The sequence below is a fragment of the Variovorax sp. 679 genome, from assembly GCF_003952185.1.
Classification (GTDB): Bacteria; Pseudomonadota; Gammaproteobacteria; order Burkholderiales; family Burkholderiaceae_C; genus Variovorax.
Genome location: NZ_RXFS01000002.1, coordinates 1 through 225,311, shown reverse-complemented (window position 1 = coordinate 225,311; position 225,311 = coordinate 1). Strand labels below are relative to the sequence as shown.

Annotated in this window: 202 protein-coding genes, 4 tRNA genes and 1 other RNA gene (1 of these 207 running past the window's edge); 123 read left to right on the top strand and 84 right to left on the bottom strand. The window is 67.5% G+C overall.

Annotation, left to right across the window (positions count from 1 at the left end):
- Nucleotides 1-580, bottom strand: partial view of a DUF2827 domain-containing protein gene (locus tag EJO71_RS05010; protein WP_125947853.1) — the 5' portion only. It extends 557 nt beyond the left edge of the window; the window shows 580 of its 1,137 coding nt (coding positions 1-580); its start codon is at nucleotides 578-580; its stop codon lies beyond the left edge, outside the window.
- Between the two features lie 488 nt (nucleotides 581-1,068).
- On the opposite strand from EJO71_RS05010, the gene EJO71_RS05005 reads away from it, so the two are divergent.
- From EJO71_RS05005 to EJO71_RS04985, 5 genes are all read left to right on the top strand, one after another.
- Nucleotides 1,069-9,507 carry an ESPR-type extended signal peptide-containing protein gene (locus EJO71_RS05005; RefSeq protein ID WP_125947854.1) on the top strand — a complete coding sequence of 2,813 codons (8,439 nt, stop codon included), beginning with the start codon at nucleotides 1,069-1,071 and terminating at the stop codon, nucleotides 9,505-9,507.
- Between the two features lie 98 nt (nucleotides 9,508-9,605).
- Complete coding sequence (locus EJO71_RS05000; RefSeq protein WP_125947855.1) at nucleotides 9,606-10,757, top strand: DUF2827 domain-containing protein; 1,152 nt, start codon at nucleotides 9,606-9,608, stop codon at nucleotides 10,755-10,757.
- A complete protein-coding gene (locus EJO71_RS04995; RefSeq protein ID WP_125947856.1) occupies nucleotides 10,754-11,878 on the top strand; it encodes a DUF2827 domain-containing protein in 1,125 nt (374 codons plus the stop codon). Before EJO71_RS05000 ends, EJO71_RS04995 begins: the two co-directional genes overlap by 4 nt.
- An 8-nt stretch (nucleotides 11,879-11,886) precedes the next feature.
- Nucleotides 11,887-12,501 (top strand): hypothetical protein, encoded by a 615-nt coding sequence (locus EJO71_RS04990; RefSeq protein WP_125947857.1) that lies wholly within the window; start codon nucleotides 11,887-11,889, stop codon nucleotides 12,499-12,501.
- Nucleotides 12,502-12,621: 120 nt separating this feature from the next.
- On the top strand, nucleotides 12,622-14,886 hold the full coding sequence (locus tag EJO71_RS04985) for an acyl-CoA dehydrogenase (protein WP_125947858.1): 2,265 nt from the start codon (nucleotides 12,622-12,624) through the stop codon (nucleotides 14,884-14,886).
- Here the strand turns inward: EJO71_RS04985 and EJO71_RS04980 are convergent.
- Nucleotides 14,786-15,637, bottom strand: coding sequence for a helix-turn-helix transcriptional regulator (locus tag EJO71_RS04980; protein ID WP_125947859.1), 852 nt, complete (start codon nucleotides 15,635-15,637; stop codon nucleotides 14,786-14,788). The genes EJO71_RS04985 and EJO71_RS04980 overlap by 101 nt on opposite strands.
- 134 nt (nucleotides 15,638-15,771) lie before the next feature.
- On the opposite strand from EJO71_RS04980, the gene EJO71_RS04975 reads away from it, so the two are divergent.
- Both EJO71_RS04975 and EJO71_RS04970 read left to right on the top strand, forming a co-directional pair.
- Nucleotides 15,772-16,185 carry a hypothetical protein gene (locus EJO71_RS04975; protein ID WP_125947860.1) on the top strand — a complete coding sequence of 138 codons (414 nt, stop codon included), beginning with the start codon at nucleotides 15,772-15,774 and terminating at the stop codon, nucleotides 16,183-16,185.
- Between the two features lie 159 nt (nucleotides 16,186-16,344).
- The gene (locus tag EJO71_RS04970; RefSeq protein WP_125947861.1) at nucleotides 16,345-19,212 is read left to right on the top strand and encodes an aconitate hydratase; all 2,868 of its coding nucleotides are present in this window, start codon (nucleotides 16,345-16,347) and stop codon (nucleotides 19,210-19,212) included.
- 24 nt (nucleotides 19,213-19,236) lie between these two features.
- Here EJO71_RS04970 and EJO71_RS04965 read toward each other — a convergent pair whose 3' ends face one another.
- The 3 genes from EJO71_RS04965 to EJO71_RS04955 all read right to left on the bottom strand — a co-directional run bounded on the left by EJO71_RS04965 (nucleotide 19,237) and on the right by EJO71_RS04955 (nucleotide 22,971).
- Complete coding sequence (locus tag EJO71_RS04965; protein WP_125947862.1) at nucleotides 19,237-20,322, bottom strand: DUF535 family protein; 1,086 nt, start codon at nucleotides 20,320-20,322, stop codon at nucleotides 19,237-19,239.
- Between the two features lie 151 nt (nucleotides 20,323-20,473).
- Nucleotides 20,474-21,424, bottom strand: a complete 951-nt coding sequence (locus tag EJO71_RS04960; protein ID WP_125947863.1) for a glycerophosphodiester phosphodiesterase family protein — start codon at nucleotides 21,422-21,424, stop codon at nucleotides 20,474-20,476.
- A gap of 62 nt (nucleotides 21,425-21,486) precedes the next feature.
- Complete coding sequence (locus EJO71_RS04955) at nucleotides 21,487-22,971, bottom strand: C13 family peptidase (RefSeq protein ID WP_240651295.1); 1,485 nt, start codon at nucleotides 22,969-22,971, stop codon at nucleotides 21,487-21,489.
- 76 nt (nucleotides 22,972-23,047) lie between these two features.
- Here EJO71_RS04955 and EJO71_RS04950 point away from each other — a divergent pair, with 76 nt between their 5' ends.
- The 9 genes from EJO71_RS04950 (at nucleotide 23,048) to EJO71_RS04910 (ending at nucleotide 31,821) form a co-directional block, all read left to right on the top strand.
- Entirely contained in the window at nucleotides 23,048-23,509 is a 462-nt protein-coding gene (locus tag EJO71_RS04950) for a metallophosphoesterase family protein (RefSeq protein WP_125947864.1), read from the top strand.
- Nucleotides 23,510-23,673: 164 nt separating this feature from the next.
- A complete protein-coding gene (gene efeU, locus EJO71_RS04945; protein WP_125947865.1) occupies nucleotides 23,674-24,510 on the top strand; it encodes an iron uptake transporter permease EfeU in 837 nt (278 codons plus the stop codon).
- A 9-nt stretch (nucleotides 24,511-24,519) separates the two neighbouring features.
- Nucleotides 24,520-25,710 carry an iron uptake system protein EfeO gene (gene efeO, locus EJO71_RS04940; protein WP_125947866.1) on the top strand — a complete coding sequence of 397 codons (1,191 nt, stop codon included), beginning with the start codon at nucleotides 24,520-24,522 and terminating at the stop codon, nucleotides 25,708-25,710.
- A gap of 19 nt (nucleotides 25,711-25,729) precedes the next feature.
- Complete coding sequence (gene efeB / locus EJO71_RS04935; RefSeq protein WP_125947867.1) at nucleotides 25,730-27,019, top strand: iron uptake transporter deferrochelatase/peroxidase subunit; 1,290 nt, start codon at nucleotides 25,730-25,732, stop codon at nucleotides 27,017-27,019.
- Between the two features lie 42 nt (nucleotides 27,020-27,061).
- Nucleotides 27,062-27,898, top strand: a complete 837-nt coding sequence (gene efeO / locus EJO71_RS04930; protein ID WP_125947868.1) for an iron uptake system protein EfeO — start codon at nucleotides 27,062-27,064, stop codon at nucleotides 27,896-27,898.
- A 210-nt stretch (nucleotides 27,899-28,108) separates the two neighbouring features.
- Nucleotides 28,109-28,417, top strand: a complete 309-nt coding sequence (locus EJO71_RS04925; protein WP_125947869.1) for a FeoA family protein — start codon at nucleotides 28,109-28,111, stop codon at nucleotides 28,415-28,417.
- Nucleotides 28,410-30,305: a ferrous iron transporter B gene (locus EJO71_RS04920; protein WP_125947870.1), complete on the top strand. Its 1,896-nt coding sequence runs from the start codon at nucleotides 28,410-28,412 to the stop codon at nucleotides 30,303-30,305. The genes EJO71_RS04925 and EJO71_RS04920 overlap by 8 nt, the downstream gene beginning before the upstream one ends.
- 35 nt (nucleotides 30,306-30,340) lie before the next feature.
- Nucleotides 30,341-30,631 carry a DUF6587 family protein gene (locus EJO71_RS04915; protein WP_125947871.1) on the top strand — a complete coding sequence of 97 codons (291 nt, stop codon included), beginning with the start codon at nucleotides 30,341-30,343 and terminating at the stop codon, nucleotides 30,629-30,631.
- 5 nt (nucleotides 30,632-30,636) lie between these two features.
- Nucleotides 30,637-31,821 carry an FAD-dependent monooxygenase gene (locus tag EJO71_RS04910; RefSeq protein WP_125947872.1) on the top strand — a complete coding sequence of 395 codons (1,185 nt, stop codon included), beginning with the start codon at nucleotides 30,637-30,639 and terminating at the stop codon, nucleotides 31,819-31,821.
- 133 nt (nucleotides 31,822-31,954) lie between these two features.
- Here EJO71_RS04910 and EJO71_RS04900 read toward each other — a convergent pair whose 3' ends face one another.
- The 8 genes from EJO71_RS04900 to EJO71_RS04860 all read right to left on the bottom strand — a co-directional run bounded on the left by EJO71_RS04900 (nucleotide 31,955) and on the right by EJO71_RS04860 (nucleotide 40,350).
- Nucleotides 31,955-33,205, bottom strand: coding sequence for an SMI1/KNR4 family protein (locus EJO71_RS04900; protein WP_125947873.1), 1,251 nt, complete (start codon nucleotides 33,203-33,205; stop codon nucleotides 31,955-31,957).
- Nucleotides 33,206-33,274: 69 nt separating this feature from the next.
- Complete coding sequence (locus EJO71_RS04895; protein WP_125947874.1) at nucleotides 33,275-34,660, bottom strand: reverse transcriptase family protein; 1,386 nt, start codon at nucleotides 34,658-34,660, stop codon at nucleotides 33,275-33,277.
- A gap of 233 nt (nucleotides 34,661-34,893) precedes the next feature.
- Nucleotides 34,894-35,754 (bottom strand): tryptophan 2,3-dioxygenase, encoded by an 861-nt coding sequence (gene kynA, locus EJO71_RS04890; RefSeq protein WP_125947875.1) that lies wholly within the window; start codon nucleotides 35,752-35,754, stop codon nucleotides 34,894-34,896.
- Nucleotides 35,751-37,028, bottom strand: a complete 1,278-nt coding sequence (kynU, locus tag EJO71_RS04885) for a kynureninase (protein ID WP_125947876.1) — start codon at nucleotides 37,026-37,028, stop codon at nucleotides 35,751-35,753. The genes kynA and kynU overlap by 4 nt, the downstream gene beginning before the upstream one ends.
- Before the next feature lie 10 nt (nucleotides 37,029-37,038).
- On the bottom strand, nucleotides 37,039-37,692 hold the full coding sequence (gene kynB, locus EJO71_RS04880; RefSeq protein ID WP_125947877.1) for an arylformamidase: 654 nt from the start codon (nucleotides 37,690-37,692) through the stop codon (nucleotides 37,039-37,041).
- An 81-nt stretch (nucleotides 37,693-37,773) separates the two neighbouring features.
- The gene (locus tag EJO71_RS04875; RefSeq protein ID WP_125947878.1) at nucleotides 37,774-38,088 is read right to left on the bottom strand and encodes a YkgJ family cysteine cluster protein; all 315 of its coding nucleotides are present in this window, start codon (nucleotides 38,086-38,088) and stop codon (nucleotides 37,774-37,776) included.
- A 124-nt stretch (nucleotides 38,089-38,212) separates the two neighbouring features.
- Complete coding sequence (argF, locus tag EJO71_RS04865) at nucleotides 38,213-39,145, bottom strand: ornithine carbamoyltransferase (RefSeq protein WP_125947880.1); 933 nt, start codon at nucleotides 39,143-39,145, stop codon at nucleotides 38,213-38,215.
- Nucleotides 39,142-40,350: an aspartate aminotransferase family protein gene (locus EJO71_RS04860; RefSeq protein ID WP_125947881.1), complete on the bottom strand. Its 1,209-nt coding sequence runs from the start codon at nucleotides 40,348-40,350 to the stop codon at nucleotides 39,142-39,144. The genes argF and EJO71_RS04860 overlap by 4 nt, the downstream gene beginning before the upstream one ends.
- Nucleotides 40,351-40,511: 161 nt before the next feature.
- On the opposite strand from EJO71_RS04860, the gene EJO71_RS04855 reads away from it, so the two are divergent.
- Nucleotides 40,512-40,841, top strand: coding sequence for a DUF3579 domain-containing protein (locus EJO71_RS04855; protein WP_093124243.1), 330 nt, complete (start codon nucleotides 40,512-40,514; stop codon nucleotides 40,839-40,841).
- A 168-nt stretch (nucleotides 40,842-41,009) separates the two neighbouring features.
- On the opposite strand, the gene rpsT is transcribed toward EJO71_RS04855, so the two are convergent.
- Nucleotides 41,010-41,324, bottom strand: coding sequence for a 30S ribosomal protein S20 (gene rpsT / locus EJO71_RS04850; RefSeq protein ID WP_125947882.1), 315 nt, complete (start codon nucleotides 41,322-41,324; stop codon nucleotides 41,010-41,012).
- Nucleotides 41,325-41,455: 131 nt separating this feature from the next.
- Here rpsT and murJ point away from each other — a divergent pair, with 131 nt between their 5' ends.
- From murJ to EJO71_RS04815, 7 genes are all read left to right on the top strand, one after another.
- Nucleotides 41,456-43,009, top strand: a complete 1,554-nt coding sequence (murJ, locus tag EJO71_RS04845; RefSeq protein WP_125947883.1) for a murein biosynthesis integral membrane protein MurJ — start codon at nucleotides 41,456-41,458, stop codon at nucleotides 43,007-43,009.
- A gap of 86 nt (nucleotides 43,010-43,095) precedes the next feature.
- Nucleotides 43,096-43,947: a tetratricopeptide repeat protein gene (locus tag EJO71_RS04840; RefSeq protein WP_125947884.1), complete on the top strand. Its 852-nt coding sequence runs from the start codon at nucleotides 43,096-43,098 to the stop codon at nucleotides 43,945-43,947.
- 5 nt (nucleotides 43,948-43,952) lie between these two features.
- Nucleotides 43,953-44,381 carry a VOC family protein gene (locus tag EJO71_RS04835; protein WP_125947885.1) on the top strand — a complete coding sequence of 143 codons (429 nt, stop codon included), beginning with the start codon at nucleotides 43,953-43,955 and terminating at the stop codon, nucleotides 44,379-44,381.
- 138 nt (nucleotides 44,382-44,519) lie between these two features.
- The gene (locus tag EJO71_RS04830; protein WP_125947886.1) at nucleotides 44,520-44,951 is read left to right on the top strand and encodes a YciI family protein; all 432 of its coding nucleotides are present in this window, start codon (nucleotides 44,520-44,522) and stop codon (nucleotides 44,949-44,951) included.
- Nucleotides 44,952-44,989: 38 nt separating this feature from the next.
- Complete coding sequence (locus EJO71_RS04825) at nucleotides 44,990-45,415, top strand: YciI family protein (RefSeq protein ID WP_093307031.1); 426 nt, start codon at nucleotides 44,990-44,992, stop codon at nucleotides 45,413-45,415.
- Complete coding sequence (locus EJO71_RS04820) at nucleotides 45,412-46,704, top strand: RNA polymerase sigma factor (protein WP_125947887.1); 1,293 nt, start codon at nucleotides 45,412-45,414, stop codon at nucleotides 46,702-46,704. The genes EJO71_RS04825 and EJO71_RS04820 overlap by 4 nt, the downstream gene beginning before the upstream one ends.
- Nucleotides 46,705-46,751: 47 nt before the next feature.
- Complete coding sequence (locus EJO71_RS04815) at nucleotides 46,752-48,359, top strand: M14 family metallocarboxypeptidase (protein WP_164546768.1); 1,608 nt, start codon at nucleotides 46,752-46,754, stop codon at nucleotides 48,357-48,359.
- A gap of 9 nt (nucleotides 48,360-48,368) precedes the next feature.
- Here the strand turns inward: EJO71_RS04815 and EJO71_RS04810 are convergent, their stop codons facing one another.
- The 5 genes from EJO71_RS04810 to purM form a co-directional block, all read right to left on the bottom strand.
- The gene (locus EJO71_RS04810; RefSeq protein WP_125947889.1) at nucleotides 48,369-49,373 is read right to left on the bottom strand and encodes a helix-turn-helix domain-containing protein; all 1,005 of its coding nucleotides are present in this window, start codon (nucleotides 49,371-49,373) and stop codon (nucleotides 48,369-48,371) included.
- Complete coding sequence (locus tag EJO71_RS04805; RefSeq protein ID WP_125947890.1) at nucleotides 49,337-49,966, bottom strand: DJ-1/PfpI family protein; 630 nt, start codon at nucleotides 49,964-49,966, stop codon at nucleotides 49,337-49,339. The genes EJO71_RS04810 and EJO71_RS04805 overlap by 37 nt, the downstream gene beginning before the upstream one ends.
- 5 nt (nucleotides 49,967-49,971) lie before the next feature.
- Nucleotides 49,972-50,532: an isochorismatase family protein gene (locus EJO71_RS04800; RefSeq protein ID WP_125947891.1), complete on the bottom strand. Its 561-nt coding sequence runs from the start codon at nucleotides 50,530-50,532 to the stop codon at nucleotides 49,972-49,974.
- Nucleotides 50,533-50,657: 125 nt separating this feature from the next.
- Nucleotides 50,658-51,749 (bottom strand): AI-2E family transporter, encoded by a 1,092-nt coding sequence (locus tag EJO71_RS04795; RefSeq protein ID WP_125947892.1) that lies wholly within the window; start codon nucleotides 51,747-51,749, stop codon nucleotides 50,658-50,660.
- A 53-nt stretch (nucleotides 51,750-51,802) separates the two neighbouring features.
- Nucleotides 51,803-52,843, bottom strand: a complete 1,041-nt coding sequence (gene purM / locus EJO71_RS04790; RefSeq protein ID WP_125947893.1) for a phosphoribosylformylglycinamidine cyclo-ligase — start codon at nucleotides 52,841-52,843, stop codon at nucleotides 51,803-51,805.
- 129 nt (nucleotides 52,844-52,972) lie between these two features.
- Here purM and hda point away from each other — a divergent pair, with 129 nt between their 5' ends.
- The 5 genes from hda to EJO71_RS04765 all read left to right on the top strand — a co-directional run bounded on the left by hda (nucleotide 52,973) and on the right by EJO71_RS04765 (nucleotide 57,731).
- Nucleotides 52,973-53,659: a DnaA regulatory inactivator Hda gene (hda, locus tag EJO71_RS04785; protein ID WP_283957789.1), complete on the top strand. Its 687-nt coding sequence runs from the start codon at nucleotides 52,973-52,975 to the stop codon at nucleotides 53,657-53,659.
- A gap of 29 nt (nucleotides 53,660-53,688) precedes the next feature.
- Nucleotides 53,689-55,299 (top strand): polynucleotide adenylyltransferase PcnB, encoded by a 1,611-nt coding sequence (pcnB, locus tag EJO71_RS04780; protein ID WP_125947894.1) that lies wholly within the window; start codon nucleotides 53,689-53,691, stop codon nucleotides 55,297-55,299.
- 146 nt (nucleotides 55,300-55,445) lie between these two features.
- A complete protein-coding gene (gene folK, locus EJO71_RS04775; RefSeq protein ID WP_240651296.1) occupies nucleotides 55,446-55,934 on the top strand; it encodes a 2-amino-4-hydroxy-6-hydroxymethyldihydropteridine diphosphokinase in 489 nt (162 codons plus the stop codon).
- Nucleotides 55,935-56,062: 128 nt separating this feature from the next.
- Nucleotides 56,063-56,707: a DUF47 domain-containing protein gene (locus EJO71_RS04770; RefSeq protein WP_125947895.1), complete on the top strand. Its 645-nt coding sequence runs from the start codon at nucleotides 56,063-56,065 to the stop codon at nucleotides 56,705-56,707.
- A gap of 13 nt (nucleotides 56,708-56,720) precedes the next feature.
- Entirely contained in the window at nucleotides 56,721-57,731 is a 1,011-nt protein-coding gene (locus tag EJO71_RS04765; RefSeq protein ID WP_125947896.1) for an inorganic phosphate transporter, read from the top strand.
- A 3-nt stretch (nucleotides 57,732-57,734) separates the two neighbouring features.
- Here EJO71_RS04765 and EJO71_RS04760 read toward each other — a convergent pair whose 3' ends face one another.
- Nucleotides 57,735-58,181: a hypothetical protein gene (locus EJO71_RS04760; protein WP_125947897.1), complete on the bottom strand. Its 447-nt coding sequence runs from the start codon at nucleotides 58,179-58,181 to the stop codon at nucleotides 57,735-57,737.
- On the bottom strand, nucleotides 58,178-58,702 hold the full coding sequence (locus tag EJO71_RS04755; protein ID WP_125947898.1) for a GNAT family N-acetyltransferase: 525 nt from the start codon (nucleotides 58,700-58,702) through the stop codon (nucleotides 58,178-58,180). Before EJO71_RS04755 ends, EJO71_RS04760 begins: the two co-directional genes overlap by 4 nt.
- Before the next feature lie 180 nt (nucleotides 58,703-58,882).
- Here EJO71_RS04755 and rpsP point away from each other — a divergent pair, with 180 nt between their 5' ends.
- The 8 genes from rpsP to EJO71_RS04715 all read left to right on the top strand — a co-directional run bounded on the left by rpsP (nucleotide 58,883) and on the right by EJO71_RS04715 (nucleotide 65,049).
- Entirely contained in the window at nucleotides 58,883-59,146 is a 264-nt protein-coding gene (gene rpsP / locus EJO71_RS04750) for a 30S ribosomal protein S16 (protein WP_007831311.1), read from the top strand.
- Between the two features lie 16 nt (nucleotides 59,147-59,162).
- Nucleotides 59,163-59,717 (top strand): ribosome maturation factor RimM, encoded by a 555-nt coding sequence (rimM, locus tag EJO71_RS04745; protein ID WP_125947899.1) that lies wholly within the window; start codon nucleotides 59,163-59,165, stop codon nucleotides 59,715-59,717.
- 16 nt (nucleotides 59,718-59,733) lie between these two features.
- Nucleotides 59,734-60,483: a tRNA (guanosine(37)-N1)-methyltransferase TrmD gene (gene trmD, locus EJO71_RS04740; protein ID WP_125947900.1), complete on the top strand. Its 750-nt coding sequence runs from the start codon at nucleotides 59,734-59,736 to the stop codon at nucleotides 60,481-60,483.
- A 110-nt stretch (nucleotides 60,484-60,593) separates the two neighbouring features.
- Nucleotides 60,594-60,974 (top strand): 50S ribosomal protein L19, encoded by a 381-nt coding sequence (rplS, locus tag EJO71_RS04735; RefSeq protein WP_125947901.1) that lies wholly within the window; start codon nucleotides 60,594-60,596, stop codon nucleotides 60,972-60,974.
- Nucleotides 60,975-61,102: 128 nt separating this feature from the next.
- On the top strand, nucleotides 61,103-61,846 hold the full coding sequence (locus tag EJO71_RS04730; RefSeq protein ID WP_125947902.1) for a CoA pyrophosphatase: 744 nt from the start codon (nucleotides 61,103-61,105) through the stop codon (nucleotides 61,844-61,846).
- 52 nt (nucleotides 61,847-61,898) lie between these two features.
- Entirely contained in the window at nucleotides 61,899-62,900 is a 1,002-nt protein-coding gene (locus EJO71_RS04725) for a CobD/CbiB family protein (protein WP_125947903.1), read from the top strand.
- Between the two features lie 19 nt (nucleotides 62,901-62,919).
- Nucleotides 62,920-64,011 carry a histidinol-phosphate transaminase gene (hisC, locus tag EJO71_RS04720; RefSeq protein WP_125947904.1) on the top strand — a complete coding sequence of 364 codons (1,092 nt, stop codon included), beginning with the start codon at nucleotides 62,920-62,922 and terminating at the stop codon, nucleotides 64,009-64,011.
- A gap of 12 nt (nucleotides 64,012-64,023) precedes the next feature.
- A complete protein-coding gene (locus EJO71_RS04715; protein WP_125947905.1) occupies nucleotides 64,024-65,049 on the top strand; it encodes a hypothetical protein in 1,026 nt (341 codons plus the stop codon).
- Nucleotides 65,050-65,062: 13 nt separating this feature from the next.
- Here EJO71_RS04715 and rsgA read toward each other — a convergent pair whose 3' ends face one another.
- From rsgA to EJO71_RS04700, 3 genes are read right to left on the bottom strand one after another with little or no spacing between them, the layout of a single operon-like run.
- Nucleotides 65,063-66,010, bottom strand: coding sequence for a ribosome small subunit-dependent GTPase A (gene rsgA / locus EJO71_RS04710; protein WP_125947906.1), 948 nt, complete (start codon nucleotides 66,008-66,010; stop codon nucleotides 65,063-65,065).
- Nucleotides 66,011-66,025: 15 nt separating this feature from the next.
- On the bottom strand, nucleotides 66,026-66,379 hold the full coding sequence (locus EJO71_RS04705; protein ID WP_125947907.1) for a 4a-hydroxytetrahydrobiopterin dehydratase: 354 nt from the start codon (nucleotides 66,377-66,379) through the stop codon (nucleotides 66,026-66,028).
- Nucleotides 66,380-66,410: 31 nt separating this feature from the next.
- Nucleotides 66,411-67,673 carry a M48 family metallopeptidase gene (locus EJO71_RS04700; protein ID WP_125947908.1) on the bottom strand — a complete coding sequence of 421 codons (1,263 nt, stop codon included), beginning with the start codon at nucleotides 67,671-67,673 and terminating at the stop codon, nucleotides 66,411-66,413.
- Between the two features lie 59 nt (nucleotides 67,674-67,732).
- On the opposite strand from EJO71_RS04700, the gene orn reads away from it, so the two are divergent.
- From orn to EJO71_RS04670, 6 genes are all read left to right on the top strand, one after another.
- A complete protein-coding gene (orn, locus tag EJO71_RS04695; RefSeq protein WP_125947909.1) occupies nucleotides 67,733-68,329 on the top strand; it encodes an oligoribonuclease in 597 nt (198 codons plus the stop codon).
- Between the two features lie 255 nt (nucleotides 68,330-68,584).
- Complete coding sequence (locus tag EJO71_RS04690) at nucleotides 68,585-70,471, top strand: DEAD/DEAH box helicase (protein ID WP_125947910.1); 1,887 nt, start codon at nucleotides 68,585-68,587, stop codon at nucleotides 70,469-70,471.
- Nucleotides 70,472-70,680: 209 nt separating this feature from the next.
- Nucleotides 70,681-71,754: an NAD/NADP octopine/nopaline dehydrogenase family protein gene (locus tag EJO71_RS04685; protein ID WP_125947911.1), complete on the top strand. Its 1,074-nt coding sequence runs from the start codon at nucleotides 70,681-70,683 to the stop codon at nucleotides 71,752-71,754.
- Complete coding sequence (locus EJO71_RS04680) at nucleotides 71,744-72,748, top strand: 3-hydroxybutyryl-CoA dehydrogenase (protein WP_125947912.1); 1,005 nt, start codon at nucleotides 71,744-71,746, stop codon at nucleotides 72,746-72,748. Before EJO71_RS04685 ends, EJO71_RS04680 begins: the two co-directional genes overlap by 11 nt.
- On the top strand, nucleotides 72,745-73,545 hold the full coding sequence (locus tag EJO71_RS04675; RefSeq protein WP_125947913.1) for an alpha/beta hydrolase: 801 nt from the start codon (nucleotides 72,745-72,747) through the stop codon (nucleotides 73,543-73,545). The genes EJO71_RS04680 and EJO71_RS04675 overlap by 4 nt, the downstream gene beginning before the upstream one ends.
- The gene (locus EJO71_RS04670) at nucleotides 73,542-74,426 is read left to right on the top strand and encodes a zinc-binding alcohol dehydrogenase family protein (RefSeq protein WP_125947914.1); all 885 of its coding nucleotides are present in this window, start codon (nucleotides 73,542-73,544) and stop codon (nucleotides 74,424-74,426) included. Before EJO71_RS04675 ends, EJO71_RS04670 begins: the two co-directional genes overlap by 4 nt.
- 18 nt (nucleotides 74,427-74,444) lie before the next feature.
- Here the strand turns inward: EJO71_RS04670 and EJO71_RS04665 are convergent, their stop codons facing one another.
- On the bottom strand, nucleotides 74,445-74,924 hold the full coding sequence (locus EJO71_RS04665) for a MarR family transcriptional regulator (protein WP_125947915.1): 480 nt from the start codon (nucleotides 74,922-74,924) through the stop codon (nucleotides 74,445-74,447).
- A 153-nt stretch (nucleotides 74,925-75,077) separates the two neighbouring features.
- Between EJO71_RS04665 and EJO71_RS04660 the strand changes: the two genes are divergently transcribed.
- From EJO71_RS04660 to EJO71_RS04550, 23 genes are all read left to right on the top strand, one after another.
- Entirely contained in the window at nucleotides 75,078-77,246 is a 2,169-nt protein-coding gene (locus EJO71_RS04660; RefSeq protein ID WP_125947916.1) for an indolepyruvate ferredoxin oxidoreductase subunit alpha, read from the top strand.
- A gap of 4 nt (nucleotides 77,247-77,250) precedes the next feature.
- The gene (locus EJO71_RS04655) at nucleotides 77,251-78,756 is read left to right on the top strand and encodes an indolepyruvate oxidoreductase subunit beta family protein (RefSeq protein ID WP_125948060.1); all 1,506 of its coding nucleotides are present in this window, start codon (nucleotides 77,251-77,253) and stop codon (nucleotides 78,754-78,756) included.
- Between the two features lie 15 nt (nucleotides 78,757-78,771).
- Nucleotides 78,772-79,764, top strand: a complete 993-nt coding sequence (locus EJO71_RS04650; RefSeq protein ID WP_125947917.1) for a PDR/VanB family oxidoreductase — start codon at nucleotides 78,772-78,774, stop codon at nucleotides 79,762-79,764.
- Nucleotides 79,765-79,795: 31 nt separating this feature from the next.
- Nucleotides 79,796-81,109 (top strand): aromatic ring-hydroxylating dioxygenase subunit alpha, encoded by a 1,314-nt coding sequence (locus tag EJO71_RS04645; protein WP_125947918.1) that lies wholly within the window; start codon nucleotides 79,796-79,798, stop codon nucleotides 81,107-81,109.
- Nucleotides 81,109-81,600: an aromatic-ring-hydroxylating dioxygenase subunit beta gene (locus EJO71_RS04640; protein ID WP_125947919.1), complete on the top strand. Its 492-nt coding sequence runs from the start codon at nucleotides 81,109-81,111 to the stop codon at nucleotides 81,598-81,600. The genes EJO71_RS04645 and EJO71_RS04640 overlap by 1 nt, the downstream gene beginning before the upstream one ends.
- A 14-nt stretch (nucleotides 81,601-81,614) precedes the next feature.
- Complete coding sequence (locus EJO71_RS04635; RefSeq protein WP_125947920.1) at nucleotides 81,615-83,240, top strand: AMP-binding protein; 1,626 nt, start codon at nucleotides 81,615-81,617, stop codon at nucleotides 83,238-83,240.
- Nucleotides 83,237-84,412, top strand: coding sequence for a thiolase family protein (locus EJO71_RS04630; RefSeq protein WP_125947921.1), 1,176 nt, complete (start codon nucleotides 83,237-83,239; stop codon nucleotides 84,410-84,412). Before EJO71_RS04635 ends, EJO71_RS04630 begins: the two co-directional genes overlap by 4 nt.
- Entirely contained in the window at nucleotides 84,409-85,662 is a 1,254-nt protein-coding gene (locus EJO71_RS04625) for an SDR family NAD(P)-dependent oxidoreductase (protein WP_125947922.1), read from the top strand. Before EJO71_RS04630 ends, EJO71_RS04625 begins: the two co-directional genes overlap by 4 nt.
- A gap of 16 nt (nucleotides 85,663-85,678) precedes the next feature.
- Nucleotides 85,679-86,491: a cyclase family protein gene (locus EJO71_RS04620; protein ID WP_125947923.1), complete on the top strand. Its 813-nt coding sequence runs from the start codon at nucleotides 85,679-85,681 to the stop codon at nucleotides 86,489-86,491.
- Nucleotides 86,488-87,222 (top strand): SDR family oxidoreductase, encoded by a 735-nt coding sequence (locus tag EJO71_RS04615; protein ID WP_125947924.1) that lies wholly within the window; start codon nucleotides 86,488-86,490, stop codon nucleotides 87,220-87,222. The genes EJO71_RS04620 and EJO71_RS04615 overlap by 4 nt, the downstream gene beginning before the upstream one ends.
- A gap of 161 nt (nucleotides 87,223-87,383) precedes the next feature.
- Nucleotides 87,384-88,550: an ABC transporter substrate-binding protein gene (locus EJO71_RS04610; RefSeq protein WP_125947925.1), complete on the top strand. Its 1,167-nt coding sequence runs from the start codon at nucleotides 87,384-87,386 to the stop codon at nucleotides 88,548-88,550.
- Between the two features lie 22 nt (nucleotides 88,551-88,572).
- Nucleotides 88,573-89,715, top strand: coding sequence for an ABC transporter substrate-binding protein (locus tag EJO71_RS04605; protein ID WP_125947926.1), 1,143 nt, complete (start codon nucleotides 88,573-88,575; stop codon nucleotides 89,713-89,715).
- A 138-nt stretch (nucleotides 89,716-89,853) separates the two neighbouring features.
- Nucleotides 89,854-91,179: an aromatic ring-hydroxylating dioxygenase subunit alpha gene (locus EJO71_RS04600; RefSeq protein ID WP_125947927.1), complete on the top strand. Its 1,326-nt coding sequence runs from the start codon at nucleotides 89,854-89,856 to the stop codon at nucleotides 91,177-91,179.
- A complete protein-coding gene (locus tag EJO71_RS04595) occupies nucleotides 91,176-91,640 on the top strand; it encodes an aromatic-ring-hydroxylating dioxygenase subunit beta (protein ID WP_125947928.1) in 465 nt (154 codons plus the stop codon). Before EJO71_RS04600 ends, EJO71_RS04595 begins: the two co-directional genes overlap by 4 nt.
- 50 nt (nucleotides 91,641-91,690) lie before the next feature.
- Nucleotides 91,691-92,854: an ABC transporter substrate-binding protein gene (locus tag EJO71_RS04590; protein ID WP_125947929.1), complete on the top strand. Its 1,164-nt coding sequence runs from the start codon at nucleotides 91,691-91,693 to the stop codon at nucleotides 92,852-92,854.
- Nucleotides 92,855-92,888: 34 nt separating this feature from the next.
- Nucleotides 92,889-93,944: a branched-chain amino acid ABC transporter permease gene (locus EJO71_RS04585; protein ID WP_125947930.1), complete on the top strand. Its 1,056-nt coding sequence runs from the start codon at nucleotides 92,889-92,891 to the stop codon at nucleotides 93,942-93,944.
- The gene (locus EJO71_RS04580) at nucleotides 93,941-95,728 is read left to right on the top strand and encodes a branched-chain amino acid ABC transporter ATP-binding protein/permease (RefSeq protein ID WP_125947931.1); all 1,788 of its coding nucleotides are present in this window, start codon (nucleotides 93,941-93,943) and stop codon (nucleotides 95,726-95,728) included. Before EJO71_RS04585 ends, EJO71_RS04580 begins: the two co-directional genes overlap by 4 nt.
- Nucleotides 95,725-96,456, top strand: coding sequence for an ABC transporter ATP-binding protein (locus EJO71_RS04575; protein ID WP_125947932.1), 732 nt, complete (start codon nucleotides 95,725-95,727; stop codon nucleotides 96,454-96,456). The genes EJO71_RS04580 and EJO71_RS04575 overlap by 4 nt, the downstream gene beginning before the upstream one ends.
- The gene (locus EJO71_RS04570; RefSeq protein ID WP_125947933.1) at nucleotides 96,446-98,032 is read left to right on the top strand and encodes an ATP-dependent acyl-CoA ligase; all 1,587 of its coding nucleotides are present in this window, start codon (nucleotides 96,446-96,448) and stop codon (nucleotides 98,030-98,032) included. Before EJO71_RS04575 ends, EJO71_RS04570 begins: the two co-directional genes overlap by 11 nt.
- Before the next feature lie 11 nt (nucleotides 98,033-98,043).
- Nucleotides 98,044-98,793, top strand: a complete 750-nt coding sequence (locus tag EJO71_RS04565) for an SDR family NAD(P)-dependent oxidoreductase (protein ID WP_125947934.1) — start codon at nucleotides 98,044-98,046, stop codon at nucleotides 98,791-98,793.
- A gap of 53 nt (nucleotides 98,794-98,846) precedes the next feature.
- The gene (locus EJO71_RS04560; RefSeq protein ID WP_125947935.1) at nucleotides 98,847-99,623 is read left to right on the top strand and encodes an SDR family NAD(P)-dependent oxidoreductase; all 777 of its coding nucleotides are present in this window, start codon (nucleotides 98,847-98,849) and stop codon (nucleotides 99,621-99,623) included.
- Entirely contained in the window at nucleotides 99,620-100,153 is a 534-nt protein-coding gene (locus EJO71_RS04555) for a MarR family transcriptional regulator (protein WP_125947936.1), read from the top strand. Before EJO71_RS04560 ends, EJO71_RS04555 begins: the two co-directional genes overlap by 4 nt.
- A gap of 2 nt (nucleotides 100,154-100,155) precedes the next feature.
- Nucleotides 100,156-100,590: a thioesterase family protein gene (locus EJO71_RS04550; RefSeq protein WP_125947937.1), complete on the top strand. Its 435-nt coding sequence runs from the start codon at nucleotides 100,156-100,158 to the stop codon at nucleotides 100,588-100,590.
- Here EJO71_RS04550 and EJO71_RS04545 read toward each other — a convergent pair.
- The gene (locus EJO71_RS04545) at nucleotides 100,587-100,976 is read right to left on the bottom strand and encodes a hypothetical protein (protein WP_125947938.1); all 390 of its coding nucleotides are present in this window, start codon (nucleotides 100,974-100,976) and stop codon (nucleotides 100,587-100,589) included. The genes EJO71_RS04550 and EJO71_RS04545 overlap by 4 nt on opposite strands.
- Nucleotides 100,977-101,704: 728 nt before the next feature.
- On the opposite strand from EJO71_RS04545, the gene EJO71_RS04540 reads away from it, so the two are divergent.
- From EJO71_RS04540 to EJO71_RS04525, 4 genes are all read left to right on the top strand, one after another.
- Nucleotides 101,705-101,781, top strand: a tRNA-Arg gene (locus tag EJO71_RS04540).
- A 42-nt stretch (nucleotides 101,782-101,823) separates the two neighbouring features.
- Nucleotides 101,824-102,024: a short-chain dehydrogenase gene (locus tag EJO71_RS04535; RefSeq protein ID WP_125947939.1), complete on the top strand. Its 201-nt coding sequence runs from the start codon at nucleotides 101,824-101,826 to the stop codon at nucleotides 102,022-102,024.
- Between the two features lie 25 nt (nucleotides 102,025-102,049).
- A tRNA-His gene (locus tag EJO71_RS04530) sits at nucleotides 102,050-102,123 on the top strand.
- Between the two features lie 54 nt (nucleotides 102,124-102,177).
- A complete protein-coding gene (locus EJO71_RS04525) occupies nucleotides 102,178-102,741 on the top strand; it encodes an HNH endonuclease (RefSeq protein ID WP_125947940.1) in 564 nt (187 codons plus the stop codon).
- 88 nt (nucleotides 102,742-102,829) lie between these two features.
- Here EJO71_RS04525 and EJO71_RS34265 read toward each other — a convergent pair whose 3' ends face one another.
- Nucleotides 102,830-103,006, bottom strand: a complete 177-nt coding sequence (locus EJO71_RS34265; RefSeq protein ID WP_164546769.1) for a hypothetical protein — start codon at nucleotides 103,004-103,006, stop codon at nucleotides 102,830-102,832.
- Nucleotides 103,007-103,280: 274 nt separating this feature from the next.
- Here EJO71_RS34265 and EJO71_RS04520 point away from each other — a divergent pair, with 274 nt between their 5' ends.
- On the top strand, nucleotides 103,281-103,679 hold the full coding sequence (locus tag EJO71_RS04520; protein ID WP_125947941.1) for a hypothetical protein: 399 nt from the start codon (nucleotides 103,281-103,283) through the stop codon (nucleotides 103,677-103,679).
- A 185-nt stretch (nucleotides 103,680-103,864) separates the two neighbouring features.
- Here EJO71_RS04520 and EJO71_RS04515 read toward each other — a convergent pair.
- Nucleotides 103,865-103,940: transfer RNA gene (locus tag EJO71_RS04515), tRNA-Lys, on the bottom strand.
- A gap of 140 nt (nucleotides 103,941-104,080) precedes the next feature.
- Between EJO71_RS04515 and EJO71_RS04510 the strand changes: the two genes are divergently transcribed.
- On the top strand, nucleotides 104,081-104,788 hold the full coding sequence (locus tag EJO71_RS04510) for an SDR family oxidoreductase (protein WP_125947942.1): 708 nt from the start codon (nucleotides 104,081-104,083) through the stop codon (nucleotides 104,786-104,788).
- A gap of 56 nt (nucleotides 104,789-104,844) precedes the next feature.
- Here EJO71_RS04510 and EJO71_RS04505 read toward each other — a convergent pair.
- Nucleotides 104,845-104,920 (bottom strand) — tRNA-Ala (locus EJO71_RS04505).
- 89 nt (nucleotides 104,921-105,009) lie between these two features.
- Here EJO71_RS04505 and EJO71_RS04500 point away from each other — a divergent pair.
- Nucleotides 105,010-105,876, top strand: a complete 867-nt coding sequence (locus EJO71_RS04500; RefSeq protein ID WP_125947943.1) for an alpha/beta hydrolase — start codon at nucleotides 105,010-105,012, stop codon at nucleotides 105,874-105,876.
- A gap of 6 nt (nucleotides 105,877-105,882) precedes the next feature.
- Here the strand turns inward: EJO71_RS04500 and EJO71_RS04495 are convergent, their stop codons facing one another.
- Entirely contained in the window at nucleotides 105,883-106,860 is a 978-nt protein-coding gene (locus EJO71_RS04495; RefSeq protein ID WP_125947944.1) for a GMP reductase, read from the bottom strand.
- Between the two features lie 207 nt (nucleotides 106,861-107,067).
- Between EJO71_RS04495 and EJO71_RS04490 the strand changes: the two genes are divergently transcribed.
- Complete coding sequence (locus EJO71_RS04490; protein ID WP_125947945.1) at nucleotides 107,068-109,488, top strand: UvrD-helicase domain-containing protein; 2,421 nt, start codon at nucleotides 107,068-107,070, stop codon at nucleotides 109,486-109,488.
- 40 nt (nucleotides 109,489-109,528) lie between these two features.
- Here the strand turns inward: EJO71_RS04490 and EJO71_RS04485 are convergent, their stop codons facing one another.
- Genes EJO71_RS04485 through EJO71_RS04475 form a run of 3 tightly spaced genes read right to left on the bottom strand, consistent with a single transcriptional unit; the run spans nucleotide 109,529 to nucleotide 111,881 of the window.
- On the bottom strand, nucleotides 109,529-110,383 hold the full coding sequence (locus EJO71_RS04485; RefSeq protein WP_125947946.1) for a BPSS1780 family membrane protein: 855 nt from the start codon (nucleotides 110,381-110,383) through the stop codon (nucleotides 109,529-109,531).
- 9 nt (nucleotides 110,384-110,392) lie between these two features.
- Nucleotides 110,393-111,451 carry a homoserine kinase gene (locus EJO71_RS04480; RefSeq protein WP_125947947.1) on the bottom strand — a complete coding sequence of 353 codons (1,059 nt, stop codon included), beginning with the start codon at nucleotides 111,449-111,451 and terminating at the stop codon, nucleotides 110,393-110,395.
- Between the two features lie 55 nt (nucleotides 111,452-111,506).
- Nucleotides 111,507-111,881, bottom strand: a complete 375-nt coding sequence (locus EJO71_RS04475; RefSeq protein WP_125947948.1) for a hypothetical protein — start codon at nucleotides 111,879-111,881, stop codon at nucleotides 111,507-111,509.
- Nucleotides 111,882-111,978: 97 nt separating this feature from the next.
- Between EJO71_RS04475 and polA the strand changes: the two genes are divergently transcribed.
- From polA to EJO71_RS04445, 6 genes are all read left to right on the top strand, one after another.
- On the top strand, nucleotides 111,979-114,798 hold the full coding sequence (polA, locus tag EJO71_RS04470) for a DNA polymerase I (protein ID WP_125947949.1): 2,820 nt from the start codon (nucleotides 111,979-111,981) through the stop codon (nucleotides 114,796-114,798).
- 64 nt (nucleotides 114,799-114,862) lie between these two features.
- A complete protein-coding gene (locus tag EJO71_RS04465; protein WP_125948061.1) occupies nucleotides 114,863-116,152 on the top strand; it encodes a M20/M25/M40 family metallo-hydrolase in 1,290 nt (429 codons plus the stop codon).
- 20 nt (nucleotides 116,153-116,172) lie between these two features.
- On the top strand, nucleotides 116,173-117,078 hold the full coding sequence (locus EJO71_RS04460) for a LysR substrate-binding domain-containing protein (protein ID WP_125947950.1): 906 nt from the start codon (nucleotides 116,173-116,175) through the stop codon (nucleotides 117,076-117,078).
- A gap of 9 nt (nucleotides 117,079-117,087) precedes the next feature.
- Nucleotides 117,088-117,444: a hypothetical protein gene (locus EJO71_RS04455; protein ID WP_125947951.1), complete on the top strand. Its 357-nt coding sequence runs from the start codon at nucleotides 117,088-117,090 to the stop codon at nucleotides 117,442-117,444.
- A gap of 117 nt (nucleotides 117,445-117,561) precedes the next feature.
- Complete coding sequence (locus EJO71_RS04450; RefSeq protein ID WP_240651297.1) at nucleotides 117,562-119,781, top strand: TonB-dependent receptor; 2,220 nt, start codon at nucleotides 117,562-117,564, stop codon at nucleotides 119,779-119,781.
- A 17-nt stretch (nucleotides 119,782-119,798) separates the two neighbouring features.
- Entirely contained in the window at nucleotides 119,799-121,373 is a 1,575-nt protein-coding gene (locus tag EJO71_RS04445) for a PepSY domain-containing protein (protein ID WP_125947952.1), read from the top strand.
- Here EJO71_RS04445 and EJO71_RS04440 read toward each other — a convergent pair.
- A complete protein-coding gene (locus EJO71_RS04440) occupies nucleotides 121,306-122,532 on the bottom strand; it encodes a D-amino acid dehydrogenase (RefSeq protein ID WP_125947953.1) in 1,227 nt (408 codons plus the stop codon). The two genes, EJO71_RS04445 and EJO71_RS04440, sit on opposite strands and share 68 nt — an antisense overlap.
- Before the next feature lie 192 nt (nucleotides 122,533-122,724).
- On the opposite strand from EJO71_RS04440, the gene EJO71_RS04435 reads away from it, so the two are divergent.
- The 5 genes from EJO71_RS04435 (at nucleotide 122,725) to EJO71_RS04415 (ending at nucleotide 126,730) form a co-directional block, all read left to right on the top strand.
- Nucleotides 122,725-123,615, top strand: a complete 891-nt coding sequence (locus EJO71_RS04435; protein WP_125947954.1) for a transporter substrate-binding domain-containing protein — start codon at nucleotides 122,725-122,727, stop codon at nucleotides 123,613-123,615.
- Nucleotides 123,616-123,652: 37 nt separating this feature from the next.
- Nucleotides 123,653-124,396 carry an amino acid racemase gene (locus EJO71_RS04430; RefSeq protein WP_276311650.1) on the top strand — a complete coding sequence of 248 codons (744 nt, stop codon included), beginning with the start codon at nucleotides 123,653-123,655 and terminating at the stop codon, nucleotides 124,394-124,396.
- A 103-nt stretch (nucleotides 124,397-124,499) separates the two neighbouring features.
- Nucleotides 124,500-125,396, top strand: coding sequence for a dienelactone hydrolase family protein (locus tag EJO71_RS04425; protein WP_125947955.1), 897 nt, complete (start codon nucleotides 124,500-124,502; stop codon nucleotides 125,394-125,396).
- A 120-nt stretch (nucleotides 125,397-125,516) separates the two neighbouring features.
- Nucleotides 125,517-126,398 (top strand): ZIP family metal transporter, encoded by an 882-nt coding sequence (locus EJO71_RS04420; protein ID WP_125947956.1) that lies wholly within the window; start codon nucleotides 125,517-125,519, stop codon nucleotides 126,396-126,398.
- A 119-nt stretch (nucleotides 126,399-126,517) separates the two neighbouring features.
- Nucleotides 126,518-126,730: a hypothetical protein gene (locus tag EJO71_RS04415; protein WP_125947957.1), complete on the top strand. Its 213-nt coding sequence runs from the start codon at nucleotides 126,518-126,520 to the stop codon at nucleotides 126,728-126,730.
- Nucleotides 126,731-126,745: 15 nt separating this feature from the next.
- Here EJO71_RS04415 and EJO71_RS04410 read toward each other — a convergent pair whose 3' ends face one another.
- From EJO71_RS04410 to EJO71_RS04375, 8 genes are read right to left on the bottom strand one after another with little or no spacing between them, the layout of a single operon-like run.
- Complete coding sequence (locus tag EJO71_RS04410; protein WP_125947958.1) at nucleotides 126,746-128,203, bottom strand: D-aminoacylase; 1,458 nt, start codon at nucleotides 128,201-128,203, stop codon at nucleotides 126,746-126,748.
- Between the two features lie 28 nt (nucleotides 128,204-128,231).
- The gene (locus EJO71_RS04405; RefSeq protein ID WP_125947959.1) at nucleotides 128,232-129,224 is read right to left on the bottom strand and encodes an oligopeptide/dipeptide ABC transporter ATP-binding protein; all 993 of its coding nucleotides are present in this window, start codon (nucleotides 129,222-129,224) and stop codon (nucleotides 128,232-128,234) included.
- On the bottom strand, nucleotides 129,221-130,252 hold the full coding sequence (locus tag EJO71_RS04400) for an ABC transporter ATP-binding protein (protein WP_125947960.1): 1,032 nt from the start codon (nucleotides 130,250-130,252) through the stop codon (nucleotides 129,221-129,223). The genes EJO71_RS04405 and EJO71_RS04400 overlap by 4 nt, the downstream gene beginning before the upstream one ends.
- Nucleotides 130,253-130,265: 13 nt before the next feature.
- Nucleotides 130,266-131,174: an ABC transporter permease gene (locus EJO71_RS04395; protein WP_171022423.1), complete on the bottom strand. Its 909-nt coding sequence runs from the start codon at nucleotides 131,172-131,174 to the stop codon at nucleotides 130,266-130,268.
- A gap of 17 nt (nucleotides 131,175-131,191) precedes the next feature.
- Nucleotides 131,192-132,127, bottom strand: a complete 936-nt coding sequence (locus tag EJO71_RS04390; RefSeq protein ID WP_125947962.1) for an ABC transporter permease — start codon at nucleotides 132,125-132,127, stop codon at nucleotides 131,192-131,194.
- Between the two features lie 57 nt (nucleotides 132,128-132,184).
- Nucleotides 132,185-133,774, bottom strand: coding sequence for an ABC transporter substrate-binding protein (locus tag EJO71_RS04385; protein ID WP_125947963.1), 1,590 nt, complete (start codon nucleotides 133,772-133,774; stop codon nucleotides 132,185-132,187).
- A 50-nt stretch (nucleotides 133,775-133,824) separates the two neighbouring features.
- Nucleotides 133,825-135,276: a M81 family metallopeptidase gene (locus EJO71_RS04380; RefSeq protein ID WP_125947964.1), complete on the bottom strand. Its 1,452-nt coding sequence runs from the start codon at nucleotides 135,274-135,276 to the stop codon at nucleotides 133,825-133,827.
- A gap of 45 nt (nucleotides 135,277-135,321) precedes the next feature.
- Complete coding sequence (locus EJO71_RS04375) at nucleotides 135,322-136,479, bottom strand: FAD-dependent oxidoreductase (RefSeq protein ID WP_125947965.1); 1,158 nt, start codon at nucleotides 136,477-136,479, stop codon at nucleotides 135,322-135,324.
- A gap of 203 nt (nucleotides 136,480-136,682) precedes the next feature.
- Between EJO71_RS04375 and EJO71_RS04370 the strand changes: the two genes are divergently transcribed.
- Complete coding sequence (locus EJO71_RS04370; protein WP_125947966.1) at nucleotides 136,683-137,441, top strand: XRE family transcriptional regulator; 759 nt, start codon at nucleotides 136,683-136,685, stop codon at nucleotides 137,439-137,441.
- Here EJO71_RS04370 and EJO71_RS04365 read toward each other — a convergent pair.
- Entirely contained in the window at nucleotides 137,410-139,581 is a 2,172-nt protein-coding gene (locus EJO71_RS04365; RefSeq protein WP_125947967.1) for a glycoside hydrolase family 3 N-terminal domain-containing protein, read from the bottom strand. The two genes, EJO71_RS04370 and EJO71_RS04365, sit on opposite strands and share 32 nt — an antisense overlap.
- A gap of 133 nt (nucleotides 139,582-139,714) precedes the next feature.
- Between EJO71_RS04365 and EJO71_RS04360 the strand changes: the two genes are divergently transcribed.
- From EJO71_RS04360 to EJO71_RS04345, 4 genes are read left to right on the top strand one after another with little or no spacing between them, the layout of a single operon-like run.
- The gene (locus EJO71_RS04360) at nucleotides 139,715-141,007 is read left to right on the top strand and encodes a glucoamylase family protein (protein ID WP_240651298.1); all 1,293 of its coding nucleotides are present in this window, start codon (nucleotides 139,715-139,717) and stop codon (nucleotides 141,005-141,007) included.
- A complete protein-coding gene (locus EJO71_RS04355) occupies nucleotides 141,004-142,407 on the top strand; it encodes a glycoside hydrolase family 15 protein (protein ID WP_125947969.1) in 1,404 nt (467 codons plus the stop codon). Before EJO71_RS04360 ends, EJO71_RS04355 begins: the two co-directional genes overlap by 4 nt.
- Nucleotides 142,404-144,164: an ABC transporter ATP-binding protein/permease gene (locus EJO71_RS04350; RefSeq protein ID WP_125947970.1), complete on the top strand. Its 1,761-nt coding sequence runs from the start codon at nucleotides 142,404-142,406 to the stop codon at nucleotides 144,162-144,164. Before EJO71_RS04355 ends, EJO71_RS04350 begins: the two co-directional genes overlap by 4 nt.
- Nucleotides 144,161-146,452, top strand: a complete 2,292-nt coding sequence (locus tag EJO71_RS04345) for a CocE/NonD family hydrolase (protein ID WP_125947971.1) — start codon at nucleotides 144,161-144,163, stop codon at nucleotides 146,450-146,452. The genes EJO71_RS04350 and EJO71_RS04345 overlap by 4 nt, the downstream gene beginning before the upstream one ends.
- 4 nt (nucleotides 146,453-146,456) lie before the next feature.
- Here EJO71_RS04345 and EJO71_RS04340 read toward each other — a convergent pair whose 3' ends face one another.
- A complete protein-coding gene (locus tag EJO71_RS04340) occupies nucleotides 146,457-148,082 on the bottom strand; it encodes an alpha-amylase family glycosyl hydrolase (RefSeq protein ID WP_125947972.1) in 1,626 nt (541 codons plus the stop codon).
- 146 nt (nucleotides 148,083-148,228) lie between these two features.
- On the opposite strand from EJO71_RS04340, the gene EJO71_RS04335 reads away from it, so the two are divergent.
- Nucleotides 148,229-149,497 carry a glutamate carboxypeptidase gene (locus EJO71_RS04335; RefSeq protein WP_125947973.1) on the top strand — a complete coding sequence of 423 codons (1,269 nt, stop codon included), beginning with the start codon at nucleotides 148,229-148,231 and terminating at the stop codon, nucleotides 149,495-149,497.
- A gap of 39 nt (nucleotides 149,498-149,536) precedes the next feature.
- On the opposite strand, the gene EJO71_RS04330 is transcribed toward EJO71_RS04335, so the two are convergent.
- From EJO71_RS04330 to EJO71_RS04295, 8 genes are all read right to left on the bottom strand, one after another.
- Nucleotides 149,537-151,555 (bottom strand): DUF3300 domain-containing protein, encoded by a 2,019-nt coding sequence (locus EJO71_RS04330; protein ID WP_125947974.1) that lies wholly within the window; start codon nucleotides 151,553-151,555, stop codon nucleotides 149,537-149,539.
- 182 nt (nucleotides 151,556-151,737) lie between these two features.
- Complete coding sequence (locus tag EJO71_RS04325) at nucleotides 151,738-152,379, bottom strand: DUF3299 domain-containing protein (protein ID WP_125947975.1); 642 nt, start codon at nucleotides 152,377-152,379, stop codon at nucleotides 151,738-151,740.
- A gap of 3 nt (nucleotides 152,380-152,382) precedes the next feature.
- A complete protein-coding gene (locus EJO71_RS04320) occupies nucleotides 152,383-153,645 on the bottom strand; it encodes an ABC transporter permease (RefSeq protein WP_125947976.1) in 1,263 nt (420 codons plus the stop codon).
- On the bottom strand, nucleotides 153,642-154,388 hold the full coding sequence (locus EJO71_RS04315; protein ID WP_125947977.1) for an ABC transporter ATP-binding protein: 747 nt from the start codon (nucleotides 154,386-154,388) through the stop codon (nucleotides 153,642-153,644). Before EJO71_RS04315 ends, EJO71_RS04320 begins: the two co-directional genes overlap by 4 nt.
- A 4-nt stretch (nucleotides 154,389-154,392) precedes the next feature.
- A complete protein-coding gene (locus EJO71_RS04310; protein WP_125947978.1) occupies nucleotides 154,393-154,974 on the bottom strand; it encodes a DUF2796 domain-containing protein in 582 nt (193 codons plus the stop codon).
- A complete protein-coding gene (locus EJO71_RS04305; protein WP_125947979.1) occupies nucleotides 154,971-155,879 on the bottom strand; it encodes a sulfurtransferase in 909 nt (302 codons plus the stop codon). Before EJO71_RS04305 ends, EJO71_RS04310 begins: the two co-directional genes overlap by 4 nt.
- Nucleotides 155,880-155,928: 49 nt before the next feature.
- A complete protein-coding gene (locus tag EJO71_RS04300; protein ID WP_240651299.1) occupies nucleotides 155,929-156,861 on the bottom strand; it encodes a DMT family transporter in 933 nt (310 codons plus the stop codon).
- A 64-nt stretch (nucleotides 156,862-156,925) separates the two neighbouring features.
- A complete protein-coding gene (locus EJO71_RS04295) occupies nucleotides 156,926-158,068 on the bottom strand; it encodes an aromatic ring-hydroxylating dioxygenase subunit alpha (protein ID WP_125947980.1) in 1,143 nt (380 codons plus the stop codon).
- Nucleotides 158,069-158,334: 266 nt separating this feature from the next.
- Between EJO71_RS04295 and xseB the strand changes: the two genes are divergently transcribed.
- The 4 genes from xseB (at nucleotide 158,335) to dctP (ending at nucleotide 162,608) form a co-directional block, all read left to right on the top strand.
- Nucleotides 158,335-158,601, top strand: a complete 267-nt coding sequence (gene xseB / locus EJO71_RS04290) for an exodeoxyribonuclease VII small subunit (RefSeq protein WP_007829283.1) — start codon at nucleotides 158,335-158,337, stop codon at nucleotides 158,599-158,601.
- Complete coding sequence (locus tag EJO71_RS04285; RefSeq protein WP_125947981.1) at nucleotides 158,598-159,518, top strand: polyprenyl synthetase family protein; 921 nt, start codon at nucleotides 158,598-158,600, stop codon at nucleotides 159,516-159,518. The genes xseB and EJO71_RS04285 overlap by 4 nt, the downstream gene beginning before the upstream one ends.
- Nucleotides 159,519-159,540: 22 nt before the next feature.
- Nucleotides 159,541-161,412 carry a 1-deoxy-D-xylulose-5-phosphate synthase gene (gene dxs / locus EJO71_RS04280; RefSeq protein ID WP_125947982.1) on the top strand — a complete coding sequence of 624 codons (1,872 nt, stop codon included), beginning with the start codon at nucleotides 159,541-159,543 and terminating at the stop codon, nucleotides 161,410-161,412.
- 113 nt (nucleotides 161,413-161,525) lie between these two features.
- Nucleotides 161,526-162,608: a TRAP transporter substrate-binding protein DctP gene (gene dctP / locus EJO71_RS04275; protein ID WP_125947983.1), complete on the top strand. Its 1,083-nt coding sequence runs from the start codon at nucleotides 161,526-161,528 to the stop codon at nucleotides 162,606-162,608.
- An 81-nt stretch (nucleotides 162,609-162,689) separates the two neighbouring features.
- Here the strand turns inward: dctP and EJO71_RS04270 are convergent, their stop codons facing one another.
- Together EJO71_RS04270 and EJO71_RS04265 are read right to left on the bottom strand one after the other, a co-directional pair.
- Nucleotides 162,690-164,549, bottom strand: a complete 1,860-nt coding sequence (locus EJO71_RS04270) for a TRAP transporter large permease subunit (protein WP_125947984.1) — start codon at nucleotides 164,547-164,549, stop codon at nucleotides 162,690-162,692.
- A 21-nt stretch (nucleotides 164,550-164,570) separates the two neighbouring features.
- Nucleotides 164,571-165,200 (bottom strand): TRAP transporter small permease subunit, encoded by a 630-nt coding sequence (locus EJO71_RS04265; protein ID WP_125947985.1) that lies wholly within the window; start codon nucleotides 165,198-165,200, stop codon nucleotides 164,571-164,573.
- 166 nt (nucleotides 165,201-165,366) lie between these two features.
- Between EJO71_RS04265 and EJO71_RS04260 the strand changes: the two genes are divergently transcribed.
- Nucleotides 165,367-166,653, top strand: a complete 1,287-nt coding sequence (locus EJO71_RS04260) for an SUMF1/EgtB/PvdO family nonheme iron enzyme (RefSeq protein ID WP_125947986.1) — start codon at nucleotides 165,367-165,369, stop codon at nucleotides 166,651-166,653.
- A gap of 3 nt (nucleotides 166,654-166,656) precedes the next feature.
- Here EJO71_RS04260 and EJO71_RS04255 read toward each other — a convergent pair whose 3' ends face one another.
- From EJO71_RS04255 to EJO71_RS04240, 4 genes are all read right to left on the bottom strand, one after another.
- Nucleotides 166,657-167,787, bottom strand: coding sequence for a 2-aminoethylphosphonate--pyruvate transaminase (locus tag EJO71_RS04255; protein WP_125947987.1), 1,131 nt, complete (start codon nucleotides 167,785-167,787; stop codon nucleotides 166,657-166,659).
- 46 nt (nucleotides 167,788-167,833) lie between these two features.
- Entirely contained in the window at nucleotides 167,834-169,558 is a 1,725-nt protein-coding gene (locus tag EJO71_RS04250; protein WP_125947988.1) for a putative 2-aminoethylphosphonate ABC transporter permease subunit, read from the bottom strand.
- Complete coding sequence (locus EJO71_RS04245) at nucleotides 169,555-170,691, bottom strand: putative 2-aminoethylphosphonate ABC transporter ATP-binding protein (protein ID WP_125947989.1); 1,137 nt, start codon at nucleotides 170,689-170,691, stop codon at nucleotides 169,555-169,557. The genes EJO71_RS04250 and EJO71_RS04245 overlap by 4 nt, the downstream gene beginning before the upstream one ends.
- Before the next feature lie 179 nt (nucleotides 170,692-170,870).
- Nucleotides 170,871-171,902 carry a putative 2-aminoethylphosphonate ABC transporter substrate-binding protein gene (locus tag EJO71_RS04240; RefSeq protein WP_171022427.1) on the bottom strand — a complete coding sequence of 344 codons (1,032 nt, stop codon included), beginning with the start codon at nucleotides 171,900-171,902 and terminating at the stop codon, nucleotides 170,871-170,873.
- Between the two features lie 165 nt (nucleotides 171,903-172,067).
- Between EJO71_RS04240 and EJO71_RS04235 the strand changes: the two genes are divergently transcribed.
- The 5 genes from EJO71_RS04235 to EJO71_RS04215 are packed head-to-tail and all read left to right on the top strand — an operon-like array spanning nucleotide 172,068 to nucleotide 177,466.
- The gene (locus EJO71_RS04235) at nucleotides 172,068-172,796 is read left to right on the top strand and encodes a phosphonate utilization associated transcriptional regulator (protein WP_125947991.1); all 729 of its coding nucleotides are present in this window, start codon (nucleotides 172,068-172,070) and stop codon (nucleotides 172,794-172,796) included.
- A gap of 1 nt (nucleotide 172,797) precedes the next feature.
- Nucleotides 172,798-174,024, top strand: coding sequence for a phosphonoacetate hydrolase (gene phnA / locus EJO71_RS04230; protein ID WP_125947992.1), 1,227 nt, complete (start codon nucleotides 172,798-172,800; stop codon nucleotides 174,022-174,024).
- 21 nt (nucleotides 174,025-174,045) lie between these two features.
- Complete coding sequence (gene phnY, locus EJO71_RS04225) at nucleotides 174,046-175,497, top strand: phosphonoacetaldehyde dehydrogenase (RefSeq protein WP_125947993.1); 1,452 nt, start codon at nucleotides 174,046-174,048, stop codon at nucleotides 175,495-175,497.
- Between the two features lie 2 nt (nucleotides 175,498-175,499).
- Nucleotides 175,500-176,069, top strand: a complete 570-nt coding sequence (locus EJO71_RS04220) for a phosphonate degradation HD-domain oxygenase (protein ID WP_125947994.1) — start codon at nucleotides 175,500-175,502, stop codon at nucleotides 176,067-176,069.
- An 8-nt stretch (nucleotides 176,070-176,077) separates the two neighbouring features.
- On the top strand, nucleotides 176,078-177,466 hold the full coding sequence (locus tag EJO71_RS04215; protein WP_125947995.1) for an FAD-dependent oxidoreductase: 1,389 nt from the start codon (nucleotides 176,078-176,080) through the stop codon (nucleotides 177,464-177,466).
- Between the two features lie 24 nt (nucleotides 177,467-177,490).
- Here the strand turns inward: EJO71_RS04215 and EJO71_RS04210 are convergent, their stop codons facing one another.
- A complete protein-coding gene (locus EJO71_RS04210) occupies nucleotides 177,491-178,846 on the bottom strand; it encodes an aspartate aminotransferase family protein (protein ID WP_125947996.1) in 1,356 nt (451 codons plus the stop codon).
- A gap of 105 nt (nucleotides 178,847-178,951) precedes the next feature.
- Between EJO71_RS04210 and EJO71_RS04205 the strand changes: the two genes are divergently transcribed.
- Nucleotides 178,952-179,914, top strand: a complete 963-nt coding sequence (locus tag EJO71_RS04205; protein ID WP_125947997.1) for a LysR family transcriptional regulator — start codon at nucleotides 178,952-178,954, stop codon at nucleotides 179,912-179,914.
- 15 nt (nucleotides 179,915-179,929) lie between these two features.
- On the opposite strand, the gene EJO71_RS04200 is transcribed toward EJO71_RS04205, so the two are convergent.
- Entirely contained in the window at nucleotides 179,930-180,694 is a 765-nt protein-coding gene (locus tag EJO71_RS04200) for a FadR/GntR family transcriptional regulator (protein ID WP_125947998.1), read from the bottom strand.
- Nucleotides 180,695-181,005: 311 nt separating this feature from the next.
- Between EJO71_RS04200 and EJO71_RS04190 the strand changes: the two genes are divergently transcribed.
- The 10 genes from EJO71_RS04190 (at nucleotide 181,006) to EJO71_RS04145 (ending at nucleotide 190,397) form a co-directional block, all read left to right on the top strand.
- The gene (locus EJO71_RS04190; protein WP_125948000.1) at nucleotides 181,006-182,211 is read left to right on the top strand and encodes an ABC transporter substrate-binding protein; all 1,206 of its coding nucleotides are present in this window, start codon (nucleotides 181,006-181,008) and stop codon (nucleotides 182,209-182,211) included.
- A 93-nt stretch (nucleotides 182,212-182,304) separates the two neighbouring features.
- Nucleotides 182,305-183,165 carry a branched-chain amino acid ABC transporter permease gene (locus EJO71_RS04185; RefSeq protein WP_125948001.1) on the top strand — a complete coding sequence of 287 codons (861 nt, stop codon included), beginning with the start codon at nucleotides 182,305-182,307 and terminating at the stop codon, nucleotides 183,163-183,165.
- An 11-nt stretch (nucleotides 183,166-183,176) separates the two neighbouring features.
- Complete coding sequence (locus EJO71_RS04180) at nucleotides 183,177-184,136, top strand: branched-chain amino acid ABC transporter permease (protein WP_125948002.1); 960 nt, start codon at nucleotides 183,177-183,179, stop codon at nucleotides 184,134-184,136.
- Nucleotides 184,133-184,900 (top strand): ABC transporter ATP-binding protein, encoded by a 768-nt coding sequence (locus EJO71_RS04175; protein WP_125948003.1) that lies wholly within the window; start codon nucleotides 184,133-184,135, stop codon nucleotides 184,898-184,900. Before EJO71_RS04180 ends, EJO71_RS04175 begins: the two co-directional genes overlap by 4 nt.
- Entirely contained in the window at nucleotides 184,897-185,607 is a 711-nt protein-coding gene (locus EJO71_RS04170) for an ABC transporter ATP-binding protein (protein WP_125948004.1), read from the top strand. Before EJO71_RS04175 ends, EJO71_RS04170 begins: the two co-directional genes overlap by 4 nt.
- 40 nt (nucleotides 185,608-185,647) lie before the next feature.
- Complete coding sequence (locus tag EJO71_RS04165; RefSeq protein WP_125948005.1) at nucleotides 185,648-186,904, top strand: Zn-dependent hydrolase; 1,257 nt, start codon at nucleotides 185,648-185,650, stop codon at nucleotides 186,902-186,904.
- Nucleotides 186,901-188,016, top strand: coding sequence for an ABC transporter substrate-binding protein (locus tag EJO71_RS04160; protein WP_164546770.1), 1,116 nt, complete (start codon nucleotides 186,901-186,903; stop codon nucleotides 188,014-188,016). Before EJO71_RS04165 ends, EJO71_RS04160 begins: the two co-directional genes overlap by 4 nt.
- 2 nt (nucleotides 188,017-188,018) lie before the next feature.
- Nucleotides 188,019-189,491, top strand: coding sequence for a M81 family metallopeptidase (locus EJO71_RS04155; RefSeq protein WP_125948065.1), 1,473 nt, complete (start codon nucleotides 188,019-188,021; stop codon nucleotides 189,489-189,491).
- Nucleotides 189,492-189,559: 68 nt separating this feature from the next.
- Nucleotides 189,560-189,928, top strand: coding sequence for a DUF2845 domain-containing protein (locus tag EJO71_RS04150; RefSeq protein WP_164546771.1), 369 nt, complete (start codon nucleotides 189,560-189,562; stop codon nucleotides 189,926-189,928).
- Between the two features lie 91 nt (nucleotides 189,929-190,019).
- Entirely contained in the window at nucleotides 190,020-190,397 is a 378-nt protein-coding gene (locus EJO71_RS04145) for a nuclear transport factor 2 family protein (RefSeq protein WP_125948008.1), read from the top strand.
- 37 nt (nucleotides 190,398-190,434) lie between these two features.
- On the opposite strand, the gene EJO71_RS04140 is transcribed toward EJO71_RS04145, so the two are convergent.
- Nucleotides 190,435-191,580, bottom strand: a complete 1,146-nt coding sequence (locus EJO71_RS04140; protein WP_125948009.1) for a helix-turn-helix domain-containing protein — start codon at nucleotides 191,578-191,580, stop codon at nucleotides 190,435-190,437.
- A gap of 178 nt (nucleotides 191,581-191,758) precedes the next feature.
- On the opposite strand from EJO71_RS04140, the gene EJO71_RS04135 reads away from it, so the two are divergent.
- The 7 genes from EJO71_RS04135 to EJO71_RS04105 all read left to right on the top strand — a co-directional run bounded on the left by EJO71_RS04135 (nucleotide 191,759) and on the right by EJO71_RS04105 (nucleotide 199,392).
- Nucleotides 191,759-192,256, top strand: a complete 498-nt coding sequence (locus EJO71_RS04135) for a (2Fe-2S)-binding protein (RefSeq protein ID WP_125948010.1) — start codon at nucleotides 191,759-191,761, stop codon at nucleotides 192,254-192,256.
- Nucleotides 192,257-192,269: 13 nt separating this feature from the next.
- The gene (locus tag EJO71_RS04130; protein ID WP_125948011.1) at nucleotides 192,270-194,657 is read left to right on the top strand and encodes a xanthine dehydrogenase family protein molybdopterin-binding subunit; all 2,388 of its coding nucleotides are present in this window, start codon (nucleotides 192,270-192,272) and stop codon (nucleotides 194,655-194,657) included.
- Nucleotides 194,658-194,681: 24 nt separating this feature from the next.
- A complete protein-coding gene (locus EJO71_RS04125; RefSeq protein ID WP_125948012.1) occupies nucleotides 194,682-195,473 on the top strand; it encodes a xanthine dehydrogenase family protein subunit M in 792 nt (263 codons plus the stop codon).
- Between the two features lie 73 nt (nucleotides 195,474-195,546).
- Nucleotides 195,547-196,437, top strand: a complete 891-nt coding sequence (locus tag EJO71_RS04120; RefSeq protein ID WP_125948013.1) for a MoxR family ATPase — start codon at nucleotides 195,547-195,549, stop codon at nucleotides 196,435-196,437.
- A 7-nt stretch (nucleotides 196,438-196,444) separates the two neighbouring features.
- On the top strand, nucleotides 196,445-197,665 hold the full coding sequence (locus EJO71_RS04115) for a VWA domain-containing protein (RefSeq protein ID WP_125948014.1): 1,221 nt from the start codon (nucleotides 196,445-196,447) through the stop codon (nucleotides 197,663-197,665).
- 34 nt (nucleotides 197,666-197,699) lie between these two features.
- The gene (locus tag EJO71_RS04110; RefSeq protein WP_125948015.1) at nucleotides 197,700-198,356 is read left to right on the top strand and encodes a carbon monoxide dehydrogenase subunit G; all 657 of its coding nucleotides are present in this window, start codon (nucleotides 197,700-197,702) and stop codon (nucleotides 198,354-198,356) included.
- Nucleotides 198,357-198,375: 19 nt separating this feature from the next.
- On the top strand, nucleotides 198,376-199,392 hold the full coding sequence (locus EJO71_RS04105; RefSeq protein WP_125948016.1) for an XdhC family protein: 1,017 nt from the start codon (nucleotides 198,376-198,378) through the stop codon (nucleotides 199,390-199,392).
- Between the two features lie 22 nt (nucleotides 199,393-199,414).
- On the opposite strand, the gene mnhG is transcribed toward EJO71_RS04105, so the two are convergent.
- The 21 genes from mnhG to gyrA all read right to left on the bottom strand — a co-directional run bounded on the left by mnhG (nucleotide 199,415) and on the right by gyrA (nucleotide 221,871).
- On the bottom strand, nucleotides 199,415-199,798 hold the full coding sequence (mnhG, locus tag EJO71_RS04100) for a monovalent cation/H(+) antiporter subunit G (RefSeq protein WP_125948017.1): 384 nt from the start codon (nucleotides 199,796-199,798) through the stop codon (nucleotides 199,415-199,417).
- Nucleotides 199,795-200,073 (bottom strand): K+/H+ antiporter subunit F, encoded by a 279-nt coding sequence (locus EJO71_RS04095; RefSeq protein ID WP_125948018.1) that lies wholly within the window; start codon nucleotides 200,071-200,073, stop codon nucleotides 199,795-199,797. The genes mnhG and EJO71_RS04095 overlap by 4 nt, the downstream gene beginning before the upstream one ends.
- The gene (locus EJO71_RS04090; protein WP_125948019.1) at nucleotides 200,070-200,561 is read right to left on the bottom strand and encodes a Na+/H+ antiporter subunit E; all 492 of its coding nucleotides are present in this window, start codon (nucleotides 200,559-200,561) and stop codon (nucleotides 200,070-200,072) included. The genes EJO71_RS04095 and EJO71_RS04090 overlap by 4 nt, the downstream gene beginning before the upstream one ends.
- Entirely contained in the window at nucleotides 200,558-202,231 is a 1,674-nt protein-coding gene (locus tag EJO71_RS04085) for a monovalent cation/H+ antiporter subunit D (protein ID WP_125948066.1), read from the bottom strand. The genes EJO71_RS04090 and EJO71_RS04085 overlap by 4 nt, the downstream gene beginning before the upstream one ends.
- A gap of 41 nt (nucleotides 202,232-202,272) precedes the next feature.
- The gene (locus EJO71_RS04080) at nucleotides 202,273-202,623 is read right to left on the bottom strand and encodes a Na+/H+ antiporter subunit C (protein WP_093236787.1); all 351 of its coding nucleotides are present in this window, start codon (nucleotides 202,621-202,623) and stop codon (nucleotides 202,273-202,275) included.
- Entirely contained in the window at nucleotides 202,623-205,568 is a 2,946-nt protein-coding gene (locus EJO71_RS04075) for a monovalent cation/H+ antiporter subunit A (RefSeq protein ID WP_125948020.1), read from the bottom strand. The genes EJO71_RS04080 and EJO71_RS04075 overlap by 1 nt, the downstream gene beginning before the upstream one ends.
- A gap of 88 nt (nucleotides 205,569-205,656) precedes the next feature.
- Nucleotides 205,657-206,034 (bottom strand): fluoride efflux transporter CrcB, encoded by a 378-nt coding sequence (gene crcB, locus EJO71_RS04070; protein ID WP_125948021.1) that lies wholly within the window; start codon nucleotides 206,032-206,034, stop codon nucleotides 205,657-205,659.
- Nucleotides 206,035-206,044: 10 nt separating this feature from the next.
- The gene (locus EJO71_RS04065) at nucleotides 206,045-207,346 is read right to left on the bottom strand and encodes a TRAP transporter large permease subunit (protein ID WP_125948022.1); all 1,302 of its coding nucleotides are present in this window, start codon (nucleotides 207,344-207,346) and stop codon (nucleotides 206,045-206,047) included.
- A complete protein-coding gene (locus tag EJO71_RS04060) occupies nucleotides 207,339-207,848 on the bottom strand; it encodes a TRAP transporter small permease (RefSeq protein ID WP_125948023.1) in 510 nt (169 codons plus the stop codon). The genes EJO71_RS04065 and EJO71_RS04060 overlap by 8 nt, the downstream gene beginning before the upstream one ends.
- A 21-nt stretch (nucleotides 207,849-207,869) precedes the next feature.
- Entirely contained in the window at nucleotides 207,870-208,838 is a 969-nt protein-coding gene (locus EJO71_RS04055; RefSeq protein ID WP_125948024.1) for a TRAP transporter substrate-binding protein, read from the bottom strand.
- A gap of 153 nt (nucleotides 208,839-208,991) precedes the next feature.
- Nucleotides 208,992-209,321 carry a helix-hairpin-helix domain-containing protein gene (locus EJO71_RS04050; RefSeq protein ID WP_125948025.1) on the bottom strand — a complete coding sequence of 110 codons (330 nt, stop codon included), beginning with the start codon at nucleotides 209,319-209,321 and terminating at the stop codon, nucleotides 208,992-208,994.
- Between the two features lie 139 nt (nucleotides 209,322-209,460).
- Nucleotides 209,461-210,630: a lipopolysaccharide assembly protein LapB gene (gene lapB, locus EJO71_RS04045; protein ID WP_125948026.1), complete on the bottom strand. Its 1,170-nt coding sequence runs from the start codon at nucleotides 210,628-210,630 to the stop codon at nucleotides 209,461-209,463.
- Nucleotides 210,620-210,958, bottom strand: a complete 339-nt coding sequence (locus EJO71_RS04040; RefSeq protein ID WP_125948027.1) for a LapA family protein — start codon at nucleotides 210,956-210,958, stop codon at nucleotides 210,620-210,622. Before EJO71_RS04040 ends, lapB begins: the two co-directional genes overlap by 11 nt.
- A gap of 142 nt (nucleotides 210,959-211,100) precedes the next feature.
- Nucleotides 211,101-211,424 carry an integration host factor subunit beta gene (locus EJO71_RS04035; RefSeq protein ID WP_125948028.1) on the bottom strand — a complete coding sequence of 108 codons (324 nt, stop codon included), beginning with the start codon at nucleotides 211,422-211,424 and terminating at the stop codon, nucleotides 211,101-211,103.
- Nucleotides 211,425-211,502: 78 nt separating this feature from the next.
- Nucleotides 211,503-213,191: a 30S ribosomal protein S1 gene (gene rpsA / locus EJO71_RS04030; protein WP_019654767.1), complete on the bottom strand. Its 1,689-nt coding sequence runs from the start codon at nucleotides 213,189-213,191 to the stop codon at nucleotides 211,503-211,505.
- A 241-nt stretch (nucleotides 213,192-213,432) separates the two neighbouring features.
- Nucleotides 213,433-215,445, bottom strand: coding sequence for a bifunctional 3-phosphoshikimate 1-carboxyvinyltransferase/cytidylate kinase (locus tag EJO71_RS04025; protein ID WP_125948029.1), 2,013 nt, complete (start codon nucleotides 215,443-215,445; stop codon nucleotides 213,433-213,435).
- 1 nt (nucleotide 215,446) lies between these two features.
- The gene (locus tag EJO71_RS04020; protein WP_125948030.1) at nucleotides 215,447-216,337 is read right to left on the bottom strand and encodes a prephenate dehydrogenase/arogenate dehydrogenase family protein; all 891 of its coding nucleotides are present in this window, start codon (nucleotides 216,335-216,337) and stop codon (nucleotides 215,447-215,449) included.
- Nucleotides 216,338-216,363: 26 nt separating this feature from the next.
- On the bottom strand, nucleotides 216,364-217,488 hold the full coding sequence (gene pheA, locus EJO71_RS04015; protein ID WP_125948031.1) for a prephenate dehydratase: 1,125 nt from the start codon (nucleotides 217,486-217,488) through the stop codon (nucleotides 216,364-216,366).
- Between the two features lie 24 nt (nucleotides 217,489-217,512).
- Nucleotides 217,513-218,643 (bottom strand): 3-phosphoserine/phosphohydroxythreonine transaminase, encoded by a 1,131-nt coding sequence (gene serC / locus EJO71_RS04010; RefSeq protein ID WP_125948032.1) that lies wholly within the window; start codon nucleotides 218,641-218,643, stop codon nucleotides 217,513-217,515.
- A 7-nt stretch (nucleotides 218,644-218,650) separates the two neighbouring features.
- A complete protein-coding gene (locus EJO71_RS04005) occupies nucleotides 218,651-219,229 on the bottom strand; it encodes a DUF2059 domain-containing protein (protein WP_125948033.1) in 579 nt (192 codons plus the stop codon).
- A complete protein-coding gene (gene gyrA, locus EJO71_RS04000) occupies nucleotides 219,226-221,871 on the bottom strand; it encodes a DNA gyrase subunit A (RefSeq protein ID WP_125948034.1) in 2,646 nt (881 codons plus the stop codon). The genes EJO71_RS04005 and gyrA overlap by 4 nt, the downstream gene beginning before the upstream one ends.
- Nucleotides 221,872-222,095: 224 nt before the next feature.
- Here gyrA and ompA point away from each other — a divergent pair, with 224 nt between their 5' ends.
- From ompA to ssrA, 4 genes are all read left to right on the top strand, one after another.
- A complete protein-coding gene (gene ompA / locus EJO71_RS03995) occupies nucleotides 222,096-222,746 on the top strand; it encodes an outer membrane protein OmpA (protein ID WP_093199080.1) in 651 nt (216 codons plus the stop codon).
- Between the two features lie 127 nt (nucleotides 222,747-222,873).
- Entirely contained in the window at nucleotides 222,874-223,593 is a 720-nt protein-coding gene (gene ubiG, locus EJO71_RS03990; RefSeq protein WP_125948035.1) for a bifunctional 2-polyprenyl-6-hydroxyphenol methylase/3-demethylubiquinol 3-O-methyltransferase UbiG, read from the top strand.
- Complete coding sequence (locus tag EJO71_RS03985; RefSeq protein WP_171022421.1) at nucleotides 223,590-224,258, top strand: HAD-IA family hydrolase; 669 nt, start codon at nucleotides 223,590-223,592, stop codon at nucleotides 224,256-224,258. Before ubiG ends, EJO71_RS03985 begins: the two co-directional genes overlap by 4 nt.
- A 13-nt stretch (nucleotides 224,259-224,271) precedes the next feature.
- Nucleotides 224,272-224,656: a transfer-messenger RNA gene (gene ssrA / locus EJO71_RS03980) on the top strand.
- Nucleotides 224,657-224,785: 129 nt separating this feature from the next.
- Here the strand turns inward: ssrA and EJO71_RS03975 are convergent.
- The gene (locus EJO71_RS03975) at nucleotides 224,786-224,923 is read right to left on the bottom strand and encodes a hypothetical protein (RefSeq protein WP_240651300.1); all 138 of its coding nucleotides are present in this window, start codon (nucleotides 224,921-224,923) and stop codon (nucleotides 224,786-224,788) included.
- 78 nt (nucleotides 224,924-225,001) lie between these two features.
- A partial coding sequence (locus EJO71_RS03970; protein WP_240651301.1) for a hypothetical protein occupies nucleotides 225,002-225,311 on the bottom strand: 310 nt, incomplete at its 5' end.

Sequence of the window (225,311 nt, the reverse complement as noted above, 5' to 3'; positions counted from 1 at the left end):
CTCCTGCGTGCGGCTGGTAGACGCCGGCACCGGGCAGGGCGCGCGTGCGCTCGTCGAGGAACACCGGGCTCCAGACGAAGGGCACGGCGCGCGCCTCGGCGCGGCGCAGCACCTCGAAGTAGGGCTGGCTGATGTTCGCCACCTGCGGAACCATCCAGATGTCGTCGTAGCGCTGGTTCACGAACAGGTTCTGGCCCCAGAGCGGCTTGCTGAACAGCATCGACTCCATGGCGTGCACGTATTCGAAGCCGCAGCAGTACGACACCAGCCGGGCGCCGCGGCGCTTCAGGTAGTCGGTCTGCGCCGGATCGATCTGGCCGCCGAGTTCGATCAGCACGTCGACGCTGTCCTTGGCCGCCTCGAAGTTCACCGTAGGCCACCGGGTCAGGTCCCATGGCAGGGCGGGCGTGATCGGAACGGTCGTGGTGTTTACCAGTACGACCGAGGCAACGCCGGGACAGTGTTTCAACGCCTCCGCCAGGAACACGGCGTTCTGCTTGATGCCGTTGTTCCAAAGGGTTTCGGCCTCGTGGTGAAGGCCGATGGTGATTCCGATTCGGAGCCTGGGGGCGTTGGACATCGAATTGTTTCTTAAATGTTAATTACCGAGGGTGAGCTATTTGCGTGAGAAAAATCACGGGATTTGATTTTTGAGTTGTGATTAATTTCACAGTCTTAAATGTCGGCGTGATTTTTTTGGCAAAAGTGAATGACTGCGCGATGCCGGACAAATGCTTGCCAGAAGGCATTGTGATGGGTGGAGTTCGCTGCAGATGAGGCAACTTGAAGGCATGCCGGATCTTAGTTGGAACCCCGTTTCAAGGGCTTCTCGAGGTTTCAGATTTCGAAAAGAAGACACCTTTTTGAAAATTTTGTGAACTAAATCATCAGAGGCGGTTTTGCAGATTGCTGCAGTGCATCTGAAATGTAAACAACTCCGTACATTCCAGCATTCCTGTAATTGAGTGCCAATGAGACCGGCGCTCCAGCGATGGACCCTGACGTGGGACGCATCGCATTTTTGTCGATACGAACCAGTCCATCCACCCACCGCGAGCCGAATAGCAAATGAACAAGTCCTACAGAAGCATATGGAACGAATCCCTGGGAGCGTGGGTGGCCGCCTCGGAGATCACTTCTGCGCGCGGCAAGCGAAGCGGATCGAGCGTGACTGCCGTGGCGGCGGCGATCGGTCTGGTGATTGCCTCCGTGGGGTTCGCTCCGCAGGCGCGAGCAACCGTGATCGGGCCGACAACGGGTTGCACGACCGGCAGCGGCACCGGGCCTGACGGCACGACCAGCTATGGGGCAACCGCCAATCCCATCGACGGTTCGGGCGTCTGGTCGAACGTTGCCGGCTGTTCCGCGAATGGCGGCAATTTCCTGGGTGTAACGCTGTTCGGCTCCTTCACCACCGCCCAGGGCGCTGGCGCCACGGCGATCGGCATGGGGTCGGTGGCCAACAAGCTGGCCACCGCGCTGGGCCATCAGGCACAGGCCACCGGCATCACGAGCGTTGCGGTCGGTTTCAATGCCCGTGGTGTCGGCGACAGCAGCGTGGCCATGGGCAACGCTGCCAGCGCACAGGGCGTCAACGCGATCGCCATCGGCACGAGCGCCAACGCCGCCAGCCTTGGCTCCAGCAACCTGGCGATCGGCTGGGGCGCCAACGCGACCGGCACCGCTGCCAATCTGGGCGATTCGACTGCGATCGGCACGAGCGCCAAGGCCACCGGCCAGGACTCGACAGCCGTCGGCGGCCAGACCACCGCCAGCGGCAAGAACACGCTGGCCATCGGCAACAACGGCACGGCGGCCAGCGCGGACGGCGCGACGGCCTTCGGCGTGAGCGCGGTTGCGTCCGGCAAGAACTCCCTGGCGGCCGGCAATGGCACCCTGGCGTCGAACACGGGCTCGATCGCCGTCGGCAGCAACCTGAGCGGCGTCGCCAATTCGGCGGCCGTCGACGGCATCGCGATCGGCGGGCAATCGTCGGTGGTGGCTGCCGCCACCTCGGGCATCGCCGTCGGGCGCGGCGCCGTGGTCAACGGCGCCTTCGGCATCGCCCAGGGCGATGGCGTGACCAGCGGCGCCACGGGCCAGAACGTGGCGATCGGCTCGGGCGGCACCACCGCGAACAGCAGCACCGCCGCCGGCGGCGCGGTCGCGATCGGCCGCGGCCAGAAGGCCACCGGCAACGGCGCAGTGGCAATCGGCGATCCGAACACCTCCACCGGCACCGGCGCGGTCACCGTGGGCGCCGACAACACGGCCAACGGGACCGGCGCCGTCGCGCTCGGCAATTTCAACAATGCGATCGGCAATGCGGCCGTCGCGCTCGGCAATGCTTCCAATGCAACCGCCAGCGGCGCGGTGGCGATCGGTAGCGCGGCGAACGCCTATGCCTCCGATGCAGTGGCCATCGGCACGGGCGCACGGGCCAACACCTTCGGCACTGCCGTCGGCATCAGCTCCAACGCCTTCGGCCTCAGCTCCTCCGCCTATGGCCAGGCGGCGAGCGCGCAGGGCCTGAACTCGACGGCCGTGGGCTTCAAGAGCACGGCATCGGGTTCATCAAGCACCGCGTTCGGCGAGAGCTCCAACGCGTCCGGCGACTTCTCGCTGGCGATGGGCAACAGCGCCAACGCCGTCGGCACGAACAGCGTGGCGGCCGGTGCCGCCGCACAGGCCAACCAGAGCTCGGGAACCGCCGTTGGTACCTTCGCCCAGGCGACCGGCGCTTCGTCGACAGCTCTGGGTGCGGCCTCCAATGCGGTCGGCGACAGGAGCGTTGCAGTCGGCCGTTCCGCCGTTGCCAACAATACCGGCGGCATTGCCATCGGCAATACCGCCAATGCCGTGGCTGCGAATGCCGTGGCCGTCGGCGTCACCGCCATCGCCACCGGCGCCGATTCGCTCGCGCTGGGCACCAGCGCACGCGCGGCTGCCGACAGTTCCATCGCCATCGGCAAGAACGCCGTCATCGGCTCCTCCACCGATGTCAACACGATCGCCATCGGCACGAACGCGAACAGCTGGGGCGGAAGCATCGCCCTGGGTACTGGCGCATCGGCCGACCAGATCGGCGTCGCGGCCCAGAACGCCGGCATCGCGATCGGCGGAAACGCCGCGACCGATGACCGGACGACCCGCAGCATCGCCATCGGCAATGGCGCAACGGTCAAGCCGCCGGGCGCGACGGTGGTCGATGCCGCGATCGCACTGGGCGCCAACGCGCTCGGCGCAGCCTCGAACACGGTAGCCATAGGCACGTTGACCAATGCGGCGTATGCCAATAGCGTCGCGATCGGCGCGGGCAGCGTGACCGGCGCGGCGGCGCCGACCGGCACGGGCTTCCTCACCGGAACGGCCGCGCCCGCGTCCGAAGTGTCGGTGGGCTCGTCTTCGGCCCTGCGTCGAATCACGAACGTGGCCGATGGCTCCGCCCTCCAGGACGCCGTGACGGTGGCTCAGCTGAGCACCGGCATGAGCACCACGGCGAGCAGCATCGGCAGTCTGTCGACCGGTCTGAGCACGACCAACAGCAACGTTGCCAGCCTGTCGACCTCGACCTCCACCGGCCTGAGCACCGCGACCAGCCGCATCAACAGCCTGTCGACGGGCCTGAGCACCACCAACAGCAGTGTCGCCAGCCTGTCGACCTCCACGTCGACCGGCCTGAGCACGGCAACCAGCAGCATCGGCAGCCTGTCCACCGGCCTGAGCACGACCAACAGCGCTGTCACGAGCCTTTCGACCTCGACGTCCACCGGGCTGAGCACGGCGACCAGCAGCATCGGCAGCTTGTCCACCGGCCTGAGCACCACCAACAGCGCTGTCACGAGCCTGTCGACCTCCACCTCGACCGGCATCGGCAGCCTGTCGACCGGCCTGAGCACGGCGACGAGCAGCATCGGCAGCCTGTCCACCGGCCTGAGCACGACCAACAGTGCTGTCAGCAGCCTCTCGACCGGTCTCAGCACCTCGGCAAGCGGTATCGCCAGCCTGTCGTCGGGCCTGAGCACGACGAACAGCGCCGTCGCGAGCCTGTCGACCTCCACCTCGACCGGCATCGGCAGCCTGTCGACGGGCCTGAGCACGACCAACAGCGCCGTCACCAGCCTTTCGACTTCGACTTCCACGGGCCTGAGCACCGCGACCAGCCGGATCAACAGCCTGTCGACCGGTCTGAGCACCGCGACGAGCAGCATCGGCAGCCTGTCCACCGGCCTGAGCACGACCAACAGCGCCGTCGCGAGCCTGTCGACCTCCACCTCGACCGGCATCAGCAGCCTGTCGACCGGTCTGAGCACGGCGACGAGCAGCATCGGCAGCTTGTCGACCGGCCTGAGCACGACGAACAGCGCTGTCACGAGCCTGTCGACTTCCACCTCGACCGGCATCAGCAGCCTGTCGACCGGCCTGAGCACAGCGACGAGCAGCATCGGCAGCCTGTCTACCGGCCTGAGCACCACGAACAGCGCCGTTGCCAGCCTGTCGACCTCCACCTCGACCGGCATCACCAGCCTGTCGACCGGCTTGAGCACGACCAACAGCGCAGTTGCCAGCCTGTCGACTTCCACGTCGACCGGCATCACCAGCCTGTCCACCGGCCTGAGCACTACCAACAGCGCAGTTGCCAGCCTGTCGACCTCCACGTCGACTGGCATCACCAGCCTGTCGACCGGCTTGAGCACGACCAACAGCGCAGTGGCCAGCCTGTCGACTTCCACGTCGACCGGCATCACCAGCCTGTCCACCGGCCTGAGCACGACCAACAGCGCAGTGGCCAGCCTGTCGACTTCCACGTCGACCGGCATCACCAGCCTGTCCACCGGCTTGAGCACGACCAACAGCGCAGTGGCCAGCCTGTCGACTTCCACGTCGACCGGCATCACCAGCCTGTCCACCGGCCTGAGCACCACCAACAGCGCAGTTGCCAGCCTGTCGACTTCCACGTCGACTGGCATCACTAGCCTGTCCACCGGCTTGAGCACGACCAACAGCGCAGTGGCCAGCCTGTCGACCTCCACGTCGACTGGCATCACCAGCCTGTCCACCGGCCTGAGCACGACCAACAGCGCCGTCGCCAGCCTGTCGACCTCCACGTCGACTGGCATCACCAGCCTGTCCACCGGCCTGAGCACGACCAACAGCGCTGTCACCAGCCTGTCGACTTCCACCTCGACCGGTATCGGCAGCCTGTCCACCGGCTTGAGCACGACCAACAGCGCGGTGGCCAGCCTGTCGACTTCCACGTCGACCGGCCTGAGCACCGCGACGAGCAGCATCGGCAGCCTGTCCACTGGCCTGAGCACCACGAACAGCGCCGTTTCCAGCCTGTCGACTTCGACCTCGACTGGCCTGAGCACCGCGACCAGCAGCATCGGCAGCCTGTCGACGGGCTTGAGCACGACGAACAGCAACGTCGCCAGCCTCTCGACCTCGACCTCGACCGGCATCAACAGCCTGTCCACCGGCCTGAGCTCGACGAACAGCAGTGTCGCGAGCCTGTCGACCTCGACTTCCACGGGCCTGAGCACCGCGACCAGCGGCATCGGCAGCCTCTCCACCGGCCTGAGCACGACCAACAGCAACCTCAGCACCCTGAGCTCGTCGGTCAGCTCGATCTACAACACCGGCACGAAGTACTTCCACGCCAACAGCACCGGCGCGGACAGCCAGGCCATCGGCGCCAACAGCGTGGCCATCGGCCAGAACGCGATTGCCACCGGCGACAACAGCGTGGCGCTCGGCGCGAATTCATCGGCCAGCCGCACTGCGGCGGCGATGACGAACTACGACGCCTTCGGCCTGACGAGCAAGCAGACCGCCGCTGGCGAGCTGGCCGTCGGCAACCGCGTGATCACGGGCGTGGCGCCCGGCACCGCGGACCAGGACGCGGTCAACGTGCTGCAGGTGAAGACCGTCACCGACTCGCTGTCGACGGGCCTGAGCACGACGAACAGCAACGTCGCGAGCCTTTCGACCTCCACCTCGACCGGCATCGGCAGCCTGTCCACCGGCCTGAGCACGACCAACAGCACCGTTGCCAGCCTCTCGACGAACCTCAGCACCTCGACGAGCGCCATCAACAGCCTGTCGACGGGCATCAGCACGACGAACAGCAGCATCGCCAGCCTGTCGACTTCCACGTCTACCGGCCTGAGCACCGCGACGAGCAGCATCGGCAGCCTGTCCACCGGCCTGAGCACGACCAACAGCAACGTCGCAAGCCTGTCGACTTCCACGTCTACCGGCCTGAGCACGGCAACGAGCAGCATCGGCAGCCTGTCGACCGGCCTGAGCACCACCAACAGCAACGTCGCGAGCCTGTCGACCTCGACCTCCACCGGCCTGAGCACCGCGACGAGCAGCATCGGCAGCCTGTCTACCGGCCTGAGCACGACCAACAGCAGCGTCGCAAGCCTGTCGACTTCCACGTCTACCGGCCTGAGCACGGCAACGAGCAGCATCGGCAGCCTGTCTACCGGCCTGAGCACGACCAACAGCAACGTCGCGAGCCTGTCGACCTCGACCTCCACCGGCCTGAGCACCGCGACGAGCAGCATCGGCAGCCTGTCGACCGGCCTGAGCACGACGAACAGCAACGTCGCGAGCCTGTCGACGTCGACTTCCACCGGCCTGAGCACGGCAACCAGCAGCATCGACAGCCTGTCCACGTCGACCTCGACCGGGCTGAGCACGGCCACGAGCAGCATCGGCAGCCTGTCGACCGGCCTGAGCACGACCAACAGCAATGTTGCAAGCCTGTCGACTTCCACCTCGACCGGCATCGGCAGCCTGTCGACCGGCCTGAGCACGACGAACAGCAGTGTTGCAAGCTTGTCGACTTCGACCTCCACGGGCCTGAGCACGGCGACGAGCAGCATCGGCAGCCTGTCCACCGGCCTGAGCACCACCAACAGCAACGTCGCGAGCCTGTCGACCTCGACCTCGACGGGCCTGAGCACCGCGACGAGCAGCATCGACAGCCTGTCGACGTCGACCTCGACCGGGCTGAGCACCGCGACCAGCAGCATCGGCAGCCTGTCGACGGGCTTGAGCACGACGAACAGCAACGTTGCCAGCCTGTCGACTTCCACGTCGACCGGGCTGAGCACGGCGACGAGCAGCATCGGCAGCCTGTCGACCGGCCTGAGCACGACCAACAGCAACGTTGCGAGCCTGTCCACCGGCCTGAGCACGACCGCCAGCAGCATCGACAGCCTGTCCACGTCGACCTCGACGGGCCTGAGCACCGCGACCAGCAGCATCAACAGCCTGTCGACCGGCCTGAGCACCACCAACAGCAACGTCGCCAGCCTGTCCACCTCCACGTCGACCGGCATCAACAGCCTGTCCACCGGCCTGAGCACGACGAACAGCAGTGTGGCGAGCTTGTCGACTTCCACGTCTACCGGCCTGAGCACGGCAACCAGCAGCATCGACAGCCTGTCTACCTCGACCTCGACCGGCCTGAGCACGGCGACGAGCAGCATCAACAGCCTGTCGACCGGTCTCAGCACCACGAACAGCAGCGTCGCGAGCCTGTCGACCTCCACCTCGACCGGCATCAGCAGCCTGTCGACGGGGCTGAGCACGACGAACAGCAGTGTGGCGAGCCTGTCGACTTCCACGTCGACCGGTCTGAGCACGGCCACGAGCAGCATCGACAGCCTGTCCACGTCGACCTCGACGGGCCTGAGCACGGCGACCAGCAGCATCAGCAGCCTGTCGACTGGCCTCAGCACGACGAACAGCAGTGTGGCGAGCCTGTCGACCTCCACGTCGACCGGCCTGAGCACGGCCACGAGCAGCATCGACAGCCTGTCCACGTCGACCTCGACGGGCCTGAGCACCGCGACCAGCAGCATCAACAGCCTGTCGACCGGTCTCAGCACCACGAACAGCAACGTCGCGAGCCTGTCGACCTCCACCTCCACGGCGCTGAGCACGGCCACGAGCAGCATCGACAGCCTGTCCACGTCGACCTCGACGGGCCTGAGCACTGCGACGAGCAGCATCAACAGCCTGTCGACTTCCACCTCCACCGGCATCAGCAGCCTCTCCACCGGCCTGAGCACGGTGTCGAGCACGGTCGACAGCCTGTCCACCGGCCTGAGCACCACGACGAGCAACATCGGCAGCCTGTCGACGGGCTTGAGCACGACCAACAGCAGCCTGGCGAGCCTGTCGACCTCGACCTCGACCGGCCTGAGCACGGCCACGAGCAGCATCGACAGCCTGTCCACGTCGACCTCGTCGGGCCTGAGCACGGCGACCAGCGGCATCAACAGCCTGTCGACCGGCCTCAGCACGACGAACAGCAGTGTGGCGAGCCTGTCGACCTCCACGTCGAGCGGCCTGAGCACGGCGTTCAGCGGCATCGGCAGCCTCTCGACCGGCCTGAGCACGACCAACGTCAACCTCAACAGCCTGAGCACGACGGTCAACAACATCTACGACACCGGCACCAAGTACTTCCACGCCAAGTCGACGGCGGCCGACTCGGTGGCCAGCGGCCAGGAAGCCGTGGCGATCGGACCTCAGTCGGTGGCCAGCGGCGCCAATTCCTTCGCGGCCGGCAACGGTGCGAAGGCCACGGCCGACGGCGCGGTGGCGGTGGGCTTCGGCGCACAGGCCACGGGTGCGAATGCGATCGCCATCGGCACCGGGGCACTGGCCACGGGCTCGCAGGCCATCGGTGCCAATGCCCGCGCGGGCGGCGGCGGCGTGGCCCTGGGCGACAACGCGGATGCCGGCGGCACGCCGCTGAGCCAGGCGCAGAACGTCTCCAAGGGCACGGCCATCGGCTTCGGCGCGATCGTGCAGCAAAGCGGCGGCGTCGCGCTGGGCTCGGGCTCGGTGGCATCCACCGCGGCGGGCGTGGCCGGCTACGTGCCGGGCGGCGCGAACGCGCAGCAGGAGGCCGCGATCAAGGCGACCACCAGCACGCAGGCCGCCGTGTCGGTGGGCGATGCGGCCAACGGCCAGTTCCGCCAGATCACCGGCGTGGCCGCAGGCACGGCGGACAGCGACGCAACCAACGTGGCGCAGCTGAAGGCGGCCTCGGCGGCATCGAAGGCCAGCAGCGTGCAGTACGTGACCAACCCGGACGGCACGGTCAACTACAACCAGATCACGCTGGGCAATGGCCAGGCGCCGGGCGGCACGCGCATCAGCAACGTGGCGGCGGGCATCCTGCCGGGCGATGCGGTCAACGTGCAGCAGCTCAACCAGGTGCAGGGCCAGTTGGGCGACGTGGCGCGCATCGCCTACTCGGGCACGGCCATGGCCTTCGCGATGTCGGGCACCTACCTGCCGACGCTGTACCCCGGCGAGAAGACCGTGGGCGTGGGCTTCGGCAGCTACAAGGGCTACAGCGCCGTGGCGCTGACCTTCAAGGCGCTGTCCGACGACGGCAAGATGTCCTGGGGCGCGGGTCTGTCGACCACGGGCAAGGAGTGGGGCATCAACGCCGGCATCGGCTGGAAGTGGAAATAAGGAAATAAGCCACTGAAAGGCCGCTCGCACGGCCCTCGAACAGGCGGCTCCCGCGCTGATGGCGCGGGGGCCGTTTCTTTTGGTACACACTTCGCCCCATGCGCATCGGTATTTCAGTCCTCACCCACGCCGGCCAGAACATCTGGGAGAACGGCATGGGGCAGAACGTCCTGTTCCTCGCCCGGCTGCTGCAACGCATCGGGTTCGTCGAATCCGTCACGCTCGTCGATGCCGGTGACCAGCCGAACATGCCGCCCCAGGTCGACCTGGCCGCCATGGGCCTGGCCTTCGGCCGGGCGCGAGAGCTGACCGATTCGCTCGACGTGGTCATCGAGATGGCCGGTGCGCTCGACGTGCAATGGCTTTCCTACTTCCGCGCATGCGGCGGCCGCGTGGTGTTCCATTGCGTGGGCCAGCCATTCGCAGCGCTGGCCGAGCCGATCGTGTTCACCGACAAGGGCCACTTCAGCAGGCCCGACCGCTGCGACGAAGTGTGGCTGCTGCCCAAGGACGCCACCTTCGTGCCCATGATGCGCACCATGCACCGCTGCCCGGTGTTCGAGGTGCCGTACCTGTGGTCTTCGCAGTTCCTGGCCCAGCGCGTCGCCGAGGTCGAGGCCGCGGGCCACCGCTTCGGCTACGCGCCGCGCACCGCAGAGCAGCCGGGCTTTCGCGTGGCGATCTTCGAGCCCAACATCTCGGTGGTGAAGTCGAGCAGCGTGCCCATGCTGATCTGCGACGGGGCCTATCGTGCCGACCAGTCCGCCGTCACATCGATGCAGGTGCTCAACACCCTGCACCTCAAGGACCACCCGACCATGCTGTACCTGGCGAACTCGCTCGACATCGTGCGCCAGCACAAGGCGGTCTTCCACGGCCGGCACGACTTCGCGGGCTTCATGGTGCAGTTCGCCGACGCCGTGGTCTCGCACCAGTGGCAGAACGACCAGAACTACAGCTATCTCGACGCGCTCTACGGCAACTATCCGCTGGTGCACAACTCGCCCTGGCTGCGCGATGCGGGCTATTACTACCCCGACTTCGACATCGCCTCCGGCGCTGCGCAACTGCTGCAGGCCGTGCGCGGCCATGACCGGCAGCTCGACGACTATCGCGCGCGCTCCATGCGCGTCTTCGAGTCGCTCGATCCGTTGCACCCGGCGAACGTCGAGGGCTACGCGCAGCGCCTGCTGCACCTGGTGGGCGGCAACCCCGCGTTCCGCGCCGATGCAGCGAGGGCCGCCGCATGATGCCGGCGAAGCTCAAGGTCGGCGTCTCCATCTTCATCCGCAAGGGCGAGCAGAGCCTGTGGGAGAACGGCGTCTACCAGAACTGCCTCTTCCTCGTGATGCTGCTGCTGCGCTCGCCGCGCGTTGAAAGCGCGGTGCTCGTGGCGGGCGGCGGCGACGGCGGCCCGGCGGACGCCACCAGCTTCCTCGCCGATTCGCCCGTGCCGATCATCGACATGGCCACCGCGGGGCAGCAGCTCGACCTCATGATCGAGATGAGCGCCCAGCTCGCCATGCCGTGGTCGCTGGCGTTCCGCGAGCGCGGCGGCAAGATCGTCTCGATGCGCGTGGGCAACGACTACGTCATCGACATCGAGCGCATGATCTTCGACAAGCCGCACGGCCTGCTGATCTCGGGCGCCCCCTACGACGAGGTGTGGACGATTCCCGAGTACGAGGTGTCGTGCAAGCCCTACTTCGAGAGCACCTTCCGCGCGCCCGTGCGGCTCATGCCGCACCTGTGGAGCCCGATGGTGCTGGAGCGTGCCATGGCCCGTGCGCCCGACAGCCGGCCCTTCGCCTACGAGCCAGGCCGCAAGCAGTGGCGCGTGGCCATCTTCGAGCCCAACATCTGCATGGTGAAGACCAGCTTCATTCCCATGCTCGGCTGCGAGGCGGCGCACCGCGCGCAGCCGAGGCTCATCGAGAAGATGTGGGTCTTCAACAGCTTCCACCTGAAGGACAAGCCGCTGTTCGTCGGCTTCGCGCAGAGCCTGGACATCGTGCAGCACGGCCTGGCCACCTTCGAGGGACGCTTCCCGGTCTACCAGGTGATGCCCGGCAAGATCGAAGCCGTGTTCACCCACCACTGGGAGAACGCGCAGAACTACGTCTACTACGAGGCCCTGTACGGCGGCTACCCGCTGATCCACAACTCGCACCTCATCGGCGACTGCGGTTACCGCTATCACGGTTTCGACTGCGAGGAGGGCGGTCGCGCCCTGCAGCGCGCCTTCGCCGGGCACGATGCCGACCTGCCGGCCTACCGCGAGCGCGCGCGCCGCTTCATCGCCACGCTCGATCCCGAGGGCGAGGAGAACGTGCGCGTCTACACCGCCGCCATCGAAAACCTTTACGCATGAGGACCGGGATGAAGCCGAACCCACGATTTCCCCGCCCGCTGCTCGTCGCCCTCGCGTGGACTGCCGCCGGCGCCGCGTTCGCCCAGGGCGTGCTGGTGCCGCAGGCGCCGCCCGCAGCGCCGCAGGACACGCTTTCGCGCGCCGCCGCCAGCGTGGGCGTCAAGCGCTGCCTGCCGGCGATCACGCGGCTTTCCACGCTCACCGTGCAGGGCAGCCGCAGCCACGACGTACTGCTCGACTGGGACCGCAAGCGGCCCGACGCCGGGCCGATGTTCTCGCTGATCGGCATGGAGTTTCCGAACGCCGGCGTGGCTGCGTCGATCACCGCCGTTCCGGATGAAAGCGGTGCCTGCACCGTGTCGGCCGAGCGCATCTCGGTCGCGCCCTTCACCTGCGCGAGCGTCGGCCAGCAGGAACTCGCGACCTACAAGATGACGCGGCTGCTGCCCAACTACGCGGTCTACACCGACGAGAAGGAGCCGACCTCGTCGGTCTCGCTGATCGATTCGCCGCCGGGCTGCCTGATCATCCGGCGCTACGTCGAGTACGGCTGGCGGGATCCGGCCGCAGCTGCGGGCGCGGCTCCAGCCGGAGCCGCGGGCCAGCCGCCGAAGAAGCGATAGGCGCGTCCGTCTCCGACAAGCGGGGACGCCCTTGGCCGGCCTTCGAGGCCCGTCGCGGGCACCAAGAATGGAGCCGATCCGCGCGAATCCGCCGCGCGGGCGCATGGAAGGAGACGCACCATGCCTCTGGCTTCACTGATCGGCCGATGGGCCATGCAGCCTTTCTCGAAGGCGCTGCCGCCGCTGGGCGACACCGAACGCGCCGCGCTCGAGGCCGGCACCGTCGGCTTCGAAGGACGGCTCTTCGCGGGCCGCCCGGACTTCGATGCGCTTGCCGCCATGGGCCCGAACCGGCTCACCGAACGCGAGCAGCGCTTTCTCGACAACGAGGTGCGCGAGCTGTGCCGCATGCTCGACGACCACGCGATCGACCAGGCCCACGACCTGCCGCCCGAGGTGTGGCGCTACCTGCGCGAGAGGCGCTTCTTCGGAATGATCATTCCCGAGGAGTTCGGCGGTCTCGGCTTCGGCCATCATGCGCACGCCACGGTGGTGGCGCGCATCGCGACTGTCAATGTGGCGACCGCCGTCACGGTGATGGTGCCGAATTCGCTCGGCCCGGCCGAACTGCTGCTGCGCTACGGCACCGATGTGCAGAAGGCCCACTACCTGCCGCGTCTGGCCGACGGCCGCGAGCTGCCGTGCTTCGGCCTGACCTCGCCGTATGCGGGCTCGGATGCGGCATCGATCCCCGACCGCGGCGTGCTGGTCGAACGCGAGATCGGTGGGCGCATGACGCGCGGATTTCTCGTCGATTTCGACAAGCGGTACATCACGCTCGCACCCGTTGCCACCGTCGTCGGGCTCGCCTTCCACGCCATCGACGAAAGAAAGCCGGAGGGCGGGCAAGAGCTCGGCATCACCTGCGCGCTGATTCCCGTGCCGCAGGCGGGCATGGAGATCGGCCGCCGCCACCATCCCATGGACAGCGCCTTCATGAACGGCCCGATCCGCGGCCGACAGGTGTTCGTGCCCATGGACTGGATCATCGGCGGCGAACAGCAGGTCGGCCAGGGCTGGCGCATGTTGATGGAGTGCCTGGCCGCGGGCCGCGCGATCTCGCTGCCGGCGCTGGGCTCGGCGATGCAGCAGACCGCGCTCTACGTGAGCAACGGCTACGGCCAGATCCGCGAGCAGTTCGGCATGCCGGTCGGCAAGTTCCATGCGGTCGCGGGGCTGGTGGGGCAGATGTCGGCCGAGCTCTATGCGACGGATGCCGCGCGGCGCTTCACGGCTGCCGCGCTCGACAGGGGCGAGCGGCCCAGCGTGGCCAGCGCGATCCTCAAGGTGCAGCTGACCGAGGCGGGGCGGCGCGCGGTGAACCGCGGCATGGACATCCTCGGCGGCAAGGGGATCATTTCGGGGCCGTCGAATCTGCTCGGCGTGGCCTACCGGCAGGCACCGATCGCGATCACGGTGGAGGGCGCGAACATCCTTACGCGCGCGCTGATCGTGTTCGGGCAGGGCGCGGTGCGATGCCATCCGCATGTGCTCGACGAAATGGCTGCCGTGCAGGCCGGGGACGAAGAGGCGCTGGGCAAGGCGCTGATGGCGCACGGCAGGCATGTGGCGGTGAACCTGTGGCGCAGCCTGTTCGGCGCGCCGGTGCTCGGTTCGCCGCCCGACGACCTGATGCACGAAGCGCGGCTCATCGCGCGCATGAGCGCCAAATACGCGCTCACGGCCGACCTTGCGATGGGCCTGCTCGGCGGCAAGCTCAAGCGCATGGAGCTGCTGTCGGCGCGGCTCGGCGACGTGCTCGCGCATCTCTATCTGGCCAGTGCGTGCGTGTGGCGCTACCGTGTCGACGCGGCGCCCGAAATGCTGCCTTTCGCCCGGGCGGCGATCCGCCTGCAGATCGACGAGGCCGGCAGCATCCTGCGTGACCTCTATGCCAACCTGCCGACCGCCGGGCGGCGCGTGATCGGTGCGCTGGTGCTGCGCCGCACCGCGCACCTGGCGCCGCTGCGCGACGTGCAGCTGCTCGAACTGGCCGATCTGCTGCGCAAGGACCGGCGCATCGTCGAACGCCTCGTGCCCGACCTGAGCGAGCCCGCCGCGGGCGGCCTGCGCGACCTGATGCATGCGATGGAACTGGGCGCGCAGCTTGGTGACACCACCGCCGCGCTCAACAAGGTGCTGCGCCGCACGAACTCGCTCGAAGAGGCGGCCCGCTCGGCGCCCGACCCCGAGCTGGCGCTGGCCTACCTGAAGGCGGCCGACAAGGTCATCCAGGTGGACGACTTCGAAGGCCCGCCGCGCGATGCCGGCGGCCGGGCCGACCTCAGCCCGCCTGCTGCTGTTGCGCCACCAGGGCAGCCAGCGCAGCCGCCGTCTGCTCGTCCGCCGGAAAGAACGACTCCACCGCGAGTTCCTGCAGCGTGACGTCCACCGGCGTGCCGAAGATCGTGGTGGTGCTGATGAAGCTCAGCATGCCGCTGGGCATGACCACCTGGAAAGGCACGGCCACCGCCGACAGCGCCGTGTCGATGACAGGCGCGTCGTGGCTCACTGCGGGAGCGGGGTAGGCCTCGAGCTCGTCGTGCAGCGCCTGCAGCACTGTGTCGCCGGTGGCGGCGATCTGCTGCTGCAGCCTTTCGAGCAGATGGGTGCGCCACTGCGCGAGATTGGCGATGCGCGGCGCCACGCCTTCCGGATGCAGGCTCAGGCGCAGCACGTTGATCGGCGGCTTCAGCAGCTCGGGCGAGGCGCCTTCCATCAGCAGCGGAACCAGCGCGTTGTGCGCCACCAGGTTCCAGTGGCGGTCCACGGCCAGCGCCGGAAAGGGTTCGTGGCCTTTCAGCACCAGGTCGATGGCGCGGCGCGCGGAGGCCATCGCCGGGTCGTCGAGCGAGCGCTGCCGGTACATCGGCGCGAAGCCGGCGGCCACCAGCAGCGCATTGCGCTCGCGCAGCGGCACCTCGAGCCGCTCGGCCAGGCGCAGCACCATCTCGCGGCTGGGCGCGGCGCGGCCGGTCTCGACGTAGCTCAGGTGGCGGGTCGAGACCTCGGCCTCCTGTGCCAGGTCGAGCTGGCTCAGTCGGCGGTGGGTGCGCCAGTGCCGCAGATGCGCGCCGAAGGGATCGCGCGCGCCGGGCTGGCTGGCCTTGGTCGGATGGGAGCGGGTGGTGTTCATGGGCCTGCATTCTGGCGTGGCGGCGGCGCGCCGCCATGACCTCCCAGGTCATCGACCCGATGCACGCCAGCCGGAATCATCGACCCCAACGCAGCAGGACTGGCTTGCGGCGTAACCACCCAAGGAGAGATTCCATGTCCGTCTTCGCATCCCCCCGCTTCCTGCCCAACGTGATGTGGGCCGACGCCGCCTCCTGCGCAGCGACCGGCGCGCTGCAGGTGGCGTTCACCGACGCGTTGGCTCGCCTGACCGGGCTGCCGGCGCCGCTGCTCATGGGCACCGGTGTGTTCCTTTTGGCTTACGCAGCCCTCGCCGCCTTCATGGCCAGCCGCAGCACTCCGCCGCGCGCGCTGATCGGGCTCGTCGTCGTCGGCAACTTCGGCTGGGCGGTGGCCTGCGTCGCGCTGCTGGTCAGCGGCATGTTCCCGGTCACCGCAGTGGGCGTGGCCTGGGTGCTGGCGCAGGCCGTGTGCGTGATCGTGCTGGCCGAGCTGCAATGGACCGGGCTGCGCCGCACCCGCGGTGGTTCGAACATGGCCCTTGCCTGACGGGGTTTGCGAGGAATGCCGGCGACGCCTTTGTCCCCGGCATTTTTCGCCATGAGGAACGTGGCGCGACAAGACGACGACAGGGAAGACCGACTACGCCTGTTGACATTGATCCCCGCTATCCTTGAGAGGCTTCCACGAACAAACAGGAGTCTCTCCATGGCCAAAGCCCCGGCGCATGCCTTTGCGTCCACCCTCAAGACCTTCAAGACCCCGTCGGGCAAGTCCGGCAAATACTGGTCCCTGAAGGAGCTGGCCAAGCAATATCCCTCCATCGATCGCCTTCCCGTCTCCATCCGCATCGTTCTCGAATCGGTGCTGCGCAATTGCGACGGGCAGAAAGTCTCAGCCAAGCACGTCGAAGAGGTGGCCAACTGGGCACCGAACGCCGAGCGCGTCGACGAAATTCCCTTCGTCGTCACCCGCGTGGTGCTGCAGGACTTCACCGGCGTGCCGCTTCTGGCCGACCTGGCCGCCATGCGCAGCGTGGCCGCCAAGCTGGGCAAGTCGCCCAAGACCATCGAGCCGCTGGTGCCCGTCGACCTCGTGGTCGACCACTCGGTGATGGTCGACTACTACGGCACGCCCAAGGCGCTCGACCTGAACATGAAGCTGGAATTCCAGCGCAACAACGAGCGCTACCAGTTCATGAAGTGGGGAATGCAGGCCTTCGACACCTTCGGCGTGGTGCCGCCGGGCTTCGGCATCGTGCACCAGGTCAACCTCGAATACTTCGCGCGCGGCGTCTACAAGAGCCCGAACGACAAGGCCGACAAGCCCACCTACTACCCCGATTCGCTGGTCGGCACCGACAGCCACACCACCATGATCAATGGTGTCGGCGTGGTCGGCTGGGGCGTCGGCGGCATCGAGGCCGAGGCGGCCATGCTGGGCCAGCCGGTCTACATGCTCACGCCCGACGTGGTGGGCTTCGAGCTCACTGGCCAGCTGCGCCAAGGCGTCACGGCGACCGACCTGGTGCTGTATGTCACGTCGATCCTGCGCGCCGAGAAGGTGGTGGGCAAGTTCGTCGAATTCTTCGGCCCCGGTGCCGCGTCCATCGCCGTGCCCGACCGCGCGACCATCGGCAACATGGCGCCCGAATACGGCGCGACCATGGGCTTCTTCCCGGTCGACGCGATGACGATCGAGTACTTCAAGGGCACGGGCCGCACCAAGGAAGAGGTCGAGCGCTTCGAGGCCTACTACAAGGCGCAGGGCCTGTTCGGCATGCCCAACCCCGGCGACATCGACTACACGAAGATCGTCAGGCTCGACCTCGGCACCGTGTCGCCCAGCCTGGCCGGCCCGAAGCGCCCGCAGGACCGCATCAACCTCGGCGATCTTTCCACCAAGTTCTCGGAGCTCTACAGCAAGCCCAACGACGCCAACGGCTTCAACCAGCCGGCCGACAAGCTCAAGCTGCGCTATCCGCTCGTTGCCGCCGGCAAGAACGGCGACAAGGACGCCGCACCGCCGCCCGCGGGCGCGCCGCTCGACGTGGTCGAGATGGTGGCCAACCGCTCGACCAACGCGGCCGCTCACGTGAGCGCCACCGCGCCTTCGGCGCCCAAGGGCGAGGTCAGCATCGGCAACGGCGACGTGCTGATCGCGGCCATCACCTCGTGCACGAACACCTCGAACCCGAGCGTGATGCTGGCCGCCGGCCTGCTGGCAAAGAAGGCGGTGGAAGCCGGCCTCACGGTCAAGCCGCACGTCAAGACCTCGCTGGCCCCTGGCTCGCGCATCGTCACCGAATACCTCGAGAAGGCCGGCCTGCTGCCTTACCTCGAGAAGCTCGGCTTCTACCTTGCGGGCTACGGCTGCACCACCTGCATCGGCAACGCCGGCGACCTCACGCCCGAGATCAACGAGGCGATCACGAAGAACGACCTGATCGGCGCGGCCGTGCTCTCGGGCAACCGCAACTTCGAGGCGCGCATCCACCCGAACCTGAAGGCCAACTTCCTGGCCTCGCCGCCGCTGGTGGTGGCCTTCGCCATCGCCGGCAACGTGATGACCGACCTGATGACCGAGCCGGTGGGCAAGGGCAAGAAGGGCAAGGACGTGTACCTCGGCGACATCTGGCCGACGCCGAAGGAGATCGACCAGAACCTGCGCTACGCGATGAACGCCAAGTCGTTCCGCGCCAACTACGACAAGGTCAAGACAGACCCAGGCAAGTTCTGGAGCAGCATCAAGGGCACCAAGGGGCAGGTGTACGACTGGCCGAAGTCGACCTACATCGCCGAGCCGCCGTTCTTCGAGGGCTTCAAGATGAAGCCGCACGCGTCGGACGCGGGCATCAAGGGCGCGCGCATCATGGCGCTGTTCGGCGACTCGATCACCACCGACCACATCTCGCCTGCAGGCTCCATCAAGGAAAGCTCGCCTGCGGGCGTCTGGCTCAAGGCGCACGGCGTGGCCAAGGCCGACTTCAACAGCTACGGCTCGCGCCGCGGCAACCACGACGTGATGGTGCGCGGCACCTTCGCCAACGTGCGCATCAAGAACCTGATGATTCCGCCGGATGCCAACGGCACGCAGGAAGAGGGCGGCGTCACGCTGTTCCAGCCCGGCAACCAGAAGATGTTCATCTACGACGCTGCCGTGAAGTACATGGAGCAGGGCGTGCCGACCGTGGTGTTCGGTGGCGAAGAGTACGGCACCGGCTCGTCGCGCGACTGGGCCGCCAAGGGCACGCAGCTGCTGGGCATCAAGGCCGTGGTGGCGCGCAGCTTCGAGCGCATCCACCGCGCCAATCTGGTCGGCATGGGCGTGCTGCCGCTGCAGTTCCGCGGCGCCGATTCATGGCAGACGCTGGGCCTCACGGGCGAAGAGCAGATCGACGTGGTGATCGGCAGCGAGCTGAAGCCGCAGATGGACGTGAAGCTGGTGGTGCACCGCGCCGACGGATCGCACCAGGAGGTGACGGTGCGTCTGCGCATCGACACGCCGATCGAGGTCGACTACTACAAGCACGGCGGCATCCTGCCGTTCGTGCTGCGGCAGCTGCTGGCCGGTTGAGAAGAAAAGGGGCCTGGCCGCTGATCAGGGATGGGGCCCCGGCCCCGTTCCCATCGATGCCAGCGAGCCCTGCACGGCTTCGCGAAGCTGCTGCAGCATGAGGCCGCGGCGTTCGTAGAGAGCCCGTTTTCCCGTCGGCACGTCGTCCCGGCCCTTGGCGCGGGTCTCGGCGGGCAGGCGCACCCATGACGATGCTTCATCGTCGGATGCCGGGGTCGCGCCGCTGTCCTGCCACAGCGCGTCGTAGCTTTCGCGGATGTGCTGCGCTCCCTTGCGCTTGACGGGGCTCCACCGGTAGCGCCAGTGAGCCAGCGGATGGGCGGCCGGCGCTATGCCGCGAAGCTGCACCTGCCACGCCTGCGCGCAGGTCTGCGCAGCCCAGATCAGCAGCGACTTGGGGCGAAGGCCGTTCATGCTCTTCGTCAGGGCCTTGATGTCCGCGAGCGTCGTCGCGGGCGCCGCCTGCACGCATCCGATGCTCAGGCAGGGCTCGCCCGAAGCGTCGGGCAGGACCGCGAAACTCAGCGTCGCGACCGGTGCGCAGGAGGCTGCTGCGTCATGGCCTGGTGCTTCGGCGGTGCCGGTGCGCAGCGTCAGCGAGAACTCGCCTTCCCGCACCTGTTCGCGCGATGCCGAGAGCCACAAGCTGGCATTGCAGCCGGCAACGCGCAGCGGAACGTCTCCCAGGCATGCGCCGCCGCTCTCATACAGGGATGACAGTGCGACCGGCTTCAGCGTGTGCGCCGCCCATCGGTAATGCGCGATTAGCGCGTCCACCCGCTGCGAGGGTGACCAGCTGCCGTCGAGGTAGGGGCGGCAAGGCTTGTCGAGCAGCCGCGGATGAATGGTCGCCAGCGGCTTCAGCGCCGAATGAACGTACCCGAGCCATCGGGCGGTAGCGATCGGATGGCACAGCGCGAAGAAGCCCAGCTTCATGGCGATGCGGTTGCGCCGTCGGGGATCGGCCCGGCCGAGCTGCCCGATGGCGGAAGCCGCGAGCGCCGTCACATGGCGAATGCGCCGGATCGTTGTCGCGTCGCGGTAAGTGCGTGGCTGGAAAAGCGGTCCGAACGGACCGCCGGCATGGAAAGAGGAACTGGTCGCGCGCACGCCGGATGGATGAAAAGTAAATGGTTGGTAAATTTAAGTAAAGTATTTGTAAAGCAGCAGAGCTGACTCCTGGCTGACCATGGCGTGCACTCCGCGCGTCGGGCGGAAAGGGAGCGCGGAAGGGCGCCGCGCGACGGATGCCGTCCGGGCGCTACCTTCGGCTCGCGTCGCTGCCGGGCGTGGGGCAGTCCAGCGGACGGTTGCTCATTGCCGACCTGATCGCAGCCATCCGCAGGGGCGAATCAGTGAGCACGGCGTCGATGCCGAGGCAGGCGGCCGCGCGGTAGTCCCGCGCGTCGTCGACCGCGATGGCCAGGATCTTCACAGGCGCCTTCGAGCGGAAGCAGGCCACGGTTGCGGGCGTCCAGAGCGTCGCGTCGACGCTCGACGCGCCTTCGCCGAGCGTGAAGCTCTCGATCACGGTGAACTTGCGATGCAGCTCGAATGCGGCCCAAGCCGGGCTGGCCGGCGGGTTCACGCATCCCTCGTTGAGCAGGGCCGAGGCCAGCCTGCCGCGCGTGGCGTCGCGCGACTCGAAGAGGCGGGCCTGCGCGTGCGCCGAAAAGACTTGCGCGAAGGCTGCGTCGGTCGAGTAGATCAGCGTGCGCGACCACGCGTTCTCCTCGGCCAGCACCTTGGCGACCGCGTCGGCCAGCGGCCCGGCGGGCAGTGCCTTCATGTCCAGCATCACGGGCATGCCGGGCGGCAGCGCGCGCAAGGCTTCGCGCAGCGTCGGGATGGGCACGGGGCGATCGCGGTAGGGAAATCCACCGTCGGCGCTCCTGAAGTGCCAGCCTGCGTTGACCCGGGCCAGCTCGGCGGCGGTGCGGCCAGCGAGCGGTCCGGACGCGTCGGTCAGCGCCGAGAGGTCGGCCGGGCGGTAAAGCATCGGCACCGCGTCCTTGCTGAGCTGCACGGACAGCCACATCGCGTCGGCTCCGTGGGCGACGGCCTTGCGGATGGCGTCGAGCGTGTTCTCCGGTGCATCGGCAGTTCCGGCCCGGTGCGCCACGACGATGGGCAACACGGGTCGCGTTACCGGCAGGGCGCCGCAGGCGGGCAGGAGCAGAAACGCCAACGCGGTCGTGGCGACGCGACGCATGCGTTCTCCGGGAGTGCGCGCTTCGCTCCGCAAGGCCGTCGTTTCCTGCCCGTCGGTCGTCTCTACTGCTTGCCGGCGGCATCGAGCCGCTGCGCGAGGCGGTCGAGCACAGGGCGGATCTTTTCGCCGACGCTGATCTGCGGATTCGAGAAGCCGTCTTCCTTGCCGCCGTCGATCTCGCGCTGCTTGATGACCGGTACGGCCGCTGCGAAGGCGGTCTCGAATGAGCGGGTCTTGCGCAGTTCTTCGTCGAACATCGCGCGGCCGAAGAAGGTCAGCTCGGACAGCCGGCCGCATCCGTACGAGGTGTGCGTGGCGTCGGCAGCGGTCATCACCAGCGTGTCGTCGCCGGCCAGCGGCTCGATCCAGCCGCCCGAGTAGCAGGCCGAGACCGCCACCACCCGGTGACGGATGCCCGCCCCGTCGAGTTCCTCGCGCAGTTCCTCCGGCGTGAGCCAGGGCACCGTGAGCGGCCAGTGCGCGGCGGCCAGCCGGTGGTCGCGCGCGCCATGCGAGGTGAGGTAGACCACCAGCACGTCGTTTTCGCGGTCCATGCGCGAGGCCAGCGCGGCAATGGCGCGGCGGAGGTTGAGCGGGGTGGCCCAGGGCAGCGTCTCGGCGGTGGTCGCGTGGTTCATCAGGTGGATCACTCGGCCCTTTGCGTCGAAGCGCTCCTCCAGCACCTGGGTGACCATGTTGCTTTCGCGCAGGAACACGTCTTCCGATGCGTAGGGCGCGAACACCAGGCCGTAGACGTTGGTCTGCCCGGGCCTGCTGGCGGGAAGGGCCTCGACAGTGCGTTCCCACACTGCCTGCTGCTCCTCGAAGAGCTCCTGCGTCAATTGCATGCGCGGGCGCTCGGGCTCGGCCGACGCGCTGTTATCGGGCTGCCACATGCGCTCCTGCGTGTAGAGCGATTGCACGAAGGTCAGCGCCAGCAGCGCCATGAATGCGGGCGCGAAGAGCGCTAGCCGCCAGCGCGCGGCGGCATCGCGAGCGGTGAGGCGCACCAGCGCCACGATCAACCACGCGCATCCGAGGCCGAAGACGACCCAATAGCCGCGCGAGTTCGCGAGCACCGAAGGCAGCCAGCCGCGCGCATAGCCGAGGGCCAGCAGGCAGAGCAGCAGGTTGGCCGGGAACATCGCCCAGGTGGCCAGCGCGAACCAGCGCGCCAGTCCGCCGCCGCGTGCCCGCCCGGACAGCGTGAACCAGCCCAGCCACGCGAGCACGGCCAGCACCCAGAGCGTGTTGAGGCCGACGGTCGCGTAGAGCGTGGCGGGGCCGTCGATCTCGAGCCGCGCCAATCCGGTCCATGCGAGCTCGGGCAGCAGCACGAGCAGCAGCAGCTGCCAGGGCGCGGGCCGTGCATCGACGCGCGGGTCTTGCAGGAACGCGGCGCGCAGGCCGCCGGCCATCCAGCGCCAAAGGCTCGCGCGCGGCGCGGCCTCCGGTGTCGGTTGCGACGGCGGTGGAGCGGATGCTTCCCCGGCGTTCTCGGGAGGCTGCTGCGGTGCGATGATGTCCTCGGGCATGCCGTCGATCATGCCCTTGCCGGCCGGGCTTTTCGTGCCGGCCTTGTCGCCGCCCCGGGTTTGCCTGCATAACTTTCTTCTTCTTCCCATGCTCCGCATCGGCCTCATCTCCGACACCCACGGGCTGCTGCGGCCCGAGGCGGTCGCAGCCCTGAAGGGCAGCGACTTCATCGTCCACGGCGGCGACATCGGCAACGCGGGCATCCTCGAAGCGCTTGCGGCCATCGCGCCGCTGACGGTCGTGCGGGGCAACAACGACCGCGAGCCCTGGGCCGATGCGATCGCGGAAACCGAACTCGTGAAGTTCGGCGACGTGCACCTCTATGCGATTCACGATCTGGCGCAGCTCGACATCGATCCGAGCGCGGCCGGCGTGCGCGTGGTCGTCTCGGGCCATTCGCACAAGCCGAAGATCGAGGAGCGCGAGGGCGTGCTCTACGTCAATCCGGGCAGCGCGGGGCCGCGCCGCTTCAAGCTGCCCATTGCCGTGGCCGAACTTCGGATCGACGGCGGTGCGGCCAGCGCGCGCATCGTCGAGCTGCCCGTTTGAGCGGGCGCAATCATTACCATTTGGTTAGAAATACCATTAAATGAGAATGGCTCTTATTTGATGGGGTAAGCTTGCCCGCTCCTCCGTGGAGCGCAAAGCAAAGGCAACGCAAGCGTCGACCCATGCCGGCTCCGGGGGCTCAACAGCCTTTTCTTCCGAAGCCGATGCTCATCCCCTTTCTCATCATGCTGCGCGAAGGCATCGAAGCCGCGCTGATCGTCGGCATCGTCGCCAGCTACCTCAAGCAGAGCGGACGCGGCGCGCTGATGCCCGCCGTGTGGGTCGGCGTGCTGCTGGCCACGGCGCTGTCGCTGTTCGCGGGCGCCGGCCTGCAACTGCTGGCGGCCGAGTTCCCGCAGAAGGAGCAGGAGCTGTTCGAGGGCGTGGTCGGTTTGATCGCGGTGGTCATGCTGACCTCGATGGTGTTCTGGATGCGCAAGGCCGCGCGCTCCATCAAGGGCGAGCTGCAGGCGTCCATCGACAAGGCGCTGCACAAGGGCGCGGACGGCCAGGGCTGGGCGCTGATCGGCATGGTGTTCCTCGCCGTGGCGCGCGAGGGGCTGGAGTCGGTGTTCTTCCTGCTGGCCGTGTTCCAGCAGAGCAGCGGCTGGGAAGCGCCAGTGGGCGCGCTGGCCGGCATCGCGGTGTCGGTGGTGGTCGGCTGGGGCCTCTATTCGGGCGGCGTGCGGCTCGACCTGCGCCGCTTCTTCCGCTTCACCGGCCTCTTCATCCTCCTGGTGGCCGCGGGCCTGCTGGCCGGCGTGCTGCGCAAGCTGCACGAAGGCGGCGTGTGGAACCACCTGCAGACGGTGGTGTTCGACATGAGCACCACGCTGCCGATGGACAGCCCCCTGGGGGCCGTGCTCTCGGGCCTGCTGGGCTACCAGGCCGCGCCCGTGGTGGGCGAGGTCATCGTCTACCTGGCCTTCCTGGCCGTCGCCATGTTCTTCTTCCTGCGCTCGGCTCCTGCCGCGGCGCCACGCGCGGCTGTGGCCCGCTGAAACCTTTCCATGTCTTCTTCCTCTCCCGAACCCAAAGCCGCTTCCTCGAACCTGATGCGCGTGGCGGTTGCCGCGTCGGCGCTGCTGGTGGTCGCCGGCCTCGCTGCCTTCTGGTACGCCTCGACCGAGGCGAAGAAAGCGCCGGCCAAGGCGGCCGACAACGCCGTCACCGTCACCATCCAGGGCAATGCCTGCGAGCCCAACGAGATCACGGTGCCGGCGGGGCGCACGACCTTCACCATCGTCAACAAGTCGAACCGCGCGCTCGAGTGGGAAATTCTCGACGGCGTGATGGTGGTGGAGGAGCGCGAGAACATCGCGCCGGGCTTCTCGCAGACCATGACGGTCAAGCTGCAGCCGGGCGAATTCACCATCACCTGCGGGCTGCTGAGCAACCCGCGCGGCAAGCTGCGCGTGACGCCTTCGGCCGCATCGGACGCCGAGGCCGCGCGGCCTTCGCTGGTCAACTACGTGGGCGCGCTGGCCGAGTACCAGACCTTCCTGCGGCTCGAGGCCGGCTCGCTCGACGACGCGGTGCGCGCGCTGGCCGACGCCATCAAGGCCGGCGACCTGCAGCAGGCGAGGGCGCTCTACGTGCCGGCGCACAAGGCCTACAAGCGCATCGAGCCGATGGCCGAGCTGTTCGCCGACCTCGACACCCGCATCAACGCGCGTGCCGACTATTTCGAGAGGCGCGAGGCCGACCCGGGCTTCAGCGGCTTCCACCGCATCGAGTACGCGCTGTACAGCCAGAACGACCTGAAGAGCGTCGCGCCCGTGGCCGACAAGCTGATCGCCGACATCGGCGTGCTGAAGGAACGACTGCGCGGCCTGAACGTGCCGCCCGAGCGGCTCGCCGGTTCGGCCTCGAAGCTGCTGCGCCGCGTGGCCGACAACCTGCCGGCCGGCGGCGAGGACCACTACGGCCACGCCGAGGCTGCGAACCTGCAAGGCAGCTACGAAGGCACGAAGAAGATTGCCGACCTGCTGCAGCCGCTGCTCGTGAAGGCAGCGCCCGCGCTGCAGAAGAGCGTCGACGAACGCTTCGCGGCCCTCGATACCGCGCTGGCGCCGTACCGCGAAGGCGACGGCTTCAAGCCCGCGCCGCTCGACGAGGCGCAGAGAAAGGCATTGGCCGAAACAGTGCGAGCGCTGGCCGAGGAGCTCGGCAAGGTGAACGCGGCGCTCGGGCTGGAATGAGTTGAGAGACAGCAGCACCATGGACAAGTCGAACGAACCCGTTTCCCCGCACCGCCGCCGCATGCTTGGCGCGGCAGGCGTCGCCTTCGCAGGCCTCGCCGCCACCTCGGCCCACGCTGCCGCTGCACCCGCCACGCCGGACAGCGGCGCGCAGGTGACCGACGCGCCGCAGAGCACCCACACACAGGACCGCGTGCCCTTCCTCGGCAGGCACCAGGCCGGCATCGTCACGCCGCGCCCGACGGCCGGCATGATCGCGTCGTTCTACGTGCTGGCCGAGAACCGCGCCGACCTGGAGCGCCTGTTCCGCACGCTCACCGAGCGCATCGCCTTCCTCACGCAGGGTGGCCCGCAGACCGACCCCGACCCCAAGCTGCCGCCGGCGGGCTCCGGCATCCTCGGCCCGGTGGTGCAGCCCGACGGGCTGACCGTGACGGTGTCCGTCGGCACCTCGCTCTTCGACGAGCGCTTCGGCCTCGCGAAGAAGAAGCCGCTGCGGCTGAACCAGATGCAGCGCCACCCCAACGACGCGCTCGACGCGGCGCTGTGCCACGGCGACCTGTCGATCCAGTTCTGCGCCAACACGCCGGACACCAACATCCACGCGCTGCGCGACATCATCAAGAACACGCCCGACCTGCTGGTGCTGCACTGGAAGCAGGAAGGCTCCGTGCCGCCGATCCCGGCGGTGCCCGGCAAGCCGGCCGAGAGCGCGCGCAACTTCCTCGGTTTCAGGGACGGCTCGGCCAACCCCGACTCGGCCGACGACAAACTGATGGACAGCATCGTCTGGGTGCCGCCCGGCAGCGACGAGCCGGCCTGGACCGTGGGCGGCAGCTACCAGGCGGTGCGCATCATCCGCAACTTCGTCGAGCGCTGGGACCGCACGCCGCTGCAGGAGCAGGAGGCCATCATGGGCCGGCTGAAGCCCACCGGCGCGCCGATGGACGGCGGCAAGACGGAGCACGACGTGCCCGACTACGCGAAAGATCCGGAAGGCAAGGCCACGCCGATGGACGCGCACATCCGCCTCGCGAACCCGCGCACCAAGGCTTCGGACAAGAACCTGATGCTGCGCCGGCCCTTCAACTACTCGAACGGCGTCACCAGGTCGGGCCAGCTCGAGATGGGGCTGCTGTTCATCTGCTACCAGGCCAATCTCGAGAACGGCTTCATCGCCGTGCAGACGCGCCTCGACGGCGAACCGCTCGAGGAATACATCAAGCCCATCGGCGGCGGCTTCTTCTTCACGCTGCCGGGCGTGCGGGACGAGCGCGACTGGCTGGGGCGCGGGCTGATGTCCGCCTGAAGGCCGCAAGTTTTTTCATCACTGCCCAGAACAAGGAGATCCATGACCGTGCAGTTCCGCCGCCACTTCCTCGCCACTTTCGTCGCAGGCTTCGCCGGGCTCTACGCCGCGGGCGCGCAGGCCGCCGTGTCGCCGCTCGAACTGGTCGGACCGATCTCCGACTACAAGATCTACGTCGCCGAGAACGTGCGCAAGCTGGCAGCGGACACGCGCGCCTTCACCGCCGCGGTGAAGGCCGGCGACATCGAGAAGGCGAAGAAGCTCTATCCGTCCACGCGCACGAGCTATGAGCGCATCGAGCCGGTGGCCGAGTTGTTCAATGACCTCGACAAGGCGATCGACTCGCGCGCCGACGACCACGAGAAGGCCGAGAAGGATCCGGACTTCGGCGGCTTCCATCGCATCGAGTACGGCCTGTGGGTGCAGAAGAGCACCAAGGAACTCGCCCCCGTGGCCGACAAGCTGCTGGCGAACGTGCTCGAACTGCAGAAGCGACTGGGCGCGCTGACCTTCCCGCCAGAGAAGGTGGTGGGCGGCGCCGCGGTACTGATGGAGGAAGTGGCCGCCACCAAGATCTCGGGCGAGGAAAACCGCTACAGCCACACCGACCTGTGGGACTTCCAGTCCAACTTCGAGGGCGCCTACAAGATCGTCGAGCTGCTGCGCCCGTTGGTGGTGAAGGAAAACAAGGCCTTCTCGGACAAGGCCGAGGCCAATTTCAAGGTGGTGTTCGACACGCTGGCCAAGTACAGGACGGCCGACGGCGGCTTTGAAACCTACTCGAAGCTGAGCGAGCGCGACCGCAAGCTGCTGGCCGGGCGGGTCAACACGCTGGCCGAAGACCTGTCGAAGCTGCGCGGCATGCTCGGGCTGAACTAGGCTCTCCCCCAGGCTTCGCGCACTTCGTGTCGCTGTGCCAACCCCCTTCCGGGGGCAACACCTGAGGCCCGGCAAAGCCGGTTCCTCGGTGTTTCTGGCCTTGCAGCCTCCTTTTTTGAGGGGGTAGTCAGGTTTACGCGAGTGAGAATTGCTAGCATCTGGGTTTTGCTTACAGACGCGTCCGATATTCAGGGCGCCTCCGCCCCCACCGTGCGAACCAACGATTTCGGAACAGCGCCGGCCGCAACCGCCGTAGCGGCCCTGCGGCTTGACCAGCTTCCCAACAACCAGTGGGCCACCGTGCTCGACGTGGCGCGCCCCGAGAGCGCCGACGACCGCGAGCTCGTGCTGCGCCTCACCGAAATCGGCTTCGTGCCGGGCGAGGCCGTGCGCATCGTCGCCAGCGGCCTGCCGGGTCGCGAGCCCTTGGCCGTGCGCCTGGGCCACACCACCTTCGCGCTGCGCCGCCACGAGGCAGCGCTGATCCACGTCACGCCGGGAGCCGCGAACCATGGTTGAAGCCGTCGTCCAAGGCCCGGGTCGCCTCGCGCCCACCGCACAGCCGGGCCGTGTCGCCCTGCTGGGCAACCCCAACTGCGGCAAGACCGCGCTGTTCAACCTGCTCACCGGCAGCCGCCAGAAGGTGGCCAACTACGCCGGCGTGACCGTCGAGCGCAAGGAAGGCACGCTGCGCACCCCGTCGGGCCGGCGCGTCTTCGTTCTCGACCTGCCGGGCGCCTACAGCCTGAATGCGCTGAGCGCCGACGAAGCCGTCACGCGCGACATCGTCACCGGCCAGAGCAAGGAAGCCCTGCCCGACCTGCTGGTGTGCGTCACCGACGCCACCAACCTGCGCCTGAACCTGCGTCTGGTGCTCGAGGCCAAGCGCCTCGGCCTGCCGATGGTGGTGGCGCTCAACATGGCCGACATGGCGAAGAAGCAGGGCATCGCGGTCGACACGGCCGTGCTCTCGCGCGAGCTGGGCGTGCCGGTCATCGAGACCGTCGGCGTGCACACCGGCGGCGCGCAGGGCCTGCTCCAAGCGCTCGACACGCCCGTGGCCGCCGCCACGCCGCAGCCCTGGCAGGCGCCGGGCCTCGACGATGTGCTGGCCACGCAGCGCGAGGTGCGCCGCATCCTCGGCCTCGCGGTGAAGGAGCCGGTCGGCAGCCTCGCCACCAGCGACCGCATCGACCGCGTGGTGCTGCATCCCGTGTGGGGCATGCTGGTGCTGGCCGTCACCATGTTCCTGATGTTCCAGGCCGTGTTCAGCTGGGCCAACGTGCCGATGGACGCCATCAAGGCCGGTACCGAGGGGCTGGGCAACCTGCTGAAGACCTACATGCCCGAGGGCATGCTGCAGAGCCTGCTGGTCGACGGCGTGATCGCCGGCGTGGGCGGCGTGATCGTCTTCCTGCCGCAGATCCTGATTCTTTTCCTCTTCATCCTCGCGCTGGAAGACTCGGGCTACCTGCCGCGCGCGGCCTTCCTGCTCGACCGCGTGATGGGCACCGTGGGGCTGTCGGGCCGCTCGTTCATTCCGCTGCTCTCCAGCTTCGCCTGCGCCATTCCGGGCGTGATGGCCACCCGCACGATCAGCAACTGGCGCGACCGCATCACGACGATCATGATCGCGCCGCTCATGACCTGCTCGGCGCGGCTGCCGGTGTATGCGCTGCTCATCGCGGCCTTCATTCCGGCGCGCACCGTGGGCGGCATCTTCAACCTGCAGGGCGTGGTGCTGTTCGGGCTCTACGTGTTCGGCATCGTCTCGGCGATGGCCGTGGCCTGGGTCATGAAGCGCTTCCGCGACAACGCGCAGCACTCGCCGCTGCTGATGGAGCTGCCGGCCTACCGCTGGCCCAACCTGCGCAACCTGGCGCTGGGCCTGTACGAGCGCGCCTGGATCTTCATCCAGCGCGTGGGCACGATCATCCTGACGCTGACGATCCTGCTGTGGTTCCTGTCGACCTTCCCGTCGCCGCCCGAGGGCGCGACCGGCCCTGCCATCCAGTACAGCCTGGCCGGCATGATCGGCCGAGGGCTGGAGCACATCTTCGCGCCCATCGGCTTCAACTGGCAGATCTCGATCGCGCTGGTGCCGGGCATGGCCGCGCGCGAAGTAGCCGTGGGGGCGCTCGGCACGGTGTACGCGCTCTCCGCCACCGGAGACGACGTGGCGGGCGCGCTGGAGCCGCTCATTGCCGGCAGCTGGACGCTGGCCACCGCGCTGTCGCTGCTGGTCTGGTACGTGTTCGCGCCACAGTGCATCTCGACGCTGGCAGCGGTGAAGCGCGAAACCGGCTCGTGGAAGTACGTCTGGATCATGGCGGCCTACCTCTTCGCGCTGGCCTACATGGCCTGCTTCATCACCTACCACGTTGCAGTGGCACTCGGGGCAGGGTAAAACCGCCCGCTGACGCTGAAAGGTTTGAAGAAGAAATGGCACAGCAACTGATCGTCGGATTGATCGTCGCGGCCGCCGCGTTCTATGCGGTCTGGCGCTGGATGCCCGCAGGCTGGCGCCGCGGTGCCGCGCAGAAGCTCGCGGCCGGCACGCATCGCGCGGGCTGGGTCGACGAAGAGCGCGCCAAGGAACTCGCCACCTCGCTGGCCAAGACATCGGGCTGCGGCTCGTGCGACAGCTGCGGGAGCTGCGCTCCCAAGACATCCCTCAAACAATCGCAAGCCGACCAGGCTATCAGCCCCAGCCCGTCCACGCACGGCCGCTGAGTCCGATGCCCGCGCACATCCTCGTCGCCGGGGGCGGCATCGGGGGGCTGGCCACCGCGCTGGCGCTTTCCAGGCATCGCCATCGGGTCGACGTCTTCGAGCAGGCGGCCGTCTTCGGCGAGATCGGCGCCGGCGTGCAGCTCGGTCCCAATGCCACGCGGCGACTTCAGCAACTGGACCTCGGCCCCGGACTCGCGGCCATCGCGGCGCGGCCCGAGGCGCTGGTGGTGCACAGCGCCGAAAGCGGCTCCGAGCTGGCCCGCATGCCGCTGGCCGACGCCATGCAGCAGCGCTACGGCGCCCCCTATTTCTGTGTTCATCGTGCCGACCTGCACGGCCTGCTGCTCGATGCCGTGCGCGCGCGTGGCACCGGCGCGCTGGTGACCGGCGCACATATCAGGCAGGTGGAAACCAGCGACGACCTCGTCTGCCTGTCGAGCACCGACGCGCGCGCCTGGGAAGGCGAAGCCGTCGTCGGGGCCGACGGCCTCTGGAGCCTGGTGCGGCGGCAGCTGGATTGCGCTTCCGCCGCACAGTCCCCGCGCGTCACCGGCCACACGGCATGGCGCGCGCTGGTCGAGCAGTCGCGCGTGCCCGCCGCGTTGCGCCGCAGCCGTGTCGATGTCTGGCTCGGCCCGCGCCTGCACGCGGTGGCGTACCCGGTGCGAGGCGGCGGCTGGCTCAACGTGGTGGTGATCGCCGAATCGGCCCCGGCCGGCGACGCGCGCGACTGGGACCAGTCCAGCAGCATCGCCGCCCTGAAGCAGGCCATGGGCCGCAGCTGCGTCGGCCTGCAATCACTGCTCGATGCGATGCCCGGCTGGCGCGCCTGGTCGCTCGGCGACCGCGCACCCATGACCGGCCCGGCCGACATGGCGCACGAGCGCGTCGCGCTGGTGGGCGATGCGGCGCATCCGATGGTGCCGTACCTCGCGCAGGGCGCCGGCATGGCCATCGAGGACTCGGTGGCGCTGGCCGATGCGCTTGGCGATGGCAGCGCTGCGAATGTCCCCGCCGCCTTCGCGCGTTATGCCGAGGCGCGCTGGGCGCGCAACGCGCAGGTGCAGGCGCGCGCCCGCCGCAATGGCGAGATCTTCCACGCCACCGGCGCAGTGCGACTGGGCCGCGATATGGCGATGCGCCTGCTGGGCACGAAGCTGCTCGATCAGCCCTGGCTGTACGGCGGCTGAGATGCGCATCGGTGCCCGTGGAACGGGCACCAACGCCAGAAACACCGTGGAACCGGCTTCGCCGGGCCACCGGTGTTGCCCCCGGCGAGGGGGAAGGCGAAGCGACACGAAGTGCGCGAAGCCTGGGGGCGGTCTACAGTCTGAACGTCTGCAAGTGCTCGATGCGTTCCGCGAGCCCTTCCTGCCCCAGGTAGTGGCCGTACTTCCCGTCCTGCATCTTCGCCAGCGAGTTCTCCAGGTCGAGCAGCATCGCGTCGCGCTCGGCGACGAACGCCGGCGCCACGTCGATGCCCGCCTTCGCGCAGGCGTCCGCGATCAGGTGTGCGCTCGCGGGTGCGCCGCATGCCGCGCACTTGACGATGGCTGCCACGTTGGGCTCCGCGCCGTTGGCCAGAAGGGCGCTCGTGAGTTCGGGCGCGATCTGCCCGTCGATGTTGCGCAGGGCGTCGGCCGCCACCGGCGCGCCCGCGCGCACCAGTGCTGCTGCGGCGGCGAAGGCGCCGTGGCTCACCGCAACGTCGGTTGCCAGCGCGCTGCCCTGGTGCGGCCCGTCGAAGCCCACGCCCGCGGCGGCCAGCTCGGCCACCAGCCCGGCATCGTCGGTGCCGATCGCATGCCGCAGGGCCACGCGCGCGAGCTGCGGCTGGTGGCGCAGCGTGCCTTCGGCCAGCGGCGTGCGCCAGTCGACCACGGCGCGGCAATAGAAGGTCACCAGCTTGTCCATCAGGTCGAGGTCGAGCCCGTGGTCCTCGTGCCGGTCGTCGAGATAGCCCAGCAGCGTCTGGCCTGAGAAATAGTCGCTCGTGGGGGCCAGCGGGTCTTCGTCCAGGCGCAGCGCCGCGAAGGCGCCGCGCAGGTCTGGCGCGACGGTGTTCACGCTGTCCTCGTGCAGTGCGTGCGTCCAGGCCGGCGGCAGGCCCTTCTTCCACGCGACGATCTGCCCGTGCCCGGCGCCGGGCTCGACCACCGCGTAGATGCGGTCGGTGTACTCGAAGCCGCCGAAGGGAAGGTGCGAGAGCTTGCCGCCCCAGGGCGTGCCGCTTTCCTCGGCGGCTTCCTGCGCCAGTTCCTGCTCGTGCTCGATCCAGCCCTGCAGGTCGTGGTAGCCGTCGCTGCCGTCCCAGAACAGCTCGTTCCAGCTGATGCCCTCGAGGTTGCCGTTCATCTCGAGCGAGAGGTCGTAGTCGAGCCGTCCGCCCGCCGTCAGCTGCCACAGCTCGACCAGCGCTTCGGGAACGGGGCCTGCGCACACGGCCTGCACGGCATCGATCTGCTGGCGTGGCATCGGCGGCTGCGCGTCGAAGATCACGCGGTCGGCGAACAGCACGATGCCGTGTTCGCGCAGGGTGGAGAGCTCGTCGGGTGTGAACCGGATGTCGTTCATGGCTGGGCCTCCGTTGTTTTCAAAAATGTAGCGCTTTGCGCTCGCGGAGCAATCCGGGCCACCCCAGATTCATGAGGGCGTTTGTGTGGTACCCGTCCAGTCGATGCGTTCGAAGAGCCTCATCAGCCGGGCCTTGCGCGTGGGGTTGAACTGGCCGATCCACGCGATGTGGCCCAGCAGATGGCCGCGAAAGTCGTCCACCTTCGCGCGGTTCTGGCTGGCGGGGCCGTCCATCGCGCAGCGATGCAGCACGGCCTTGAGCCGGTCGAAATCTTCGCGCGGTGCGTTGGCCTTGTCGTTGACGACCACACCGGTCACGCGCTGCTGGCGATGCTGCGGCATGCAGCGCAGCTTGCGCGGGTGCAGCTCGAAACCTTCGTCGGCCGCAATGCCGTCGACCCATGCGCGCAGGGCGGTGAACTGCGCACGCAGCGAGGCCGGCCCGGAGAACACGAGATCGTCGGCATAGCGTGTGTAGGTGGCGCCGAAGACCCACGCGAGACCTTCGAGCCGCAGGTCGAGCCGGAAGGCGCAGAGATTGGCCAGCGCGGGCGAGCAGGGCGAGCCCTGGGGCAGATGCGGCGCGGCGAGGCGCTTGGCGCCCATCCAGTCGAGCCCGCCGTCGTCGCGCAGGCGTTCGATCACCGCGGCGTCGGTGCGGTGCGTGCACAGCGCGGTGAGGGCGCGCGCCACGCCTTCGGGATAACCGAGCGTGCGCCATGTGGCGTGCACGCGCGAGGCGCGAACGCCGGGGAAGAAGTCGCGCAGGTCGAAGCCGATCACGACCTCCTTGCCGGCATGCGCGGCCGCGTGGCTCGCGACTGACCGGCCCTGCACGAAGCCGTGCGCCGCTTCGTGCACGGGCACGGGCCGTAGCAGGTCGTCGAGGATGCGGCGCTGCGCGCGCTTCAGGTCGGCCTTCGGAATCTCGAGCAGGCGAAGGCCGCCGAGGCGCTTGGGCTGAAGCTGGTAGCGGTAGTGTGATGCGGGCTCGACGCGTGGGTCGGCGTGCGCGCGAAAGGCCTGTGCCGGCGATGTGAGCCACTCCAGCCGATCCGCGTCCAGCTCAAGCCATCGAGCGAGGTCGACCTGCGTGGGGATGCTGGGCAGCGCGAAATGGTCCAGCCCCATCGGGCGCGGAAGCATCTGCGCGGGCCGCAGGATGATGCGCCGCACGCGCGGCTGCTCGTTCTGCTCGAAGGCTGCGTCCAGCTCGGGCATGTCGTGGATCGCCTTCGCCAGCGCGGCCAGGTCGGTGCGCTGCCACGTGGCCTGCGAGCGGTTGCCGAGTGCTTCGGCCAGCGGCTTCAGCCAGGGCGAATCGGCACCCAGCGTGGCGGCGGCCCGTGCGCGCAAGGCGCCCGGTGCTGTGCCGCCGGGCTGCCTCGCATCGGCGAGCAAGGCCCTTGCGAGGCTGCGTGCGATCCACTCCCTGTAGCTCAGTTCACGCGTCATGAATGAATGCAGGCCGCGAAGCCGGTGAAGATGGGTGGCAACCGGCCCTTCAACCAGCCGGTGATGCGCTAGCTGGGCTGCGCGGCAGCGCAGTCGGGCTCACGCGCCGGAATGTGTAGCCATCCATCCACCACGGGGTTCCCCCGCAGCACAAGACCGGGCGACGAATCGCAAAGCCTTGTCGAGTCTTGAAGTGCCGGTGCCGGGCGGATTGTAGGAGCCGGCTTCGCCGGCTACAGGTCGGTGCGCAGCTTCCAGATCTCGGGGAACAGCACCACGTCGAGCATCTTGCGCAGGTAGCTCACGCCGCCCGTGCCGCCGGTGCCGCGCTTGAAGCCGATCACGCGCTCGACGGTCGTCACATGGCGAAAGCGCCAGAGGCGGAAGGCGTCTTCGAGGTCGGTGAGCTTTTCGCCGAGCTGGTACAGGTCCCAGTATTCGTGCGGGTTGCGGTAGACCGTGAGCCATGCCGCCTCGACGCCGTCGCTCGGCTCATAAGGCTGGGTCCAGTCACGCTCCAGCCGGTCTGCAGGTACGGGCAGGCCATGGCGCGCCAAGAGGCGCAGCGACTCGTCGTACAGCGATGGCGCGCGATAGGCCGCATCGACCTGCGCCAGCAGGTCGGCGCGGTGCGCGTGCGGCTTGAGCATGGCGGCGTTCTTGTTGCCCAGCGCGAACTCGATGCAGCGGTACTGCGCGCTCTGGAAGCCGCTGGAGTTGGCGAGGTAGGGGCGCATCGCCGTGTATTCGGGCGGGGTCATGGTCGAGAGCACGGTCCATGCGTTCACCAGCTGCTCCATGATGCGGCTCACGCGCGCGAGCATCTTGAAGGCGTCGGGCAGTTTCTCTTCGGCGATGCAGGAGATGGCGGCGTGCAGCTCGTGCAGCATCAGCTTCATCCAGAGCTCGCTGGTCTGGTGCTGCACGATGAAGAGCATCTCGTCGTGCGCGGGCGAAAGCGGATGCTGGGCGTTGAGGATCTCGTCGAGGTGCAGGTAGTCGCCGTAGCTCATGGACTTGCTGAAGTCCAGCTGCGCCTTCTCTTCGTGAACGATGTTCTCGGGGCTTGTAGCGGGGCTCTTGTCGGCGCTCATGTCACTGCGTTCTTGCGGTTGAATTCAGGGCGTCGCCAATCACCGGTTTCGAGCACCTGCACGAGGTGCTCGACCGAGTTCCACACGTCCTCGAAGCCGATGTACAGCGGCGTGAAGCCGAAGCGCAGGATGTCGGGCATCTGCGAGTCGCCGGCGCGGTAGTCGCCGATCACGCCGCGCGCGATCAGCGCCTGCACGATGGCGTAGGCACCTTCTTCGCGGCTGAGGCAGACCTGCGAGCCGCGCAGCGCATGGTCGCGCGGCGTGACGAGCGAAAGGCCCTGGCCCGCGCAACGCTCTTCGACCAGCTTGATGAAGAGGTCGGTGAGCGCGAGCGACTTGGTGCGCAGCGCGGACATCGCGCCATTGCCGCCGTTGAAGGCTTCGGCCGCGAGCACGGTGTCGAGACCGCATTCCAGACCAGCCAGCGCGATGATCGGCTGCGTGCCGCACAGATAGCGGCCCACGCCCGGGGCGGGGCGGTAATGCGGCGTGAACTCGAAGGGCGCCGCGTGGCCCCACCAGCCGGACAGCGGCTGTTCGAACTGGCTCGCGTGCTTGGTGTGCACCCATGCGAAGGCCGGCGCGCCGGGGCCGCCGTTCAGGTACTTGTAGCCGCAGCCGATCGCGTAGTCGGCGTTGCTTTCGTTGAGCGCCACGGGCACCGCGCCCGCGCTGTGCGCGAGGTCCCACACGGTGAGCGCGCCAACCGCATGTGCTGCGGCGGTGACGGCCTTCATGTCGTGCATGGCGCCGGTGCGGTAGTTGACGTGCGTGAGCATCAGCACGGCCACCTCATTGGTCAGCACGCCGGGCAATTCGCTCGCGTCGATCAGCTTCAGCGTGAAGCCGCGCTCGCGGCACAGCGACTCGGCGATGTAGAGGTCGGTCGGGAAGTTGCTGCGTTCGCTGATGACCAGCTTGCGGCCGCTGTCCTTCTGCTGCGAGAGCGCTGCGAACAGCACCTTGTAGAGGTTCACCGAAGTGCTGTCGGTGCACACCACTTCGCCGGGCGCGGCGCCGATCAGGCGGGCCACCTTGTCGCCCAGGCGCTGCGGCAGGTCGAACCAGCTCGCGGTGTTCCACGAGCGGATGAGGCCTTCGCCCCATTCCTTCGTCACGACTTCGGCGATGCGCGTCGGAGCGGCTTTGGGCATCACGCCGAGCGAGTTGCCGTCGAGATACAGAACGTCTTCGGGAATCGTGAATTGGTCGCGCAAGGCGCGCAGCGGGTCTTGCGCGTCTAGCGCGCGGCAATCTGCAAGAGTCGTCATGGTGGAGGTTTCAGCGGGGAAGATCGCGCAGCACGGCGCGAACGGGGGAGGCATCGGCGCTGACCAGCTTGAGCGGCAGCGCGATGAGTTCGTAGTCGCCCTCGGGCACGTCGTCGAGCACGAGGTTCTCGAGCACGCGCATGTCGAGGCGGCGGATTCGTTGGTGGCTTTCCAGCGTCTTGCTGTCGGCCGGGTCGATGCTGGCGGTGTCGATGCCGATGAGCTTCACGCCCATGGCGGCGAGGCGTTCGACGGTGGCGGGGGCGTAGGCGGCAAGCTCCGGATCCCAGCGGTCGACCGGCATGGTGGCGTAGGTGCGAACCAGCACGCGCGGGGGCAGGGTGCTGTCGACGGCGTGGGCGATGTGGTCCCACTCGACCAGCGGACCCTTGGCTATCGCGTGGATCACGCGGCAGGGGCCGAGGAAGGGTGTGAGGTCGACGTCGCCGATGGTCTGGCCTTCGGGGTCGTAGTGCAGCGGGGCATCGGCGTGCGCGCCGACGTGGGGCGAGAGCTTGATCTCGCTGACATTGACCGGGCAGCCCGGCGAAATGGTCGCGGCCCAGCGCTGCTGGTAGGGCGTGTCGCCGGGAAAGACCGGCGCGCCTTCATGCACTGGCGGCGAGATGTCCCAGATTCGTGGGCGAGGTTGCTGTGAACGCATGGCGCGAAGGTAGCGCCGGGCGAGAGGTCGTGGTGTCGGTTATTTCCAACACCCAATGTGACAAGTTGAACCGCGGGCGTTTCAGTGCAGCGAGGAGAGCGCCGGCAGTCCGTGCCGGGCCCGCGCCCGCTCGCAGGCGTCGCTGCCGGCCTGCAGCTCGTGGCATGGGTTGGGACGCCATTCGTAGATGCCGCAGCCCACGGACTGGCCGATCTTTCCGGTGAGCGCGGCGCAGCGCGGGGGCGTGTGGTCGGTACCGCGCATGCGGCAGATGGCGTCGTTCACGTCGACGGCGAGGCCCGAAGGCACCTTGCCGCCGTTGTCGTCGAGTTCATGCACGCTGAAATCGACGCGGTAGCTGGCGCAGCAGGCGCCGCATTGCTGGCAATCATTCATTGCGATGCTTTGTTGACGATCTGTTCCAGGAACACCGCGGAACCGGCTTTGCCGGGCCGCTGGTGTTGCCCCCGGCGAGGGGGGTGGCGAAGCGACACGAAGTGCGCGGAGCCTGGGGGAGTGCCTATAACTTGCCCAGGAGCAGGAACTCCATCAGCGCCTTCTGCGCGTGCAGGCGGTTCTCTGCTTCGTCCCATACCACCGACTGCGGCCCGTCGATGACCTCGGCCTGCACTTCCTCGCCGCGATGGGCGGGGAGGCAGTGCATGAACAGCGCGCCGGGCTGGGCGATGCGCATCATGTCCTCGTCGACGCACCAGTCGGCGAAGGCCTTGCGGCGGGCCTCGTTCTCGGCCTCGTAGCCCATGCTGGTCCAGACGTCGGTGGTGACCAAGTCGGCGCCGCGACAGGCTTCCATCGGGTCTTTGAAGACCTTGTAGCTGTCGCCCGAGCGGATGCCGGCGATCGACTGGTCCACCTCGTAGCCGCTGGGCGTGCTCACGTGCACCGTGAAGCCCAGGATCTCGGCCGCCTGCAGCCAGGTGTTGGCCATGTTGTTGCCGTCGCCCACCCACGCCACCGTCTTGCCCTGGATGGAGCCGCGGTGCTCGATGTAGGTGAAGATGTCCGCCAGGATCTGGCAGGGGTGGAACTCATTGGTCAGGCCGTTGATGACGGGCACGCGCGAGTGCGCGGCGAAGGCGTCGATCTTGGTCTGCTCGTAGGTGCGGATCATCACCAGGTCGACCATGCGGCTGATGACCTTGGCGCTGTCCTCGATGGGCTCGGCGCGGCCGAGCTGGCTGTCGCCGGTGGTCAGGTGCACCACGCTGCCGCCCAGCTGGTACATGCCGGCCTCGAAGCTCACGCGGGTGCGCGTGCTGGCCTTCTCGAAGATCATCGCCAGCGTGCGGTCGACCAGGGGCTGGTGCTTCTCGTAGGTCTTGAACTTCTTCTTGATGATCGCCATGCGATCGAAGAGGTAGGCGTACTCGTCGGCCGTGAAGTCGGCGAACTGCAGGTAGTGCCGGATGGTGTTCGCGGTGGCGGTCGTCATTGGGGTGCAGGCTCCGACAGGAAGGCTTTGACGATGGGCGCGAGGATGGCGACGATCTCGTCGGCCTCGGCAATGCTCAGGATGAGCGGCGGCACGAGGCGGATCACCTTGTCGGCCGTGACGCTCAGCAGCAGGCCGGCATCGCAGGCGCGGTTCAGGATCACGCCGCAGGGACGGTCGAGCTCGATGCCGAGCATCAGGCCCTGGCCGCGGATTTCCTTCACGCCGGGCAGGCCGCCGAGCTCGCGCTCCAGCGCGGCCTTCAGGTGGGCGCCCACCGTGGCGGCGTTGTCGAGCAGCTTGTGCTCTTCCATGATGCGGATGGTTTCGACGCCGGCGCGCATGGCGAGCGGGTTGCCGCCGAAGGTGGTGCCGTGGTTGCCCGGGCCGAAGATGTTGGCGGCCTTGGGGCCTGCCACCACGGCGCCGATCGGCACGCCCGAGCCCAGGCCCTTGGCCAGCGGCATCACGTCGGGCTTGATGCCCGCCCACTGGTGGGCGAACCACTTGCCGGTGCGGCCCATGCCGCACTGCACTTCGTCGATCATCATGAGCCAGTCGCGCTCGTCGCACAGCTGGCGCACCTGCTTGAGGTATTCCCAGCGCATCGGGTTGATGCCGCCTTCGCCCTGGATGGTTTCGAAGAACACGGCGACCACGTTCGGGTTGCCTTCGGTGGCCTTCTTCAGCGCCTCGATGTCGTTCAGCGGCACGCGGATGAAGCCCTCGACCAGCGGGCCGAAGCCGGCCTGCACCTTGGGGTTGCCGGTGGCCGAGAGGGTGGCGATGCTGCGGCCGTGGAAGGCGGCTTCGTAGACGACGATCTCGGGGCGCTCGATGCCTTTGTCGTGGCCGTACTTGCGCGCCAGCTTCAGGGCGGCTTCGTTGGCTTCGAGGCCGGTACAGCAGAAGAACGCGTTGGTGAGGCCGGAAATCTCGGTCAGCTTGGCGGCGAGCTGTTCCTGGCCGGTCACGTGGTAGTAGTTGGAGCTGTGGATCAGCTTGGTCAGCTGGTCCTGCAGGGCGGGCACCAGCTCGGGGTGGTTGTGGCCCAGCGTGTTCACGGCGATGCCGCCGAGGCCGTCGATGTAGGCCTTGCCCGCGGTGTCCCAGACTCGGCAGCCCTGACCGTGCGACAGTGCGATCGGCAGGCGACCGTAGGTGTTCATGACGTGGGGCGAGGTGGGCTGGGCGGTAGCGCTCATTCGGGTTCTCCAGATAGGGAACGCGGATTCTAGGCGTGCGTTTTGACGGCTTCGTTGAGGATTCCGCATTACAGCAATGCCCCATGTTCAGGATGCAAAAAGGGGCGCGGATAGAATCGCTTGCTGCACCGCAGCACCTGCTCCGGTCGCCTCATTCAACGATGATTTCCCCCACAGCCAAAGAAATCTTCATCCAGGGCATCACCAAGGATGGACGGACCTTTCGCCCCAGCGATTGGGCCGAGCGTCTGGCCGGCGTGATGTGCTCCTTCCGCCCCGGTGGCGCCTATCCGGGCAGCCACCTGAGCTATTCGCCCTGGTGCATTCCGACGACCATCAACGGCGTGAAGTGCGTGGTCGTGAACCGCGCGCTGCGCGATGCCGAGCCGATGGCCTGGGATTTCTGCGTGAACTTCGCCAGGGACAACGACCTGCAGGTAGCCGAAGCCTGCCTGGTGCCCGACGCACCCATCCCTCCCAAGAAGGCCTGACAGGCCTTTTTCTTTGCCTCTTCTCCTTGCCTGACGGGCCTGATGCCCGGGTTCACGAAACGAACGGGCATGAAAAAACCGCCCGAAGGCGGTTTTTTCACTTTGCTGCAGCGCACCCCGATCAAACGGCGAACCGGAGGATTCCGGTCCGGGCTTGCCTGACAGGTGTCAGGCGGCGGCCTTTGCAGGCGCCAGGGCGAGGGCCTTGACCTTGGCCGACAGGCGGCTCTTGTCGCGGGCTGCCTTGTTCTTGTGGAAGATGCCCTTGTCGGCGACGGTGTCGACGATGCTCTGGGCCTTCGCGAACAGTTCGCTTGCCTTGGTCTTGTCGCCAGCCAGAACAGCCTTTTCGACGTTCTTGACAGCGGTACGGTATTTGGAGCGCAGCGAGGTGTTCGCAGCGTTGAGCTTGGTGTCCTGGCGGACGCGCTTACGGCCGGAGGCGAGGCGCGGGTTCTTCTTCTTGGGCTTGGCGGATGCCATGTTTAATGTTCCTTAGGTGTCTGAGGATGATGCAGCAAAGCCCTCCATTATAGGCCGGGTTGGCCATTTCGCCCAATTCGCGCCTGAATCGGCCCGTTTCGGCACTCCGGCGGGCCCTACACTCGGCCCCCGTGTCCCTGCTCAAATCCGCCTCCACCGTCTCCCTGCTGACTCTCGCTTCGCGGATCACGGGCCTTGTGCGCGACGTGCTTTTCGCCTCGGTTTTCGGCGTCAGCGCGCTGACCGACGCCTTCAACGTCGCATTCCGCATTCCGAACCTGTTCCGGCGCGTCTTCGGCGAAGGCGCCTTCAGCCAGGCCTTCGTGCCGGTGCTGGCCGCGCGCAAGACCGAAGCGGGCGAGGAGGGCGCCCGGCAGCTGATCGACCATGTCGCCACGCTGCTCACCTGGACGCTGGTGATCGTCTGCGTGGCCGGCGTGGTCGGCGCGCCGCTGATGGTCTGGGCCATGGCGAGCGGGCTGCCCGGCTTCGAAGCCGCCGTGGTCATGACACGCTGGATGTTCCCGTACATCGGCTTCATGTCGCTGGTGGCGCTGGCAGGCGGCATTCTCAACACCTGGCGCAAGTTCGCGGTGCCGGCGGCGTCGCCGGTGCTGCTCAACGTGGCGCTGATCCTGTCGATCCTGGTCGGCGCACCGCTTTTCAGGCATTGGGGCATCGAGCCGATCTACGCGCAGTGCGTGGGCGTGCTGGTGGGGGGCGTGCTGCAACTGGCCCTGCAGATCCCGGCGCTGCGCAAGCTCGGGCTGTTGCCGCGTGTCGGCGCGAGCCTGCGGGCGCTGCGCACCGCGTGGACCGACCCGAACACGCGCAAGGTGCTCAAGCTGATGCTCCCCGCGCTGCTGGGGGTGAGCGTGGCGCAGATCTCGCTGCTCATCAACACGCAGATCGCCTCGCACCTTGCGGTGGGCAGCGTGACCTGGATCACCAATGCCGACCGGCTGATGGAGTTCCCCACCGCCATGCTCGGCGTCGCGCTCGGCGTGGTGCTGATGCCGCAGCTGGCCGGCGCCCGTGCCGCCAAGGACGATGCGCGCTATTCCTCGCTGCTCGACTGGGGCCTTCGCCTCGTGGTGCTGCTTTCGGCGCCTTGCGCCATCGCCTTGCTGCTCTTCGCGAAGCCGCTGGTGGCGGTGCTCTTCCACAACGGCGCCTACACCGGCGAGGACGTGGGCCGCACCACCCTGGCGCTGATGGGCTATGGCGTCGGCCTCGTCGGCATCGTGGCCGTGAAAGTGCTCGCGCCTGGCTACTACGCCAAGCACGACACGCGCACGCCGATGCTCATCGCCGTGGGCGTTCTGGTGCTGACGCAGATCCTCAACGTCTTTCTGGTGCCCGTGCTGCAGCACGCGGCGCTCACGCTGACCATCGCCATCGGGGCGCTGGTCAATTCGGGCTGGCTGCTGGCCGGCCTGATTCGCCGCGGCAGCTACAAGCCCGAGCCGGGCTGGGGCAAGTTCGCGCTGCAGGTGATCGTCGGCACGGCGGTGCTCGCGGGCCTGCTGGTCTGGGGCTCGGCGCATTTCGACTGGGTGGCACTGCGCGAGCAGCGGCTGCTGCGCATCGGCCTGCTCGCCGCGCTGATCGCCGGTTCGGCGCTGCTCTACTTCGGCGTACTGGCGGCGGTCGGCGTGCGGCTGCGCAGCTTCATCCGCCGCTGAAGGCCCGCACCGGGGCGGTGGTGGCGCGTGCGCAATACGCGTGTGCCCTGCCTTGACGCTCCCGAATTGCTCCTCTACAAAGCCACATGACGTTCAGCTTTCAGGTTCCCACCGCACTGGAGTATTTCGAATCGCTGGTCCGCAGCGACGATCAGTTTCCGCTGCTCGAAGCCGCCGCCAGCCTGGCGCAGGACGAATACCCCGATCTCGACGTGCAGCAGGTGCTGGGCGACGTCGACCAGCTCCTGGCCCGCCTCAGGCGCCGTCTGCCGGCCGATGCCGCCCCGCTGGCCCGCCTCCGTGCCCTGAACCAGTTCTTCTTCAACGACCTGAACTTCGGCGGCAACGTCAACGACTACTACGACCCCGACAACAGCTACCTGAACGCCGTGCTGCGCACCCGCCGCGGCATTCCGATCTCGCTGGCCGTGCTCTGGATGGAACTGGCCCAGGGCCTGGGCCTGCAGGCGCGCGGCATCGGGTTTCCGGGGCATTTCATGCTCAAGGTCACGCTGCCGAAGGGGCAGGTGGTGATCGACCCGTTCACCGGCAAGTCGCTCTCGCGCGAGGAGCTGGGCGAGCGGCTCGAACCTTACAAGCGCAGCAACGGCCTGGTCGGCGACTTCGACGTGCCGCTGGGCCTGTACCTGCAGCCCGCCAGTTCGCGCGAAATCATTGCCCGCATGCTGCGCAACCTGAAGGAAGTGCACCACGCTCAGGAAGACTGGCAGCGCGTCATCGCCGTGCAGGACCGCCTGATCGCCCTGCTGCCCAGCGCCTGGGGCGAGTATCGCGACCGCGGCATCGCGCACGCCGAGCAGGGCAACACGGCGCAGGCCGTGCGCGACCTCGAAACCTACCTGGCGAAGGCCGAGGACGCCCTCGACATCGACGCGATCGCCGAGCGCGTCGCCACGCTGCGCCGCATGGCCAGCTGAATGAAATGACCACCCAGGCCGGCGTGAGCCCGGCGCCCGACCTGGGCACCCTGCATGAATTCCACGGCGTGCAGCCCGTGCTGCCGGTATCGGACGTCACGCGCGCCGCGCGGTGGTTTCGCGACGTGCTGGGTTTCGAGCTCGATTTCATCGCCGGCGAGCCGCCCAGCTACGCCCGGGTGAAGAAGGGCGACCGCAGCTACGGCGACCCGGTCTACCTGAGGCTGTGGCAGTGCAACGCGCGCGAGGCGAAGCCCTGGCGCGGCGAAATCGTGATCCACGTGGGCAAGGACATCGACGGCCTGCACGCGGCCTACGTGAAGCGCGGCGTGACGGTCGTCGAGCCGCCGGTCTCCCAGCCCTGGGGCCTGCGCGAATTCGCGATCCGGGAGCCGGATGGCCATGTGCTGCGTTTCTGCGGCTACCTGCCCTGAAGCCTCAGTTTCTGAAACACAAAATTACAAATGGATCGATGCGACCGTGTCGATCCGGCTTTCGCTCGCCCGACGTGTGAACAGGAGCAGGCAGATTCCGAAGCCGCTTCACCACCATCAACCTTCAGGAGAAACGACATGCGATTCATGATTCTGGTCAAGGCCAACGCCGATTCCGAAGCCGGCGTGATGCCCAGTACCGAAATACTCACCGCCATGGGCAAGTTCAACGAGGAGCTGGTCAAGGCCGGCGTGCTGCTGGCGGGCGAGGGCCTGCACCCCAGTTCCAAAGGTGTGCGCGTGCGCTGCGAGGGCCCGACCAAGCGCACCGTCATCGACGGCCCCTTCGCCGAAACCAAGGAGCTGCTGGCTGGCTTCTGGCTGTTCCAGGTCAAGTCGAAGGAAGAAGCCATCGAATGGATCAAGCGCAGCCCCTTCCAGGAAGGCGAGATCGAGATCCGCCAGGTGTTCGAGGCCACCGACTTCGGCGACTCCATGACGCCCGAGCTGCTCGCCCAGGAAGACCGCCTGCGCGCCGAGACCGAGGCCCGCACCAAGGCCGGCGGCTGAAGCCCGATCGCTCACAACCAGACCGAAGGAGAGACACCATGCGATTCATGCTGCTGATGATTCCCCACGGCTACGAGACCGCCGCGCCCGGCACCATCCCCGACGACGTCGAGGCGGTGTCGGCCATGATGGCCTACAACGAGTCGCTGCAGAAAGCCGGCGTGCTGATCAGCTGCGATGGCCTGCACCCGCCCTCGATGGGCGCCCGCGTGAGCTTCAAGGGCCGCAAGCCCAAGGTCGTCGACGGCCCCTTCGCCGAGGCGAAGGAAGTGCTCGGCGGCTTCTGGATCATCGACGTGCCTTCGCGCGCCGCCGCCATCGAATGGGCCAGCCGCTGCCCCGGCGGCGACAACGAGGTCATCGAGGTGCGCCAGATCCAGGAGATGGACGACTTCCCGGCCGATGTGCAGGCGGTGGCCGGCGAATTCACCTCGATGCAGACGGTGAAGAAGACGGATTCATGAGCCACGGCGAGGGCCGCGTGGACACTGCAGCCATCCACCGCACCATCGAGGCGGTGTGGCGCATCGAGTCCGCGAAGATCATCGCCACCGTCGCACGCATGGTGCGCGACGTGGGCCTGGCCGAAGAGTTGGCCCAGGACGCGCTGGTCTCGGCCCTCGAGCAGTGGAGCGAATCCGGCGTGCCCGACAACCCCGCGGCCTGGCTCACGGCCGTGGCCAAGCGCCGCGCGCTCGACCGCCTGCGCCATCTGCAGCTGGCCGAGCACAAGGCCGGCGAGATCGGCCGTGAGATCGACGCGCAGCACGAGATGGCGCAGGACGATTTCGCCGAAGCGGTCGATGCCGCGCTGGACGACGACATCGGCGACGACCTGCTGCGGCTGGTGTTCACCGCCTGCCACCCGGTGCTGTCGACCGAGGCCCGCGTGGCGCTCACGCTGCGGGTGATGGGCGGCCTCACCACCGACGAGATCGCACGCGCCTTCCTCGTGCCCGAGGCCACGGTCGCGCAGCGCATCGTGCGCGCCAAGCGCACGCTGGCCGAGGCGCGCGTGCCCTTCGAGGTGCCGCGCCGGCATGAGCTCGAAGCACGGCTTGCCTCGGTGCTGGAAGTGATCTACCTGGTCTTCAACGAAGGCTACTCGGCCACCGCCGGCGACGACTGGATGCGCCCCGGGCTCTGCGAGGAAGCGCTGCGCCTGGGCCGCATCGTGGCCGAGCTGGTGCCGAAGGAAGCGGAGGTGCACGGGCTGGTGGCGCTGATGGAAATCCAGGCCTCGCGCACCGCCGCGCGCATGGGGCCTTCGGGCGAGCCGGTGCTGCTGCTCGAACAGAACCGCGCGCGCTGGGACCAGATGCTGATCCGCCGCGGCCTCGCGGCGCTCGCGCGCGCCGAATCGCTGGGCGGCGCGCTCGGCCCCTATGCACTGCAGGCCGCCATTGCAGCCTGCCACGGCCGCGCGCGCACCGCCGACGAAACCGACTGGGGCCGCATCGCCGCGCTCTACGACGCGCTGGCCGAGCTCACGCCGTCGCCCATCGTCGAGCTGAACCGCGCGGTGGCGCTGTCGATGGCCTTCGGGCCGGCGGCGGGGCTGGAGGTGGTCGATGCGCTGCTGGACGAGCCCTCGCTCAAGGGCTACCACCTGCTGCCGACCGTACGCGGCGACCTGCTCTTCAAGCTGGGCCGCCGCGACGAGGCGCGCAGGGAGTTCGACCGCGCTGCGACGCTCACGCGCAACACCCGCGAGCGCGCTTTGCTGCTCGCCCGCTCTCGAGCTTGCATCTGAACGACACCTGAATCTGCCGCGGGCCGCGCGGGAGGAAAATGCGCGCCATGCTGCGCACCCCCTCTTTCCGCCTCCTGTGCGTCTCCGGCCTGGCCCTGCTGCCGGCCGCCTCGGCCCTGGCCCAGTTCGATCCCGCCAAGGTGTGGGTCGAGCCGCCCGCCATTGCTGCGCGTTTTCCCGATCCGCCGGTGAGCTATGCCACGCCGGGCTTTCGCGACGGGCGCACCGACTTTCCCTCGCACGCCGAAGTGCAGGCCTTCCTGAGCGATCTCGCGCGCCAGTCGCCGAACGTGCGCGTCGAGCGCCTGGGCCTGTCGCAGCAGGGGCGCGAGATGCCGCTGGTGGTGCTGGCCGAGCAGGGCCGCATCGATCCCGCCCGCCCCACCGTGATGGTGATCGGCCAGCAGCACGGCAACGAGCCGGCCGGCGGCGAGGCGGTGCTGGCGCTCGCACAGAAGTTCGCCAGCGAGCCGGGCTCCGCGCTGCTGAAGAAGGTGAACCTCGTGCTGGTGCCGCGCGGCAACCCCGATGGCGCCGATCGCTTCACCCGCGTCACGGCCAACGGCATCGACGTGAACCGCGACCACCTGCTGCTGCGCACGCCCGAAGCGCGCATGCTCGCGGCCGCCACGCTGTTCTACAAGCCGCAGGTGGTGCTCGACCTGCACGAGTTCACCGTCGGTGGACGCTGGATCGAGAAGTTCGGTGCGGTCATGAAGTACGACGGCCTGCTGCAGCCCGCCACCGTCGGCAACCTCGACCCGGCCATCGCGGCGAGCGCGCAGCGCGACTACGTCGATGCCATCCAGGCCGCGTTCGTGCAGGCGGGGCTGCAGGGCTTCAAGTACCACACCACCTCCGGCGGCAAGTCGGAAGACCGCACCGTGTCGATGGGTGGTGTGCAGCCCGACACCGGCCGCAACGTGAGCGCACTGCACCAGGCCGTGAGCCTGCTGCTCGAAGTGCGCGGCGTGGGGCTCGGGCGCGCGCATTTCGCGCGCCGCGTGCATACGCAGGTGCTGGCCGCCAGTACCGTCATCGAGACGGCCGCGAAGCAGGGGCCGGCGCTGATGCAGCTCACCGCGCAGGCCGGCCAGCGCGCGAAGGCCGATGCGTGCCGCGGCGACCTGGTGGTCGAGGCCTGGCAGACGCCGACGAAGCAGCGGCTCGATTTCCTCGATGCGAAGACCGGCGAAGACAAGGCCATCGACGTCGACTGGCGCTCCGCCGAGCCGCTCAAGGTTGCCAATGCCCGTCCGCGTCCTTGCGGCTATCTGCTCGCGGCCAGCGAAACCGTGGCCGTGCAGCGCCTGCAGATGCTGGGCGTGCGCGTGGAGCGCATCGACAGCGCGGCGCCGTGGTCGGTGGAACGCTACGAAATCCTCTCGCAGGCCGACGGCCAGCGGCAGGACGCGCGCGGTGCCATCGAGGACGGCGAGGCGATCCGCTCCTTCCGCGTGCGCTTGCGCCACGGCCGTGCGGTCGTGCAGCCGGGCGCCTTCTACGTGTCGCTGGCGCAGCCGCTGTCGCCGCTGGTCAGCGCGGCGCTCGAGCCCGATTCGCAGAACAGCTATGCAGCCAACCGGCTGCTCGAGGTCGGCGACGACAGGCTGCTGCGCGTGCCTGGCCCGGCGCCTGCCGGCGTCTGGCACTGAACGGCAGCGTCAGGTTCGGGAGGGCGTCGAGCCCGCTTCCGAAGGCGATCCCGGTAGCCCGAACTGGTGCCACGCGCGGCGCAGCTGGGTGTCGGAGCCGAAGCCCGACTGCTCCGCCGCCCGGGTGACGCTCGCGCCTGAGGCCAGTGCCAGCTGCGCTACCGCCAGCCGCAGCCGTCGCAGGTAGGCCAGCGGCGCGACGCCCGCATGCTCGACAAACAGCCGCGTGAGATGCCGCGCCGAGGTGTGCGCCACCTCGGCCATGCGCGGCACGCTCCAGTCGGCCTGCGGCTGTTCGCTGACCGCGTCCTGCACGCGATGCAGCGCGGCATGCAGGTGGTTGCGGTAGGCGAGGAAGGGCGACAGTTCCGGGTCCTGCGGGCCGCGCCGCAGCGCCACCACCATGGTCTGCGCGACCTGCGCCGCGAGCGCTTCGCCGCACAGCTCGGCGATGCGGTGCAGGATCAGGTCGATGCCGGTGGTCACGCCCGCGCTGCTGTAGAGCGGCGGGTCGATCACGAACACGCGGTTGCTCACCACCTCGCAGCGCGGCTCGACGGTGCGCAGTTCGCCCAGGTGATGGTGGTGCGTGGTCGCGCGCCGCCCGGCCAGTGCGCCGGCATGCGCCGCCAGCACCGCGCCGGCACAGATCGTCACCAGCTCCAGCCGGCCGCGCTCGAAGCGCTGGCCCCGCAGCCAGTGCAGCAGGTCTTGCGTCTCGGGGTTGTCGATGGCGATGGAGTCGCCGGGCAGTCCGACCAGGACGACCCAGCCCGGGCCGTCCCATTGCACCGGCAAGGGCGAGAGCCCGGCCAGCGCGACGCCGACCGAACCCATCGCCGTCTGCCGCGGGCTCGCGAACTCGATGGCGAAGCGCTCGGGCTGGCCCATGGCGCGCAGCCGCTGGTTGGCGATGCGCAGCGCCTCGGCCGGACCGGCCCAGTCGAGCACGAGGCTGCCGGGCAGGAGGACGAAGACTACGCGGATGAGGGGTGGCTGGGGTTGCGGTTCCATTCGTAGTCCATCTGGCGCGCGGTGCGCTCGGCCAGTTCGCGCCCGGCCAGCCGCTCGACAAGGTGCAGGCTCATGTCGATGCCGGCGCTGATGCCTGCGGAGCTGACGATGTGGCCGTTGTCGACCCAGCGTACGCCGTCGCGCACGTCGAGCGAGGGAAAGCGCTCGCGCAGGTCGGCGGTGTCTTCCCAGTGGGTGGTGACCGGGTCGTTCGTCACCACGCCGCTTTCGGCCAGCAGGAAGGCGCCGGTGCAGACCGAGGCGACGATCTGTGCGCTGGCTGCCTGGTCGGCGATCCAGCGCAGCGTGTCGGGGCTGGCCATCGGCACATCGACCACGCCGCCGGGGACGATCAACACGTCGGCCTTCGGGCTGTCGGCCAGCGTATGGTTCGCCAGCAACTGCAGGCCGGCGCGAGCCCGAACCGGCTGGCCGCGTGCCGCTTGGGCCACCGATGCGACATCGAACGGCGCCGCCGTACCCGGCTGCATCCGCTGGCTGACGCGGCTCGCGGTGGTGAATACCTCGAAGGGGCCGGCGAAGTCGAGCGCTTCGACGCCGTCGAAGGCGAGGATGAGTACGCGCAGGCTCATGCCGTTCACGCCACGGCGTGCTCGAGCGCTTGCGCCACGGTGCAGACGGTGGCGAAGCGGCCATGCAGCACGGCGGCCGTGCGGGCCTTGATGTCGGCGGCCGCGAGCGGGCTGCCGTCGGGGTGCTTCATGTCGAAGGTGAGGGTGGCGTCGGTGACGTAGTCGACCTCCCAGCCCAGGTCGGAGGCGTGACGGGTGGTGGTTTCGCAGCACTGCTCGGTGCGGATGCCGCTCACGATCAGCCGGCCGATCCCGTTCTGCGTGAGCCACACGTCCAGCCCGCTGTTGACCAGCGCGCTGTGGCGGTGCTTGGTGAAGGTGGCCGCTGCGTCGAAGGCGGCGAGACCGTCGATGGGATGGACATGGCCCGATTCGACGGCAAAGGGGTTGCTGGCGTCGGAGGGCTCGTCGGTGTGGAAGACCCGCACGATCGGCACGCCGGCGGCGGCGCAGCCTTCGATCAGCGCGTTCTGGGCGGCGAAGTACGGCGCAGCCAGGCGCTCGTTCCAGTACGCGCGCTGGCGGAACGACTCCTGGGCGTCGATCACAATCAGACAGGTCTTCATGGCGGGGCTCGCAGAGGCAAAGTGGATGATGCCGCCTATTCTTCTGTCTTGCCAGCGCGCAGTCCGTTCGCGGCCGGACCAGAATCGATCAGATCAGGACATCGCCCGGTGTCCGGCCGAGCCCCTCAGACCAGCCGCGCCGCCTGCAGCTCTTTCTTCAGGTACGCGTAGTACAGCGGCGCCGCCACCAGCCCGGCCGGCCCGAACACCGCCTCGGCCACGAACATCACGGCCAGCAGCTCCCACACGCTCATTTGCGTGCGGGCGCCGACCACCTTGGCGTTGATGACGTACTCGGCCTTGTGGATCACGATCAGGAAGATCAGGCACGCCGCCGCGGTGACCGGCGACACCGACAGCCCCACCAGCGTGATGACCGAGTTGCAGACCAGGTTGCCCACGATGGGCACCAGCCCGGCCAGGAAGGTGAGGGTGATGAGTGCCGGCGTGTAGGGAAGGTGTGCGTCCCACAGCGGCATGATGAACAGCAGGAAGATGGCCGTGAGCAGCGTGTTGAAGGCCGCGATCCAGAACTGGGCCGCCACGATCTGGGCGAAAGCCTCGCCGAAGGTCTGCACGCGCTGGTGCAGTTGGTCGGCCAGCGGCAGGCGCCGTGACGGCGCGTGCGCCACGGCGGCCAGTCCGCCCACGATCAGGCCCACGTACGAAAAGAGAATGCCGTGCAGCCACGCCCGGCCGGCCACGGCCAGCGAGCCGGCCTGCGCGCGCAGGTAGTTGGCAATCACGCGCTGGACCTCGGCTGCGCCCTCGGGCAGGTAGACCGCGATCTCGACCGGCAGCTTGGAGCGCAGCTCCAGCACCGTGCGCGCCGTGTAGTCGAGCAGTTCTCGGTACTGGTCGGGCGCGTCGACGATGTATTCGCGGGCTTGCGAAAGCGCCAGCGTGACCAGCGCGATCGGCGCCAGCAGCACCACGGTGACGGCCAGCACGCCGGCCCAGCCGTCGGCGCTGCCGGGCCTCTTGGCCAGCGCCGGAATGCGCCGCAGCCCGGAGGCCAGCAGGCGCGCGAGCCAACGGGTAACGAGGAAGCCGATGCACACGCAGAGCAGGCCGGGCAACAGGTGCTCCCACATCACCAGCAGCAAGGTTGCCAGCATCAGCAGGTAGCTGGCGATCGTCACGCCGCGCGAGGCCGCGGGGCGGATGGTGGGGGCCGTCGGAGCGGCGGTGGTGGCGGGCTGCGGCTTGTTGGCCATCCGGTGCGTCGCGTGCTCGGTTCGTCGGTGCTTGTGGACGGAGCAGCCGGCGCTCAGCCGACGACCACTGCCGCGCCTTCGCCGCGCTCGGCGATCGTGCCGATCTCGTACACCGTTTCACCGGCGGCGCCCAGCGTGGAGGCGCAGGCGGCGGCTTCGGCCGCGTCGATCACGACCACCATGCCGATGCCGTTGTTGAAGGTGCGGTTCATCTCGATGTCGTCGATGCCGGCCACCTTCTGCAGCCAGGCGAACAGCTCGGTCTGGGGCCAACTGCCCTTCTTCAGGTGGGCGGCCGTGCCCTCGGGCAGCACGCGCGGGATGTTCTCGAGCAGGCCGCCGCCGGTGATGTGGGCCAGCGCCTTGATCGGGTGCTTGCCCAGCGCCTCGAGCACGGGCTTCACGTAGAGGTGGGTGGGCTCCATCACGGCTTCGCGGAAAGGCTTGCCGTCCAGCGTGGCGGGGAGGTCTGCGCCGGCGCGCTCGATCACCTTGCGAACCAGGCTGAAGCCGTTGGAGTGCACGCCGGCCGAGGCCAGGCCCAGGACCACGTCGCCGGGCTTGACGTTCTGGCCCGTGAGGATCTTCGATTTCTCGACCGCGCCGACCGCGAAGCCCGCCAGGTCGTATTCGCCGGCCGGGTACATGCCGGGCATTTCGGCGGTTTCGCCGCCGATCAGCGCGCAGCCCGAGAGCTCGCAGCCGCGGGCGATGCCGCCGACCACGGCCGCGGCCGTGTCCACGTCCAGCTTGCCGCAGGCGAAGTAGTCGAGGAAGAACAGGGGCTCGGCGCCCTGAACCAGCACGTCGTTGACGCTCATGGCCACCAGGTCGATGCCGACCGTGTCGTGCATGTTCCATTCGAAGGCCAGCTTGAGCTTGGTGCCCACGCCGTCGGTGCCGCTGACCAGCACGGGTTCCTTGTAGCGCTTGGGCACCTCGAACAGAGCGCCGAAGCCGCCGATGCCGGCCAGCACGCCTTCGCGCAGGGTCTTCTTGGCCAGCGGCTTGATGCGGTCGACCAGGGCGTCGCCTGCATCGATGTCGACACCGGCGTCCTTGTAGCTGAGCGGGGTGGGCGTGGAGGAAGTCATGGGTGGTCGAGGTCGGGAGGGACGCAAAGAGTGGGGGCGGAAGGGGCGCCGGTAACCATGTTGGCCGGGCCGATAGAATTCCTGATGATTTTAAGGGCCCTCGCGGCCCCCTCCATGAACCTTCCCGGGATGAAACAGCTCGCGCTCGATATCGGCATTGCGACGGGCCCCAGCTTCGACGCCTTTTTCGCCGGCCCCAACGAGGCGGCGCTGCGCCATCTGCAAGTGTGGGTGGGCGGCGCCGGCAGCCCCGCGCTGCACTCGCCGGTGCCAACCTACCTGTGGGGCGACGGCGGCAGCGGCAAGACCCATCTGCTCGAATCGGTGCGCGTCGCACTGCGCGAGCAGGGCGCCAGCGTGGGCTGGCTGCATGCCGGCCTGCTGGAGCCGCCCGAGTTCGACGAGCGCTGGGGCGCCGTCCTGCTCGACGACGTGCACCTCTACACCGCCGTGCAGCAGCACGCGGCCTTCAACTGGTTCGTCAACGCCCAGACCCTGCAGCGCGGCGTGGTCGCCGCCGGCGCCTTGCCGCCGGCCGACCTGCCGCTTCGCGAAGACCTGCGCACCCGCCTCGGCTGGGGCCATGTGTTCCACCTGCAGGTGCTGAGCGAAAGCGAACGCCGCGCGGTGCTGCGCCAGGCCGCCGATGCGCGCGGCGTGATGCTGTCCGACGACGTGCTCGACTACATGCTGCACCGCTTCAGCCGCGACCTCGGCAGCCTGATGGAGCTGCTCACGCAGCTCGACGGCTACGCCCTGCAGACGCAACGCGCGATCACCATTCCGCTGATCCGCTCCATGCTCGAGAACGAATAAAAGAGCGACCAAGAGCTTCCAACCAAACAATGATCAAGAAATTCATCGACAAGCTGCTGGGCAAGAGTGCCGGCGGTACGCAGGGCAAGAGCCGCTTCGGCAAGCGCCAGGAGGTGCCGGCCGAAGTCCACGGGATCGATCCGGCCCTGGTCGACGAACGCGCGAAGAACGTGGTCACCACGCTGCAGCAGGCCGGCTACGAGGCCTACGTGGTGGGCGGCGCGGTGCGCGACCTGCTGCTGGGGCTGCGCCCCAAGGACTTCGACGTGGCCACCAACGCCACGCCCGAGCAGGTCAAGTCGCTGTTCCGCCGCGCCTTCATCATCGGGCGGCGCTTTCGCATCGTGCACGTGGTGTACGGCCGAGGGCGCGAGCACGAGGTGATCGAGGTCTCGACCTTCCGCGCCTACATGGACAACGCTGCGGCCGAGCAGGTGGCGGGCAACGAGCGCACCAGCAAGGGCGAGCTCGCGAGCATGAAGCACGCGGTGGACGCCAGCGGCCGCGTGCTGCGCGACAACGTCTGGGGCCCGCAGGAGGAAGACGCGGCGCGCCGCGACTTCACCGTGAACGCCATGTACTACGACCCGGCCAACCAGGTGGTGGTCGACTATCACAACGGCATCAAGGATGCCCAGAAGCTCACGCTGCGCATGATCGGCGACCCGGCCACGCGCTACCGCGAAGACCCGGTGCGCATCATTCGCGCCATCCGCTTCTCGGCCAAGCTCGCGGCCCTGGGCTTCAAGATGGAAGCCAAGACGGCCGCCCCGCTGGTCGAGTCGAGCAAGCTGCTGGCCGACGTGCCGCAGAGCCGCCTGTTCGACGAGATGCTCAAGCTGCTGCAGACCGGCCACGCGATCGCGACCGTCGAGCAGCTCAACAAGCTCGGCCTGGCCCGCGGCATCTATCCGCTGCTCGACGTGGTGGTGGAGCGCGCCGACCAGCCCTTCGTGAAGGCTGCCCTGCAGGATACCGACCGCCGCGTGAGCGAAGGCAAGCCCGTGGCGCCCAGCTTCCTGCTGGCCTGCGTGCTGTGGGCCGACGTGCGCGACGGCTGGGCCCAGCGCCAGGAAGGCCGCAACGGCCAGCGTCCGCAGCCGCCGTTCCCGGCGCTGCAGGACGCGATCGACGACGTGTTCAACGCCCGCATCGGTGACGTGTCGGGCCGCGGCAAGCTGGCCGCCGACATGCGCGAGATCTGGATGATGCAGCCGCGTTTCGACAAGCGCACCGGCTCCACGCCTTACAGCCTGGTCGAGCAGGCACGTTTCCGCGCCGCCTTCGACTTCATGCGTCTGCGTGCCGACGTGGGCGAGGTGAACGAGGCGATCGCCGAGTGGTGGCAGGAATTCAGCACCGCCGACGACACGCGTCGCCAGGACCTGCTGGATCAGGTCCGCGAGGAACAGAAGGTGCGCCAGCGCGTGCGGGTGCGCGAGACGCCTGCGCCCTCCAAGCCGCGCGGCGAACCGGCTGCGCGCCGTGCCGCGGATGCCGACCGGAGCGACGAGGACGAAGTCGAAACCGTGGCCGTGCCGCCCGACGGCGAAGCCGTGGCGCCGCGCAAGCGTCGGCGCCGGCGCAAGCCGCGTCCTGGCGGCGGCGGTGAGGGTGGCGGTAACGCCGCAGGCGAATGAGCGCGGCTGACCGGCCGAAGGGCGATGGCAGGAAGAACGCGCAGCGTCCGCCTTCGGGTGCAGGCAAGCCCAGGAGCGGCGCGCCCGCGCGGCGTCCCCAATCCCGGCCTCCGGGCAAGGCGGCTTCGGGCGGCGGCAGCCCGGCCATGCGTCGTTCGAAAGAGGACTACCCGACCGTGCAGGCCTTCGTCGCCATCGGTGCCAACCTGGGTGACGCCCAGGCGGCGGTGAGCGCGGCCATGGACGCCATCGGCACCATTGAACGCACCGTGGTCACGGCGCGTTCCTCGCTCTACCGCAGCGCGCCGATCGAATCGTCGGGGCCCGACTACATCAATGCCGTCGTGGCGGTGCGAACCGGCCTGACCGCCGAGGCTTTTCTTTCCGAGCTGCAGCTGCTCGAGGAACAGGCCGGGCGCGAGCGGCCCTTTCCCAATGCGCCGCGCACGCTCGACCTCGACCTGCTGATGCACGGTAATTCGGTCAAGGACACGCCCGCGCTGAGCCTGCCGCATCCCCGCATGCGGGACCGTGCCTTCGTGCTCAAGCCGCTGGCCGAGATCGCGCCCGACAAGGTGCCGCGCGCGGCGCTGGCGCGCGTCTCCGGCCAGGTCATCGAGCGCATCCGCAACTGACCGGCGGCGGGGCGGGAGCCCCGTCCGGCCGGCTTGGCCTCTCCCTCCCATTACACTTGCACGGTTTTTCATCACTCTGTCACACACTTGTGGCAGGCAAGTTCCGAGATCCCAGGAGAGCGCCATCCATGTTCGGCAAGCTGCTGCCCCGCGAGGGGAATTTTTTTGAGATGTTCAACCAGCACGCCGAGCGCATCGTCGAGGCGGCGCGGGCGTTCGAACAACTCGTGGCCAACTACAGCGACGTCCACCTGCGCGAGCAGTACAACCGCGACGTCGACAACGCCGAGCGCGCCGCCGACCGCGTGACGCACGACGTCAACCGGCTGATCCACAAGACCTTCATCACGCCCATCGACCGAGAGCAGATCCACAAGCTCATCAACACGATGGACGACGTGGCAGACCTGATCCAGGATTCGGCCGAGACCATGGCGCTGTACGACGTGCGCCACATGACCGACGAGATCGTGCGCCTCACCTCGCTGAGCGTGAAGTGCTGCGACCGCCTGAAGGACGCCGTCAAGTTCCTCGGCCGCATCGCTGACCCGGCCGTCGCCGAGGCCACGCTGAAGACCTGCGAGGAAATCGACCGCCTCGAGTCCGACGCCGACCGCGTGATGCGCAGCGCCATGAGCAAGCTGTTCCGCGAGGAGCCCGACGTGCGCGAGGTGATCAAGCTGAAGGCGATCTACGAACTGCTAGAGACGATCACCGACAAGTGCGAGGACGTGGCCAACGTGATCGAGGGCATCGTCCTCGAGAATTCCTGAGCGGGCAGCGCCGATGGCAACGGTTCAGGTCGCCCTCTGGGTGGTGATAGTGCTGGTCGCCCTGGCGATCCTGTTCGACTTCATGAACGGATTCCACGACGCCGCCAATTCGATCGCGACGGTGGTGTCCACCGGGGTTCTCAGGCCGGGGCAGGCCGTGGTCTTCGCGGCTTTCTTCAACCTGATCGCGATCTTCATCTTTCATCTGAGCGTGGCCGCCACGGTGGGCAAGGGCATTGCCCAGCCCGGGGTGGTCGACGTGCACGTGGTGTTCGGCGCGCTCGTGGGCGCCATCAGCTGGAACCTCGTCACCTGGTACTACGGCATTCCGAGCAGTTCGTCGCACGCGCTGATCGGCGGCATCGTGGGCGCGGTGATCGCCAAGACCGGCGCCAGCGGCCTCGTGGCCGCCGGCATCCTGAAGACAGTGGCCTTCATCTTCGTGTCGCCGCTGCTGGGCTTCCTGCTGGGCTCGCTGATGATGATCGTGGTGGCCTGGGCCTTCCGGCGCGCCACGCCTTCGCGCGTGGACCGCTGGTTCCGCCGGCTGCAGCTGGTTTCGGCCGGTGCCTACAGCCTGGGCCACGGCGGCAACGACGCGCAGAAGACCATCGGCATCATCTGGATGCTGCTGATCGCCACCGGTTATGCCAATGCCGGCGACGCGGCGCCGCCGACCTGGACCATCGTGAGCTGCTACGCCGCAATCGCGCTGGGCACGATGTTCGGCGGCTGGCGCATCGTGAAGACGATGGGCCAGAAGATCACCAAGCTCAAGCCCGTGGGCGGCTTCTGCGCCGAGACGGGCGGCGCGCTGACACTGTTCCTGGCCACCGCGCTGGGCATTCCGGTGTCGACCACGCACACCATCACCGGCGCCATCGTCGGCGTTGGTTCCACGCAGCGCGCCAGCGCGGTGCGCTGGGGCGTGGCCGGGAACATCGTGTGGGCGTGGATCTTCACGATCCCGGCTTCGGCGTTCGTGGCTGCGATTGCCTACTGGGTGAGCATGCAGCTGTTCTGACGGCTACTGCGAAATCTTCCGCCCCTCTTCGATCTGGTGCTCGAAGTAGCGCTGGAAGCTGAACACGATGCTGGCCATCAGGATCGTGCTGCCGAAGAAGAGCGCCAGCACGACGGCGCCGATGGTGAACCAGTTCGTGCGGCCGGGTTCCGCGTCGGCTGGTGCATGGGCGTTGAAGCGGGCATTCCACTTCTCGGGCGTCATGAGGCCGTAGATGATGGCCGTCAGTGCGCAGCCCGCGATGGTGAAGCCCAGCAGCGGGATCAGCGCCCAGCTCAGTCCGTCGTCCACGCCGTACATGCGCACGCGCTCGATGCCGTAGACGCCCAGCGCCGTCGGAATGGGCAGCAGCCAGCCGAGCCAGTCGCCCATGCCGCGCAGGTAGAAGCGATGCAGCCCGAGCGGGCCACCAAGAAGAGAGAGCCAGGCGGCGAGGGTCTTGTTTTTCATTCGGGTCTGGTGGTGCTGCCTTCGCCGAGCACCTTTTCCATCAATACGACGTCGCGCCATTCGCCGAACTTCCAGCCGCAGTCCTTCAGCACGCCGACGTGCGTGAAGCCCAGGCTGCGATGAACGCCGATGGAGCCCGCGTTGGCCGAGTCGCCGATCACCGCGATCAGCTTGCGCACGCCTGCCGCCTCGGCTGCCTGCGACAGCGCCGCCAGCAGCTTGGTGCCCAGACCCTTGCCGCGTGCTGACTCCGACACGTAGATCGAGTCTTCGGCCGAGAAACGGTAGGCCGGGCGCGGCTTGAACCAGTTGCAGTAGGCAAAACCCAACACTTTTCCGTCTTCCTCTGCGACCAGGTACGGCAGGCTTTTAGCCAGCACGTCGGCGCGGCGTGAGGTCATGTCGGTGGGGGAGGGAGGCTCCGTCTCGAATGTGCCCGTGCCGTGCAGTACGTGGTGGGCATAGATGGCGGTGATGGCTGCGATGTCTTCTTCGCGGCTGGGGCGGATGGCGAGGGGCATGCGGATGGAAACGGCTGGCGCAGGGCCGGAATTGGGAGAAAACGCTTGTCGGGCTATAATCGCGGGCTTTTCAGCGTGTCGCTGGCCGGGTGGCCATGTCGCGTGTCTCGACGCTGGAAGAACATTGTGAGCAGGCCTTCTTTTCATCCACTAGGCTTGCTGACCACCCAAGGATAAATCATGGTCGTCATTCGACTCTCCCGCGGCGGCTCCAAAGGCCGTCCGTTCTTCAACATCGTCGTGTCGGACAAGCGCGTTCGCCGCGATGGCCGTTTCATCGAGCGCCTGGGCTTCTACAACCCGACCGCCAAGGAAAACGAAGAAAGCATCCGTATCGCCCAGGATCGTCTGGCGTACTGGAAGAGCGTCGGCGCACAAGCTTCGCCCACCGTTTTGCGCCTGATCAAGCAAGCTGCCGCGGCAGCTCCCAAGGCGGCGGCCTAAGCCGCCCCGCACGGCGATGCTGCCCGCACTCGAAGCCGCCGAATTGCCGGCGGATGCGATCGAAGTAGGGCGCATCGCCGATGCCTGGGGTATCAAGGGTTGGTTCAAGGTCCTGCCCCACAGCGCCCAGCCCGAGGCGCTTTTTTCTTCCAAGCGATGGTTCCTGCAGGCCCCCGGAGCCTCGGCGAGCAACGCTTTCCGGCTCGCGATCCGCGAAGCCAAGGAACACTCCGACTGCATCGTCGCCACGTCCGAAGACGTGCCCGACCGCAACGCCGCCGAGGCGCTGCGCGGTGCGCGCGTATTCGTGCCGCGCTCGAGCTTTCCCACGGCCGGCGACGATGAGTACTACTGGGTCGACCTGATCGGCCTGTCGGTGGTCAACCGCGAGGGTGTGACGCTCGGCACGGTACGCGAGCTGCTCGCGACCGGCCCGCAGACCACGCTGGTGCTGGCGGCCGAAGCAGACGGCAAGGCCGTGGAGCGCATGGTGCCCTTCGTCTCCGCCTTCGTCGACAAGGTCGACCTGCCCGGGCGGCTCATCACGGTCGATTGGCAGCCGGACTACTGACCGGCGCCCGCGCGGCATGCGCTTCGACGTTCTCACGCTCTTTCCCGAGATGTTCGCGCCCTTCGTGGCCAGCGGCGTGACGCGCCGTGCCTACGAATCCGGGCAGGTCGAGGTCGTGCTGTGGAATCCGCGCGACTTCGCACAGGGCAATTACAAGCGCGTGGACGATCGCCCCTTCGGCGGCGGTCCTGGCATGGTGATGATGGCCGAGCCACTGGCGGCCTGCCTGGACGCGGCGCTCGCGGCGCGGGGCGGCGGCGAGGCGCCGGTCGTTCTGTTCTCGCCCATCGGCGAGGCGCTGCGGCACGAGTCGGTCGAACGCTGGTCGGCCGGCGAAGGCGCGGTGCTGGTTTGCGGCCGATATGAAGGCATCGACCAGCGCTTCATCGACACGCGGGTCACGCACCAGATCAGCCTTGGCGACTTCGTGCTCTCAGGTGGCGAGATTGCGGCAATGGCTCTGCTCGATGCCGTGGCCCGGTTGCAGCCGGGCGTGCTCGGCGACGAAGCCAGCCACGTGCAGGACAGCTTCAATCCGGCGCTCGATGGTCTGCTCGACTGTCCGCACTACACGCGGCCCGAACAGTGGAATGGGCAGGGCGTGCCGGCACCTCTGCTCTCGGGTCACCATGCCCAGATCGAGCGCTGGCGGCGCGATCAGCGGCTCGCAATCACGGCCGCCCGGCGCCCGGAGCTGATTGATGCGGCCCGTGCCGATGGGCGCCTCAGCAAGGCCGATGAGGCCGTGCTGAAAAAAAAGCTATAATCCCTGGTTCCCCGATCCTCTGTCCGGCCGCGCCCGGTCTTCTTGCGGTTCTCCCGCGAAAGCCAAAGGCGCCTTTTGTGTAGCCCGGCACGATCGAATATCAGGAAATCATGAACCTCATCCAGACCCTCGAGCAGGAAGAAATCGCCCGTCTCGGCAAGACCATCCCCGAATTCATGCCCGGTGACACGGTCATCGTCAGCGTGAACGTCGTCGAAGGCAACCGCAAGCGCGTGCAGGCCTACGAAGGCGTCGTGATCGCCAAGCGCAATCGCGGCCTGAACAGCGGCTTCACCGTGCGCAAGATCTCCAGCGGCGAAGGCGTGGAGCGTACGTTCCAGACCTACAGCCCGCTGATCGCCGGCATCGAAGTCAAGCGCCGTGGCGATGTGCGCCGCGCCAAGCTGTACTACCTGCGCGACCGCAGCGGCCGTTCGGCACGCATCAAGGAAAAGCTGCCGAGCAAGTCGACGGCTGCGACGGCCGCTTAATCAGCAGCCTCCTGTCGTGCAAGAAAAGCCGCCGCTCTGGCGGCTTTTTGCATTGTGGCCCCCGCTCAGCGACAACTCTCCCTTTTTCCGCTCTACTTCATCCACCCGACTCCGGTACTTTTCATCTCTTGACCAACTCATCCACTTCTCCGCAGGTCGCCTCCGCCGAAATCGTCAATGCCGTGGCACCGTCCACGCTGTTGCAGTTCGACCCGCGCAAGGTGCCTTTCGTCGCTGGAGAGGTACAAGGATTGCCTGCGGTGCCGGCCGCGCAGCTGACGGCTCAGGCATTGCGGGCGCGCTTCGCGACACCGCCTGACTGGACGCCCGAGCTGCGCCGCGAGCCACGAATGACCGATCGCGTCCCCGCGCAGGCTGCGGTGCTGGTGCCGATCGTGCAGCGACCGCAGGGTGCGACCGTGCTGCTGACCGAGCGCACCTCGAACCTGTCGACGCATTCGGGGCAGGTCGCGTTTCCCGGTGGCCGTGTCGACCCCGAAGACGCCAATATCGCGGCCGCCGCGCTCCGTGAAGCCTGGGAAGAGGTCGGCCTTTCGGCCCAATACATCGAGGTGCTCGGCAACCTGCCGACCTACACGACGGTGACCTCGTTCATCGTGACGCCCGTGGTCTCGCTGGTGCAGCCCGATTTCGAGCTCACCATCAATCCCCATGAAGTCGCGGAAGCCTTCGAGGTACCGCTCGCATGGTTGATGGACCCGGCCAATCACCGCCATCACACCGTGCCAGCGCCCGACGGCACCCGGCGCCAGTGGTACTCGATGCCCTACCAGGACGGCGCTGACGAGCGCTTCGTGTGGGGTGCGACCGCGGGCATGCTGCGCAATCTCTACCGCTTCCTCGCAGCCTGAATCGAGGCTGCAGATGGCCTGAACCTTCAGGCGCTCTCGCTATCATCGAAGGATGAGCTTTTTTGCCATCCTGTGCGCGCTGCTGATCGAGCAGGTGCGGCCCCTGGGTCCGCACAATCCCGTGTACGGCGCGGTGCTGGCGTGGACGCGCTGGACCAGCCGCAATTTCGACGCGGGCAAGCCGCATCACGGATGGATCGCGTGGGGTCTCGCGGTGTTCGTGCCCACGCTCGGCGCGCTGGGCGTGCACTGGCTTCTGGTTCTCACGCTCGGCCTGCCGTTCGCGGTGCTCTGGAGCATCGCGGTGCTCTACGTCACGCTGGGCTTCCGGCAGTTCAGCCATCACTTCACCGACATCCGCGATGCGCTCGACGAAGGCGACGAGCCGCTGGCGCGTTCGCTGCTGGCGCACTGGCAGGGCGTCGACGCGGCCGATCTGCCGCGCAGCGAGATCGTTCGCCACGTCATCGAGCATTCGGTGATCGCCGCGCACCGCCATGTGTTCGGCGTTCTCGCTTGGTTCTCGATCATCGCGGCCATCGGCCTCGGGCCGGCGGGCGCGGTGTTCTACCGCATGAGCGAGTTCGTCTCGCGTTACTGGGCGCACAAGAACGGCGCTGCGGTTCAGCCTTCGAGCGTCTCCGTGCAGGAGGCTGCGGACCGTGCCTGGCATGCGATCGACTGGCTGCCCGCGCGCATCACCGCGCTGGGCTTTGCGGTGGTCGGCAGTTTCGAGGAGGCGATCGACTGCTGGCGCAACGACGCGCAACGCTTTCCCAGCGAGAACGATGGCGTGATCCTCGCGGCCACCTCGGGCGCGGTCAACGTTCGACTGGGTGGCGGCTCGCTGCGGCCGATCCCGGTTGCCGATCCGCTGCCGCGTGCCCAGGCCGGTGAATCGCTGGCTGACGGCCGGCGTACCGACAGCGGCAGCACGCCCGGGCGCGAGCCCGAACCGGGTCACCTGCGCAGCGTCGTGGGCCTGGTCTGGCGCTCGGTCGTGATGTGGATGGTGCTGCTGGCCTTGCTCACCCTGGCTCGCCTGCTCGGGTGAGCGAAGGCGCATGCAAGCGATGACACATCCAGTACCGACCTTCTGGAGCTCGCGCATCGGCGTGCTCGAACCCTACGTGCCCGGCGAGCAGCCGCGCATCGAGAACCTCGTCAAGCTCAACACCAACGAGAACCCGTATCCGCCGTCGCCGGTGGCCATCGAGGCCATCCGGCGCGCAGCCGAGAACGGCTTGCAGCTCTATCCGGACCCCACCTCGCTCGCGCTGCGTGAAGCGGTCGCACGGCGGCACGGCCTGAAGGCCGATGAGGTGTTTGCCGGCAATGGTTCGGATGAAGTGCTCGCGCACGCCTTCTTCGCGTTTTTCCAGCAGGCCGAGCCGCTGCTGATGCCCGACGTGAGCTACAGCTTCTACAAGGTCTACGCGCAGCTCTACGGCATTGCCTGCGAGCAGCAGCCGGTGGACGACGCCCTGCGCATCGACGTGGACGCCCTCGCGGCGCGTGCTCGCCAAGGTTGCGCGGGCATCGTCATCGCGAACCCGAACGCGCCGACCGGCATCGGCCTGCCGCTGTCGCGCATCGAGCAACTGCTCGATGCCTGCCCCGATCGCGTGGTGCTGGTCGATGAGGCGTATGTCGATTTCGGTGGTGAAAGCGCGCTGTCGCTGATCGGCAGATACCCGAACCTGCTCGTGGTGCAGACTCTCTCCAAGTCGCATTCGCTGGCCGGCCTGCGGGTCGGTTTCGCCTGCGGCCAGGCGCACCTGATCGACGCGCTGGTGCGCGTCAAGGACAGCTTCAACTCGTACCCGATCGACCGGCTGGCCTCCGCCGGTGCCGTCGCGGCGCTCGAAGACGAGGACTGGTTTCGCAGCACCCGTGACAAGGTCGTCGACACCCGCGAGGGGCTCGTCCTGCAGCTCGAAGACTTGGGCTTCGAGGTACTGCCGTCGCAGGCGAATTTCGTCTTTGCCCGACATCCGCAGCGCGATGCGGCCGAACTGGCTGCGTTGCTTCGCGAGCGCGCGGTGCTGGTGCGGCATTTCAGGCAGCCGCGCACCGCCCAGTACCTGCGCATCAGCGTCGGTACGCGCGAGCAATGCAGCACGCTGGTGCAGCGCCTGCAGGACATCCTCACTCCAATCCCTTGAAAGACCCTGGTGATGCCGACTCACGAAATCGATCCGCGAGCCGCAGCCTGCGCAGGCTTCTGGCAGGCAGTGAGCACCCAGCTCGAGAGTCTGCGCGCCTTGCCGGCCCGCGAACTGATGGAAGGCTTGAACAAGCTGCTGGAGCCTTTCTTTCCGCGGCTGGCAGCCGAAGTGGCTGGAGATCCACCGGTCTTCAAGCTCGTGCTGACGGCGCACGGCTCGGTGGACGACTTCGAAGACCTGATGGTGCTGGTTCAAAGCAGCCCCAGGTTGCCGCAAGTCGAGGTGGAAGCCTTCCGCCAGCGTTCGAGTGACGGTTTCGGCATGCGAATGAACGACTTCGAGCTGGCGAGCTCCGAAGTCCTCGTGAAGCATGAGCTCTACCGGGGCCGGGTGGCACTGGAGATCGGTTTTGCCAAGCCCATCCCGATGGACATGCAGGACCACGCGCGCCACATGAGCCTCATCATGCTCGACCACATCCTGGGCGAGTACGACTTCGCGGTGAAGGTCGGAGCGGTCGACTACGTCGCGGCTGATGCGCAGGCTGATTTCGACGGCGTGCCGCTGGACGGCTTCGTGCCCCTGTTCGACGCCTGCTGGCGCGAAGACCTCGGGCACACCGGTGTGTTCCCCCCCGGCGAGCATGCTTGGTCGGGCTTGAGCGCAACCCGCACGGCCGAAGATGGCCGCGAGATCGAGATGGTCGTCATGCGCAACGACGTGGCGACCGCGCTGGTGGGGCGTGCCGACCTGTGCCATCGCCTGTCGGTGGCGGTCCCGGTCGAGTCGGGCGAAGAACTGGATGAGGCTCGCGCCTACGAAGACCGGTTGACGGCGCGGCTGCAGGTGCATGAGTCAGGCTGCTGCACGCATGTGGTGCTGGAGGAGGGAGTCCGCACCGTTCATTTCCAGGTGGCGGACCCCGATGCCGCCATCTCGCAGGCACAGTCGGTGCAGGACGACATGGACCTTTCGGCGACGATGGAGCTCGTCTTCGATCCGACCTGGCAGGCCTATCGGGTCTGGCTCGGCTGAGGCGGCGCCCGGGTCAGTAGCGTTTCTGGCTCAGCTCGGCGAACAGTTCGCCGTAGATCCTGTAGCGGCTCGCGCTGATGGCGCCGGGTTCGCTCGCCGTTTCCACATTCGCGATCACGCCGCACCCCGGCTCGTGCAGATGCGTGCAGTTGTAGAACTTGCAGTCGTTCGCGTGCTCTGCGATGTCGGGCATCAGTCCGGCGAGCTGCATCGGCGCGATGTGGTTCAGGCCGAATTCCTGGAAACCCGGCGAATCGATCAAGCCGGTGGTGCGGGCTTCGTCGATCCAGTACCAGGTGGTGCTGGTGGTCGTGTGCTTGCCCGAATTCAGCGCCTGCGAAATCTCCTGGGTCAGCACGCTCGCGCCCGGCACCAGGAGGTTGGTCAGCGTGCTCTTGCCCGATCCGGAGGGGCCCAGCACCAGGGTGGACTTGCCGGCGAGAAGCTTCATCAGCGAGGCATGGTCCGCCTCGGCAGAAGCCTTCAGAGACAGCGGCAGCACGCCATGGTGCATGCGGCGGTAGGGCGCCAGCCTGGCCCAGGCGCGCTCGAAGGGCTCGACCAGGTCGCTCTTGTTGAGCGCGATGATCGGCGCGATGCGCTCGGCTTCCGCGGCGATCAGGGCGCGGGCCAACTGGTGCTCGGAGAACTCCGGCTCGGCCGCGATCAGGATCAGCACGTGGTCGAGGTTGGCCGCGAAAGACTTGGTGCGAATCTCGTCCTGTCGGTAGAAAAGGTTGCGGCGCGGCAGCACCTGCTCGATGGTGCCCTCGTCCTCGCTTGCCTGCCAGTGCACGCGGTCGCCGACGACTGCCTGGCTCTTCTTGCCGCGCGGATGGCAGATCAGCCGCTCGCCCGAGGGTGTTTCGACAATGCAATGGCGTCCATGGCTGGCAACGACGAGGCCGTCTTGGAGTGTCTTCGCGGCAGCCGATGCCGTCGCGCGGCCGTGCTTAGCCAAGGGCGCGTCCCGTCGTCATGCGGCGGGGGCAGCCGCGACCAGCGCATCGGCCTGGCGGGCGCAGTCGAAATCGGTGACCGACAGGCCGCCCACGTCGTGCGTGTTGAAGCGCACCACGCAGCGGTTGTAGTGCACCGACAGATCGGGGTGGTGGTCCTGCGTGTGCGCCACGAAGGCCAGCGCGTTCACGAAGGCGATGGTCTCGAAGTAATTGGCGAAGCTGAAGGTTTTTTCGATGGCGACATTGGTGCCATCGCCGGTGAGCTTCCAGCCGTCGAGGCGCGCCAGGCCGGACACGATCTCGGTGGCGCTCAGCGCCTTGCGGGGAGGGAGGTTCTTCCAGTCCTTGGGCTTGAACATGCTGCTCATGATGGGCTTCTTCGAAATGAGGGTGGTCGGATCAGGCTGCCGTCGCCATGCGCGCGAGGCGCTCTGAAGCCGGAGGGTGCGAGTAGTAGAACTTGACGAACACCGGGTCGGGCGTGAGCGTCGACGCGTTGTCCTGGTAGAGCTTGAGCAGGGCGGCCGACAGGTCGGCGCCGCTGGTCTGTGCCACGGCGTAGGCGTCGGCCTCGAACTCGTGCTTGCGCGACGTCAGGGCGGACAGCGGTGCGACGAAGAAGCCGAACACCGGCACGGCGAGCATGAAGAGCAGCAGCGCCAGCGCACTGTTGGGCGCCGCCATGTTGGGTTGCACGCCCAGGCCCGTATAGAACCAGACTTGCGTCGACACCCAGCCCAGCAACGCGAACCCAGCCAGGCTCAGGGCGAACATTGCGATCAGCCGCTTCACGATATGACGGTGCTTGAAGTGGCCCAGCTCGTGCGCGAGCACGGCCTCCACCTCGCCGGCATTGAGCTGGCGCAGCAGCGTGTCGTAGAACACCACGCGCTTGCTGGCGCCGAAGCCGGTGAAGTACGCATTGGCGTGCGCGCTGCGCGTGCTGCCGTCCATAACGAACAGGCCCTTGGCCGCGAAGCCGCAGCGCTTCATCAGGGCCGTGACGCGCTCCTTGAGCGTGGGGTCGTCGAGCGGCTTGAACTTGTTGAACAAAGGGGCGATGAAGGTCGGGTAGATCAGCATCAGCAGCAGGTTGAAGCCCATCCACGCGCCCCAGGCCCATAGCCACCACAGTTGTCCGGCCGTACCCATGAGCCAGAGGATCAGCGCCGCGATCGGCAGGCCGATCACCGCGCCCAGCAGCATCGACTTGAGTGCGTCGGCCAGCCAGAGCTTCCAGGTCATCTTGTTGAAGCCGAAGCGCTCCTCGAGCCTGAATGTTTGCCACAGCGTGAAGGGCAACTCGAGCAACCCGCCGATGGCCGCGAAGGCTGCCAGCAGTGCCAGTTGCTGCACCATGCCACCGCCGATCCAGGCCAGCAGGAGCCTGTTGAGCACGTCGAGGCCGCCGAGCAGCGTCCAGCCCAGCAGCAGCGCTGCGCTCCAGGCCATCTCGACCAGGCCGAAGCGTGCCTTGGCGATGGTGTAGTCGGCAGCCTTCTGGTGGGCGGCGAGGGTGATGGTCTGCGCGAAGGCGGCCGGCACGGCGCCGCGGTGTCGCGCTACATGGCGCACCTGCCGCGAGGCCAGCCAGAACTTCACGAGCAGGCCCGCAACCAATGCGGCCGCAAAGGCGATGGTGAAGATGAGCGAATAGGACATGGGTCGGTGAGTTTAGCCCCCGCTATCTGGGGCCGCAGCCCTTCGACGACAATCCTGCGATGCCCGAATCCCTCGACCCGACGCCCCCCGCAGCCGCGCCCACCCTGAAGAAAAGCGACCAGAACCTGGTCTGGCTGGACTGCGAAATGAGCGGTCTCGACCCCGAAAAAGAGCGCCTGCTCGAAATCGCCGTGGTCGTCACCGGCCCCGACCTCACCCCCCGCATCGACGGCCCCGTGCTCGTCATTCACCAAAGCGATGCCGTGCTCGACGGCATGGATGCCTGGAACAAGGGCACCCACGGCCGCAGCGGCCTGATCGACAAGGTCAAGGCCTCCACCATCGACGAAGCCGCCGCCGAACAGCAATTGCTGGAATTCATCGCCAAGTACATTCCGCGCAGCGGCTCGCCGATGTGCGGCAACACCATCGGCCAGGACCGGCGTTTCCTGGTCAAGTTCATGCCCAAACTGGAGGCGTATTTCCACTACCGCAACCTCGACGTCAGCACCCTCAAGGAGTTGGCCAAGCGCTGGAAGCCCGCGGCCTACAACAGTTTCAAGAAGCAGCAGGCGCACACTGCGCTGGCCGATGTGCACGAGTCCATCGAGGAACTGGCGCACTACAGAGAGACCTTTTTGCGCCTCACGGATTGAGTCAAGGCCACGGATTAGGTGAAAACCCGAATCCGTGCCATAATCGCAGGCTTCGCTGATCGGGAAGGTATTTCAAGCCCGGCCAGCGTCTCTTGCATCTCCCTATCTTGCACACCGCGCCCGATCGCATTCGCTGATCAAAAAGGGCCGCAGCCTCGGGTACCAGCCCGAAGTTGAATGTCGTTGGATGGTTGATGTTTTTAACCACCAACGGGGCGCCGCCTACGGCAGCGCTCGCGTTTGAGATTGACATTCATGACCGACGCTTTTGAAGCGCAGGGCGAGTTCGCGCCTGTGCAATCCGCTACCCATAACGAATTCACCGCTGCCACGGACGCCGTGTCCGAGGCGCCCATCCTCGAGGCGCTCGACGCAGACGCCTCCGAAGCGACCGCGGCCGAAGAACCCGCCAAGCCCAACGGCTTCGTCAAGCTGGGCCTCGCGCCCGAGCTGATCGCCGCCGTGGCTGACATGGGCTTCACCCAGCCCACCGCCGTGCAGGAAAAGGTCGTTCCGATCGCCATGGGCGACCAGGATGGCGCGGCCAAGTCGACGCGTTTCGTCGACCTGATGGTCTCCAGCCAGACCGGCTCGGGCAAGACCGCTGCCTTCCTGCTGCCGGTGCTGCACACGCTGATCAAGCGCCAGGCCGAGGCAGAAGCCGAAGCCAAGGCTGAGTTCCAGCGCCTGGCCGCTGAAGCCGCAGCCCGCGGCGAAGCCCCGCCCAAGAAGGCGAAGCGCAAGGACCCGACCAACGCCCGCCATTTCAAGGCCGCCACCCCCGGCGCCCTCGTGCTGTGCCCGACGCGCGAACTCGCGCAGCAAGTCGCGCACGACGCCATCGAACTGGTTCGCCACTGCCGCGGCCTGCGCATTGCCAACGTGGTGGGCGGCATGCCCTACCAGCTCCAGATCGCCCGCCTGCAGAACGCCGACCTCGTCGTTGCCACGCCGGGTCGTCTGCTCGACCTGCAGCGCTCGATGCAGATCAAGCTCGACCAGGTCAAATTCCTGGTGGTCGACGAAGCAGACCGCATGCTCGACCTCGGCTTTGCAGACGACCTGGCCGAAGTCAACCAGCTCACCATCGAGCGCCACCAGACCATGATGTTCAGCGCCACCTTCGCGCCGCGCATCCAGCAACTGGCCGCCCGCGTGATGCGCGAGCCGCAGCGCGTGACCATCGACAGCCCGCAGGAAAAGCACGCCAACATCAAGCAGGTGCTGTTCTGGGCCGACAACGCCCAGCACAAGCGCAAGCTGCTCGATCACTGGCTGCGTGACACCAGCATCAACCAGGCCATCGTGTTCGCGAGCACGCAGGTCGAGTGCGACGGTCTTGCCAACGACCTGCAACAAGACGGCTTCAGCGCCGTCGCGCTGCACGGCGCGCTGAGCCAGGGCCTGCGCAACCGTCGCCTGATGGCGCTGCGCCAGGGCCAGGTGCAGATCCTGGTGGCCACCGACGTCGCTGCCCGCGGCATCGACGTGCCGACCATCACCCATGTCTTCAACTTCGGCCTGCCGATGAAGGCCGAGGACTACACCCACCGCATCGGTCGCACCGGCCGTGCCGGCCGCGACGGTATCGCCGTCACCTTCGCCGAGTTCCGTGATCGCCGCAGGATCATGGACATCGAGCACTACAGCCGCCAGCAGTTCAAGGCCGAAGTGGTGCCGGGCATGGAACCGCAACAGCGCATGCCGCAATCGCGTCCGCCGCAAGGTGAATTCCGCGGCGGCCGTGGCGACAACCATTCGCGCGACCGCAAGTTCGGTGGCGGCGGTGGTGGCTATCGCGGCGGCAACGGCGGCGGCTATGCCGGCGCCAGCGGCTTCAACGACCGCAATTCGCGCGGTCCGGCCGCACCGGGTCCGCGTGGTGGCTTCCAGGGCCAGAACGCCGGTTTCGGCGGCGGCCGTGACGAAGGCGGCAACAACGGCGGTGGCTACGGCCGCAAGCCGGGCTGGGGCGACAGCGCTCCGCGCGGCGGTCACGGTCATGGCGGTGGCCGCGGCGACGGCGGCTTCGCACCGCGCGAGGGCTTCGCGCCCCGCGGCAACGGTGCCGGCCACGGCGGCCCGGGCAAGGTGTTCGTGCCCCGCGACGCGCAAAAGCGTGCGTTCAAGCCCAGCCGCTGATCCTTCCAGGGCGGCCTGATAGTCGCTCCTCTCCGAAAGCCCGCGCTTCTCACGAACGCGGGCTTTTTCATTTCGGGTTTCCGAGCAGTCGGGTGTCGTTGAATTTGATTGACACCTGAATCGATGAAAAGTAATGTAATGGCGCATTACTTCTTCCGGGTCCGACCTTCGGCCGCCGGTTTATCGACACCTGCTTTTCGACTTTCGACATGAAAATTGCGATTCTTGGAGGTGGCCACGGCGCCTATGCGGCTGCCGCGGACCTGTCTGAAACCGGCCATGAAGTGCGCCTGTGGCGCCGCGACGCCGCCGCGCTCGAGCCGCTGGTGCGCGCCGGTGCAATCACCCTGAAGGACGCCGACGGCGCGCGCGAGGTGCCCATCGCACTCGCCACTGCCGACATCGGCGCGGCCCTGAAGGGCGCCGAGCTGATCGTCATCCCCACGCCCGCCATCGCCCAGCACGACATCGCGATCGCGATGGCTCCGCACTTGGCCGACGGACAGGTCGTGTTCCTTCCGCCGGGCACCTTCGGCAGCTACGTGATGGCGAAGACGGTGAAGGACGCCGGCAGCCGTGCCGACGTCGCCTGGGCCGAGACCGGCACCTTGCCTTATCTGGCGCGCAAGCATGGCGAGCGCGAAGTCAACGTCACCATTCGCGCCATCCGACTGCCGACGGGCGTGTATCCGGCCCGCAAGGAGGCGCAGGCCATCGAGGTGATCCGCAAGGCCTATCCGGCCGTGCATGGCTGCGGCGACGCACTTTCGGGTGCGCTGATGAATGCCGGCCCCGTCATCCACCCTCCGCTGATGGTGATGAACGCCGCGCCGCTGCAGCACTTCGAGCGCTGGGACATCCACAACGAAGGCACGCAGCGCGCCGTGCGCGACGTGACTGACCGGCTCGACCAGGAGCGCATCGCCGTGCGCGAGGCCTTCGGGCAGGGGGCGCCGCACTATCCGCTGGCCGATCACTACAACAACGACAAGTGGATGTACGGCGACGCGCACAAGCAACTCGTCAAGTCGGGTGACTGGCGCGAGAACATCGACCTGCACACGCACCGCTACATCACCGAGGACACCGAACTCGGCCTCGCATTCCTCGCCTCGGCCGCGCGCCATGCAGGCGTGGACGCACCCATCGCCCATGGCCTGCTGGCCATCGTCGGCGGCTTCCTCGGACGCGATCTGCGGCGCGGGCCTCGCACCTTCGAAAGCCTGGGTCTCGCCGGCCTGAGCACGGCACAACTCCAGCAGAGGCTGCACGATGGCGAATGACGCCGTGCTCCCCAGGTTCGCCGCGGTCGGCGCGGGCCGCATGGGGCGCGGCATCGCCATCGCGTTCGCATACGCCGGCCACCGCATTTCGCTGATCGACCTGCGCCAGCGCAGTGACGACGCATGGCAGCGGCTGCGCGACGAAGCCAGGGCCGAGATCGAGTCCAGTCTCTCCGGCCTTGCGCAGCTCGGCGTGATCGATGCATCGCAGATCGAGCGGATCGCCGCGCGCGTGGATATCGTCGACGCCGCGGCCGCACCGCGCGCGCTGGCTGCCGCCGAACTCGTGTTCGAGGGCGTGCCGGAAACCATGGAAGCCAAGCGCGAGGCCTTCGAGCACATCAACCGCCATTGCCGCGACGACGCGATCCTCACCTCGACCACCAGCAGCATCCTCGTAACGCAGCTCGCGTCATTGGTGCGGCTGCCGGAACGCTTCCTCAACATGCACTGGCTCAATCCGGCCTATGTGATCCCGGTGGTCGAGCTGAGCTGCCACCCCGGCACCAATGCCGCCGTGCTCGCGCGCACCAAGGCGCTGATGGAAGAGATCGGCAAGCTGCCCGTGGTCTGCGGCGCGTCGCCGGGCTACATCGTGCCGCGCCTGCAGGCGCTGGTGATGAACGAAGCCGCGCGAATGATCGAGGAGGGCGCCGCCTCCGCCGAGGAAATCGACAAGGCCACGCGCTACGGCCTGGGCCTGCGCTTCGCGGCGCTGGGCGTGGTCGAGTTCATCGACTTCGGCGGCTGCGACATCCTGCATCACGCAAGCCGCGAGATGTCGGCCTCGCTCGATGCCGGCCGCTACACCGCACCGGCCATCGTCGGGCGCATGGTCGAACAGGGACGGCTCGGCCTGAAGAGCGGCGGCGGCTTCTACGACTACGAAGGTCGCGATGTTGCTGCCTACCGGCGCGACGTGCTCTCGCGCACGCTCGGCGAACTGCGGCACGCTGGCCTGTGGCGCGCACCTGCCGACGAGACCTTGTCATGAGCATCCGCCGCGCCTTTGCCGAGCTGTCGGTGGGGCAGGTGCACTACGCGGCGTGCGGAAACGATTTCAGGGCGCCGGCCGTGCTGCTGCTGCACCAGTCGCCGCGCAGTTGGGCCGAGTATCGCGCGGTGCTGCCGCTGATCGGCATGCATCGCCGCGCCATCGCGATGGACACGGCGGGCTTCGGCGACTCGGCCGATGGAGGCGTGCCCGCGAGCATCGGGCAATGGGCGCGCGTGGCCTGCGAGCTGCTCGATGCACTTGGCGTCGCTCAGGTCGATGTGGTAGGGCATCACACCGGCGGCGTCATCGCGGTCGAGCTCGCGGCGGCGTTCCCGGAGCGCGTTCGCAGCCTGGTGCTGTCCTCCACGCCGTACACCGACGAACCGTTTCGCAAGGCGCGGGCACAACGCCCGCCCATCGACGAAGTGGCGCCCAGCGATGATGGATCGCATCTTGCGGCTCTGTGGCAGAAGCGCCAGGGCTTCTATCCACCGGGACGCCCCGACCTGCTCGAGGCCTTCGTGCTCGATGCATTGAAGGTCGCGCGCGTCGAGGAAGGCCATCGCGCCGTTGCGTCGTACCGCATGGAAGAGTGCATCGGCCGCGTCGTGCAGCCCGTGCTGATCGTTCGCGCTACCGAAGACCCATTCGCCTCGCCGCATGCCGTCGAATTGCAGCATCACCTGCCGCAGGCGCGGATCGTCGACATCGAGGGCGGCATGGTGCCGCTGCCCGACCAGATGCCCGAAGCCTTTGCACAGGCGGTGCTCGACTTTCTGGCGACGCTGCCGTGAAGGCCGTGCGCATTCACGGATTCAACACGGTGCCAGTGCTGGAGGATGTTGCCGATCCCGTCGCTCGGCCGGGCCGCACCATCGTGCGCATGGAGGCCGCGACGGTCGGTCACATCGACCGCACCGTGTGGCGCGGGAGCTTCCTGCGTCATCCGCCGTTGCCCTATACGCCTGGCGTGGAAGCCGCGGGCGTGGTCATTGCGAGCGGGCGCTACGGCGTCGGCCAGCGCGTTTGGCTTCGCGGCAGCGGGCTGGGCACACTCTTCGACGGCACCTGGTGCGAGCAGATCGACGCGCCAGACGAAGCACTGGGCCCGCTGCCCGACGCCGTTCCGATGACGCTCGGTGCGGCGTTCTTCTCGCCGACTACCTCGGCATGGGTGGCGCTGCACGAAGTCGCGAAGCTGCAAGCCGGCGAACAGGTGCTGGTGGCCGGTGCGAGCGGCGCCGTCGGCTCGCTCGTGATGCAACTCGCACGGGAGGCCGGTTGCACGGCGACAGCGGTGATTCCAGATGCCGCACCGCCTCTCGCTGCCAGTGCCGATCTGCTGATCGATACCGTCGGCGGAGATGTGCTCGCCAGGACGCTGCCGTCGGTGCGGCCCGGCGGGCGTGCCGTGCTGATCGGCTACACCGCCGGCCCGACGCTTTCGCTCGACATCGCGCACTTCCTGCAACGTGACGTTGCGCTTCTGCCTCTCAACATGTTTCGACGTGAAGTCGCGGGCCGTGTCGCCGCGCCCGGGCTGCTGGAGAGGTTGGCCGATGGCCGCCTGCATCTGGAAGTGCAGCTTTTTGCGCTTGCCGACGCGGCCGCCGCGCTTGACTGGATCACGCAGCGTGGCCATCGCGGTCGCGCGGTGCTCGTGCCCCGCCTCTGAGCCGGCGGGCGATCGCGCTCAGTCTTCTTCCGGCTCCTCGACCGGCACATGCACGTGCAGGTCGATCATCTGCCGCAGCGTCTGCTTGAGCTCTTCGGCGCGTCGCAACCCGAAGGGCTCGAGCACGCGCCGTTCATGCTCGCGCGCCAGTTCCATCAGGTGCTCGACCGCCTTCAGGCCCTTGCGCGTGATGCGCACCAGCGTGATGCGGCGATCACTCTCGTGGGGCAGGCGCTCGACCTGTCCGCGCGCTTCCATGCGGTCCAGCAGCCGCGTCACCGTGGGCTGCTTGGTCACGGTCACCTGCGCGAGCTGGCCGATGCTGATCGGCTCGCTGCCTGCGAGCGATGCCATCACGCGCCACTCCGACACGGAGAAGCCCTGCTGGCGCGCCACCTCGTGGAACTCAGAAGAGATCAGCTGGCTGGCCTGCGCCAGCAGCGCGGGAAGGTAGTCATCGACGAAGCGATGCGATTCGATGGGTTGTTCTTCAGCCATGAAGGCACCTCACAGTCTTCACAGTCGCCACGGGCACGCTGCTTGCTTGTCTAGGGTAATTCATGATTGTGGATACATTTATTTGTCAACATTATATGAACCGCGATGCAGCTCCCGAAGCCCATCGTCCCACGATAGACAACAAGGACCCAGATGGCCGAGCGTTCATTCGTTGAAGAAGTCAAGAAACTGCGGCTTTCTGGTGGGGAAGTCTTTCGTGGCGAGGGCATTCTGGCGGTCACCAAGGCCCTTCTGGAGTCAGGCGTTTCCTACGTGGCGGGCTACCAGGGGGCGCCCATCTCGCATCTGATGGATGTGCTGGCCGATGCGCAGGACATCCTTGCCGAGCAAGGCATCCGCTTCGAGAACAGCGCGAGCGAAGCCACTGCCGCCGCCACGCTGGCCGCTTCCGTCAACTACCCGCTGCGCGGCGCCGTCACCTTCAAGGCCACCGTGGGTACCAATGTGGCTTCCGACGCGCTGGCCAACCTGGCTTCGGGCGGCGTGACCGGTGGCGCGCTCATCATCGTGGGCGAAGACTACGGCGAGGGCTCGTCGATCATGCAGGAGCGCAGCCATGCCTTCGCGATGAAGTCGCAGATCTGGCTGCTCGATCCGCGTCCCAACCTGCCCAGCATCGTCGATGCGGTGAAGCAGGGCTTCGATCTCTCCGAGGCCAGCAACACGCCGGTGATGCTGCAGTTGCGCATCCGTGCGTGCCATGTGCATGGGCACTTCGTCGCGGGCGACAACAAGCGCGCGAAGTTCACGTTGAAAGATGCGCTCGAAAACCCGCAACGCGACGTCGGCCGCATCGTTCTGCCGCCCGCGAGCTTCGTGCACGAGCAGGAAAAGGTGAAGGACCGCTGGCCCGCCGCCGTGCGCTTCATCGAGGAGCGCAAGCTCAACGAGTTCTTCTCGGAGGACGCCGACGACATCGGCATCATCGTGCAGGGCGGCAGCTACAACACGCTGCTGCGCGCGCTGGAGCGCCTGGGCCTGGCCGACGTGTACGGCAACACGCAGGTGCCGCTGTACGTGATGAACGTGGCCTACCCCGTCATCGACAGCGAGGTGATCCGCTTCTGCAAGGGCAAGCGCGCCGTGCTGGTCGTGGAAGAGGGGCAGCCCAACTTCGTCGAGCAGAACCTCGCGACCATCCTGCGCCAGGCCGGCTCCACCACCGTGCTGCACGGCAAGGACATGCTGCCGGTGGCCGGCGAGTACACGGCGGCCGAACTTCTCAAGGGCTCGCGCAGTTTCTGCGAGCGCTACGAACGCCTCGCGCCGCTGCCGGTGCCGGCGCCGGTTCGCAAGGTGATTCCGCTGATCGAGGTCGCCGAATCCGCGCCGCCTTCCACGTCGCTCGGCGAAGTCGTGCACGCCCGCCCGCCGGGCTTCTGCACCGGCTGCCCCGAGCGTCCCATCTTCAGCGCGATGAAGCTGGTCGAGCGCGAACTCGGCCCGCACCACGTCAGCGCCGACATCGGCTGCCACCTGTTCTCCATCCTGCCGCCCTTCAACATCGGCAACACCACCATGGGCTACGGCCTGGGCGGCGCGGGTGCCGCGGCGCTCAACGCGCCCGCCGGCAAGCGCGCGATCTCGATGATGGGCGACGGCGGCTTCTGGCACAACGGCCTCACCAGCGGCGTTGCGAACGCGGTCTTCAACAAGAGCGACAACCTCACCATCGTCGTCGACAACAACTACACCTCGGCCACCGGTGGGCAGGACATTCTCTCGTCGAACGCGGTCAACAAGACCCGCAGCACCGGCCACGAGATCGAGCGCGCCGTGCGGGGCGTGGGCGTCGAGTGGGTGAAGACGATGCGTCGCACCTACGACATCGCCGGCATGCGCGACGCGCTGAAAGAAGCGCTCACCACGACGAAGAAGGGCCCCAAGGTCCTGATCGCCCAGTCGGAGTGCATGCTCAACAAGCAGCGCCGCGAGAAGCCGCTGGTGCGCAAGGCCATCGCCGATGGCAAGCGCATGGTGCGCGAGAAGTTCGGCGTCGACTCCGACACCTGCACCGGCGATCACTCCTGCATCCGTCTCTCGGGCTGCCCGTCGCTCTCGATCAAGCCCAACCCCGATCCGTTGCGCACCGACCCGGTCGCGACCGTGCTCGACAGCTGCGTGGGCTGCGGCGTGTGCGGCGAGGTCTCGCACGCCGCGGTGCTGTGCCCTTCGTTCTACAAGGCGCAGATCGTGAGCAACCCCAGCCGCTGGGACCTGCTGCGCGAGCGCGTGCGTGCGGCCGTCATCGGCTGGCTGCAGCGCGGCGAGGCGCGTCGTCGTGATGCCTATGCCTTCTGAAGCGATGACGAAGAACGCACAACCGATCAAGATCGCGATCCTCGCCATGGGCGGGGAGGGCGGCGGCGTGCTCGCCGACTGGATCGTCGACATGGGCGAGGCCAACGGCTACGTCGCGCAGACGACCTCGGTGCCGGGCGTGGCCCAGCGCACCGGCGCCACCATCTACTACGTCGAGCTGTATCCTGCGGCGCAGGCCGAGGCCGACGGCGGGCTGCCGGTTCTCGCGCTGATGCCGCTGCCGGGCGACGTCGACGTGGTGCTCGCATCGGAACTCATGGAGGCGGGGCGTGCAGTCCAGCGCGGCCTCGTCACGCGCGACCGCACCACGCTGATCGCGTCCACGCACCGCGTGTTCTCCATCGCAGAGAAGAGCGCGATGGGCGATGGCCGCGTCGACAGCGATCAGCTCCTTGCGCACACCGGCAGGGCCGCCAGGCGTTTCATCCGCTTCGACATGGCGCAGGCGGCCGAGGCCTCCGGCAGCGTGATCAGTGCCGTGCTCTTCGGCGCGCTCGCGGGTTCTGGCGTGCTGCCGTTCAGCCGTGTGCAGTTCGAGGCGACCATCGAGCGCGGCGGCGTGGGCGTGAAGCCCAGTCTCAAGGCTTTCGGCGCGGCATTCGCGCGGGCACAGCACGGTGACGATGAGCCGACGGAAGAGACGCCGGCTGCCGTGTCGGTGCCGCAGCCGCGCCATCCGGCCGTGCGTGCACTCGTCGAACGCGTGCAGCGCGACTTCCCGCTGCCCGCACAAGACCTGCTGCTCGAAGGCGTCCGCCGCCTGATCGACTACCAGGACCTCGCTTACGCAAGCCTCTACCTCGACCGCATGGCCGCCGTTGCCGCGCTGCCGGGCAGTGACAACCACCGCCTGCTGCGCGAAACCGCGCGCCACCTCGCGCTCTGGATGTCCTATGAAGATACGGCCCGCGTCGCAGCCCTGAAGACCCGCGCCACCCGCTTCGAGCGCGTGCGCGGCGAGGCCCGCGTGCAGCCGGGCCAGGTGCTTGCCATCAACGAGTACATGCACCCGCGCCTGCAGGAAATCTGCGAGACCCTGCCCGGCGGCATCGACCGCTGGTTGATGAACTCGACGCTGCCGAAGAAGCTCGTCGAGCGCTTCACGCAGCATGGCCGAGTGATCCGCACCAGTTCGCTGCGCGGCTACCTCATGCTGCGCATGGTGGCGGCATGCAAGCGCTGGCGCCTGTCCACGATGCGCTACGCCGAGGAAAACCGCCGCATCGAGGAATGGCTGCAGCGCATCGCCGCCACCGCGCAGCGCAATCCCGAACTCGCCGTGGAGCTGGCCCAGTGCCAGCGCCTGGTGAAGGGCTACAGCGACACGCACGAGCGCGGCATCCGCAACTACGACACCGTGATGCGTGCCTTCGAACGCGCCGGCACTGCGCTCGCCCCGGCCACGCTGCGCGAACTGCGCGACGCGGCACTGGCGGACGAACATGGCCACAAGCTGCAGGCCGCGCTGGTGCAGCACGCACTGGCCTGAAGAGACGAGACGAAGATGACCGCACCCTCAGCCACCCTCTCGCTGCGCGTTGCCGAAGCGCGAACATTGAATCCGCTGATCCGCATGCTGTGCCTGCGCGCCGAAGACGGCCGCGCGCTGCCCGGCTTCGCGGCCGGCGCCCACATCCGCGTGCAGGTATCGCTGCCCGACGGCAAGACCGATTGGCGCCACTACTCGCTCATCAACTTCGATACCGCGCGCAATGCCACCAATGCGCCCACCGAGTACGTGATCGCCGTGCGCAAGGAAGACGAAGGCCGCGGCGGCTCGCGCTTTATGCACGAGCAGCTGAAAGAGGGCGACATCATTGCCATCGAAGCGCCGAAGAACGACTTTCCGTTGCACACAGGCCCCGGCGGTACTGTGCTGGTGGCAGGCGGCATCGGCGTAACGCCGCTCGCGACCATGGCCGCCTGCCGCCGCGCGGAGGGCGCTGCCGTGCACATGCACTACGCCGGCCGCAGCCGCGACCTGATGGCCTTCCTGCCCGAGCTGCAGTCCCTGCTGGGCGACGACCTGCGTGTGCACGCCGACGCCGAAGCTGGTACTCCGCTCGACATCGGCGCGCTGCTCGACAGCGTGCCGGCCGGCGATCGCCTCTACGTCTGCGGTCCCAAGGTCATGCTCGACGCCGTGCTGAAGCGTACCCAGGCGCGCGGCTGGGAACACGACCGCGTGCACTTCGAGCTCTTCACCGAACCCGTCGCGGAAGAGGGCGACCAGCTTTTCGAGGTGGAGCTTGCCCAGTCGGGCCAGCGCTTCACCGTGCCGGCGGACCAGAGCATCCTCGATTGCCTCATCGAACACGGCTGCGATCCGATGTTCGACTGCAAGCGCGGCGAGTGCGGCGTGTGCGCCGTGCCTGTGCTCGAAGGCGAGATCGACCACCGCGACTACGTGCTCACCGCCCGTGAGAAGGCGGAGGGCAACGTCATGCAGATCTGCATCTCGCGAGCCAAGGGTGCGCGGCTGGTGCTGGACATCTGAAGCAAGGATGAAGCAAGGAGACACGAGCACCATGACCTCGTACCGAGACAACCCCGAAGCCATCCGCGCGCTGGTGCAGAACGACCGCGTGCACCGCGACCTCTACACCAGCCAGGAGCTCTTCGAGCTGGAGCAGGAGCACTTCTTCGCGAACACCTGGAACTACGTCGGCCACGAGAGCCAACTGCCCAAGCCAGGCGACTGGATCAGCAACGAGATCGCGGGGCGCCCGCTGATCATCGTTCGCCACTCCGACGGCAGCGTGCGCGCGATGATGAACCGCTGCGCCCACAAGGGCTCCCGCCTCGTCAACGGACCCTGCGGAAACACCGGCAAGTTCTTTCGCTGCCCGTACCACGCCTGGACCTTCAAGACCGACGGCGCGCCGCTGGCGATTCCGCTGAAGACCGGCTACGAGAACACCCAGCTGCACGAGTGCGAATCGGGCAAGGGCCTGACCACCGTGAAGCACGTGCGCAGCCATCGTGGCTTCATCTTCGTGAAGATCAACGATGCCGGCCCGGACTTCGACGAGTACTTCGGCGACTCGCTGAGCTCCATCGACAACATGGCCGACCGTTCGCCTGAAGGCGAGCTCGAAATCGCCGGCGGCTGCCTGCGCTTCATGCACCAGTGCAACTGGAAGATGTTCGTCGAGAACCTCAACGACACCATGCATCCGATGGTGGCGCACGAGTCCTCGGCCGGCACAGCCAAGCGCATGTGGGCCGACAAGCCCGAGGACGAGCCGAAGCCCATGGCCGTGGAGCAGTTCGTGCCCTTCATGTCCGACTACAAGTTCTTCGAGGACATGGGCATCCGCACCTACGACAACGGCCACAGCTTCACGGGCGTGCACTTCAGCATCCACAGCAAGTACAAGGCGATCCCCGCGTACGACGACGCCATGAAGGCGCGCTACGGCGAGGAGAAGACGGCGCAGATCCTCGGCATGGCACGGCACAACACCGTGTACTACCCGAACCTCACCATCAAGGGCGCGATCCAGGCGATTCGCGTGGTCAAGCCGATCTCGGCCGACAGGACGCTGATCGAGAGCTGGACCTTCCGCCTCAAGGGCGCGCCGCCCGAGCTGCTGCAGCGCACCACCATGTACAACCGCCTCATCAACTCGCCGTTCTCGGTTGTAGGTCACGACGACCTGCAGGCCTACAGAGGCATGCAGGCAGGACTGCACGCGAGCGGCAACGAGTGGGTGAGCCTGCACCGCGACTACGACCCGGCCGAACTCAAGGGCGGCGAGATCACCACGGGCGGCACCAACGAGCTGCCGATGCGCAACCAGTACCGCAGCTGGGTGCAACGCATGACGGAGACGATGTGATGGCCAACGCCGCGGAAGTCACCCGACAGCAGCTGATCGACTTCGTCGTGAATGAGGCGCACCTGCTCGACATACGCCGCTACGAGGAGTGGAACGCGCTCTTCACCGACGACGCCTTCTACTGGATTCCGCTGGTGCCCGACCAGGAAGACGGCCTCAACCACACCTCGCACCTGTACGAAGACAAGCTGCTGCGCGACCTGCGCATCGAACGCCTGAAGAGCCCGCGCGCCTTCTCGCAGCAGCCACCGAGCCGCTGCCACCATCTGCTGCAGGTTCCGGTGGTCGAGCAGTTCGACCCGGAAGCCAACCGCTACGTGGTGCGCACCTCGTTCCACTACACCGAGTCGCAGGGCGACGAGTTGCAGTTCTACGTCGGCACCTTCTTCCATCACCTCACGATGCAGGACGGCGCGCTGCGGATGACGCTCAAGCGCGTCAACCTGCTCAATTGCGACGCGGCCCTGCCGGCCGTGCAGCTCTTCATATGACAGGGACGAAAGCGATGCCACGCGCCACCGTCCATCAAGTCTTCGCGGCCACAGCGGCGCGTACGCCGCAGGCCGAGTTCCTGTTCACCGAATCGGTGACCGCCGCCGCCTACGGCATCGAAGCGGGCGCCATCCGCTGGGGCGATGCCGCCGAGCGGATCGAGCGGCTGCGTGCCGCCTACGCGCAGGCCGGCTACGGCCACGGCCACCGCGTCGGGCTGCTGCTGGAGAACCGGCCCGCTTTCATCTTCCACTGGCTTGCGCTGAACGCACTGGGCGCGAGCGTGGTGCCGATCAATGCCGAGATGCGCTCGGCCGAGCTGGTCTACCTGATCGGTCACAGCGAAATCGGCCTGGCCGTGACGCTGCCGGAGCGCGCGGCCGACCTGTGGGCTGCGGCGGCACAGGCTGGCATCGACTTCGAGACGATGGGGCCCGACGACGCCGTGCCGCTTGCGAAGACCGCAGCGCCGCGCGCCCACGAGCCCGTCGGCGTCGATACCGAATGCGGCCTGCTCTACACCTCCGGCACCACCGGTCGCCCCAAGGGCTGCATCCTGAGCAATGCCTACTTCCTGCGCGCAGGCGAGTGGTATGCGGCGCTCGATGGCGTCTGCAGCATCCGCCCCGACATGGAGCGAGTCATTACGCCGCTGCCGCTCAACCATATGAACGCGATGGCCTTCTCCACCATGGTGGTGCTGGTTGCGGGCGGTTGCCTGGTGCAGCTCGACCGCTTCCATCCGAAGACCTGGCTGGCGAGCGCGAAGGAAAGCTGCGCGACCATCGTTCACTACCTGGGCGTGATGCCAGCGATGCTGCTGTCCGCGCCCGCGTCTGCGGCTGATCGTGACCACGCCATCCGCTGGGGCTTCGGCGCCGGTGTGGACCGCAAGAACCACGCGCCTTTCGAGGAGCGTTTCGGCTTCCCCTTGGTCGAGGCCTGGGCCATGACCGAGACCGGCGCGGCCGCTTGCATCATGGCCAATCGCGAGCCTCGTCTGGTGGGTACCAGCTGCTTCGGCCGGCAGGAAGACTTCGTCGAGATCCGCCTGGTGGGCGAGGATGGCAACGACGTCGGCGTCGATGCGCCGGGTGAGCTGCTGGTGCGTTCGTCAGGTCCTGACCCGAGGCGTTATTTCTTCTCCGGCTACCTGAAGGACGAAGAGGCCACGCGCGAAGCCTGGGCCGGCGGCTGGTTCCACACCGGCGACCTCGTGCGCCGCGATGCCGAAGGCAACTTCTTCTTCGTCGACCGCAAGAAGAACGTGATTCGCCGCAGCGGCGAGAACATCTCCGCCGTCGAGGTCGAGAGCGTGCTCAACCAGCATCCGGCCGTGAAGACTTCAGCGGTGGCTGCCACGCCCGACGAAGTACGCGGCGACGAGGTGCTGGCCTGCATCGTGGTTCGCGAAGGTGTCGATGCCTCGCAGCGCGATCAGGTCGCGGCCAGCATCGTCGAGCACGCCCTGGCGCAGCTGGCGTACTACAAGGCGCCGGGCTACGTCGCCTTCGTCGATGCGCTGCCGCTCACGCCCTCGCAGAAGATCCAGCGCGGGCAGCTGCGCGAGATGGCTCAGTCGCTGCCGGGCCAGGGTCATTGCATCGACACGCGAGCCATGAAGAAGAGGCAGGCATGACGACGAAACGACGGCTTTCCTACGAAGGCGTGGCGGTCGCGGTGCCCGTCACCGTGCCCTATGTGCGCTATTCCACGCGCACCGCACACTGGTTCATCGGCCAGGCTGTCGAGGCGCTTGTGCAGGCGAGCGGCGTTGCCAAGGAGCAGATCGACGGCCTGTGCCTCAGCAGCTTCTCGCTCGCGCCCGACACGGCCGTGGGCGTCACGCAGCACCTGGGCATGTCGCCGCGCTGGCTCGACCATGTGCCCACCGGTGGTGCCTCGGGCGTGATGTGCCTGCGCCGTGCGGCGCGGGCGGTGCAGGCGGGCGACGCGGACATCGTCGCTTGCGTGGGCGCTGACACCAACCACGTCGACTCCTTCCGCCAGACGCTCGGCAGCTTCAGCAACTTCGCGCGGGACGCGAGCTACCCCTACGGCTCGGGCGGCCCGAACTCGATCTTCGCGTTCATCACCGCCAACTACATGCGCACCTACGGCGCCAGGCGCGAGGACTTCGGTCGCATCTGCGTGAACCAGCGCACCAACGCGCTGGGCAACCCCAACGCGATGTTCAAGAAGGCGCTGACGCTCGACGAGTACATGGCCGCGCGGCCCATCTCCGACCCGATCCATCTGTTCGACTGCGTGATGCCCTGCGCCGGCGCCGACGCCTTCCTCGTGATGAGCGAGGAGCGCGCGCGCGACCTGGGCCTTGCACACGTCGTGATCCGCGGCGCCATCGAACGCCACAACGCCTACGCCGAAGACCCGGTGATGGTGCAGGGCGGCTGGCGCAAGGACCGCGACGATCTCTACGCGCAGGCCGGCATCCAGCCCGCAGAACTCGACTTCGTGCAGACCTACGACGACTACCCCGTCATCGTGATGATGCAGTTCGAGGACCTGGGCTTCTGCGAGAAGGGCGAAGGCCCGGCCTTCGTGCAGGCCAACACCATGACCTTCGACGGCAGCTTTCCGAACAACACCAGCGGCGGCCAGCTCTCGGCAGGGCAGGCAGGCGCTGCGGGCGGCTTCCTCGGCATGGTCGAGGCGATCAGGCAACTCACCGATCAGGCCGGACAACGCGCCGTACCGAATGCCCAGTCGGGCCTCGTCGCCGGCTTCGGCATGGTGACCTACGACCGCTGCCTGTGCACAGGCGCGGTGATCCTGGGGAGACCCGCATGACGATGCCCTTGATGCGCCCCCCGCGCAAGAACCCGGTGCTGCGCACCCGGCAGATGAACCTGCCGCCCGGCGCGCGTGGCCGCGTGGCGCTCGGCCTTACCGCTGCCGCAGCCGAAGGCCGCTTCGAACTGCAGACCTGCGAAGACTGCGGCACGGTGCAGTACCCGCCGCGCGAGGTCTGCCACAAGTGCCTCTCGGCCGCGCTGCGCTGGCGCGAGCAGAGCGGCGAGGGCGAACTGCTCGGCAGCACGACGCTGCATCACAGCAACGACCTGTTCTTCCGTGAGCGGCTGCCCTGGCGGCTGGGCCTGGTGCACCTGGATGCCGGCCCCACGCTCATGGTCCACCTGCACGGCGAGGTCGGCGATGCGCCGCAGCGCGTGCGTGTCGGCGCCCGGCTCGACCGCGCCGGCCAGGCCGTTCTCATTGGTTTTCCGAACGAAGGGAGTCCCCACATGGCCGACGACAAGATGCTCCGCGAAATGACCAGCGACCCCAAGTTCCGCAAGGTGCTGGTGACCGACGGCAAGACCGAGACCGGCCAGGCCATCGTGCGTGCGCTGGTGAAGGCCGGCGCCGACATCGTCTGGGTCGGCCATGCCGAGCCCTGGAAGAAGATGGGCGACGGGCTCGACGACATCTCGGCGCTGCCCCCGGTCACGCTGGTGCCGCTGGACCTGACCAACGGCCGCCAGGTGACGGAGCTTGCCGGCTCCATCGGCGGCAAGGTCGACATCGTCATCAACAACGCGGAGGTGCACCGCACCTTCGGCATCGGCGCACGGCGCGGCACGGACGTGGCCAAGGCCGAGATGGACATCAACTACTTCGGGCTGCTGCGCCTCGCGCAGGAGTTCGGGCCCGCCCTGAAAGGCCGCTCGGCCGACGGCGTGACAGGCGCGACCGCCTGGGTCAACCTGCTGTCGATCTATGCGCTGAGCAACTTCCCGCCGCACGGCACCTTCAGCGCCTCGAAGGCAGCGGCGCACTCGCTCGCGCAGTGCTTGCGCGCAGAGATGCGGCCGGCCGGCATCCGCGTGATCAACGTGTTCCCCGGGCCCATCGACGACGAGTGGAACCAGCACACGCCGCCGCCCAAGCTCGCGCCCACCGCGCTGGCCAATGCCATCGTGAAGGCGCTGCGCGACGGCGTGGAAGACGTGTACCCCGGTGACGTGGCGCAGGAGTGGCTGGAGCGCTGGCGCGACAACCCCAAGGTGCTCGAGCGCGAACTCGCTGCAGGCGGCTGAGACAGGAGCCACACGAATGACCACGACAACCGAACTGATGTCCACCGCCGAGATCCTCGGCGGCCTGGTGACCGCCATGGCCAGCGGCCGCATCCGCGTGATCGACCTCACGCAGACGCTGACGCCCGAGTTCCCGCAGATCGCGCTGCCGCCCGAGATGGGCCAGTGCTGGCCCTTCCGCATCGAGGAGGTGTCGAAGTACGACGAGCGCGGACCCGGCTGGTATTGGAACAACTTCTCCTGCGGCGAACACACCGGCACGCACTTCGACGCGCCGATCCACTGGATCTCGGGCCGCGACCTGCCGAACAACTCTGTCGACACCATTCCCGTGCAGCACTTCGTGGCGCCGGCCTGCGTGATCGACTGCTCGCCACAGGTGAAGGACGACCCCGACTACCTGCTCACTCTCGAGGACATCGAGGCCTACGAGGCCGCGCATGGCCGCATCCCGAAGGGCGCGTGGGTGCTGATGCGCACCGACTGGTCCAAGCGCACCGACCCCGAGGCCTACCAGAACTTCGACGAGACGGGCCAGCACACGCCGGGCCCGAGCACTGCCGCCGTGCGATTCCTGGTCGAGCAGCGCGATGTGCTGGGCTTCGGCTCGGAGGCCATCGGCACCGATGCGGGGCAGGGCTACCACCTGCGCCCGCCGTACCCCTGCCACTACTACATGCACGGCGCGGGCCGCTACGGCCTGCAGTGCCTGAGCAATCTCGATTTGCTGCCTGCGGCCGGTGCGGTGCTGATCTGCCCGCCGCTGAAGATCGAGAAGGGCAGCGGCAGCCCGTTGCGGGTGCTGGCGCTGGTGGGGGCCTCGGCATGACCGGCGCTGCACCCAAGGTCGCGGCCGTCACCGGCGGCAGCGCCGGCATCGGCAAGGCCATCTGCGAAGACCTGCTGGCGCAGGGCTACGAGGTGGTGTCGCTCGCGCGCCGTAAGGCGGAGATCGACCACCCGAAGCTGCACAGTATCGAGGTCGACCTGAGCGATCGCGCCGCCACGGGCGAGGCGGTGCGGGACTTGGTGACGCGGTTCTCGCCGACCACCATCGTGCACAACGCGGGCGTCATCCGTGCAGCGCTGCTGCCTGAGGTGAAGCTCGAAGACCTCGACGCGCTGGTCGACCTGCACCTGGGCTGTGCGATCCAGCTCGTGCAAGGTGCATTGCCCGCGATGCGTGCACAGCGCTTCGGCCGCGTGGTGCTGCTGTCCTCGCGCGCCGCGCTGGGCCTGGCCACGCGCACCAGCTATTCGGCCACCAAGGCCGGCATGCTGGGCATGGCGCGCACCTGGGCGCTGGAGCTCGCGGCCGACGGCATCACGGTGAACGTGGTGGCACCGGGGCCCATCCGTACAGACATGTTCTACGACGTGGTCGAGGCCGGCAGCGAGAAGGAACGCGCTCTCGCGGCCTCGGTGCCCGTCAGGCGCCTCGGCGAATCGGCCGACGTGGCACGCGCCGTGCGTTTCTTCGCCGATGCCGACAACAGCTTCATCACCGGCCAGGTGCTGTACGTGTGCGGCGGCACCAGTGTCGGAAGTCTGGCACTTTGAAATGACCCCCAGTCTTCGTGCACTTCGTGTCGCTACGCCAACCCCCTTCCAGGGGGCAACACCTGCGCCCCGGCAGAGCCGGCTCCGCGGTGTTTCGCGAAATGGCGTGGCGGTGTCGTTTTCCTTTTCGTCCTCCCTTTGACAACCTCTGGAGCATCGTCATGAAAGTCCTGAACCGAATTCGCACACTCGCTGCCATTGCGGCGGGCCTCGGCGCGCTGAGCGCCGCGGGCGCCTGGGCCGCCGATCTCAAGGTCGGCTTCATCACTTCGATGTCGGGGCCGGTGTCGTCGCTCGGCATTCCGTACGACAAGGGCATGAAGGCCGCGGCCGCCTACAAGTCGGAGGTCGGAGGCCGCAAGGTCCAGGTGATCCAGCTCGACGATGCATCCGACCCGTCCACGGCCGCGCGCAACGCGCGCAAGATGATCGAGGAGGACAAGGTCGACGTCATCATCGGCACGGCCGGCGCGCCGGGCTCGCTGGCCATCGCCGGCGTGGCGCGCGAGACGAAGACGCCGCTGATCTCCATCGCCAACGCCGACCTGGCCGGTGAGGAGGGCGCGTGGATGGTGACGTTGCCGCAGCCTGCGCCGCTGATGATGGGCGCGATGGTCGAGAAGATGAAGCAGGCCGGCGTGAAGACGGTGGCCTACATCGGCTACTCCGACGCCTGGGGCGACCTGGTGTACGACGCGCTCATGAAGTCGGCGCCCGCCGCCGGCATCAAGGTGGTGAGCAACGAGCGCTATGCGCGCAGCGATTCGTCGGTGGCCGGCCAGGTGCTGAAGATCGTGGCGCTGCGCCCCGACGCGGTGATCACCGGCGCCTCGGGCACGCCGGGCGCGCTGCCGTATCTCGCGCTCACCGAGCGCGGCTACAAGGGAAAGATCTACGGCATGCATTCGCTGATCAACCCCGACTTCATCCGCGTCGGTGGCCCGTCGGTCGAAGGCCTGCTGGCGCCCACGGGCCCGGTGGTGGTGGCCGAGCAGCTGCCCGACAACAACCCGATGAAGAAGATCGCGATGGACTTCCGCTCGGCCTACCAGAAGGCCAACGGCGCTCCACCCACCGACACCTTCTCGGCCTACAGCTTCGATGCATGGCTGATCTACCTCGACGCGGCGCAGCGTGCGCTGGCTAGCAAGGCCGAGCCCGGCACGCCGCAGTTCCGCCTGGCGCTGCGCGATGCCATCGTCAGCACCAAGGAGCTGGTGGGCACGCACTCGGTCTACAACTTCAAGCCGACCGATCGCTACGGCTCCGACGATCGCTCGCGTGTCGTCGTGAAGCTCGAAAAGGGCCAATGGAAGCTGGTTCCCTGAGATCACGGACAAGAAAGCCGACATGAAAAAGATCACCCGCTTGCTGGCCGCCACGGCCGTTGCCCTGGCCGCGGCGCAGGCCACCGCCGCCGACCTGAAGATCGGCTTCATCAGCTCGCTCTCGGGGCCGGTGGCCGCGCTGGGCGTGCCCTACGAGAAGGGCATCCGCGCCGCCATCGCCGAGCGTCCGGAGATCGCCGGGCGCAAGGTGCAGCTCATCGTGCTCGACGATGCCTCCGACCCCACCACCGCCGGGCGCAATGCGCGCAAACTGGTGACCGAGGACAAAGTCGACGTGCTCATCGGCACCTCGGGCGTGCCGGGCGCGATGGCCATCGCCTCGGTGGCGCGCGAGCTCAACACGCCGCTGATCTCGCCCACGCCGGTGACCATCGCCGGCCCCGAGGGCGCGTGGACGGTGACGGTGTCGCAGCCGTTCCCGCTCATGGTCGCGGGCGTGGTCGATCGCATGAAAAAGTCGGGCGTGAAGACGGTGGCTTTCATCGGCTTCTCCGATGCGCTGGGCGATCTGGCCTACGACTCGCTGGTCAAGAGCGCCGATGCCGCCGGCATCAAGGTGGTGGCGAACGAACGCTATGCGCGCAGCGATTCGTCGGTGGCCGGGCAGGTGCTGAAGATCGTCGCGGCGCGGCCCGACGCGGTGTTCGCGGGCAATTCGGGCACGCCCGGCGCGCTGCCGTACATCGCGCTGTCCGAGCGCGGCTACAAGGGAAAGATCTATGGCACGCACGGCCTTATCAATGCCGACTTCGTGCGCGTGGGCGGCGCTTCCATCGAAGGGCTGCAGGTGCCCAGCGGCCCGGTGCTGGTGGCTGACCAGCTGCCCGACGCCAACCCGATCAAGAAGGTTGCGATGGGCTTTCGCAACGCCTACCAGAAGGTCAACGGCGCGGTGCCGACCGATGCCTTCTCGTCGTACACCTACGACGCCTACCTGCTGCTGGCCGACGCGGCCTCGCGCACCAAGGGCGAGCCGGGCACACCGGCCTACCGCACGGCGCTGCGCGATGCCATCGTGGGTACGAAGGAGCTGGTGGGCACGCATGGCATCTATACCTTCAAGCCCGACGACCGCTATGGCTCCGACCAACGCGGCGTGGTCATCGTGCAGATGACCAAGGGACAGTGGAAGCTGGTCCCGTGAACAAGCTCGCCCCCAGGCTGCGCGCACTTCGTGTCGCTTCGCCAACCCCCTACCGGGGGCAACACCTGAGGCCCGGCAAAGCCGGTTCCTCGGTGTTCCGCGAATTCGCGTGACGCGACCCGAATCAGGAGCACATCCATGACCACCTACCGCAACCGCCCCGATCTTGTCGCGGCGCTGGTCCGGAACGACCGGGTGCACCGCGACCTGTACCTCAGCGAGGAGCTTTTCGCGCTGGAACAGGAGCATCTGTTCGCCAGCACCTGGGTCTTTCTCGGCCATGCGAGCCAGGTGCCGGATCCGGGTGATTTCGTCACGCAGGAGATCGCGGGGCGACCGTTGCTCATGGTGCGCCAGCCCGATGGCGAGGTGCATGTGCTCTACAACCGCTGCGCCCACAAGGGCACGCAGCTGGTGACGGACGAGTGCGGCAACACCGGCCGCTTCTTCCGTTGCCCGTATCACGCCTGGACCTACAAGCTCGACGGCGCGCCGCTCGGGCTGCCGCTGAAGAACGGCTACGAGGGCACGCAGCTCAAGGCCTGCGAGTCGGGGCAGGGGCTGTCGGTGGTGAAGAACGTGAAGGTGTACCGAGACTTCGTCTTCGTGCGGCTGTCGGACACCGGACCTTCGTTCGACGACTACTTCGGCGAGGTGCTGGGTGCGCTCGACAACATGGTCGATCGTTCGCCCGAGGGCAGGCTGACCGTGGGCGGCGGCGTGCTGCGCAACATCGTCCACTGCAACTGGAAGATGTACCTGGAGAACATCAACGACACGGTGCACCCGATGTCCACGCACGAGTCGGCCACCAAGGCGGCCGAGGCGCTGTGGGAGGGCCATGCGCCAACGGACCCCAAGCCGATGGCGATGGAGCAGATATTGCCCTTCGGCTCGGGCTACGAGTTCTTCGACAGGATGGGCGGACGGGTGTTCGCCAACGGCCACAGCGTGCTGGGGGTGAACTTCAGCATCCACTCCAACTACGCGCAGCTGCCGGAGTACGAGGCCGCGATGCGCGCCGCGCACGGTGAGGAGCGGGCCGCCGAGATACTGCAGCGATCGCCGCAGAACTCGGTCTTCTTTCCGAGCCTGTCGGTCAAGGGCTCGCCGCAGGCCATCCGCGTGATCCGCCCGCTGGCGGCCGACCGCACGCTGATCGAGGCCTGGAGCTTCCGCGCGGCCGGGGCGCCCTCGCTGCTCTTCGAGCGGGCCATGAGCTACAACCGGCTCGTGTTTTCGCCGATGTCGGTGGTCGCGCACGACGACGTGCACCTGTTCGAGAGCATCCAGCAGGGCCTGCGCGCCGGCGGTAATGAATGGGTGAGCCTGCATCGCAACTACGACCCGGCCGAGACGCAGCAAGCCACGGTCACCACCAACGGCACCAACGAGCTGCTGATGCGCAACCAGTTCCGCGCCTGGGCGAAGGCCATGGCGGCGGGCATGGAGGCCACGGCATGACGGACCCGCGCGATTTCGTCGCCCACGAGGCGGCGCTGCTCGACGAGCGGCGCTTCGACGACTGGCTGGCCCTGTTCGCGGAAGACGGTCACTACTGGGTGCCGCTGCTCGGCGCGGCGCAGGCCGATCCGTTCTCGCACAACTCTCTGGCGTACGAAGACCGGCTCTTGCTGCAGTTGCGCGTGGACCGTCTGAAGAACCCGCGCGCGCATTCGCAGCACCCCGCGAGCCACAGCCAGCACGTGCTGCAGCCTTCGCGCATCGAGCGCGAGGAGGGCGACGAGGCATGGCTGCGTACGCCGTTTCTCTACGTGGAGGCGCGCGGCGAAGGCCAACTCATGCTGAGTGGCACCGCGCGCCATCACCTCGTCCGCACATCCACCGGCTGGTCGATCCGCGAGAAGCGCGTCGACCTGCTCAATGCCGGGCGCGCGTTGCCGGCCATCCAGCTTTTCATCTGAGTTACCCAACCACCTCTGTTCATTCCAACAATCCTCACCGGAGCTACGACATGAAGAGCCTGATGCAGACCCTGACGCGCGGCACCCTCGCCGCCGCGCTGACCGCCTGTGGCATAGCGAGCGCGTTCGCGGCCGACCTCAAGGTCGGCCTCAGCGTGTCGCTGTCGGGGCCGAACTCCTCGCTGGGCGTGCCTTACGCCAAGGGCATGCAGGCCGCACTGGCCTACAAGCCGGAGGTGAACGGCCGCAAGATCCAGCTCGTGGTGCTGGACGACGGCTCCGACCCCACCACGGCCGGGCGCAACGCGCGCAAGCTGATCGAGGACGAGAAGGTCGACGTGCTCATGGGCACATCGGGCGTGCCGGCCGCCATCGCGATGGCGCAGGTCGGCAAGGAAGCGAAGACGCCGATGATCGGCCTCACGCCCATCCTGCTCGACCCCAACGAAAACCCGTGGGTGATGACTGTGGCACAGCCGACGCAGCTGATGATCGACGCGGTGGTCGAGCGCATGAAGCGCAACAACGTGAAGACCGTGGGCTACATCGGTTTCTCCGACGCCTGGGGCGACCTGGTGTACGACGCGCTGATGAAGGCCGCGCCCGGCGCAGGCATCAAGGTGGTGAGCAACGAGCGCTATGCGCGCTCCGACGCCTCGGTGACGGGGCAGGTGCTGAAGATCGTGGCACTGCGCCCTGACGCGGTGATGACCGGCGGCGCCGGCACGCCGGGGGCACTGCCGTTCCTTGCATTGCAGGAACGCGGCTTCAAGGGCGGCGTGTACGGCCAGCACGGCCTGATCAACCCCGACTTCGTGCGCGTGGTCGGCGCGGCCGGCCAGAACGCGCTGATGCCCACCGGCCCGGTGATCGTGGCTGAGCAGCTGCCGGACGAGTACCCGACCAAGAAGATCGCGACCGACTTCCGTGCCGTCTTCCAGAAGGTCAACAACGCACCGACCAGCGATGCTTTCTCGGCCTACTCGTTCGACGGCTGGCTGGTGTTCGCCGATGCCGCCTCGCGCGCGATGAAGAAGGCCGAGCCGGGCACGCCCGAGTTCCGCGTGGCGCTGCGCGACGCCATCTTCAGCACGAAGGAAGTGGTGGGCACGCACGGCGTCTACACCTTCAAGCCCGGCAGCCTCTACGGCGTGGACGAACGCGCCCGGGTGATCGTCAAGCTCGACAACGGCCAATGGAAGCTCGCACCTTGAACCTCATGCATTCGACTTTCCGGAGGGCCGCGCGATGACGTGGGACGTGGCCCTGATCCTGATCACCGACGGCCTGGCCAACGGTGCGATCTACCTGCTGGCCGGGCTCGGGCTGGTGCTGATCTTTTCCGTCACGCGGGTGGTGTTCGTGCCGTTCGGCGACATCGCGGCCTTTGCGGCACTGTCGCTCGCGGCCTTCGAGACCGGCCGGGTGCCGCCGACCATCGGCATGGTCGCCGTGCTGGCCGCGCTGGCCCTGGCCACCGAGATCGGCAGCCTGCTGCGGCGCGGCGAGGCCGCGCGCATCCCGAAGGCGGTGCTGACATGGGGTGTGCTGCCCGCTGTTCCGTGCGTGCTCGCATGGCTGGCGGCGCGGCCCGGCGTGCCGGTGGCGGTGCACATCGTGGTGGCGGTGCTGCTGGTGGTGCCCATTGCACCGCTGCTCGCGCGAGTGGTCTTCCAGCCGATCGCGGATGCATCGGTGCTGGTGCTGCTGATCGTGTCGTTGGCGCTGCACTTCCTGCTGTCGGGCCTGGGCCTGCTGTTCTTCGGCCCGGAGGGTTCGCGTACGACGCCGCTGACCAGCGCCATGTTCACGCTCGGCGACGGCTTCACGGTCAGCGGGCAGGTGGTCCTGATGGTGGGGGCGGCCATCGTGCTGAGCGGGCTGTTCTTCCTGGTGTTCGAGCGCACGGTGGCCGGCAAGGCGCTGCGTGCCACGGCGGTGAACCGGGTGGGCGCGCGGCTGGTGGGTATCCGGCCGGTGCGCACGGCGCTGCTGGCCTATGGCTGCGCGTCGCTGCTGGCGGGGCTGATCGGTGTGCTGATCGCGCCGGTGACGACGATGTACTACGACTCGGGCTTCATCATCGGCCTGAAGGCCTTCGTGGCCGCGATCATCGGCGGGCTCGTGAGCTACCCGATGACGGCCGTGGGCGCGCTCGCGGTCGGCGTGGTGGAGAGCTTCGCCTCGTTCTGGAGCGGCGCGCTGAAGGACGTGATCGTGTTCAGCCTGCTGATCCCGGTGCTCATGCTGCGCTCCTTCATGGCTGCGCATGCGGAAGAGGAAGAAGACGAGGTGGACCAATGAACGGCAATCGCAAACGCATGGCGTGGATCGCCGCGCTGGTCGTCGTGCTGGCGCTGGTGCCGGCGGTGGCGGGCAGCTTCACCGTCTCGCTGCTGAACGACATCGGCATCGGTGCGCTGGTGGCGCTGGGTCTCGTGCTGCTGACCGGTGTGGGCGGGGCGACCTCGTTCGGGCAGGCGGCTTTCGTGGGCATTGCGGCCTACGCGACCGCGTGGCTCACGACGACGCAGGGCATGTCGCCCTGGATCGGGCTGCTGTTCGCGCTGCTGCTCACGGGGCTGTCGGCGCTGGCCATCGGCATGCTCACGCTGCGGCTGGGCGGACACTTCCTGCCGCTGAGCACCATTGCGTGGGGCCTGTCGATCGCGATGCTGTTCGGCAACGTCGATGCACTCGGGCGGCACACGGGGCTGTCGAACATTCCGGCGCTGCAGATCGCGGGCTGGTCGCTGGCCGATCCGCGCGCGATGTATTACCTGATCTGGGTGGTGGTGGGGCTGGCCTGCCTGTTCAGCCACAACCTGCTGCAGTCGCGGCCGGGGCGCGCGATTCGCGGGCTGCGTGGCGGCGCGACGCTGCTGGCCAGCGTGGGGGCGGATGCGTATCGCGTGCGGCTTTCGCTGTTCGTCACGGCCGCGCTGTTCGCGGGGCTGGCGGGCTGGCTCTATGCGCACATGAACCGCTTCGTGAGCCCGTCGCCCTTCGACGTGCGTGCCAGCATCGAGTACCTGCTGATGGCGGTGGCCGGAGGGCTCGGGCAACTGGCGGGTGCGCTGGTGGGCGCCGCGCTGGTGCTGGTGCTGAAGAACAGCCTGCAGGACGTGCTGCCGATGCTCACGCAGCGCGCGGGCCAGCTCGAGGCCGTGGCCTTCGCGGCGCTGTTCATCCTGTTGCTGCACTTTGCGCGCGGCGGGGTGATGGGGCTGCTTCGCCGCTGGACGCGCCGCCGTGGCGGCACGCAGGGGCCGTCGCGCCATGAAGCTCCGCCGGTCGAACCGCTGCCGCACCGCACGCTGCCCCAGCGCGGCTCGCAGGTGCTGTCGGTGAACGGCGCGGTCAAGCGCTTCGGCGGGTTGGTGGCCGTCAACGACGTGAGCTTCGACGTGAAAGCCGGCGAGATCGTCGGGTTGATCGGGCCCAACGGCGCGGGCAAGTCGACCATGTTCAACCTGCTGACCTGCACGCTGCCGATGAGCGCGGGCCGGGTGCGCTTTCTTGAGCACGACATCGCCGGCATGCCGCAGCGCGAGGTCGCGCGGCTGGGGCTGGCGCGCACCTTTCAGCACGTGAAGCTGCGGCCGCACATGAGCCTGCTTGACAACGTGGCGCTGGGCGCGCACTCGCGCACGCGCTCGGGCATCCTGAAGGCGGGGCTGCGGCTGGACCGCATGGAAGAGCAGCAGATCCTGCAGGAAGCGCAGCGCCAGCTCGACCGCATCGGCCTGGGCGACCGTGCGCATGAACTGGCGGGCAGCCTGCCATTGGGCACGCAGCGCATCCTGGAAATCGCGCGTGCGCTGGCCGCCGACCCGGTGCTGCTGGTGCTCGACGAGCCCGCCGCCGGCCTGCGGCGCAAGGAAAAGATGGCGCTCGGCGACCTGCTGCGCAAGCTGCGCGAGGAGGGCGTGACCATCCTCATCGTCGAGCACGACATGGACTTCGTGATGAAACTGGTGGACAGGCTGGTGGTGATGAACTTCGGCTCCAAGCTCGTGGAGGGCGTGCCGTCGGCGGTGCGCGCGGACGAGCGCGTGCAGGCGGCTTACCTGGGGAGCGTCGTATGACCGCGATGCTGGAGATTGGCGATCTGCACGTGTCTTACGGGCAGGTCGAGGCCGTGCGCGGTGTGTCGCTGGACCTGCAGCCCGGGCAGATTATCTCAGTGATCGGCCCGAACGGTGCGGGCAAGACCACGCTGCTGGCCGCCGCCATGGGCCTGCTGCCCTGCAAGGGCACGCTGCGCTTCGAAGGCGAAGATCTGCAAGGGCTGGACGTGGAAGCGCGCGTGGAGCGCGGCCTGTGCCTCGTGCCCGAGAAGCGCGAGCTGTTCGGCGAACTCACCGTGCTCGACAACCTGCAGCTCGGCGCCTATGCCAAGCGGCTGCGCGGCGATGCGATGAAGAAGCGGCTGCAGTCGGTGTATGACCGCTTTCCCCGGCTGGCCGAGCGCCGTGCACAGCGCGCCGACACGCTCTCGGGCGGCGAGCGGCAGATGCTGGCGGTGGGGCGGGCGCTGATGTCGGCGCCGCGCCTGCTGATGCTGGACGAACCCAGCCTGGGGCTGGCGCCGCTGATCGTGCGCGACATTCTCACGATCGTGCGAAAGCTGCGGGAGGATGGCGTGTCGATCCTGCTGGTGGAGCAGAACGCGCGCGCGGCGCTCGAAAGCTCGGACGAGGGCTATGTGCTGGAGACGGGCGAGATCGCGCTGTCGGGTGCCTCGGCCGAGTTGGCGAGCGATCCGCGCGTGCAGGCCACCTACCTCGGCGGAGGCACGCACGATGACGAGTGACCCGCGCGCCGTGCCGCCCGCGCAGCGCACGCTGCCGGCGATGCTGCAGCGGCAGGCTGCGCTGTTCGGCTCGCGTGGCCTGCTGCGCATTGCGGGGTGCGAGTGGGCGCACGGCGATGCGGCGCAGGCTGCGGCCGTGCATGCGGGTGCGTTGGCCGCGGCCGGTGTGGCGCACGGCGACCGCATCGCGGTGATGTGCGGCAATCGAATCGAATTCCTGGAGAGCTTTCTGGGCGCCGGTTGGCTGGGGGCGTCGATGGTGCCGGTCAACACGGCATCGATGGGGCCGCAGATCGAGTACTTCCTTGCGAACAGCGAGGCGAAGCTGCTGGTGATCGAGGCGGGTTTTCTCGAGAGGCTCGCGACGGCGGACCTGGCGCGTACCGCGTTGCGCGAGATCTGGATCGTCGGAGAGGCCGCGACCGCATGGCGGGCGCCCGAGGGCGTGCGTGCGGTGGCGTATCCCGGGGGCGGGGAGCCTGTCGAAGCTGCGGCGGTGCAGCCCGGCGACCCGCTGGCGATTCTCTACACCTCCGGCACGACAGGGCCGGCCAAGGGCGTGATCTGCCCGCATGCGCAGTATTTCTGGTGGGGCGTGAACAGCGCGGAGGTGCTCGGCGTTGGTGCCGACGACGTGCTGTGCACCACGCTGCCGCTGTTTCACATCAACGCGCTCAACACCTTTGCGCAGGCCGCGTTGACCGGCGCGCAGGTAGTGTTCGAGTCGCGCTTCTCGGCCTCGGGCTTCTGGCCGACGATGCGATCGAGCGGGGCGACCGTGGTCTATCTGCTGGGGGCGATGGTGCCGATCCTGCTCGCGCAGCCGGAAGGCCCTGGCGAGCGGGACCACCGCGTGCGCACAGGTCTCGGGCCCGGCGTGCCGTCTGCCGCCGGTGCGGCGTTCAAGGCGCGCACTGGCGTTTCGCTGCTCGAAGGCTACGGCTCGACCGAAACCAACTTCGCCATCGCCACGGCGCCGGATTCGCCGCGCGGCGGTGTCATGGGCTGGCTGCGCCCGGGTTTCCAGGCGCGCGTGGCCGATGAAGACGACGTGGAACTGCCGCCCGACGAGGCCGGCGAACTGCTGCTGCGCGCGGACGAGCCGTTTGCCTTCGCGAGCGGCTACTTCAACATGCCGGAGAAGACGGTCGAGGCCTGGCGCAATCTCTGGTTCCACACCGGCGATCGGGTGGTGCGCGACGCCGATGGCGCTTTCCGCTTTGTCGACCGCATCAAGGATGCGATACGCCGGCGTGGCGAGAACATCTCGTCGTTCGAGGTCGAGCAGGTGCTGCTGAGTCATCCGGGCGTGGCCTCATGCGCGGTGTATCCGGTGCGCTCGGAGCTGGCTGAAGACGAGGTGATGGCTGCGCTGGTGGCGCGCGATGGCGTGGAGATCGACCCTGCCGAGCTTGCGCGTTTCTGCGAAGGTCGCCTGCCGTACTTCGCCGTGCCGCGCTACATCGACGTGCTGCCCGACTTGCCGCGAACCGAGAACGGCAAGGTGCAGAAGTTCAAGCTGCGCGAGCGCGGCGTGGGGCCGCAGACCTGGGACGGCCGGCCCGCAAGGGCCTGAGGCGCATCGCCATGACGAACGCAGCGCTGCTCCCGCTTTCAGGCCGCGTGGCGTTCGTGACGGGGGCCGGACAGGGGTTGGGCGCGGCCATCGCGTGCGGGCTGGCGGAGGCCGGGGCGCGCGTGGCACTGGCCGACATCGAGCTTGCGAATGCGCAGGCCGTCGCGGCGGAGATCGGCGGGCTCGCGCTGCAACTCGATGTGCGCGACGAGACGGCTTTCTCCGGCTGCTTCGACAAGGCCATCGCGCATTTCGGCGCAGTCGACATCATGGTCAACAACGCGGCGCGCACGCCGGTCACATCGCTCTGGGACATCACGCCCGAAGAATGGGACGACGTGCTGGCTGTCAATCTGCGGGGCAGCTTCTTCGGTTGTCGCATTGCCGGGCGGCACATGCGCGAACGCGGCACGGGTCGTATCGTCAACATTGCATCGATGGCCGGGCAGCAGGCCAGCACGGCGACCGGGGTGCACTACGCGGCGAGCAAGGCCGGATTGCTGGCGCTGACGCGGTCGTTCGCACAGGAACTGGCGCCGCACGGCGTGACAGTGAATGCGCTGGCTCCAGCGGCTATCGGCAGCCCTGCGCTCGAGGCCATGGAGCCCGCGCGGCAGCAGACGCTGCAGGCGAGCATTCCCCTCGGCCGCTTCGGCCTTCCCGAGGAAGTTGCCGCGGCGGTGGTCTATCTCGCTTCCCCGGCCGCGGCCTTCATGACCGGCGCCACGCTGGACCTCAACGGCGGCCGTTTCATGCGCTGACAACCTGGGGCGGCCAGCTCCGGTAAAATGATTCAGAACTAAAACATTCAGGTATGCAATCAAATTCACTCACTGGCCGGCATGCACTCGTTACCGGCGCAGCACGCGGCATCGGTGCCGAGATCGCCCGCACCCTGGCTGCCGAGGGCGCCATCCTCACGCTGCTGGGGCGCGATCGCGAGGCACTGCAGCGCGTGGCCGATTCGCTCGCGGGCAGCGGGCACGGCGTCGTGGCGGCCGACGTGGCCAGTCCCGAGGCAGTGCAGGCCGCATTCGCCGAGGTCCGTGCCGCGCGGGGGCCGGTCGCCGTGCTCGTCAACAACGCGGGGGCGGCCGAAAGCGCGCCTTTCCTCAAGACTTCGTTCGAGCTCTGGCAGCGGATGCTGTCGGTCAATCTCACCGGCAGCTTCCTGTGCGCGCAGGCGGCGCTTCCGGACATGCTCGACGCCGGCTGGGGCCGCATCGTCAACATCGCCAGCACGGCAGGGCAGAAGGGCTACGCCTACGTGGCGGCCTACACCGCGGCCAAGCATGGCGTGATCGGGCTCACGCGCGCGCTGGCGCTCGAGGTGGCGCGCAAGGGCATCACGGTGAATGCCGTGTGCCCGGGCTACACCGACACCGACATCCTGCGCAACAGCGTCGCCAACGTGGTCGGCAAGACCGGGCGCAGCGAGGCCGATGCGCTGGCTGAGTTTTCCAGCGTCAATCCGCAGAAGCGGATCGTGCAGCCGTCCGAGGTGGCCGACACGGTGCGTTGGTTGTGCGGGGCCGGTGCTGCATCGGTCACCGGACAGTCGATCTCGGTTTCAGGGGGAGAAGTGACATGACGACACGCAACGATGCTTCGCACGCCGTACTGAGCGATGCGGAAGAACTGGGCCACGAGGCCCGCGCGGGCCACGAGGACCACGCGATGCTCAAGCTGTGGCTGCGCATGCTGGCCAGCACCACGCAGATCGAGGCCGAGATCCGGCGACGGCTGCGCGATCGCTTCGGCATCTCGCTGGCGCGCTTCGACTACATGGCGCAGCTCTACCGCTACAAGGACGGCCTGAAGATGCGCGTGCTCTCGCGCTACCTGATGGTGACCGGCGGCAACGTCACCGGCCTGACGGACGAGCTCGAACGCGAAGGCATGGTGGCGCGCGCGCCCAGTCCCGATGACCGTCGCGCGTGGATCGTGAGCCTCACGCCAACGGGCCGCCGCACCTTCGAGACCATGGCGAGCGAGCACGAGCAGTGGATCCTCGAGATGTTCTCGGGGCTCGACATGAAGACGGTCAAGCAGATGCACACGCAGCTTGGCCTGCTGCGCGTGCACGTGCTGCGCGGCGAACCCGCGGGCGAGGAGGGGTGAGCATGGGCGAGCGCAACGAGTTCCGCAGGCCGAGGCTGATCCGCTTCTCGGACTGCGATCCGGCGGGGATCGTCTTCTATCCGCAGTACTTCGTGATGCTCAACGGCCTCGTCGAGGACTGGGTGAACGAAGGCCTGGGGCTCAGCTATCACGGGCTGGTGGCGCAGCGGCGAATCGGCCTGCCCACCGTGAAGCTCGAAGTCGATTTCCGCGCAGTGAGCCGAATGGGCGACCAGGTGATGCTCGGGCTGGCCGTGGAGCGGCTGGGCTCGCGTTCGATGACATTGCAGGTGCGCTGCTTCGATCCAGTGGATGGCGAAGTGCGCATGCAGATGCAGCAGGTGCTGGTGACCACCTCGCTCGAAACCCATCGCGCAGTCGCCATTCCGGACGACATGCGCGCCGCCATCGTCCGCAACGCGCCGGAACTGGGCTAGGGCTCGCCGCCGGCAGCGGCGTCCTGTGCGCGTTTCTTCAGCCAGCCGCTGAGCTCTTTTTTCCCCTTGGCGTTGGCGCTGCGCCATGCCTCCCGTGCCGCGGCGATGAAGCGCTCCTCAGCTGCGTCGGGTACTTCGCTGGGGCGGTCTTCCTTGTCGAGCCAGCCCGGCTCCACATCGCAATGCCGTTCGATCTGCCGTGCCAGGTTGTCGCCGATGGGGCGGGAACTCTTGATCTGGCTCCACATGCTGGGAGAAATCTCGATCTTCTTCGCGAACGCCTGGTCCAGCCCCTTGGCTGGCAGGCCCGCGGCAACGGCCTCCTCGAGAAAGCGGCGGTGCAGCGCAAGCGCATTGCGACGGCGCGCGACGGTGGTATTGGGCACTGTTCAAAAACAACAACAAGACAAAAAAAGATTGTCCCGGTTGTTGACGCCTTCGTAAACACTATTTACAGTTGCCCTCATTCGCGGCCCAAAGCCGTACCTTTTTTCCAACCCTTTACAGCCGACAGCGGCAATTTTTGACTCAGGACCCATCGTGAACACCGCACTGAACCTCACCAGCATTCGACCCGCCTCGGGCCGATCGCTCGTGCGCGTCTGGGCGTGTGGTGGTTTGGGCGGCATGCCGTCGGTCCGATCGAATCAGCACCAGAGCCACGTGTATTCCACGAAAGCCGCAGCGAGCCTGCGTTTTGGAAAACTCGAGGATCAGGTGCTACCGGGTGGAGGTTGCGCATAGGCGCACACCTTCCAAGCTCTCTCATGCAGAGGCCCGGACACCGCAAGGTTCCGGGCCTTTTTGTTTTGTTTTTTGGTTTCTTGTTTGCCATTTCGGGTGTGCCTTCACCACACCGCCAGTACGCACCGCGTAGACGGTCTGGCGGGATGTGCAGGAATTGATCACTCCTGTGCAGCGACGTCGTACGGGACAGCGCCCAGCGTGCTGTCCGTCGCGTGAGGACACAACCGAAATGGAAAGCGCAGAGCCGTTTTTCCTGAACGACACAGAACCCGAGCGGGACAGGGCCATGCAGATGGTCCTCCCGCGGAAACCGGCCGCAAAGATTGGGCGGCGCCGGAACTCGTAACCGGACACTTTTTGTTTTCGACCCGCGTTAGCTCAATGGATCAGAGCACTTGCCTACGAAGCAAGGGGTTGCACGTTCGAGTCGTGCACGTGGGGCCATCTTTTCTTGCCTAGCTGTCACAACACAACCAAGGAGTCACCATGCGCAAGCGCAACACCCCGATCCGGATGATCACAGTGCGCCCGGCACAGCCGCGCGAGCGTTCGGTGCTGTCCCTGGTCCGACGTTTCGGCCTCATGGCCGGTGTGCGCCGTGCGAACGAGTGTGTGCCGGCTGGTGAGTCATCGCTTGAAGGGCTCGCCGATCTCGATCAGCGCGTTCGCGCTGTCGGTGAGTGGTGATCCGGCTGCTCGTACTGTCTCGACGGTGTACGTAGCTCAATGGCAGAGCCGCGGGTTGTGGACCCGCTGACGACGGTTCGATTCCGTTCGTGCACCCCATGGCTTCATTTCATTCAACCTCACAAGAACCATCGCCGCAAAAGGAGGCGAGTCATGCACCCTCACGTCCTGCAACTCGATATTCAGGGCACGCCGCAAGCCTGGATCTCGCTGGAGCAGGCGGTGTTGCATTACGCCACCGGCTCGGTGGCCTGGGAAGACGGCGACCTGCCGCTGGCAACGCTGCGCGGTGGCTTCAACGTGGCGCGCGGCGTGCAATCGCGTGTCGAGGTGGCGCCGATCATCGCGCTGCGCGGCGCGTCGAAGATCAACCTCTTCGACGTGATCCCGAGCGTCACCAAGAGCAAGCTGCTGCGCCGAGACCGCCACACCTGCGCCTATTGCGCAGGCGTGTTCCACGAACGCGAGCTGCAATGCGAGCACGTGCTGCCCGAGTCGCGCGGAGGCCCGTGGACCTGGACCAACCTCGTGAGCGCGTGCGCGGTCTGCAACAACCGCAAGGCAGCGCGCACGCCGGAGGAGGCGGGCATGCCGCTGGTCTATCTGCCTTATGTGCCGAGCCGCTACGAGAACTTCCTGCTCGAAGGCCGCAACATTCGTGCGGACGTGCACGAGTGGCTGGCGAAGCGGCTGCCCAAGGGCTCGCGGCTTCAGTAGAGGCTGAGCGGTGATCCTGCCGTGCGCCCATGAAAAAAGCCCGCTGTCTTCGGGACAGCGGGCTTTTGCTCATGCAGGGGACTGGTGGTCAGCGCCCAATGCCGAAGAAGCGGTAGGCAATCACGCCTGCTGCCGTCAGCCCTCCCACGATGGCCAGGATCACCTTGGTGGCTCGGCCCGAGCCGCGCTTGGAGCGCGGCCAATGGTCCGGCCCGATCAGGTCGATGGGGACTGTGGGTTTACCTATGTCGGACGCCTTTTCCATGAGCGGAAATATAGCTCACGCCCGAAAGCACGGTTCGAGGCAGGGCGCATTCCGTGGTCCTCGCGTGTCGTCCGCGAGATCGGTTGCGGCCGGGCAAAAAAATACCCGCATGGGCGGGCCGAACGAGCCTTGGGGCTTCGAAGTGAATGTCCCTGTGTCTTTCTTGTGGTGCTGCGTGACAGCACGTACAAGATGCCATGCCGCATGGGCGTTGTTTGCAATTGGAGTGCAATGTGACTTGCAGGTGATGGGCAAAATCGTGAAATATTCCCCTATGAACAGAAAAATCATCCTCGAAAGTTTGACGCGTGCGCTAGAGAGTTGGGTTCGCAATGCTTCCGCGATGCAGCTCTGGCAGGTGCACCAGGCAGGCGGTCTCGGAGCGCTGATCGAAGCCGACGAGGAGACGGTGCAGGTGCGCATCATTCTCGGCGGCTCACGCGATGCGCTGTCGGATATCGGCAAGACCGATGGGCGACTGCCGGTCACCGAAGCCTTTCTCGGCAGCGCGGCCTGGGGTGCGCCGCCGGCGCGAGAGGGCCCCGCGCGTGAGCAGTGGTTCCTGTCGAATGAACTGGCGCAGGCGCATGCTCGTCAGTATCTGGCGGCAGAGGTGGGCGAGCGGCGCGATCTGCTCGAGCGTTGCGTCGACGAGTGGATCGCACGTCGATAGGCTTCTCTCGGGTCACGAATCGAGTTCATGAGTGGGGCTATGAGCCCACTTGAGATGGCGATGCTGTCCTCCTTGCGTGCAAGGCGTTGGGAAGAGTGGGCGGCCAAAGAAAAAGCCTTCTCATGTAGGCCATGAGAAGGCTTTGACAAAAAAATAGCGCGGAAACCGCGCTATTTTGGTGTTGGTGGTGGGCCCTGAGTGACTCGAACACTCGACCTACGGATTAAGAGTCCGCTGCTCTACCAACTGAGCTAAGAGCCCTTGCTTTGAAAACGTTTTGTGTTTTCTGGCAAGACCACGAGTATATCCCAGAATTTCTGACTTTCCAAAAAATTTGTGAGTCGAAGCATTAGGATTCATCATCACCGATGGGGCGCGGCCCCTCAATCAGGAGAATCTCGATGAGCGACGCAAACACCACCTCCCATGTCCTGATCACCGGCGCCGCAGGTGCGCTGGGCCGTGCGGTAGCCCAGCACTTCATCGATCAGGGTGCACGCCTTGCGTTGGTCGATCACCACGCAGGTCGTCTCGCGGAAGTCTTCCCGGGCCTCGACAACTCCCACCATCTCCTGCTGGCGGGTGACGTGACTTCCACTTCCGAGATGGCGGCTCTCGCGGAGCAGGCGCTCAAGTCCTTCGGCCGCGTCGACACGCTGGTGCACATCGCGGGCGGCTTCGAGATGGGGGAGGCGACACATGCGCTCTCGCGCGCGAGCTGGGACCGGATGATGAATCTCAACGCCTGGTCGTTCGTCGCGGTGACGCAGGCGGTGCTGCCCTCGATGATCGAGCGACGCGCCGGCAGCGTCATCGCCGTCACGGCGAAGGTCGCTGCGCGCGGCGTGCCGGCCATGGCCGCATACATTGCCTCGAAGAGCGCGCTGCAGCGCCTCGTGGAAGCCATGGCGGCGGAAGCGGCGCCGCATGGCGTTAACGTCAACAGCGTGGCTCCGAGCGTGCTCGACACGCCGGCCAACCGGCAAGCGATGCCCGATGCGAACCCCGCCGACTGGGTGTCGACCGCGGTCGCTGCGCAGACCATCGGGTTCCTCGCTTCGCCGGGAGGCGCGGCGCTGCACGGCCAGCACCTGACGCTCGACACCTGAGTCGAGCCCCAAAAGGAAAAGGCCCTGGCAGATGCCAAGGCCTTTTCCGTGTCGGTTGGTGGAGAGGAGGAGGATCGAACTCCCGACCTCCGCATTGCGAACGCGGCGCTCTCCCAGCTGAGCTACCCCCCCAACGCGGGGCGAATTTTAACCGGAACTGCCGTTTTGGCGCATCCTGCCGTGCCAAGATCGCGCCTCGCGAAACACGGAGCAAAGAGCGCATGACCTCGTTCGATCCTGCCTGGCTGGAAGGCATGTACAACAACCTCGCGCGGGTCAAGGATCACCCCGCGTACTTCGAGCGCTGGGGGCGCGAATCGGCCGCGGCGCGCGAGACGTTGCCGGCACGGATCGATCTTCCCTATGGCCAGGGCGTGAACGAAACGCTCGATGTCTTCCCCGCTCCGGTGCCCGACGCGCCGGTGCTGGTCTTCATCCACGGTGGCTACTGGCGCGCGATGGACAAGAAAGACCACTCTTTCATTGCTCCCGCCTTCAACGACCGCGGCATCTGCGTGGTCCAGCCCAACTACGCGCTGTGCCCGGGCACGCCGGAGCAGCCCGTCACGGTGCCCGGAATCCTGCTGCAGATGGTGCGCGCGCTCGAATGGACGTGGCGCCACATCGCGGCCCACGGTGGCGATCCTTCGCGGATCACGGTTGCGGGTCATTCGGCCGGCGGGCACATGGCGGCGGCGCTGCTGGCTTGCGACTGGAAGGCGGTCGCGTCCGACCTGCCCGCGCGGCTCGTGCGCAACGCGCTGTCGATCTCGGGCCTCTACGACCTTCGTCCGCTGCAGCGCACGCCGTTTCTCGAGAAGACACTGAACCTGACCGACGCGGACGCGCTGCGCGCCAGTCCGGCGCTGTGGCCTGCGCCCAAGCGCGGCCAGCTCTACGCCGTTGCCGGCGGCAAGGAAAGCGAGGAGTTCATGCGCCACAACGCGATGATCCGCGAGGCGTGGGGCCGCAACACAGTGCCGGTGTGCGAGGTGCTGCCGGGGCTGAATCACTTCGACGTGGTCGATGCGCTCGCCGATCCGGCGCACACGCTGCACCGGCACGCGGTGCAGCTGCTGGAAGCCTGAGGGCCGTTACATCAGCAGGTGTTCGCCTGCGTTGTCGCCACCCAGCGTGACGTAGTTGACCTTGCGGATGTCCATCAGCGTGCGGCCGCCCGCGTAGCTGATCGAGCTCTGTACGTCCTGTTCCATCTCGACCAGCGTGTCGGCCAGCTTGCCCTTGATGGGCTCGAGGATGCGCTTGCCCTCGACGTGCTTGTACTCGCCTTTGTTGAAGTCGCTGGCGGAGCCGTAGTATTCCTTGAACAGCACGCCGTCGACCTCGACGGTCTTGCCCGGCGACTCCTCGTGCCCCGCGAACAGCGAGCCGATCATGACCATCGAGGCGCCGAAGCGCACGCTCTTGGCGATGTCGCCGTGGTCGCGGATGCCGCCGTCGGCAATGATCGGCTTGGTCGCCACGCGCGCGCACCACTTCAGCGCCGACAGTTGCCAGCCGCCCGTGCCGAAGCCGGTCTTGAGCTTCGTGATGCAGACCTTGCCCGGGCCTATGCCGACCTTGGTCGCGTCCGCGCCCCAGTTCTCGAGGTCGATCACGGCTTCGGGCGTGCCGACGTTGCCGGCAATCACAAAGGTCTTCGGCAGCTTCTGCTTGAGGTAGCCGATCATGTTCTTCACGCTGTCGGCATGGCCGTGCGCGATGTCGATCGTGACGTACTCGGGAACGAGGCCCTGGGCTACCAGCTGGTCGACGGTGTCGTAGTCGGCCTTCTTCACGCCCAGAGAGATGGAGGCGAACACGCCCTTGCCCTGCATCTCCTTGACGAACTTGACGTTGTCGAGGTCGAAGCGGTGCATCACGTAGAAGTAGCCGTTCTGCGCCAGCCACAGGCAGATCGACTCGTCGACCACCGTCTTCATGTTGGCGGGCACCACCGGCAGGCGGAAGCTGCGTTCGCCCAGCGTGACGCTGGTGTCGCACTCGGAGCGGCTCTCCACGCGGCACTTGCGCGGGAGCAGAAGGATGTTGTCGTAATCGAAAATTTGCATGACCAGGCTCCTAGGAAGGAATCGTTGAAAGAAACGAATGAGCGCTTGGTCCGGCCGGTTTCTGCGGTGCGTTCTGCAAATGAAACGCCCACAAAAAACCGGGCGCAAGAAACTTGGGCCCGGTGATTGATTTTACGCGGACTCGCGAAGGCAGGTCTTCCGCTTCTTCATATAACCCGCATACGCCGTGGTTTCTACAATCGTGGGATGTTGTTTAACGATCCTGCGGCTGACGATGCCCACTCCCCAGCGCTGCCGCTGCTCCAGAACCTGAACGCGGAGCAACTCGCCGCGGTCACGTTGCCCGAAGGCAACGCACTCATCCTGGCGGGCGCCGGCTCCGGCAAGACGCGCGTGCTCACCACCCGCATCGCCTGGCTGCTGCAGACCGGCCAGGTCTCCGCCGGCGGCATCCTCGCCGTGACCTTCACCAACAAGGCCGCGAAGGAAATGATGACGCGGCTGACCGCGATGCTGCCCGTCAACGTGCGCGGCATGTGGATCGGCACCTTCCACGGCCTGTGCAACCGCCTGCTGCGCGCGCACTGGAAGCTGGCCAACCTGCCTTCCACCTTCCAGATCCTCGACACACAGGACCAGCTCTCGGCCATCAAGCGCCTGATGAAGCAGTTCAACGTCGACGACGAGCGCTTCCCGGCCAAGCAGACCCAGTGGTTCATCGCCGGCGCCAAGGAAGACGGCCTGCGGCCCGATGCCATCGAGGTGCGCAGCGACGACGACCGCAAGAAGGTCGAGCTCTACCGCCTCTATGAAGAGCAATGCCAGCGCGAAGGCGTGGTCGACTTCGGCGAACTCATGCTGCGCAGCTACGAGCTACTGCGCGACAACGACCCGGTGCGCGAGCACTACCAGCGGCGCTTCCGCCACATCCTGATCGACGAGTTCCAGGACACCAACCGCCTGCAGTACGCGTGGATCAAGATGCTCGCGGGCAACACCGTCGAAGGCCGCTTCGAGCCGGGCCGGCACAACAGCGTGATCGCCGTGGGCGACGACGACCAGAGCATCTACGCCTTCCGCGGCGCGCGCGTGGGCAACATGACCGACTTCGTGCGCGAGTTCGACGTGCGTCACCAGATCAAGCTGGAGCAGAACTACCGCAGCTACAGCAACATCCTCGACTCGGCCAACGAGCTCATCGGCCACAACAAGAAGCGCCTGGGCAAGAACCTGCGCACCGACCAGGGGCCGGGCGAGCCCGTGCGCGTCTACGAGTCGCCCACCGACCTGGCCGAAGCCCAGTGGATGGTCGAGGAAATGCGCCAGCTCGTGCGCGACGGCTACGAGCGCAAGGAAATGGCCGTGCTCTACCGCAGCAATGCGCAGAGCCGGGTGATCGAAACGGCGCTCTTCAATGCCTCCGTGCCGTACCGCGTGTACGGCGGGCTGCGCTTCTTCGAGCGCGCCGAAATCAAGCACGCGCTGGCCTACCTGCGCCTGCTCGAGAACAAGGACGACGACACCAGCTTCCTGCGCGTCGTCAACTTCCCGCCGCGCGGCATCGGCGCGCGCACGCTCGAAACCCTGCAGGACGCCGCACGCGCCGCCAACCGTTCGCTGCACGACGCGGTGAGCGTTGTCGGCGGCAAGGCCGGCGCCAATCTCACGGGCTTCGTCGCCAAGATCGACGTGCTGCGCGAGCAGACCCAGGGTGTGAGCCTGCGGGAGATCATCGAGCTGGTGCTCGACCACAGCGGCCTCGTCGAGCACTACAAGGCCGACCGCGAAGGTGCGGACCGCATCGAGAATCTGGAAGAACTGGTGAATGCGGCCGAGAGCTTCGTCACGCAGGAAGGCTTCGGCCGCGACGCCGTGGCGCTGCCGGTCGACGAACTGCGCCAATCACCCGCGAGCCAGGGCATCGACCCGAGCCGCCCGGTGCTCGACGAGCCGCTCGCACCCGACGCCGAAACCGGCGAAACGCTGAGCCCGCTGGCGGCCTTCCTCACGCACGCCGCGCTCGAATCGGGCGACAACCAGGCGCAGGCGGGGCAGGACGCGGTGCAGCTCATGACCGTCCATGCCGCCAAGGGCCTGGAATTCGACTGCGTTTTCATCACCGGCATGGAAGAGGGTCTGTTCCCGCACGAGAACTCGATGAGCGATTTCGAGAGCCTCGAGGAAGAGCGCCGCCTGATGTACGTGGCGATCACGCGCGCCCGCAAGCGGCTGTACCTGAGTCATTCGCAGACACGCATGCTGCACGGCCAGACCCGCTACAACGTCAAGAGCCGCTTCTTCGACGAGCTGCCCGAGAGCGCGCTCAAGTGGCTCACGCCCAAGAACCAGGGCTTCACGCCATCGGCCTTCGGCTACGGTGGTGGCTACGCGAGCACGCGCGGCGGTGGTGGTGGCTACAGCGGTGGTGGTTATGGCGGCGGCAGCAGCCGCGACAAGGAAACCTTCGCCAGCCCGCCCGTGCCGCCGCAGAAGACGGCACCTTCGCACGGCCTGCGTTCAGGCATGCAGGTGTTCCACAACAAGTTTGGCGAAGGCACGGTGACCGCACTGGAAGGCACCGGCGACGACGCGCGCGCCCAAGTCAAGTTTGCGCGGCATGGCGTGAAGTGGCTGGCGCTGTCGGTGGCCAAGCTCACGCCGATTTGAGTTCACCGGCGATCACCGGCGAGGGCGCCGGCTGCGGCGCTCAGTCCGGATTGAAGGTGTCGCGGAAGGTGAACCAGTTCGATGCCTGCGCCATGGCGGCGAGCGTCATCACCGTGCCGATCATCAGGATGTTGCCGGCGGTCATGGCGCCGGTATCCGAACCCAGCGAGCCCACGCCGATCACGATGGTGCCGACCAGCGCCGCTGCCAGCAGGCCGAGCAGAAGCACGCCGCACCATGCGAGCCAGTACAGCGCGTAGGCGCCGAAATTCCGGAACATCGCGACCAGGCTGAAGAAGATGCTCTTCACCGGCTCCACGCGGTGCCAGTGAACCAGCGCGGGCGCGTGCCACATGGCCGCGACCAGCGGCAGCGCGAGGCACATCTGGAGCAGGTTCGCCATCTGGAAACGGCTGCTTTCCAGCACTTCCTTCGCAGGAGCTTCGCCGAGGAAGTAGCTGCGCATGAACTGGCCGCCATCGACCAGCGCCGTCAGGAAGACGGTCAGGAAGCAGTAAACCGCCGAGATCACGCCGAGCACGGCCAGCGAGCGCCATTCCGTGCGCATGGCGCGTGCCACCGACAGGAACATGATCGCGCCGGTCGGCCGCTTCACGCCGCCCGTGTCTCCGGGAAGGTCGGTGTTGGCGGCGCTGTTGCCGTTGTTTCCCGAGGCATCGGCCACCGATGCCGCGACCATGAAGCCCAGCGTGGAGAAGGGCAGCAGCACGAAAGGCAGGAACTTGCCGATCAGCGGCAGCTGCGAAATGGTCGAGATCAGCGCCATGAACAACATGAACAGCGACACGAAGGCCAGCGGCTGCCGCCAGAAGTTCTTGAGCCCGAGGCGGACCCATTCGACGCCGGTTCTTGCCGGCACGAGGTTGAGTTTCATGTGTGAAGGTCAGGCAGCCAGCAGCGGCTCGAGAGCCTGCGCCATGGCATGCGGATGGGTGGCGCGGTCGCGCAGCACGCGCTCGAAGTGCGTGGGGTCATGGGGCTTGAGCATGCTCGCCTCGCGCGGCAGATGGAAGTCCCAGAGGCGGGAGATCCAGAAGCGCAGCGCCGCGGCGCGCAGCATTGCGGGCAGCAGTGCGCGCTCGGCGCCGTTCAGCGTGCGCACGCTCTCGTAGGCCGACAGCAGCGCGTCGGCGCGCTCGGCATCGTGCCGGCCGGTCGGCAGGTCGATGGCCCAGTCGTTCAGGCACACGGCCAGATCGAACAGCCAGGTGTCGGTGCCGGCGAAGTAGAAGTCGAACACGCCGGTCAGGCGCGGGGCCGCGCCGGCGTCGCCACCGGTGGCGAACATCACGTTGTCGCGGAACATGTCGGCATGCACCGGGCCGCGCGGCAGGGCTGCATAGGCCGAAGACTCTGCCACGTGGTTCTGGTAGGCCAGTTCGGCGCGCAGCAGGGCCGCTTGCGGCTCCTCGATGTACGGCAGCACCACCGGCACCGTCTCGTTCCACCAGGGCAGTCCGCGAAGGTTCGGCTGGATGCGGGGGTAGTCGCGTCCCGCGAGGTGCATGCGCGCCAGCATCGCGCCCAGTTCGGCGCAATGCGCCGCGCCGGGGGCCAGTTCGCTGCGGCCGGAGAGCTTCTGCACCACCGCCGCGGGCTTGCCGGCCACCGTGTGCAGCAGGTCGCATGCGGCGTCGGCGGGTACCGGGGGCTGGCCCTTCCTGGGCTTTTCTGCATTGGCGGGTTCCGGCACCGCCACGGGCGCGGGCACCGGCAGGCCAGCGCTCGCCAGGTGCTTCATCAGACAAAGGTAGTAAGGGAGCTGCTCGGCGCTCAGGCGTTCGAACAGCGTCAACACGAACTCGCCCGACTCGGTGGTCGCGAAGTAGTTGGTGTTCTCGATGCCTCCCTCGATGCCGCGCAGTTCGCGCAGCGGGCCCAGGCCCAGGCGTTGGACGAGCGCGTCTGCCTCGCCGAAACCGACTTCGGTGAAAACTGCCATGGGGGTACTCAGCGCCGCGTTGCCGCTGCAATAACTGGGACAGAAAGGCGCACGGTCAGAACTTCATCACGTTCCAGACGCGGGGGCCGTTGGCGCCCGTTTCCGACGAACCCTGGCGGCCCGTGTACGAGTCGGCCGGCAGCACTTCGTAGCCCGGCATGTTCGACTTGGGCTTGACGTTGATGCTCTGGGTACGGCCGCCATAGCGGACTTCGTCGACCGAGGCGCCGCTGTCTTCGGTATGGATGTTCTCGACCTTCTGGTTGCGTCGGCCTTCGGCCTTGGCCTGCTCCTGATTCTGTAGCGCATCGGCCGGAGCCGCCGCCGGAGCGGGCGTGGCCGCCTGCTGCGCCTGCACGGCGGCAAAGGGGGTTGCGAAGGCCAGCGCCAGCAGGATGCGGCGGGCGACCAGGAGTGTGGAGCTAGGCATGCATGCATTGTAGGCGCGCACCCGGTTCCGGGACGTCGGTTTGCACCTCATGGCATCGTGGTTCCGGGCGCCGTCCCGGGCACGGCAAAATGGCCCGATGACCGACAAGAAAACGCTGCTGCTCGTCGACGGATCGAGCTACCTCTACCGCGCCTTCCACGCGATGCCCGACCTGAGGGCCGTGCCCGGCGACCCCAAGAGCCCGGCGACCGGTGCCATCCGGGGAATGATCAACATGATGACCGCGCTGCGCCGCGAGGTGCGCGCGGACTACGCGGCCTGCATCTTCGATGCGCCCGGCAAGACCTTCCGCGACGACTGGTACCCCGAGTACAAGGCCAACCGCTCGCCGATGCCCGACGACCTGCGCAGCCAGATCGACCCCATCCACGAAGTGGTGAAGCTGCTCGGCTGGCCCGTGCTCAGCGTGCCCGACGTGGAAGCCGACGACGTCATCGGCACGCTCGCCAGGGTCGCCTCCGCCCAGGGCGTCGAGGTGATCGTCTCCAGCGGCGACAAGGACCTGAGCCAGCTGGTCGACGAGCACATCACCATCATCGACACCATGAACGGCAAGCGCCGCGACGTGGCCGGCGTCACCGCCGAGTTCGGCGTGCCGCCCAGCCTGATGATCGACTACCAGACGCTGGTGGGCGACACGGTCGACAACGTTCCCGGCGTGCCGAAGGTCGGCCCGAAGACTGCTGCCAAGTGGCTGCTCGAATACGGCTCGCTCGACGCGCTGATCGAACGCGCCGCCGAAGTGAAGGGCGCTGCGGGCGAGAACCTGCGCCAGGCCCTCGACCAGTTGCCGCTGAGCAAGCGCCTCGTCACCATCCGCACCGATTGCGACCTCGACGGCCACGTCACCGGCCTGCCGTCGCTCGAGGGCCTGCCCGTGGGCGCGCCGCAGACGGCCGAGCTGAAGCCCTTCTACGAGAAGTTCGGCTTCAAGAGCCTGGTCAAGACGCTCGAAGCACAGGAAGTTCCGCCCGAGCTGATCGAGGAGCACGCCAGGAAGAAGGCTTCCTCTCCCAAGGCCGGCACCGACCAGGGCGGCCTGTTCGACGAGCCTGCCGACATGCAGGCGCTGGAAGCCGCCGAGCCCGCGAGCAATCTCAAGTACGACACGATCATGAGCTGGGAGCAGTTCGACGCCTGGCTCGCGAAGCTCGAGGCGGCCGAGCTCACCGCCATCGACACCGAAACCACCTCGCTCGACGAGATGGTCGCGCAGATCGTCGGCATCAGCTTCAGCGTCACGCCCGGCGAGGCGGCCTACATTCCGCTCACGCACAACTACCCCGATGCGCCCGAGCAGCTGCCCATCGACGAGGTGCTGGCAAAGCTCAAGCCCTGGCTGGAGAACGGTGCGAAGAAGAAGCTCGGCCAGCACATCAAGTACGACCGCCATGTGTTCGCCAACCACGGCATCGAGGTGCAGGGCTACGCGCACGACACCATGCTGCAGAGCTACGTGCTCGAGGTGCACAAGCCGCACGGCCTGTCGAGCCTGGCCGAGCGCCACCTGGGGCGCAGCGGCATCTCGTACGAAGACCTGTGCGGCAAGGGCGCGCACCAGATCTCGTTCAGCCAGGTCGACATTGCGAAGGCTGCGGAGTATTCGTGCGAGGACAGCGACCAGACGCTGGACGTGCACAACACGCTGTGGCCACGTCTGCAGGCCGACGAGAAGCTGAGCTTCATCTACCAGCTCGAGATGGATTCGAGCGAGGCGCTCTACCGCGTCGAGCGCAACGGCGTGCTGATCGACGCTCCCACGCTGGCCACGCAGAGCCACGAGCTCGGCAAGCGCATCATGGAACTGGAGCAAGAGGCCTACGACATTGCCGGCCAGCCCTTCAACCTCGGCTCGCCCAAGCAGATCGGCGAGATCTTCTTCACCAAGCTGGGCCTGCCCGTGGTCAAGAAGACGCCGAGCGGAGCGCCCAGCACCGACGAAGAGGTGCTCGAGAAGCTGGCGGAAGACTATCCGCTGCCCGCCAAGATCCTCGAGCACCGCAGCCTCTCGAAGCTCAAGGGCACCTACACCGACAAGCTCGGCCAGCTGGCCAACCCGCGCACCGGACGCGTGCACACGCACTACGCGCAGGCCGTGGCCGTCACGGGCCGGCTGAGCAGCAACGACCCGAACCTGCAGAACATCCCGATCCGCACGCCCGAAGGCCGCCGCGTGCGCGAGGCCTTCGTGGCGCCGGCGGGCAGCGTGATCGCCAGCGCCGACTACTCGCAGATCGAGTTGCGCATCATGGCCCACATCAGCGGTGACGAGTCGCTGCTGCGCGCCTTCACCGAGGGCATCGACGTGCACCGCGCGACGGCGGCCGAGGTGTTCGGCTCCACGCCCGACCAGGTGTCGAGCGAACAGCGCCGCTACGCCAAGGTCATCAACTTCGGCCTGATCTACGGCATGAGCAGCTTCGGCCTCGCGAAGAACCTGGGCATCGAGAACAAGGCCGCGGCCTCGTACATCGAGCGCTACTTCGCGCGCTATCCGGGCGTGAAGGCCTACATGGACGAGACGAAGGCGCTCGCCAAGGAGCAGGGCTATGTCGAAACCGTGTTCGGCCGGCGCCTGTACCTGCCCGAGATCAATTCGCCCAACGGCCCGCGCCGCGGCGGCGCCGAGCGCGCGGCCATCAATGCGCCGATGCAGGGCACGGCGGCCGACCTGATCAAGCTCAGCATGGTCAAGGTACAGAACGTGCTTGACGAGGAGAAGCGAGGCACCCGGATGATCATGCAGGTGCACGACGAACTGGTGTTCGAAGTGCCCGAGGCCGAGATCGAATGGGTGCGCACCGAAATCCCTCGTCTCATGGCCGGCGTCGCCTCGCTGAAGGTGCCGCTGCTGGCCGAGATCGGCGTCGGCCCCAACTGGGACAAGGCGCACTGACCGTTTCACTGAAGAAGCAGAGAACAAGACGAGACAACCAACCGAGAAGAAGCAAACAGAAATGATCCGATTCCCGCACCGCAAACTCCTGATCGCCGCCGCCTGTGCGGCCTGCCTGGGCACCGCCTTCGCGGCGCCCGACGCCAGCATCGCCGCGCTCGCCGCCAAGGAAAAGCCCGCGCTGCTCGACACGCTGAAGGAGCTGGTCTCCATCGAGTCCGGCAGCCGCGACCTCGAAGGCCTGGAGAAGATCTCCGACCTGATCGCGGCGAAGTTCAAGGCGCTGGGCGGGCAGGTCGAGCTGATCGACCCGAGCGCCGAGGCCTACCGCATGGAAGACACGCCCGAGAAGATCGGTCGCGTGGTGCGCGCCACCTTCAAGGGCACGGGCAAGAAGAAGATCCTGCTGATCGCGCACATGGACACGGTCTACACCGTGGGCATGCTCAACAAGCAGCCGTTCCGCATCGAGGGCGACAAGGCCTACGGCCTGGGCATCGCCGACGACAAGCAGGGCGTGGCCGTCATCACGCACATCGTGTCGATGCTGCAGGCGATGAAGTTCAAGGAATACGGCACGCTCACCGTGCTCATCAACGGCGACGAGGAAATCAGCTCGCCCGGCGCACGCGCGCTCATCACGCGCATGGGCAGCGAGCACGACGCGGTGCTGTCCTTCGAAGGCGCCTCGGTGAAGGACGACAAGCTCTCGCTCGCCACGGCGGGCATCGCCTCGGTCACGCTGAACGTCACCGGCAAGGCCTCGCACGCGGGCTCGGCGCCCGAGCTGGGCGTGAACGCGCTGTACGAGCTGTCGCACCAGATCCTGCAGATGCGTGACCTGTCCGATCCGGCCACGGGCCTGAAGATGAACTGGACCATCTCGAAGTCGGGCACCAACCGCAACGTGATCCCGGCCAGCGCCACGGCCGCAGCCGACGTGCGCGTGCTGAAGGTCAGCGACTACGACCGCATCGAGCAGCAGGTGAACGAGCGCGTGAAGAAGCAGCTCATTCCCGAGGCAAAGGTCGAGCTGAAGTTCGAGCGCCGCCGTCCGCCGCTGGAGTCGAGCGACGCCTCGATCGCCATGGCTCGCCATGCGCAGCAGATCTACAAGGACGAACTCGGCCTGCCGCTGGGTGCCGACGACAAGGCTGCCGGTGGCGGCACCGACGCGGCCTTCGCCGCGCTCAAGACCAAGGCGCCGGTCGTCGAACGCTTCGGCCTGCAGGGCTTCGGCGCGCACTCGGCCGACGCCGAATACGTGCTGGTCAATTCGATCGAGCCGCGCCTGTACCTCGGCACGCGCATGGTCATGGACCTGGCCCGCGGCAAGGCTTCCTCCGGCAACTGACACACCCGCCGCCGCTCGCGATGCGCCTGCGCCACATCGAGGTTTTCAACGCGATCATGCTCACGGGCAGCGTGAGCGCGGCGGCGCGGCTCATCAACATCACGCAGCCGGCGGTGAGCCGCACGCTGCAGCATGCCGAGCTGCAGCTTGGCTTTCCACTGTTCCAGCGCGCCAAGGGGCGGCTCACGCCGACCACCGAGGCGCTCACGCTGTATCCGCACATCGAGCGGCTCTTCGCGCAGCTCGACGAGGTGCAGCGGCTGGCCTCCAACCTGCGCACGGCCGGCGACACGGGCGAGTTGCGCATCCTCAGCGTGCTGGCGCTGAGCTACGACATCCTGCCGCGCGCGCTCAAGGCCTTCCGCGAAAAGCATCCGGGCTACGCGATCACCGTGGAGTCGCTGCACTCGCCGCAGATCATGTCGGCGCTGCTGCTGCAGGAGGCCGACGTGGGCTTCGCCTTCAGCCCCGCGGTGCACCCTTCGCTCACGCAGGAGACGCTGGCCGACAGCCGAATGGTGTGCATCGCGCCCAAGGGCATGCTGCCGCGCGCGCTGGTGCGCAACGGCTCGGCGGCGCTGCATGACCTCATCGACCGCCCGGTGATCGGCCTGGACAGCCGCGACCCCGTGGGCACCAGCCTGAGCCAGGCCTGCCGGCAGGCGGGCGTGGGCTTCCAGCAGGCGGTGGTCACGGTGCAGACCTACCACGCGGCGCTGGCCATGGCGCACCATGGCATCGGCGTGGCACTGGTCGACGGCTGCACGGCGCGCTCGGCCGACCGCGAGAAGGTCGACGTGCTGAGGCTGGAGCCGCACATCCCGGTGCCGATCCGCGCGCTGCGTTTCGCGGCGCGGCCCGACTCGGTGGCGGTGCGCGGCATCACGCGCTGCATGCGCGAGGCGATCGAGCAGGCCGGGCCATAATCCGGCGCCATGCACGCCCTCCGACGCTCTCACTCGCTGTACCGTCTGGTGCTCGCGTGGTTCATGGCGTCGCTGCTGATTGCCGGCGCCTCGCCGATCGTGCATCCGCAGGCCATCGAGCTGGTGTGCTCCAGCGCCGGCGCCGTCAAGGCGATCGTGCAAGGCGAGGATGGTCCGGTCGAACTGGGCACCACTGCAATGGACTGCCCGCTGTGCATGGTCTCCGCGCCGACTCCCCTGGCTGCACAAGCGACGCTGCCGTCGCCTCAGCCGCTTGGCCGCGCACTGCAGTCCATTCCGGCCGCCCGCATCGCGGCGGCCACGGCTTCGCCGCTTCCAGCGCGCGGGCCGCCGGCTCTCTCCTGACACCGTAGCTTCTTCCTTCACCCGTCGCCGTCCGGCCAGGACCGGCGGCGCGGTGAGCTTCCGGTCGTTGTGCGGCTGGTGTCGCCGTTCGGGCGCGCCGCCGCAAAGAGAGATTCCATGTCACGTCGTTCCATGTCCCGGGGCGGCGCCGTCTTGCGCGGTGCCTTGCCCGGTCTCGTTCCATCCACTTCCACACTCGGGCTTCTGGCCTTGTTCGGCACTGCCGGCGCACAGGCGTGGGCCCAGCAATCCGCCACGCATGCCTTGCCGCAGGTCGAGGTGACCGGGGAGGCGGTCGCGCCCAACGGCCGTCTCGACCTCGACACGCCCTCCGACACCGCGAGCCGCCTCGGCCTCACGCCGCGCGAGACGCCCGCCTCGGTGACGGTGGTGAGCCGCGCCGTCATCGATGCGCGCGGCGCGCAGAACACGCAGGAAATCCTGCGCGCGATTCCGGGCGTGACCGCGCACGACGCGCCGGGCAACATCGGCGCGAGCTACCGCGGTTTCGGCAGCAACTCCATCGCCCAGCTGTTCAACGGCATCAACGTTCAGTATTCGATTGCGGCCCGTCCGGTGGACAGCTGGATCTACGACCGCGTCGAGGCCATCGGCGGCCCGTCGAGCTTTCTGTTCGGCTCCGGGGCGCTGGGCGGCTCGATCAACTACATCACCAAGATCGCCGAGCGCGGCGACTTCACCGAGGCGCAACTGCGTTTGGGTACGCAGAACCTCCGGGAGGCTTCTTTCGGGCTCAACCGGCGCATCGCCGGAGACGGCGGCGCCGGCAGCCACTACGCCCGCATCGACGTGAACCGCCGCGAGGCCGACGGCTGGACCGACGGCACGCGCAACAAGGCCACGCAGATGGCGGCCTCGCTGGTCTCCGACTTCGGCGGCGGCGTGAAGCACACGCTGGCCTACGAGTACCAGGACGAGCAGGTCGATCGGCCCTACTGGGGAACGCCAGCTCTGAACCCCGTGGCCGGCACGATGCGCATCGACCGCGGCATCCGCTTCAAGAACTACAACAGCGCCGACGGCATCTATGCCCAGCGCGTGCAGTGGCTGCGCTCGGTGACCGAATGGCAGGCCAGCGACGCGCTGCAGTTCAGGAACACCTTCTATGCCTACGACGCCCTGCGCGACTACCGCAACGTCGAGAGCTATCGCTACAACGCCGCCAACACGGCGGTGATCCGCTCCGGCGCGCTGCTGCAGCGGCACGACCAGGACCTGGTCGGCAACCGTGTCGAGGGTATCTACAAGGGCCGGCTCGGCGGCCTGCGCAGCGACTGGGCCTTCGGGCTGGACTTCAGCGTGAACCGGCAGACGCGCTTTCCCAACAGCCTGCCCGGGGTGGTGAGCACGGTGAACCCCTACGTCTTCGCCACCGAGCGCTTCTTCGACGTGCGGGGCATGGTGCCCGGCTTCCGCCCTGACCGGAGCAACAAGGTCACGACCACCGCGCTCTATCTGGAGAACCGCACCGCGCTACAGCCATCGCTTCATCTCGTGACGGCGCTGCGCCATGAGCGCATCGACCTCGACGTGGTCAACCGCCGCACGGTGGACGCGGCCAATCCGGCCAGTTTCCAGCGCGGCTACAAGCCCACTACCGGACGCATCGGCCTCGTGTGGGACGTCTCGCCCGGCGCCAGCCTTTACGCGCAGTACGCCACCGCCGCCGATCCGCCCTCGGGCGTGCTTTCCACGGCCTCGTTCGCCGACGTGCGCAACAACAGCGAGCTCACCACGGGCCGGCAGGCGGAGGTCGGCGGCAAGTTCGATTTCTGGCAGGGCAAGGGCACGGCCACGCTCGCGGCCTACAGCATCCGCCGCAGCAACATCGCGTCGCAGGACCCGAACAACAGCGCGCTCACGGTGCTCGTCGGCGAGCAGTCGTCCAAGGGCGTGGAACTGGCGCTCGGGCTGCAGCCGACGCCGCGGTGGTCGCTGCAGGGCAACGTCACCTACGTCGATGCGCGCTACGAGCGCTTCACGCAGGGCGGTGTTTCGCTCGCGGGCCGCACGCCGACCAACACGCCGGCCGTGGTGGCCAACCTCTGGGCGTCGTATGCGATCACGCCGCAGCTGCAGGCGAGCGCGGGGCTGCGGCACGTCGGCAAGGTCTATGCCGATGCGGCCAACACGACGAGCTGGCCGGCCTACACGCTGCTCGACCTGGGGCTGAGCTGGAAGCTGAGCCGCTCCGTCACCGTGGTGGGGCGCATCCGCAACGTGACGAACAAGGTCTATGCGGCGAACCTGGGAACCACCTTCGCGTACCTCGGTGCGCCGCGCACGGCGGATGTCGCGCTGCGCGTGAGCTTCTAGCGGAAGGGGAGAGCGCCATGCATCTCAAGCGCTGGCTGTTCCTTGTCCATCGCTGGCTGGGCGTTGTCGCCTGCGCCTTCTTCGCGATGTGGTTCGTTTCCGGGGTGGTGATGATGTACGTGGGCTACCCCAAGCTCACGGAGGCAGAGCGTTTGCGGCACCTGCCGCCGCTCGGTGCGTCGCAGCAGCTCCTGGGGCCGGCGCAGGCGCTGGAGGCGGCGGGCATTGCAGGGCCGCTGCAGTCGCTGCGGCTTGCAGCGGCGAGTGGCGGGCAGGCGGTGTATCTCGCGGTGCCGGTGCGCGAGGCCGCAATCGGCGGGCGCAAGCCTCCGCCCGGCAGCGGCACCATCGTGGTCGATGCGCGGACCGGCGGCGTGCTGCGCGAGGTCGATCGCCAGCGGGTGCTCGCGAGCGCACGGGCTTATGCGGGTGCCGGCGTGGCGGTGGACTATCGCGGCGCCATCGATGAAGACGCCTTCACGCATTCGCGCGGGCTCGATGCCCATCGCCCGCTGCATGTGGTCGAGCTTGCCGATGCGCAGGCCACGCGGCTCTACGTGTCGGGCAGGACCGGCGAGGTGGTGCGCGACGCGCCGCGCGCGGAGCGCCTCTGGAACTACGCCGGGGCGTGGATCCACTGGCTGTATCCGCTGCGTGGAGGCGCGCTGGATGCCTACTGGGCCGACATCGTCAACTGGCTCTCGATCATCTGCATCGCCGTCGCGCTGACGGGCACGGTGGTGGGTCTGATGCGCTGGCGCTTCAGGCGCGTCTACCGCAGCGGGTCACATTCGCCGTACCAGGGCTTCGCGATGCGCTGGCATCACATCAGCGGATTGCTGTTCGCGCTCGTCACGTTGACATGGATCTTCAGCGGGCTGATGTCGATGAACCCGTGGCGCGTGTTCGATGGCAAGGCAGCGGCCCTGCGGGTCGATGCGATGAACGGAGGGGCGTTGACCATTGGCGCGCAGGACGCCTCGCCAGTTGTCTTGCTGGCCTCGACGGGCGGCGGCGTGCGCGAACTGAGTTGGGCGCGGCGTGCCGGGCAGACGCTGGTGCTGGCCAGTACAGCCTCGGGCCGGCCCATCGTGCGCGATGCACTCACCGCGCAGCCGTACGCGCTGGACCCCGAGGCGCTGAAAGGCGCGGTCGCCCGCCTGCTGCCCGACGCGGTCGCGCGCATCGACGTGCTGCGCACCTACGACGTCCACTACTACGCGCGCGAGGCGCACACCATGACCGGCGGCACCGACAAGCCGCTGCCCGTCTGGCGCGTCGTGTTCACCGACGCGCCCGCGAGCTGGGTGCACGTCGATCCGCTGACGGGCACCGTGCTGGGCCGCATCGACAGCCATCGTCGCGCGAGCCGCTGGCTGTTCGCCATGCTGCACAGCTGGGACTGGCTGCCGCTGCTGGAGCGCCGCCCCCTGTGGGATGTGGTGCTGGTCGCATTGAGTCTGGGTGGTGCGATGCTGAGCCTGACCGGCGTGGTGATCGGCTGGCGGCGCCTCGGCCGCAAGCTCAGGCTGCCGAAGCCGCAGGATCCAGCGCCTGCGCGATCCGAAGCGCCGAGCCGAAGGCCAGCGTGAAACCCAGCGCGCCGTGGCCGGTGTTGAACAGCATGTTCGACGGAGCGCTGCCGAGCCGTCCGATGATCGGCAGCCCCTTGGGCGTGGCGGGGCGCATGCCGGTCCATGGATGCAGTTCCTCGAGCCGGCTCGCATGCGGGAAGAGGGCGCGCGTGGCGGCTGCCAGGGTTTCGATGCGCGTGGCCGGAATGCTCGCGTCGTGCCCCACGAGCTCGGCCATGCCCGCCACGCGCAGGCGCGATCCGATGCGTGCGAAAACAACCTTGCGTGCGCTGTCCGTCACGTTCACGTGCGGCGCGGCGCCGGGCGCGGGATCGACTTCCACCGTGATGCTGTAGCCCTTGAGCGGATACACCGGCAGGTAGGCTCCAAGCGCGCGCCCCAGCCTGTGCGAGGCCGAGCCCAGCGCCATCACGAAGGCGTCGGCCTCCACCTCGCCGTCGCTGGTGCGTGCTGCCGCGATGCGGTTTGCCTTGCGCGCGAAGCCGTGTACGTCGGTACCGGACAAGAAGCGTACGCCGCGCGCGCTCAATGCCTTCGTCAACTCGGTGCACACCTTGAGGCAGTCGGCTGCGCATTCGCTCGGCGTGTGCACGGCGCCCGCCATCTGGTCGCGGTAGCCGGCGAGCGCGGGCTCGATGGCGACGCATTCTTCGGGCGTCACCAGCCGCTGCTCGCTGCCCATGGTGCGCTGCAGTTCGAGCTGTGCCCGCGCACCTTCGAGCGAGGCTGCACTGGCATACAGCACCAGCTTGCCGGTGGCGGAGAAATCGCAATCGGGCGTGAGCTCGGCACGCATCGCCTCGAACTCGACGCGGCTCGAGGCGGCCAGCTCCAGCAGCCTGGCCGTGGTGTCGCGCGAGGTGTTTGCATTGCAGGCCGCGAGAAATTCCATGCCCCAGCGCCACTGCAGCGGATCGAGCTGCGGCCGCAGCTTGAGCGGCGAGGCGGGCGACAGCAGCAGCTTGGGCAGCTGCTTCCAGATCGACGGATCGGCCAGCGGCTGCACGTACGAATAGCTGAGCTGCGCGCCGTTGCCGCCGCTCGCGCCCGAGCCGGGCGCGGCGCGGTCGATCACGGTGACCTGATAGCCCCGGCGTTCGAGCTGCCAGGCGGTTGCCAGGCCCACGATGCCGGCACCGAGCACACACACATGCATGGAGGCAACTTTCCGGAGGTTGATCGAGAACTGAAGCCGTGACTGTAGGCGCGCGCGGTCCCGGCCGGAAATGCCAAAAGAACCCCGGCCCATAACCTTTGGGCATGGCCCAGGTTTCATTTGGAATTTGTGGTTTTGTCGCCCTCGTTCCTACACTGGCCGCCTGTTCAGTTCAACCGAATGAAGGCTCGAATGAAACTCTCCGTCCTGATGGCTTCCATGGCCGCCACGGTGCTCTTCACCGCCACCGGCGCACAGGCCGCCGACACGCTGGCCAAGATCGCCGAGTCCGGCAAGATCACGCTCTCCTATCGCGAGTCGTCGGTGCCCTTCAGCTACCTCGACGGCCCCAACAAGCCGATCGGGATGGCGGTCGACCTCTCCAACGCCGTGGTCGAGGCGGTGAAGAAGAAGCTGAACAAGCCCAACCTGCAAGTGGCGTTGATGCCCGTGACCTCGCAGAACCGCATCCCGCTCATCACCAACGGCACAGTCGACCTGGAGTGCGGCTCCACTACCAACAACACCGCGCGCGGCAAGGACGTGGCCTTCGCCATCAACCACTTCTACACCGGCACGCGCCTGCTGGTGAAGAAGTCTTCGAAGATCAAGAACTACGCCGACCTCGCGAAGAAGACCGTCGCCAGCACCACCGGCACCACCAACGCCCTGGTCATGCGAAAGTACAACACCGAGAAGAGCCTCGGCATGGACATCGTGCTCGGCAAGGACCACGCCGATTCGTTCCTGCTGGTCGAGAGCGACCGCGCCGCGGCCTTCGCGATGGACGACATCCTGCTGTACGGCCTGATCGCCAATGCCAAGACGCCGGGCGACTTCGAGGTGGTGGGCGATTCGCTGCAGGTCGAGCCCTACGCCTGCATGCTGCCCAAGGACGACCCCGCCTTCAAGAAGCTGGTGGACGACACCTTCGCGGGCCTCATGAAGAGCGGCGAGTTCGAGAAGCTCTACAACAAGTGGTTCATGCAACCGATTCCGCCGAAGAACGTGCCGCTGAACCTGCCGATGAGCCCGCAGCTCAAGGAAAACCTCAAGGCCCTCAGCGACAAGCCGGCGACCTGACAACGGCGCGGCGAGAGAGAAAGAAAAGGAAGTTGCAGTGACGCAGGTTGTCGGCATTCTTGGAGGCATGGGCCCCGCGGCGGGTGCCGACTTCGTGCGGCTCTTCGTGCAGGCCTGCACGCAGCAGATGCGTGCGCGCGGCGAGCCGGTGCGCGACCAGTCCTTTCCCGAGCACTGGCTTGCGCAGGTGCCGGTGCCCGATCGCACCGAGGCACTGGCTTCGGTCGATCAGGGCGCGCACCAGCCGCTGGAGCCGATGCTGCAGGCGCTGGGCCGGCTGGCCGCGCTCGGCAGCCGGACCGTGGCCATCGCCTGCAACACGGCCCACGCATGGCACGCCAGCCTGCAGGAGCGCTTTCCGCAGGTGGAGCTGCTGCACATGGCGCGCGAGACGGCGCGACACCTCGCGTCGCAGGGAGCGACCGGCGTGGCGCTCATGGCCACCGAAGGCACCTATCGCATCCGTCTTTACGAGAAGGCGCTGGCCGAGGAGGGCCTGGACTGCCACGTGCCGCTGCCCGAGGAGCGCCAGATCATCACGCGCGGCATTTTCGAGGGCGTGAAGGCCGGCAACATGCAGCTCGCCGAGCAGTGTTTCTCCGACGTGGCGCTGCGGCTGGCCGGGCGCCACGGCCCCGTCTCCATCGTCATGGGCTGCACCGAGGTGCCGCTGGGCCTGCAGGGCTCGGCCGCGGTGGCGGGGCTCGATCTCGTCGATCCCGCGCAGGTGCTGGCAGCGGCGCTGGCACGCCGTGCCTACGGGGTGCCGCAACCCCACTGAGACCAGGGGGCATAGAGGCACCGGCCGATTTCGCCTACATTGCGGCGTGCGTTTTTTCATGGCGCAACGCCCCTTGTCCGACGATCCAACCGGAGCCCATTCCATGCCTCTCGACGACAGCCGTTCCGACTTCGATTCGCTTCGCCCCGGCGAGAGCACAGAGCAGGGCGCCACGCGCCGCACCGCACTCAAGGCCGCCATCGGCGTGGGCTATGCAGCCGCCGTGCTGCCGGTGGCCGCGCAGACCGCCATCAGTACCTCGGCCGAAGGCCTGAAGGCCGGCCCGATCAAGTACACCGTCAACGGTTTCGACGTGCCCGCCTACGCGGCCGCGCCCGCCGGCAAGACCGGCCTGCCGGTGATCCTGGTGATCCAGGAAATCTTCGGCGTGCACGAGTACATCGCCGACACCTGCCGCCGCTTTGCCCAACTCGGCTACCTGGCCATCGCGCCTGAGCTCTACGCCCGCCAGGGCGACCCGCGCGGCTACACCGACATTCCCAAGCTGCAGGCCGAGGTCGTCACCAAGGTGCCCGACGCACAAGTCCTGGCCGACCTCGACGGCGCGCTGGCCTATGCCAAGGCCAACGGCGGCGATACCAGCAAGGCCGGCATCACCGGCTTCTGCTGGGGCGGACGCATCGTCTGGCTCTATGCGGCCACCGGCAAGGTCAAGGCGGGCGTTGCGTGGTACGGCCGGCTGGTCGGCCAGGCCAGCGAACTCCAGCCGAAGCACCCCGTCGACATCGCCGCCAACCTGCAGGCGCCGGTGCTCGGCCTGTACGGCGGAAAAGACCAGGGCATCCCCCTTGACACGGTTGATAAGATGAAAGCTGCTCTGGCCAATGGGACTCCGGCGGCCAAGGCATCGAGCTTCGTCGTGTACCCCGAGGCAGGCCATGCATTCCATGCCGACTACCGCCCCAGCTACGTCAAGAGCGCGGCGGAAGACGGCTGGCAGCGCGCCACGGCCTGGTTCAAAGCCAATGGCGTCGCCTGAAGACGGCGCCCTGTAGCCACCCCCGCCGAAGGCCGTCGAATGACGGCCTTTCTCTTTTTATGAACGGACAACGGCCTTGCTGGAACATCTCCAGGGGCCGTCTTTCTTGCGCAAGCAGCTATGAATTTGATAGTCATCATCGCGGCGACCCTGGTTGCCGGTATCGGAAGCGTCTGGCTCGCGGCCTTCTTGCTGAAGGTGGGCGTGCGCAGCGGCTCGGGCGGCGTGAACCCGCAGCACCTGCTGAGCCTGGCGGCCGGCGCGCTGCTCGCCACCGCCTTCATGCACCTGCTGCCCGAGGCCTTCGAAAGCCGCATCGAGCCCGCGCTGCTCTTCGGCGTGCTGCTGTTCGGGCTGGTGTTCTTCTTCCTGCTCGACAAGGCCGAGCTGTGGCACCACGGGCATGAGCATCACCATGGCGACGGGCACGATGGCCACGACCACCACCATGGACACGACCACTCCCATGCGCACGAACACGGCCCCCGCACCGGCGGCTGGGCAGTGCTCACCGGCGACAGCGTGCACTGCTTCGGCGACGGCATCCTGATCGCCTCTGCCTTCACCGCCGACCTGCGCCTGGGCCTGGTGGCAGCGCTCGCAGTGCTGGCGCACGAGATTCCGCATCACATCGGCGACCTGGTCGTGCTGCGCCAGAGCTCGGCCAACCAGCGCGCGGCGCTGGTGAAGGTGTCGCTCGCCGGCACCATGACCGCGCTGGGCGGCATCGCGGGCTGGTGGCTGGTCGACCAGTTGCACGGCCTGCTGCCGTACTTCCTGGTGCTGGCCGGCAGCAGCTTCGTCTACGTGGCGCTGGCCGACCTGATTCCGCAGCTGCAGAAGCGCCTGCCGGCGCGCCAGACGGCCGCGCAGATCCTGTGGCTGGCCGCGGGCATCGTGCTGGTCACGCTGGTGAGCCGTCTCGCGCACGGCGAGCATGGGCACGACCACGGCCACGACGACCCGGGCCACGGCGAGCACGGCCACGTGCACAAGGACTGACGGCCGTCGGCAGCCCGGCTGGAAACTTTCCGACACCGACGCTGCGCGCCGGATGAACCGGAACGGCCAAAACAGGCGCACCATAGGGGGTCTGTCAGGAACAAGCCGAGGAACCGATCATGAACACCATCGACGCCACCGCGCGATCCGCCTCGCCCGCCGAAGACGACGAGGACGACACGCCTGTCGATGACTTCGAGGAGCAGGACAGCGACGTGTCCGACGATCTGTCGGATGAAACGGGCATCGATCTCACCGACGCGAGCGAACTCGATGCCGACAACGTGCCGGCGGACGAAGAGTTCGACCGCGTGATGAACGCTCCAGACTGAGCCTGCTCAAGCCTTTCAGGCAGTCACGCGCCGCGTGATCACCTGCCCGTTGCGCACGCCGCAGTGCGCTCCGTTGCGCCAGGTCAGGGCGCCATTCACGATCACCGCATCGATGCCCTCGGCCGGCTGCATCGGCGATTCGTAGTTCGCGGTGTCGCGCACCGTCGCGGCGTTGAAGATCACCACGTCGGCGTGGTGGCCCGGCTTCAGCGTGCCGCGCTCGTGCAGGCCGAAGTTGCGCGCCGTGAGCCCGGTCATCTTCCATACCGCCGTTTCCAGCGGAAACAGGCCCACGTCGCGGCTGTAGTGCCCCAGCACGCGCGGGAAGGTGCCCCACAGGCGCGGATGCGGCTTGTCGCCCAGCGGAATGCCGTCCGAGCCGATCATGGTCTCGTCGAAGGCGAGGATGCGCTGCACGTCGTCCTCGTCCATCATGAAATAGATCGCGCTGCCGGGCTGCAGCCGTTTCGCAGCCTCTTCGCCAGAAACGCCCCATTCGGCCGCGATGTCCTTCAGGTCGCGGCCCGCGCATTCGGGGTGCGGCACGCTCGAGGCGATGAGCACGCGGCCTTCCATCATCCCGCGGTCGGTGCGGATCATGGTGGAGCCGGCGGTGTACGGATAGCAGTCGAGCCCGATGCACTGGTGCTTCATCGCCTCCTGGATGAAGGGCAGCGTGACCTTCGTCTTGCCGAAGTTGCGCGTGTTCTGCACCTTGTGGTGCGACACCACCACCGGAATGTCGAGCGCGCGGCCGATGTGGAAGGTTTCTTCCAGCGACTCCATCACGCGGTCGCTCTCGTCGCGCATGTGCGTCACGTACAGCGCCTTGCGCGAACTGAGCGGGCGGCCGACCTCGATGATCTCCTCGGTCGTCGCCTTCACGGCGGGCGGGTAGAAGGTGCCGGTCGACAGGCCGATGGCGCCGGCCTGCATCGCTTCCTCGACCATCGCCTGCATGGCCTTGATCTCGGCGTCGTTCGCGGGGCGGTCGAGATCTGCCATCGCCACGGCGCGCAGAGTCGAGTGGCCGACCATCGCCGCCACGTTCACCGACGAGGGCGTGGCGCGCAGCGCGTCGAGGTACGCGGCGAAGCTGGTGAAGCGGCCTTCGGCGGGCGAATCGAGCAGGCTCAGCGGCATCGGCAGGTCCATGTCGGCGCGCAGCGGAGCGGCGCTGATGCCGCAGTTGCCCGCCACCACCGTGGTCACGCCCTGCGACACCTTGAACGGCATCTGCGCCTGCGACAGCACCGCCTGGTCGTCGTGCGTGTGCGAGTCGATGAAGCCGGGCGCGACGATGCGGCCGGTGGCGTCGATCGTCTGTCCGGCCGTGTGGCCCGTCAGCTTGCCGATGGCGACGATGCGGTCGCCCACGATGCCGATGTCGGCGTCGAAGCGCGGCGCCTTGGTGCCGTCGATCACGGTGCCGCCGCGGATCAGCAGTTCGTAGTGGGGGAGCTTGTCGGACACGGGGGAATCCTTTCTTTGTTCTTTCTCTTCAGCGGAAATGGCAGGCGACCAGATGGCTACCGTTCGCGGACGACGACGGCCGCTCGCCCAGCTCCGGCGCCTTCTCCTTGCACACGGCCTGCGCCATCGGGCAGCGGGTGTGGAAGCGGCAGCCCGAAGGCGGATTGGCCGGGCTCGGCGGATCGCCCTGCAGCAGCATGCGCCGCGCGGGCGTGCGCGGATTGGGCACCGGCACCGCCGACAGAAGAATCTCGGTGTAGGGATGCAGCGGCGCCGAGAACAGCGTGTCGCGGTCGGCGATCTCAACGATGTGGCCGAGGTACATCACCGCCACGCGATGGCTGATGTGGCGCACCACCGCGAGGTCGTGCGCGACGAAGAGATACGCGATGCCGAACTCGGCCTGCAGGTCCATCAGCAGGTTGACCACCTGCGCCTGCACCGAAACGTCGAGTGCGGACACCGGCTCGTCGCACACGATCAGCTTCGGGTTCAGCGCCAGCGCCCGCGCGATGCCCAGGCGCTGCCGCTGGCCGCCCGAGAACTCGTGCGGAAACTTTTTCACCGCCTCCGGCCGCAGCCCCACGCGCGAGAACAGCCACTGCACGCGTTCACGTCGCTCGGCCGATGCGCCCATGCCGAAGTTGCGCAGCGGCTCGGCCACGATGTCGCCGGCCGTCAGCCGCGGGTTCAGCGAGGCATACGGGTCCTGAAAAATGATCTGCAGGTCGCGCCGGCGCATGCGCATGTCCTCGGCGGACAGCGACAGCAGCTCCTGGCCTTCGAGCTCCACCGAGCCCGAGGTCGGCTCCACCAGCCGCATTACCGACTTGGCCGTGGTCGTCTTGCCGCAGCCCGATTCGCCGACCAGCGACAGCGTCTCGCCGCGCGCGACGTCGAAGGAAACGCCGTCCACCGCCTGGATCGACGGTCTGGCCGGCCGCAGCCAGCGCTTGGGCGACGTGTAGTGCTTGCGCAGGTTGCGCACCTGCAGCAGTGGCGTTGCAGCGGTTGTCGTCATGCGGCGATCTCCTCGGCACCCGCCCAGTTTTCTTCGACGGCGAAGCAGGCCACCACGTGGTCGCCGCCTTGCTGCGCCAGCCGCGGCGTCTCTGCGCGGCAGCGTTCGCGCGCATGGCTGCAGCGCGCGGCGAAGGCGCAGCCGCGGCCCAGCTCGTGCGCGGCCGGCACCAGCCCCGGAATCTCGGTGAGCCGCGCGCTCGCGGTGTTCATTGCGGGCATCGAGGCCATCAGCGCGCGCGTGTATGGGTGCAGCGGGCGGTCGAACAGGTCGACCACGTCGGCTTCCTCCACCTTCTTGCCGGCGTACATGACCACCACGCGGTCGCAGCTCTCGGCCACCACGCCGAGGTCGTGCGTGATCATCACCACGCCCATGCCCAGTTCCTTCTGCAGCCGCTTGATGAGGTCGAGAATCTGCGCCTGGATCGTCACGTCCAGGGCCGTCGTCGGCTCGTCGGCGATCAGCACCTCGGGGTTGCAGGCGAGGGCCAGCGCGATCATCACGCGCTGGCGCATGCCGCCTGAGAGCTGGTGCGGGTACTCGTTCACGCGGCGTTCGGGCTCGGGGATCTGCACCACGCGCAGCATCTCGACCGCGCGCTTCATCGCATCGGCGCGGCTGGCCTTCTGGTGCAGCTGCACCGTCTCGGCGATCTGGCGGCCCACGGTGAGCACCGGGTTCAGCGAGGTCATCGGCTCCTGGAAGATCATCGAGATGCGGTTGCCGCGGATCTGCCGCATCTCGCGCTCGCTCAGCTGCATCAGGTCGGTGCCGCGCAGCCGCACCGCGCCCATGTGGCGGCCGGGCGGCGTGGGCACCAGCCGCAGGATCGACAGGGCGGTCACGCTCTTGCCGCAGCCCGACTCGCCGACCACGCCGAGCGTTCGGCCCGCGCGCACCGTGTAGGAAACGCCATCGACCGAGCGCACCACGCCCGCCAGCGTGTGGAAGTGCGTGCGCAGGTTGTCGACTTCAAGCAGCGGCTCGCCGGGAGCGAGCGCGGTGTGGGACATGGGGATCGTCATGGCATGTCCTTCTTCACAGTTGTCGCGCCAGGCGCGGGTCGAGCGCGTCGCGCAGCCCATCGCCCAGCAGGTTGATGGCCAGCACCGTCGCCGCCAGCAGCAGCCCCGGGTACAGGATGATGTGGAAGGCCACGGCCACGAAGTTGCGGCCCTCGGCCATCATGTTTCCCCAGCTCGGCGTCTGCGAAGGCACGCCCACGCCGAGGAAGGAGAGCGCGGCCTCGGTCAGCACGGCGGCGGCCGCCACGAAGGTGGCCTGCACCACCAGCGGCGCCACGATGTTCGGCAGCACATGGCGCACCAGGATCACCGGCAGCCGCGTGCCCACCGCATGCGCGGCCTCCACGAAGAGCTGCTCGCGCAGCGTGAGCGCCAGCGAGCGCACCAGCCGCACCACGCGCGGTATCTCGGGCACCGTGATGGCGACGATCACCGTCGTCAGGCTGGCGCGGGTCACGGCCATGAGCGCGATGGCCAGCAGGATGCCGGGGATGGCCATGAGGCCGTCCATCACCCGCATGATCGGCCCGTCCGCCCAGCGCACGAAGCCCGCCACCAGCCCGAGCGCGACGCCGAAGAAGGTGGCCAGCACAGCGACCGAGGCGCCGACGATCATCGAAACCCGCCCACCCCACACCGCGCGGCTGAACACGTCGCGGCCCAGCGCATCGGTGCCGAACCAGTGCTCGGCCGAGGGCAGCTGCATGCGCGCGAGCGGATCGATGTCCTGCGGGTCGTGCGTGGCGATCCACGGCGCGGCGATGGAGAGCGCCGCCACCGCGACCAGCAGCAGCGCGCCGACGATCAGCGTCGGGTGCTTGCGCAGCCAGCGGAAGCGCGGCGGGACGAAGGGCGCTTCGGCGTCGTCGCCGGCCGAGGCTTCGGGTGCGTGGACGGTGTTCAAGGGAAGGACCGTGGACATCGGGTGGGAGCTCTTCTTCAGTACTGGATGCGCGGATCGAAGAGCCGGTAGCTCAGGTCGATCAGCAGGTTGATCAGCACGTACACGCCCGCCGAGAGCAGCAGCACGCTCTGGATCACCGGGTAGTCGTGCCGCTGCACCGAATCGATCACCAGCCGGCCCACGCCCGGAATGGCGAACACCGTCTCGGTGACCACCACGCCGCCGATCAGCAGCGCGATGCCCGCGCCCACGGTGGTGGCGATGGGGATGGCCGCATTGCGCAGCGCATGCCCCAGCACCGGCAGCACGCCCAGGCCCTTGGCGCGCGCGGTGCGGATGTAGTCCTCGTGCAGCACTTCGAGCACGGTGGCGCGCGTCATGCGCGTGATCAGCGCGATGTACACCAACGCGAGGTTCACGCAGGGCAGCACCAGCGAGCGCAGCCAGTCGCCCGCACCGTCGGCGAAGCGCACATAGCCCTGCACCGGGAACCACGGCAGCTGGATCGCGAAGCTGTAGACCAGCAGGTAGCCCACCAGGAACACCGGCACCGAGAAGGCAAGCACCGCGAACAGCATCACCAGCCGGTCGATCCAGCTGCCCGCGCGGTAGGCCGCGAGCGTGCCCAGCGGCACCGACACCACCAGCGTGATGAGCATGGTCAGCGCGGCGATCGACACGGTGGGCTCCAGCCGCTGACCGAGCAACTGCGCCACCGGCATCTGCGTGAAGATCGAGGTGCCCAGGTCGCCGGTGAAGAGCTTGCCGATCCACAGCGCGAACTGCTGCCACAGCGGCAGGTTCAGGCCGAGCGCGGCGCGCAGCTTCTCGATGTCTTCCGTGGTGGCGAGGTCGCCCGCGATGAGCGCGGCCGGGTCGCCCGGCGAGAGGTGGATCAGAAGGAACACCACCACGGCCACCACCGCCATGACCGGAAGCGTCGAGAGAAAGCGTCGAACGATGTAGCCCATGGCGATGCCCTTGAACTGTTGGCTGGCTGGCGAGGTGCTGGCTGGCGGGGCGGGCCCTTACCTGTCGAGCGCCCAGACTGTCGGCATGCCCGACCAGAGCTTGTCCAGCCCCTTCAGGTTGGCGCGCGCGGCGAAGGCGGCCGAGTACTGGCCCGCGTTGATGTACGGCACGGCCTCGTAGGCGCGGCGCTGGAAGGCATCGAGCAGTTCCTTGCGCTTGGCCGGCGCGGTTTCCTTCAGCCATGCGGTGCGCAGCTCGTCGAGCGGCTTGTCGCAGGGCCAGCCCGGCAGCGTGTTGCCGCAGGCTGCGCCCAGGTAGGCATTGCTGATGGGCGAGTTGGCATCGAACTCGCCGGCCACGGTGACATACATGTTCCAGCCGCCGGCGTCGGCCGCATCGCGCTTGGCGCGGCGCGCGCCGATGGAGGCCCAGTCCATGCTCTGCGCATCGACGTTCAGGCCGATGCTCTTCATGGTCTGAGCGGCCATCAGCGCCTCGGCGTTGAGGTAGGGCACGTCGCTGGGCACCATCAGCACCACCTTCTCGCCTTTGTAGCCCGAGGCCGCGAGCAGCTGCTTGGCCTTGGCCACGTCGGCCTTGCGGTAAGGGTCGGCACCGGCCGGGGTGTCGTTGGGGCTGCCGCAGATGAAGTAGGTGGCGCAGTAGGCCATGCGCATGTCCAGCGGAAAGCCCATGGCCGCCATGAAGCGCTCCTGGCTCACGGCTTGCAGCAGCGCCTGGCGCACCTTCGGGTTGTCGAAGGGCGGGTGCAGCTGGTTCATCACCAGGAAGCCCTGGTAGGCGCCGCCGGAGCCGATCTTCACGCCCGTGTCGGTGCGCAGCGGTGCGATGTAGTCGGGCGGCAATTGCTCGATGATGTCGACCTCGCCGCGCTTGAGCGCCGCCACCGCGCTGTTGGCGTCAGGCAGGTAGAGCCATTCGACGCGCTCGAAGCTGCTCTTCTTGCTGCCGGCCAGGCCGCTGCTCGGTTCGCTGCGCGCCACGTAGTTGGGGTTGCGCACGAACACCGCCTTGTTGCCAGGCACCCATTCGTCGCGCTTGAAGACGAAGGGGCCCGAGCCCAGTACTTCAGGCAGCGGCGCGGTGGCCGGCATCTTCGCCAGCCGCTCGGGCAGCACCACCGGCGGAAAGCCCGAGGGCTTGGCCAGTGCGTCGAGCACCATGCCGAAGGGCTCGTTCAGCGTGAGCGTGAAGCTGCGCGCGTCGGTTGCCTTCCATTCGGCGCCGCTGGCCGTCATTGCGCGGCCCAGGCTGTCGCGCGTGGCCCAGCGCTGCAGCGAGGCGACGGCATCGGCAGAAGTCACCGCGCTGCCGTCGGAAAACTTGAGGCCGGGGCGCAGCGTGAAGTTCCACTGCTTGCCGTCCTTCGAGGCTGTGTACTTTTCGACCATCTGCGGCTGGGGCTTGCCGTTCGCGTCCTGCGCGAACAGCGTGTCGTAGACCATGTAGCCGAAGTTGCGCGAGATGTAGGCGGTGGTGAAGGTCGGGTCGAGGATCTTCAGGTCGGCGTGCGCCACCACCTTCAGCGTCTTGGGCTGCGGCGTCTGGGCATGCGCGGGAAGGCTCGCCGCGAAGGCGGTGGAAATGGCCAGGGCGGCAAGGGCGCCAAGCGTCCGTCGTTTCATCGTCGGTTCTCCGGTCAGGGAAGGCAGCAGGAAAAAGAAAGAGGAGAGGCTCAGGCCGCTACGCCGATCGGCCACTTGGGCAGGCGGGCCTTGCGGTACGGCAGCGTGTTCAGGTCGAGCGTGACGGCGCCAGGTGCGCCCGCGTAGATGACGTGCTTCGCCACCTTGGAGTACGACGCATAGAAGTGCTGCGACGACTTCACGACGATGATCTTCTTCGCGGCGAGGTCGCAGCCGAGCTGCGTGAACAGGTCGGTGCCCATCGCCTGGTTGCGCAGCGTGATCAGCACGATCTCGACGCCGTTGGCCTCGACCAGCGCGCAGTCGCCCATCGGCGTGGGCGTGCCGGCCAGGCCGGTCATCACCAGGTCGTGCTTGAGCGCCTTCACGGTGCAGTCGAGGTCGAGCGGGTCGCCCGACAGCGGGCTGATCTTGCCGCCGATGCGCATCTGCAGCCTGGCGCCCACGCCGGCGTCGAAGGCGATGCGAACCGCGATCGGGTCCCACATCGGGCCCAGCGCCGCATTGACGATGCCGCGCTCGACCATGCGACGCAGGATGAAGGTGGAGTCGCTCGCAGCGCCGCCGCCGGGGTTGTCCGCGCCATCGGCCAGCACCACCGGACCGCCGTCGAAGGCCAGCGCCTCGTCGAGCGATGCATCGATGCCAGGGTAGTTCACGGTGAGTCCGTCGCGCATGGCGATGACCTCGTCCGCGAGCTGGCGCGCCAGCAGGTCGGCCTGGGCCTTGTCGCCGTCGGTGTAGACCAGCACCTTGGTGCCCATCTCGGGCACGTCGCCCCACGAGAAGCCGTGCGTGAGCGAGATCGAGAGCACGCCGTTCTTGCCTTCGAGCGACTGCATGCGCTCGACGAAGCCGCGCGCGGGCTCGCGCGAGGTGTGCACGGTGACGATCATGTCGCAGTCGACCACCGCGGGCACCGGCCGGACCTTGCCCTCGACCGTGGCGGCGCAGATGTCGACCAGCTCCAGCCCGCGCTCGAGCACGTCGGTGTGCGGGTACTCCTTGAAGGAGATCATCACGTCGGCGTTGGAGATCATCTGCGGCGTGAGGTGGTTGTGCGGATCGAGCTCCGCGCCGATCACCACGTCGGGCCCGACGATCTGCCGTACGCGCGCCAGCAGGTCGCCCTCGCAGTCGTCGTAGCCGTCGGCCACCATCGCGCCGTGCAGGCCGAGCAGCACCATGTCGACCGGCAGCACCGCGCGCAGGTCGTTCAGCAGTTCGTCGCGCAGCGTCTCGTAGGCGTGGCGCGTGGTGGTGCCGCTGGGCTGCGCGCCGGCCACCATGCCTTCGAACAGCGTCCAGCCCTTGTCGGCGCCGCGCATGCGTGCGGCCCACAGCGGGCCCGAGAACAGCGTCATCGCGTCGGGGTGCTTGCCGGCGGCGAAGTAGCCGCGGTCCTTGAAGGAGGCCAGGCCCGTCGGCATCGGGCCGAAGGTGTTGGTTTCGGTGGCGAGGGAGGCACTGAAGACGCGCATGGTGATGTCTCGTGGAGTGGTGATGTTCTTGTCGTGTGTCCGCGCTCAGGCCGCGGCGGCGCGCAGCCGCTGCGGGCCCAGCATCCCGGCCGTGAGCCCGAAGGAGGCGATGCGCTCGGGCAGCGGCAGTCCGCGTGCGAGCGCGGCGCAGGCTTCGCCCATGGCGGCCGAGGTCTGGATGCCGTAGCCGCCTTGCGCCGCCACCCAGAAGAAGCCGGGCACGCCGGGCTCGAAGCCGCCGACCAGGTCGCCATCGGCCACGAAGGAGCGCAGGCCGGCCCAGGTGCGTGTCGGGCGACGGATGGAGAGCGTGGTCGCCTCCTCGATGCGGTGCATGGCGATGGCGATGTCCATTTCCTCGGGCTGGATGTCCTGCGGCTCGACCGGATCGGCGTTGGCCGGCGAGCCGAGCAGCATGCCGGCGTCGGGCTTGATGTACCAGCCCTCGTCGGCGCCGAACACCATGGGCCAGTGCGCGACGCTCTGGCCCTCGGGCGGCGCGAAGATGAAGGCTGAGCGCCGGCGCGGCTCGATGCCCAGCGGCGGCACGCCGGCCATGCGCGCGATCGTGTCGACCCATGCGCCCGCCGCGTTGAGCACCACCGGTGCCTCGTACGTCACGCCGCCGGCCTCGACGCGCCAGTGTTCGCCTACGCGCTCGATGGCCGTCACGCCGGCATCGCACACCAGCTTGCCGCCTGCGCGCCGCATGCCGCGCAGGTAGCCCTGGTGGATGGCGTGCACGTCCATGTCGGCCGCATCGGGCTCATAGACCGCGCCCAGCACCTGCTCGGGGCGCAGTGCCGGAACCATCTCGCGCGCCTGCTCGCCGCTGAGACGGGAGGCGCCGGTGTCCATGGCGCGCAGCACTTCCCAGTGGGCCTCGAGCTCGGCCATGTGGTCGGCGCCCGCGACCATCATCGCGCCGCGCGGCGTGAGCAGCGGGTGCTCCGAGAAGCCTTCGGGCGGATGCTCGAGGAAGGCGCGGCTGGCCATGGTGAGGGCACGCACCTGCGCCGTGCCGTAGCTTTCCATGAAGAGGGCGGCGGAGCGGCCGGTGGAGTGATAGCCGGGTTGCGACTCGCGTTCGAGAAGGATCACGCGGGCGTGCGGCGCAAGCCAGTGGGCCACCGAAGCCCCGGCAATGCCGCCGCCGATCACGAGGAAATCTGCCACGACGGGCGTTGGGGTGCTGGAAGTCATCGGCGAAAAGTGTAGGAAGAAATTTGCGGATACGCAAATTGAATAAGGGGTTCCAAGGGGAAACCATGATGCACCGCATCGGTGAAATTTGCGTTCACGCAATTTGCGTATACGCAACTTCTGCGCCCGAGTCATGCGGGTTGGCATGGATGGCACGGGCCCCGGCTGGCAGAATCCGCTTGCATCACAAGAGAAAGCCAAGCGTGAATCCACACACAGGGACCAAGACGGGCACGAAGCCGAAGGACGAGCCGCCCACGCTGGACCGCACCACTTTCGGTCATCGCCTGCGCACCGCGCGCAAGCGCTTCGGCTGGACGCTGGCGCAGCTGGCCGAGCGCTCGGGCGTGTCGATCACCACCATCTCACGCGCCGAGCGCGGCCAGCTCGCGCTGGGCTACGAGAACTTCACCGCGCTGGGCCGGGCACTCGAGATGGACATGAACGCGATGTTCGCGGGCGCCGGCGTCAAGCCCGCGCAGCTCGACGGGCCGGTGGTCACGCGCGCGGGCAAGGGCGTGGTCTACAAGGGGCTCTCCATCGCCTACGAATTCCTGGGCACCACGGCGGCGGGCAAGCAGATGAGCCCCATCGTCGGCACGGTGCACGCGCGGCGCATCCATGGGCCGGAAGACTTCGTGCGGCACGGGGGCGAGGAGTTCGCCTATGTGCTGTCGGGTGAAATCGAGGTGCACTTCGACAACGGCGAAGTGGTGCACATGGCGCGCGGCGACTCGTTGTACTTCGACAGCCGCCTGGGCCATGCGTACATCAGCGTGAGCCGGCAGCTCGCGCGCATCGTCGGCATGACGATCGGCGAGAGCGGGCACATGAAGTCGGCGCGGGAAGGCGAGGAGCGCAGCCTGCCGGTGCCGGCCGCACGCAAGGCCGCGAAGCCGGCCGGGCCTGTGAAGGCTCCGAAGCGTGCGGCTAAGGCTCCGAGGAAGGCGAAGGGCGGCTAGTCAATTCGATGGTCTGGCGCAGCAATCCTGATTGCTCGGCGCTCGGCCCGACAAGAATCTCGACTTCGCCCGCCTCGAACAAAGGTTGCAGGTCTGGACCGAGGTAGCGCAACTCGGCCGCCGGCAGCTCCAGCTTCACCGAGCCGGCTTCGCCGGGCATCAGTCGCAGCTTGGCGTAGCCCCTGAGCTCCAGCAACGGCAGGGTGACGCGGCCCACCTTGGTGCGAATGAACAGGAAGACAGTCTCCTCGGCCTCGCGCGCGCCGACGTTGCTCAGCCTGACGCTGATCTTCAGCGTGTCCTGCTCGCGCACGCGCCGCGGCTCGACCTGGAGTTCGTCGTAGACAAACCGGCCGTAGGTCAGGCCATGGCCGAAGGCATACAGCGGCGAGTTGTCGACGTCCTGGTACCTGCTCGTGAAGTAGTCGCCGGGATTCATCGGCCTGCCGGTGGGACGCTGGCCGAAGTAGACGGGCACCTGCCCGATGGCGCGCGGCCAGCTCATCGGCGTGCGACCGCCCGGCGTTGCCCGGCCCGTGACCACGTCGGCAATCGCATTGCCGGCCTCGACACCGAGGAACCACGCTGCCAGCAGCGCATCGGCGTGTTCGGACAGCCAGGGGACGACGAGTGGGCGGCCCGAGAACAGGATCGCGACGACAGGGATGCCGAGCGCGCGTGCGCGGGCTATCACCGCCTCGGCCAGGGCTTGCTGCCGGCCGGGAAGCGCGGGCGTGGCTCGGCTCGCCGCCTCGCCGCTCATGGTGGCACGCTCGCCAAGGCAGAGCACGACGGCATCAGCGCCGTCGCACAACGCGACAGCCGCATCGATGCCGCTGTCGTCGTCGCTCTCGATGGCGACGCCCGGTGCGTGGCGGATGTCGGCCTGCGGCAGCGCGGCGCGCAGGCCGGCAAGTACGCTGACGTGCGGCTCGTTTTCGCCGGCGCCCCACCACGGGCCTTTCATCTCGGTGATCGCATCGGCCAGCGGGCCGATGACACACAGTGCCTTCGCCGCCGCGGGCAGCGGCAGGGTGTCGCGCTCGTTCTTCAGCATGACGATGGCCTTGCGCGAGGCGTCGCGCGCCACCATGCGCCGCTCGGCGACGGCCTCCGCGGGCTCCGGTGTCGCGCCACGGCGGTAAGGGTCGTCGAACAGGCCGAGCTGCTCCTTGAGCCGCAGCACGCGGCGTACGCTCGCGTCGATCTCCTCGATCGTCACCCGTCCCTGCTCGAGCGCGACGGGCAGGCCCTTGCGGTACGCGTCGGCCATCATGTCGATGTCGACGCCGGCCTTCAGCGCCAGCACCGCGGCGTCGACGAGATCGGCGGCAACGCCGTGCTTGATCAGTTCCGCGATCGCGTTGTAGTCGCTGACGATGACGCCGTCGAAGCCCATCTCGCCGCGCAGCCAGTCGTGCAGCAGGGGGATGTGCGCCGTCATCGGCACGCCGTTGAGATCGGTGAAGGCGGGCATCAGCGTCGCGACGCCGGCGCGCACGGCCGCCGCGAAGCCCGGCAGATGCACCTCGCGCAAGGTGCGCTCGGAGATGTCGACCGAGGCGTATTCCCGCCCCGCGTTGACCGCACCGTATGCGACGAAATGCTTCGCGCAGGCGGCCAGCGACTCGGCCGACGACAGGTCGGCGCCCTGGAAGCCGCGCACCTTGGCCTGTGCGATGCGTGCGTTCAACCAGGGGTCTTCGCCGGGGCCCTCCGCGGTGCGGCCCCAGCGGGGATCGCGCGATACGTCGAGCATCGGCGCGAAGGTCATCGCAAGGCCGTCGGCGGCGCCTTCGCGTGCGGCCTCGCGCGCCGTGCGCTCCCAGAGCTTGTCGTCGAAGGTACCGGCCTCCGCGAGCGGGATCGGGAAGAGTGTGCGATGGCCATGGATGATGTCCAGGCCGATCAACAGCGGAATGCCGAGCCGCGACTTCTCGACGGCCAGCCGCTGCATCTCGTGCGTGGGGCCGGCACCGACCATGTTCAGCAGGTTGCCGACGGTGCCGTCGACGATCGACTGCGTGGAGTCTCCGGCGAGCACCGGTCCGGTGACCGTGTAGCTGGAGGCGGTCATCGTGAGCTGGCCGAGCTTTTCGGCAAGCGTCATCCGGGCCATGAGGGTATCGATACGGCTCATCAGGGATTTCTCGAATAGAACCCAGGGGACCTAATGATGGCATGCTGTGGGTGAGGACACATCGGCCATGTGGCGTCGATGCCTCGATGAAACCGGACGTGACATGCCGGGACAACCACGAAAGGAACCGTTCGTGCTGAAGGATGACAGGAACCCGAGGGCGCTGGCAGCCCTGCCCGATGAGGCCTTGATCGACGCGGTGCAGCGGCAGACCTTCCGCTATTTCTGGGACGGCGCGGATGCCGCCAGCGGCCTGGCGCTCGACCGCCGCACGCTCGTCGGCGCCACTGGCGAAGACCTGGCCGACGAGAGAGTCGCGATCGGCGGCACGGGCTTCGGCATCATGGCCCTGATCGTCGCGGTGGAACGCGGCTGGGTCACGCGAGACGCGGCACTGGAGCGCCTCGGGCGCATGCGCGACGCGCTCCTTCGCGCCAGGCGCTACCACGGCACCTTCCCGCATTTCATGGACGGGGCGAGCGGCGAGACGATCCCGATGAGCCCCAAGGACGACGCGGGCGACCTGGTCGAGACTTCGTTCCTCTGCATGGGCCTGCTCTGCGCGCGCCAGTATTTCAACGAGGACACGGCCATGGTGCGCCGGCTGCGCGCCGACTTCGACATGCTGTGGCACGAGGTCGAATGGAACTGGTTCACCCAGGGCGGACGCGACGTGCTGTACTGGCACTGGAGCCCGAAGCACGGCTGGGCGATGAACCACGAGGTGCACGGCTGGAACGAGTGCCTCATCACCTACTTCCTGGCCGCGGCCGCACCGCGCCATGCGATCGATCCGAAGGTCTACCACCGCGGCTTCGCTTCCGGCCCCGACTTCCTCAACGGCCGCTCGTACCACGGCATCGAACTGCCGCTGGGGCCGCCGAATGGTGGCCCGCTGTTCTTCGCGCACTACTCGTTCTGCGGCCTCGATCCGCGCGGCCTGAAGGACCGCTACGCGGACTACTGGGAACTCAACCGCCGCCACGTGCAGGTCAACCGCGCGCACTGCATCGCCAACCCCCGGGGCTTTGCGGGTTATGGCGAATCGTGCTGGGGCCTGACCGCGAGCGACGACCCCGACGGCTATCTTGCGCACGACCCGAACAACGACAACGGCACCATCTCGCCGACGGCGGCGCTGGCCAGCCTGCCGTATGCGCCCACCGAGGTGATGAAGGTGCTGCGGCATTTCCTCACCGCGCATGGCGAACGCGTGTGGCGGGACTACGGCTTCATCGATGCGTTCTGCGAGGCGCGCGGCTGGTTCGCGGACACCTACCTTGCCATCGACCAGGGCCCGATCGTCGTGATGATGGAGAACCATCGCACGGGTCTGCTGTGGAAGCTGTTCATGAGTGCGCCCGAGGTGCAGGCCGGGCTGCGCCGCCTGGACTTCAGCAGCCCGCATCTGGAGTCGCCTGCGTGAGTTTCAGCGCGGCGAATCGGCAAGACCCGGCGTTCGAGTCCTGGCTCGAACGGCAGCTCTCGCATTCGGCGAGTGCGATGCTGTCCAGCATCTCTCCGGTGTCGATCGTCAAGCATCGCGAAGGCTTCGGCCAGACCGTGCGGCCGGTCGCCGGCGCCATCGTCGCCTCGCCCGTGCTCGGTAACTACGACCCGGATCCGGACTACTTCTTTCATTGGTTCCGGGACTCCGCCGTCGTCATCGATGCGCTGCGGCTGCTCCATGCCGACCGGCGCATCGGCGACGAAGCCCTTCGGCATCTGCGCGATTTCACCCGCTTCAGCCTTGCCCTGAACGGACTCGATGGCCGCGCGATTGCCGCGGTGCAAGGCCGCAGGGAGCGCGTGGCCTCCGAGCTGCTGCAGTACCTGCGAGAGGACGGCGATCTGGCGAGCGTTCATGGCGACGCGGTGGCCGCCGAGACACGGGTGAACCCCGACGGCACGCTCGACATCCTCCGGTGGGCGCGTCCCCAGCACGACGGGCCGCCGTTGCGTGCGCTGGCGTTGCTGCGCTGGGTGGCCGGCGGGCGCCTCGATGCGGCATTGCTGGCGGAGATCGCGCCGCTGATCCGCTTCGACCTCGACTTCACGCTGCGCCATTGGCGCGAGCCGTCGTTCGACATCTGGGAGGAGGAGAGCGGCCATCACTACTACACGCTGCGCGTCTCGGCAGCCGCGCTGGCCGAGGGCGCTGCATGGCTGGCGGGGCAGGGCGAGACGGCGCAGGCGCAGCGCTGCCGGGAGGAGTCGCAGGCCGTGCTGCGCCTGCTCGACGGCTACTGGGTGGACGAACAAGATGACGATCGCGACCCGGCGCGCGGCTACTACCGCTCGCGCGAGCTGTCGGACGGCCAGCCCGGTCCGAAGGCGCTGGACATCGCGGTGATCCTCTCGGCGATCCACAGCCTCGGCACCGAGTCCGTCCACGGCCCGTTTGATCCGCGCATGCAAGCCACGCTGGCGCGGCTCGACGCGCTGTTCGATGCGGCCTATCCGATCAACCACAGTCGTGCCGCAGGCCGTGGCACGGCGATGGGGCGGTACGCCGGCGACGTGTACTGCTCGGGTGGCGCGTACTACTTCTCGACGCTCGGCGCCGCCGAGTTCTGTTTTCGCGCCGCCGCGGCTGAGGGCGGCGAAGCGCACCGTTCGAGCCAATGGATGGAGCGCGGCGACGCCTACCTCGCCACCGTACGCGCATACACGCCGGACAGTGGCGATCTGTCGGAACAGTTCGATCAGCGCAGCGGCGCGCAGACCTCGGCGAAGCAACTCGCCTGGAGCCACGCCGCCTTCATTTCGTGTGTCTCGGCGCGCCGCATCGCGGCCAGCGCATCTCAGGCGTCGCGGCGGCGATGAGCGCAAGGCCGGAAAACCGTGCCGAACCGGCTCCAAGGGCCGGCGTCTTCCGTCAGGTCAGCGAGCTGCTCGGCGCCTTGCGCGTGTCCCCGGTCGCGAAGACGCTTGTCGCGCTGATGGCCGCTATCGTCGTGGTCGTCGCGCTCACGGCGTATGGGCAGATCGAGCTCAACAGCTGGAACAAGCCGTTCTACGACGCGATCTCGCGCCGCGACCTGAACGAATTCATCGTGCAGGTCGGCGTCTTCGCGGTGATTGCGGGTGTGCTGCTGGTCTTGAACGTCGCGCAGAGGTGGCTGGGCGAAACCCTGCAGCTGAGGCTGCGCGAAGCCGTGGTCAATGACCTCGTGGGGCTGTGGCTGCAGCCGCGCCGGGCGTTCTGGCTCCAGGCCAGCGGCCCGATGGGAGCCCACCCGGACCAGCGCATGCACGAGGACACGCTGAAGCTGTGCGACCTGTCTGTCAACCTCGGCGTGGGCCTGCTGCAGGCGACGATGCTGTTCGGCAGCTTCGCGAGCGTGCTGTGGGTTCTCTCCAGGGACTTCAGCATCTTCTTCAACGGGCAGGACCATGTGCTGCCGGGCTTCATGCTGTGGGCGGCGATTGCCTATGCGGTCATCGGCTCGATGGTCACCTACTGGGTCGGCAACGGCCTGATCTCGCGCAACGCCGAGCGCTACGCGCGCGAAGGCGAACTGCGCTTCTCGCTGACGCGCATCAACGAGCATCTGGACGGCATTTCCCTGGCCGGCGGCGAAGCCGACGAGAAGCGTCGCGTCGCCGTGCATTTCGGCGACGTCCTGCGCGCCACGTCGCGCGTGGTGCTCGGGCTGACCAACCTGACCTGGGCCACCGCGGGCTTCGGCTGGGTCACCGTCATTGCGCCGACGCTGGTGGCCGCGCCGCTGTATTTCTCGGGGAAGGTTTCGTTCGGCGGCCTGATGATGGCCGCCGCGGCCTTCACGCAGGCGCAGTCGTCGCTGCGCTGGTTCGTCGACAACTTCAGCATCATTGCCGACTGGCGCGCCACGCTGCTGCGCGTCACCGACCTGCGCCGGATGCTGGCGTCCGACCTGGAGGCGCAGGCGGGCGGCAGCCGCATCGCCTACGAGGAGGGCGAAGCCGGGACGCTCGCGCTCGAGGCGATCGAGGTTCGCTCCTGGAGCGGTCACGACCAGCTGGATGCGCCGGAGCTCGTCGTGCAGCGCGGCCAGTGCGTGTTGATCCTCGGCACGCCGGGCACCGAGAAGACCCTGCTGTTCAGGGCGCTCGCGGGCCTCTGGCCCTGGGGCTCGGGCACCGTGCGCCGGCCCGCAGGCGAGACAATCCACTACATGCCACGCGGCACGCCCTACATTCCCCGGGGCACGCTGGCCGAAGTGCTGTCATACGCGATGGAACCGTCGACTTATCCGAGAGAAGCCATGGTGAGCGCGCTGGAGAGCGTAGGCCTCCAGCGCCTGGAGCCGTTGCTCGACACGACCGGGCGCTGGGAGAGCGATCTCAGCATGGACGAGCAGCTGCGGCTGGGCTTCGCCCGCGTGGTGCTGCAGGCCCCGCCCTGGCTGGTGATGGACGAAGCCTTCAGCGCGTTCGACGACGACACGCTTGAACTCGTCATCGGCGCGCTGGACAAGCTCACGCACACGGGCATCGTCCACATAGGCTCGGCCGGAGGGGCGCACGACCGGCTGTTCACGCAGGTGGTGCACCTGGTCAAGGCGCCGAATGGCGTGAACGGGGAGCAGCAGCCATGAGGCGTCCCGTGGCGGCCGTCAGTCGCGCGCGTCGCGCCGTCATGCGGCTGGCTCTTGCGCTGCCCGCATGGCCCACCTGGTCCTGGGCGGCGGATTTCGGCTTCCGGCCACCGCGCGATCCCGACGATGCCGCCGCGGCGGACTTGATGCGGGACCTGGCCGAGCGCATCCTGCCGGTGTACCAGGACGCGGACACCGATGCCTTCCTGGCCAACGTGACCGCGCTGCAGATCGTCAGCGGCGCCTATCGCGCGGCGTACGACAGCAGCGGGTCCCTGCGCAGCCGTCGCCAGGGCAAGCCGTTCGACGGGCTGATCGAGCGTGCGATCCTCGACGGCATCTATTCGCGTGCGCGCGTGCTCGAGGCGGAAGAGCGCCTTGCCTTCGCCGAAGCCTATGGGCGCTCATTCCGGGAACTGGTGTCGCCGCTCGACAACGCGCAGGCCCAGGCCATCATGGCGCGGCTCGAAACCCCGCTGGCGACCTACAGGGAGCCGCTGCGCCAGGCCTTCGATCTCTGGCGCGCGAAGGGGAGCCTCCCGGAGGCCGACGCCCTCGCACTCGTGCGGACATGGCTCTCGTACCAGTCGCGTCGCAGCTTCAGTGCGCTGCTGCCCGAACTGTTCGCGGCGGAGAACCGCATCCGCTACGTGGCCGAGGCCGACATCAGGATTCCGGTGCGCGGGGGCGTCATCCACGCCAGCATGGTCCGGCCCGGCCGTGCGAGCGGGGCACTGGCGACGCTGCTGCGCTTCACGCTCGACCCTGCCGAGGACGACGCCCGGCGCAGCGCCGCCCAGGGCTACGTCGGCGTCACCGCGTACGTGCGCGGACGCACGCCGGACGGCAAGGGCGCCGTGTGGCCGTTCGTCCGCGACGGCGAGGATGCCGCCGCGGTCATCGACTGGATTGCCAGGCAGGCGTGGAGCGACGGCCGCGTCGCCATGCTCGGCGACGGCTACTCCGGCTATGCCGCCTGGGCCGCCGCCCGCAGGAGGCCGGCGGCGCTCAAGGCCATCGCGACGATCGCGCCGATGGCGCCGGGCATCGACTTCCCGATGGCCGGACAGATCTTCCGCAACGCCATGGTCCGCTGGGCGCAGGAGCATGCGCTGGCCGAACCCCTGCAGGCCGGCATCGACGCCGACGCAAGCCCGGACGCCATGTGGGAGGCACTCGACGCGCGCTGGTACCGTGGCAATCGCCCCTACTGGGACATCGATCGCGTCCTGCTGGGCAAGCGCAGCAGGCTGATCCGGACCTGGCTGACGCACCCGAGCCACGACCGCTACTGGCAGAAATTCCTGCCGTCGGCGGAGCAGTTCGCGCGCATCGACATCCCCGTGCTCAGCTTTGCCGGCTACTACGGCGCCGATGCCGGCGCGCTCTACTTCCACAACGAGCATCGCCGCAACCGCCCGCAGGCCGACACCACGCTGCTGCTCGGCCCCTACGACGCGACCTCGATCCGGCGTGGCACGGCACCGACGCTGCGCGGCCACACGCTGGACCCCGTCGCGCGCGTCGACCTGCCCGAGCTGCGCTACCAATGGCTCGACCACGTCCTGAAGGGCGCGAACAAGCCTTCGTTGCTGATGGATCGCGTCAACTACCAGGTGATGGGCTCGGACCAGTGGCGCCATTTGGCGGCGCTGGAGGCACCGGAGCGCACCCGGCTGCGCCTCTACCTGGACACGGGCTCGCGCGAAGACCCGCACCGCCTGTTGCCGTCGCAGGCCGAAGGCGGCGGCAATGCGCGGCTCTCGGTCGATCTCGCGGACCGGCGCGATGTGCGCGGCCCGTGGCCGGACACGCTGCGCATGAAGGAGCTGCCGATGCGCAACAGCATCAGCTTCGTCGGCGATCCGCTTTCAGAGGACACCGAGATCGCCGGCATCCTGCGCGGCGTGTTCGACATCACGCCCTCGCGGCAGGACATGGACTTCAACGTCTCGCTGTACGAGCAGACGCAGGATGGCGAGTACCGGCTCCTTTTCGATCCTTACGACTTCCGGGCCAGCTACGCCGGCCATCGCGTGCGTCGGCGGCTCCTTCGGGCCGGCGAGCGCCAGCTGCTTGCCTTCGCCACCGAGCGAGTGACAGCCTGCAGGCTTGCGGCAGGCAGCCGCATCGTGCTGGTGATCGGCATCAACAGGCGCTCCGACCGGCAGGTCAACTACGGCAGCGGCAAGGACGTGAACTCGGAAACCATTGCCGACGCGAAGTGGCCAGTGCGCGTGCGCTGGCACGCGCGCAGCTACGTCGAGATCCAGACCGGCAAGGCCTGATTGCTCATCGTGCCTTCGGCGCCTTGTCGTCCGCCGAGCCGATGACAACGCCTTCGCACGGCGCCAGCACCAGGGGCCCTTCGATCGATTCGGTGCGCGCAGGATCGGTCGATGCCAGCACGACCGGCTGGCCCGGTACCAGTGCCGGCGGCACCTGCGCCGGGGTGGGGCCGAAGTTCAACAGCACCACCAGCCGCTGTCCTTCGTCGTTGCGGGCATAGGCGAGCACTTCGCCCCCGGCTTCGAGCGCCTCGTAGCTGCCCCTGTTCAACGCAGGCTGCGCGCGGCGCAAGGCGATGAGGCGCTTGTAGAGCGCCAGCATGGAGCCCGGATCGCGCGACTGTGCTTCCACGTTCTGCGTGCGCCAGTCGGCCGCCAGGCGCAGCCATGGCGTGCCGGTCGTGAAACCCGCATGTTCCGCGGTGCTCCACTGCATGGGCGTGCGCTCCGGGTCGCGGCCCAGGCCCATGCCGGGCTTGTTCTTCTCGAACGGGTCCTGCACTTCGTCGGCGGGAATGGCAACGTCCGTCATGCCGATCTCGTCGCCGTAGTAGAGCGTCGGCGTGCCGCGCAGCGTGAGCAGCAGCATGGCCGCGAGCCGTGCCATCCGTGGCCCGACGCGGCTCGCGATGCGGGATTTGTCGTGGTTGCCCAGCACCCAGTTCGGCTGGGCGCCGGGGGGCAGGGCGGCTTCGTAGTCGCGCGCGAAGCGGTCGATGGGTGCCGCCTGCCACTCGGTCGAGATCAGCTGGAAGTTGAAGGGCAGCTGCAAACCTTCCGCATCGAGGCCGTAGTAGGCGACCAACCGCTCGAGCGGCAGATAGAGCTCGCCGATCAGCACGCGCGACGAGCGTGCGTCGCTGAACTCGTCGACCACGCGGCGCATCTCGGCCACGATCGGCTGCACCTCCGGCAGGTCGGTGTTGTAGAGCATCGTCAAGCGCAGAAACGGATCTTGCCCCTCGACGAAATCCGGGTTCGGCGGGTTGTCGCGGAACTGCGCGTCCTTGACGATCTGGGAGAGCACGTCGACGCGGAACCCGTCGACGCCACGCCGCAGCCAGAAACGCAGCACCTCGTGCATCGCGGCGCGCACTTCGGGGTTGCGCCAGTTGAGGTCGGGCTGCTCCTTCAGGAACGAATGCGCGTAGTACTGGCCGGTGGCCGGATCGAAGGTCCAGGCCGGGCCGCCGAAATTGCCGAGCCAGTTGTTGGGCGGCCCGCCGCCCGGCGCCGGGTCGCGCCAGATGTACCAGTCGCGTCGCGGATCGCCGCGTGCGCTGCGACTGCCCACGAACCACGGATGGCGGTCCGACGTGTGGTTGGGCACGAAGTCCAGGATGAGCCTGAGCCCTCTCGCGTGGACTTCCCGCACCAGCGCATCGAAGCTGTCCAGCGTGCCGAAGCGTGGATCGATGTCGCAGTAATCGGCGATGTCGTAGCCGAAGTCGGCCATCGGCGAGGGATAGATCGGCGAGATCCAGACGGCGTCGACGCCGAGCGAGACCAGATGGTCCAGCCGGGCGCGGATTCCGTCGAGATCGCCGATGCCGTCGCCGTTGCTGTCCTGGAACGAACGGGGGTAGACCTGATAGACGATTCCGCATTTCCACCAGTCGTCGGCTGACATCCTGATCCCCTCATGGTTGGCTTCGGGCGGGTCCATTGTCTACAGAAAGCGAGCGTGTCCGGAGTCGAGGCCTGTCTCCGATTTGCTCGCGATGCGGGGCCACCTGGCTATGCTGTGCCCCGTCATCCACTCCAGAGAAAAACACCATGACCTTGCGTTTGCCCTCCCTGCCGCTTCGTTCCATGGCCCTGGCCTGCGGCCTCGCGCTCGGCTTCGCCGCCGGTGCACAGGCAGCGCCCGACGCGAAGCTGCTTGCAGCCGCCGAGAAGGCCCAGCCCGCGGTGATCGACAACCTCAAGGAAATGGTGCTGATCGAATCGGGCAGCCTCAACGTCGACGGCCTGCTCAAGATGGCCGACGTGGTGGAAGGGCGACTGAAGGCCGCCGGCTTCAAGACCGAGCGCCGCAAGGCCACGGCAGGCGCGGGCGCCGACATCGTGGTCGGCACCCTCAAGGGCACCGGCAAGCGCAAGATCCTGCTGCAGGGCCACATGGACACCGTGTACGCGGCGGGCATCCTGGGCAGCCAGCCCTACAAGGTCGACGGCAACCGTATCTACGGCCCCGGCATCGCCGACGACAAGGGCGGCCTGGCGGTCATGCTGGCCTCGCTGAAGATCCTGGCCGACGCCGGCTGGCGCGACTACGACACGCTCACCGTGCTGATGAACCCCGACGAGGAAGTGGGCTCGGTCGGCTCGGGCGAAATGATCGCCACCATGGCCGACCAGCACGACACGGTGCTGTCGTTCGAGCCGACGGTGGCGAAGTCGGTGGTCAAGGGCGAGTCGCTGCTGCTCGGCGCGGCCGGCATCGCCACCGCCACGCTCGACGTGAAGGGCCGGGCATCGCATGCCGGCGCCGCGCCGGAGCTGGGCCGCAACGCGCTGTACGAGCTGTCGTACCAGATGCTGCAGACCAAGGACATCGCCAAGGACATTCCGGGCGTGACGCTCAACTGGACCGTGGCGCGCGCCACCGGCCCGCTCAACCAGATCACCGAGAAGGCGCAGGCGCTGGGCGACATCCGCATCACGCAGGCCGGTGCCGAGAAGAAACTCAACGAGGCGCTGCAGGCGAAGATTGCCGCCGGCAAGCTGATTCCCGACACCGAGACCACGGTGAAGGTGGAAGTGGGCCGCCCGGCCTTCATCGCGGGCGAGAAGGGCCGCGCGCTGGCCGGGAAGGCACAGGCCATCTACAAGGAAATCGATCGTGACCTCGTGCTGACGCCGATGACCGGCGGCGGCACGGATGCCGGCTACGCGGGCCGTTCGGGCAAGGCCACCGTGGTGGAAAGCTTCGGCCTCGCTGGCTTCGGCTACCACGCGCGCGACGAGTACATCGAGGTCGATTCGATCGTGCCGCGCATCTACCTCGTCACGCGGCTGCTGACCGAGATCGGCAAGAACTGACGACCGACGCCACCCGGTTGCACGGGCGCGTGGCCGTCGCTACTGCGGCTGCCCGGGTTCGCCGGGCCGGCGCGGCGGGTGCCGCGCCGCAGCCGCTGCTGCAGCGGCCATGCGTTGCTGTTGTTGCTGCTGGGCCTGCTGCTGCTGTTGTTGCGCCTGCTGTTGCTGGCGCTGTGCCTGTTGTTGCTGGCGCTGTGCCTGTTGTTGCTGGCGCTGTGCCTGTTGTTGTGCGCGGGCCTGCTCCTGCTGCATCTGCTGCTGTTGCTGCATGCGCGCGGCCTGCTGCTGGGCTTGTTGCTGTGCCTGCTGTTGACGGTGCATCTGCTCCTGCTGTGCCAGTTGCTGTTGCTGCTGCCGGGCCTGCTGTTGCTGCATCGCCTGCTGGCGCTGGATCTGCTCCTGCTGCTGTCGCTGGGCTTGCTGTTGCGCACGCGCCTGTTGATCCGCCTGCTGCTGGCGGCGCATCTGGTCCTGCTGTTGTTGCTGGCGGCGTGATTGTTCGAGTTGGGCTTGCTGCTGGCGTTGCTGCTCCTGCGCCGCCTGCTGTTGCTGGCGCTGCTGCGCGAGTTGCGCCTGCTGGGGCTGCTGAGGTTGAACCAGGCCTCGCGCCTGGCGTGCCTGCTGATCGCGCGCCTGTTGCTGGGCTTGCTGCTGGGCCTGTTGATCGCGGCGCATCTGCTCCTGCCGAGCCGTCTGCTGTTGCTGCTGGCGAGCCTGGTTCTGGGCAGCCTGCTGCTGCATTGCCTGCTGGCGTTGGATCTGCTCCTGTTGCCGCTGCTGGGCTTGCTGCTGTGCACGCCCCTGTTGCTGCTGCTGTGCGAGAGCGGCCTGCTGCTGGAGGCGTTGCTGTTGTTGCTGCTGTGCCTGTTGTTGAGCCTGCTGCTGGGCCTGTTGTTGGGCGAAGAGGGCTCGCTGCTGCTGTTGCTGCAACTGCTGCGCGGCGCCCGGGCCCGCGGCGAAGTTGGGTGGCGCACCCGGCGGCAGCACGCCGCGCGGACCGGCATTGTTGTTGTAGACGTTGACGTTGCGCACGTTGTTGACCACCGTGGTCGAGCGCGAGATGTAGGTGCTGTTGTTGTAGACCACCGCAGGCCGCGCGAAGGCCGGCGCCACCGGCGCGGGCCCGCGGTCGCGCCAGCGCGGCGCGCCCCAGTTCATGTTCCATGAATGCCAGCCCCAGTCGTGGCGCTCCAGCGCGGCACCCACGATGACGCCCGCGCCGAATGCGAGAGCACCCGCAGCCAGCACCTGGCCGCCGCTGTAGCCCGGCGACACCACCGTGACCGGCGGCGCATAGGCATAGCCGGGATACACCGGCTGCGGCGCGCCGTAGATGACCTGCGGATCGTAGGCAGGCACGTACACCACGTCGGGCTGCACGGGCTCGATGGTGATGAACTCCTGCGGCGGCTCGATCACCGCGGGGCCCGCGTACACCGGCTGCAGGTCGGGCGCGGGTGCGTAGTTCGGCGGCGGCGCGGCGGTGGCCACGCGCATCTTGTCGTTGTTCCTGAGCCGGCCCGCCTTCGCCGCGCGCTGGCGCATGACCTGGATCGCGTTCATCACGTCGGCCGGGTCGTTGTAGTAGGCCTGCCCGAGTGCCTGGGTCCACGGAATGTTGCCGGCCATCTGGTCGATGACGGGGCGGAACGCGGTGAGCGACTTCACGCTCGGGTCCCAGGGCTGCTGGTTGGCCGCGTCGGCCAGCGGGCCGGCCTTGAGGTTGCGGTTCTGCGCGAGCCATTCGTGCGCAGCCGTGATCTGGTCGGGGTAGGTGGCGCCGGCCAGGACCTGGGCCACCAGCTTGTCGGGGTACAGCGCGATGGGCGCGACCATCTGGTAGAGCTGCTCGGCGGCGGGCGGCGTGTAGGCCGCCTGGACCGGAGCCGCGGCGGGAGGCTGCGACTGAGGGACGGAGGGCGCGGGTATGGTGGTCGCCGGGTCCTGCGCCAATGCGGCGGGCGTGGTCGGGGACTTGTCGCAGCCGGCGAGGACGATGGCGCCGATGCACAGCGAGATCGTCAGCAGCCGCGGGGCGGTGGGGAGATTTTTTGTCATCTGGAGTTCCATGAAGACGCCGGCATCGTGCCCGGACTCCTTCAACGGAACGTGGCAGCAGGCGATGACAAAGCCTGCGCCACGGATGCAACGGTCTGTGTCGGTTTCGTGCCGTCAAGGCTGTCGGCGCAGAACCACACGACCCGGAGGCCGGCGCCTCCCGTTGCGCTGCCTTGCCGCTGCTACTTGGAGCCGCCCGTGTACTTGGTGACGGTGGCGGCGCTCACGTGGTAGCCGCTCACGCCCATCATCGAGTCGTTGCGCAGGGTCTGCAGCTTGCCGGTGACCCAGACGGTGTCCATGGCGCGGAACTTGGCGCCCTTCTGCGGCACCACGTGCAGGATCTGGTTGGCGGGCGGCGGCGGCGTGTGGATGCACGCGCCGAAGTAGGGCACCAGCAGGAACTCGGTGACCTCGCCCTTGGCTTCTTCCAGCGGCACGATGAAGCCCGGAATCTTGATTTCGGTGCCGTTCATCGCGGGATTGGTCGGCGCGTTGTTCGACACCTCCTGCATCTTCATGAGCAGCTCGTTGGCGCGCGGGTCGCCGTCGTCGAGCGCGCTCAGGTCCATGCCCTTGAACTCCTTGGCCGGGTCCCAGTCCTTGGGCACCAGCTCTTCCCAGGTGATCTGGCGCGGCTGGCCCGGCGTGGCCTTGGCGGCGGCGGGCGCGGCGGCCTTGCCACCGAGCGGGTTGGTGGCGGTGGTGTCCTTGGGCGCGGGCTCGGCGGCCCAGGCGGCGGCGGCGAGGCCGGCGCCTGCGATCAGCATCGAAAGCCGAGTGAAAGCTTTGCTCGTGGACAACGTCTTTTGTGCGAAGGGCATGGTTCAAATCCTCGGTGAGAGGCCGTCGGCAAGGGAGAGGCGGTAGGCACGGATGCCGGGCAGGAGGCTTGCCAGCCATCCGGCGACCAGCAGGCTTGCCATCAGCAGCCATTCGTTCAGTGTAGGTTCCGAGAGGCTCAGTGTCAGCCCGAACTGCGCCTGCAGCCATGGAGAGAGCAGGGCGATGCCGAGCACCGCCATCACCAGGCCGAAGGCCACGCCCAGCACTGTGACCATCGCGCCTTCGAGCGCCAGCAGTGCCAATACGTGGCGCAGGCCAGCGCCCACCGCGCGCAGCACGGCAAGCTCGCGGCGGCGTTCGTTGAGGCCCGCCATCACCACCGACACCAGCCCCGCGAGGCTCACCAGCGCAACCAGCGCCGACATCAGCAGCAGCGCGTTCTCGCCGATGCCGATCACGCTCCACAGCTCGTCGAGCGCCACGCCGGGCAGGATGGCCATCAGCGGCTCGCCGGTGTAGGTCGAGATCCAGCGCTGCACGCCGAACACGGCGGCGCGGTTCTTCAGGCCCACCAGCACGGCCGTCACGTTCTTCGGCGTGAGGTCGAACTTGCGCACCTGCTCGGGCGAGATGTGCACGCCAGGCATCGGCGCGCCGCCCACCCATTCGAGGTGGATGGCTTCCATGGCCGCGAGGCCGATATGCACCGTGCGGTCGACCGGCGTGCCGGTGCGCGCGAGCACGCCGACCACGGTGAAGGGCTTGTCCGCATGCTCGGCCACGTTGAGCTCGCCGCTGCCGTGCGCGAGCGTGATCTTCTGGCCTACGTGATAGCCCAGCTTGTCGGCCACCTCGGCGCCGACCACCGCGTCGAACAGCTCGCTGAAGGGCTTGCCTTCGCGCAGCTTCAGCGTCTGCTTGTCGCCGTAGCGGAAGCGCGTGAAGTAGTCGGTGGAAGTTGCCAGCACCGCGAAGCCGCGATGCGAATCGCCGAGCGACAGCGGCACGACCCAGTCGACGCCCGGATGCGCGGCAAGCGCCTGCACGCTCTTCCACGAGATGTTGTTGGTGGCCGCGCCGATGCGGAACACAGAGTACAGCAGCAGCTGCGTGGAGCCCGTGCGCGCGCCGACGATCAGGTCGGTGCCCGAGACGGACGAGGCGAAGTTCTCGCGCAGCTCGGTGCGGATGCGTTCCACGCCCAGCAGAAGAAAGGTCGACAGCGCGATCGAGAACACCGTCAGCGCCAGCGTGAAGCGGCGGTTCCAGGCGCTGCGCCATGCAATGGAAAAGAGTGCTTTCATGCGTCCACCGCCATGGCGCTGGTGGCGGCGCGGTTGATCTCGGGCAGCAGCACGTGCCGCGCAAAGCGCTGCGCGATGCGCTGGTCGTGGCTCACGAACACGAGTGCGCTGTGGTGCTCGGCGCAGGCCGTCAGCAGCACGTCGAGGAAGGCTTCGCGCCGGTCCTCGTCGAGGGCGGAGGTGGGCTCGTCGGCGATCACGACTTCGGGCTGGCCGATGAGTGCGCGGGCGGCGGCCACGCGCTGCTGCTGGCCCACGGAGAGTTGCAACGCCTGGCGCTTCCACAGGTTGCGGTCGAGGCCCATCTGGTCGAGCAGGTGTTCGGCCTCGCCGCGCGCGCTGCCGTTGCGCGAGGCGTTGGCTTCGCGCCGCCGCGAGAAGCGGCAGGGCAGCAGCACGTTGTCGATCACGCTCAGGTACGGCAGCAGGTTGAACTGCTGGAAGATGTAGCCCACGTGCGCCACGCGGCTGCGATCGCGCGCGGCACCGGAGAGCTTGGACCAGTCGTGCCCCAGCAGCGTGACGCGGCCTTCGTCGGCCACCAGCACGCCGGCCAGCAGCGACAGCAGCGTGCTCTTGCCGCAGCCGCTCGGACCGTGGAGGAACACCGATTCGCCGGCGGTGATGCGAAAGGCCTCGATATCGATGCACGGCGTCTTCACGCCGGGCCATGCGAAGCGCAGCGCTTCGGCGGCGAGCACGACGCGCAGGGCCGAGGTCTCGGCCTGTGGATGGTCGCTCACAGTGCTACTTGCCCCAGCTCAGGCGGGCGGGCTGGCTTGCCTGCGCGCCGCCGGGGCGCTTAAGCTGGCGCTTGAACTGGCCCTGCGCGGTGGCGATCTGCGAGTCGATCTGGCGCAGGCCTTTGAAGGCGCCGAACAGGTTCACGTCGATGAACTTCGCGGCAGCCGCGTTGGTGCAGTTGAAGGAGAAGGTGGCGTCGAGGTCGGCGTGGCCGACGGGCTCGTTCGGGTCGGGGTTGCCCAGGCCCAGCGCGCCGGAGCGCAGGTCGACGGGGCCCAGCTTGCAGTTGGCGGCCGGGTCGACGATGAATAGCTTGTCCGCCGCGCGCAGCTGGGCAACGGCTTCTTCCACGATCTTCTTCTCGGCATCGGTCTTGGGTGCGCGTTCGAAGCCGACGATGTTGTCGAGCGGGGATTCCATGTCGATCACCACCGTGGGGCCGTCGACGGCCACGTCGAGCTTGAGCTGGCCGTGCACGTGCGCGTGCTGCTGCTGGGCCTGGGCGGTGAGGAAAGGGGCCGCCGCCAGCATTGCGGCGGCTGCGATTGCGAGACCGGTGGTACGTCGGAGTCGGATGTGCTTCATGGTTCAGCGCCTTGCCGGGTCGGCAGCCCCGGCGTGTTGCTCCATTCGCTCCAGCTGCCGGCATAGAGCGCGGTCGTCCCGAATCCCGCGATCTGCATGGCGAGCAGATTCGGCACGGCGCTCACGCCGCTGCCGCACTGGTGGACGACTGTCGCCGCGTCGCGTCCCGCGAGCAGCGCTTCGAACTCGGCACGCAATTGCGATGCCTGCTTGAACTTGCCGTCGGGGCCGATGTTCTCGGCGAAAGGCCGGTTGAGGGCCCCGGGGATGTGACCGGCGATCGGGTCCAGAGGTTCCACCTCGCCGCGGTAACGTGCACCGGCGCGTGCGTCGATCAGGTTCTGGTCAGGCTGGCCGAGCCGGCGCACCACCGTGTCGGTGGTGACGAGTTTCGCGATGGGCTCGCCCACGACGAAGTTCGACTGGAAGCGCGCAGGTTCCTCGCGGCTCGTGACTTCGCCGCCCGCCGCCTGCCAGGCCTGCAGGCCGCCGTCGAGCACGGCCACCGCGTCGTGGCCCATCCACTTGAGCATCCACCACAGGCGGCCGCAGTAGTTGGCGCCGTTGCGGTCGTACACCACGGCCTGCATGTCGTTGGCGAAGCCGATGCTGGAGAGCCACGTCGCGAACTTCTCGCGGCTGGGCAGAGGGTGGCGTCCGCCCGAGGCGGGCAGGCCGTCTTCCTGCGCCACGACCACTTCGCCGTGCGCGCCGGGGGCGCCGTGCTTCGCGCTGAGGTCGGTGTCGAGGTTGGCGTAGAGCGCGCCCGGAATGTGTGCCGCCGCGTACTGCTGCGCACCGGCTTCGGGCTTCATCAGGTCGAAGCTGCAGTCGAGCACCATGAACGGCCTGTTGCCGGCCTGCAGTTGCTGCAGTTGTTCGACGGAGATGAGGGTGGTGTACATGGCGCGTGCTCCTTCGAAATCTGGAAATCGGCAAATGCCGTCGGGCGCTTCAGTGTTCCTCGGCCGGCGCCTTGGGCACCGCCCGTTGTCGCAACACGGTTGCAGCAATGCCGCTGGCGATGATAAGGGCCATGCCGGCCCAGCCGGCGGCGTCGATGCGGTCGTCGAACAGCACCACGCTGTAGAACGCCGCGAACACGATGCCCGAATACTGCAGGTTGGCCACCACCAGTGTGCCGGCCTGGGTCTTGGCCGTTGCGTAGGCGCGGGTCATGCAGAGTTGTCCGAGGGCAGCCAGCAATCCGATCGGCAGCAGCCACAGCGCATGCTGCCACGTCCACGAGCTGCCGCCCGAAAACCCGGTGACGGCCGTGGCGATGGCACCGGCCACGGCCGAGCCGACCGCGAAGTAGAAGACCGTGCGCAGCTCGGGCTCTCCGATGCGCGACAGCGCCACCACCTGCATGTAGGCGAAGGCGGCCGTCAGGCCCGACAGCAGGCCCAGCAGCCCCGCGAAGCCTTCGTTGCCGTTGACGCTGGGCTTCAGCATGAGCACCACGCCCACGAAGCCGGCGAGCACCGTCATCGCCAGCGCGCCCTGCAGCGGCGGGCGCTCCACGCGGCCGTCGCGCCCCGGCACCGGCACCCACGCAAGCAGCGCGCCGCCGACCAGGAAGGCCGCGACCCACACGCTGCTCATGTAGTTGAGCGTGACGGCCGTGGCCAGCGGCATGTGGGCGATGGCATAGAACCACGCGCCGAGCGACACCACGCCGATGGTGCTGCGCCAGGCGTGCATGCCGGGATAGCGGGTGGCCAGCGACACGCCGCGGTTGCGCGCCAGCAGCCAGAGAAAGACGATGCCGATCAGCCCGCGGCCGAGCACCATCTCGCCGCTGTTGAACCACGCCGAAGCGACTTTCACGACCACGCTCATCGTGGCGAACAAGAAGGCCCCCAGCACCATCCACAGCGCTTGCATCGTTTTGAATCCGGATCAGAAAAAAGAAAGCCCCGGCGAATGCGGGGCGGGAAGAGGCTCAGGTTCAGGCTGGTTGCTGCATGGCAACTCTGTACCACTCGTGGAACTGCTGCATGCCGTCTTCCATCGGGCTCTGGTAGGGGCCGGTCTCGTTGTCGCCGCGCAGCATCAGCGCGCGGCGGCCGGCATCCATGCGCTCGGCGATCTCGTCGTCTTCCACGCAGGTTTCCATGTAGGCGGCCTGCTGGGCCTCGACGAACTCGCGCTCGAAGGCGACGATTTCCTCGGGGTAGAAGAACTCGACCATGTTGAGCGTCTTCGTCGGGCTCACGGGGTGCAGGGTCGATACCGTGAGCACGTGCGGATACCACTCGACCATCACGTGCGGATAGTAGGTCAGCCAGATGGCGCCGTACTTCGGCGGCTTGCCCTCGCGGTACTTGAGCAACTGCTCCTGCCACTTCTGGTAGACCGGGCTGCCCGCGCGACCCAGGCGGTTGGCCACGCCCACCGTCTGCACCGAATAGCGAGGCTTGAATTCCCAGCGCAGGTCGTCGCAGGTGACGAAGCTGCCCAGCCCGGGGTGGAATGGGCCTACGTGGTAGTCCTCGAGGTAGACCTCGATGAAGGTCTTCCAGTTGTAGTTGCACTCGTGCAGCTCGACGCGGTCGAGCGCGTAGCCGCTGAAATCGAGGTCGGCCTGTGGGCCGAGGCCCGCCATGTCGGCCGCCACGTCGGGGCCTGAGCCGTCGGCGTTCTTCTCGAACAGAAGGCCGTTCCATTCGGTCAGCGGGTAGTTGTGCAGGTTCAGGCAGGGGTCCTGCTCGAAATGCGGGGCGCCGATCAGCGTGCCGGTGGTGCGCGGGTCGCTCGCCGCGTAGGTCCAGCGGTGCAGCGGGCAGACGATGTTGCCGCCCGACTGGCTCTCGAGCTGGCCCCGGCCCTGCAGGATCAGGGCCTGGCGGTGGCGGCAGACGTTGGAAATCAGTTCCGCGCCCTTGGGCGTGTGGACGAGCGCACGGCCCTGGTGCTCCTGGGGCAGGGTGTGGAAGTCGCCCATTTCGGGCACGGCCAGGCGATGGCCGACATAGCGGGGCCCTCGCGCAAAAAGGTTCTGCATCTCGCGGGCGTAGAGCGCCTCGTCGAAATACGCGGAAACTGGAAGTTGGCTCGCGGCCTGCTGCAGTTGAAGACTTAAATCAGACATGGAGGACCTGACCAAGCTCCCCACAGGGAGAAAAGGAAGAAAAGAACGGAAGGCGCCGCCAGGAGGGGTAGGCGGCTCGAAGCAGTGTTGAACGTCGTCAACGAGAGAAGTTCGCATTGTACCCGGGGCCGTTTTTTCGTCCCCCGGGGCTTCCCGGGCCGTTTCGCAATGTGCGATCCGCCTCCGGGCAGGGAAGGGGGCGACCCGCCCGCCATTTGTTCCGGTCCCGGTCCTAAAATGCCCCGTTTCACCCACGTTTCGCTTGCATGCCCAAGGTGCCCCCTCCTTCCTCGTCCAGCCCGGCGGCAACGCCCGACACGGGTCCGCTGCCTGCCAGTTACGAAGCCGGACTCCAGGAGCTGGAGCAACTGGTCGCGGAACTCGAATCGGGCCAGCTGCCGCTGGACCAGTTGCTCGTGAGCTACCAGCGCGGAGCGGCGCTGCTCGCCTTCTGCCGCGACAAGCTGCAGGCGGTCGAAGACCAGATCAAGGTGCTCGATTCGGGCAGCCTCAAGGTCTGGACGCCTGAATGAGCGCCGCCACGCTGAATTCCAGCCACTGGGACGCCCGCACGCTCGCCGGCTGGAGCGAGCCCCATCTGGCGAACGTCGAATCGGCACTGTCGCGCTGGGTCGGCATCGACGCCCCGGTGCTGCTGGGCGACGCCATGCGCTATGCCGTGCTCGACGGCGGCAAGCGCCTGCGGCCCCTGCTGGTGCTGGCCGCCAGCGAGGCCGTCGGCGGCAACAAGGCCGCCGCACTGCGCGCGGCCTGCGCCACCGAGCTGATCCACGCCTATTCGCTGGTGCACGACGACCTGCCGTGCATGGACAACGACGTGCTGCGCCGCGGCAAGCCCACGGTGCACGTGAAGTTCGGCGAGGCCGACGCCCTGCTGGCCGGCGACGCCCTGCAGGCCCTGGCCTTCGAGCTGCTCACGCCCGAGGGTGACGAGATTTCCGCCGCCACCCAGGCCCAGCTGTGCCGCCTGCTCGCACGCGCAGCAGGCAGCCAGGGCATGGCCGGCGGCCAGGCCATCGACCTGGCCAGCGTCGGCATCGCACTGAATGAAGCGCAGCTGCGCGAGATGCACCGCCTGAAGACCGGCGCGCTGCTGCAGGGCAGCGTCGAGATGGGCGCCACCTGCGGCACGGTGAGTGCCGTGGCGCTGGCCGCGCTGCGCGACTACGGCGCGGCCATCGGCCTCGCTTTCCAGGTGGTCGACGACATCCTCGACGTCACGGCCGACTCGCAGACCCTGGGCAAGACCGCCGGCAAGGACGCCGCGGCCGACAAGCCCACCTACGTGTCGCTGCTCGGCCTCGACGGCGCCCGCGCCCAGGCCCGCCAGCTGCTGGCCGATGCGCTCGCCGCGCTGGAGCGCAGCGGCCTGGCCGACACCGAGGCTCTTCGCGCGCTGGCCCACATGGTGGTCGACCGCGATCGCTGAGAGAAAAGAACAAACCTCCCCCATGGCTGCTCCGCTGCTTCCCACACTTCACGACCCCTCTCCGATCCGCAAATACGACCGGGCCCAGCTGCGCCAGCTGTCCGACGAGGTGCGCGCCTGCGTGCTCGACAACGTCTCGCGCACCGGCGGCCACCTGAGTTCCAACCTCGGCACCGTCGAGCTCACGGTCGCGCTGCACCACGTGTTCAACACGCCGCACGACCGGCTGGTGTGGGACGTGGGCCACCAGACCTATCCGCACAAGATCCTCACGGGCCGGCGCGAGCGCATGCCCACGCTGCGGCAGATCGGCGGCATCTCGGGCTTTCCGCAGCGCACCGAGAGCGAATACGACACCTTCGGCACCGCCCATTCGTCGACCAGCATCTCGGCCGCCCTCGGCATGGCCATGGCCGCCAAGCAGAAGGGCGAGGACCGCCACACCGTGGCCATCATCGGCGACGGCGCGCTGACGGCCGGCATGGCCTTCGAGGCGCTGAACAACGCGGGCGTGTGCGACTGCAAGCTGCTCGTGATCCTGAACGACAACGACATGTCGATCAGCCCGCCGGTGGGCGCGCTCAACCGCTACCTCGCGCAGCTGATGAGCGGCAACTTCTACGCCGCCGCCAAGAACGTCGGCAAGAGCGTGCTGCGCAATGCGCCGCCGCTGTTCGAGCTGGCCAAGCGGCTGGAGCAGCATGCCAAGGGCATGGTCGTGCCGGCCACGCTCTTCGAGCAGTTCGGCTTCAACTACGTGGGCCCGATCGACGGCCACGACCTCGATTCGCTGGTGCCCACGCTCGAGAACCTCAAGCACCTCGAGGGCCCGCAGTTCCTGCACGTGGTCACGAAGAAGGGGCAGGGCTACAAGCTGGCCGAGGCCGACCCGGTGGCCTATCACGGCCCCGGCAAGTTCGATCCGCAGGTGGGGCTGGTCAAGTCCGCTTCCGCCGCCAAGCAGACCTTCACGCAGGTGTTCGGCCAGTGGCTGTGCGACACGGCCGCTGCCGATGGCCGCCTCGTGGGCATCACGCCCGCGATGCGCGAGGGATCGGGGCTCGTCGAATTCGAGAAGCGCTTCCCCGGTCGCTACTACGACGTCGGCATCGCCGAGCAGCACGCCGTGACTTTCGCGGCCGGCCTGGCCTGCGAAGGGCTGAAGCCGGTGGTCGCGATCTACTCGACCTTCCTGCAGCGCGCCTACGACCAGCTGATCCACGACGTCGCGATCCAGAACCTGCCGGTGGTGTTCGCGCTCGACCGCGCGGGTCTCGTGGGTGCTGACGGCGCGACGCACGCGGGCGCGTACGACATCCCGTTCCTGCGCTGCATCCCGAACATGAGCATCGCCTGTCCGGCCGACGAGCGCGAATGCCGTCAGCTGCTGACCAGCGCCTACGAGCAGAGCCACCCGGTGGCCGTGCGCTATCCGCGCGGTTCGGGTGCCGGCGTCGCGCCGCACCTCACGCTCGATGCGCTGCCGTTCGGCAAGGGCGAGATCCGCCGTGAAGGCCAGCGCATCGCGATCCTCGCCTTCGGCACGCTGCTGTACCCCGCGCTCACGGCTGCCGAATCGCTCGACGCCACGGTGGTCAACATGCGCTGGGCCAAGCCGCTCGACGTCGAGTTGCTGCTGAAGGTTGCGGGCACGCACGATGCCATCGTCACGCTGGAAGAGGGCGCGGTCATGGGCGGCGCGGGCAGCGCGGTGATCGAGGCGTTGCAGACCGCCGGCGTGCAGAAGCCGGTGCTGCAACTGGGCCTGCCAGACCGCTTCATCGAGCACGGCGATCCGGGCAAACTGCTCGCGTCGATCGGGCTGGATGCGATCGGCATCGAGGCGTCGATCCGCGAGCGCTTCGTTCGCGGCAGCAACAACAGCGCAGGGTAAACCCGCCCCGGAGGCTGTAAGCGCGTTTTTACAATCTCCCGGACTCACACAAAAGTCCCCAACGCGGTCACAAGCCGCGTTTCGTTTTTTCAAAGAACTCGGAGAGCTATCTAATGGATCGTCGTTCCCTCATCAAAAACGCCGGCATCGCGGGCGTTTTGGCAGCAGGCATTGCGCCTGCCGTGCATGCGCAGACCGCCGTGCGCTGGCGCCTGGCGTCGAGCTTCCCCCGTTCGCTGGATACGATTTTCGGCAGCGCCGAAATGCTGTCCAAGACCGTCAAGGCCCTGTCGAGCGGCAAGTTCGAAATTTCGGTTCACCCTGCCGGTGAACTGATGCCCGCCTTCGGCGTGGTCGATGCGCTGCAGGGCGACACGCTGGAAATGGCGCAGACCGCTGCCTACTACTTCACCGGCAAGGATCCGATCTTCGCGTTCAGCTGCGCAGTACCCTTCGGCCTGACCGCACGCCAGACCGACTCGTGGAAGGAGTACGGCAACGGCCGCAAGCTGCTCGACGCCTTTTTCGCGCAGTACAACTTCCGCACCGCCAGCGCGGGCAGCACCGGCACGCAGATGGGCGGCTGGTACCGCAAGGAAATCAAGACCGTCGAAGACCTCAAGGGCCTGAAGATGCGCATGGGCGGCGGCGTGTTCGGCGAGGCAATGGCCAAGCTGGGTGTGGTGTCGCAGAACATGCCCGCGGGCGATGTGTACCAGGCGCTCGAAAAGGGCACGCTGGACGCCGCCGAATTCGTCGGCCCCTACGACGATGAGAAGCTCGGCTTCAACAAGGTCGCTCCCTACTACTACTACCCCGGCTGGTGGGAAGGCTCCGCGGACCTCGAGTTCTTCATCAACAACAAGGCCTTCGCCAAGCTGTCGGACGAGAACAAGGCCATCCTCGACGCGGCCACCAAGGTTGCAGCGCGCGACATGATCGCCAAGTACGACGCCTTCAACCCGCTGGCGCTCAAGCGCCTCGTGGCCGCCAAGACCCAGCTCAAGCCGTTCCCGAAGGCTGTGATGGACGCTGGCTTCAAGGCATCGATGGAAGTGTTTGCCGAGCACGAAGCCAAGTCGCCCGAGTTCAAGAAGATCCACCAGGACATGCGCGCCTTCCAGCGTGACCAGATCCTGTGGAACCGCTTCTCGGAGTACCCGTTCAACCAGTACATGAACTCGGTCAAGATCTGATCCTGCCGCGGTTCACATGAAAAAGGCCGGCCCGTGCGAACGGGCCGGCCTTTTTCGTCGGGGCAGCGCTTGCCCCGGGATTCAGGGCTTTTGCTGCTGCTTGAGCGCGTCCTGCATCGCCTTCATGGGGTCGTCGCCCGCGCCGCTTTCCGCCGGAGCTGGCTCGGGGGCGGGCGCCGGCGCGGCGCCTTCCGCACCCGGTGCCGCAGGTGCTGCGGGCCCGGCGCCCGGCGCGGCCGGAGCTGGCTCCTCGGTGCCGCCGTAAGGGTCGGCGGGCGTGGCGTCGTTTTCCGGCTTCAGGCTGTCGCGCATCTGCGCACCGATGTCGTCGAGGTTGACCTTCACTTCCTTGTCGAGGCTGCCCGTCACGATCTGCGGGAACGCGATCAGCACGCCCACCATCGTGAGCTGGATCAGCACGAACGGAATCGCGCCCCTGTAGATCTGCATCGTCGTCACGGGCTCCATGACCTTCTGGGTCACGCGGTCCACGTACTGCTTCTCGGGCGCGACGGAGCGCAGGAAGAACAGCGCGAAGCCGAACGGCGGGTGCATGAACGAGGTCTGCATGTTCACGGCCAGCAGCACGCCGAACCAGATCAGGTCGATGCCCAGCTTGTGGGCCACCGGCGCCAGCAGCGGCACCACGATGAACGACAGCTCGAAGTAGTCAAGGAAGAACGCCAGGAAGAACACCAGCACGTTCACGGCAATGAGGAAGCCCACCGGGCCGCCGGGCAGGGCCGACAGCAGGTGCTCGACCCAGATCGGGCCGTCGGCCGCCTGGAACACCAGGCTGAACACCGTGGCACCGATCAGGATGAACATCACGAAGCTCGACAGCTTGGTGGTCGAGGCCAGAGCCTGCCTGAGCAGCGAGAAGCTCATGCGCCGGCGCACCCAGGCCATGACCAGCGCGCCCATCGCGCCCATCGCGCCGCCTTCGGTGGGCGTGGCCACGCCCAGGAAGATGGTGCCCAGTACCAGGAAGATGAGCAGCAGCGGCGGAATGAGCACGAAGGTCACGCGCTCGGCCAGCCGCGACAGCAGGTTGAGCTTCAGGCCCTTGTTGATCAGCGCGATCACCAGTGCCACGAACACACCGCCGCACATCGCGACCACGACCTTCTCGTCGGTGGCCACGAAGGTGACGGGCTCGCCCTGGAACCATGTGTGCACGGCTGCCATGTTGCGGGCCAGCACCACCGCCACGACCGCCGACAGCGCGGTGAGCGCCACCAGCGACACGTAGCCACCGCTGCCATTGGGCTCGCGGAAGGTGCGGGCCTCCGGCGGCAGCGCGGGCACCTGCGCGGGCTTGAAGATCGCAAGGAAGACCACGTAGAGCACGTACAGGCCCATCAGCATGAAGCCGGGCAGGAAGGCGCCCTTGTACATGTCGCCGACGCTCTTGCCGAGCTGGTCGGCCATGATGATCAGCACCAGCGACGGCGGGATGATCTGGGCCAGCGTGCCCGAGGCGGCAATGACGCCGCTGGACAGCCGCCGGTCATAGCCGTAGCGCAGCATGATCGGCAGCGAGATCAGGCCCATCGAGATGACCGAGGCCGCCACCACGCCGGTGGTGGCCGCCAGCAGTGCGCCGACGAAGATCACCGCCAGGGCAAGGCCGCCGCGCATCGGACCGAAGACCTGGCCGACCGTGTCGAGCAGGTCTTCGGCCATGCCGCTGCGTTCCAGGATGAGCCCCATGAGCGTGAAGAAGGGCACCGCCAGCAATGTGTCGTTGGCCATGATGCCGATCAGGCGCTGGGGCAGCCAGGCCATCACCGACGGCTGGAACACGCCGAGTTCGATGCCGACGAAACCGAAGAACAGGCCGCAGGCCCCGAGGCTGAAGGCAACCGGGAAACCCAGCAGCAAAAAGCAGATCAGCCCCGCGAACATGATCGGGGCGAAGTTGGCAACAATGAATTCCATGGTGTTTTTCTGCGCGCCCGGTCAGTGTTGCGGCCTTGGCGCCGCGCCCGTGGCTGCCTTGGCGGCGTCCACTTCGGCCTGCAGGCGCAGGGCTTCGATCAGTTCGGCCTCGGCGGTCTTGTCGGTCAGGCGGCCCATGGGGTCGGGCCCCTGGCCGCGCAGGAAGGCGATGCGCTTGATGAGCTCCGACCAGCCCTGCAGCAGCAGCAGCGTGAAGCCCGCCGGCAGCGCCGCCCACACAGGCCAGCGGACCAGCCCGCCGGAGTTGCCGGACATCTCGCCGGACTGATACATCTGCACGACCACGGGCACCGACAGATAGAGCACCGTCACGCACAACGGCGTCAGGAAGAACGCGAATCCGATGATGTCGATCCAGACCTGCTTGCGCTTCGACAGCCGGCTGTTGAGCACGTCGATGCGCACGTGCTCCCGGTGCAGCAGCGTGAAGCCCGCGGCAATGAGGAACGACCAGGCGAACAGGTACCACTGCACTTCGAGGAAGGCATTCGAACTGGTGTTGAGCACCTTGCGCACGATGGCGTTGAGGGCACTGATCACCGTGGCGGCCAGGATCAGCCAGATCGCATATTTGCCCACCTGGGCATTGAGCCAGTCGATGGCCCGGGACAGCTTCAGCAAGCCTTGCATTGAATCTCCATTTTTGTATTGGATTGCCTCCAGAACGACCGCACCCGACGCACCGGCGTTGTGCGCCGGCGGGTCGGGTGCGTGAGGCGGAGCGGATTTTATCGGTGTAGTCGAAAGTGTCGTCTGGGGCGTACCCGAGGGGGCCGGGCATGGCCATAATGGTTTCATGGCCCAGACACCGCGCCTTCCTCCGGCTCCGGCCGCGGCAACGCCCCAGTCGATCGATTCGCCCGACATGCGCCAGGCGGGCCGCGACATGCTCTCGGTGGCGCTGATCGATGCGCGCAATCACACCCTGCATCTGCTGTCGCTCTTCGAGCAGGCACTCGGCCAGGACATGCAGGTAGCGCCGACGCCCGATGTCGTGCCACCGGTGTGGCTGGCTGGCCACATCGGCTGGTTCGCCGAATGGTGGATCGGGCGCAACACGCAGCGCGCGTTCGGCAACGACTGTCCGTCACGCCCGACCCGGCTGGCGTCCATCGAGCCCGGCGCGGACGACTGGTGGAGCCCCCTGCAGATGGCGCAGGCGCAGCGCGGTATCTCCGACCTGCCCGACCTCGCCCAGACCAAGGCCTACCTGCTGGACACGCTGGAGAGCACGCTCGAACTGCTCGACAACGCCGCCGAGACCGATGCCGGCCTGTACTTCTACCGACTTGCGCTGTTCCACGAAGACCTGCGCGGCGAGCAGTTCGTGGTGATGGCGCAGACGCTGGGGCTGCCCCTGGGCGTCGAGCAGGCGCCCATCGCCGTCACGCGCGAGCCGCTGCTGCTGCCGGCCACGCGCTGGGAGCTGGGCATGCCCGACAGCGGCTTCGCCTTCGCGCAGGAGCGCGCGGCGCACCGGGTGGACGTGCCGGAGTTCGAGATCGACGCGCAGCCCGTCACCTGGAACCAGTACATCGAGTTCGTCGAGGACGGCGGCTACGACCGCGAGGAGCTCTGGCACGGCGAAGGCTGGCGCTGGCTCTCGGCGCAGATCGAGGGGCGGCGCGGGCCGCGGCACGTCGAGCAGATCGGCGCGGCGCGCAATGGCACGGGCGGCTCGGTGCTGCAGCAGCGCTTCGGCGCCACCGTGCGCGCGGCTGGCCACCACAGTGCCGTGCACCTGAGCTGGTGGGAGGCCGACGCATGGGCGCGCTGGGCCGGGCGGCGCGTGGCGACCGAGGTCGAATGGGAGATTGCGGCGCACACGGCGGCGAGGCGCGGTTTCCGCTGGGCCGACGTGCACGAATGGACGGCGGGCACCCTGCAGCCCTGGCCCGGATACCGGCCCGACCCGTGGAGCGCGGGCACCGAATTCGATCCGGCTGCCGCCTTCGGTCGGGCGCGCGTGCTGCGCGGGGCTTCGTTCGCGACACGCGCCCGCCTGCGGTCGCCGCGCCGCCGGGGCTTTGCATTGCCCGAGCGCGACGACGGCTTCTTCGGCTTCAGGACCTGCGCGCTCTAGCCATCAGGCGGCGACAGGCGCTGCGACCTGCCGGACGCCCATGGCCTTTAGCGTGTCGGCAATGGCGGCTACCGCGCCGGGAATGCCGGCTTCGCCGAAGTGCCCGATGCAGCCGACGCGGAAGGTTTCCACCTGCGTGAGCTTGCCGGGGTAGAGGATGTAGCCGCGCTTCCTGACCTCCTGGTAGAAGGTCTTGAAGTCGTAGTTCGCGTCGTCGGGCGCGTGGAAGGTGACGATGATCGGCGCCTGGATGGCCGGGTCGAGGAAGCTGCGGAAACCCAGCGCCGCCATTCCGTCGACCAGCGCCTTGCAGTTGCGCGCATAGCGGCCGCCGCGCGCCTGCAGGCCGCCTTCCTCGATGTACTGCGCGATGGCGGCGTCGAGCGCGGCCACCACGTGCGTGGGCGGAGTGAAGCGCCACTGCGTGGTCTTCTCCATGTACACCCACTGGTCGTACAGGTCCATGCTCAGGGAGTGGCAGTTGCCCTCGCACTTCTCGAGCGTGCTGCGCCTGACGACGACGAACCCCATGCCCGGCACGCCTTCGAGGCATTTGCCCGAGGCGGCGACGACGGCGTCGAAGGGGGTCTTGCGAGCGTCGATCTCCAGCGCGCCGAAGGAGCTCATGGCGTCGATGATGAGGCCGCGACCGTGCTTGGCGACAACCATCGCGATCTCGTGCAGCGGGTTGAGCACGCCGGCGCCGGTCTCGCAGTGCACCACCGCGACATGGGTGATGCCGGGGTCGGCCGCGAGCGCCCGGTCCACGTCGGCCGGCGAAACCTGCTTTTCCTCCGTGTAGTCGATGGTGGTCAGCTTGCGGCCGAGCACCTTGCAGATCTTGGCGAGCCGCTGACAGTAGGCGCCGTTGCTCGGCACCAGCACGTGGCCGTTGCGCGGAACGATGGTGCCGATGGCCGCTTCCACCGAGAAGGTTCCGCTGCCCTGCAAAGGAACGCACTCGTGCGTGCCGGTGCCGTGCACGATCTCCAGCACGCGCTTGCGGATGCGGCCGGTGATCTGGTTGAAGTCGGCATCCCACGATCCCCAGTCGCGCAGCATCGCCTGGCGCGTGCGGTCCGAGGTGGTCAGGGGGCCGGGCGTGAGAAGGATGGGGTAGGGGGCTTGACTCATGATGTCTCCAGGCTGGGATGGGAATGAGGAAGAAGGGACTGGCCGCTCAGCCGCGGCCCAGGTTGCGCCAGGCCTGCGTGCGCGCGAGCAGCACGCGCGTCAGCAGCGAGTAGGCGATGCACACGATGGTCGAGGTGACGACGATCAGGCTGGCCAGCGCCGCGGCCGGGCCGATGTCCCCGGCGTCGTCCAGGTGCATGATCGCGACCGATGCGAGGATGTTCTCGGGCGTGTAGAGAAAGATGGCGCACGACAGGCTGGCCATCGACACCACGAAGAAGTAGCGCCCGATGTCCAGGATGGCCGGCAGGCACACCGGCACCGTCACGCGCAGGAAGGTCTTGAAGAACGGCACCTTGAGCGAGGCCGACACGGCCTCGAACTCGTTGTCGATCTGCTTGAGCGCCGTCACCGCCGTGAGGTGGCTCGAGGTGTAGTAGTGGACGACCATCGAGATGATCAGGATCGCCATCGTCTGGTAGAGAAAGTTCAGCGGGTTGGCGGGATGGTTGAAGAACATCACGTAGCCCAGCCCGAGCACCAGGCCGGGCACCGCCATCGACAGCACCGCCATCAGGTGCATGCCCTTGCGCATGAGGCCCAGGTTGCGCGTCTTCTCGATCAGGTAGGCGCCGACGAAGACGATGAGCGAACCGGCCACGGCGGTGACCATGGCCACCATCAGGCTGTTGCCGTAGGCTGCGGCCATGTCGCTTTCCACCAGCACGAAGTGGTAGTGCTTGAGCGTGAGCGAAAGGTCGTAGGGCCAGAGCGAAATCAGCGAGGTGTAGACCGCCATGCCGATGGTGGCCAGCAGCAGGCCGCACACGAGCGTGCAGAACAGCGCCAGCAGCGGATCGGCCAGCCTGCGGCGCTTGGGGCTGTAGGGCACCGAGCGGGCCGTGAGCTGCGCCTTCAGCTTGCGCCGCACCACGTAGTCGATCACGAAGGAAACGATCGAGGGAATCAGCAGCAGCATGCCCACCACCGCGCCGATGGAGAAGTTGTGCTGCCCCACCACCTGCTTGAACACGTCGACCGACAGCACGTTGAAGTTGCCGCCGATCACCTTCGGCGCGCCGAAGTCGCTCACCACGTAGGTGAAGACCACGGTCGCGGCGCTGATCAGGCCGTACTTGCACGAGGGCAGCGTGATGGTCATGAACTGCCGCAGCGGCCGCGTGCGCAGCGCGGTGGCCGCCTCGTACAGCCGGCCGTCGGCCAGCGACAGCGCGGTGAGCAGGATCATCAGCGCATGCGGGAAGGTGTTGTAGACCTCGGCCAGGATGATCCCCGGCGCGCCGTAGATCGATGCGCCTCCCAGCAGGAACTTGAGCGCACCCTGGTTGCCGAACCACTGCACGAAGGAAATGGCGGACAGCAGCGAGGGCGCCAGCAGCGGAATCAGCGCGATGAGGCGGAACACCGCCTTCAGCGGCGCCGGCATGCAGCTGCGCGTGAGCGCGTAGGCGAAGACGAACGCGGCGGGCACCGAGATCATCACCACCGCCGCCGCGACCCAGACCGAGTTCCACGCCGCGCGCAGCAGGCTGGGCGTCTGGAAGTAGGTGACGAAGTGAGCGAGGCCGACAAAGCGGCCTTCCCTGTCCTGCACCGCGTGGGCGAGGATGGTGAGCAGCGGCGCGATGAGGAAGACGAACAGCATCGCCATCACCACGAACAGGATGGCCCGTGCGATGGTCTCGTCGCGGCTCCAGCGCATGGCCGGTCGCGCTGCGAACGCGGGGCGGGGACGTGCCAGCGTGTTCATGGCTTCGGGGCGCGTGCGGAGAAGGCGCGGATGCGGTTGGCGCGCAGCGCGATGTCGATGGTGTTGCCTTCCCGTATGTCGAGGTCGTGCAACTGGTTGAGCGAGAAGTGCAGGCCGAGCGTCTGTCCGTGCAGTGCATCGGCCGTCACTTCCGCGATGCACAGGCCGCCGAGGAACTCGACCTTGGTGACCAGCGCCCGCAGGCGGTTGGCCGTGTCCTCGCGCAGGTGCTCGACCGCGCGGTCCTCGGGGCGCAGGTAGAGGTTGACGGCTTCGCCGGGCTCGAAGGCGCCGTCGCAGGCGTCGCATTGCAGCTCCATGTCGCCGACCCTGAAGCGGTGGTTGCCCAGCGCCACCGAGCGCAACACGTTGACCTTGCCGACGAAGTCGGCCACGAAGGGCGTGGCCGGCTGTTCATAGATTTCCATCGGCGTGCCGACCTGCTCGATCACGCCGTGGTTCATGACGACGATGCGGTCGGCCATCGACAGCGCCTCTTCCTGGTCGTGCGTGACCATGATGGTCGTGATGCCGACCTGCTTCTGCAGCCTTCGGATTTCGCCGCGCAGGCGGATGCGCTCCAGCGCGTCGAGTGCCGACAGCGGCTCGTCGAGCAGCAGCAGCCCGGGGCGCGTGGCGAGCGCGCGGGCCAGCGCCACCCGCTGCTGCTGGCCGCCCGAGAGCTGGCTCGGGTACTTGTTGCCCGAGGTCGGCAGGCCGACGAGCTTCAGCAGCTCGTCGACGCGCGCCTTGATCTCCGCCCGCCGGGCGCGGCTGTTGACCAGCCCGTAGCCGACGTTCTCGGCGATCGACAGGTTGGGAAAGAGCGCATACGACTGGAACACGATGCCGTAGTCGCGCCGGTCCGGCGGCAGCCACGAGACGTCCTTGCCGTTCTGCAGGATCTGCCCGGCGGTCTGCGTCTCGAGCCCGGCGATGATGCGCAGCAGCGTCGTCTTGCCGCAGCCCGAGGGGCCGAGGAAGCACAGCATCTCGCCCGGGTTCACGCGCAGGTGCACGTCGCGCAGCGCGCTGAAGGATTCGAAGTCCTTGCGAACGCCGATGATCTCCAGCGCTGCGGGAGCGCTCGCGGGCACCGGGCTGGCGATGAACTTGGTGTCGGTCATATCCATTTGTCGTACTCGTCGTTGGCGCACGCCTCAGGATGGGGCGTCGCGGGTTGTGAGAGGGACTACAGGCCTGTCGAACCGATTCGTGGGACACCGCGGAACCGGCTTTGCCGGGCCGCAGGTGTCGCCCCCGGCAGGGGGTTGGCGAAGCGACACGAAGTGCGCGCAGCCTGGGGCGAGCCCTATTTCGGCTCGGCCTTGCCTTCGTAGCGCTTGCTCCATTCCGCCAGGATGCGCTCGCGGTTCTTCGCGGCCCAGTTGATGTCGTTCTTCGCCAGCAGCTTCTCGTAGTTGTCCGGAATGCCTTCCAGCTTCGATGCCACGCCGGGGTAGGCCACCACCGCCCACCATGTGGAGGTGATCTGGTTGGCTTCCTTGCTGGCCATCCAGTCGGCGAAGCGCTTGGCCTGCGGGAGCTTTGCGCTGGTCTTCATGACGCCGGTGGCCTCGATGTCCCAGCCCAGGCCTTCCTTCGGAAAGATCAGGTCGACCGGCGCGCCCGACTTCTTGACCTGGTGCGCGCGGAACTCGAACGAGATGCCGATCGGGAACTCGCCCGCGCCGGCCTGCTTGCAGGGCTTGGAGCCGGAGTGCACGTACTGGGCGATGTTCTGGTGCAGCGCGTCCATGTACTTCCAGCCTTCGGCATCGCCCATGTTCTGCAGCCAGGAAGACACGTCGAGATAGCCGGTGCCGCTGGAGGCCGGGTGCGGCATCGAGATGGTGCCCTTGTAGACGGGCTTGGTCAGGTCCTTCCAGCTCTCGGGCTTGGGCAGGCCGAGCTTCTGGGCTTCGACGCGGTTGAAGCAGATGGTTGCCGCCCAGACATCCATGCCGACCCAGGCCGGCGGGCGGGCGCTGTCGGAGTAGGCGGGGTTCAGGTCTTTGAAGCCCTTGGGCTCGTAGGGCAGGAGCATGCCTTCCTGCTGCAGCAGCGCGAGGCTGCTGGCGGCCAGGCCGGCCACCACGTCGGCCTGCGGGTTGGCTTTTTCGGCCAGCAGCTTGGCGGTGACGATGCCGGTCGAGTCGCGCACCCACTTCACTTCGATGTCGGGGTTGGCTTTCTCGAAGGCGTCCTTGTAGAGCTTCATGGCGTCGGTCTCGAGCGCCGTGTAGACCAGGAGGGGAGTCTTCTGCGCCCAGGCGGCGCCGGCCATGAGGCCTAGCGCCGTGACGCACAGGGCCGCCGCGAGACGGCGCGTGCTTTGTTTCATCGTCATCTTGTTTCTCCTGAAGTGGCTTGCTGTCACAGGGGTGAGTGAGTGGCGGGCTCCGGCGCGTGGCGTCCCAAGGTCCGGTGAAGGCAATGTAGATTGATGACTTAAGACTGTCAATAAAAAATTGTTGACAGTTTTCAATTCCTCGGGAAAATACGCCCCATGGTCACCAGCAATCACTCCGCCGCCCTCGCGTTTCTCCAGTCCAGCTCGCTGCCGATGCTGATGCAGGAAGAAATCGAGCGTTTGATCATGACCGGCGAGCTCCCCGTGGGCAGCCGCATCAACGAGAGCGAGCTCTCCCAGCGCTTCAACACCAGCCGCGGCCCGATCCGCGAGGCGCTGCGCGCGCTGGAAGAGGCCGGCCTCGTGCGCAACGAAAAGAACCGTGGCGTCTTCGTGCGCGAGATCGCGTTCGAGGAAGCCGACGAAATCTACGAACTGCGCGAGGCGCTGGAAGAAATCATCGGCCGGCGCGTGGCGCTCGCCATCAAGCCCGACGCTGTCGAGCGGCTGCGCGCCATGCTGGACGCCATGCGCTCGGCGGCCCAGGCGCAGGACGTGGAGCAGTACGCGCAGCTCAACCTGCAGTTCCACGAAATCCTGCTCGACACGGCCGGCAGCAAGAAGCTCACGGAAACCTACAAGCGCCTGGTCAAGGAGCTGCATCTTTTCCGGATGCGCGCGCTCGACAGCGGCGGCGGCCTGCGCGTGTCGGCCGACGAGCACCGCGACATCGTGGACGCCATTGCCAGCGGCAACCCCGACACGGCCGGGCGCGCGCTGCGCCAGCACGTGGCGGGCAGCCGCGCGCGCATGCACAAGGCCTTCGGCCGCGCCGGCACGGACGCGGCGACCGCATCGAACAACCCACCTCAAAAGGAAGTCTGAAATGACACCGGAGACACTCGAAGTCAATGCCCGCAGCTACCGCTGGATGAGCCGACCCGTGGTGGTCGTGTGCGTCGACGGCTGCGAGCCGGCCTACCTCGACGCGGCCATCGCGGCTGGCGTGGCGCCGTACATCGATCGCATGAGGAAGACCGGCGCCGACCTGCTGGCCGACTGCGTGGTGCCCTCGTTCACCAACCCGAACAACCTGTCGATCGTCACCGGCGCGCCGCCGGCCGTGCATGGCATCTGCGGCAACTACTTCTTCGACCGCGAGCTCGGCCAGGAAGTGATGATGAACGACCCGAAGTACCTGCGCGCCGGCACCGTGCTCGCCGCCTTCGCCGACGCGGGCGCCAGCCTCGCGGTGGTGACCGCGAAGGACAAGCTGCGCAAGCTGCTGGGCCACCGCATGAAGGGCATCTGCTTTTCCTCCGAGAAGGCCGATGAGGCCACCATCGCGGAAAACGGCATCGACGGTGTCGTCGAGATGGTCGGCATGCCAGTGCCCTCGGTCTACAGCGCCGAGCTGTCGGAGTTCGTGTTCGCAGCCGGCGTGAAGCTGATGGAGTCGCGCCGCCCCGACCTGATGTACCTGTCGACCACCGACTACGTGCAGCACAAGGCCGCGCCCGGCAGCCCCGCCGCGAACGCCTTCTACGCCATGATGGACGGCTACCTCGCGCGGCTCGACGCGCTCGGCGCCACCATCGTGCTCACGGCCGACCACGGCATGAACGACAAGCACGACGCGCAGGGCGCGCCCAAGGTCATCTACCTGCAGGACGTGCTCGACGACTGGTACGGCCAGGACGAGGCGCGCGTCATCCTGCCCATCACCGACCCCTACGTGGTGCACCACGGCGCGCTGGGCTCCTTCGCCACCGTGTACGCACCCGACGAGGCCCGCGTGCCGGGCTGGATCGACCGGATGCAGGGCCTGCCGGGCATGGAGCTGGTGCTCTCGCGCAAGGACGCGGCGCGGCGTTTCGAGCTGCCGCCCGACCGCATCGGCGACATCGTGGTCGTCAGCGAGCGCAACACCGTCATCGGCACCTCGGCCAGCCGGCACGACCTGTCGGCGCTCGAAGTGCCGCTGCGCTCGCACGGCGGCGTCTCGGAGCAGCGCGTGCCGCTGATCTGCAACCGGCCCGTCACCGGCATCGCCGCCGACCGCCGCCTGCGCAACTTCGACGCGCTCGACCTGGCCCTGAACCACGCGCAATAACCGAACGCCCCGGAGCACCCCATGAGCCAAGCTACGTTGTTGAAGCCAGGCATCGTTCACAAGGAAGCGCTGCGCATCGCCGGAGAAAAGGTCTGGCGCGACCGCACGATCGAGGTCACCTACCCCTACACCGGCGAAGTGATCGCCACCGTGCCCAAGGCCACGCTGGAAGACCTGCGCGTTGCCTACAAGATCGCGCGCGACTACAAGCCGACGCTCACGCGCTACGAGCGCTACCGGATCCTCATGCGCGCGGGCGAAATCATCGCCTCGCGGCTGGACGAGATCTCGCGCGTCATCACGCTCGAGTCGGGCCTGTGCCGCAAGGACTCGCTGTACGAAGTGGGCCGCGCCTCCGACGTGCTGCTGTTCGCCGCCAATCAGGCGCTGGTGGACGACGGGCAGGTGTTCTCCTGCGACCTCACGCACCACGGCAAGAGTCGCAAGGTCTACACGCTGCGCGAGCCGCTGCAGGGCGCGATCACCGCGATCACGCCGTTCAACCACCCGTTGAACCAGGTGATCCACAAGGTGGCGCCGTCGATTGCCACCAACAACCGCATGGTGCTCAAGCCCAGCGAGAAGACGCCGCTGTCGGCCTTCATCCTGGCCGACATCCTGTACGAGGCGGGCCTGCCGCCGCAGATGCTGTCGGTGGTCACGGGCGATCCGCGCGAGATCGCCGACGAGATGCTCACGCATGCGGATGTCGATCTCGTCACCTTCACGGGCGGCGTGGCCATCGGCAAGTACATCGCGGGCAAGGCGGCCTACAAGCGGCAGATCCTGGAGCTGGGCGGCAACGACCCGATCATCGTCATGGAAGACGCCGACGTCGAGGAAGCCGCGACGCTGGCCGCCAGCGGCTCCTACAAGAACTCGGGCCAGCGCTGCACGGCCATCAAGCGCATGCTGGTGCACGAGGCGGTGGCCGACCGCTTCGTCGAACTGCTGGTGGAGAAGACGCGCTCGCTCAGGCACGGCGACCCGATGGACCCGGCCACCGACGTCGGCACGGTGATCGACGAGGCGGCGGCGAAGCATTTCGAATCGGTGGTCAACGAGGCCATTGCAGGCGGCGCGAGGCTGCTCGTCGGCAACGTGCGCAACGGCGCGTCGTACTCGCCCACGGTGCTCGACCGGGTCGACCCCGAGATGACGGTGGCGAAGCAGGAAACTTTCGGGCCGGTCTCGCCGGTGATCCGCTTCAGGAACATCGAGGAAGCGATCCGCATCTCCAACGGCACGGCCTACGGCCTGTCGTCCTCGATCTGCACCAACCGGCTCGACTACATCACGCGTTTCGTGCGCGAGCTCAACGTGGGCAGCGTCAACGTGCGCGAGGTGCCGGGCTACCGGCTCGAGCTCACTCCCTTCGGCGGCATCAAGGACTCGGGCCTGGGCTACAAGGAAGGCGTGCTCGAGGCCATGAAGAGCTTCACCAACACCAAGACCTACTCGCTGCCCTGGTAACCATGAGCCTGAGCATTCCCGACATCATCGGCCTCTTCGAATCGAAGGGCCACGCGCAGTACGACGGCGAGCCCGTCACGCAGCTCGAGCATGCGCTGCAGTCGGCGCACCTGGCGGAGCAGGAGGGCGCCGGCAGCGCGCTGATCGCAGCGGCGCTGCTGCACGACCTGGGCCACCTGCTGCACGACTTCGGCGGCACGCCCACGCAGCAGGGGCTGGACGACCTGCACCAGTACCGGTGCCTGCCTTTTCTTCGCGCGCTGTTTGGCCCCGCCACGCTGGAGCCGATCCGCCTGCACGTGGATGCCAAGCGCTACCTGTGCGCGCGCGTGCCGGGGTACCTCGAAGCGCTGTCGCCCGACTCGAAGCGCAGCCTGCAGCTGCAGGGCGGCGTCTTCGACGAGGCGCAGGCCATGGCCTTCGAGGCCTTGCCCCACGCGATGGATGCTGTTCGCCTGCGGCGCTGGGACGACACCGCCAAGCTGGCTGATGCCGGCACGCCCGGCCTCGACCACTTCGTGCGCCATCTCGAAACCTGCGCGGCCGGGCACCGGCAGGCCCTTGCCGCCTGAGGTGCCTGATGCGTCCCTTCTGGATCGAACAGGCGCTCTTCAACGACGGCGACCTCGCCCCCGCGCTGCAGGGTGAACAGAGCGCCGATGTCTGCATCGTCGGCGGCGGCTTCACCGGGCTGTGGACCGCCATCCAGGCCAAGCTGCAGGCGCCCGCGCTCGACATCGTCATCATCGAGAGCGATCTTTGCGGTGCCGGCGCGAGCGGCCGCAACGGCGGTTGCCTGCTCACCTGGTCGGCCAAGTTCCTCACGCTGCGCCGGCTGTTCGGCGAGGACGAGGCGGTGCGCCTCGTCAAGGCGTCCGAAGCGGCCGTCGGCCACATCGCGGACTTCTGTGCCGCGCACGGCATCGATGCCGAACTGCGGCTGGACGGCACGCTCTACACCGCCACCTCGCAGGCGCAGATCGGCACGCTCGATCCGATGATGCAGGCGCTGGAGGCGCGCGGCATCCACTCTTACAGGACGCTGCCGCCCGACGAGGTGGCGCGGCGCTCGGGTTCCGCCCGCAACCTGGCGGGCGTGTATTCGCCCATCGCCGCCACCGTGCATCCGGGCAAGCTGGTGCGCGGGCTGCGGCGCGTGGCGCTGGCCATGGGCGTCCGTATTCACGAACGCACGCCGATGCTGGATTTCGATGCAGGCCATCCGGTGGTCGTGCGCACCCCGGCCGGTAGCGTGCGGGCGAAGAAGCTGGTGCTCGCGATGAACGCGTGGATGGCCAGCAGCTTTCCCCGGTTCGAGCGGACCATCGCCATCGTTTCGAGCGACATGGTCATCACCGAGCGCTGCCCCGATCTGCTGCGGCAGATCGGCCTGACAGACGGCGTTTCGGTGCTCGACTCGCGCACCTTCGTCTATTACTACCGCAGCACGGTCGACGGGCGCGTCATGCTGGGCAAGGGCGGCAACACCTTCGCCCGGGGCGGCCGCATGGAAAAAGTGTTCGACGAGCGCTCGCCGTACGAAGCCGAGCTGACGAAGGCGCTGCATTCCTTCTTCCCCGCGCTGCGGGGCACGCCGATCACGGCCAGTTGGAACGGGCCGTCCGACCGCTCGGTCACCGGCTTTCCCTTCTTCGGAAAGCTCGACGGCGCACCGCACATCTACTACGGCTTCGGCTACTCGGGCAACGGCGTGGGGCCGACCTACATGGGTGGGCAGATCCTGTCGTCGCTGGTGCTCGACCAGGACAACGCATGGACGCGGAGCCCGCTCACGCACGGCCCGCTCGGCTACTTTCCGCCCGAGCCGATGCGCTACGTGGGATCGATCGTGGTGCGCAACGCGATCCGCCGCAAGGAGCTCGCGGAAGACGAGCAGCGGCAGCCGTGGCTGGTGGACCGCATGCTCAGCAAGCTGGCGAACGCCGCGGGCAAGGCCGACAAGGCCTGACCCGCGCTTGTCGCCGGTTGTGAATCAGGCCGTCTCGGCCAGCGCGTCCGCCAGCGCATTCACCATGCGATCGATCTCGGCCTTCTCCGAGATGAAGGGCGGCGCGAGCTGGATGGTGTCGCCGCCGTAGCGCACGTAGAAGCCCTTCTTCCAGCAGTTCATCGCGATCTCGTAGGGGCGGCGCGCGGGTTCGCCCGGCAGCGCTGCGATGGTGAGGCCGGCGGCGAGGCCGTAGTTGCGGATGTCGGTCACGTGCTTGCTGCCCTTGAGGCTGTGCACGGCGTTCTCGAAGTGCGGTGCGAGCGCCTGCACGCGGCCGATCATGTTTTCCTTCTGCAGCACGTCGAGCGCGGCGATGCCGGCGGCGCAGGCCACCGGGTGTGCGCTGTAGGTGTAGCCGTGCGGGAACTCGAGCATGTAGTCGGCGCCGCCCGCCGCCATGAAGGTGTCGTAGATGTCCTTGCTGGCAACCACGGCGCCCATCGGCTGCGCGCCGTTGGTGATCTGCTTGGCGATGTTCATGATGTCGGGCGTCACGCCGAAGGCTTCGGCGCCGGTGAGCGCGCCGCAGCGGCCGAAACCGGTGATGACCTCGTCGAAGATCAGCAGGATGTTGTTGGCGGTGCAGATCTCGCGCAGGCGCTTCAGGTAGCCCTTGGGCGGGATCACCACGCCGGCCGAGCCGGCGAAGGGCTCGACGATCACGGCCGCGATGTTCGACGCGTCGTGCAGCGCGATGATGTCGAGCAGGCGGTCGGCCAGCTCGACGCCGTTGTCGGCCATGCCGCGCGTGAAGGCATTCGAGGCGAGCTGCGTGTGCGGCAGGTGGTCGGCCTCGACGCCCTGGCCGAAGAGCTTGCGGTTGGCCGCGATGCCGCCGACCGAGATGCCGCCGTAGTTGACGCCGTGGTAGCCCTTCTCGCGGCCGATCAGGCGGGTCTTGCTCGCCTGGCCCTTGGTGCGCCAGTAGGCGCGCGCCAGCTTCAGCGAGGTGTCGGCGGCTTCGGAGCCGGAGCCGGTGAAGAACACGTAGTCGAGGCCGGCGGGCGTCATGTCCTTGATCTTGTTGGCCAGCTCGAAGGAGAGCGGGTGGCCGAACTGGAAGGCGGGCGAGTAGTCGAGCTTGGCGATCTGGCGGCTCACCGCCTCGGTGATCTCGGGGCGGCCGTGGCCGAGGCCCGAGCACCACAGGCCCGAGAGGCCGTCGAAGATCTTGCGGCCGTCGGCGTCGGTGAAGTAGGCGCCCTTGGCTTCCACGACGATGCGCGGATCGGCCTTGAAGTTGCGGTTGCCGGTGTAGGGCATCCAGTGCGCGTCGAGCCAGGCGGCGTCGGTGCGCACGGTGGGCGTCGGTTCGATGGCGGGCGTTGCGATGGTCATGGCGTTTCCCGCGCAGGGCGGGCTCCGGGGTGATGGGATGCGCCGATTGTTGGTAGAGCCTTCAGTGTGGAGAATGGCGCAATATCAATGTTCACTTGACGTTTTATGCAAGTAAAGGCCAAAGCCCAAGCCGGTACCCAAAGCGGTGCCCGCAACCGCGCCGTTCTGGGGCAGCTCAGCGACATGGACCTGCGCCTGCTCAAGGTGTTCAAGAGCGTGGTCGACTGCGGCGGCATGGCGGCCGCCGAGCTGGAACTGAACATCGGCACTTCCACCGTGAGCCGCCATGTGAAGGACCTGGAAACGCGGCTCGGGCTGGTGCTGTGCCGGCGGGGCAGGGCGGGCTTCGCGCTCACGGCCGAGGGGCAGCGCGTGTACGACGAGACGCTGCGCCTGCTGGCCTCGGTCGACGCCTTCCGCGGCAGCATCGACGACATCCACAACCGCATGGGCGGGCAGCTCGACGTGGCGCTGTTCGACAAGACCGCGACCAACCCGCAGGCGCACATCGGCGAAGCCATTGCCCGCTTCACCGAGATTGCACCCGAGGTGAAGCTGGCCGTGCACGTGGGCTCGATCAACGCCATCGAGCAGGGGGTGCTGGAGGGCAACTTCCAGATCGGCATCATCCCGGCGCACCGCGCATCGAAGAGCCTCGTGTACGCCGACCTGTTCGACGAGACCATGCTGCTGTACTGCGGCGCGGGGCATCCGCTCTTTGGCGTGAGCCACGACAAGCTCACCTGGACCAGGCTGCGCGAGCACCATTTCGCGGGGCTGGGCTACCACTCGCCCAACATGGAGCTGAGCCACCGCGCGAAGCTGTCGCGCATGGCCACCGGCTTCGACCAGGAGGCGATCGCGACGCTGATTCTTTCGGGGCGCTTCCTGGGCTTTCTGCCCGATCACTACGCGCAGGTGTTCGAGGAGCGCGGGCTCATGAAGGCGGTGCTGCCGGCGCGCTTCAACTATGCGTGCCGCTTCGTCAGCCTGCTGCGGCGCTCGCCGAAGCCGTCGCGGGCGGTGCTGGCGTTCCAGGAGTGCCTGGAGCAGGCGCACCGGAAGTAGAAGAAGTAGTGGAAGTCAGCGCGGGCTGCTCGGCAGCAGCAGGTGCTTGGCACCGATGTGCGCTTCCATCTCGTGCATGTGCTGCTCGGCATCGACCATGTGCTCTGTCATCAGCCGTCGCACCTCGTCGGCGTCTTCCTTGCGGTAGGCCGCCAGCAGCTGCGTGTGGTAGTCGACGTTCGCCTCGCCGAAGTGGTGATGGTCGAGCGCCTTCTTGTAGACCACGAGGTCGCGCAGCAGGTCGTTGAGAAAGCGGCACATGAAGGAGAGCACCGGATTGGGGCAGCTTTCCGCCAGCATGGTGTGAAAGGCCAGTTCGGCTTCGCGCTGGATGCGCAATTCGTCCTCGCTGGTCGGCTCGACCGTGCAGAGCCGCACGTTTTCTTCCAGCTTCTCGAATTGCTCCGGCGTGAGCCGGCCCACCACGCTCACCGCCAGTTCGGGTTCCAGCGCCTTGCGCAGCTGGTAGATGTGATGGCCGTCGAGGTGATGGAAGTGCAGGAAGTTGCGCAGCGGCTCCGACGCATGGTCGACCGACACCTGCTGCAGGTAGGCCCCGCCGCCGGGGCCGGTGCGGATGGAGATCAGGCCGCGCACCTCCAGCGCCTTCAGCGCCTCGCGCACCGTGCTCTTCGAATAGCCGAAGAGCTCGATCAGTTCCTTCTCGTTCGGTAGCCGGTCGCCGGGCTGCTTGCGCTCCGCCACGATCCATCGCTTGACGTCTTCGACGATGACGTCCGAGAGCTTTTGCCGCTTCGGGCGGTTCTGCCCCACTTTCATTCGCTCACCCCCAGGCTGCGCGCACTTCGTGTCGCTTCGCCCACCCCCTCGCCGGGGGCAATGCCAGCGGCCCGGCAAAGCCGGTTCCGCGGCATTTCACGATCAGATGGAGACGAATTCATGCGTTCGGAGCGATGGAAAAACAGAAGGTGACCTGTAAGCAGGTATTGGGCCCCAAGGGGAGCGCCGCAGATTTTGGCACGGCTGTTGCTAGAGGGTTTTTACCAGCATATTAATCCAATTTATCCGCTTAAATTCGCCGCGATCGCAGGCATCCCTTTTCCTTACTCCCCACCACGACCGGAGAACTCATGCAACGCAGACAACTTCTTCAGCTGGCCGCCCTGTCGGCCGCTCCCGCCTCGCTCCTGGGCGGCCGCGCGGCCTTTGCCCAATCGGCGGACGCGATCCGCTTCGGCTGCCCGGTCCCGATGTCGGGCGCCTTCGCGGCCAACGGCAAGTTCGCCGACCTGGGCATGAAGCTGGCCATCGAGCAGTACGGCAGCGTGCTGAAGCGTCCGCTGGCCTACACGGTGCTCGACACCGAAGGCAAGCCGGCCACCGCCGTGCGCAAGGTGCAGGAAGCCTCGCAGCAGCAGGGCGCGAAATTCTTCGCCGGCGGCATCCTGTCGTCCGAAGCGCTGGCCATGGGCAAGGAAGCCGAGAAGGCCGGCGGCCTCTTCATCACCACCGCAGGTGCCGACGAGATCACCGGCAAGGACTGCAACCCCGCCACCTTCCGCTGGTCGGTGCCCACCTTCGGCGCCATCGAGCAGACGGTGCGCCCGCTGATCGCCTCGATGCCGAAGGCCAAGCGCTGGTACACGATCACGCCGCAGTACGTGTTCGGCGACGGCCTGCTGAGCGCGGCCAAGAACATCTTCCAGGAGAAGGGCATCGAGCACGTGGGCAACAGCTACCACTCGCTCACCGAGAAGGAGTTCAGCGGCTACCTCACCAACGCCATGGCCGCCAAGCCCGACGTGCTGCTGCTGCTGAACTTCGGTGCGCAGTCGTCGGCCGCGCTGCGCCAGGCCGTGAGCTTCGGCATGCACAAGAACATGACGATCCTGATGGCCTGGGCCTCGGGGCTCGAGCAGTTCGACGAGCTGGGCGCCGACCTGTGCGACGGCGTCTACTTCGGCGCGCAGTACTGGCACACGGCCGACACGCCGCTCAACAAGGACCTGGTGAAGCGCACCGCCGACAAGCTCAAGATCGTGCCCAACTACAGCCTCGCCGGCTCGTACATCTGCACCAAGATCCTGATCGACGGCATCGTGAAGGCGGGCTCCGTCGACCAGAAGGCGGTGATCGCCGCGCTCGAGGGCATGAAGTTCGACGGTCTCACCGGCAGCGAGGAAATCCGCAAGGCCGACCACCAGGTCATCAAGGACTACTACCTGCTCAAGGGCAAGGCCAAGTCGAAGATGAAGGATGCGGCTGACTACGTAGACGTGGTGAGTTCCGGCAAGTCCTTCCTCGCCGTAGACAAGACAGGCTGCAAGCTGGCCTGACGCCGCCCGGCCCGGTGCCTCCGCTCGCACCCGCTCTGGGTGCGGCGGGGCTCCGGTCCGCCCGCACGTACCTGCGCGTACCCCTCGACTCCCATGTCCGTCTACCTGCTACAGACCATCAACGGAATCGGCATCGGCATGCTGTATTTCCTGCTGGCGGTCGGCCTGTCCATCGTGTTCGGCCTGCTGCGCTTCGTGAACTTCGCGCACGGGGCCTTCTACCTGCTGGGCGCCTATCTCTGCTTCCAGGCCCTTCAATGGGGCATGAACTTCTGGCTCGCGCTGGTGCTGGTGCCGCTCTTCGTGGGCGCGCTGGGCTGGCTGGCCGAGAAGCTGCTGCTGCGCCGCGTGTATGCCAAGGCGCATGAGTTCCACATCCTCGTGACGGTGGGCCTCGCGCTCGCGGTGCAGGAGATCGTGATCGTGTTCTGGGGCCCGCTGGGCAACAGCGTGGCCACGCCCGACCTGCTGCAGGGCGTGGTGATGTGGGGCGCCTTCGTCTACCCCAAGTACCGGCTCTTCGTGATCGGGTTCACCGCCGTGCTCGCGGTGCTGCTGTGGTGGGTGCTCGAGGGCACGCGCCTGGGCAGCGCGGTGCGCGCGGGCAGCGAATCGACCGAGATGGTGTCGCTGCTCGGCATCAACGTGTTCCGCGTGTTCAGCCTGGTGTTCGCGCTCGGCGCGGCCACGGCGGCGCTGGCCGGCGTGCTGGCCGCGCCCATCCGCGGCGCGGAACCCTTCATGGGCGTCGAGGCGCTGGCCGTGGCCTTCGTGGTCGTGGTGATCGGCGGGCTCGGCAGCTTCGGCGGCGCGCTCGTGGGCGGCCTCCTGATCGGCATCGTGCAGAGCCTCATGAGCACCATCTGGCCGCCGGGCGCGAGCCTGATGGTCTACATCGCAATGGCGGCAGTACTGCTGTTGCGCCCGCATGGCCTGCTCGGCCGCAAAGCATGAACGGACGCGCCATGCCGAGAAAAATCACTTTCCTCCTGGCACTCATCGCGGTGCTGGGCCTGCCGCTGGTGCTGAGCTCGGGTTCGCTCGCGAGCGAGGTGCTCATCTACGCGCTGGCCGCGCTGGGCTGCAACCTGCTGCTGGGCTACACCGGGCTGCTCTCTTTCGGGCAGGGCATCTTCTTCGGGCTGGGCAGCTACACCATCGCCATCCTGCTCACGCGCCTGCACCTGCCCATGCCGCTCGCGCTGGCCGCGGCAGTGGCCATGGGCGCGCTCGGCGCGGCGGTGGTCGGCTGGGTCGCGATCCGCCAGCGCGGCACCTACTTCGTGATGCTCACGCTGGCCTTCGCGCAGATGTTCTATTTCATCGCCTACACCGCCACCGACCTCACGGGTGGCGACAACGGCCTGCTCGACGTGCCGCGCCCCGGCTTCATGGACACGCCGTGGAAGTACTACGCCTTCGTGGCCGTGATGTTCCTCATCGCCTTCGGCCTGCTGCTGCGCGTGACCGACTCGATCTTCGGCCGCACGCTGCTCGCCATCCGCGACAACGAGGACCGCGCCGCCGCCGTGGGCTACGACTTGAAGCGCTTCAAGCTGCTGGCCTTCGTGATCTCGGGCGCCGTCACCGGCCTCGCGGGCGGGCTGCACGCCATGATGACCGGCATCGCGCCGCTGTCGAACGCCGAGTACCACACGAGCGAGATGATCCTGGTCATCACCGTGATCGGCGGCACCGGCAACCTGTTCGCCTCGGTGCTGGGTTCGGCCTTCTACGTGCTGCTGGCTGACTGGCTCTCCACGCTGTGGCCGCGCTGGCTGCTGTTGCTGGGCCTGCTGCTGATCGGCGTGAGCATCGGCATGCAGCGCGGGCTCTGGGGGGTGGGCGAGGGCGTCTGGAAACGCATCTTCCGCAGGACGCCGGCGGCTCCGGCCGCGCCCGCCGCGCAAGGAGAGAAAGCATGAGCGACGTACTCATCGAAGCCACCGGCGTCACCAAGCACTACGGAAAGTTCGCCGCGCTCGGCGGGGTCGACCTGAAGATCCGGCGCAACACCGTGCACTCGGTGATCGGCCCCAACGGCGCGGGCAAGACCACGCTGTTCCACATGCTCACCGGCACCGGCATGACCACGGGCGGGCGCATCCTGTTCGACGGCCACGACGTCACGCGCGAGCCTGATCACCGACGAGTGCAGCGCGGCATGGCGCGTTCGTTTCAGGTCACGGCGTTGTTCCTGAGCCTGTCGGTGCGCGAGAACCTGCGCGTGGCGGCGCAGGGCATCTCGCCGCGCCAGGCCATGAACTGCTGGCGCGCACCGGTCGGCGAACTGGCCCGCACGCAGGTCGTGGACGAGGTGCTGCAGCGCATCGGACTGGAACGGCTGGCGAACACGGCGGCCGGCGAGCTCTCGCACGGCCAGCAGCGCCGCCTCGAAGTGGGCATGGCGCTGGCCGCCAGGCCGAAAGCGATCTTCCTCGACGAGCCGACGTCGGGCATGGGCATCGACGACCTCGACGACATGAAGCAGCTCATCCGCGGCCTGCGCGACGGGCACACCGTGGTTCTCATCGAGCACAACATGAACATCGTGATGGACATCTCCGACACCGTGACCGTGATGCAGCTCGGCCGTGTGCTGGCCGAGGGGCTGCCGGGCGACATCCGCGCCGACGCGCGCGTGCGCACCGCCTACCTGGGCAACATGATCACGGGGGGCAAGGCATGAAGAACAACATCCTTGAAGTCGAGGGCCTGCACGCCCACTACGGCAAGAGCCACGTGCTGCAGGGCGTGTCGATGACCGTGGGCGAGGCCGAGTTGGTCACGCTGCTGGGCCGCAACGGCGCGGGCAAGTCGACCACGCTCAAGAGCATTGCCGGCGCGGTCACGCCCACCGGCGGTCGCGTTCGCTTCCAGGGCGCGGACATCGCGGGCCTGGCGCCGCACCGAATTGCCACGCGCGGCGTGTGCCTGGTGCCCGAGCACCGCGGCATCTTCAAGCTGCTGACCGTGGAAGAGAACCTGATGCTCGGCCTGCGGCGCGAATCGCCGTGGCAGCTGGCCGACATCTACCGCATCTTTCCGCGCCTGAAGGAACGGCGGCGCAACGGCGGCGGGCAGCTCTCGGGCGGCGAGCAGCAGATGCTGGCCATCGGCCGCGCGCTGATGAACCACCCGCGCCTGCTGATCCTCGACGAGCCTGTCGAGGGACTGGCGCCGGTGATCGTCGAGGAGATCGTCGCCCAGCTCAAGACCATCAAGGCAGCCGGCGTGGCGATCCTGCTGGTCGAGCAGAACCTCGAAGTTTGCGTGCAGCTGGCCGACCGCCACTACATCGTGGAGCAGGGCGTCATCGTGCACGAGGCCGGCAACGACGCCTTCATGGCCGACCACGAGGTGAAAGACCGCTATCTGGGCGTGGGCCTTGCTTGAGGCTTCCCGCAGTCCTTTCCTCCATCTTCCTGAAACAGCCATGAAAAACTCACACACCGAACTCCGCATCGACGGCCAGCGGCTCTGGAACTCGCTGATGGAACTGGCGCAGCTCGGCGCCACCGAGAAAGGCGGTGTCTGCCGCATTGCGCTGACCGACCTCGATCGCCAGGGCCGCGACCTGTTCGTGCGCTGGGTGCGCGAGGCGGGCTGCGAAGTGCGCGTGGACGCCATCGGCAACATCTTCGCGCGCCGCGCCGGCCGCAACAACGCGCTGCCGCCCGTTACCACCGGCAGCCACATCGACACCCAGCCCACGGGCGGCAAGTTCGACGGCAACTACGGCGTGCTCGCGGGGCTCGAGGTGATCCGCAGCCTGAACGACGCGAAGGTCGAGACCGAGGCGCCGATCGAGGTGGCGGTGTGGACCAACGAGGAAGGCTCGCGCTTCGTGCCCGTGATGATGGGCTCGGGCGTGTTCGCGGGCGCCTTCACGCTCGAACATGCGCTGGTGCAGCGCGACAACGACGGCGTGAGCGTGTCCGAGGCGCTGGCTTCCATCGGCTACGCGGGCAGCACGCCGGCTTCGGCTGCCGCGTCGCCCGTGGGCGCGTACTTCGAGGCGCACATCGAGCAAGGCCCGGTGCTCGAGGCCAACGAACGCGTGATCGGTGTCGTCGAGGGCGCGCTGGGCCAGCGTTGGTACGACGTGGTGGTGCAGGGCATGGAAGCCCACGCCGGCCCCACGCCGATGGAGCTGCGCAAGGACGCGCTGCTGGCCGCCTCCGAACTCGTGATCGAGGTCAACCGCATCGCGCTCGCCCACGCGCCGCATGGGCGCGGCACGGTCGGCTGGATCGACAACTATCCAAACTCGCGCAACGTGATCCCGGGCCGCGCGAAGCTCAGCGTCGACCTGCGCGCGGCCGACGACGTGGTGCTTTCCGCCATGGATGCCGAGCTGAAAGAAGCCGTGCAGCGCATCGCCACGAAGGGCAAGGTCGAGATGTCGGTGGAGCAGGTCGTGTATTTCCAGCCGCAGCCCTTCACTCCCAAGCTCGTGTCCGCCGTACGCGAAGCCGCGCAGGCGCAGGGCATGACCTGGATGAACGTGATCAGCGGCGCGGGCCACGACGCGGTGTACCTCGCGCGCGTGTGCCCCACGGCGATGATTTTCGTGCCCTGCCTCGACGGCATCAGCCACAACGAGATCGAGGACGCGCAGCCCGACCATCTCGAAGCCGGCTGCAACGTGCTGCTGCAGGCCATGCTGCAGAGCGCGGGAGTCGCATCGTGAAGACGTGGCGCCTCGCCCTGGCGGCGCTGGCCCTCGCCTGGACTGCCGCGGCGCCGGCCGCCGAGCCCATCCTCGTCGGCCAGTCCGCCGTGCTGACGGGCCCGCTGGCGCCCAACAGCCTCGCGTTCATGGAAGGGCAGAAGCTGCTGTTCGACCAGCTGAACAAGGCAGGCGGCATCGGCGGGCGGCCCGTGAAGATGATCACCTACGACGACGTCTATGCGCCCGACAAGGCCGCGGCCAACGCCGAGAAGCTGCTCGGCACCGACCGCGTGGTCTGCCTTTTCGGCACCATGGGCACGGGCATCGGCGCGGCCATGGTGCCGGTCGCGGCGAAGTACGACAGCTTCATCTTCGGCGGACTGACCGGCGCGGCCGTGCTGCGCGGACCGAAGGTGCCGATCTACCACGTGCGCGAGTCGTACGCCGACGAGGTGCACCGCGTGATGAACCACCTGAAGACGGTGGGCGTGGTGCGCATCGCCGTCGTGTCGAGCGACGACGCGTATGGCAAGGGCATCGAGAAGGATGCGCTGGAGGCGCTGCAGAAGAACGGGCTGTCCCCGGTGCTGACGCTGCGCTTCGATCCGCAGGACAAGGAGCCGTCGCGCACCGCGCAGCAGGTCATCGCCAGCGGGGCGCAGGCGGTGTACGTCATCGCGGCGGGCATGCCGGCGATCAACGTCATCCGCGCGCTGGTGGCGGCGCCGGTGCATCCGCAGATCTACACGAACTCGGTGGCCAGCTCCTTCCTGCTCTACAAGGAACTGGGCGAGAAGAGCCGCGGCATCGTGCTGTCGCAGGTGATGCCGCCGTTCTGGAAGACCCGCTTCCCCATCGTCGACGAATACCAGCGAGCGCGCAGGAGCGCGGGCAGCGAGGGCGAGGGCTCCTACCTGGGCCTGGAGGGCTACATCACGGCCAAGGCGTTCGCGGAGGCGCTTCAGCGCGTGAAGGGGCCGATCACCACGGACTCGCTCAGGCGGACCATCGAGACATCTGTGCCCATGGACCTCGGCGGCTACGCGCTTGCGTTCAAACCCGACAACCGCAACGGCTCCAGCTTCGGCGACATCACCATGCTGGCGAGCGGCGGAAAGTTTGCCCAATGACCATGAAAGTACTGATCGCACGCCTCAACCACGAGACCAACACCTTCTCGCCGGTGCCCACGCCGCTCGCGGCCTTCGGGCCCGATGGCCCGACCTTCGGCGAGCAGGCCTACCGCGACAACAAGGGCATGCGCACCGCGATGTCGGCCTTCATCGACCTGGCCGAAGCGGCGGGTGCGGAAGTCGTCACGCCGGTGTCGGCCTCGGCCAATCCGAGCGGGCCGGTCGATGCGCAGGCCTACACCCTGCTGACGCAGCGCATCGTCGATGCGGCGCCGGGCTGCGACGCCATCCTGCTCGACCTGCACGGCGCGATGGTGGCGCAGAACAGCGTGGACGGCGAAGGCGACCTGCTGGTGCGCCTGCGCGCGGCGGCGCCGGGCGTGCCCGTCGGTGTGGCGCTCGACCTGCATGCCAACGTCACGCCCGCGATGGTGGAGAACGCCGACGTCATCGTCGGCTTCAAGACCTACCCGCACGTCGACATGTACGAAACCGGCGAGCATGCCGGCCGCCTGCTGCTCGACCTGCTGGCCGGGCGCAGCAGGCCGGCGATGCGCTGGCACCGGCTGCCGCTGATGGCGCACACGCTGCGCAGCGCCTCGTTCACCGGTGCGATGAAGCGCGCCATCGAGGCGGCGTGCGAGGCCGAGAAGTCGGAGTCGCTGGCGGTGTCGATCCTGGCGGGCTTCTCGCTGTCGGACATCGAGGCGCCGTGCATGAGCGTGATCGTCGTCGACGCGCATTCGCCCGAGCGCGCGCAGGCCACGGCCGACCGCATCGCCGCGCAGATGTGGGCGGAGCGCGAGGCCTTCGTCTACCGCAGCGAGCCGCTGGCGGAGTCGGTCGCGCGCGCGAAGCTGATCGCCGAGGGCGCGACGCGACCGGTGCTGCTGCTCGACCACGGCGACAACTGCATGTCGGGCGGCAGCTGCGACACCATGGACGTGCTGCAGGAAGCGCTCGCGCAGGGCCTGCACGGCATCGGCGTGGGGCCGTTGTGCGATCCGGAGGCCGTGGCGCAGCTCGTCGCGGCGGGCGAGGGCGCCGAGGTGACGGTGGCGCTGGGCAACAAGGTCTCGCTCGAGGGCATCGGGCTGAAGAAGACGTCGGTGCGGCTCACGGGCACGGTGCGCACCGTGAGCGACGGCGAGTACGTGATCACCGGCCCCACCTACACCGGCCAGCGCAGCAGCATGGGGCGCACGGTGCTGTTCGACATCGGCACCGCGCGCATCGTGGTGACCGAGCGCACGCAGGAGCCGTGGGACATCGGCGTCTTCGAGTGCGCGGGGCTCGATCCGCGGAATGAACGCTTTCTGCTGCTCAAGTCGCGCATGTACTGCCGGCCCGTGTTCGAACCGCTCTCGGCCGCGCTGGTGGAGTGCGACAGCCCGGGTGTCACCAGTTCGGATTACAGCCTGTTCCCGTTCAGCAAGGTGCGCAGGCCGGTGTTCCCGCTCGACGCGGTTTGAAGGGGGTCAGCTTCAGGTTCGGCGCCGGAATGTCACTACCATCGCTTGCACAAGACACAGGAAACACCGTGAAGCGATCCCTGCTCATTCCCGCCGCCTTGCTGGCCGCACTGTCGTTCGTCGCGCCGGCCCAGGCGCAGACACTCAACTGCAATCGCGACTTCGCGCAGAGGGGCGATTCCAAGTTCACCATCCTGCAGAAGTGCGGCGAGCCGGTGTTCAAGGACAGCTTCTGCGCCAAGCCCGATCCGAACCCGCAGGTGATCGTGCCTCCCTCGTCCTCGACGGGGGACAAGACGGTCATCGTCAACAACAACAGCACCTGCGACCAGAGCGAGGAGTGGACCTACCGGCCGGGCTCGGGCCAGTTCGAGACGATGCTGCTGTTCCAGAACGGCGCGCTCAAGAGCATCCGCTACGGCAGCCGGATTCCATGACCTGAGACGTCATCGACGCAAGTCGCGTGCGACGCGACCATTCCTTCACCCCGCGATGTTGCGGGTCCGAACCCCGAAAGGAATGGTCATCATGAACACCGCCGCACACGACGCCACCGCCATTGCCCAACGCTACATCGCCGTCTGGAACGAGACTGACGCCGCCCGCCGCGCAGCGCTGATCGAAGCCGGATGGACCGCCGACGCGCACTACGTCGATCCGATCGCGCAGGCCAGCGGGCACGAGCAGATCAGCGCGCTGGTCGGCGCGGTGCACCAGCGCTACCCGGGCTTCCGCTTCAGCCTGCTGGGCAAGGCCGATGCGCACGGCGACCACCTGCGCTTCTCGTGGACGCTGGGGCCGAGCGGTGCCGAAGACCTGATCCAGGGTACCGACTTCGCGCGGATCGATGCAGGCAAGCTGCGCTCGGTGACGGGCTTCCTGGACAAGGTGCCGGTCGGCGCCTGAAGAAGAAAAAGCTGAATGAAGGCTGAACGCCGGATGCTCAATCCGGTGCGCCGGCAGGCCGTCCGCGCCACAGCTTGCGGTAGACGGTCGCCCGGCTGATGCCGAGGGCGCGTGCCGCTTCCGCGACATTGCCGCGCGCGTCGGCCACCGCCTTGCGGATCAGCGCGGTTTCCACGTCGCGCAGCCGCGGGCGGCTGTCGGAAACGTTTGCGGCAGTCGTGCTGCCGCTGCCTCCGCGCTGGGGCCGCACCTGCACCCGAAGGCCCGACCAGAGCGGTACCTCGAGCACCGCATCGCCGCGCCGGGCCGCGTCGAACATCATGTGAAGAGGCAGAGCGAAGAGGTCGTTGAAGTTCAGGGCGTGCTCGCTGCGCGGCAGCGGCTGGTGCAGCATCTGCCGGGCTGCGGCATTGGCGCCCGTGACATTGCCCACGGCGTCGATGCACAGCAGGCCCTCGGTGGCCTCGCTTCCGGAACTGCCGGGCCAGGACAGGTGCAGCAGCAGCTCGCAGGGCTCGCGCATCACCAGCATGTTCTCGATGCTGCGCGCGGACAGGGTGGCCAGGTGGCGCAGTTCGGGCCGTTCGGCCACCTGCACGCCGGTCAGGTCGAGCATGCCGATGCAGTCGCCCCGGGGACCGAAGAGCGGGGCGCCCGCGCAGCTGTAGACGCTGGTGTCGTCGAAGAAGTGCTCGCCACGGTGCAGCCAGACCGATTCCTGCTCGGCCAGCGCGGTGCCGATGGCGCTGGTGCCGATGGCGCGCTCCGACAGGTCGACGCCGATGCGGCCGATGTCGCGCGCATAGCGGCTGGCGGCGTCGGTGCCGTCGGGCAGGTTGCCCACGTCGACCACGATGCCCTCGGCATCGGTCAGCACGGCGAAATAGCGGGTGTCGGCGATGGCGCGCGAAAGCTGCTCGATCACCGGGCGGGCCGCCGCGACCAGCGCCCGGTTGCGCTCGGCGATGTCGCAGCTGGCTGCGCGGCTCACCGGGTCGAAGCTGACGCGCTGCTGCGGCCGGCGGCCGGCCTCGATGCAGCGCTGCCAGGAACGGGTGATCCATGAATCGACGCAGGCGGCGCCGCGCGCACGAGAGGACTGCTCGCCTTCGATCAGTTCGCGGCGGGCCTGGGCAATGACCAGGGAACGCTCAGGAGGTGGCGAAACGATTGATACAGGCATCGTGGTTTTTCGCGCATGTATGCATGCTTTTCCCGGCTCGCCGGACGGCAAGCTGTTTCATTTTGAGAATTTCGCGCGGTCTGTGCAAGTGTCAAGGGTTTTGCCTAGGATAGTGCGAAAGGTCGGCATCCAAGATGCTTTTGCTGAAACAGCCATCACCTTTTACGGAGACAGCCAAATGCAGGTCGCTTTCAAGGTCAACGGCCGTCAGGTCACCGTCGACGCTCCTCCCAACACCTTCCTGGTTCACGCTCTGCGCGAGCATCTCCACCTCACCGGAACCCACGTCGGCTGCGACACCGCCCAGTGCGGCGCCTGTACCGTCCACGTGAACGGCCGGGCAGTCAAATCGTGCAACGTGCTGGTGGCCCAGGCGGCCGGCGCCGAAATCACCACCATCGAGGGCATCGCCGAGGCCGACGGCACCATGCATCCCATGCAGGCGGCGTTCAAGGAATGCCACGGCCTGCAGTGCGGTTTCTGCACCCCCGGCATGGTCATGAGCGCCATCGACCTGTGCACCCACCACCCCAAGTCGAGCGAATCGGAAATCCGCGAGCTGCTCGACGGCAACCTGTGCCGCTGCACGGGCTACCAGAACATCGTGAAGGCAGTGAAGATGGGCGGCGAGGCGATGGCCTCGGGCACCCCCGTCAAGGCAACCGCAACGGCATGAAGGGAGTGACATCATGGGCGCTTCCGACTTCTCGAACCTGCCGCACATCGGCGAGGCTCTGCGGCGCAAGGAGGACTACCGCTTCCTGACCGGCGCCGGCAACTACACCGACGACATCACGCTGGCCAACCAGAGCCATGCGGTCTTCGTGCGCTCGCCGCACGCCCACGCCGCCATCAAGTCGGTCGACACCGCCGAGGCGCTGAAGATGCCCGGCGTGATCGGCATCTTCAGCGGCAAGGACATCGAGGGAAAGATGGGCGGGCTGCCCTGCGGCTGGCTCATCAACAACCCCGACGGCACCCCCATGAAGGAGCCGATGCACCCGATCCTCGCCATCAAGAAGGTGCGCTATGTGGGCGACCACGTGGCCATGGTGGTGGCAGAGACGGTCGAGCAGGCGAAGAACGCAGCCGAGGCGGTGGTGGTCGACTACGAGGTGCTCCCTGCGCTCGTGAGCGTGGCCGACGCGGCGAAGAAGGCCGGCGGCGTCACCCTGCACGACGAGGCGCCCGACAACCAGTGCTACAAGTGGGCACTGGGCGACAAGGCGGCGGTCGATGCGGTCTTCGCCAGTGCGGCGCACGTGACGAAGCTCGACCTGGTCAACAACCGGCTGGTGCCCAATCCCATCGAGCCGCGCGTGGCCATCGGCAGCTACAGCCGTGCCACCGAGGACTACACGCTCTACGTGTCCAACCAGAACCCGCACGTCGAGCGCCTGCTGATGACGGCCTTCGTGCTGGGCCTGCCCGAGCACAAGGTGCGCGTGATCGCGCCGGACGTGGGCGGCGGTTTCGGCTCCAAGATCTTCCTGTATGCAGAAGACGTGTGCCTGACCTGGGCCGCACGGCAGCTCAACCGCAACATCAAGTGGACGGCCGAGCGCTCGGAATGCTTCCTGTCGGATGCGCACGGCCGCGACCACGTGAGCCACGCCGAGATGGCGATGGACAGCCAGGGCAAGTTCCTCGCGCTGCGCGTGCATACCGATGCCAACCTCGGCGCCTACCTGTCGACCTTCTCGACGGCAGTACCCACCATCCTCTACGCAACGCTGCTGGCGGGCCAGTACACCACGCCGCAGATCTACGTCGAGGTGGATGCCTGGTTCACCAACACCGCGCCGGTCGATGCCTACCGCGGAGCGGGGCGGCCCGAAGCCACCTACCTGCTGGAGCGGCTGGTGTCGCGCTGCGCCTGGGAAATGAAGCTGGGGCAGGACGAGATCCGCAAGCGCAACTTCATCAGCAGCTTCCCGTACCAGACGCCGGTGGCGCTGCAGTACGACACGGGCGACTTCCATGCATGCATGGACAAGGCCCGGGTGCTGGCCGAAGTCGACGGCTACGCCGCGCGCAAGACGGCGAGCGAGGGCAAGGGCAAGCTGCGCGGCATCGGCTATTCGAGCTACATCGAGGCCTGCGGCATCGCGCCGTCGAACATCGCGGGTGCGCTCGGCGCGCGGGCGGGCCTGTTCGAGTGCGGCGAGATCCGCGTGCACCCGACCGGCAGCGTGACCGTGTTCACCGGCTCGCACAGCCATGGGCAAGGGCATGAAACCACCTTCGCTCAGGTGGTGGCGGCGCGGCTGGGCATTCCGGTCGAGAACGTCGACGTGGTGCACGGCGACACCGGCCGCGTGCCCTTCGGCATGGGCACCTACGGCTCGCGCTCCATCTCGGTGGGCGGCGCGGCCATCATGAAGGCGCTCGACAAGATCGAGACCAAGGCCAAGAAGATCGCCGCGCACCTGATGGAGGCGAGCGACGCCGACATCGAGTTCGCCAACGGCGAGTTCACGGTCAAGGGCACCGACAAGAAGATCCCCTTCGGCCAGGTGGCGCTCACGGCCTACGTGCCGCACAACTACCCGCTCGACAAGCTGGAGCCGGGCCTGAACGAAACCGCCTTCTACGACCCGACCAACTTCACCTTCCCGGGCGGCACCTATATCTGCGAGGTCGAGGTCGACAAGCAGACCGGCGAGGTCAGGGTCGACCGCTTCACCGCGGTGGACGACTTCGGCACCATCATCAATCCGATGATCGTCGAGGGCCAGGTGCACGGCGGGCTGGTGCAGGGCATCGGCCAGGCGCTGCTCGAGAACTGCGTGTACGACAACGAGACCGGCCAGCTTCTCACCGGCAGCTTCATGGACTACGCCATGCCGCGCGCGGGCGACTTCCCGCAGTTCAAGCTCGACACCGTGTGCACCCCGTGCACCCACAACCCGCTGGGCACCAAGGGCTGCGGCGAGGCGGGGGCCATCGGCTCGCCGCCGGCCGTGATCAATGCCGTGCTCGACGCGCTGGCGCCGCTCGGCGTCAAGGATTTCGACATGCCTGCCTCGCCCAGCCGCGTCTGGGAAGCGATGCAGGCCGCAGCCGCCAACCCTTGAATAAAACAAAGAAGGAATCACGCCATGTATGCCTTCACACTCGAACGGCCTGCTTCCGTGGCCGACGCGGCCAAACTTGTTGCCGCCGGCGCCAAGCCGCTGGCAGGTGGACAGACCCTGCTGGCTTCGATGAAGCTGCGCCTCTCGGCCCCCGAACAGCTCGTGGACCTGAGCGGCATCAAGGAGCTCACCGGCATCGCGAAGAACGGCAACGCCATCACCATCGGCGCCATGTCGCGTCACCTTGACGTGGCGAACAACGCCGATGTGAAAGCCTCCTATCCGGCGCTGGCCGACCTGGCCTCGCGCATCGGCGACCGGCAGGTGCGCGCGATGGGCACCATCGGCGGCTCGGTGGCCAACAACGACCCGGCCGCGTGCTACCCCAGCGCGGTGCTGGCCTCGGGCGCGACCATCGTCACTTCGAAGCGCGAGATTGCCGCCGACGACTTCTTCCTCGGCCTCTTCACCACGGCGCTGGAAGACGACGAGCTGATCACCGCGATCCGCTTCCCCGTTCCGAAACGCGCCGTCTACGAGAAGCTGCGCCAGAAGGCGTCGAACTTCCCGCTGGTCGGCGTGTTCCTCGCGCAGTACGACAGCGGCGTGCGCGTGGCGGTCACCGGCGCGGGCAACGGCGTGTTCCGTCACGCCGGGCTGGAAGATGCGTTGAACAAGAGCTTCACCGCCGCTGCCGCAGCCGCCGTGAAGATCGATGCGAGCGACCTGAACAGCGACCTGCATGCGTCGGCCGCGTACCGGGCCAACCTGATCAGCGTGCTGACCCAACGCGCAGTCACCAAGGCCCTGGCCTGAGGAAGCCCGGGGCGCTCGCTCTGCCTGCTCATCGGAAGACGCGACGGCCTCGCGTCTTCCGCTACGCTTCGCCATGATCTTCCCGAGCATCGATTCCCTCTCCGCCGGACTCGTGCAGGCCGGCTACTTCGCCGACCGGCGACTGGCCACGGCCGTTTTCCTCGCGCTGAAGCTGCAGCGCCCGCTGCTGCTCGAGGGCGAGCCCGGCGTCGGCAAGACCGAGCTGGCGAAGGCGCTGTCGACGGCGCTGGGCCGAGAGCTGCTGCGCCTGCAGTGCTACGACGGCCTGGAGCAGCGCGAAGCGCTCTACGAATGGAACTACGCCGCGCAGCTGCTGCACATGCGCGCGGCCGAGGCCACCGGCGCGGCGCGCGATGTCGAGGCCGAGGTCTACCAGCCGCACTACCTGATCCGCCGGCCGCTGCTGCAGGCGCTGCAGACCCCGCTGCCGGGCGCCGTGCTGCTGATCGACGAGGTGGACCGGGCCGACGAGCCCTTCGAGGCCTTCCTGCTCGAGTACCTGGGCGAGTACCAGGTGAGCATTCCCGAGCTGGGCACGGTGCGCGCGGTGGCGCCGCCCGTCACCATCCTCACGAGCAACCGCACGCGCGAGCTCAACGACGCGGTCAAGCGCCGCTGCCTCTATCACTGGCTCGACTATCCCGAACGCGAGCGCGAGTTGGCCATCGTGCGGGCGCAGGTGCCGCAGGCCGGCGAGAAGCTGTCGGCCCAGGTGGCGGCCTTCGTCGCGCGGCTGCGCGATGCACCATTCGCCAATGCCTTCCAGCGTGCGCCCGGCATTGCCGAGAGCGTCGAATGGGCGAGGGCGCTGATCGCGCTCGACACGGTCGAGCTCGACCCCGAGGTGGTGGTCGATACCGCCGGCATTTTGTTCAAGCAGCGCGACGACGTCGCCGCGCTGACGCACGAGCTGGCGTCGGACCTGCTCAAGCCCGAGGCGTGAGTTGTCGATGGCCACCACCGGCGTCCAGCAACTTGGCGACGTCCGCAGCGGCAAGCTCGCGGGCAACATCGCCTCCTTCGGCCGGGCGCTGCGCCGCGCGGGCGTTCGCACCGACGCGATGCGCATCGCGCTGGCCGCCGAGGCGGCCTCGCTGGTGGGCGTGGAAGACAGGCTCGACCTGAGCGCCGCCATGGAAGCGGTGATGGTCAGCCGCGAGCAGGACCGCATGGTGTTCCGCGAACTGTTCGATGCGTGGTTCCGCGATCCGGAGCTGGCCAACAAGCTGCTCGCGCAGATGCTGCCGAGCGCCGAAGGCAAGGCCGAGCCCTCGAAGCGCCGTCCGCGCGTGCGCGAGGCGCTCACCGCGCCGCGCAACCCTGCCAGGCCGGCCGAACTGGCGAAGCCCGACCGCGAGATCGAATTCGATGCCGCCATGACGTCGAGCGACCGGCAGCGCCTGCAGCATGCGGACTTCAACGCGCTGGGCGCCGCCGAGTACAGGCTGGTCGAACGGCTCTCGCGCGACATCCGGCTGCCAATTCCGGAGTTGCCGTCGCGCCGCCTGCGGGTGGCCGGCGACGCGGGCCGGCAGCATGCGCGCATGCACTGGCCGGGCGTGCTGCACGAGGCCGCGCGCACGGGCGGCGAGATCATGCGGCTGCCCCGGCTCGCCCGGCGCGATCAGCCGCTGCCGCTGCTGGTGCTGGTCGACGTCTCCGGTTCGATGGAGCGGTATGCACGGCTGCTGCTGGCCTTTCTCCATGCCGCGACGCGGCGGGCGGGGCGGCGCGACGTGTTCGCCTTCGGCACTCGCCTGACCGACCTGACACCGGCCTTCCGGCTGGCCGACACCGACGCCATGCTGGGCGCCGCCAGCCTCGCCATCGACGACTTCGCGGGCGGCACCCGGCTCGGCGCTTCCCTGGCCGAACTGCGCCGCGCCCATGCCCGCCGCCTGACCGGCCGCCGCACGCTGGTGCTGGTGATCAGCGACGGCCTCGACACCGGCGAACCCTCGCAGCTGGAGCAGGAGCTGCTGTGGCTCAAGCGCCATTCGCGCCGCCTGCTGTGGCTCAACCCCCTGCTGCGCTTCGAGGGCTACGCCCCTCTGGCGCGTGGGGCCGCCGTGTTGCACCGGCAAGCGGACGCGATGCTGGCGGTTCACAATCTCAGCGCACTCGAACAGCTCGCCGCGAGCCTGGCCGCCCTGATGCGGTCCGGCCGCTAGCGGCGCCCGGGAAGGACGACAAAGGAAACCCACCATGGAAATGCTCGGAAACCGCCGCCTCGGCGTCACCCAACAACAGGCCTGGGAAGCGCTCAACGACCCGGAAACACTGAAGAAGTGCATTCCCGGCTGCGACAAGTTCGAGCTCACGGGCGACAACCAGTACAGCGTCGCGCTCGCGGTCAAGATCGGCCCGGTCTCGGCCAAGTTCAACGGCAAGGTGTTGCTGTCGGACATCGTGGCGCCCGACGGCTACAAGCTGAGCTTCGAAGGGCAGGGTGGCGTGGCCGGATTCGCCAAGGGATCTTCGAGCGTCACGCTCAAGCCGGTGGTAGCCGAAGCGGCAGCCGCGGCTTCGGATGCTGCCGTCGCGCACGAGGCGGAGGCCGCATCGCCGCCCCCGGCAGCGGGATGCGAGCTCGACTACACCGTGCAGGCCCAGGTAGGCGGCAAGATCGCCCAGCTCGGCCAGCGCCTGATCGACGGCGCGGCGAAGTCCACGGCCGACGATTTCTTCAAGCGCTTCGAGGCCGAGATGCAGAGCCGCTACGGCCCGCCGCCCGAACCTGTCGCGGAAGCCACCGAGGCACCGGCCGAGAAGGCCGGGATGATGTTCGGCCTCATGAAGAAGATCGGCCTCGGCAAGAAGGACGACAAGGACGCACCCGCCGCACCGGGCGACGCCGCCTGAGGCTTCGGAGTTCGCTGCAATGGAAAACCTCGACGTCATGGTGCTGCGCACGCTGCGCGACTGGCGGCGTGCAGGCAAGCGCGCGCTGCTGGCGACGGTGGTGCGTACATGGGGCTCGTCGCCTCGCCCTGTGGGCTCGATCATGGCCCTGGCCGAGGACGGCGCGATGGTCGGTTCGGTCTCCGGCGGCTGCATCGAGGACGACCTGATCGCGCGCTACAGCCATGCCCACGGCAAGGGCGAGGACGTGCCGCTGGGCGCGCCGCCCGCGCTCGTGAAGTACGGCATCACCGCCGACGAGGCGCACCGTTTCGGACTGCCCTGCGGCGGCACGTTGGAATTGCTGCTCGAATATGCGCCCGACGCCGGTTCGCTCGAACTGCTGGTGGCGCAGCTGGAGCAGGGCCGGCTCATGCAGCGAACGGTGACGCTCGCCACCGGCGCCGTGCGGATCGCCGAAGCGTCCGCCCCCGACGAACTCACGGTGAACGACACCGAGCTGACGAACACCTTCGGCCCCGAGTACCGCATGCTGCTGATCGGTGCCGGCCAGCTCGCCGAGTACCTGGCCACCATGGCCAAGTTCAGCGGCTTCGCGGTCACGCTGTGCGATCCGCGCGCCGAGTACCGCACCGCGTGGTCGCTGCCCGGCGTGCAGATCACGACAGAGATGCCCGACGACGCGGTGACCGCCTTCAGGCCCGACCGCCGCAGCTGCGTGGTCGCTCTCACGCACGACCCCAAGCTCGACGACCTCGCGCTGCTCGAGGCGTTGCAGAGCGAGGCCTTCTACGTCGGCGCCATCGGTTCGCGCCGCAATGCCGACGCGCGGCGCGAGCGGATGATCGAGCACTTCGACCAGACCGACGAGTCGCTCGCGCGGCTGCGCGGGCCGATCGGCATCTACATCGGCAGCAAGACGCCGCCGGAGATCGCGGTGAGCGTGATGGCCGAGATCCTGGCGGTGAAGAACGCGGTGATGCTGCCGCGCGAGATGGAAGTGGCGCAGGCCAAGGCGCGGCTGCTGGCCGCGTGACTTCGCCGCAGTCTTCTTTCGATCAGCCCTCGTAGGGCGGGATCGGCCCCTGGTCCGAAGGTGACGGCGGCGGCACGTCGCCGTTCTTCTGCCGTTCGCGGAACAGCGCGGCGCGCATCAGGAAGATGGTGGTGACCGGCGTGGTGAGCGCCACGAACAGCACGATCAGCACCGCATGCAACGCGAGGCTGTGGCCCTGCGCGGAGAAATACACGATGGTCGCGACCGTCATCGACCACACGCCTCCGGTGGCGCCCAGCGTGGGCGCGTGGATGCGGCGGAAGAAGGTCGGCAGCCGCACCAAGCCGAAGGAGCCGATGGCGGCGAAGGCCGCGCCCAGCACCGCGAAGACGGCGGTGACGATCTGGGCCCACAGCGGCAGCGGGCCCGCGATGAAATCGTTCATTCGATCACCTCCCCGCGCAGCAGGAACTTGGCCATCGCCGTCGAGCTCACGAAGCCGAACAGCGCGATCAGCATGGCGGCGGCGAAGTACACGTCGCTCGCGTAGACGATGCCCAGCACCAGCATCATCAGCATGCCGTTGATGTAGAGGCAGTCCAGCGCCATCACGCGGTCTTGCGCCGAGGGGCCGATGAGCAGGCGGGCGACGGCGCAGAGCATGGCCACCGCCAGCAGGAACAGCGCGAACTTGAGCGACCAGAGAAGGATGGGCGTCATGATTCGAAGATCTCCATCAGCGGACGTTCGTAGCGGCTCTTGATCTGCTCGATGAAGGCCGCCTCGTCCTCGAGGTCGAACACGTGGATCAGCAGGGTCGTGCGGTCGAAGGCCAGCTCGCCCCAGGCGGTGCCGGGTGTGAGGCACATGATCATCGCGAGCACGGCGAGGCCGTTGGGGTCGCGCATGTCGAGCGGTATGCGCAGGAAGCTCGCCTGGATGCGTTCGCTGCGGCGCGTGAGCAGCGCGCGCGCCACCGCGAACACCGACACCGACATGTCGTAGAGCACGACAGCCGACAGCCGCAGCGCCACGCCGGGGCGGCGCATGCGCACCGTGGCGGGCCGCAGGCCCTGGGTCAGCAGCGGTACCGCGATGGCGAGCAGCGCGCCCGTCAGCAGCGTGCTCGCCTCGAGCGACTGGTTGAGCAGAAGCCAGATGACCAACAGCGCGAGGGACAGGGGCGGGGAGGGGATCAGGCGTTTCATGGCGCGGCGCCCTTTCCTTCGGCTTTGGCGGCCGGCACAGGGTTGGGCACCTGCCGTGCCTCCATCACCGCCGCGCGGTAGGCGGTGGGCGTGCGCAGGCCCTCGGCGGTGGCCATCGCGTGGCGCAGCACCGGTTCGGCCCAGACGGTGAGCGCGATGCAGGCCACGATCAGCCCGGCCACCGGCAGCACCTCGAGCGCCGGCAGCGAAGGGAGGTTGCCGTGCGGCTGGGTCCAGAAATGCCGGATGCCGGTGCGGGTCAGCGCGATCAATGCGAGGAAGCCGGAGGCGATCAGCAGCACCAGGAAGGTCCAGCCGGCCGTACTGATGGCGCCGCTGCCGCCCATCAGCCCCGAGAGCATCGCGAACTTGCCGACGAAGCCCGACAGCGGCGGCAGGCCGGTCAGCAGCAGCGTGCAGATCATGAAGCTCAGGCCGAGGAAGGCGACGCCGGCCGGGATCGCCCGGCCGTAGAGCGCCTGCGCGTCGTCGTCGAGGTTCACGTCGTTCAGCGCGCTCAGATCCTCGGCGAGGAAGGGCGCGTTGCCCGCGGCCTCGTGCGGCGCCACGCTCATGCCGGCATTGCGCCAGCGCTCGATCATGTCGATCAGCAGGAAGAAGGCGCTCACCGCGAGGGTGGAACTCAGCATGTAGAAGAGCGCGCCCGCCCACACGGCCGGCTGACCCAGCCCCACCGCGGCGAGCAGCGTGCCGGCCGAGATCAGCACGCTGAAGCCCGCGAGGTTCGACAGCCGCTGCGTGCCGAGGATGCCGAGGGCCGCCACGAACAGCGTGGCGATGCCCGCGCCCACCAGCACCGGCTGGCCGAAGGCGGCCGATGCGCCGGTGTCGGGTGCGAACAGCACGGTCCACATCCGCAGGATCGTGTAGACGCCCAGCTTGGTGAGCAGCGCGAACACCGCGCCCACCGGCGAGACCGCCGATCCGTAGGCCGGCACCAACCAGAAGTTGAGCGGCCACGCACCGGCCTTGGCGAAGAAGGCGGTGAAGAGGATGGCCGTGGCCGCGTGCACCAGTCCGCGGTCGCCCGGCGCGAGCTCGGCGATGCGCATGCCCAGGTCGGCCATGTTGAGCGTGCCGGTCACGCCATAGAGGACGGCCGCGCCGATCAGGAACAGCGAGGACGCCGCGAGGTTGATCGCGATGTAGTGCAGCCCCGCCTGCACGCGCAGCCGGCCCGAGCCGTGCAGCAGCAGGCCGTAGGAAGCCGCGAGCATCACCTCGAAGAACACGAACAGGTTGAACAGGTCGCCCGTGAGGAAGGCGCCGTTCAGGCCCATGAGCTGCAGCTGCAGCAACGGGTGGAAATGCACGCCCGCGCGGTCCCAGCGCGAGGTGGAGTAGATCGACGCGGCGAAGGCGACCACGCCGGTGAGCGCCACCATCATGGTCGAGAGCCGGTCCGCCACCAGCACGATGCCGAAGGGCGCGCGCCAGTTGCCCGGCAGGTAGACGCCGATGGAGCCGGGTCCGCCGCCGGTGTCGGGTGCGTTCACCCAGCGCAGCAGCGCCAGCGCGGCCAGCAGGCCGACAAGGCCTGAGACCACGCTCAGTGCCGACTTGGCGCGCCGGCGGTTCTCGCCCAGCAGCAGCATGAGCGCGGCCGTGAGCATCGGCACGAGGATCGGCACCGCCACCAGGTGCGGCATGCTGAATTCGAGCAGCCGGTCGAGCAGATGGAAGAGTTCTGTCACTCCGCCTCCTGCCGTTCTTCACCGTCCACGTGGTCGGTGCCGGTGAGGCCGCGCGAGGCGAGCATCACGACGAGGAAGAGTGCCGTCATTGCGAAGCCGATCACGATGGCGGTGAGCACCAGTGCCTGCGGCATCGGGTCGGCCGTGTTGGCCAGCGTGGCGGTCAGGCCCTTGATGAGCACCGGCTCGCTGTCGACCTTGAGGCGCCCCATGCTGAAGATGAAGAGATTGACCGCGTACGAGATCAGCGTCAGGCCCATGATGACCTGGAAGGTGCGTGGGCGCAGCAGCATGTAGACGCCCGAGCCGGTGAGCACGCCGATGGCGAGTGCGAGCACGATTTCCATCAGCTGGCTCCTCCATTGGCGGTGGCTGCGGCGGCCTCGGCTTCCTTTTCAGCCTGCTCGTCGGCCCAGCGGTGGCTACGGATCGACTGGTGGGCCAGCGCGGTCAGGATCAGCATGGTGGCGCCGAGCACCAGCGCGAACACGCCGATGTCGAAGAAGAGGGCGCTGGGCACGTGCACTTCGCCCAGCAATGGCAGGTGCAGATGCGCGGTGTGCGTGGTGAGGAACGGGTAGCCGAAGAACACGGCGCCGCCGCCGGTGGCCAGCGCCAGCAGCAGGCCGATGGCGATCCAGCGGCGCGGGTAGATGCGCAGGTGCTCTTCCACCCATTCGGTGCCCGACACGATGAACTGCAGCACCAGCGCGACCGACATCACCAGCCCCGCGACGAAGCCGCCGCCCGGCGAGTTGTGGCCGCGCATGAAGAAGTAGACCGACACCAGCACCGAGACCGGCAGCAGCAGCCGCACCAGCACGGCCGGCACCATCAGGTAGCCGACGGCGGTGTCCTTGGCGCGGCGTGGGTTCAGCAGGTCGCTGCTGCCGTCGTCGGCTTGCAGGCGCTGCTGGATCGGCAAGGCCATCGACTCGATGGCGGGGCGGAAGCGCCGCAGCAGTGCATACACGGTGAGCGCCACGATGCCCAGCACGGTGATCTCGCCGAAGGTGTCGAAGCCGCGGAAGTCGACCAGCATCACGTTGACCACGTTCGTGCCGCCGCCCTCGGTAAGCGCGCGCTCGAGGAAGAAGGGCGAGATGCTCTGCGGGAAGGTGCGCGTCATCATGGCCCAGGCCAGCGCGGCCATGCCGCCGCCCGCGATGGCGGCAATCAGCAGGTCGCGGCCGCGGCGGCCCCAGGGCCTGAGACGCGCGCGGGCGGGCTGCACCACGTCCTTGCTGCGCATCGGCAGCCAGCGCAGGCCCAGCAGGATCAGCACGGTGGTGACGGCCTCGACCACCAGTTGCGTCAGCGCGAGGTCGGGCGCGGAGAACCAGATGTAGGTGACGCAAGAGACCAGGCCCGCGCCCGCGGCCAGCATCAGCGCTGCCAGCCGGTGGAACTTGGCCTGCCACGCGGCGGCCACCGCGCAGGTGCCACCGATGAGCCATGTCATGGCGAACATCGGCGAGAAGGGCAGCAGCTCCCGCGTGCCGGGCGCGGCGGGCGTGAGCCACAGCGAAGCAGCCGCGCCCGCGACGGCCACCACCACCAGCAGCAGCAACTGCCACTGCATGCGCTTCGTGCCGAACAGGCGGCGGCTGCGCCGGCCGGCTTCGCTCAGCAGGGCAATGAGGTGCTCGAAGATGACCTGGCCGTCGAAGCGGTGCAGCAGCGGCGTGTTCTCGAGGCCGCCTGCCGCGCGGCGACGGCGTTGCAGCAGGTAGAGCGCGGCACCGCCCGCCAGCGCCACGAAACTCATCAGCAGCGGCAGGTTGAGGCCGTGCCACACGGCCAGGCTGTACTCGGGCAGCGTGCCGCCAACCACCGGCGTGGCGGCCGCCGCCAGCATCGGGCCGACGGACCACGCCGGCGCCACGCCCACCACCAGGCACACCAGCACCAGCAGCTCGACCGGCACGCGCATCCAGTGCGGCGGCTCGTGCGGGTGCTTGGGCACTTCGTCGCCGCAGGGCGGGCCGAAGAACACGTCGAACACGAAGCGCGCCGAGTAGGCCACGCTGAAGATGCCCGCCAGCGTGGCGACCAGCGGCAGGCTGAAGTCGACCCACGGCGTCGCCTGGATGAACACCGTCTCGGCGAAGAACATCTCCTTCGAGAGAAAGCCGTTGAGCAGCGGCACGCCGGCCATCGAGGCGCTGGCGATGATGGCCAGCGTGCCGGTGATGGGCATGAGCCGCATCAGGCCGCTGAGCTTGCGAATGTCACGCGTGCCGGTCTCGTGGTCGATGATGCCGGCCGCCATGAAGAGCGACGCCTTGAAGGTGGCGTGGTTCATCACGTGGAAGACCGCCGCCACCGCCGCGAGCGGGCTGTTCAGGCCCAGCAGCAGCGTGATGAGCCCGAGGTGCGAGATGGTCGAGTAGGCCAGCAGCGCCTTCAGGTCGCGCTGGAACATGGCGATGAAGCCGCCGAGCAGCAGCGTGATGGCGCCGGCACCGCCCACCATCCAGAACCATAGCTCGGTACCCGAGAGCGCCGGCCACAGCCGCGCCATCAGGAATACGCCGAGCTTCACCATGGTGGCCGAGTGCAGGTAGGCCGACACTGGCGTGGGCGCGGCCATGGCGCGCGGCAGCCAGAAATGGAACGGGAACTGCGCGCTCTTGGTGAAGGCGCCGAGCAATATCAGCGTCAGCGCCGCAGGGTAGAGCGAGTGAGAGCGGATGAGGTCGCCCGACGCCAGCACCTTGTCGAGCTCGTAGCTGCCGGTGATGCGGCCCAGCACCAGCACGCCCGCCAGCAGGCACAGCCCGCCCGCGCCGGTGACGGTGAGCGCCATGCGCGCGCCGCGCCGGGCGTCGCGGCGGTGGTGCCAGTAGCCGATCAGCAGGAAGGAGAACAGGCTGGTGAGCTCCCAGAACAGCACCATCTGGATGAGGTTGCCCGAGAGCACCACGCCCATCATCGCGCCCATGAACGCGAGGAAGAAGGAGAAGAAGCGCGGCACCGGGTCGGAGGCCGACATGTAGTAGCGCGCGTACAGCACCACCAGCGCGCCGATGCCCAGTACCAGCATGCAGAACAGCCATGCGAAGCCGTCCATGCGGAACACGAGGTTGAGGCCCAGGGCCGGCAGCCATTCGATCTGCTGGCGCAGCACGCCGCCGTTGGCGATCTGCGGGAAGAACCATGCGGCCTGGATGGCGCAGCCCAGCGCGACCAGCCCTGCGAGGGTCGACTCCCTGTTGCGCGCGTTGGACGGCATCAACGCGGCCAGCACGCTGGCGATGAAGGGGAGTGCGACGAGAAAGACCAGGGGCATTGGGGTCGATTCTATCGGCCGACCCTATTGAATGCCTTATCTATAACCGCAAGACATAAGGCAGTTTTTCACCTGGTTTTCATGCGATTCAGGAGGAGAACGCCTGAACCGTGCGGATCCCGAGCCAGGTGAGAAAAAGCGATCCGCCGAGATGGGCCGCTGCCGTGACCATCGCCACGCCCAGCCTGCCTTCCAGCAGCATGGTCGTGACTTCGGCCGAGAAGCTGGAGAAGGTGGTGAGGCCCCCGAGGAAGCCGGTCACGAGCGCGAGGCGCCAGACAGGGTCCAGATCGGGCAGCAGCTGGAAGGTGGCGACCGCCAGGCCGATGAGGTAGCCGCCGATCAGGTTGGCTGCCAGCGTGCCCCAGGGCATGAGGCCGCCGACGCCGAACCAGAGGGCCAGGCCCCAGCGGGCCAGTGCGCCGATCGAGGCGCCGATGCAGATGGCGAGAATCGGAAGAAGCATGCCCCGATTGTCAGGGTGCCATCTGCTGCGGCAGCCACGTCACCAGTTGCGGCACGAAGTAGATGATCAGCACTGCGGCCACCATGAGGAAGAACATCGGCAGCGTGACGCGCGCGATGTAGAGCAGGTCCTTTCCGGTCATGCCTTGCAGCACGAACAGGTTGAAGCCTACCGGCGGCGTGATCTGTGCCATCTCGACCACCAGCACGATGAAGATGCCGAACCACACCGGGTCGATGCCGGCCGCGTTGACGGTCGGCATGATCACGCCCATGGTCAGCACGACCATCGAGATGCCGTCGAGAAAGCAGCCGAGCACGATGTAGAACACCGCCAGCATCAGGATGAGCTGGAACTTCGACAGGCCGAGCGAGCCGATCCATTCGGCCAGGTGGCGCGGCAGGCCGATGTACCCCATGGCCAGCGTGAGGAAGGCCGCGCCCGCGAGGATCAGCGCCATCATGCAGTACAGGCGCGTGGCGCCGAGCAGCGCCTCCTTGAAGCTGTGCCAGGTCAGCGAGCCCTGTGCGCCCGAGATGACCATCGCCCCCACCACGCCCACGGCCGCCGCCTCGGTGGCCGTGGCGATGCCCGCGTAGATGGAGCCGAGCACCGACAGGATCAGCAGCGCCACCGGGATCAGCGACATCGAGGCCTTGAGCTTCTCGGCGAAGGGCAGCTTCGCGTCGGCCGGCGGCACCCGCTCGGGGTTGCGCAGTGCCCAGAACATGATGTAGCCCGAGAACATCAGCGCCAGCAGGATGCCCGGGACGACACCCGCGATGAAGAGCCGCGCGATCGACACGTCGGCGCTGACGCCGTAGACGATCATGATGATCGAGGGCGGGATCAGCAGGCCGAGCGTGCCGGCGCCGGCCAGCGTGCCGATGACCATGTCGTCGGGGTAGCCGCGGCGCTTGAGCTCGGGCAGGCTCATCTTGCCGATGGTGGCGCAGGTAGCCGCGCTCGATCCGGAGACCGCGGCGAACACCGCGCAGCCCACCACATTGGTGTGCAGCAGCCGGCCGGGCAGGCTTTGCATCCAGGGGGCGAGGCCCTTGAACATGTCCTGCGAAAGCCGCGTACGGAAAAGGATCTCGCCCATCCAAACGAAAAGCGGCAAGGCGGTGAGCGTCCAGCTGGAGGCCGAGCCCCAGATGGTCACGGCCATGGCGTCCCCGGCGGGGCGGGACGAGAAGATCTGCATGGCGATCCATGCCACGCCCGAGAGCGTGAGTCCGATCCAGACGCCGCTGCCCAGGATGAGGAACAGCGCGGCGATCAGGATGCCCGCGACGGCGATGTCACTCATGGCGAAGGGCCTCCGTCTCGGCGGCCTTGGCGGGGCGGCCGCGCCACTCGATCACGAACTCGTCCAGCGATGCGATGGCGAAGACGATGGTGCCGAGCGCCATCGACAGCTGGGGCAGCCACAGCGGAGTGGCGTCGTTGCCGGTGGAGATGTCGTGGTAGCCGTACGACTGCCAGGCCAGGCGGATGCTGTACCACGCAAAAAGCAGCGCGAGCAGCGCCGCCGCTCCCATGGCCCAGCGTTCGAGCCAGCGCTGCGCCGAGGGAGGCAGGTTCTGCAGGATCAGCGTCACGCGAATGTGTTCGCCGCGCTTGAGCGTGTGCGCGAGCGCCATGAAGCCCGCGCCGGCCATCAGGTAGCCGGCGTAGGCGTCGATGCCGGGAATGTTGAAGTGGAACTGGCGGCCGAGGATGGACAGCAGCACCATCACCAGCAGACCGACCATGAAAAGCGCCGCCAGTGCGGCGGCGCTCATGTAGAGAAGATCAAGCGTCTTGCGCATCGGGTGCAGTTCGAGTCCGCTTCACATCTTCTTGTAGGCGTCGATCACGGCCTGGCCTTCGGCACCGGCCTTCTCGGTCCACTCCTTGATCATGGTGTCGCCGACCTTCTTCATGTCGGCCTTCAGCTGCGCGGAGGGAACGTGCACCGTCATGCCGTTCTTCTTGAGCAGGTCGAGGTATTCGAGGTTCTTCTTCTTCGACAGGTCCCAGCCGCGCTTCTCTGCATCGGCCGCGGCCTTGAGCACCGCGTCCTGGGTGGGCTTGTCGAGCGCGTCGAAGGCCTTCTTGTTCATGAGCACCGCATTCTTCGGCAGCCAGGCCTGGGTGTCGTAGAAGTTCTTGATGTACTCGTAGGTCTTGGTGTCGTAGCCGGTGGAGCCCGAGGACATGTACGACTCGATCACGCCCGTGGCCATGGCCTGCGACAGCTCGGCCTGCTGCACCGTGACGGGCTGGGCGCCGACGAGTTCGCCGATGCGCGCCGTGGCGGGGCTGTAGGCGCGCCATTTCACGCCCTTCAGGTCGGCGGCCGATGCGATCTCCTTCTTGACGAAGATGCCCTGCGGCGGCCAGGCCACCGTGTAGAGCAGCACGATTCCCTGTTCGGCCAGCTTCTTCTCGAGCGCCGGCTTTTGCGCCTGGTAGAGCTTCCAGGCGGCGTCGTAGCTGTCGGCCAGGAAAGGAATGCCGTCGGCTCCGAACATCTGCCATTCGTTCTGGTAGTTCACCAGCAGGATCTCGCCAAGCTGCGCCTGGCCGCCCTGCACCGCGCGCTTGATCTCGGGCGCCTTGAACAGAGAGGCGTTGGAATGCACCGTGATCTTGAGCTTGCCTCCACTGCCTTTTTCCACGTCGCTCGCGAACTGGGTGATGTTCTCCGTGTGGAAGTTGCTCGCCGGGTAGGCGGTAGGCAGGTCCCACTTGGTCTGCGCGAAGGCTGCGGCGCCGAGGGTCAGGCCAGCGAGGGCGATGCCGAACTTGTGATTCATGAGCTCTCCGGAACGTATGAAAGTGAAAACGTAAATGAGCTTACGTGCAAATTCCGGGCCACTTCCTGAGGCTTTTCCCTGCCATCGCGTGCATGCTCGCGCGCACGAAAAAGCCGCCCGAAGGCGGCCTTGCATATTTCTACCGGAGCGGAATCAGGGCTTGGCGGCCTTCGCTTCCTTCGTTCCCTTCTCTCCCTTCGATGGGGCGGGCGCCGCGTCGCCGAAGCTCTTGCCATTGACCGTCAGGCCTTCGGCGGACAGCTTGGCCGCCTTCTTCTCCTTCACGCCCTTGATGCGCTGCATGAAGTCGGGCCAGTCCTTGAACTCGCCTTGCTTGCGTGCATCGAGGATGCGCTTGGACATCGACGGGCCGACGCCCTTGATGCCGTCGAGATCGGCTTCCGTGCCCTTGTTGACGTCGACGGCGGCGAACGATGCAACCGCGAACAGCATGGCCGTGGTAGCCAGGATCTTCTTGAACATGATGATGAAAACTCCCTGAATCTTGTTGATGAGTGACAGCCGACGGAAATGTCGGCCCGCGCTCAACGAGACACGAAAGCAGGGCGTTGACGCATGAAAGCCTTCCCGGCCTCCATGTGACCATTGTTCAGAAACGTGATCAGAGTTCTTCGACGCGGCGCGGCGGATAGCTGTCCCAGGCCTGGCAGCCGGGGCAGTGCCAGAAGTACTGGTGCGCCTCGAAGCCGCATGCCGCGCAGCGGTAGCGCATGAGTGGCCGCGTGGCCTGGTCGAGCGCGCGCTGCACCTGCGGGTGGAACTGCTCGTGCTCGAACTTTTCGCCCGCGAGCCAGCGCGAGGCAGCGACCAGCGAGGGGTGTTGCGCGAGATGCGCGATGTAGCCGTCGCGCGGCGTGGGGTTCGGCTCTTCGGTGGTGGCGCTCGGCTTGCCGCCGAGTGCCATCAGCGCTTCGAGCACGTCGATCGAGGGCGACTCGACATAGCGACGCTGCAGCAGTTCGAGCGCCTCGGCTTCGCGGTGCGCGGCGACGGCAGCCTGCTGCAGCGTGGCGGCATAGAGCGGCAGCGCCAGCGGCGCGGTGTCGCTCAGGGCCGTGAGCGTGTCGAAGGCCGCGTTCGCCTCGCCCTTGCGCAGCTGCAGGTTGGCGGTGTCGATGGCCGGGCGCGGCGCCTGCGGTGCCAGTTCGACGGCTTGTGCGAGCAGTTTGGCCGCACCGGGCAGGTCGCCCGCCGCCACGCGCTCTGTCGCCTGCTCGCAGAGATGGTGCGCGCGGCGCGTGCTGTAGCTGGCCTGGTCGGACTCGTCGAGCTTCTGCGCCACGTCGGCTGCCTGCGCCCATTCGCGCGAACGCTCGTAGATGGCGAGCAGCGCGAGCCGCGCCTCGTTCTCGTAGCGCGTGCCCTCGAGCTTCTGCAGCGCGGCTTCGGCGCGGTCGAGCAGGCCGGCGCGCAGGAAGTCTTGTGCCAGCGCGTGCTGCGCGCGTTCGCGGTCGCTGCGGCTCAGGTCGCCGCGGCCCAGCAGGTGCTCGTGCACGCGCACCGCGCGCTGGTACTCGCCGCGGCGGCGGAACAGGTTGCCGAGCGCGAAGTGCAGCTCCTGTGTATCGGGGTCGTTCTGCACGGCCTCGATGAAGGCGTCGATGGCCTGGTCCTGCTGCTCGTTGAGCAGGAAGTTCAGGCCGCGGAAGTAGGCCTTGGGGGCTTGCCGGTTCTCGAGCTTGAGCTGGCGGATGTCGAAGCGCGATGCGAGCCAGCCCAGCACGAAGGCGACGGGCAGGCTGATCAGCAGCCAGCTGGGATCAAAGTCCATGTTGACGTACGGCGGGGAGGTCGGTGGCGGTGATGGTCGGCGCTGCTGTGGCGGCTGCGGTCGTGGCGGTTGGTGACGCGGACGGCTGGGCCTCGTTGGCGGCCGGGGCCTGCGCCGCGGCGGCACGGTGCTTCCACCAGCCCGGCAGCATGCCCAGCGCTCCCACCACGAGTCCGCCCGCGAAGGCCGCGAGCACCACGAGCACCAGGGGCGCGCGCCAGTAGGTGCCGAAGAAGAAGTAGACGGTCGCGTCGTGCTGGTTGTTCAGCGCGAAGGCGAAGAGCGTAAAAAAAATGGCTGCCTTGAGCAGCCACAGGAGGTATTTCATGCACGTTCCCGTTGGCGGTGAATTATTGCTCGCCCCCAGGCTGCGCGCACTTCGTGTCGCTTCGCCAACCCCCTGCCGGGGGGCGTGCCGGCCGCTTCGGGCGGCCGCGCGCAGCGGCCCCCTGAAAGGAGCAGTGCGATTGTCACTTGAGTTTGCTCTTGGCTTCCTTGGCGTCGAGCTCGACAGTCTTTGCGTCGACGGCCTCGCGCAGTGCCTTGCCGGGCTTGAAGTGCGGCACCCGTTTCTCGGGAATCTGCACGCTCTCGCCCGAACGCGGGTTGCGGCCGATGCGCGGCGGGCGCCGGTTGACCGAGAAGCTGCCGAAGCCACGGATCTCGATGCGGTGCCCGCGCACCAGCGCGTCGCTCATCGCGTCGAGGATGGTCTTGACGGCGTATTCGGCATCGCGGTGCGTGAGCTGTGCAAAGCGGGCTGCGAGTTCTTCGACGAGGTCCGAGCGTGTCATAGGCCAAACATAAACGAAAAACGTGGACGAAAAAAAAGACAGAGCGGCCCCAGGGCCTGCTCTGTCTTCTGGCTCAGCTTACTTGCTGTCGTTGTTGTCCAGCTTGGCGCGCAGCAGGGCGCCCAGGCTGGTCGTGCCCGCGTTCTCGCGTGCCGACTGCTGGCTCAGGCTGGCCATGGCGCCTTGCTCGTCGACCATGTCCTTCTGCTTGATCGACAGCTGGATGTTGCGGGTCTTGCGATCCACATTCACGACGATGGCCGTGACTTCGTCGCCTTCCTTCAGCACGTTGCGGGCATCTTCGACGCGGTCGCGCGAGATTTCCGAAGCACGCAGGTAGCCGACGATGTCTTCGCCCAGGTCGATTTCAGCGCCGCGGGCGTCCACGGTCTTGACCTTGCCGGTCACGATCTGGCCCTTGTCGTTCACGGTGGTGAACGTGGTGAACGGGTCACTGTCGAGCTGCTTGATGCCCAGCGAGATGCGCTCGCGGTCGACGTCGACTGCCAGCACGATCGCTTCGACTTCCTGGCCCTTCTTGTAGTTGCGAACGGCGGTTTCGCCGGCTTCGTTCCACGAGAGGTCCGAGAGGTGAACCAGGCCGTCGATGCCGGCAGCCAGACCCACGAACACGCCGAAGTCGGTGATCGACTTGATCGGGCCCTTGACGCGGTCGCCGCGCTTGGTGTTCTGCGCGAACTCTTGCCACGGGTTGGCCTTGCACTGCTTCATGCCCAGGCTGATGCGGCGCTTGTCTTCGTCGATTTCGAGGACCATGACTTCGACTTCGTCGCCCAGCGAGACGATCTTGTTCGGAGCGATGTTCTTGTTGGTCCAGTCCATTTCGGAGACGTGCACCAGGCCTTCGATGCCGGGCTCGAGCTCGACGAACGCGCCGTAGTCGGCAATGTTCGTGACCTTGCCGAACAGGCGGGTGCCTTGCGGGTAGCGGCGCGAAACGCCCATCCACGGGTCGTCGCCCATCTGCTTCAGACCCAGCGACACGCGGTTCTTCTCGGTGTCGAACTTGAGGATCTTGGCGGTGATTTCCTGGCCGGCCTGAACGACTTCGCTCGGGTGGCGCACGCGACGCCATGCCATGTCGGTGATGTGCAGCAGGCCGTCGATGCCGCCGAGGTCCACGAACGCACCGTATTCGGTGATGTTCTTGACCACGCCGCGCACCACTGCGCCTTCCTTCAGCGTTTCCATCAGCTTGGCGCGTTCTTCGCCCATGCTGGCCTCGACCACGGCACGGCGCGACAGCACGACGTTGTTGCGCTTGCGGTCCAGCTTGATGACCTTGAATTCGAGGGTCTTGTTCTCGTACGGGGTCAGGTCCTTGATCGGACGCGTGTCGATCAGCGAGCCCGGCAGGAATGCGCGGATGCCGTTGACCAGGACCGTGAGGCCGCCCTTGACCTTGCCGCTGGTGGTACCGGTGACGAAGTCGCCCGATTCCAGTGCCTTCTCGAGGGCGAGCCACGAAGCCAGACGCTTGGCGGTGTCGCGCGAGAGGATGGTGTCGCCGTAGCCGTTTTCAACGCTGCCGATGGCAACGGAAACGAAGTCGCCGGCCTGCACTTCGAGTTCGCCCTTGTCGTTCTTGAACTCTTCGATCGGCACGTACGCTTCGGACTTCAGGCCGGCGTTCACGACGACGTGGTTGTGTTCGACACGCACGACTTCGGCGGTGATGACCTCGCCGGTGCGCATTTCGGAACGCTTCAGGGACTCTTCGAACAGATCGGCAAAAGATTCAGACATTTATGCTTCCTTCCGTCAGGCAGGGTTGGCAGGCGCTCTTGCGAAATTGCGTGCGGCTGCTGTGGGTCTGTAGACGGCGGTTTTGTGGGCGTGAGCCCGGGTTGGTTGAACAACCAGCAGGCCGGTGCGCTGTCGCGCGGAAGGAGCCTGCTGGAGCGGTATGCGCCTTATGAATATTTCGGGATATTCCGTCGGGCGCCAGCTTTTCAAGCGGACTTGAAAGGCTGTCACTTCAAACCGCTCAAGCGGACTTGAACGGTTGAATTTCTTGCCACCAGTCCAACACCGTGTCGATCGATTGCTCGATGGACAGCTGGGAGTTGTCGAGGTGGCGAGCGTCCTGCGCCGGCTTCAAAGGGGCGACGCTGCGGGATGAATCCCTGGCGTCACGCGCCTCCAAGTCGGAGCGAAGACTGTCGAGTGTAGTCGAAATTCCCTTTGAAATCAACTGCTTATGCCGCCGCTCGGCCCTTCGGGCGGCGCTGGCCGTGAGGAAGACCTTGAGCGCTGCGTCGGGGAAGATCACCGTGCCCATGTCGCGGCCGTCGGCCACCAGGCCGGGCAGCTGGCGAAAGCGCTGCTGCAGGGCCAGCAGCGCCTCGCGCACGGCCGGCAGCGCGGAGACGCGGGAGGCGTCCATGCCGGCGGCTTCGGTGCGGATCTCGTCGCTCACATCCTCCCCGCCGAGCAGCACCTTGCCTTCGGTGAACTGCAGGGGCAGGGCGGCGGCGAGGGCGGCGATCTGCGCCTCGTGCTGCGGGTCGGCGCTCAGGCCGGCGCGTCGCACCGCGAGGCCGGTCACGCGGTAGAGCGAACCCGAGTCGAGGTAGTGGTAGCCCAGCAGGCGCGCGACCTCGGCCGCCAGGGTGCCCTTGCCGGAGGCCGTCGGGCCGTCGATGCAGATCACGGGCACTTCCGCCGTCTCGGCCACGGAGAACAGGGTCTCGAAGTAGTCGGGGAAGGTCTTGGCGACGCAGTGCGGATCGAGGATGCGCACCGGCACGCGGGCCGGATTGAACGCCGCCAGCGAGAAGCACATGGCCACGCGGTGGTCGTCGTACGTGCGGATGCTCGCGGGGAGCCAGCCGGCGGGCGTCAGTGGATGCACCCGGATGAAGTCGGGGCCGGCCTCCACCGTGGCGCCGAGCTTGCGCAGCTCGTTGGCCATGGCGTCGATGCGGTCGGTTTCCTTCACGCGCCAGCTGGCGATGTTGCGCAGCGTGCTCGGGCCGTCGGCGTAGAGCGCCATCACTGCCAGCGTCATCGCGGCGTCCGGAATGTGGTTGGCGTCGAGGTCGATCGCCTTGAGCGGCCAGGCGCCGCGGCGAACTTCGAGCCAGTTCGGCCCGCTGTCGACCAACGCCCCCATCTGGCGGGCGGCATCGATGAAGCGGATGTCGCCCTGGATCGAGTCTGCTCCCACGCCCTCGATACGGATCCCGTCCTTGCCGGAGACGCCCGTGGCAATGGCGCCGAGCGCGATGAAATAGCTGGCTGAGGAAGCGTCGGCCTCGACGTGGATGTCGCCGGGCGAGCTGTAGCGGCTGCCGGCGGGGATCGTGAAGCGCTCCCAGCCGTCGCGATGCACCTGGATGCCGAATCGCGCCAGCAGGTTCAGCGTGATCTCGATGTACGGCTTGGAGATCAGCTCGCCGACCACCTCGATCACGATGTCGTTGGCGGCCGCCAGCGGCAGGGCCAGCAGCAGCGCGGTCAGGAACTGGCTCGACACGTCGCCGCGCACGCGGATCGGGGCGTCGAGCGCCAGATCGCCATGCGACACCGGATGGATGCGCAAAGGTGGATAGCCGGGGTTGCCGAGGTAGTCGATGCGGCAGCCGAGCTGCGTCAGCGCATCGACGAGGTCGCCGATGGGGCGCTCGTGCATGCGCGGCACGCCGCTGAGTTCGAACTCGCCGCCGAGCAGCGACAGCGCCGCGGTCAGCGGACGCATCGCCGTGCCGGCATTGCCCAGGAACAGCGGCAGCAGCGCTTCGCTGGGCTTCAGTTGCCCGCCGAGGCCCGTGATGCGCAGCGTGCTGCCGGCTGGATCGATGCCGCAGCCCAGGGCGCGCAGCGCGTCGAGCATCACACGCGTGTCGTCGGAGTCCAGCAGGTCGTGGATGACGGTGGTGCCGCTCGCAAGCGCAGCCAGCAGCAGCACGCGGTTGGAAATGCTCTTGGAGCCCGGCAGCCGGACCGTGCCCGCTGCGCCCGCGAGAGGCGGGAGATCGAGGAAAGTCGTCGAGAACATCTCAGTTGTCCTGCAGCTGCGACGACGTGTCGGTGGCCGGCTTCCAGGCCGCCCGCGTCTTGCTGGCTGCGGCGATCGACTGCTCCAGCCCCTGCAGGTCGTTCGCGGTCATCATCGCCTCGAAGTCGTCCAGGGCCTTGCGGAAGGCGCGCGACTGCTCCAGCACGTGCTCGCGGTTGGCCAGCAGCACGTCGCGCCACATGACCGGATCGCTCGCGGCAATGCGCGAGAAATCGCGGAAGCCCGGACCCGCCAGGCTCAGGAAGCGCTCGCCCTGCGGTTGCGCGGCGAGGCCGTTGATGTACGCGAATGCCAGCAGGTGCGGCAGGTGACTCACGGCGGCGAAAGCGCCGTCGTGCTCTTCGTGCGTCATGGTGACGACGTTGGCGCCGATGCCGCTCCACACCTGCGAGGCGCGCTGCACGTTCGAGCGCAGCGTGGTCTTCACCGGAGTCAGCACGACCTGGCGGCCGGTGAAGAGCGAAGCCTCGGCGTGCTCGATGCCGGAAAGCTCCTTGCCCGCGATGGGGTGCGCCGGCACGAAGCTCGAGAACTGGCGCTGCAGGCCGTTGCGCGCTGCCTCGATCACGTCGCCCTTGGTCGAGCCCACGTCCATGACCAGCGTTTCGTTGGAAATACCGTGGCGGATGGCCTTAAAGGTGGCTTCCGATGCGGCCACCGGCACCGCCAGGAGCACGATGTCGGCGCCCGACACCGCCAGCAGCGCCGAAGGCGCCGCCACGTCGATCACGCCGAGCTGGCGCGCCCGTTCGGTGGTGGAGGGCGACTTGCTGTAGCCCACCACGCGTTTCACCAGCTTCGCGCGCTTGAGTGCGAGCGCGAAGGAGCCGCCCATCAGGCCGCAGCCGATCAGTCCCAGTTGTTCGAACATGCTGTCTCTGTGTGTCTGCCTGCCGTTCAGGCCTTGACGGGGTAGGCGCCGAGCACCTTGTAGAAGGCGCAGAGTCCGCGTAGCTCGGCCAGCGCCGCCGCCACATTGGGCTGCGAGGGGTGGCCGTCGAGGTCGATGTAGAAGTAGTACTCCCACTGGCCTGTGCGCGCGGGGCGCGACTCGAAGCGTGTCATCGAGACGTTGTTGACCTTCAGCGGCACCAGCAGGTCGTGCACCGCGCCGGGGCGGTTCGGCACCGAGACGATCAGGCTCGTGCAGTCGCGGCCCGATGCCGGCGGCATGGCCAGCGTCTGCGGCAGGCAGATCACCGAGAAGCGGGTGCGGTTGTAGGAGTCGTCCTGGATCGCGTGCGCCACGATATGCAGGCCGAAGCGCGTGGCGGCACGTTCGCCGGCCAGCGCGGCCCAGGCCGGGTTGGTGGCCGCGAGGCGGGCGCCCTCGGCGTTGCTCGACACGGCGCGCCGCTCGGCGTTGGGCAGGTGCTTGGACAGCCAGGTCTGGCATTGCGCCAGCGCCTGCGGGTGAGCCAGCACGGCCTCGATGCCTTCCAGCGAATTGCTGCTGCGCAGCAGGTGGTGGCGTACCAGCAGGCTGACTTCGCCGACGACATGGGTGGGCGAATGCAGGAACAGGTCGAGCGATCGCGTGACCACGCCTTCGGTCGAGTTCTCGACGCCGACAACGCCGTACTGGGCGCTGCCCGCGGCGGTGGCGTGGAACACCTCGTCGAAGCTGGCGCAGTAGATCAGGTCGGCGGCGCCGCCGAAGTACTCGATGGCGGCCTGTTCGCAGAAGGTGCCTTCGGGGCCGAGCACAGCCACGCGTTGCGGCGATTCGAGTGCCAGGCAGGCCGACATGATCTCGCGCCAGATGGCAGCGACATGGATGTCCTTGAGCGGACCGCCATTGCTCTTCTGCATCTTGTCGATGACCTGCGCCACGCGATCAGGGCGAAAGTACGGCGTGCCCTCGCGCTTCTTGACCTCGCCGACCAGCTCGGCCACATGGGCCCGCTCGTTGAGCAGGCTGAGCAGTCGCTGGTCGAGCGAGTCGATCTGCACGCGCAGATCGGCCAGGCTTTCGGAGTTGTCGGGAGAAGAGGAGGGTGGTGTGGGTGCGGAGGCGGTCATCGGTGCGAGCGGCTGGGCATGCGCCTAGGCATGCGATCGCTCGAATTCTCGCATGTAGGCCACGAGTGCCTGCACCCCTGCCAGCGGCATGGCGTTGTAAATGCTCGCCCGCATGCCGCCGACCGACTTGTGCCCCTTGAGCTGAAGCAGCCCGGCTTCGCGCGCGCCGGCCAGGAAGGCTTCGTTGCGGCTTTCGTCGGCCAGGAAGAACGGCACGTTCATGCGCGAACGGCAGGCCGGATCGATCCGGTTGGCGTAGAAGTCGGAGCCGTCGATGAAGTCGTACAGCAGCTTCGCCTTGGCGATGTTGCGCTGTTCCATGGCGGCCACACCGGTATGCGAGCCCTCGGTCTGCTCCAGCAGCCACTGGAACGTGAGCCCCGCCATGTAGATGCCCCAGGTCGGCGGGGTGTTGTACATGGATTGGTTGTCGGCCACGGTCTTGTAGTTGAAGGCGCTCGGGCAGATCTCGAGCGCGTGGCCCAGCAGGTCGTCGCGCACGACCACGATGGTCAGGCCGGCGGGGCCGAGGTTCTTCTGGGCGCCGCCGAAGGCCAGGCCCACGCGGCTCCAGTCGACACTGCGCGAGGCGACGTGCGACGAGAAGTCGATGACCAGAGGTGCGGTGCTGCCGAGCGCGGCCAGGTCGGGCAATTGCTGGAATTCGATGCCGTTGATGGTCTCGTTCGAGCACACGTGCACGTACGAGGCATCCTTGGAGAGTTGCCAGGTCGACGGATCGGGCAGCTTCGTGTGCTGGTCGTCGGCATTGCTGGCGGCCACGCGCGCCGTGCAATAGCGCTGCGCTTCCTTGTGCGACTTGCTGCTCCAGCTGCCGGTGATGACGAAGTCGGCGGTCTTGCCGCGCGACAGGTTCAGCGGAACGATGGCGTTCTCGCCGAGTCCGCCGCCCTGCATGAACAGGATGTGGAAGTACGAGGGAATGGCCAGCAGGGTCCGGATGTCGGCTTCGGCCTGCGTGCAGATCGAACCGAACTCCTTGCCGCGATGGCTCATTTCCATCACGCTCATACCGCTGCCCTGCCAGTCGAGCATTTCGGCGGCGGCGCGTTGCAGCACCGCCTCCGGCATGGCAGCCGGACCGGCCGAGAAGTTGTAGGGGCGCTTGCCGGCCGGCGTCTGCTGCTGGGTCACGTTTCTCTTACTTCTTGGCTGGAGCCTTGGCAGGTGCCTTGGCGGGAGCGGCGCCGTCAGTCGGAGCGCCGAGGGCCTTGGCCACGGCGGTGTCGAGCGCCTGCATCTTGGGCTCGACCGTGGCACGCGTTTCGGTCACGAGCTTTTCGGTCAGGGCCGTCTGCATCTTGGGGTTGAGCTCCTGGTACTTCTTGCTCAGCGGCGAGTTGATCCAGGCCAGCAGTTGCTTGAGCTCGTCTTCGTTGAAGTTCTGCTCCATCAGCGGGGTGAGGGCGGCGGGCGCCAGCTGCACGGCCTTGTCGCGGACGATGGGGTAGGTTTCGTCGAAGTACTTCTTCAGCTCTGCGTCGGCGGCCTTGGCGGCGGCTTCGCGCTTGGCTTCCGGCACTTGCGTCTGCAGATACTGTGAACCCGCCTGTGCGATCGGGGCGCTCGACTGCTCGACCAGGCCGCGCGCCAGCGATTCGATGCCGGGGCGCTGGATGTCGATGAACTGCTTGATGAGCGTGGCCTTGTCCTGGGCCAGTGCAGCCATGGAGGTGCTTGCCAGGGCGACCGTCAGAAGTGCGAGTTTGATTTTTTTCACTGAGGATTCTCCGTTGAAGATGAGGAAGTATCGTCTGCGTCCGGCTCGGTTTCGCCGTTCGCGTCGTTTTCGACGATACGTTGTAGCCCGCTGAGTTTGGCGCCTTCGTCGAGCCCGATGAGCGTAACGCCTTGCGTCGCACGTCCCAGTTCACGAATTTCGGCAACCCGGGTGCGCACCAGCACGCCCTTGTCGGTGATGAGCATGATCTCATCATCCGCATGCACGAGTGTGGCGGCAACGACCTTGCCGTTGCGCTCACTCTGTTGAATCGCGATCATGCCCTTGGTTCCCCGTCCGTGACGGGTGTACTCGGTAATGCTTGTGCGTTTTCCGTAACCATTTTCCGTGGCGGTGAGCACGCTCTGCTGCTCGTCCTCGGCCACCAGCATGGCGATCACGCCCTGTCCGGGGTCGAGCGACATGCCGCGTACGCCGCGGGCATTGCGGCCCAGCGGACGGACGTCTTCCTCGTCGAAGCGCACGGCCTTGCCGCCGTCGCTGAAGAGCATCACGTCGTGCTTACCGTCGGTCAGCGCCGCACCGATCAGGTAGTCGCCTTCGTCGAGGTTCACGGCAATGATGCCGCCCTTGCGCGGATTGCTGAATTCGTCGAGCGCGGTCTTCTTGACCGTGCCCATCGAGGTCGCCATGAACACGTACTGGTCGGCCGGGAAGTTGCGCTTGTCGCCGGTGAGGGCGAGGACGACATTGATCTTCTCGCCTTCCTGCAGCGGGAACATGTTGACGATCGGGCGCCCGCGCGAGCCGCGCGAACCCGCAGGCACTTCCCATACCTTGAGCCAGTACAGCCGGCCGCGGTTGGAGAAGCACAGGATGTAGTCGTGCGTGTTGGCGATGAAGAGCTGGTCGATCCAGTCGTCGTCCTTGGTGGCGGTGGCCTGCTTGCCGCGGCCGCCGCGCTTCTGCGCGCGATATTCGCCCAGCGGCTGGCTCTTGATGTAGCCGCTGTGCGAGAGCGTGACCACCATGTCGGTCGGCGTGATCAGGTCTTCGGTCGAGAGGTCGTAGGCGCTGTGCTCCACCTGGCTGCGGCGTGCACCGATCTTCGACTGGCCGAACTCCTGCTTGATGGTGCCCAGCTCTTCGCCAATGATGGTCGACACGCGCTCGGGCTTGGCCAGGATGTCGAGCAGGTCGTCGATCTCCGCCATGACTTCCTTGTACTCGGCAACGATCTTGTCCTGTTCGAGGCCGGTCAGGCGTTGCAGGCGCATCTGCAGGATTTCCTGCGCCTGCGTTTCCGACAGGCGATAGAGACCGTCGTTGCCCATGCCGAACTCGCGCTCGAGGCCTTCGGGACGGTAGTCGTCGGCGTTGACCACGCCGCCGTCGGCGCGCGAACGCGTGAGCATTTCGCGCACCAGCTTGCTGTCCCAGCTGCGGGTCATGAGTTCTGCCTTGGCCACCGGCGGCGTCGGCGATTCGCGGATGATGCGGATGAACTCGTCGATATTGGCCAGCGCCACCGCGAGGCCTTCGAGCACGTGGCCCCGTTCGCGGGCCTTGCGCAGCGTGAAGACAGTGCGGCGCGTGACCACTTCGCGGCGGTGCTGCAGGAAGACCTCGATCAGGTCCTTCAGGTTGCACAGCTTCGGCTGGCCGTCGACCAGCGCAACCATGTTGATGCCGAAGGTGTCCTGCAGCTGCGTCTGTTTATAGAGGTTGTTGAGCACCACCTCGGGCACTTCGCCGCGCTTGAGTTCGATGACGAGGCGCATGCCCGACTTGTCGGACTCGTCCTGGATGTGGCTGATGCCTTCGATCTTCTTCTCGTGCACCAGCTCGGCCATGCGCTCCTGCAGCGTCTTCTTGTTGACCTGGTAGGGGAGCTCATCGACGATGATCGCCTGGCGCTGGCCGCGATCGATGTCCTCGAAGTGGCACTTGGCGCGCATCACGACCTTGCCACGGCCCGTGCGGTAGCCGTCCTTCACGCCGTTGATGCCGTAGATGATGCCGGCGGTGGGGAAGTCGGGCGCGGGCACGATCTCCATCAGCTCGTCGATGCTGGCCTCGGGGTTGCGCAGCAGGTGCAGGCAGGCGTCGACAACCTCGTTCAGGTTATGCGGCGGGATATTCGTGGCCATGCCGACTGCAATACCGCCGGAGCCATTGACCAGCAAATTCGGCAGCTGGCTCGGCAGCACTTTCGGCTCTTTTTCGGAGCCGTCGTAATTGTCCTGAAAGTCGACAGTTTCCTTGTCGATATCGGCCAGCATTTCGTGCGCAATTTTGGCCAGCCGGATTTCCGTATACCGCATTGCGGCCGCGTTGTCTCCATCGACCGACCCGAAGTTGCCCTGGCCGTCGACCAGCATGTGGCGCATCGAGAAGTCCTGGGCCAGGCGAACGATGGTGTCGTAGACCGACTGGTCGCCGTGCGGGTGGTACTTACCGATCACGTCGCCGACGATACGGGCCGACTTCTTGTACGGCCGGTTCCAGTCGTTGTTCAGCTCGTGCATCGCGTACAGCACGCGACGGTGCACCGGCTTGAGGCCGTCGCGGGCGTCGGGGAGCGCCCGGCCCACGATCACGCTCATGGCGTAATCGAGATAGCTGCTGCGCATTTCCTCTTCGAGACTGATGGGCAGGGTTTCTTTTGCGAAGGAGGTCATGAGCAAGGGGCTGGCGGCAGGAAGGCGAAATTTTACGCTGTGAGGGGTGTCGCACCGCCGCAACACAAGGCGCCTATTCCGCCTCCGTCCTACGCTTCCGGGCCGTCCGGCGGCCTGTTTGCCAAAGACCCTATGGCACAATCGCCTCAACGTTTTGGGTGGTGGTCACTTAAAGCGTCCTTGATTCGCAGCGCGGCTGCGGCTTTTTCCCCAAGAGGAGAACCATGAAGAAACTGAATAAAGTGGCGATGATGTTTGCAGTCGCTGCGCTCGCCACTGCCGCCGGCGCGCAGACCCGTGTCACCGCTGCGGACGGCGGTCCTACGATCGACAACTGGCAAAACGGCACCGGCGAACTGGTTTGGAAGAACGGCACGAATGAACTGTGCTGGCGCGATGCCAACTGGACGCCCGCAACGGCTGCTGCTGGTTGCGACGGCGCTCTGGTTCCTCCCGCTCCGGCTGCCGTGGCTCCGACCCCCGGTACCCCGACTCCCCCGCCTGCTGCACAAGTCGCTGCTTCGAAGGTCACCTTCGCTGCTGACGCCTTCTTCGACTTCGACAAGTCGGTGCTGAAGCCCGAAGGTCGCGCCAAGCTGACCGACCTGGTCGAGAAGATCCGTGGCGTCAACCTGGAAGTCATCATTGCCGTGGGCCACACCGACTCGATCGGTACGGACGCCTACAACCAGCGTCTGTCGGTGCGTCGCGCCGAAGCCGTCAAGGCCTTCCTGGTCTCGAAGGGCATCGAACGCAACCGCGTCTACACCGAAGGCAAGGGCAAGAAGCAGCCTGTGGCTGACAACCGCACCAAGGAAGGCCGCGCCAAGAACCGTCGCGTGGAAATCGAAGTGGTCGGCACCCGCGCCAACTAATCGATCGATTCCATCGACAATGAAACCCCGCTTAGGCGGGGTTTTTTTATGGCCGCTGAATTCGCCATTGATCTTCGGTCAAGGTCGAGCGACGTTTATCGGACATTGCTCGTTTCATAATCGCTGCATGACAGAAAACCTGAATGCGGATCCGGCCGAACTGGCCAAGTTTTCAGAGCTCGCGCATCGCTGGTGGGATTTGGAAAGCGAATTCCGCCCGTTGCATGAAATCAATCCATTGCGCCTGGAATGGATTGACGGTATTGCGCCAATTTCGCAGCGTCGCGTGCTGGACATCGGCTGCGGTGGCGGCATCCTGGCCGATTCCATGGCTCGCAAGGGCGCCGAGGTCCTGGGCATCGACCTGGCAGGCAAGGCGCTCAAGGTCGCGCAGCTGCACGCACTCGAAGCGGGGACTCGCGGGGTGAAATATCGCGAGATCGCCGCAGAAGCGCTGGCCGCCGAGCAGCCGGGCAGTTTCGATGTCGTTACTTGCATGGAGATGCTCGAGCATGTGCCGCAGCCGGCCTCGGTGATCCAGGCCTGTGCTGCGCTGGTGAAGCCGGGCGGCTGGGTGTTCTTCTCGACGATCAACCGCAACCTGAAGGCCTTCATGCTGGCGATCGTGGGTGCCGAGTACGTCCTTGGCATGCTGCCGCGCGGAACGCATGAATATGCAAAGCTGATCCGGCCCAGCGAGTTGGCCGGCTACTGCCGTGCGGCAGGCCTGGATCTGCGGCACACCCGTGGGATGGAGCACAACCCTTTGACCCGGCGCTATTGGCTCAGCGGCGACACCAGCGTCAACTACATGTTCGCCACGCAGAAGCCGGGATCGCAAGGATGATGGGCGTTGAAACCAAGGCCGTGTTGTTCGACCTCGACGGCACGCTGATCGACAGCGCGCCCGATCTCGGCGCCGCGGCCGACAAGATGCGTACCGATCGCGGCCTCGATTCGCTTCCGATGGAGCGCTACCGCCCCATGGCCGGCGCTGGTGCACGCGGCATGCTGGGCGTGGCGTTCGGCATCACGCCGGAGTCGCCGGAATTTCCCGAGCTGCGCGAGGAGTTCTTCGTCGCCTACGAACGCCGCATGCTGCTCAACACGCATGTGTTCGACGGGATCCAGGCGCTGATCGAGGCGCTGTGCGAACAAGGGCTCCTGTGGGGCGTCGTCACCAACAAGTCGATGCGCTTCACCGATCCGCTGACGCGCGCCATTCCGCTTTTTGCGAGTGCGGGTGCGGTGGTGAGCGGCGACACCACGCCGTTCGCCAAGCCGCATCCTGAGCCTCTGCATGAGGCTGCGCGTCGGCTTGGGGTGCCGTCCGAGTCGTGCATCTACGTTGGTGACGACGAGCGCGACGTCATCGCGGGCCGTGCCGCAGGGATGCGCACGGTTGCGGCGACGTACGGCTACATGGGGTCGCAGGCCGACTCGACGCTCTGGAATGCCGATGCGTCAATCTCTTCGCCCCTCGGGCTCTTGAAGTTGCTCAATAGCGCCTAAAATACGCTTCCTTGGGGCTGCACTGGTTTCGACGTGGGTTCGGAGTCGCAGCGGGGCATGTCGAGCTGAATGCGCTCGTAAAACAGATTCAAACAAACTAACTGCAAACGACGAACGTTTCGCACTCGCTGCTTAATTGCCAGTGAGCCTTGCAACAGTTGGCCGATGGGCTGGGCAAGGGGGTCTGGAGCAATCCTGACCTCCCGGCTGCAAGGATAACTACATGGGCTGGCTCCGATCCGGGTACCTTGGGTCGGGGCGAGAAAATAGGGTGCTGGCGTCCGGTTTAGCGTGTGACTGCGCGACTCCGGAGGTGAGACTTAAATCAGATCACTAAACATGTAGAACTGCGCGATGAAGGCTTGCGGACGGGGGTTCAAATCCCCCCAGCTCCACCAAATTCTTCTCTTCTCCAGAGCAAGCCTCTCAGGCATGAGGCTTGTCAGATAACGTACCGTCAGCTGTACGTTTAAAGTCCTCTTTCACCTTGGGAATGCGCCGCCGGCCGGCGCGCGGATGCCCCAGGCTCAGTAGCACTGGAACAGCACACCCTGCTCCGCAGGCGCCTTGCCAAGCCAGCGTGGCGTCTTGTCGCGAGCATCGCAGTAGTCTGAAGCCTGGACGTAGGTCACGGCCCGCAGCACGCCTTCACGGACTTGCGTCACCTCGTTGGGTGGGGTTGAACAGCCGGCGAGGACCAGGAGAGCAAGCGGAAGCAGTGTGCGCCAATTCATCGGGGCATTCTAAGACCGTGGATCATTGGAACTGCGCCCGCGTTCGGGGTAGAGATACTTGAAGTATTCGCCGGACTTGCCGAACAATTGCCGGGCAAGTTGAACCGGGTCTTCGCTCTTGTGCTTCTCGTAGAGCACGGGGCCCCAGATGATGAAGCCATCGATGCTGAGACTCCTCGGGGAGGGCTCGATGGCCTTCCAGGCATGAGCGAACTTCGAGATCCAGGCGAGGGCTTCCTTGAGCGCATGATTGGGCGGAGCGGGTGTTTCTTCGGTCGGAGACATGGCAGGCATCCTTGCTGAAAAGACTGTATGAATA

Excerpts from the sequence above, each read along its gene's own strand:
- EJO71_RS05005 (WP_125947854.1), top strand. The coding sequence starts at position 1,069 with ATGAACAAGTCCTACAGAAGCATATGGAACGAATCCCTGGGAGCGTGG.
- EJO71_RS05000 (WP_125947855.1), top strand. The coding sequence starts at position 9,606 with ATGCGCATCGGTATTTCAGTCCTCACCCACGCCGGCCAGAACATCTGG.
- EJO71_RS04995 (WP_125947856.1), top strand. The coding sequence starts at position 10,754 with ATGATGCCGGCGAAGCTCAAGGTCGGCGTCTCCATCTTCATCCGCAAG.
- EJO71_RS04990 (WP_125947857.1), top strand. The coding sequence starts at position 11,887 with ATGAAGCCGAACCCACGATTTCCCCGCCCGCTGCTCGTCGCCCTCGCG.
- EJO71_RS04985 (WP_125947858.1), top strand. The coding sequence starts at position 12,622 with ATGCCTCTGGCTTCACTGATCGGCCGATGGGCCATGCAGCCTTTCTCG.
- EJO71_RS04980 (WP_125947859.1), bottom strand. The coding sequence starts at position 15,637 with ATGAACACCACCCGCTCCCATCCGACCAAGGCCAGCCAGCCCGGCGCG.
- EJO71_RS04975 (WP_125947860.1), top strand. The coding sequence starts at position 15,772 with ATGTCCGTCTTCGCATCCCCCCGCTTCCTGCCCAACGTGATGTGGGCC.
- EJO71_RS04970 (WP_125947861.1), top strand. The coding sequence starts at position 16,345 with ATGGCCAAAGCCCCGGCGCATGCCTTTGCGTCCACCCTCAAGACCTTC.
- EJO71_RS04960 (WP_125947863.1), bottom strand. The coding sequence starts at position 21,424 with ATGCGTCGCGTCGCCACGACCGCGTTGGCGTTTCTGCTCCTGCCCGCC.
- EJO71_RS04955 (WP_240651295.1), bottom strand. The coding sequence starts at position 22,971 with ATGATCGACGGCATGCCCGAGGACATCATCGCACCGCAGCAGCCTCCC.
- EJO71_RS04950 (WP_125947864.1), top strand. The coding sequence starts at position 23,048 with ATGCTCCGCATCGGCCTCATCTCCGACACCCACGGGCTGCTGCGGCCC.
- efeU (WP_125947865.1), top strand. The coding sequence starts at position 23,674 with ATGCTCATCCCCTTTCTCATCATGCTGCGCGAAGGCATCGAAGCCGCG.
- efeO (WP_125947866.1), top strand. The coding sequence starts at position 24,520 with ATGTCTTCTTCCTCTCCCGAACCCAAAGCCGCTTCCTCGAACCTGATG.
- efeB (WP_125947867.1), top strand. The coding sequence starts at position 25,730 with ATGGACAAGTCGAACGAACCCGTTTCCCCGCACCGCCGCCGCATGCTT.
- efeO (WP_125947868.1), top strand. The coding sequence starts at position 27,062 with ATGACCGTGCAGTTCCGCCGCCACTTCCTCGCCACTTTCGTCGCAGGC.
- EJO71_RS04920 (WP_125947870.1), top strand. The coding sequence starts at position 28,410 with ATGGTTGAAGCCGTCGTCCAAGGCCCGGGTCGCCTCGCGCCCACCGCA.
- EJO71_RS04915 (WP_125947871.1), top strand. The coding sequence starts at position 30,341 with ATGGCACAGCAACTGATCGTCGGATTGATCGTCGCGGCCGCCGCGTTC.
- EJO71_RS04910 (WP_125947872.1), top strand. The coding sequence starts at position 30,637 with ATGCCCGCGCACATCCTCGTCGCCGGGGGCGGCATCGGGGGGCTGGCC.
- EJO71_RS04900 (WP_125947873.1), bottom strand. The coding sequence starts at position 33,205 with ATGAACGACATCCGGTTCACACCCGACGAGCTCTCCACCCTGCGCGAA.
- EJO71_RS04895 (WP_125947874.1), bottom strand. The coding sequence starts at position 34,660 with ATGACGCGTGAACTGAGCTACAGGGAGTGGATCGCACGCAGCCTCGCA.
- kynA (WP_125947875.1), bottom strand. The coding sequence starts at position 35,754 with ATGAGCGCCGACAAGAGCCCCGCTACAAGCCCCGAGAACATCGTTCAC.
- kynU (WP_125947876.1), bottom strand. The coding sequence starts at position 37,028 with ATGACGACTCTTGCAGATTGCCGCGCGCTAGACGCGCAAGACCCGCTG.
- kynB (WP_125947877.1), bottom strand. The coding sequence starts at position 37,692 with ATGCGTTCACAGCAACCTCGCCCACGAATCTGGGACATCTCGCCGCCA.
- EJO71_RS04875 (WP_125947878.1), bottom strand. The coding sequence starts at position 38,088 with ATGAATGATTGCCAGCAATGCGGCGCCTGCTGCGCCAGCTACCGCGTC.
- argF (WP_125947880.1), bottom strand. The coding sequence starts at position 39,145 with ATGACGACCGCCACCGCGAACACCATCCGGCACTACCTGCAGTTCGCC.
- EJO71_RS04860 (WP_125947881.1), bottom strand. The coding sequence starts at position 40,350 with ATGAGCGCTACCGCCCAGCCCACCTCGCCCCACGTCATGAACACCTAC.
- EJO71_RS04855 (WP_093124243.1), top strand. The coding sequence starts at position 40,512 with ATGATTTCCCCCACAGCCAAAGAAATCTTCATCCAGGGCATCACCAAG.
- rpsT (WP_125947882.1), bottom strand. The coding sequence starts at position 41,324 with ATGGCATCCGCCAAGCCCAAGAAGAAGAACCCGCGCCTCGCCTCCGGC.
- EJO71_RS04840 (WP_125947884.1), top strand. The coding sequence starts at position 43,096 with ATGACGTTCAGCTTTCAGGTTCCCACCGCACTGGAGTATTTCGAATCG.
- EJO71_RS04835 (WP_125947885.1), top strand. The coding sequence starts at position 43,953 with ATGACCACCCAGGCCGGCGTGAGCCCGGCGCCCGACCTGGGCACCCTG.
- EJO71_RS04830 (WP_125947886.1), top strand. The coding sequence starts at position 44,520 with ATGCGATTCATGATTCTGGTCAAGGCCAACGCCGATTCCGAAGCCGGC.
- EJO71_RS04825 (WP_093307031.1), top strand. The coding sequence starts at position 44,990 with ATGCGATTCATGCTGCTGATGATTCCCCACGGCTACGAGACCGCCGCG.
- EJO71_RS04820 (WP_125947887.1), top strand. The coding sequence starts at position 45,412 with ATGAGCCACGGCGAGGGCCGCGTGGACACTGCAGCCATCCACCGCACC.
- EJO71_RS04815 (WP_164546768.1), top strand. The coding sequence starts at position 46,752 with ATGCTGCGCACCCCCTCTTTCCGCCTCCTGTGCGTCTCCGGCCTGGCC.
- EJO71_RS04810 (WP_125947889.1), bottom strand. The coding sequence starts at position 49,373 with ATGGAACCGCAACCCCAGCCACCCCTCATCCGCGTAGTCTTCGTCCTC.
- EJO71_RS04805 (WP_125947890.1), bottom strand. The coding sequence starts at position 49,966 with ATGAGCCTGCGCGTACTCATCCTCGCCTTCGACGGCGTCGAAGCGCTC.
- EJO71_RS04800 (WP_125947891.1), bottom strand. The coding sequence starts at position 50,532 with ATGAAGACCTGTCTGATTGTGATCGACGCCCAGGAGTCGTTCCGCCAG.
- EJO71_RS04795 (WP_125947892.1), bottom strand. The coding sequence starts at position 51,749 with ATGGCCAACAAGCCGCAGCCCGCCACCACCGCCGCTCCGACGGCCCCC.
- purM (WP_125947893.1), bottom strand. The coding sequence starts at position 52,843 with ATGACTTCCTCCACGCCCACCCCGCTCAGCTACAAGGACGCCGGTGTC.
- hda (WP_283957789.1), top strand. The coding sequence starts at position 52,973 with ATGAAACAGCTCGCGCTCGATATCGGCATTGCGACGGGCCCCAGCTTC.
- pcnB (WP_125947894.1), top strand. The coding sequence starts at position 53,689 with ATGATCAAGAAATTCATCGACAAGCTGCTGGGCAAGAGTGCCGGCGGT.
- folK (WP_240651296.1), top strand. The coding sequence starts at position 55,446 with ATGCGTCGTTCGAAAGAGGACTACCCGACCGTGCAGGCCTTCGTCGCC.
- EJO71_RS04770 (WP_125947895.1), top strand. The coding sequence starts at position 56,063 with ATGTTCGGCAAGCTGCTGCCCCGCGAGGGGAATTTTTTTGAGATGTTC.
- EJO71_RS04765 (WP_125947896.1), top strand. The coding sequence starts at position 56,721 with ATGGCAACGGTTCAGGTCGCCCTCTGGGTGGTGATAGTGCTGGTCGCC.
- EJO71_RS04760 (WP_125947897.1), bottom strand. The coding sequence starts at position 58,181 with ATGAAAAACAAGACCCTCGCCGCCTGGCTCTCTCTTCTTGGTGGCCCG.
- EJO71_RS04755 (WP_125947898.1), bottom strand. The coding sequence starts at position 58,702 with ATGCCCCTCGCCATCCGCCCCAGCCGCGAAGAAGACATCGCAGCCATC.
- rpsP (WP_007831311.1), top strand. The coding sequence starts at position 58,883 with ATGGTCGTCATTCGACTCTCCCGCGGCGGCTCCAAAGGCCGTCCGTTC.
- rimM (WP_125947899.1), top strand. The coding sequence starts at position 59,163 with ATGCTGCCCGCACTCGAAGCCGCCGAATTGCCGGCGGATGCGATCGAA.
- trmD (WP_125947900.1), top strand. The coding sequence starts at position 59,734 with ATGCGCTTCGACGTTCTCACGCTCTTTCCCGAGATGTTCGCGCCCTTC.
- rplS (WP_125947901.1), top strand. The coding sequence starts at position 60,594 with ATGAACCTCATCCAGACCCTCGAGCAGGAAGAAATCGCCCGTCTCGGC.
- EJO71_RS04725 (WP_125947903.1), top strand. The coding sequence starts at position 61,899 with ATGAGCTTTTTTGCCATCCTGTGCGCGCTGCTGATCGAGCAGGTGCGG.
- hisC (WP_125947904.1), top strand. The coding sequence starts at position 62,920 with ATGACACATCCAGTACCGACCTTCTGGAGCTCGCGCATCGGCGTGCTC.
- EJO71_RS04715 (WP_125947905.1), top strand. The coding sequence starts at position 64,024 with ATGCCGACTCACGAAATCGATCCGCGAGCCGCAGCCTGCGCAGGCTTC.
- EJO71_RS04705 (WP_125947907.1), bottom strand. The coding sequence starts at position 66,379 with ATGAGCAGCATGTTCAAGCCCAAGGACTGGAAGAACCTCCCTCCCCGC.
- EJO71_RS04700 (WP_125947908.1), bottom strand. The coding sequence starts at position 67,673 with ATGTCCTATTCGCTCATCTTCACCATCGCCTTTGCGGCCGCATTGGTT.
- orn (WP_125947909.1), top strand. The coding sequence starts at position 67,733 with ATGCCCGAATCCCTCGACCCGACGCCCCCCGCAGCCGCGCCCACCCTG.
- EJO71_RS04690 (WP_125947910.1), top strand. The coding sequence starts at position 68,585 with ATGACCGACGCTTTTGAAGCGCAGGGCGAGTTCGCGCCTGTGCAATCC.
- EJO71_RS04685 (WP_125947911.1), top strand. The coding sequence starts at position 70,681 with ATGAAAATTGCGATTCTTGGAGGTGGCCACGGCGCCTATGCGGCTGCC.
- EJO71_RS04680 (WP_125947912.1), top strand. The coding sequence starts at position 71,744 with ATGGCGAATGACGCCGTGCTCCCCAGGTTCGCCGCGGTCGGCGCGGGC.
- EJO71_RS04675 (WP_125947913.1), top strand. The coding sequence starts at position 72,745 with ATGAGCATCCGCCGCGCCTTTGCCGAGCTGTCGGTGGGGCAGGTGCAC.
- EJO71_RS04665 (WP_125947915.1), bottom strand. The coding sequence starts at position 74,924 with ATGGCTGAAGAACAACCCATCGAATCGCATCGCTTCGTCGATGACTAC.
- EJO71_RS04660 (WP_125947916.1), top strand. The coding sequence starts at position 75,078 with ATGGCCGAGCGTTCATTCGTTGAAGAAGTCAAGAAACTGCGGCTTTCT.
- EJO71_RS04655 (WP_125948060.1), top strand. The coding sequence starts at position 77,251 with ATGACGAAGAACGCACAACCGATCAAGATCGCGATCCTCGCCATGGGC.
- EJO71_RS04650 (WP_125947917.1), top strand. The coding sequence starts at position 78,772 with ATGACCGCACCCTCAGCCACCCTCTCGCTGCGCGTTGCCGAAGCGCGA.
- EJO71_RS04645 (WP_125947918.1), top strand. The coding sequence starts at position 79,796 with ATGACCTCGTACCGAGACAACCCCGAAGCCATCCGCGCGCTGGTGCAG.
- EJO71_RS04640 (WP_125947919.1), top strand. The coding sequence starts at position 81,109 with ATGGCCAACGCCGCGGAAGTCACCCGACAGCAGCTGATCGACTTCGTC.
- EJO71_RS04635 (WP_125947920.1), top strand. The coding sequence starts at position 81,615 with ATGCCACGCGCCACCGTCCATCAAGTCTTCGCGGCCACAGCGGCGCGT.
- EJO71_RS04630 (WP_125947921.1), top strand. The coding sequence starts at position 83,237 with ATGACGACGAAACGACGGCTTTCCTACGAAGGCGTGGCGGTCGCGGTG.
- EJO71_RS04625 (WP_125947922.1), top strand. The coding sequence starts at position 84,409 with ATGACGATGCCCTTGATGCGCCCCCCGCGCAAGAACCCGGTGCTGCGC.
- EJO71_RS04620 (WP_125947923.1), top strand. The coding sequence starts at position 85,679 with ATGACCACGACAACCGAACTGATGTCCACCGCCGAGATCCTCGGCGGC.
- EJO71_RS04615 (WP_125947924.1), top strand. The coding sequence starts at position 86,488 with ATGACCGGCGCTGCACCCAAGGTCGCGGCCGTCACCGGCGGCAGCGCC.
- EJO71_RS04610 (WP_125947925.1), top strand. The coding sequence starts at position 87,384 with ATGAAAGTCCTGAACCGAATTCGCACACTCGCTGCCATTGCGGCGGGC.
- EJO71_RS04605 (WP_125947926.1), top strand. The coding sequence starts at position 88,573 with ATGAAAAAGATCACCCGCTTGCTGGCCGCCACGGCCGTTGCCCTGGCC.
- EJO71_RS04600 (WP_125947927.1), top strand. The coding sequence starts at position 89,854 with ATGACCACCTACCGCAACCGCCCCGATCTTGTCGCGGCGCTGGTCCGG.
- EJO71_RS04595 (WP_125947928.1), top strand. The coding sequence starts at position 91,176 with ATGACGGACCCGCGCGATTTCGTCGCCCACGAGGCGGCGCTGCTCGAC.
- EJO71_RS04590 (WP_125947929.1), top strand. The coding sequence starts at position 91,691 with ATGAAGAGCCTGATGCAGACCCTGACGCGCGGCACCCTCGCCGCCGCG.
- EJO71_RS04585 (WP_125947930.1), top strand. The coding sequence starts at position 92,889 with ATGACGTGGGACGTGGCCCTGATCCTGATCACCGACGGCCTGGCCAAC.
- EJO71_RS04580 (WP_125947931.1), top strand. The coding sequence starts at position 93,941 with ATGAACGGCAATCGCAAACGCATGGCGTGGATCGCCGCGCTGGTCGTC.
- EJO71_RS04575 (WP_125947932.1), top strand. The coding sequence starts at position 95,725 with ATGACCGCGATGCTGGAGATTGGCGATCTGCACGTGTCTTACGGGCAG.
- EJO71_RS04570 (WP_125947933.1), top strand. The coding sequence starts at position 96,446 with ATGACGAGTGACCCGCGCGCCGTGCCGCCCGCGCAGCGCACGCTGCCG.
- EJO71_RS04565 (WP_125947934.1), top strand. The coding sequence starts at position 98,044 with ATGACGAACGCAGCGCTGCTCCCGCTTTCAGGCCGCGTGGCGTTCGTG.
- EJO71_RS04560 (WP_125947935.1), top strand. The coding sequence starts at position 98,847 with ATGCAATCAAATTCACTCACTGGCCGGCATGCACTCGTTACCGGCGCA.
- EJO71_RS04555 (WP_125947936.1), top strand. The coding sequence starts at position 99,620 with ATGACGACACGCAACGATGCTTCGCACGCCGTACTGAGCGATGCGGAA.
- EJO71_RS04550 (WP_125947937.1), top strand. The coding sequence starts at position 100,156 with ATGGGCGAGCGCAACGAGTTCCGCAGGCCGAGGCTGATCCGCTTCTCG.
- EJO71_RS04535 (WP_125947939.1), top strand. The coding sequence starts at position 101,824 with ATGCGCAAGCGCAACACCCCGATCCGGATGATCACAGTGCGCCCGGCA.
- EJO71_RS04525 (WP_125947940.1), top strand. The coding sequence starts at position 102,178 with ATGCACCCTCACGTCCTGCAACTCGATATTCAGGGCACGCCGCAAGCC.
- EJO71_RS34265 (WP_164546769.1), bottom strand. The coding sequence starts at position 103,006 with ATGGAAAAGGCGTCCGACATAGGTAAACCCACAGTCCCCATCGACCTG.
- EJO71_RS04520 (WP_125947941.1), top strand. The coding sequence starts at position 103,281 with ATGAACAGAAAAATCATCCTCGAAAGTTTGACGCGTGCGCTAGAGAGT.
- EJO71_RS04510 (WP_125947942.1), top strand. The coding sequence starts at position 104,081 with ATGAGCGACGCAAACACCACCTCCCATGTCCTGATCACCGGCGCCGCA.
- EJO71_RS04500 (WP_125947943.1), top strand. The coding sequence starts at position 105,010 with ATGACCTCGTTCGATCCTGCCTGGCTGGAAGGCATGTACAACAACCTC.
- EJO71_RS04495 (WP_125947944.1), bottom strand. The coding sequence starts at position 106,860 with ATGCAAATTTTCGATTACGACAACATCCTTCTGCTCCCGCGCAAGTGC.
- EJO71_RS04490 (WP_125947945.1), top strand. The coding sequence starts at position 107,068 with ATGTTGTTTAACGATCCTGCGGCTGACGATGCCCACTCCCCAGCGCTG.
- EJO71_RS04485 (WP_125947946.1), bottom strand. The coding sequence starts at position 110,383 with ATGAAACTCAACCTCGTGCCGGCAAGAACCGGCGTCGAATGGGTCCGC.
- EJO71_RS04480 (WP_125947947.1), bottom strand. The coding sequence starts at position 111,451 with ATGGCAGTTTTCACCGAAGTCGGTTTCGGCGAGGCAGACGCGCTCGTC.
- EJO71_RS04475 (WP_125947948.1), bottom strand. The coding sequence starts at position 111,881 with ATGCCTAGCTCCACACTCCTGGTCGCCCGCCGCATCCTGCTGGCGCTG.
- polA (WP_125947949.1), top strand. The coding sequence starts at position 111,979 with ATGACCGACAAGAAAACGCTGCTGCTCGTCGACGGATCGAGCTACCTC.
- EJO71_RS04460 (WP_125947950.1), top strand. The coding sequence starts at position 116,173 with ATGCGCCTGCGCCACATCGAGGTTTTCAACGCGATCATGCTCACGGGC.
- EJO71_RS04455 (WP_125947951.1), top strand. The coding sequence starts at position 117,088 with ATGCACGCCCTCCGACGCTCTCACTCGCTGTACCGTCTGGTGCTCGCG.
- EJO71_RS04450 (WP_240651297.1), top strand. The coding sequence starts at position 117,562 with ATGTCACGTCGTTCCATGTCCCGGGGCGGCGCCGTCTTGCGCGGTGCC.
- EJO71_RS04445 (WP_125947952.1), top strand. The coding sequence starts at position 119,799 with ATGCATCTCAAGCGCTGGCTGTTCCTTGTCCATCGCTGGCTGGGCGTT.
- EJO71_RS04440 (WP_125947953.1), bottom strand. The coding sequence starts at position 122,532 with ATGCATGTGTGTGTGCTCGGTGCCGGCATCGTGGGCCTGGCAACCGCC.
- EJO71_RS04435 (WP_125947954.1), top strand. The coding sequence starts at position 122,725 with ATGAAACTCTCCGTCCTGATGGCTTCCATGGCCGCCACGGTGCTCTTC.
- EJO71_RS04425 (WP_125947955.1), top strand. The coding sequence starts at position 124,500 with ATGCCTCTCGACGACAGCCGTTCCGACTTCGATTCGCTTCGCCCCGGC.
- EJO71_RS04420 (WP_125947956.1), top strand. The coding sequence starts at position 125,517 with ATGAATTTGATAGTCATCATCGCGGCGACCCTGGTTGCCGGTATCGGA.
- EJO71_RS04415 (WP_125947957.1), top strand. The coding sequence starts at position 126,518 with ATGAACACCATCGACGCCACCGCGCGATCCGCCTCGCCCGCCGAAGAC.
- EJO71_RS04405 (WP_125947959.1), bottom strand. The coding sequence starts at position 129,224 with ATGACGACAACCGCTGCAACGCCACTGCTGCAGGTGCGCAACCTGCGC.
- EJO71_RS04400 (WP_125947960.1), bottom strand. The coding sequence starts at position 130,252 with ATGACGATCCCCATGTCCCACACCGCGCTCGCTCCCGGCGAGCCGCTG.
- EJO71_RS04395 (WP_171022423.1), bottom strand. The coding sequence starts at position 131,174 with ATGTCCACGGTCCTTCCCTTGAACACCGTCCACGCACCCGAAGCCTCG.
- EJO71_RS04390 (WP_125947962.1), bottom strand. The coding sequence starts at position 132,127 with ATGGGCTACATCGTTCGACGCTTTCTCTCGACGCTTCCGGTCATGGCG.
- EJO71_RS04385 (WP_125947963.1), bottom strand. The coding sequence starts at position 133,774 with ATGAAACGACGGACGCTTGGCGCCCTTGCCGCCCTGGCCATTTCCACC.
- EJO71_RS04380 (WP_125947964.1), bottom strand. The coding sequence starts at position 135,276 with ATGCGCGTCTTCAGTGCCTCCCTCGCCACCGAAACCAACACCTTCGGC.
- EJO71_RS04375 (WP_125947965.1), bottom strand. The coding sequence starts at position 136,479 with ATGACTTCCAGCACCCCAACGCCCGTCGTGGCAGATTTCCTCGTGATC.
- EJO71_RS04365 (WP_125947967.1), bottom strand. The coding sequence starts at position 139,581 with ATGAGCCGTATCGATACCCTCATGGCCCGGATGACGCTTGCCGAAAAG.
- EJO71_RS04350 (WP_125947970.1), top strand. The coding sequence starts at position 142,404 with ATGAGCGCAAGGCCGGAAAACCGTGCCGAACCGGCTCCAAGGGCCGGC.
- EJO71_RS04345 (WP_125947971.1), top strand. The coding sequence starts at position 144,161 with ATGAGGCGTCCCGTGGCGGCCGTCAGTCGCGCGCGTCGCGCCGTCATG.
- EJO71_RS04340 (WP_125947972.1), bottom strand. The coding sequence starts at position 148,082 with ATGTCAGCCGACGACTGGTGGAAATGCGGAATCGTCTATCAGGTCTAC.
- EJO71_RS04335 (WP_125947973.1), top strand. The coding sequence starts at position 148,229 with ATGACCTTGCGTTTGCCCTCCCTGCCGCTTCGTTCCATGGCCCTGGCC.
- EJO71_RS04330 (WP_125947974.1), bottom strand. The coding sequence starts at position 151,555 with ATGACAAAAAATCTCCCCACCGCCCCGCGGCTGCTGACGATCTCGCTG.
- EJO71_RS04325 (WP_125947975.1), bottom strand. The coding sequence starts at position 152,379 with ATGCCCTTCGCACAAAAGACGTTGTCCACGAGCAAAGCTTTCACTCGG.
- EJO71_RS04320 (WP_125947976.1), bottom strand. The coding sequence starts at position 153,645 with ATGAAAGCACTCTTTTCCATTGCATGGCGCAGCGCCTGGAACCGCCGC.
- EJO71_RS04310 (WP_125947978.1), bottom strand. The coding sequence starts at position 154,974 with ATGAAGCACATCCGACTCCGACGTACCACCGGTCTCGCAATCGCAGCC.
- EJO71_RS04305 (WP_125947979.1), bottom strand. The coding sequence starts at position 155,879 with ATGTACACCACCCTCATCTCCGTCGAACAACTGCAGCAACTGCAGGCC.
- EJO71_RS04300 (WP_240651299.1), bottom strand. The coding sequence starts at position 156,861 with ATGCAAGCGCTGTGGATGGTGCTGGGGGCCTTCTTGTTCGCCACGATG.
- EJO71_RS04295 (WP_125947980.1), bottom strand. The coding sequence starts at position 158,068 with ATGTCTGATTTAAGTCTTCAACTGCAGCAGGCCGCGAGCCAACTTCCA.
- xseB (WP_007829283.1), top strand. The coding sequence starts at position 158,335 with ATGCCCAAGGTGCCCCCTCCTTCCTCGTCCAGCCCGGCGGCAACGCCC.
- EJO71_RS04285 (WP_125947981.1), top strand. The coding sequence starts at position 158,598 with ATGAGCGCCGCCACGCTGAATTCCAGCCACTGGGACGCCCGCACGCTC.
- dxs (WP_125947982.1), top strand. The coding sequence starts at position 159,541 with ATGGCTGCTCCGCTGCTTCCCACACTTCACGACCCCTCTCCGATCCGC.
- dctP (WP_125947983.1), top strand. The coding sequence starts at position 161,526 with ATGGATCGTCGTTCCCTCATCAAAAACGCCGGCATCGCGGGCGTTTTG.
- EJO71_RS04270 (WP_125947984.1), bottom strand. The coding sequence starts at position 164,549 with ATGGAATTCATTGTTGCCAACTTCGCCCCGATCATGTTCGCGGGGCTG.
- EJO71_RS04265 (WP_125947985.1), bottom strand. The coding sequence starts at position 165,200 with ATGCAAGGCTTGCTGAAGCTGTCCCGGGCCATCGACTGGCTCAATGCC.
- EJO71_RS04260 (WP_125947986.1), top strand. The coding sequence starts at position 165,367 with ATGGCCCAGACACCGCGCCTTCCTCCGGCTCCGGCCGCGGCAACGCCC.
- EJO71_RS04255 (WP_125947987.1), bottom strand. The coding sequence starts at position 167,787 with ATGAGTCAAGCCCCCTACCCCATCCTTCTCACGCCCGGCCCCCTGACC.
- EJO71_RS04250 (WP_125947988.1), bottom strand. The coding sequence starts at position 169,558 with ATGAACACGCTGGCACGTCCCCGCCCCGCGTTCGCAGCGCGACCGGCC.
- EJO71_RS04245 (WP_125947989.1), bottom strand. The coding sequence starts at position 170,691 with ATGGATATGACCGACACCAAGTTCATCGCCAGCCCGGTGCCCGCGAGC.
- EJO71_RS04240 (WP_171022427.1), bottom strand. The coding sequence starts at position 171,902 with ATGAAACAAAGCACGCGCCGTCTCGCGGCGGCCCTGTGCGTCACGGCG.
- EJO71_RS04235 (WP_125947991.1), top strand. The coding sequence starts at position 172,068 with ATGGTCACCAGCAATCACTCCGCCGCCCTCGCGTTTCTCCAGTCCAGC.
- phnA (WP_125947992.1), top strand. The coding sequence starts at position 172,798 with ATGACACCGGAGACACTCGAAGTCAATGCCCGCAGCTACCGCTGGATG.
- phnY (WP_125947993.1), top strand. The coding sequence starts at position 174,046 with ATGAGCCAAGCTACGTTGTTGAAGCCAGGCATCGTTCACAAGGAAGCG.
- EJO71_RS04220 (WP_125947994.1), top strand. The coding sequence starts at position 175,500 with ATGAGCCTGAGCATTCCCGACATCATCGGCCTCTTCGAATCGAAGGGC.
- EJO71_RS04215 (WP_125947995.1), top strand. The coding sequence starts at position 176,078 with ATGCGTCCCTTCTGGATCGAACAGGCGCTCTTCAACGACGGCGACCTC.
- EJO71_RS04210 (WP_125947996.1), bottom strand. The coding sequence starts at position 178,846 with ATGACCATCGCAACGCCCGCCATCGAACCGACGCCCACCGTGCGCACC.
- EJO71_RS04205 (WP_125947997.1), top strand. The coding sequence starts at position 178,952 with ATGCAAGTAAAGGCCAAAGCCCAAGCCGGTACCCAAAGCGGTGCCCGC.
- EJO71_RS04200 (WP_125947998.1), bottom strand. The coding sequence starts at position 180,694 with ATGAAAGTGGGGCAGAACCGCCCGAAGCGGCAAAAGCTCTCGGACGTC.
- EJO71_RS04190 (WP_125948000.1), top strand. The coding sequence starts at position 181,006 with ATGCAACGCAGACAACTTCTTCAGCTGGCCGCCCTGTCGGCCGCTCCC.
- EJO71_RS04185 (WP_125948001.1), top strand. The coding sequence starts at position 182,305 with ATGTCCGTCTACCTGCTACAGACCATCAACGGAATCGGCATCGGCATG.
- EJO71_RS04180 (WP_125948002.1), top strand. The coding sequence starts at position 183,177 with ATGCCGAGAAAAATCACTTTCCTCCTGGCACTCATCGCGGTGCTGGGC.
- EJO71_RS04175 (WP_125948003.1), top strand. The coding sequence starts at position 184,133 with ATGAGCGACGTACTCATCGAAGCCACCGGCGTCACCAAGCACTACGGA.
- EJO71_RS04170 (WP_125948004.1), top strand. The coding sequence starts at position 184,897 with ATGAAGAACAACATCCTTGAAGTCGAGGGCCTGCACGCCCACTACGGC.
- EJO71_RS04165 (WP_125948005.1), top strand. The coding sequence starts at position 185,648 with ATGAAAAACTCACACACCGAACTCCGCATCGACGGCCAGCGGCTCTGG.
- EJO71_RS04155 (WP_125948065.1), top strand. The coding sequence starts at position 188,019 with ATGAAAGTACTGATCGCACGCCTCAACCACGAGACCAACACCTTCTCG.
- EJO71_RS04145 (WP_125948008.1), top strand. The coding sequence starts at position 190,020 with ATGAACACCGCCGCACACGACGCCACCGCCATTGCCCAACGCTACATC.
- EJO71_RS04140 (WP_125948009.1), bottom strand. The coding sequence starts at position 191,580 with ATGCCTGTATCAATCGTTTCGCCACCTCCTGAGCGTTCCCTGGTCATT.
- EJO71_RS04135 (WP_125948010.1), top strand. The coding sequence starts at position 191,759 with ATGCAGGTCGCTTTCAAGGTCAACGGCCGTCAGGTCACCGTCGACGCT.
- EJO71_RS04130 (WP_125948011.1), top strand. The coding sequence starts at position 192,270 with ATGGGCGCTTCCGACTTCTCGAACCTGCCGCACATCGGCGAGGCTCTG.
- EJO71_RS04125 (WP_125948012.1), top strand. The coding sequence starts at position 194,682 with ATGTATGCCTTCACACTCGAACGGCCTGCTTCCGTGGCCGACGCGGCC.
- EJO71_RS04120 (WP_125948013.1), top strand. The coding sequence starts at position 195,547 with ATGATCTTCCCGAGCATCGATTCCCTCTCCGCCGGACTCGTGCAGGCC.
- EJO71_RS04115 (WP_125948014.1), top strand. The coding sequence starts at position 196,445 with ATGGCCACCACCGGCGTCCAGCAACTTGGCGACGTCCGCAGCGGCAAG.
- EJO71_RS04110 (WP_125948015.1), top strand. The coding sequence starts at position 197,700 with ATGGAAATGCTCGGAAACCGCCGCCTCGGCGTCACCCAACAACAGGCC.
- EJO71_RS04105 (WP_125948016.1), top strand. The coding sequence starts at position 198,376 with ATGGAAAACCTCGACGTCATGGTGCTGCGCACGCTGCGCGACTGGCGG.
- mnhG (WP_125948017.1), bottom strand. The coding sequence starts at position 199,798 with ATGAACGATTTCATCGCGGGCCCGCTGCCGCTGTGGGCCCAGATCGTC.
- EJO71_RS04095 (WP_125948018.1), bottom strand. The coding sequence starts at position 200,073 with ATGACGCCCATCCTTCTCTGGTCGCTCAAGTTCGCGCTGTTCCTGCTG.
- EJO71_RS04090 (WP_125948019.1), bottom strand. The coding sequence starts at position 200,561 with ATGAAACGCCTGATCCCCTCCCCGCCCCTGTCCCTCGCGCTGTTGGTC.
- EJO71_RS04085 (WP_125948066.1), bottom strand. The coding sequence starts at position 202,231 with ATGCCGCACCTGGTGGCGGTGCCGATCCTCGTGCCGATGCTCACGGCC.
- EJO71_RS04080 (WP_093236787.1), bottom strand. The coding sequence starts at position 202,623 with ATGGAAATCGTGCTCGCACTCGCCATCGGCGTGCTCACCGGCTCGGGC.
- EJO71_RS04075 (WP_125948020.1), bottom strand. The coding sequence starts at position 205,568 with ATGCCCCTGGTCTTTCTCGTCGCACTCCCCTTCATCGCCAGCGTGCTG.
- crcB (WP_125948021.1), bottom strand. The coding sequence starts at position 206,034 with ATGCTTCTTCCGATTCTCGCCATCTGCATCGGCGCCTCGATCGGCGCA.
- EJO71_RS04065 (WP_125948022.1), bottom strand. The coding sequence starts at position 207,346 with ATGAGTGACATCGCCGTCGCGGGCATCCTGATCGCCGCGCTGTTCCTC.
- EJO71_RS04060 (WP_125948023.1), bottom strand. The coding sequence starts at position 207,848 with ATGCGCAAGACGCTTGATCTTCTCTACATGAGCGCCGCCGCACTGGCG.
- EJO71_RS04055 (WP_125948024.1), bottom strand. The coding sequence starts at position 208,838 with ATGAATCACAAGTTCGGCATCGCCCTCGCTGGCCTGACCCTCGGCGCC.
- EJO71_RS04050 (WP_125948025.1), bottom strand. The coding sequence starts at position 209,321 with ATGTTCAAGAAGATCCTGGCTACCACGGCCATGCTGTTCGCGGTTGCA.
- lapB (WP_125948026.1), bottom strand. The coding sequence starts at position 210,630 with ATGGACTTTGATCCCAGCTGGCTGCTGATCAGCCTGCCCGTCGCCTTC.
- EJO71_RS04040 (WP_125948027.1), bottom strand. The coding sequence starts at position 210,958 with ATGAAATACCTCCTGTGGCTGCTCAAGGCAGCCATTTTTTTTACGCTC.
- EJO71_RS04035 (WP_125948028.1), bottom strand. The coding sequence starts at position 211,424 with ATGACACGCTCGGACCTCGTCGAAGAACTCGCAGCCCGCTTTGCACAG.
- rpsA (WP_019654767.1), bottom strand. The coding sequence starts at position 213,191 with ATGTCTGAATCTTTTGCCGATCTGTTCGAAGAGTCCCTGAAGCGTTCC.
- EJO71_RS04025 (WP_125948029.1), bottom strand. The coding sequence starts at position 215,445 with ATGTTCTCGACGACTTTCCTCGATCTCCCGCCTCTCGCGGGCGCAGCG.
- EJO71_RS04020 (WP_125948030.1), bottom strand. The coding sequence starts at position 216,337 with ATGTTCGAACAACTGGGACTGATCGGCTGCGGCCTGATGGGCGGCTCC.
- pheA (WP_125948031.1), bottom strand. The coding sequence starts at position 217,488 with ATGACCGCCTCCGCACCCACACCACCCTCCTCTTCTCCCGACAACTCC.
- gyrA (WP_125948034.1), bottom strand. The coding sequence starts at position 221,871 with ATGACCTCCTTCGCAAAAGAAACCCTGCCCATCAGTCTCGAAGAGGAA.
- ompA (WP_093199080.1), top strand. The coding sequence starts at position 222,096 with ATGAAGAAACTGAATAAAGTGGCGATGATGTTTGCAGTCGCTGCGCTC.
- ubiG (WP_125948035.1), top strand. The coding sequence starts at position 222,874 with ATGACAGAAAACCTGAATGCGGATCCGGCCGAACTGGCCAAGTTTTCA.
- EJO71_RS03985 (WP_171022421.1), top strand. The coding sequence starts at position 223,590 with ATGATGGGCGTTGAAACCAAGGCCGTGTTGTTCGACCTCGACGGCACG.